Below are 227,186 nucleotides of genomic sequence, written 5' to 3' on the forward strand. Positions count from 1 at the left end.
CCATGGCCAGCGCCGATGGCGCGGCCATGCTCGTGTTCAATGGCGAGATCTATAACTACCAGGACTTGCGCCGCGAACTGGTCGCGCTCGGCGCGCGGTTCCGCACCGACGGCGACAGCGAAGTGATCCTGGCCGCCTGGCAGCATTGGGGCGTGGACTGCCTGGCGCGGTTCAACGGCATGTTTGCCTTTGCCCTTTACGACTTGCGCGCCCGCACCCTGCTGCTGGCCCGCGACCGGTTGGGGGTGAAGCCGCTGCACATGGCCACGCTTGCTGACGGCAGCGTGATCTTCGGATCGGAACTCAAGCAGTTGCTTGCCCATCCCATGCTGCGCCGCACGCTCGATCCGCTGGCGGTGGAAGACTATCTGGCCTGGGGCTTCGTGCCCGATGGCCGCTCGATCCTGGGCGGGGTGGAGAAACTGCCAGCGGGGCATTATCGCCTGCTGCGCCACGATGCCCCGCCACCGCCACCGGTGCAGTGGTGGGACGTGTCGTTTGCCGAGCGTGACCGCGCCAGCGAAAAGGACCTGGAAGCGCACCTGCTGCACCGCCTGCGCAAGGCGGTCACGTCGCGCATGGCGGCCGATGTGCCGCTGGGCGCGTTTCTGTCGGGTGGGGTGGACAGTTCCACCGTGGTGGCGCTGATGGCCGAGGCGAGCCGCGACCCGGTCAAGACATGCGCGATCGGGTTTGACGTGGCCGCGCTCGATGAAACCAGCTGGGCGGGCGCAGTGGCGCAGCGCTTTGCCACGCAGCATCATGCGCGTACGGTTTCTGCCGACGATTTCCAACTCGTTGACCGGCTGGTCGCGATGTTCGACGAGCCCTTTGCCGATGCTTCGGCGCTGCCTACCTTCCGGGTGTGCGAACTGGCGCGCAGCCATGTGACGGTGGCGCTGTCGGGCGATGGCGCGGACGAGGCCTTTGCCGGCTATCGCCGCCAGGTGTTCCATCATCGCGAAGAGCAGGCGCGCGCGCTTTTGCCCGCCGGCCTGCGCCGCCCGGTGTTCGGCGCGCTGGGCCGGCTCTATCCCAAGGCGGACTGGGCGCCGCGCCCGCTGCGCGCCAAGGCCACGTTCCAGAGCCTGGCCCAGGATGGCGAGGTGGGCTATGCCCGCGCCCTGGCGGTGACCGCGCCCGAGGCGCGTGCGGCGCTCTATTCCCCCGAATTTGCGCGGCTACGAGGGGATTACCGCGCTGAAGAGCCGCTGGTGGCACTGATGCGCGGCGCCCCGGCGCAAAGCGGGCTGGACCGCGCGCAATATGCCGATCTCAAGTTCATGCTGCCCGGCGACATCCTGACGAAGGTGGACCGCACGAGCATGGCCGTGAGCCTGGAAGCGCGCGAGCCGTTGCTTGACCACCGCCTGATCGAATTCGCCGCGCGCCTGCCCGAAACCATGCGGGTGCATGGAGCCACCGGCAAATGGCTGATGAAGCAGACCATGCGCCGCTACTTGCCCGACGATGTGCTGTTCCGGCCCAAGATGGGCTTCGTCACCCCGATCGCGGCATGGCTGCGCGGGCCATTGGCGAGCGCGGCACGCGGCGTTGCCCACGGTGGCGCGCTGGCGCGCACGGGCTGGTTCGATGCGCAACGCATGGCCGCCCTGGCCGAATCGCATATTGCCGGAAGGGCCGACAACAGCCGCGTCCTGTGGCAGTTGCTGATGCTCGATCGCAGCCTGGCCCGGCTGGATAGCTCTTTGGCACCATAGCCTTACCCCAGGCCTAGGGCCTTGCGCGTTACCACCGATGGTAAACGGTAAGGTGATCTAAACCATTTCGGACTAGCTCAGTTAGGTAACCCAACTGCGCCGATGGTCCATGCGAAACTTTCTGCGATCCCCGATCGGAATATCGCTGCTGCTGAGCCTGGCGCTGTTGCCGTCATGGCCGCTTGGCTTGGCAGAAGCGGTTTCGCACATCTACTGGAATGCCGCGTTCAAGTTCGTGACGCGTTCGGCGCCTTCATCCATCGTCGTCGTCTCGACCGATGGGATGGACGATCTCGATACAGCTGACGAAGCGAAGATCCTCGATAGTGTCAGGCGACAGATGCCTCGTCGCGTCTTTGTCGACCTTCGTATTCCCTACGGTTTGGATGCTGCTGGCGACGCCGAATTGCGCCGGGTTTCTGACAGTTACGGTGACGATATCGCCTATGTGGCTCGCTCGACAGAAGCGAACAGGCACGATGATGACACCATAAAGGTTCCTGCGGATGCGATTGTCGGCAAGCACAAAGTGTATGTTTCCGCGTGGAACGACAATTTCATCCATGCGGTTGTTTCTGCACCTTACCAGGTTGACGTAAGGGGCCGTAAATACTCTACTTTTTCAGTAGCGCTTTCGGGTGCCTACCCGAAAAGTTCGGGTGTGTATTACCCGGATTTTTCGGTTAACCCCGACACGATCACGAGGCTTTCTGCTCGCGCCCTGCTGGACGGCAAAGTGGACAGTGGGATCCTGTCGGGCAGGACGGTCATTGTTTCATCGTCCAACGGCGTCACGCCGCTGCGCTATTGGGGGCACAGCATCATCACCCCTGTCGCGCACGATATTGCCGGCGCAGAGGCATTGTCGCGCGATTTCAACGTTGACCTGACGTTTGCCCCCCTCTTGGTTTTCGTGGTCCTGGCAACGCGCTTTGCGGGGCAACGGCGCCTGCGGCGGTCGAAAAAGCTCGCATATTACACGGCGATCGTGGTGACGTTGGGGCTGCCCATACTGGCCCGTTTTGTGGGCTTCATCATGCCGCCCGAAGTGGCCATCATCTATCTTTGCACCTTTGGCGCCATTCGCGTGTGGCAGAAGCGCACGCGGCGGATTCAGCAAACAAGTCTTTCAGGGCTTCCCAATTTCGTTGCGCTGTCGGCCAAGCCGATTGACGTTGGCAACGACGTCATTGTTGCCGTCGTCGCGCGTTACGAGGAAATGCTCGCCACGCTGCCGCGCGAACTTCACGGGGAATGCGCCAACCAGATCGCGCGGCGTCTTTCCGTGGGCTCTGGCGCGGGGCAGATCTATCACGGTGACGGTGGCCATTTTGCGTGGAGTGAAGAGGCGCGGCCGCTGGAGGTGCAACTCAACCATCTGGAAGGCTTGCGCGCACTTTTTTCCGCGCCGCTTCAGGTTGGGGTGCACACTTTTGACACCAACATTCATTTCGGCCTGGACCGAAACGAAGGAATCGATGCGCTCACCCGCGTGAATTCGGCCCTTGCCAGCGCGAACGAAGCGTTGGGCAGCGGCCGGCCGGTGGAAGTATTCGAGGCCCACCGCCTGGCTGAGGCGCCGTGGGAATTGTCCCTCCACGCCAGGATCGACGAGGGGCTGCGCAATGGCGATATCTGGCTGGCATTCCAGCCGCAGTGGGACTTTCGTGCCAAGCGGATTTCCGGCGCCGAAGCGCTGATCCGCTGGAACCACCCGACACGCGGCTTCATCGCGCCAGATCAGTTCATCTTGCAGGCTGAGCGTGCCGGCCGGATCGATGCGCTGACTTATTGGGTGTTGGAAGAGGCGATCACTGCGGCGCAGGCGGTCAATGCGCTAGGTGCGCGTTTCCAGATGAGCATCAACTTGTCGGCCCAGATGGTTCACAAGGACGAACTCGTTGGAAACTTCGAAGAGATTGTCACGCGTCGTGGGATCAATCCCTCGCTGTTGACGATCGAGATCACCGAAACGTCGAGCCTGACCAACCGCGCGGATGCTGTCCGTAACCTGACGCGACTGCGTGATCTGGGCTTTCGGCTGTCCATCGACGATTTCGGAACCGGGGAGGCCAGCTTGGCCTATCTTGCCGATCTGCCGAGCGACGAGTTGAAAATCGATCGCAGGTTCATTTCCAAGTTGTTGAGCAGCGATCGCGATCGCGCCATCGTGACGAGCACAATTGGCTTGGCGCATGCTTTGGGCCAGGTGGTCGTTGCCGAAGGCATCGAGGATTTGGCGACCTTCGAGATGCTGGCGGCGCTTGGATGCGACCAGGCACAAGGTTATTACCTTAGCAAGCCACAGCCTTTCGACATCATGTTCCGTGACTACGTGGGCCGCTTCGGCTTGAGCAAAGCCGTCTAGCCGATCGCTGAAATGTAAAATCCTGGTGGCCGCCGAACGGAGCAAGCTTCGTTTCTGCGCAGCCACTTGAGCGGGTTCCAGCGCCGTAACGTATGCTCATCAACCTGTCCTAGATCGGGACAGCGCTTCGCTGCGCCCCGGCGGAGCCCGTTTACGTCTTGTTAACTATATGAATTAGTGGTACCTCAACATCCTCAACCGTGGATGGAGGTTCTCATGCTTCGTTGGCTTTTCGGCTGATATAGCCTAAGGTGCGAGTGGTAAATGTGAGTTTGCAACAATTTACATTTCAAGCACAAATCCAGCACCGATAATACATGAAAGCCCGCGATGATATGTCGCGGGCTTTTTCATTTTTATATTTTCGATCGTAAATTCTATTCGTCACTCGTTGCCGTGGCCGAGCGCCAGATAGTCTTGGCTTTGCATTTCCATCAGTCGACTCACGGTGCGCTCGAATTCGAATCGGCCGTCGCCCGATTCGTAAAGGTTAACGGGTTCGGCGTCGGCCGTGGCGATCAGCTTGACCTTGTGTTCGTAGAGCGCGTCGATGAGGGTGACGAAGCGGGCGGCTTCGTTGCGCTGTTCCGGGCCGAGTTGCGGAATGCCGACGATGATCACGGTGTGAAAGGCGTGGGCGATCGCGAGGTAATCCGAGGCACCGCGCGGCTGGGCGCAAAGGCGCTTGAAGCTGAACACGCCAACGCCCTTGAGGCTTTTGGGCACATGCAGCGTGCGTCCTCCGCCCACGTCGAGTTCGGCGCTCGGCACGTTGGCGCTGTCTTCGGGGGCAAAGTCGGTCATGCGGAAGAATGCTTCGCGTACGGCTTCGGTCGCGGCCGGGCCATTGGGCACGTGCCAGGTGCCCACGCCCTGCAGGCGTTCGAGCCGGTAATCGACCGGCCCATTGAGCGCCAGCACGTCGAGCCGGCTTTCGACCAGCGCGATGAACGGCAGGAAATGCTCGCGGTTTAGGCCGTTCTTGTAGAGTTCCGACGGCGCGCGGTTGCTGGTGGTGACCACCACCACGCCATGTTCCACGATCAGCGCGGTGAACAGCCGGCTCATGATCATGGCATCGGCGCTGTTGTTGACGACCATTTCGTCAAAGCACAGCACCCGGCATTCGGCGGCGAGGCCGGCCGCCACCGGCACGATCGGATCGCCGCTCTCGCTCTTGCGCGCTTCGCGCAGGCGGGCGTGCACATCCAGCATGAAGGCATGGAAATGGGCGCGCCGCTTGGCCGACACGGCGAGATTGTCGTGGAACAGGTCCATCAACATGGATTTGCCGCGCCCGACGCCGCCCCACATGTAGAGCCCGCGGGGCGGAGGCGGGGCCTTGTTGCCGAGCAGGCGGCCAAAAAGACCCGGCGCGGGCGGGGGGCTTTCCAGTTCCTGCTGCAGCCGGTCGAGCCGGGTGGCAGCGGCCGCCTGTTCGGGATCGGGGCGCAGTTCGCCCGAGGCGACGAGTTGCGCATAGCGCTGGGTGATGCGAGTCATGAAAAAGGAACGGGCCCCTGGAAAAGCAGAACGCCGGCCGGAAGGGACCGGCCGGCGTTCGGGATAACGCGAGAAGGAAAGCCGGCGCTGCGCGTCAGATCGCGCGTTCGGCCTGCATCTTCTTGATTTCGGCAATGGCGCGCGCCGGCGAAAGACCCTTGGGGCACACGTTGGCGCAGTTCATGATGGTGTGGCAGCGATAGAGGCGGAAGGGATCTTCCAGCTCGTCGAGACGCTCGCCGGTCATCTCGTCGCGGCTGTCGGCCAGCCAGCGGTAGGCCTGGAGCAGGATCGCCGGGCCAAGGAACTTGTCGGAATTCCACCAATAGCTCGGGCACGAGGTGGAGCAGCAGGCGCACAGGATGCACTCATAGAGGCCATCGAGCTTTTCACGCTGTTCCGGGCTCTGCAGGCGTTCCTTGCCCGAAGGCGTGGGCGAGACGGTTTGCAGCCAGGGGCGGATCGACGCGTACTGCGCGTAGAAATGGGTGAAATCGGGAACCAGGTCCTTGATCACCTGCATGTGCGGCAGCGGGGTGATGCGGATTTCGCCCTTGAGATCCTCGATCGCGGTGGTGCAGGCTAGGCCGTTGCGGCCATTCATGTTCATCGCACAGGAACCGCAGATACCTTCGCGGCACGAGCGGCGGAACGTGAGCGTCGGGTCCTGCTCGCCCTTCATCTTGATCAGCGCGTCGAGCACCATCGGGCCGCACTGTTCGAGATCGATCTCGAACGTGTCGTAGCGGGGGTTCTCGCCGCTGTCCGGGTCATAGCGATAGACCTTGAACTTCTTGATCTTGCCGTTGGTGGCGGCGGCGTGATGGCGCGCCTTGCCGGTGATCGTGGAGTTCTTGGGGAGCGTGAAAGTCGCCATAAAACCGGGTCCTGCTGCACTGGGCCGCTGGCCGGCAAGGCCAGATCGGCTTCAACGAGTCGTCCTTAGCGCAAACGCAGCATGGGGCAAGGGGGGAGTGGGGCGCTTGCCCCATGGTATGCCCGAAACCGTTGGCCTCGCTTGCTGGCGCGGCATGTTGCCAGTGCGAAAAATCCCCGGGCGCGGCGGGTGGCGCGATAAATCCCATCCAGGATGGTGACAATTGGACGGTGGGAGGCTGGATTATCGCCCTGATTGTGCAATAGCTTGAAATAGTGGGCTATATAGGGGGACAGATGCGGTACGAGCAGGCGCGCGTTGGGGCAATCGGCGTGTGGGCATGGGGTTGTGGCCTGGCGGCATTGTTGGCGACGCCGGCCTTTGCGGAAACGGGTGCGTCACCGCAGGGGGCGCCGCCGGCCGCCGCGTCTGCTGCCGCTGCCGCTTCAACGCCCAGCGCAACCGTGCCCGACGCCGATGCCTTTGCCCGGATTCCCTTCTTCGCCGATGGCGCGCTTTCGCCCGACGGGCAGCGGATTGCCGGCAAATTCGGCGTGGGCGGGATGCAGGTGATCGGCGTGCGCAGCCTGTTCGATCCCAAGGAAAAGCCGGTGCAACTGGCCGTACCCGACATGACCGAGGCGGACTGGGTGCAATGGGTCGGCAACGATTACCTGCTGGTCAAGCTGCGCGCGCTGGTGCCGCTGGGCCAGGGCGATCGCGGCTATGTCTCCCGACTGATTGCGGTGGAGCGTGCCACTGGCAAAGTGACGCGCATCCTGTGGTCGCTCAACGGGCAGAATACCGCCTCGGTGATCTGGACAGCGCACGACGGCACCCCCGAAATCCTGGTTTCGGCGCAGCACTCGATGTATCTGGACGAAGGTTTTTTCCCCACTGTCCACCGTGTGAACCTGGCCAACGGGCGCGATCGCATCGTGCAGAACTGGCGCGCCGGGGTGGTGGAGTGGCAGGCCGACGGCAACGGCGTGGTGCGCAGCGGCGTTTCCTTCACCCAATCGGGCCGCCAAGCGCAGTTGGTCTATCGCGGCGCCGATCCGGCCCAGGCGCTCCGCACGATCGACCGCGCCAGTTCGCGCGCCCATGAATCGCTGATCGACCCGATCGTGTTCCTGCCAGGCGGCGACAATGCAGTGGCCGTGTTTACCGGTGACGATGGCCGCGACCGGCTGTTCGAAGTCAACATGCTGACCCAGCAGACCGGGCGGATGCTGTTCGAAGCGCCGGCGGGGACCGAGATCGACCACACGGTGCTTTCCACCGATCGCACCGCCGTGCTGGGCGTGGCCACCACCGACGCGCCGGGCCGCGTCCACTGGCTCAATCCCGAGATGGCGGAAATCCAGGGCGCGTTCGACAAATCCGTGGCGGCGCAGGGCGTGAGCGCGGAAATATCCAGCCTCAACGCCGACCGCAGCGCCATGCTGCTCACGCTTGCCCGGCCCGAAAGCCCGGGCGGGCTCTATTACTTCAGCCTCAATTCGGGCCAGATGCAGCGCATCGCGGTGTTCAACGATGCGCTCAAGCAGGTGCCGCTCTCCCCGGTCAAGACCATGCGCTACAAGGCGCGTGACGGGCTGGAGATCGAGGCCGTGGTGACGGTGCCCAAGGGGCACGAGGCGCACAAGTTGCCCGTGGTCATGCTGCCCCACGGCGGGCCCTGGGCGCAGGACGTGGCCAGTTGGGACTATCTGGCGCAATATATCGCCAGCCGTGGCTATCTGGTGATCCAGCCCAATTTCCGCGGTTCCACCGGCTATGGCGTGGGTTTCTTGCGCAAGGGCGAAGGGCAGATGGGCCTGGCCATGCAGGACGATATCACCGATGGCCTCGCCTGGGCGGTGGCCCAGGGCATGGCGGACCCCAAGCGGGCGTGTATCGTGGGCGCATCCTATGGCGGCTATGCCACGATGTGGGGCCTGGCCAAGGACCCGGACCTCTACCGCTGCGGCATCTCGATTTCCGGCGTGGCCAGCCTGCGCCGCGAAGTGAACGATTTCGGCGGCTATTACATGCAGGGCAAGTACAGCGACGACTGGAAAGCGATGACGCCCGATTTCCCCGCCGTCTCACCGCTGAACGCGGTGGACAGGATCAAGGCGCCGCTGCTGCTGATCCACGGCCGCAAGGACGTGACCGTCGCCGCCTCGCAATCGGACTCCATGGCCAGCCGCATGCGCGCAGCTGGCAAGACGGTGGATTATGTCAGCCTGCCCAAGGCCGACCACTATTTCACCCGCGCCGAAGACCGCAAGGCGATGCTGGACGCGATCGGGGCATGGCTGGCGAAGTATAATCCTTCTTGAGCGCCCAAGGTCGAATCCTAGGTCGTGAATTCATAAATGGCACCCCCCCGAGGCGCCAAAATGGCGAACATATCGGGCCAAAGTGACCGCAGCGAAGGCTGGTGGCCTTTGCATGGGCACTTCGGGCGGAGATGGAAGCCATTTTGGCGTCTCTTCGGGTATTGACCCAAAGGCTCCCTCGCGGCGTCATTTCTGAGTTCACGATCCAGAGGTGCGGCACCGTCAGCTTGGCAATGTGCTGTTTCCTGATCTTGGCGTCGCTTCGTTCGAGCTGATTATGGGCATTTTAATTTCCGCGCTGGATGGCTAGCTTGCGGCCATCAAGGGAGTGATGTCCATGAAATTGCTGCTCTCTGCGCTTTTTGTCACCAGCGCGCTGACAAGTGCAGCGCTTGCGGCAGACCAGCCCGTGATCGCCCCAGCACCGTCATGGGTCAAGCCGGTCAATCCGGCCACCGATAGCCAGCCGGCAGACGATGCACCGGTGCGCGTTCTCTTGTCCGACGAGCAAGTGTCACTGGAGCCGGGACGCCGCACGACTTACCTGGCCAGCGCCATCAAGATACAGACCTCGCAAGGCTTGGCTGCGGCCAACATCTCGTTGCCATGGCGGCCCGACACCGATGTGCTGACCGTGCACAAGCTGTTGATACGGCGCGGAGACCAGGCCATCGACGTGTTGAAATCAGGCCAGGCGTTCACGGTCTTGCGACGTGAGCAAAACCTGGAAAGCGCGGTGCTGGACGGCGTGCTGACTGCCAATATCCAGCCCGAGGGCTTGCAAGTGGGCGACACGCTGGAATTTGCGGCCTCGGTTTCCTCCAGCGATCCCACCTTCAAGAACCATGCCGAATATACCGCGGCGATGTGGAACGCTATTCCGATCGAGCATGCGCACGTGCGCGTGCAATGGCCCAGCGCGATGCCGGTGCGATTTCGCGCCGTGGATATTCCCGGCATGAAGCCCGTGAAAACGGGTAACCTGATGACGTTGGAATTGACGCTCGAACACATCACGCCCATCCGCCCGCCCAACGGTGCCCCGCCGCGATATCGCCTCGGGCGCGTTCTGGAATTGACCGATTTTGCCTCGTGGGCGGATCTCGGTGCGCTGATGGCACCGCTTTACGACAAGGCGGCAAGCGTCCTTGCGCAGGGTGCGTTGCGAGCGGAACTGGATCGCATTGCCAGTCAGTCAGCCGATCCCAAAGCGAGGGCGCTGGCAGCGCTTCTACTGGTGCAGGACCGGGTGCGCTATGTCGCATTGCAGATGGGGGCGGGCGGTTATGTGCCAGCCGATGCCGAAATCACATGGGCGCGTCGGTTCGGCGATTGCAAGGCCAAGACGGCGCTGCTGCTCGCGTTGCTTCATGGCATGGGAATCGAGGCTGAGCCCGTGATGGTGAGCACGTTTGCCGGCGATGGTCTCGATTCGCGCCTACCCATGGTGGGACTATTGAATCATGTCCTGGTCAGGGCGTCGCTTGGCGGCCGCACCTATTGGCTCGATGGCACGCGAACGGGCGACACCAGCCTCGATCGATTGACCACACCCAACTTCGCCTGGGGCGTTCCCTTGCGCAGCAATGCCGCGTTGGTGCGCATGCTGCCAGCGCCGCTGGCCACGCCGACCGACGACCTTTCGATCCGGATCGATGCGAGTGCGGGCATTTCCGCCCCCGCGCCCATTACGATCGAAGAGACGCTGCGTGGCGACGAAGCGATCGTGATGCGTGGCGGGCTGGCCAATCTTTCCGGGGACCTGCGCGATCGGATCCTGCAGGAATACTGGAAAAAGCAGTTCGATTTTGTCGACGTGAAAACGATTGATGTGTTGTTTGACCCCAATACGGGGGAAGAACGCCTCTCCATGAGCGGCGTGGCCACGATGGACTGGTCCTCGGGGGCGTACGAGACAGATCGCACCACGTTGGGCTATCGCGCGGATTTCAGCCGCGATCCTGCGCAAGACCGGGACGCGCCGTTTGCCGTTTCCTATCCAGCGTTCCACCGCACGGTCGAAACGATCGTCTTGCCCAAGGGGCAGGGTGACTTCGTGCCCGGACCGGGAATGGACGTAGACCAGACGGTGGCGGGTTTTGAATATCGCCGCCATGGCGCGGTCAAGGATGGTGTGTTCACGATCGAGAGTGCCGAGCGCAGCATCGCGCCCGAATTTCCAGCGAGCGAGGCGGTGGATGCGCAAGCGACTTTACGGGCGCTTACTGCCCGAACGGCCACCCTGCGCAAGCCGGCCGGCTACAAGGCATCGGCGTCGGAAGTGGCTGCCAGCCTCGCCACAACACCGTCCAGCGCGGCGGAATACCGACAAAGGGCGAGCCTGTTGATGCAGCAGGGCCGGCGCAAGGAGGCGCTGGCGGATTTCGACAAGGCCGTCGCGCTTGATCCCGGCGATGTTTCGGGATGGGCAAATCGCGCGGTGATACGCATCCAGGACGGCGATCTGCCCGGTGCGCATGCCGATCTTGCCAAGGCCTTGGCGCTCGATCCGGGTTTTGTGCAAGTCTTCATCGCCCAGGGCATGTTGGCAGATGCCGAGCACAGGCCGAACGATGCCCTTGCGGCTTATACCAAAGCGTTGCAGCGCGAACCCGGCCAGGCCTTTGCACTTCACCAGCGTGCCGCGGCACATACGGCATTGGGGCAGGATGAAGAAGCATCCGCAGACCGTCTTGCCGCCGCCGAAGCCATGGCTGCTGCCGATCCTGGCAATGCGCGCGCCTATGGCGAAAAGGGTAACGTGGAACTGGATGAAGGGAAGTTCGACGCAGCGATTTTCGATTTCGACAAGGCCCTGGAATTGGAACCCAACAACGCGATGGCTTTGGCTGATCGCGGCCTGGCCTGGGTGTGGAAGGATGACAAGGTCGCGGCGGAACGAGACCTGGATGCCGCGTTTGCGCTCGATCCGAAGAATCCTGTGATATTCCGTGCCCGCGGCCTGATGGCTGAGCGCAGCAATCGGTTGGCAGATGCGATTGCAGCCTATACCGCAAGCCTGCAAATCGAGCCCACCAACGCCTTTGCGCTCGAGCATCGGGCGCGGCTGGCATATGGTGTGGGCGATAGCACCATGGCTGAGCGCGATACTGCAGCAGCGATTGCGCAAAGGCCGCATGCCATTGGGCTGTACTTGTTACGCGCCAATGTGTTGCGTGGGCTTGGTCGCGATCAGGATGTGCTGGCCGTGGCGCGTAGTGTCGAGGCTGCCAATCCTGCCGTGAATTATGCCCATGTGGTGGCAGCAAACATCTACAGTGCGCTGCACCTCGATACCGATGCAATGCAGGCCTATGACAGGGCAATTGCCAACAAGCCGGAAGCCTATATCTATCTCAATCGAGGCCTTCGTCGCCCCAAGGCCGATGTCGCGGGCCGGATGGCGGATATTGACGCGGCGTTGAAGCTTGACCCAGCCTTGGACGAGGCCATTGCGGAAAAGGCCAAGTTGCTGGCTGATGGCGGTGATGTTTCTGGGGGGATCGCGACTTTGTCCAAAGCGCTGGTTGCGGCGCCGGACAATGCCGTGCTTTTGGTCGGGCGCGGCCTGATCTATTTACAAGCCGGTGACGCCGCGCGTGCCGATGCGGATTTCAGGCAGGCGCGCGGTTCGGCCAAGACTGCCCAAGACTTGAACGCCATGTGCTGGAAAAAGGCGATTGCTGGCCTGGCACTCGAATCCGCCCTGGCCGATTGCGATGCGGCGTTGGCCAAGGTGCCAGGTTCGCCTGCATTCCTCGACAGCCGTGGATTGGTGTTGCTGCGCCTTGGCCGGCTGGACGACGCCATCGCCGATTATGACCAGGTCTTGGCCAAGCACGCCATTCCCACCTCGCGCTTTGGCCGTGCAGTGGCCTGGGCACGCAAAGGCGATCACGCCAAAGCCATCAGCGATGCCGCGTTGGCGGAAAAGTTGGATCCCGGCGTTCGGGCCGATTTTATCAGCTATGGCATAACGTTGTAGAACCAGCGCCCCGCAAAGAAAAACCCCGCCACCGGCTATCCGATGGCGGGGTTTTCTATCGGGTTTTGATCCCAGGCTCAGGCGCCGAAGGTGCGTTGCCACCAGCCGCGGCGGGGGGCGTTGCCGTCTTCGCCTTCGCCTTCGCTTTCCGCGTCACCGGCGGGTGCCGGGGCGGTGGCGCTGGGCTCGGCCGCTTCGGGCTGGGCCAGAGCAGCAGCGGGCGCAGGTTCGGTGGTCGCTTCGGCCGGGGCTTCGGCGACCTTCTTCTTGCGCACGCGCTTGGGCTTTGCCGGGGCTTCCTGGGCCGGGGCTTCCTGGGTGGGAGCTTCAGCAACGGGCGTAGGTTCTGCGGTCACTTCGGCCGGGGCTTCGGCGACCTTCTTCTTGCGCACGCGCTTGGGCTTTGCAGGGGCTTCCTGGGCCGGAGTTTCCTGGGCCGGGGCTTCCTCGGCGGGAGCTTCGGCAACCGGCGCAGGTTCTGCGGTCACTTCGGCCGGGGCCTCGGCAACCTTCTTCTTGCGCACGCGCTTGGGCTTTGCAGGGGGTTCCTGGGCCGGGGCTTCAGGGGCCACGGCTTCGGTCGCCCGGGCTTCTGCGGCGGCCAGGGCTGCAGAAGCCTGTTCGGTCGCGGTGTCCTCGGCCACGGGGGCCGGGGTTTCCTCGCCGGCCGCATCGGCCTGGGCTTCTTCACCCTGCACGTCGGCAGCGTCGTCACGCTGGCCACCGCGACGGCGACGGCTGCGGCGGCGGCGCTTGCGCGGGCCACGGTCGGCGTCGTCGTCAGCGTGGGCCTCGCCCGCGGTGTCTTCGGTGCTGTCGCCGTCTGCTTCGGCGCCATCGGCAGCGATGGCCGTTTCGTCGGCTTCGCCTTCGCCTTCATAGGCTTCGCCTTCGCCGTCTTCACCCGCTTCGCCGTTCACACCGTCTTCGCGGCGATCGCGGTTGCGACCACGCCGGCGCTTGCGGCGCTTGCGACGACCACTGCCTTCGCCTTCACCTTCGCCACGGCTTTCACGCCGTTCCTCGCGCTCGCGGCGTTCCTCGACGACTTCTTCTTCCTCGTCGTCATAGGAATCCTCGATCTCATCGTCTTCGTCGGGTTCGACAATGGGTTCGAAGCGGGGCACGAATTCCGGCTTGGGCCCGCGCGAGGCAACGCGCATCTTGGCGCCTTCGTTCTCGCCTTCGGGGATCACTTCCACGGTCACGCCATAGCGCAGTTCGATCTCGGCAAGATCGGCGCGCTTGGTGTTGAGCACGTAGATCGCCGCTTCCTGGCTGGCATAGAGCGTGATGACGTTGCCCTTGCCCTTGGCGGCTTCGTCTTCGATCATGCGCAGCGCCGAAAGGCCGGCGGACGAGGCGGTGCGGACCAGGCCCGAACCATCGCAGTGCGGGCAGGCGCGCGTCGTGGCTTCGAGTACGCCGGTGCGCAGGCGCTGGCGGCTCATTTCCATGAGGCCAAAGCCCGAGATGCGGCCCACCTGGATGCGGGCGCGGTCATCCTTGAGGGCGTCCTTCATCGCCTTCTCGACCTTGCGGATGTTCGATCCGTATTCCATGTCGATGAAGTCGATCACGACTAGGCCGGCCATGTCGCGCAGGCGCAGCTGGCGGGCGATCTCGCGCGCGGCTTCCAGGTTGGTGGCCACGGCGGTCTGCTCGATGCCGTGTTCCTTGGTGGAGCGGCCCGAGTTGATGTCGATCGAGACGAGTGCTTCGGTCGGGTTGATTACCAGGTAGCCGCCCGACTTGAGCTGCACCACCGGATCGTACATCGCCGAAAGCTGGTCTTCGGCGCCATAGCGCTGGAACAGCGGCACGGGATCGGCATACTGGCGCACCCGCTTGGCGTGGCTGGGCATCAGCAGCTTCATGAAGTCCTTGGCGGCGCGATAGCCCGCTTCGCCTTCGACGACCACTTCCTCGATGTCGCGGTTATAGATGTCGCGGATCGCGCGCTTGATCAGGTCGCTGTCGGAATGGATCAGCGCCGGGGCCGACGAGCGCATGGTGCGTTCGCGGATCTCGTCCCACAGGCGGGCGAGATAGTCGAAATCGCGCTTGATCTCGGGCTTGGTGCGCTGCAGGCCGGCGGTGCGGACGATGCAGCTCATCGAGCGAGGCAGTTCCATGTCGGCGATGATCTGCTTCAACCGCTTGCGGTCGGACGCCGAGCTGATCTTGCGGCTGATGCCGCCACCGTGGCTGGAATTGGGCATGAGCACGCAATAGCGGCCCGCGAGGCTGAGATAGGTGGTCAGCGCAGCGCCCTTGTTGCCGCGCTCTTCCTTGACGACCTGGACGAGCAGCACCTGGCGGCGCTGTATCACGTCCTGGATCTTGTAGCGGCGGCGCAGGGCCATGCGCTTGGCGCGCAGTTCTTCCGCTTCCTTGCTCTGGCCGCGGCCCTGGCGGCGGGGACGGCGCTGGCGGCGGCCGCCTTCACCGTTGGATTCTTCCGCTTCGCCATCGGCGGCGTCTTCGCCTTCGTGGTCAAAGCCGTTTTCGACCACGCCACCTTCGATCGTGGCGACCTGGTCCTTTTCCGAAGTGTCGACTTCGGTCACGCCCCGGCCGTCTTGATAACCGCCGTCTTCATAACCGCCGTCGTCGTAACCGCCTTCGTAATCCTCGTCGTCACCGTCTTCGGCGGCGCGCAGGGCGGCTTCTTCCTCGGCGTGGGCGGCTTCTTCAGCCAGCAGCGCCTCGCGGTCTTCCTTGGGGATCTGGTAATAATCCGGGTGGATTTCGCTGAACGCGAGGAAACCGTGACGGTTGCCCCCGAAATCGACGAAGGCCGCCTGGAGCGAAGGCTCTACGCGGGTAACCTTGGCGAGGTAGATATTGCCCTTGATCTGCTTGTGATCAGCAGATTCAAAGTCGAATTCTTCAATACGATTGCCCTTGAGCACAGCCACCCGGGTTTCTTCCTGGTGGCGCGCATCGATCAGCATGCGCGTGGTCATTCCGTTGTCTCCAGCCGCGCGGCCACGGGGCAGGGCCCGGGTGAATGGCGCGGTTTCTTGTAGTGAGGCAAAGGCCTGGCGTGCGCCCCTTGTCCTTTTGAAAAAGGAAGCTGGGCCAGTGGCGCTTTGCAAATGCGGGTTTGCCGGATCGGAGCATGGACAGGTTGCCCTGCGGCATGGCGCCGCAATGCAGGGGGCCATGGTGCTCGCCGCCCGGCGGCGGTTGGTGTGCGTCTGCGGTGGCAAAGACGTGCAACGATTGCCCCGCGCGGGGGCCCCGGTCTGCAAAATTGTCTGCAAAAGTACCGGGATATTCGTGCGTGCCGGCATCCGTCCAAAACGCAAAGGCCCCGGTGGGGCGCTTTGGCTGGAACGGTACGCGGCTCTTCATCACGGCATCAACCTCAAGCGCGGGCGAGGGTGGCGTCCTGCCTTGTCCCTTCTGCCCGCCAGGACCAAGCCCGACCCCTTCCATCCCCTGCCATTGGCGCGTGTGCCGTGGGCGTTGCGGCCGGGCGCACCATGCGGGCGCAGCGACAACGCGGCGGGAAAGGCAGTTGGTCGAACTGCTCCGTTAGATGGGTGCTAGCACCCCAATCGCAAAGCAGCAATTAAAACCGTGTCCCGAAACGCTCCGTCATCATGCGGATAGGCATTTGCCCCGGTTTTTGCGCTGGACCAGCCGGCCTGCGGCGCGGCATAGGCATCTGCAATATGGTTAAACCTTGGCCGATACCTGCGCGCACGCTGGCAATTGCCGCGCTGTTTGTCGTGCCGCTGCTGGTTCTGCTGGTGTGGGCGCGGGTGGTGCTGGGCATCGGGCCGGGCGCGGGCGCAAGGGTGCCGGCCTATGTCGTGCGCCTGGCGTTGCCCGACGGCACGCGCGCCGTCGATCTGCCGCCGGTGCTGGGCCCGGCCGATGCGAGCCGCCCGCTGGTGGTGATCGATGCCGGCCATGGCGGGCACGATCCGGGCGCCAGCGGCGAGGGATCCTTGCGCGAAAAGCAGTTGACCCTGGCGCTGGCGCTGGCGTTGCGCGACGCATTGCTGGCGCAGGGGCATGTGCGCGTGGCCCTGACCCGCAGCGATGATCGCTTCCTGGCGCTGGACGAGCGTTCGGGCATTGCGCGGCGCCTGCATGCCGACCTGTTCCTGTCGATCCATGCCGATTCCGCGCCGAGCGCCGATGCCGGCGGGGCAACGGTCTATACCCTGTCCGATCGCGGCTCGGATGCGGTCGCCGATGCCCTGGCGCAGCGCGAAAACCGTGCGGATACGATCAACGGCGTTAACCTTGCCGGCCAGTCGGGCACAGTTTCCTCCATTCTGGTCGATCTTTCCCGGCGCGCGATGCGCGGTCGCTCGCTGCGCCTGGCCGATCTTATCTTGCGCGAAGGGCAGGGCGCCGTTCGCTTCCATGTCGATCCGCGCCGCGAGGCCGCGTTCGTGGTGCTCAAGTCGCTCGATCTGCCATCGGCGCTGCTGGAGGCTGGCTATATCAGCAACGCGGCCGATGCGCGTGCGATGACCGACAAGGCCTGGCGCAACGGCTTTGCCCATGCCGTTGCGCGCGCCATTGCCATTTTCTTGGCCGAGCAGGAAAGCCGCCCCCTGGGCGCATGACGGGCGCCTGACCGACACGCGCTCAACATAGGCACTGGTGCGCGCGCAAACCCCCGTGCTAGAGCGCGGCCACGATGGCCGACGACTTGCCCCCGATCATTGCGCGCGGCGATGCGCCCGAACCTGACCGCAATCCCGACGGTGATCCCGAACGGCGGCGCTTTCGCATAAGGCGGGGGGGCAATCTGTGGGGCCGGGCCAAGGGCCTGTGGCAGCGTTCCAAATGGGTGCGCCGTGCCGGCTGGCTGGTGCTGGTGCTGCTGATCCTGCGCGGGCTGCTGTGGGTGACGGTGGAGCGCACGCTGCCATCGGCCGATACGCTGCTGACCTATCAACCGCCGCTGCCGACCATGGTGCGCGGCGCAGATGGGCAGATCGTGTCGAGCTATGCGCGCGAGCGGCGCGTGCAATTGCGCTTCGTGGATTTCCCGCCGCAGTTGATCAACGCGTTCCTTTCGGCCGAGGACAAGACGTTCTGGAGCCATGGCGGCGTGGACCTGACCGGCCTTGCCGGTGCGGTGGTGGACTATGCCACCAAGCTGGGTTCGGGCGAGCGCGCGCGGGGCGGTTCTACCATCACCCAGCAGGTTGCCAAGAACATCCTGATCGGCAACGAATATTCGGTCACGCGCAAGCTCAAGGAAATGCTTCTGGCGCGGCGCATCGAAAGCGTCTTGACCAAGCAGCAGATCCTGGAGCTGTACCTCAACGAAATTCCGCTCGGCCGCCAGAGCTTTGGCGTGCAGGCGGCAGCGCGCGCCTATTTCGACAAGGACGTGGGCGACCTGGCTTTGCACGAAGCCGCGTTCCTGGCGATCCTGCCCAAGGCGCCCGAAACCTATAGCCGGGCCAAGTTCGCCGAAAAGGCCATCACCCGCCGCAACTGGGTTTTGGACCAGATGGCCAAGAACGGCTGGGCCAGCGCGGCCGATGTGGCCCAGGCCAAGGCACAGCCGCTCGGCCTGGTGCCGCGCCGCACCGAAAACTACACCGCCGACGCGGGCTATTTCCTGGAGGAAGTGCGCCGCCAGCTGATCGACCAGTTCGGCGAGCAGGCCAAGGACGGGCCCAACAGCGTCTATGCCGGTGGCCTGTGGGTGCGCACCTCGCTGGACCAGCAATTGCAGACCGCGGCGCAGGATGCCTTGCGCGCCGGGCTGCTGCGCTATGCCGCCGGGCGCGCCTGGCATGGGCCGATCGCGCATATCGACATGGATGATGGCAACTGGCAGGCGCAGCTGATCAACAGCAACCTGTCGATCCGCTATCTCGACTGGCGGGTGGCGGTGCTGGTTTCGCGGCGCGGCAGCAGCGGGCAGGTGGGCTTTGCCGATGGGCAGACCGGCACGCTCTATGGCGTGCCCGACGCGATGAAAGTGGGCGACGTGATCACCGTGGCCCCGGCCGGCAATGGCATCTGGGCGGTGCGCGTGGTGCCCGAAGTTTCGGGCGGCATGGTGGTGGAAGACCCGCAGAGCAGCCGCATCCTGGCGATGCAGGGCGGGTTCGATGCGCGGCTCGGTTCATTCAACCGCGCCACCCAGGCGCAGCGCCAGCCCGGCTCCACGATCAAGCCGTTCGTCTATGCCACGGCGCTCGACAACGGGATGACACCGGCCTCGATGGTCGTCGATGGCACGTTCTGCGTCTATCAGGGGGCTGCGCTGGGGCAGAAGTGCTTCCGCAACTTCGGCAACGAGGGTGGATCGGGCAGCCACACCATGCGCTGGGGGCTTGAGCAATCGCGCAACCTGATGACGGTGCGCGTGGCCAACGACACCGGCATGGACAAAGTGGTGCGCACGATCAAGGCCGTGGGTATCGGCGATTACCAGCCGTACCTTTCGATGGCGCTGGGCGCGGGCGACACGACGGTGACGCGCATGGTCAACGCCTATGCCGCGCTGGCCAACCACGGCCGGCAGCGCGACGCGACGCTGATCGACTATGTTCAGGATCGCAACGGCAAGGTGATCTGGCGCGCCGACAACCGCGCCTGCACCGGGTGCAACCTGCCGCGCTGGGATGGCACGGCGATGCCGCGGCTGCGCGCCGCGGGCAAGCAGGTGCTCGACCCGCGCACCGCCTATCAGGTGGTCCACATGCTGGAAGGCGTGGTGGTGCGCGGCACGGCCGAAACCCTGCACGACCTGGGCCTGCCGCTGTTCGGCAAGACCGGCACCACCAGCGGCCCCACCAACGTGTGGTTCGTGGGCGGATCGCCCGACATCATCGCGGGCATCTACATGGGCTATGACCAGCCGCGCAGCCTGGGTGGCTATGCCCAGGGCGGGCGGATCGCCGCGCCGATCTTCAAGCAGTTCGTGCTGGCCACGCGCCCGCGCTGGGCCGACATTCCCTTCACGGCGCCAGCGGGCGTCTCGATGGTCAAGATCGATCGCGTCTCGGGCAAGCGCGTGTTTGGCGGGACGCCGCAGGACAACGAGCGCAAGGCCTCGATCATCTGGGAAGCGTTCAAGCCGGATACCGAACCGCGCCGCACGGTGCAGCCATCGGAAATCACGGCCAAGGAAGCCGTGCTCGATGCCCTGCGCAAGGCGCGTGCGGCGCGCGGGACCACGGCGGCCCCGAACGCCAAGCCGGCGGGCAGCAACTTCGTGGAGGACCAAGGGGGCATCTATTGACGCGTGCTGCGCTGTGCTAGGCATGGCTCATGAACACGCGCTCCCCTCTTGCCGCGTTGGCGGCCTTCGCCCTTTCCCTCACCCCCATGGCCGCGGCAAATGCCGCGTTGCCGCAAGGCGCCCGCGCGCCCGATTTCACCGCGGCCGGTGCGCTGGGCGGCAAGCCGTTCAGCTTCAACCTGAAAAAGGCTCTGAAGCGCGGCCCCGTGGTGCTCTATTTCTATCCCAAGGCGTTTACCCAGGGCTGCACGCTGGAAGCCCACGCCTTTGCCGACGCCACCGCCGATTTCGCCAAGGCTGGCGCCACCGTGATCGGGATGTCGAACGACGATGTCGCCACGCTGACGCGCTTTTCGACCGAGGAATGCCGCAACAAGTTTGCCGTCGCCGCCGCCAGCCCGGCCGTGGTCAAGGCCTATGACGTCGATCTCCAGCAGGGCGGCAAGTCCACCGGGCTGACCACGCGCACCAGCTATGTCATCGCGCCCGATGGCCGGATCACCCTGGTCCATTCCGACATGGACTATCGCGATCACGTCAAGCTCACGCTCGCCGCGGTGCAGGCGATTCGACACAAGCACGGTTGATCGCGCCGGTCGCTGCCCGTCCGGGAAGGCGCTTTCCGGGCGGGCGGGCCAGTCTGCGTCATTACAAGGCGGGCACACCTTTACAAACGGCCCCGCTTCGCTAAGCGGCCAGTTCGTTTGTATGGAGTAAGACCGTCATGCGTGCCGAAGGGCAGGCTCATATCGACCGCATCGAGGCAGCGCTGGCGCTGGTGCGCAAGTTCCTCGACTGGGACCGCGCCGTGCGCCGGCTCGACGAACTCAACGCGCGCGTCGAAGATCCCAAGCTGTGGGACAACCCGAAGAACGCCGAAGCCGTCATGCGCGAGCGCCGGCGGCTGGAAGCCTCGATCGGCACGGTAAACCAGATCGGCAGGGAAATGGCCGACGCCATCGAATTCGTCGAACTGGGCGAAGTGGAAGGCGACGATGCCACGATCGCCGAGGGGCTGGCCACGCTGGCCGCCCTGGCCGAGCGCGCCGATGCCGACAAGGTGCAGGCGCTGCTGGCGGGCGAAGCCGATGCCAACAATGCCTATCTTGAAGTGCACGCCGGCGCCGGCGGCACCGAAAGTCAGGACTGGGCGGAAATGCTCCAGCGCATGTACACGCGCTGGGCCGAACGCCATGGCTACAAGGTGGACCTGGTGGATTACCACGCGGGCGAAGCGGCCGGGATCAAGAGCGCCACGCTGCTGATCAAGGGCGAGAACGCCTATGGCTATGCCAAGACGGAAAGCGGCGTGCACCGCCTGGTGCGCATCAGCCCCTACGACAGCTCTGCCCGCCGCCACACGTCGTTTTCGTCGGTCTGGGTCTATCCCGAAATCGATGACAACATCGAGGTGGAAATCAACCCGGCCGACCTCAAGATCGATACCTATCGCGCTTCGGGCGCGGGCGGGCAGCACGTCAACACCACGGACTCGGCAGTGCGTATCACCCACGTGCCCACCGGGATCATCGTGGCCAGCCAGAACGACCGCAGCCAGCACAAGAACCGCGCCACCGCGATGAACATGCTGAAAGCGCGGATTTATGAAGCCGAACTGGCCAAGCGCGAAGCGGCCGCTTCGGGCGAATACGCCGCCAAGACCGAGATCGGCTGGGGTCACCAGATCCGTTCCTATGTCCTGCAGCCCTATCAGCAGGTCAAGGATCTGCGCACGGGCGTGGTCAGCACCAATCCCACCGACGTCCTCGATGGGGCGCTCGATCCGTTCATGGCTGCGGCCCTTTCGCAGCGCGTGACGGGTGAAAAGGTCGCCGTGGAAGACGACGATTGATGGTTTGCCGCCGGTTCGGAGCGGGTTTTTGATGGGCGGCAGGCCCATTTCGGCGCGCTGAACCGTCAAAACCGCCACACCGGACTTTCGCTTGGCCGCGTTTCGCCGTAAGCCAAAGCATTCGGGTTTTCATGTCCGGTACGCCAGGCCGGGCACGGACGATCGACAAGGGAACGATCGGCCCGTGCTCGGGGCAAGCCGGCAAATGTCACGCGCCTGAGCGCGTCGAGGGAATGATATGTCTGCGTTCAAGGGGTTGAAGCCGATCCTCTATGGTGGCCGGGAAGTGTGGCCGCTGGTGGAAGGCGGCAAGGGGGTTGCCGCCACCAATCACATGAGTTCGGGAGCCTGGGCTGCGGCCGGGGGAATCGGCACGGTGAGCGCGGTGAATGCCGACAGCTATGACGCCGAAGGCAAGATCGTTCCCCAGGTCTACAACGCGCTGACCCGCAAGGAACGCCACGAAGAGCTGATCCGCTATGCCATCGACGGCGCGGTGGAACAGGTGCGCCGCGCCTATGACATTGCCAGCGGCAAGGGCGCGATCAACATCAACGTGCTCTGGGAAATGGGCGGCGCGCAACAAGTGCTCGAAGGCGTGCTGGAACGCACCCGCGGGCTGGTTTCGGGTGTCACCTGCGGCGCCGGCATGCCCTACAAGCTTTCGGAAATCGCGGCGCGGTTCAACGTCAGCTACCTGCCGATCGTTTCGTCGGGTCGGGCGTTCCGCGCGCTGTGGAAGCGCGCCTATCACAAGGTGGCGCACCTGATGGCCGCGGTGGTCTATGAAGACCCGTGGCTGGCCGGCGGGCACAATGGCCTGTCCAACGCGGAAAACCCGCGCAAGCCGGAAGATCCCTATCCCCGCGTCAAGGCGCTGCGCGACACGATGCGCGCCGAGGGCGTGAGCGACGACGTGCCGATCGTGATGGCCGGCGGCGTGTGGTTCCTGCGCGAATGGAACAACTGGATCGACAATCCCGAACTGGGCGCGATTGCCTTCCAGTTCGGCACGCGCCCGCTGCTGACCGAGGAAAGCCCGATTCCCCAGGCGTGGAAGGACCATCTGCGCACGCTGGAGCCGGGTGATGTGCTGTTGCACAAGTTCTCGCCCACCGGGTTCTACTCCTCGGCGGTGCGCAATCCGTTCCTGCGCGCGTTGGAAGCGCGGTCCGAACGCCAGGTGCCTTATTCCAAGGTGGCGGCGGGCGAACACACCGTGCAGCTGGACGTGGGCGTTAAGGGCAAGAACTTCTGGGTTACGCCGGCCGATCTGGACCGCGCGCGCGCGTGGTTCGGCGCCGGTTTCACCACCGCGCTGCGCACGCCCGACGACACGGTGATCTTCGTCAACCAGGCCGAGCGCGACGAGATCCGCAAGGACCAGGCCGATTGCATGGGCTGCCTGTCGCACTGCGGGTTCTCGTCGTGGAAGGACCACGACGATTACACCACCGGGCGCCTGGCCGATCCGCGCAGCTTCTGCATCCAGAAGACGCTGCAGGACATCGCCCACGGTGGCGACATCGACCAGAACCTGATGTTTGCCGGCCACGCGGCCTATCGTTTCAAGCAGGACCCGTTCTATTCCAACAACTTCACCCCGACGGTGAAGCAACTGGTGGATCGCATCCTGACCGGCGACTGATCGGCCTGGACAGAACAGAAAAAGCCCGGGTTTTCCCGGGCTTTTTTGTTGCGGTTGAAAGGCTTGGCGGGGCTTCCTCAGTCGGGCTGGTAAGCGTCTTCGCCGTGGCTGGCTTTGTCCAGCCCCGCCAGTTCGTCTTCGCGGGTGACGCGCATGGGCAGGGCCATCGATACCATCAGCGCGGCAATGGCCGTGGCGATCGCGCTCCACGCCGCCACGGTCACCACACCCACGACCTGGCCCACCACCTGGTGGGCAAGATCCATGCCCGGACCATAGCCGGTGCCGCCGAACGCCGGGTTGAGCACCAGCGCAGTGAGCACCGTGCCGGCCGCGCCGGTAACCCCGTGGCCGGCAAAGACCCCAAGCGAATCATCGATTTGCAAGTGGCCTTGCACCACCCGTGCAGCGCCCTTGGCAAGCACCGCCCCAAGGATGCCCAAAACCACGGCCATGCCGGGGCTGATATAGGCTGCGGCCGGCGCCACGATCGCCAGACCCGCCACCACGCCGCGGGCAAGCCCCGTGGGCCCTGGTTTGGCCCCCTTGAGCCGATCCAGCAGCAGCCAGGCCAGCGCCGCGACGGCGGCTGCGACATGGGTGGTGACCAGCGCCATGGCTGCGTCGTCTCCGGCAGCAAAGGCGCTGCCGCCGGCCAGAGCCAGGCTGCCCGCCCAGACCAGCGCGGCGCCGGTGATGGTCAGCAGTGGGCTGCTGCCGGTGCTGGCAACGGCTGTGGCAAAGCGTTCGCGCCGGCCAAGCAGCAGGGCAACGACCAAGGCAGAAACCCCCGCGCTGACATGCACGACCAGGCCGCCGGCGTAGTCCACCGTGCCCAGCCGGGTGGCCAGCCAGCCGCCGCCCCACACCCAGTGGGCGATCGGGGCGTAGACGATCAGGCTCCATAGCGCGGCAAAGCCAATGACCCAGCCAAATCGCGCGCGATCGACCCATGCACCCACCAGCAAGGCCGGGGCGACGAGGGCGAAGACCATCTCGAACAGGGCATAGGCGCTTTCAGGCACCAGCGTGTCTTGCCGCACATTGCCCAGATCGATCAGCATCCAGGCATTGCCACTGCCCAGCCAGCCGTTGCTGACCGTGCCGAACGCCAGGGTATAGCCCACCACGATCCACAGCACCGAGACCAATGCCACCACCGCAGCGGTCTGTGTCATCACCGAGGCCAGGCTTTGCGCCCGGGCACGGCCGGCGTTGAACAGAGCCAGGCCCGGCAGCACGAGCAACAGGCCAAGCAGCGTGGCGGCCAGCAGCCATGCGGTGTCGCCGCTATCGGCGGGATCGAGCGCGGCATCCTGGGCATGGGCGAGGGCGGGCAGGCCAAGCCCGGCGATCCACATCAGCGCCTTGGCAGCGCGCATCCGAAGCGATTCGTTCATGGCGCGCACCCTAGGCCCAAGTCTTTGACAAATCCAAAATGGTTAGCGCCCTGGCGAAGGGCGCTTCAGGCCCAGCCTTCGATGACCTGATCGGGTGGCCGATGGCCATCGGCCCAGAACCGGATGTTGGCGATCACCTTGTCGCCCGAGGCCAGGCGCCCTTCGAACGTGGCGCTGCCCATGTGCGGCAGCAGGACGACATTGGGCAGGCGGCGCAGGCGCGGATCGACTTGCGGTTCGTGGGCAAAGACATCGAGCCCGGCCCCGCCAATGGCCCCCGCTTCCAATGCCGCGACAAGGGCGGCTTCCTCGATCAGTTCGCCGCGCGCGGTGTTCACCACATAGGCGTGCCGCTTCATCATGGCGATGCGCCGGGCGTTGATCAGGTGGTGGGTTTCGGCTGTGTGCGGGCAGTGCAGCGAGAGAATGTCCGCCTCGCGCACCAGGGCATCGAGATCGGGTTCATAGCGCGCGCCCAGCGCCGCTTCGACCGCGGGGGGCAGCCGGTGGCGGTTGTGATAGACCACCGCCAGGCCAAAGGCGCGGGCGCGCAGGGCCACGGCCTGGCCGATTCGGCCCATGCCCACGATGCCCAGCATCTTGCCGCCGAGCCGGTGGCCCAGCAGGCTGGAAGGCGACCAGCCCTCCCACGTCTGCTCGCGGATCACCCGCTCGCCATCGGTCAGCCGGCGGGGCACGGAAATGATCAGCGCCATCGTCATGTCGGCGGTGTCGTCGGTGAACACGCCGGGCGTGTTGGTGACGATGATCTTGCGCGCGCGGGCGGCGGCCAGGTCGATATGCTCGATCCCGGCGCCGAAATTGGCAATGAGGCCAAGGCCAGGGCCAGCTGCGGCGATCAGATCGGCGTCGATGGCGTCGGTCACTGTGGGGACGAGCACCTGTGCCTGCGATACCGCATCCAGCAGTGCCTGGCGCGACATTGGCCGATCATCGGCGTTCAACGTCACGTCGAACAATTCGGCCATGCGGCGTTGGGTTTCGGGCAGCAGGCGGCGGGTGACGACAACGCGAGGCTTGCCGTCGATGCGGCGCGTCAGGCGCAAATCTTGCGGGCGGGCGTGCTGGCTCATCGCCACCATGGCTATGCCCATGGGGCATGGCCGGTCAAGCCGGACATGGTCGAACATGGTCTGGCATTGCGCCGGACATGGGCGCATCTGCCCCAATCTCGCGCCACTGCGCCGCGATCCGCCGGGGACAGCGCCAGACGCATGCGACGAGACGGTTGCCGCGGTGGTTGCCCTTGGCGATCAATCCTGTATCGCAGGGGCGTTGCGCGCCCCGCCGTGGGGCGGGAGAAGTCTTACCGTGATCCAGTTTCGCTTCATGATCCGAGGGGCCGTCGCGCTTGCCATCCTGGGCGGCGCCGCGGGGCTGGCCGGGCAACCGGCGCGGCTGCAGGCGGCGGACGACGGCAATGCCCGCTACTGGGCCTCGCTCGCCAAGGATGAGACCAACATGCGCGTTGGCCCGGGGCGCGAATATCGCATCAACTGGGTCTATGTGCGGCACGGCCTGCCGGTCAAAGTGCTGCGCGTGATGGGCGGTTGGCGCCTGATCGAAGACCCCGATGGCGCGCGCGGCTGGGTGCTGGCGCAATTCCTCAGCCGTACCCGCACCGCGCTGGTGAAAGGTGCGATCACCGCGATCCGCGCCAACAAGGATGGCAGCGGCCCGGTGCTGTGGCGCGCGGCGCCCGGCGTGCAGGCGATGCTGGGGGAATGCCGTGACGGCTGGTGCCCGGTGGACGTCGACGGTCGCCGGGGCTTCGTGGCGCAAGATGCGCTGTGGGGCGCGGGCACGCCCTGATCATTTCGGGGATTGCCGGGGTTTCCGCCGCTTCTTGAGGCTTCCACCATCCCTGTCCCCTTCGTCTGAAGAGGAGGGGGTTGGGGGGTGATGCATCGCCCACCCCCCTGATTTCACATCAGATCAATTCGACAGCCAGTGCCGTGGCTTCACCGCCGCCGATGCACAGGCTGGCAATGCCCTTGGTCTTGCCGTGGCGCTTGAGCGCCGCGAGCAGCGTGGTGATGATGCGTGCGCCCGAAGCGCCGATCGGGTGGCCGAGCGCCGTGGCACCGCCGTGGACGTTCACCTTGGCATGGGGAATGCCCAGGTCGTGCATGGCGAACATCGCCACGCAGGCAAAGGCTTCGTTCACTTCGAACAGGTCGACGTCGTCCACGCTCCAGCCGGCCTTTTCCAGCACCTTGTTGATCGCGCCAACCGGGGCCGTGGTGAAGTCCTTGGGTTCCTGGGCATGGGCGGCCAGGGCAACGATGCGGGCCACCGGCTTGAGGCCCTTGGCATCGGCCACGCTCTGGCGCGTGAGCGCAAGGGCTGCCGCGCCGTCGGAGATCGAGGACGAGGTGGCCGCGGTGATCGTGCCATCCTTGGCAAAAGCGGGCTTTAGCGCCGGGATCTTGTCGGGGCGGGCCTTGCTGGGGGCTTCGTCGGTGTCCACCGTCACTTCGCCGGCGCGGGTCTTGATCGTCACCGGCGCGATTTCTTCCACGAACGCGCCCTCGTCGATCGCGGCCTTGGCACGGCGCAGCGATTCGATCGTGTATTCGTCCTGGTTTTCGCGGGTCAGGCCATAGTCGTTGGCGGTGTCCTGGGCGAACGTGCCCATGGCGCGGCCAGCTTCATAGGCGTCTTCGAGGCCGTCGAGGAACATGTGGTCATAGGCGGTATCGTGGCCGATGCGCGCGCCCGAGCGGTGCTTCTTGAGCAGGTAGGGGGCGTTGGTCATCGATTCCATGCCGCCGGCAACGGCCACGTCGATGCTGCCGGCCGCCAGGGCTTCGGATGCCATGATCACCGTCTGCATGCCCGAGCCGCAGACCTTGTTGACCGTGGTGGCCTGGGCCGACTTGGGCAGGCCGGCCTTGATCGCGGCCTGGCGCGCGGGTGCCTGACCCAGGCCAGCGGGCAGCACGCAGCCCATGTAGACGCGTTCCACATCGCTCCCGTCCACGCCGGCGCGGGCCACTGCGGCCTTGACGGCGGTCGCGCCAAGATCGGTCGCGGCGACGTCGGCGAGCGCGCCCTGCATGCTGCCCATCGGGGTGCGGGCATAGCCGAGGATGACGATCGGATCGGCGGCGGAGAACTGGGCCATGGTAACAGGTCCTTCCTGTGCTAAGCAGCCGCCACGGCAGCGGTCGGGCGGCGGAATCTTGTCGTTGCCTGCGCCGATGTAGAGAGCAGGCGGGGCGATTGCAATTGAAGGCGGCGTCACATTGCCGTTTCATGACGCATTGCAGCATTGTCGCGCGCCTTGGTCCGGGCCGAGGCGGCGGGGCAAGCGGGGGCAAAACTTGGAAATTCCGGCTCAGATCGTCGCGCTGGGGCTGCCATGGGAGCTGGCCTTGGCAATCGGCACCATATTGGGGGCAATCGTCGGCTCGTTCCTGGGCACGGTGGCAGTGCGGTTGCCCGCAGGGCGCTCGATCGTGCACGGCGCATCGGCGTGCGACCGGTGCCACCGGCAACTGCGCGCGGCGGAGCTTGTCCCGATCGTGTCCTGGCTGGTCCTGCGCGGGCGGTGCCGGCGTTGCGACGTATTTATCGGCTGGGGCCAATTGGCGGCCGAGGCGGGCGGCGCCGTGGTTGGCGCGCTGGCCTGGTGGGCGCCGGATGGATTGATCGTGCCGGCGCTGGCGCTGGGCTGGCAACTGCTGCTGCTGGCGCTGCTTGACGCGCGCTGCCTGTGGCTGCCCTGGCGGTTGACTGCGGCCCTGGCGGCAAGCGGCCTCGCGCTTGCGCTGTGGCAGGGCGTCGGCGCGCTGGTGCCGGCCCTGCTTGGCGCCGCGCTGGGCTATGCCATGCTGGGCAGTGTAGCCTGGGCCTATCGCAAGGCGCGCGGGCGCGAAGGGCTGGGCGGGGGGGACCCCTGGCTGCTGGGCGCGATCGGTGCCTGGGTGGGCCCGCTGGGCGTGGTGCATGTCTTGCTGGTCGCCGCGCTGCTGGGGCTGGCCGTGGCACTGGTGCTGCACCTGTCGGGCAAGCGGATCGATGCGCAGACCGCGCTGCCGCTGGGCACCTTCATGGCGCTTGGCGCCTGGCCGGTGTTCCTGCTCGGGTAGGCACCGCGCGCCGCCAGCTGGCTTGCGTCTCATGCAATCGTGTGCGCAATTCGTGCAAGGGCGTCTCGCGTTGCGGCATCGCCGCCGTGCGATCGCAGGCTTTCGGGCGAAATCGGGGGGTTTTTGCCTCGGTATTGTCACGGTCTTGCCCAAATGGGCGCGGTCAATCCCCTTTATTGCGCTGCACCCCACTTGCACATGCGCCAAGGGGGGACTAGTGCCCCGTGCCAAGTGCATTCCATCGCGAGTCAGCCCCTTGGTCGACCTCATCCAATATCTGCCGATCCTGATTTTTCTCGGGATCGCGCTCGCGCTTTCGACGGCTTTCGTTTTTCTGCCGATGGGGGCAGCCCGCCTGACGGGCACCTACAACCCCACGGCGGACAAACTGGCCGAATACGAGTGCGGCTTTCCCGCCTTTGAAGACCCGCGCAGCCAGTTCGACGTGCGGTTCTATCTCGTGGCGATCCTGTTCATCATCTTCGACCTGGAGGCAGCGTTCCTGTTCCCCTGGGCGGTGAGCCTCAAGCAGACCGGTTGGGCCGGTTGGGCGACCATGATGGTCTTCCTGGCGGAACTGGTGCTCGGCTATATCTACGCCTGGAAAAAGGGCGCGCTGGATTGGGAATGAACCACATGGCTACCACCCCTGCTGTCTCGCCAGTTGCCGGATCGCCCATCGTGGCACCCGACCAGGCGTTTTTCGAAAGCATCAACGCCGAAGTTTCGGACAAGGGCTTTCTCGTCACCTCGACCGAGGAACTGTTCCAGTGGGCGCGCACCGGCTCGCTCTGGTGGATGACCTTTGGCCTGGCTTGCTGCGCCGTGGAAATGATCCACGTCAACATGCCGCGTTATGACATGGAGCGCTTCGGCGTTGCCCCGCGCGCCTCGCCGCGCCAGTCCGACGTGATGATCGTGGCCGGCACGCTGTGCAACAAGATGGCCCCGGCGCTGCGCAAGGTCTATGACCAGATGTCGGACCCCAAGTACGTCATCTCGATGGGTTCGTGCGCCAACGGTGGTGGCTATTACCACTACAGCTATTCGGTGGTGCGCGGCTGCGATCGCATCGTGCCGGTCGACATCTATGTACCGGGTTGCCCGCCCACTGCCGAAGCGCTGCTTTATGGCGTGATGCAGTTGCAGCGGAAGATCCGCCGCGTCGGCACGCTCGAGCGTTGAGAGGGTAGGGCACATGGCCATTCTGCATTCCGCGCCGCGCTATGCCCCCTTCGACGGGGTAAAGGACACGCTGGTTGCCGCGCTGGGCGACCAGGTGATCGAAGCCAAGGAGCAGCACGGCGAAGTCGTGCTGCTGGTGGCACGCGATTCCGTCGAGACCGTGCTGCGCACCCTGCGTGACGAGCACGAATACCAGCAGCTGATGGAAATTGCCGGGGCGGACTATCCGCAGCGGCTCGATCGCTTCGAGGTGGTCTATTGCCTCCTCTCGCTGACGCGCAACCATCGCCTGATCGTCAAGGTTCGCACCGACGAGGCGACGCCGGTGCCCACGGTCACCACGCTGTGGCCGGTGGCCGGCTGGCTCGAACGCGAAGTCTACGACATGTATGGCGTGCTGTTCGAGGGCAACCCCGACCTGCGCCGCATTCTCACCGACTATGGCTTCCAGGGGCACCCGTTCCGCAAGGACTTCCCGCTGACCGGCTATGTCGAACTGCGCTATTCCGAGGAAGACCAGCGCGTGGTCTATGAGCCGGTGTGCCTGGCCCAGGACTTGCGCCAGTTCGACTTCATGAGCCCATGGGAAGGCGCGGACTACGTGCTGCCCGGCGATGAAAAGGCGGCCCAGGCCGCTGCGCCTGCACCGGTGGCCACGCCCAAGGACACGCCCACCACGGCCCAGACCGGCGCGGGCGCTGCTGCCAACAAGGAAGCGACCAAGCCCGCGGGAGACAAGGCATGAGCTTCTCGCTCGAACAGTCGCCCACCACCGGCGACGAGGTCATCACCAACTACACGATCAACTTCGGTCCCCAGCACCCGGCCGCGCACGGTGTGCTGCGCATGGTGATGGAGCTGGACGGCGAAATCATCGAGCGCATCGATCCGCACGTCGGCCTGCTGCATCGCGGCACCGAAAAGCTGATCGAGCACAAGACCTATCTCCAGGCGCTGCCTTACTTCGACCGCCTGGACTACTGCTCGCCGCTGGCGATGGAGCACTCCTACGTGCTCGCGGTGGAAAAGCTGCTCAACGTGGAAGTGCCGCTGCGCGCGCAGTACCTGCGCGTGCTGTTTGCGGAACTGACCCGCATCTGCAACCACATGCTCAACATCGGCAGCCACGTCATGGACGTGGGCGCGATGACGCCGAACCTGTGGCTGTTCGAAATTCGCGAGGACTGCCTCACGTTCTTCGAGCGTGCTTCGGGTGCGCGCATGCATTCGGCCTGGTTCCGTCCGGGTGGCGTGCACCAGGACGTGCCGCTCAAGCTCCTCACCGACATTGCCGACTGGCTCGATACCCGCCTGCCGCAGCTGTTCGACGACGCAATGAGCCTGGTGGTCGACAACCGCATCTTCAAGCAGCGCAACGTCGATATCGCCGTTGTCAGCAAGGACGACGCGGTGCGCTGGGGCTTTTCCGGCCCGATGATCCGCGGTTCGGGCATCCCCTGGGATATCCGCAAGGCGCAGCCCTATGACGTCTATGACCGCATGGAATTCGACATTCCGGTGGGCACGCGCGGGGATTGCTATGACCGCATGATGGTGCGCGTGGAAGAAGTGCGCCAGTCGGCCCGGATCATGAAGCAGTGCCTGGCGCAGATGCCCGAAGGCCCGGTCATGACCGCCGACCGCAAGGTGGCCCCGCCCAAGCGCGGCGAGATGAAGAGCTCGATGGAAAGCCTGATCCATCACTTCAAGCTCTACACCGAAGGGTTCCACGTCCCGGCCGGCGAAGTCTATGTCGCCACCGAAAGCCCCAAGGGCGAATTCGGCGTCTATCTGGTCTCCGACGGCACCAACAAGCCCTACCGCTGCAAGATCCGCCCCACGGCGTTCTCGCACCTTCAGGCGATGGATTTCATGTCGAAGGGCCACATGCTGCCCGACGCGACCGCCATCCTGGGCGCGATCGACGTGGTGTTCGGGGAGTGCGACCGGTGAGCCGCGCGCAGGTCGACCAGGTTTCGATCCTCGCCTGCCTGACCGGGCTGGTGCTGACGGCCGCCTGGTTCATCGCCCTGGCGGTGACCGGCAAAGCCCCCGAAACGCTGGCCATGCTGGCCAGCGCGGTGGGTGGCTTCGAACTGTTCCATTTCGGCCAGGGGCTGTGGTTCGGCCGCGCCCTTCGTCGCAGCCGGAGGCGCTGACATGGCGGGGCTGACCGAAATCGCCACGGCCATGATCGCGGCGTACAACGCGCAGGATGCCGATACCTACGTCACCTACATGACCGATGATGCCTGCGAAGCGGGCTATCGGGGCGCGGTGGTGCGCGAAGGCAAGGAAGGCACCCGCGAGGGCCTCAAGAAGATGTTTGCCGAGTTTCCGGAAAACCGCGCCGAAGTGATCGGCGCGAACGAACTGGGCAATTATGTCGTGTTTCACGAGCGTGTGTGGCGTTCTGCCGCGGCCGAGCCGTTTGACGTGATTGCCGTCTACAGCTTCGAAGGCGACAAGTGCGCACGCGTGGAGTTCATTCGCTAATGGCTGATCGTCATCCCGAACCCGATACCCCGCAGCTGCGCGCGCGCTGGGGTAGCTTTGCCTGGACCGAGGCCAACGCGGCCAAGGCCAAGGAAATCATCGCGCGCTATCCCGCCGGCCGCCAGCGTTCGGCGGTCATGCCGCTGCTCGATCTGGCGCAGCGCCAGGTGGGCGCCGAGGAAAACACGCAAGGCTGGCTGCCGCTGCCGGTGATGGAATACGTCGCCGCGCAGCTCGACATGCCGATCATCCGCGTGCTCGAAGTGGCCACCTTCTACACGATGTACAACATCGCGCCGGTCGGCCGGTTCCACGTGCAGGTCTGCGGCACCACGCCATGCATGCTGCGCGGGTCGGACGACATTCTGGCCGTGTGCAAGCAGCGTGGCCTCAAGAAGGGCCACACCACGGCCGATGGCCTGTTCACGCTGACCGAAGTGGAATGCATGGGCAACTGCGCCTCGGCCCCGATGGTGCAGATCAACGACGACAACTATGAAGACCTGACGGCCGAGCGGATCGAGCATATCCTCGACGAACTCGCCGCCGGGCGCCAGCCCAAGACCGGCACGCAGGAGCCGGGCCGCCACACCGTGGAACCGGTGGGCGGGCCGACCTCGCTGACGGCGATGGTTTCCGAAAACCACGATTACCGAGGGGAGTGGTAAGCCATGGCCCTTGCCGACAAGGATCGCATCTTCACCAATCTCTACGGCTATCAGCCGTGGAACCTGGCCGCCGCCCAGGCGCGCGGTGATTGGGACAACACCAAGGACCTGATCGCGCGCGGCCGTGACGCGATCATCCAGGAAATGAAGGACTCCGGCCTGCGTGGCCGTGGCGGTGCGGGCTTCCCCACCGGCATGAAGTGGTCGTTCATGCCCAAGGAATCCAAGGATGGCCGTCCCAGCTTCCTGGTGATCAACGCCGACGAATCCGAACCCGGTTCGTGCAAGGACCGCGAAATCATCCGCCACGATCCGCACAAGCTGATCGAAGGCGCGCTGGTGGCCGGCTTTGCGATGGGCGCGCGCGCAGCCTACATCTACATTCGCGGCGAATATATCCGCGAAGCCGAAACGCTGTTTGCCGCCGTGGCCGAAGCCTATGACGCGGGCCTGCTGGGCAAGAACGCGGCCGGTTCGGGCTATGACTTCGACGTCTTCGTCCATCGCGGGGCGGGCGCCTACATCTGCGGCGAAGAAACCGCGATGATCGAATCGCTCGAAGGCAAGAAGGGCCAGCCCCGCCTCAAGCCGCCGTTCCCGGCCGGCGCGGGCCTCTATGGCTGCCCCACCACGGTCAACAACGTGGAATCGATCGCGGTTGCCCCCACGATCCTGCGCCGTGGCGCGGCATGGTTTTCCAGCTTCGGCCGGGAAAACAACAAGGGCACCAAGCTGTTCCAGATCAGCGGGCATGTGGACAAGCCCTGCGTGGTCGAGGAAGAGATGTCGATCCCGTTCCGCGAACTGATCGAGAAGCACTGCGGCGGTATTCGCGGCGGCTGGGACAACCTCCTGGCCGTGATCCCCGGTGGTTCGTCGGTTCCGCTGGTGCCGGCGGCCGAGATCATGGACGCGCCGATGGACTTCGACGGGTTGCGTGCGCTCGGCTCTGGCTTGGGCACCGCGGCGGTCATCGTCATGGACAAGTCCACCGACATCGTGCGCGCGATCAGCCGCCTTTCGTACTTCTACAAGCACGAAAGCTGCGGCCAGTGCACGCCCTGCCGCGAAGGCACCGGCTGGATGTGGCGCGTGATGGAACGCCTGCGCACCGGCGATGCCGACGTGGAGGAGATCGACATGCTCTTCAACGTGACCAAGCAGGTCGAAGGCCACACCATCTGCGCCCTGGGTGACGCGGCCGCCTGGCCGATCCAGGGCCTGATCCGCCACTTCCGCCCCGAAATCGAACGTCGCATCGCCGATCGTGCGGGCGATGTCCGGGAGGCAGCAGAATAATGCCCAAGGTCAAAGTAGACGGCGTCGAACTCGAAGTTCCGGCCGGGGCCACCGTGCTCCAGGCCTGCGAACTCGCCGGCAAGGAAATCCCCCGCTTCTGCTATCACGAGCGGCTGAGCATTGCCGGCAACTGCCGCATGTGCCTGGTCGAAGTGAAGCCCGGACCGCCCAAGCCGCAGGCTTCGTGTGCGCTTCCGGCGGCCGAGGGCCAGGAAATCCGCACCGACAGCGAAATGGTCAAGAAGGCGCGCGAAGGGGTGATGGAGTTCCTCCTCATCAACCACCCGCTCGATTGCCCGATCTGCGACCAGGGCGGCGAGTGTGACCTGCAGGACCAGTCGGTGGCCTATGGCCGCGGCGGCTCACGCTATCACGAGCACAAGCGTGCCGTGACCGAGAAGTACATGGGTCCGCTCATCAAGACGACGATGACGCGCTGCATCCACTGCACCCGTTGCGTGCGCTTCTCGGAAGAGATCGCCGGCGTGGACGAAATCGGCGCGCTCTATCGCGGCGAAACGATGCAGATCAGCACCTACCTGGAAAAGGCCGCCAAGCACGAGCTTTCGGCCAACGTGATCGACCTGTGCCCGGTCGGCGCGCTGACCAGCAAGCCCTATGCCTTCGAAGCGCGCCCATGGGAGCTGAAGAAGACGCTGTCGATCGACGTTTCGGACGCGATCGGCGCCAACATCCGGCTCGACAGCCGTGGCCGCGAAGTGCTGCGCATCCTGCCGCGCGTCAACGATGACGTGAACGAGGAATGGCTGGCCGACCGTGGCCGTTTCCTGGTCGACGGGCTGACCCGCCGCCGCCTCGACCGTCCGTGGCTGCGCCGCGACGGCAAGCTGGTGGCCGCGACCTGGGCCGAAGCCTTTGCCGCCGTTGCCTCGATCAATCCGGGCTCGTCGGTGGCGGTGGTTGCCGGTGACCTGGTCGATTGCGAAACCATGTTCGCGGCCAAGGAACTGGCCGGTGCGCTCGGTTCCACGCTGCTCGAAGGGCGGCAGACGGGCCTCGTTTATACCGCATCGAACCTGGCGGCCGTGGCGTTCAATTCGACGCTGGGCGGCATCGAGGAAGCCGACGCGATCCTGATCGTGGGCAGCCAGATCCGCGACGAAGCCCCGCTGCTCAACGCCCGCCTGCGCAAGGCGGTCAAGCGCGGCGCCAAGGTCTTCGTGATCGGGCCGGTGTGGGATACGACCTATCCCGCCACGTTCCTGGGCGAAGACGCCGGCCTGCTGTTCGACCTGCCGAGCGACGTCACCGACGCCTTCGGCGCGGCGGCCAAGCCGGCGATCATCATCGGCGGCGGCGCGCTGGCCAAGGGCGCGCTGGAAGCGGGCCTCGGTTTTGCCGAGCGCTTCAACCTTGTGCGCGATGGCTGGAACGGCTTCAACGTGCTGCACATGGCGGCTTCGCGCATGGGTGGCCTGATGCTGGGCTATGCCCAGGCGGGCGGTCTTGCCGATCTGGTGGCGGCCAAGCCCAAGATGGTGATCTCGCTCGGGGCCGACGAAGTCGACTGGACCAAGTTTGCCGACAGCATGATCGTGCACATCGGCCACCACGGTGACAAGGCGGCCCATGCCGCCGACGTGATCCTGCCCGCCGCCGCGTTCAGCGAAAAGGACGGCACTTACGTCAACACCGAAGGCCGCGTGCAGTTTGCCGAACGCGCCGTGTTCGCGCCGGGCGAAGCGCGCGAAGACTGGACGATCCTGCGTGCGCTGGCCGATGCCTTTGGTGTCAACGTGGGCTTCGACAGCTTTGAACAGCTGCGCGCCGCGATGATCGCGCAGGTTCCGGCGCTGGGCGTCGAAGGGCTGGCCGATTACGGCGCGCTGCCGGCGGCTCCCGCTTCGGCGGCCTGTTCGGGCACGATCGGCTATCCGATCAAGGACCCTTACCTCAACAACGCCATCGGCCGGGCCAGCCCGACGCTGCAGCGGTGTTCGAGCGAACTGCTCCACGGTGAACTTCAGGCGGAGGCCGCGGAATGACTGCGTTCTTTCAAGGTCTTGGCCTGCCTTTCGGGGCGGCCTGGGCCATCTCCACGATCTGCGGCATTCTGCTGATCGCGCTGCCGGTGATGCTCGCCGTGGCGATGGTGATCTATGTCGACCGCAAGGTCTGGGCATCGATGGCGCTGCGCCGTGGCCCCAACGTGGTTGGCCCGTTCGGCATTCTCCAGTCGTTTGCCGATGGTCTCAAGGTCTTCCTCCAGGAAACCATTATTCCTTCAGCGGCGAACAAGGGCCTGTTCCTGATCGCCCCGATCATCACCTTCACCGTGGCGCTGCTGGCCTGGGCGGTGATCCCGTTCAATTCGGGCGCGATCCTGGCCGATATCAACGTTGGCCTGCTCTACATCCTCGCGATCTCGTCGCTGGGGGTTTACGGCATCGTCATCGCGGGCTGGTCTTCGAATTCGAAGTACCCGTTCTTCTCGGCGATGCGCGCCTCGGCCCAGATGATCAGCTATGAAGTCTCGATCGGCTTCATCCTGATCTGTGTGGTGCTGTGGGCCGGTTCGTTCAACCTCAACGATATCGTCAAGGCGCAGCACGGCTTCGGCCTTGGCTTCATCAACGGCTTCTGGTGCAGCCCGCTGCTGTTCCCGATGTGGGTGATGTTCCTCATCTCCAGCATGGCAGAAACCCAGCGCGCACCGTTCGACCTGACCGAAGCGGAAAGCGAACTCGTCGCCGGCTATCAGACCGAATATTCGTCGATGGCTTTCGCGCTGTTCTGGCTGGGCGAATACGGCAACGTGCTCTTGATGTGCGCGCTCAACGCCACGCTGTTCTGGGGTGGCTACCTGCCGCCGGTGGAACTGGCGATCCTCTATTGGATCCCTGGCTGGATCTGGCTCATCCTCAAGATCGCTTTCGGCTTCTTCGTGTTCAGCTGGGTCAAGGCAACGGTGCCCCGTTACCGTTATGACCAACTGATGCGCCTTGGCTGGAAAATCTTCCTGCCCGTCTCGCTGCTGTTCGTGTTCCTCGTCAGCGGCTACCTCATGGCTACCGGACACTTCGCATGACTGTCGGACAGCTCGTCAAGAGCTTCACCCTCTGGGAGTTCGTGAAAGCGCACTGGCTGACCCTGAAGTATTTCTTCAGGCCCAAGGCGACTGTGAACTACCCGTTCGAGAAGAACCCGCTCTCGCCGCGTTTCCGTGGTGAACACGCCCTGCGCCGTTATCCCAACGGTGAAGAGCGCTGCATCGCGTGCAAGCTGTGCGAGGCCGTGTGCCCGGCGCAGGCGATCACGATCGAGGCGCAACCGCGTGAGGACGGCAGCCGCCGGACCACCCGATACGATATCGACATGACCAAGTGCATCTTCTGCGGCTTTTGCCAGGAAGCCTGCCCGGTCGATGCCATCGTCGAAGGGCCGAACTTCGAATACGCGACCGAAACGCGCGAAGAGCTGCTCTACGACAAGGCCAAGCTTCTGGCGAACGGGGACAAGTGGGAGCGGGCGATTGCCGCGAACCTTGAAGCCGATGCACCGTACCGGTAAGGGGCGCGCGTCATGATCCAGGCAATTGCCTTTTATCTCTTTGCCACGCTGACGATCTTTTCGGGCGCGGTAACCATTCTCGCGCGCAACCCGGTCCATTCGGTGCTGTGGCTGATCCTGGCGTTCTTCAACGCGGCCGGCCTGATGATCCTCATCGGCGCCGAGTTTATCGCCATGCTGCTGGTGATCGTCTATGTCGGCGCCGTCGCGGTGCTGTTCCTGTTCGTCGTCATGATGCTCGACATCGACTTCTCGCAACTGCGGGCCGGGTTCATCAAGAACTTCCCGCTGGGTCTTGCGCTGGCCTTCGTGCTCCTGGCTGAACTGGTCATGGGCGTGGGCGCCTACAAGGCCGGGGGCCTGGCGCTGGGCACTGCGAACGCGGCGACCGCACCGATCGCGGGCCTGTCGAACACGGCGGCCATCGGGGCGCTGCTCTATTCGCGCTATCTCTTCCTGTTCGAAACCGCCGGCATCATCCTGCTGGTGGCGATGATCGGCGCCATCGTGCTGACCCATCGCCAGCGTGGCGACGTGCGCGGCCAGAACGTGTCGCGCCAGAACGCGCGCCGTCCGGAAGAGGCGACTATCAATCTTCAGCCGGAAGTCGGGAAGGGGGTCACGCTCTGATGATCGGCATCGAACACTATGTCATCGTCAGCGCGATCCTGTTCGTGCTCGGCGTGCTGGGGATTTTCCTCAATCGCAAGAACGTCATCATCCTGCTGATGGCGATCGAACTGATCCTGCTGTCGGTGAACCTCAACCTGGTCGCCTTCAGCGTCTTCCTTCACGATCTGGTCGGCCAGATCTTCGCGATGTTCGTGCTGACCGTGGCGGCGGGCGAAGCGGCGATCGGGCTCGCCATTCTTGTCATCTACTTCCGTGGCCGCGGCACGATTGCCGTTGACGACGTCAACCGGATGAAGGGCTGAACCCATGTCGTCCATCAACGTCATCGTCTTTCTGCCGCTTCTGGCAGCGATCGTTGCCGGCCTTGGCAACAAGAAGCTGGGCATGGTCCCGGCCAAGGTGATCACCACCGGCGCGCTGGCCGTGTCCTGCGCGCTGTCGTGGCCGATCTTCCTCTCGTTCCTGGGCGGTCACGCCGAAGCCAGCGTCACGCCGGTGCTCAACTGGGTGAAATCGGGCGATCTCGATTTCCTCTGGGCGCTGCGCGTCGATACGCTCACGGCCGTGATGCTGGTGGTGATCACCAGCGTGTCATTCCTCGTGCACCTCTATTCGTGGGGGTACATGAGCGAGGAACCGGATCAGCCGCGCTTCTTCGCCTATCTCTCGCTGTTCACCTTCGCCATGCTCATGCTGGTGACGGCGGACAACCTGGTGCAGATGTTCTTCGGCTGGGAAGGCGTGGGCCTGGCCTCGTATCTGCTGATCGGTTTCTGGTTCCGCAAGCCGAGCGCCAACGCTGCCGCGATGAAGGCCTTCGTGGTCAATCGCGTGGGCGACCTTGGCTTCATGCTGGGTATCTTCGCGACGTTCCTGGTGTTCCACACCGTGTCGATCCCGCAGATCCTGCACGACGCGCCAGCCGTTCTTTCGGGTTCGACCATCGGTTTCCTGGGCTATCGCTTTGATACCGCCACGGTGATCTGCATCTTGCTGTTCATCGGTGCGATGGGCAAGTCGGCGCAGCTTGGCCTGCACACCTGGTTGCCTGACGCGATGGAAGGCCCGACCCCGGTGTCGGCGCTGATCCACGCGGCCACGATGGTGACCGCCGGCGTGTTCATGGTCTGCCGCCTGTCGCCGCTGTTCGAACTGAGCCCCACGGCCACCGGTTTCGTAACCTTCATCGGCGCGATGACCTGTTTCTTCGCCGCCACCGTCGGCACGACGCAGACCGACATCAAGCGCGTGATCGCCTATTCGACCTGCTCGCAGCTGGGCTACATGTTCTTCGCCGCCGGCGTTGGTGCCTATGGCGCGGCGATGTTCCACTTGTTCACCCACGCCTTCTTCAAGGCGCTGCTGTTCCTGGGCGCCGGTTCGGTGATCCACGCGATGCATCACGAGCAGGACATGCGCTATTACGGCGGCCTGCGGAAGAAGATCCCCTTCACCTTCTTGGCGATGATGGCCGGTACGCTGGCGATCACCGGGGTTGGCCTGGTCGACGTGTTCGGCTTTGCCGGGTTCTATTCCAAGGACGCGATCCTGGAGAGCGCCTGGGCCAAGGGCACGGAACTGGGGCACTTCGCCTTCTTCATGGGCGTGTTCGCCGCGCTGCTCACCAGCTTCTATTCGTGGCGCCTGGTCTACCTGACCTTCTTCGGCAAGCCGCGCTGGGAGCAGTCGGAGCATATCCAGCACGCCGTTCACGATGCGCACGGGCATGACGACCACGCGCACGATCATGGCCACGATCATCACCATCACGACGCGCACAGCGACGGCACGGCGGGCTACCACCCGCACGAAAGCCCGCTGGTCATGCTGGTGCCGTTGATCGTGCTGTCGGTGGGCGCGGTGCTGGCCGGTTTCGTGTTCAACCATGCCTTCGTCAGCGAAGGGACGGGCGAATTCTGGAAGGGCGCGCTGGTCTATAGCGAGCACCTGATCCACGCCGCGCACCATGTGCCGACCTGGGTGAAGTGGGCGCCGTTCGGCGTGATGGCCACCGGTTTCCTGATCGCGACTTATGCCTATGTCGTGAACCCGGCATTCCCGGCGGCCTTTGTCGAGCAGTTCGGCTTCCTCTACCGCTTCCTGCTCAACAAGTGGTACTTCGACGAGCTCTATCACTTCATCTTCGTGCGCCCCGCGCTGTGGCTCGGTCGCGTGTTCTGGAAGGTGGGTGATATCGGGATCATCGATCGCTTTGGCCCGAACGGCGCTGCCTGGCTGGTGGCGCAGGGCAGCCGCGGGGCGGTCAAGCTCCAGTCCGGATATCTCTACAGCTATGCGCTGGTCATGCTCGTCGGTCTCGTCGGCGCGATCAGCTGGGTGATCGCACAATGACCGGCTTTCCGATCCTTTCGCTCCTGATGCTGGTGCCGCTGGTCGGCGCCGGCCTGGTCCTCAAGGCCAATCGCGAACAGGCCCGCCTGATCGCCTTGGTGGCAACCCTGATCGACTTCGCGCTGGGCGTGGTGCTTTGGGCGCACTACGATGTCGGCGGCGCGCAGTGGCAGTTCCAGGAACGCGCCGCGCTGTTCTCGGGCTTCGAATGGAAGCTGGGCATCGACGGCATCGCCCTGCTGCTGATCGCGCTGACCGTGTTCCTCATGCCGATCTGCATCGGCGCGAGCTGGAACTCGATCGAGAAGCGTGCCGGCGAATATTATGCCGCCTTCCTGCTGATGGAAACGCTGATGATCGGCGTGTTCACGGCGCAGGACTTGTTCCTGTTCTACATCATGTTCGAAGCCGGCCTGATCCCGATGTACCTGATCATCGGCATCTGGGGCGGGGCGGATCGCATCTACGCGAGCTACAAGTTCTTCCTCTACACGCTGCTCGGCTCGGTGCTGATGCTGATCGCGATGTTCTGGATGGTCAACGTGGCCGGCACCAGCGACATCCCGACGCTGATGGCCTACAACTTCCCGGTCCACGCGCAGACCTGGCTGTGGCTTGCCTTCTTCGCCAGCTTTGCGGTGAAGATGCCGATGTGGCCGGTGCACACCTGGCTGCCCGACGCGCACGTGCAGGCGCCCACCGCCGGCTCGGTGATCCTGGCGGGCGTGCTGCTCAAGATGGGTGGTTACGGCTTCATCCGCTTCTCGCTGCCGATGTTCCCCGAAGCCTCGGCGCAGTTCGCGCCGCTGGTGTGGGGCCTGTCGATGGCCGCTGTGGTGATCACGTCACTGATCGCGCTGGTCCAGCATGACATCAAAAAGCTGATCGCCTATTCCTCGGTCGCGCACATGGCGATCGTGACGATCGGCCTCTTCGCCTTCAACACGCAGGGCCTCGAAGGCTCGATGCTGATCATGCTCAGCCACGGCTTGGTGGCCGGCGCGCTGTTCCTCGGCGTGGGCGTGATCTACGATCGCCTACACACGCGTGAGATCACGCGCTATGGCGGCCTTGCCATCAACATGCCCTACTATGCGCTGTTCATGCTGCTGTTCACCATGGCCTCGATCGGCCTGCCGGGCACCAGCGGGTTCGTGGGTGAATTCCTCTCGCTGATGGGCGTCTATGCCGAAAGCAGCTGGGTGGCGCTGGTCTGCACCACCGGGATCATCCTGGGCGCGGCCTACATGCTCTACCTCTATCGCCGCGTCATCTTTGGTGACCAGAAGAACGCCGATGCCGCCGCGATGCTCGATCTCGACAAGCGCGAATGGGCGATGATGGTGCCGCTCGCGGCCGTGGTGCTGTGGATGGGCGTCTATCCCGAAAGCTTCCTGGCGCCGATGCGCAAGGATATCGCCACGCTCGAACACCGCCTGGCCCCGGCCAAGCCGAAGGGCGACGCGCAACTGAAACTGGGGGCAGGCAAGCCGGCCCCTGAAGAAGCCGCGCACGGGGAGGCGCACTGATGGAACTGCTTCGCTCTCTCCAGATCACCCTGGCCGAGGAAGTGCTCAGCATTTCCGGCCTGGTGCTGCTGCTGGTTGCCGCCTGGGGCGGAGACAAGGCGTCGCGCCTGATCTCCATCCTGTCGGTTGCCGTGCTGACAGTCTGCGCGCTGATTGCCGCGCCCGCCCTGTGCGGCTCGGCCATGGGCCCCGACGTGACCGCCTTTTCCGGGCAGTACCGTGCCGACGCCTTTGCCGCCTTTGCCAAGCTGCTGATCTATGCCGGTGCCGGCGTGACGCTGATTGTCGCGCCTGCGTTCTTCGATCGCGTGCGCGCCATGCGGGCCGAATTCCCGCTGCTGGTGCTGTTCGCGGCGCTCGGCATGGGGATCATGGTTTCGGCTGGTGACCTGCTCGCGCTCTACATCGGTCTCGAACTCAACAGCCTTGCCTCCTACGTGCTCGCCTCGATGCTGCGCAGCGACGAGCGTTCGGCGGAATCGGGCCTCAAGTACTTCGTGCTGGGCTCGCTCGCTTCGGGCATCCTGCTCTACGGTGTCAGCCTGACCTATGGCTTCACCGGCACGACGAGCTTTGAAGGCATCCGCCTGGCGCTCAGCCACGGGCTGACCACCGGCGCCACCTTTGGCGTGGTGTTCGTGCTCGCCGGCCTGGCCTTCAAGATCAGCGCCGCGCCGTTCCACATGTGGACGCCCGACGTCTATGAAGGCGCGCCCACCCCGGTGACGACGTTCTTCGCCACGGCGCCCAAGGTTGCCGCGCTGTCGCTGCTGATGCGCGTGAGCCTGGAAGCCTTCGGCACGCAGGCACACGCCTGGCAGCAGATCGTGATCTTCGCCGCGCTGCTCTCGATCGTGATCGGGGCACTGGGCGCGATCGGGCAGAACAACATCAAGCGCCTGATGGCCTATTCGTCGATCAACAACGTCGGCTTCATGCTCATCGGCCTGGCTTGCGCCAACCAGCCGGGCGCGGCCGCGATGCTGATCTACCTGGCGATCTACGTGGCGATGTCGGTGGCTGGCTTTGTCGCCGTGCTGATGCTCAAGGACGCCGATGGCGAGCCGGTCGAGGCGATTTCCGACCTTGCCGGCCTGTCGAAGACGCGCCCTGGCCTGGCCGCCGCGCTGGCCGCGGTGATGTTCAGCCTGGCGGGTATTCCGCCGCTGTTCGGGTTCTGGGGCAAGTTCGTGGTGTTCCAGGCCGCGGTGCAGGCCAACCTGCTGGCGCTCGCCGCCATCGGTATCGCCGCTTCGGTGATCGGCGCGTTCTACTACCTCAAGGTGGTGAAGGTGCTCTATTTCGACGACGCGACCGACAAGGTGACGGGCAAGAGCGACGTGGCGCACACCGTGCTGCTGGTGATCGCCACGCTGTTCATCTCGCCGCTGGGCTATCTGCTGACCAACTGGCTGCATGTGCTGGCCGGCAACGCGGCGGCTGCGCTGTTCCACGTGGCCTGAACCACCCTTGTTCGAATTCGTAGACGAGATCCCCTCCACCAACGCGGCCCTTGTGGCGCGCGCTGGTGGGGGGGATTGCCTTTTGGAAGGGCACTGGCTGATCGCCGATCGCCAGAGCGCCGGGCGCGGCCGCGCCGGGCGGGCCTGGAGCGATGGCTTCGGCAATTTCATGGGCTCCACCGCCGTCCAACTCGCGCCCCATGAAGCCGCGCCGCAGACACTGGCGCTGGTCGCGGGGCTCGCGCTGTGGGATGCCGTGGCCGCCTGTGCGCCGGGGCGGCCCGATCTCTACCTCAAATGGCCCAACGACCTGCTGGTGCGCCAGGCCAAGCTGGCCGGCATCCTGCTGGAACGAGTGGGCAACACGGTGGTGGTGGGTATTGGCGTGAACCTGGCGGTGGCGCCGCCAGTGTCCGGGCGGGAGACCGTCTCGCTTGCTGCCCTGGGGCATGGCACCGATCGCGATGCCTTTGCCGCCCAATTGGCGACGCACTGGGCCGCGCGCCTGGAAGCCTGGCACGCCGGGCAATGGCCTGCGCTGCGCCGCGCCTGGGAAGAGCGTGCCGTGCCACGTGGCACGCTGGTTTCCGTCAATGACAAGGATCATGGCCCGATCATGGGTGGTTTTGCCGGGATCGATGCCGATGGCGTAGCGCAATTGCGCCTGGCGGACGGCCGGCTTCTTGCCATTCACGCCGGCGATGTCGATCTGGTGGGTGAGCCGGGGTCTTCCGCGGCCCGAGGAGAAGCGTGATGCTGCTGGCGGTCGATGTCGGCAATACCAATGTCGTCTTTGCCCTGTTCGAGGAACGGACGATCCGTGCGCGCTGGCGCGTGGCGACCGATCCGCGCCGCACGGCCGATGAATATGCCGTGTGGCTGCTGCAACTGATGCAGATCCAGGGTTTTGCCCGCGACGCCGTGCGCCAGATCGTGATTTCCACGGTGGTGCCGCGCGCGCTGCACAATCTGGAAGTTCTGGCCGACAAGTATTTTGGCCTGGAACCGCTGGTGGCGGGGCAGGGCGCGGCCGAATGGGGCTTCGTTGCCGATGTGGACGAACCGCGCTCGCTGGGTGCGGACCGTGCGCTCAACGTCATCGCCGCGCATGCACGCCATCCCGGCGAGCATCTGATCATCATCGATTTCGGCACCGCAACCACGTTCGATTGGGTTGACCCCGAGGGCACCTACAAGGGCGGGATCATCGCGCCGGGCATCAACCTGTCGCTCGATGCGCTGGTGAGCGCGGCGGCCAAATTGCCGCGCATCGCCATTTCCGTGCCGCGCCAGGGCGAAAGCGTGATAGGGCGCAACACCGAAGACCAGATGCACATCGGCGTGTTCTGGGGCTATGTGGCGATGATGGAAGGCCTGATCGCCCGCATGCGCGCCGAAATCGGCCATCCGGCCAAAGTGATTGCCACAGGCGGCCTGGCCGTGCTGTTTGACCGCCACACGCGGATTTTTGACCATGTCGACGCCGATCTGACGTTGGACGGCATGGCCTTGCTTGCAGAGCGCGCCCAGGGGGCCGCCCAGAACAGGACACAAGAGTGAAGCCCGGTAAGGAATTGTTGTTTCTCGCCCTTGGTGGTTCGGGCGAGATCGGGATGAACGTCAACCTCTATGGGTGTGACGGCAAATGGCTGATGGTCGACCTGGGCATGACCTTTGCCGATCCCTGGTATCCGGGCGTGGAACTGGTGTTTGCCGACCTCGAATTCATCGAGGAACGCAAGAAGGACCTGCTCGGCATCGTGCTCACGCACGCACACGAAGACCATATCGGTGCCGTGCCCTATTTTGCGCAGGAACTGGGCGTGCCGCTTTATGCCACGCCGTTCACCGCGCGGCTCGTGCATGAAAAGCTGGTCGAGGCGGGCATCGAGAACAGCGTCGACCTGAACGTGATCGAGAACGAGGGCAGCCTCTCGCTGGGTGGGTTCGACATCCGCTATGTGCCGCTGGCGCACTCGATTGCCGAAGGCAATGCGCTGGTGATCGACACGCCCTATGGCCGCGTGTTCCACACCGGCGACTGGAAGCTGGATGACGAGCCCCGCGTGGGCACCCCGGCGACCGAGGAAGAACTCACCGCGATCGGCGACGAGGGCGTGCTGGCGCTGGTGTGCGATTCCACCAACGTGTTCAATCCCAAGCCTTCGGGCTCGGAAGGGGCGGTGCGTGCGGGCCTGCTGGAAACCATTGCGGAACTGAAGGGCCGCCGGGTGGTGGTGACGACCTTTGCCTCCAACGTGGCGCGGTTGCAGACCCTGGCCGAAGTGGCCGAGGCGACAGGGCGGCAGCTCTGCGTTGCGGGCCGTTCGCTTGATCGGATCATCAAGGTATCGCAGGCATCGGGCTATCTGCTCGATTTTCCCGATCCGATCAGCATGGACGCGGCGATGGACCTGCCGCGCGGCGAAGTGCTGATCCTGGCGACCGGCGGGCAGGGCGAAGCGCGCGCCGCGCTGGCGCGGATCGCGGGCGACCAGCACCCGATCAAGCTGGAAGCGGGCGATGCCGTGGTCTTTTCCAGCCGCCAGATCCCCGGCAACGAACTGGCCATCGGCCGCGTGCAGAACGCGCTGGTGGAAAAGGGCGTGCGCCTGGTCACCGACAAGCAATCGATGATCCACGTTTCGGGCCATCCAGGCCGGCCGGAACTCATGGCGCTGTATGAATGGCTGCGCCCGCACATCCTGGTGCCCGTGCATGGCGAGATCCGCCACATGGCCGAGCAGGCCCGCCTGGGCAAGGCCGAGGGCATTCCCAAGACGATCGTGCAGAAGAACGGCGATCTGGTGCGCCTGGCGCCCAACGGGCCGGTCAAGCTGAGCACCGAGCGCAATGGTCGCCTGGTGCTGGACGGCGATATCATCGCCCCGGCCGATGGCGAAGCCATGGCTGCGCGGCGCAAGCTGGGCAACAATGGCCTGGTCAGCGTTGCCCTGGCGGTGACCGCGGAAGGCAAGCAGGCGTCGGGCGTCGATATCGGCTGCATCGGCGTGCCCCTGGAAGAGGACATGGAGCCTTTCCTGGAGGAAGCCCGCGAGGACGTGTCAAAGGCACTCAAGGCGCTGAAAGGCGATCGCAAGCGCGATCGCGTGGCCGTTGCCGAGTGCGTGCGGCTTACGGTAAGACGCACCGCGCAGCGCTGGTGCGGCAAGAAGCCGGTGGTGCAGGTCCTGCTGCGCGAACGCTGAAACCCATGCGCCGGCGCGGCTAGGGAGAGAGACGATGCGTTGGACGTCGATGTTGGCGATCTATGCCCTGTTCTGGGTGCTTTCGGCCTTTGCCGTGCTGCCGTTCGGCCTGCGCACCCCTGATGAAGTGGGCGTGGCGCCGGCTGCCGGCCATGCCACCAGCGCGCCGGTCAATTTCCGGCCGCGCGTGGTGCTGTTGCGCGCCACGCTGGTTTCGGCCGCGCTGTTTGCGCTGTTCTATGCGAATTTCTACAAGGGCTGGGTGACGGCGGCAGACCTTGATGTGTCGCGGCTTTTGGGGATCGACTGAGGCCCCTCCATCGCGGCTTTGCGGCGGCTCGCCCTCGCCATCACCGATGGGGATGTCGCAGACCGCAGGCCCGACGGACGGGCCCCATCACCACAAGATGCCGCCGTCGGGCTGAACCACCGGCACGGGCGGCAGGCCGATGCTTTCGTTGCAATCGGATTCGATCGTCGCGCACATCGCGGTCAGCGGGGCATCGTGGATCGTGTTGGCGAAGGGGTTGACCAGATCGTCGCCGATCTGCAGCGCGGCCAGGAACATGAACCCGGCCAGCGCCGAACCCAGCGGCGTTGCCGGCCCCAGCGTCTCGACCAGACCGATCGGCAGCAGCACGCAGAACAGCCGGGTAAAGAAGGTAGGGAAGCTGCGGTATTGGGCGGGAAGCGGCGTGTTGCGCAGGCGCTCCATCGCGCCTTGGGCGTTGGCGATATCCACCATGATCGCTTCGATCCGGTTCAACTGGACCGTGTCGATCCAGCCTTTGCGGAGCGCGGCGGCCAGGCGCATGCCATTGCCTTCGAGCAGGCCGTTGGCGGGATTGCGGCGCCCCAATTCGGGAATTTCGCCATCGCCCAGCACGCGATGCGCGCTGTCCGCCGGGCTTTCACCGCGCAACTGGTGGCGCAGCACATGCACATAGGCGATATGCCGCCGTACCACTTCGTGGCGCAGTGCCTGACCTTCGGCATGATCGGGCAGGGCCGCGCCCACCGCGCGTGCCAAGCTGCGCGAGGCGTTGGTCATCGCGCCCCACACGATGCGGCCTTCCCACCAACGGGCATAGGCAGAGTTGACGCGGAAACCGAGCAGCAGCGCCAGGCCCGTGCCGAAAATGGTAAGCGGCAGGGCCGGCGCGGGAAACGGCGTGTAATAATAGAAGACGGTTACCGCCACGTCCCACACGAACAGTGCGATCAGCGTGTTCCACGCCGCCACGAATGTCATGCGGATACGCGGTGTCTTGCCAACGATCATGCCTGGATAAGCCCTTGGTCAGAGGCGTGCGGCCGAACTGCTGCCGTTATCCATGGTCAGCCAGGCCCGCCGCAGCGCGATGCAGCCGATAATACCGATCAACTTGGCCAGCGCCAGTTGCAGTGTCTGCCCTTCTTCGTTGAACGCCAGCCAGGCCAGCACGGCCATGGCAACCAGTGCGCAATGCACCGGCAGCGCTTCGATATCGTTCCAGCGCAGCGGTTGTTCGACATCCGCTGTGGTGTTGCGAAAGGGGAATGCAAAGGCCATCGACAGGTTCCCATGGTTGTGGATCGCGCCACCGTGGCGCGCCGCCATGCCCATCATTTTGCGTTGCGCCAGGCCCATGGGAAGGGCTGCGCAGGACAAGTGTGGCTTTCATTTCCCGAAAACATCATGCTTTTGAATGGGTTGCTCGGCGATTTCAAGAGTGGGCAACGATTTCAAACAGTTCTGCAACCTTCCTTATATTGCGACGCAACACCCGCTTCCTATCGTAGGGAAATGGCTGATCGATTTTCCGAACTGCTCTCGTTCGTCCGCGTTGCCGAGGCTGGCAGCCTGTCGCAGGCGGCCGTCCGCCTGGGTTTGTCGCTGCCGGTGGTCAGCCGCCGTCTGGCGCAACTGGAAGCGCGCCTGGGTGTGGCACTCGTCCGGCGCAACAGCCGGCACCTTTCGCTGACCGAGGAAGGCCAGTTGTTCTATCGCCAGGCCGGGCAAGTCCTGGCGGATATGGAGCGCGCTGAAACGGTGGTGCGCACGCGGGCCTTCGGGCCGGCCGGGACATTGAAGGTGGCAACCACGCTGGCGTTCGGCCGCCGCCGCCTGGGCGACCTGCTGCAGCGCTTTGCCAAGGCCCATCCGGACGTGACCGTGCATCTCGACAGCGTACCCGCGCTGAGCAATCCGGTGGAAAGCGGCCACGACCTGGTGATCAGCTTTGCCACGCCGCCGCTGTCATCGCTGATCTGCCGCCGCCTGGGCAGCAACCCGCGCTTGTTGTGCGCGGCGCCGTCTTATCTGGAGCGGCGCGGGCGGCCGCGCGTGGTGGAAGACCTGGCCCGGCACGATCACGTGGTGGTGCTGGACGAAGCGGGCGCCGTGTTGCGCGAAGGGCTGCCTGAAAGCCTGGCGCTGCCAGCGGGCCTGGCCACCAACGATGCCGACGTGGCGCGGGCATGGGCGCTGGACGGAGCCGGGATAGCCCTGCATTCGCTGTGGGAAGTGGCCGAAGACCTGGAAAGCGGCGCGCTTGAAGTGGTGTTGCCCGAAGTGGAATTGCCCGCGCTGCCCGTCGTCGCCCTGTTCGAGCCGCGCCAAGGCCGCACCCCGCGCTTGCGGCGGTGCCTGCAATTCCTGGCACACCAGGTACCGGCCTTGGCTTGAGGGGAGGCCGCTGCCCCCTCCGCCAGCCCTGCGGGCTGCCACCACCCCCGGTTGGGGGAGGATCTTTGCTTTACACGCCTTCCAGCGCGTAGCCGGCCGAGCGCACGGTGCGCACGGGGTCGGCGGCGCCGGGGACGGCGATCGCCTGGCGCAGGCGGCGGATGTGGACGTCCACGGTGCGCAGTTCTATGTCGCTGCCGCTGCCCCACACGGCATCGAGCAGTTGCCCGCGCGAGAAGACGCGGCCGGGATGCTCCATGAAATGCTTGAGCAGGCGAAATTCGGTGGGGCCGATCTTGATCGACTGCCCGCGCCGCGTCACGCGGTGGGCGGTGGGATCGAGGCTCATGTCCCCGACGGTAATGGTTTCGCCGGCCAGCGCCGGGCGCACGCGGCGCAGCACGGCGCCAACGCGGGCAATCAGTTCGCGGGGAGAAAACGGCTTGGTGACATAATCGTCCGCCCCGGTTTCCAGGCCGCGCACGCGATCGTCCTCATCGCTGCGCGCGGTCAGCATGATGATCGGCACATGCGCGGTGGCCTTGTTGCGGCGCAGGCGGCGGCACACCTCGATCCCGCTGGTGCCACCGATCATCCAGTCGAGCAGGACGAGATCGGGCGTATCTTCGGCGGCGAGCAGCAGCGCTTCGTCGCCATCGTCGGTGCTGCGCACGTCATAGCCTTCGCCGCGAAAGCGGTATTCGACCAGTTCGGCCAGCGCGGTATCGTCTTCGACGAGAAGCAGCTTGGGGGCAGACACGCAGAACCTCCGGTAGTGAACCTTGACCGTAACCTTGCGAAAGCACGACAAATGTTACGCGGCCATGACGAAACCGGCGGGAATGTTGCCCCCCGGTGGATTACGCGGGCGGAATCACGTCTTCCCGTTCGGGCAGATAGGTGCCGGTGGCGGCATAGTGCACGATTTCGGCGATATTGGTGGCCTGGTCACCGATCCGCTCGATATTGCGGGCCACGAACATGAGCTGCGCCACGCTGCTGATCGTGGCGGGGTTTTCCACCATGTACGATACGAAGTTGCGGAACACGCTGTCATAGATCGCGTCCACCTTGGCATCGCGGCGCACGATCTCGGCCGCGGCCACGGCATCGCGCGCGGCATAGGCGGTGAGCACGTCGTGGACCATGTCGCTGGCCAGTTCGTTCATGATCGGCAGCAGGGTGAGCGGTTCGAAGCGCTTGCGCCCTTCGATGTGGCCCACGCGCTTGGCGATGTTCTTGGCATAATCGCCGATGCGCTCGATCACGCCGGCGATTTTCAGCGCGGCGATCACTTCGCGCAAGTCGTCGGCCATCGGCGCGCGCAGCGCGAGGACGCGGATGGCGAGGCGATCGACTTCGCCCTCCAGCTGGTCGATGCGCTTGTCGCGCGCGATCACGCTGGCGGCGAGGTCTTCGTTGCCGCCCACCAGGGCGTCCATCGCCTCGGTAATGGAAAGTTCGGCCAGGCCGCCCATTTCCGCCACCAGGCCGCGCAGGCGGGTGATGTCTTCGTCGAATGCCTTGACGGTATGTTCAGCCACGTCTCGTTCCCTTACCCGTAACGGCCGGTGATATAGTCCTTGGTGCGCTCTTGCCGCGGATTGGTGAAGATATCCGAGGTGGTGCCGTATTCCACGATCTTGCCCATATGGAAGAATGCGGTGCGCTGCGAGACGCGGGCGGCCTGCTGCATGGAGTGGGTGACGATCACGATGGCATAGCGGCCGCGCAATTCGTCGATCAGTTCCTCGATACGGGCCGTCGCGATGGGATCGAGCGCGGAGCACGGCTCGTCCATCAGGATCACTTCGGGATCGACCGCAATGGCGCGGGCGATGCACAGCCGCTGCTGCTGCCCGCCCGAAAGCGCGGTGCCGCTGTCGGCCAGGCGATCCTTGACTTCTTCCCACAGCCCGGCGCGCTGCAGCGAGGTTTCGACAATGCCGTCGAGTTCGCTCTTGCTCGTCGTCAACCCGTGGATACGCGGGCCATAGGCAATGTTTTCATAGATCGACTTGGGAAACGGGTTGGGCTTTTGAAAGACCATGCCCACGCGCGCGCGCAACTGCACCACGTCCATGCCTGAGCGGTAGATGTCCTGCCCGTCGAGCAGAATTTCGCCTTCGACGCGGGCGTGGGCAATGGTGTCGTTCATCCGGTTCAGCGAACGCAGGAACGTGGACTTGCCGCAGCCCGAGGGGCCGATGAAGGCCGTGACGTAATCGTTGGGCACGTCGATCGAAACATCGTCGATCGCGCGCTTGGCGCCATAGAATACGCTGACATTGCGTGCGCTGATCTTGGCCGGGCCATCGTCGGGCAGGGCGTTGACGATGGGCGCGATTTCGCCGGTCGGTTCGGTCGTGGCATCGGTCAGGGGAAGGGGGGCGTTCATGTTACCACCGTTTCTCGAAGCGGTTGCGCAAGTAGATGGCAAGACCGTTCATGAGCAGAAGGAAGATCAGCAGCACCACGATCGCAGCGCTGGTGCGCTCGATGAAGCCACGGTCGATTTCGTCGGACCACAGGAAGATCTGCACGGGCAGGACCGTGGAAGGCGAAGTGAGATCGCCTGGCGGCGAGGCGACGAAGGCGCGCATGCCGATCATCAGCAACGGCGCGGTTTCGCCCAGCGCGCGTGCCATGCCGATAATCGTGCCGGTCAGGATGCCGGGCAGGGCGAGCGGCAGGACGTGGTGGAACACCACCTGCACCGGGCTGGCGCCCATGGCCAGTGCGGCGTCGCGGATCGACGGGGGCACCGCCTTGATCGCGTTGCGGCCGGAAATCACGATGACCGGCATGGTCATGAGCGCCAGGGTCATGCCCCCGATCAGCGGGGCGGAGCGATAGTGCGGGAAGATTGCCAGGAACACCGCCAGGCCAAGCAGGCCGAAGATGATCGATGGCACGGCTGCCAGGTTGTTGATCGAGATTTCGATCAACTCGGTCCAGCGGTTGCGGGCGGCATATTCTTCCAGATAGAGCGCGGCGAGCACGCCGACCGGAAACGCCAGGACCAGCGTGACCAGCATGGTCATGATCGAGCCCTTGAGCGCGCCCCAGATGCCCACGGCCTGCGGGCTGGTGGCATCGGACCGGGCCAGGAAGCCCCAATCGAACGCGCGGACCAGCTTGCCCTGGTCCACCAGATGCTTTGCCACGGGGCGCAGCGCTTCCTGGCCATCACCGCGCTGGGTTGAGGCGAGTTCGTCGGAAGCGGGAAGCGAGACGGCAATGCTGGCTTCATCGAGCAGCGCCGGCTTTGCCGCCAGGCGCGTGGCCACTTCGCGCCAGGCGCCATCGGAAAGCAGCGCGGCGCCGCCCTGGCCCAGGCCCTTTTCGGCGGCGGCATCGACCAGGGCGGGCAGACCCGCCAGTTCGAGCGCGCTGGCCGGATCGGGCTGGGCCAGCCGATCGCGATCGATCGAAAGCTGGCCGCGCAGCGGCAGGTCAAAGCGCAGTTCGCTGCGCTGGAAACCGGCCAGGCCGCTCGATGCCATCGACACCAGCAGGAATGCGAGCACCAGCGCGGAAAAGGCCACGGCGGCAAGGCCGGCCAGCTTGAACAGCCGGTCGCCAGCGTGGCGCTTGCCCAGGCGTGCCGCCATGCGCGCGCGGCGCTGCGCGGCCAGCGTATCGGAAGAAGAGGTCAGCGTGTCCATGGTCGGCTCACTCATAGGCTTCGCGATAGCGCTTCACCACGCGCAGGGCGATGAAGTTGAGCGCCAGGGTGACAAGGAACAGCACCATGCCCAGGGCAAAGGCCGAAAGCGTGGCAGGATGGTCAAAGCTGCCTTCGCCGGTAAGCATGGCGACGATCTGGAACGTCACCGTGGTCATCGACTGGAACGGATTGGCGGTGAGATTGGCCGAGGCCCCGGCGGCCATTACCACGATCATGGTTTCGCCGATCGCACGGCTGACCGCCAGCATGATGCCCGCAACGATACCCGGCAGCGCGGCGGGCACCAGCACCTTGCGGATGGTTTCGGCGCGCGTGGCGCCCATCGCCAGGCTGCCGTCGCGCAGCGAATCCGGCACGGCGGCAATGGAATCGTCGGCCATGGAGGAGACGAAGGGAATGATCATCACGCCCATGACCAGGCCGGCGGCCACCGCGCTTTCGGTCGATGCGCTGGAAATGCCGATGCCCTGGGCAAAATCGCGCACCGCCGGCGCCACGGTGAGCGCGGCAAAATAGCCATAGACCACGGTGGGCACGCCCGCGAGGATTTCGAGCAGCGGCTTCATCACCTTGCGCACAGTGGAGGAGGCATATTGGGTCAGGAAGATCGCGCTCATCAGGCCAAGCGGAATGGCCACGAGCATGGCGATGATCGCGCCGATGTAGATCGTGCCCCAGAACAGCGGGATCGCGCCGAACTGCTTGCCATCGACCGAGCCCGTGCTCATCGGATCGGGCGCCCAGTGGGTGCCGAACAGGAAATCGATGGGCGAAACCATGCCGAAGAAGCGCACGGTTTCGAACACCAGGCTGACGATGATGCCGGCCGTGGTGAGGATCGCCACCAGCGAGGCGATCAGCAGCAGGCCCATCACCGCGCGTTCCACCCGCGTGCGTGCGGTGAAATCGGGCTTCAATCGCAGGAAGGCAAAGGCCCCGCCGGCCAGCGCCACCAGGATGGTGACGACCAGGCCGATCGATTCATAGCGGGTAAGCGCCACGCGATAAGGCGCGATCAGCCCTTCGGCTTCGGGCATGAACACGCCATAGGCCTTGCCTTCGGCCACGGCGCGCGCCTGCGCCAGCATGGCTTCGCGTTCAAAGCCGAAGCCGGGCAGGGCGGCGGCGGCCGGATCGGCCAGCACGTGCGCCGTGATCAGCGCCGGGCTGACCGCGTTCCAGATCAGGGCAAAGACCAGCGCCGGCACGGCGATCCACAGCGCCACGTACCAGGCGTGAAAGCCAGGCAGCGAATGCAGCCGCGCGTGCGGTGCTGCGCGGCGGAATGCCCAGGCACGCGAGCGGGCCGCCAGCCAGCCGACAAGGCCCAGCCCGAAGGCGAGCAGGAGAAGAATGGCTGGCGACATGACTGGGCTTACCCGTCCTTTCTTACTTGAGCTGCGAACCGTCGAGCGACGGCATCGTGGTCACGGCCTTGGCGCTTTCAGCCAGGATGGCATCGGGTGCAACCACCATGCCGAGCTTGGCCAGAGTGCCATCCTTGCCCCACAGCTTTGACCATTGCGTGACATAGGCCTGAAGACCCGGAATAGCCTTCAAATGCGCTTTCTTCACATAGATGTAGAGCGGGCGCGCACCGGGATAGCTGAAATCGGAAATGGTCTGGTAGGTCGGCGTGATGCCGCTCATCGTCAGGCCCTTGATGCGATCGGCGTTCTCTTCGACGTAAGAGAAGCCGAAGATGCCGATCGCCTTGGGATTGGCTTCGATCTTCTGCACGATGAGGTTGTCGTTTTCGCCGGCATCGACATAGACGCCGTCTTCGCGCACCTGGGTGCAGACATCGTCGTGCTTCTTCTTGTCGCTGTCCTTGAGCGCCTTCATCTCGGCATTGGCATCGCAGCCCTTGGCCAGGATCAGTTCCTTGAGCGCGTCGCGCGTGCCTGAGGTGGAGGGCGGGCCATAGACCAGGATCGGATCGGCGGGCAGCGACGGGTTCACGTCGTGCCAGGTCTTGGCGGTGTTGGGCTTGCCATAGGGATTCTTGGCCAGCGCCTTGTAGATGTCTTCGGGCGTCAGGGCGAGGCTGGCGCCGCCCTTGGCTTCGGCAAAGGCCACGCCATCCAGGCCCACCTGGATTTCGGCGATGTCCTTGACGCCATTGGCCACGCATTCGTCGAATTCCGACTTCTTCATGCGGCGCGAGGCATCTTCGATATCGGGGTGCTGCGGGCCGACGCCAGCGCAGAACAGCTTCATGCCCGCGCCCGTGCCGGTCGATTCGATGATCGGCGACTTGATCGACGGGTCGCTCTTGGCGAGCTGCTCGGCCACGGCCTTGGCAAAGGGATAGACGGTCGACGAGCCGACCGCGCGGACCTGGTCGCGGCTGCCGGAGTCGGCGCCGCCGCAACCGGCCAGGGCAAACGAACCCAGCGCGGCCGTCGAAAGAGCAAGAGTGCGAAACGTGACCATGGCAATACCTTCCATTCCCCGTGGCCTGCCGTTCTTGGTGGCCTGGATGTGTCCCGGTGGATGCTGCGCCAATGCGACCGGCGTGTGACAGGTTTATGACAATTCCCGAAGCGATTGTGACAAAACCGCCAAGCCCACGGAAAAGCGCCGGTCAGCCCTGTGCCGCGGCCTCTTCGGTGGCGAGATCCACCAGCGGCAGATGGACGGTTACGGTGGTGCCTTCGCCCAGGGTGCTGGCGATATCGAGCTTGCCACGATGGCGTTCGACGATGTGCTTCACGATCGCAAGGCCAAGCCCGGTACCGCCTGCCGCGCGGCTGCGCCCCGGATCGGAACGGTAGAACCGCCGCGTGAGGTAAGGCAGGTGATCGGGGTGGATGCCTTCGCCACGGTCGGCCACTTCGAGCACGACATCGCTGCCCTCGCGGCGCACGCGCACGCGCACCGGTGCCTGCGCATCGCCATACTTGAAGGCGTTGTCGATCAGGTTGCGGATCAACTGGTCCAGTTGCTGGCGGTCGCCGCAGACCAGGCCGCTGTCGGTTTCGGCCACGATCCGCTCGTCGCCCACGGTAAAGCCCACTTCGCTGGCGATCGTCTGGGCCATTTGCCCCAGGTCGATCTTCTCGCGCGGGAATTCGTGCTTTTCCGCCTCGATCCGTGAAAGCGACATGAGGTCTTCGACCAGCGTCTGCAGCCGCTTGGCCTCGCGCAGGACGGTGGCGTGGAACTTGGCCGAGGTGGCCGGATCGATCCGTGCATCGGGATCGGCCAGCGTTTCGACATAGCCGATGATCGAGGCGAGCGGCGTGCGCAATTCGTGGCTGGCGTTGGCGACGAAATCGGTGTGGGCGCGGCTGATATCGGCCTCGGCGGTGCGATTGACCAGCTCGATCAGGGAAAACCGCTCGTCGATGGCCACGCGGCTGACCTGCCAGATGCTGCGCGCGCCGGTCAGGCCGCGAACCAGCGCGGTTCCCTCGGGCTTGTCGAGCAGAGTGATCGCTTCGGGATGGCGCAGCGCCACGCGCGCGTCCTGGCCCACGATGTGCGGGCCCAGCGCCTCGCGCGCGGCGGCATTGGCCGATGCGATGCGCTGGCGATCGAGCATCAGCACGGGCACGCTGAACGGCTCGACCAGCGCGACCATCGCCTGGCGCGAAACGCTGCCTTCCTCGGGCCGGACCTGGACGATCTCGGGCTCGGGACTGGCAAGCCAGAGCGAGGCGAGCCACACGACCAGCACTGCAAAGGCCAGCCACAGGCTGGCGCCGGCAAAGGGCATGGCAAGCGCAGCCGCCAGCGCGATGGCCACGCTTGTCCAGGGCAGGGCCAGACCTTTCATGGGGGTACGTCACTTTCGCAGGAAAACGAAGATGGCCCACCTGTTAGGCGAGGGCAGGGGGTGGCGGCAAGCCTGCGTGGGTGCTGTCACACTTGCGGTCCACAGAAGAGGCGCGTGGGCGCAAAGGCCGGGCGGCGCGCCAGCTTTTGCTTCCGTTTCGGCGGGACCGGTTATGCCGGGCACATTGATCGCGCAAATCTGGCCGGGATAAAAGATTGTTTTGCTTTGCCGAAGTCCGCTGTCTTGGCCATTTTGGCACATGCGCTGGTTGCAGCCGATACCGCCAAAGCTGCGGGGAAAGACGTGGCCGGGCGCCGCCGGGGCGCGTAAACGGGGGGCAAGGTCGAACATTCCCTTCATGGCTCGCCCGCAAGCAGGCACGGGGCAATGGCATGCGCAAGGGCGGTGGGGTGCGCAGGACGGCCCAACGAGGATGCAGCGTTCGGCATGAACCGATCGGCGCCATGGAGTGGAAGGACGTTAGCATGAAACCCTCGGATCGCACCGGCGCCGACAAGGCCGTTCTGGCCGACCTGATCGGCATGCTCGAAGGCTCGCTGGCCGTGCTGGATCGCCAGGGCGCCTCTCTCGCGGCCGCGCACCTGTCGATGGTGCTCGATCTCATGCGCAAGGAACTGGCCGGCCCACGCGTGATGGAAGGCATCGCCGGCATCCCCGCAACCATGCAATCCTCGCAGGTGCATTGAGCGCCAACGGGGTGCCATCGGGCAAGGCGTTGCCGCCGGGACGCGCCCGTTGATGTGCCAAAATGGAAAGTGATCGGGACTGGCGCTTTGGCGCAGGACCATGATTGCAAACGGTGCTGCGGCAACCGGCCGTCATGGTGACCCCTACGGGAATCGAACCCGTGTTTCAGCCGTGAAAGGGCCGCGTCCTGACCGCTAGACGAAGGGGCCTTTGCATGAAAAGGCGTGCCATAAGCTGCATCGCGCATTGTAGCGTTGCCGGCAATCCACACCTTGGGGAAGGCGGGAATGGTGACCCCTACGGGAATCGAACCCGTGTTTCAGCCGTGAAAGGGCCGCGTCCTGACCGCTAGACGAAGGGGCCGTCCGGCAGCGTGCAATGATGGTGACCCCTACGGGAATCGAACCCGTGTTTCAGCCGTGAAAGGGCCGCGTCCTGACCGCTAGACGAAGGGGCCGCCGGGCTTGCGCCGCTGGGCAGGTCCGCGCCTCTATTAGGCTGGGCGCGGTGCGTCAACCCGGCGATCCAAAAAATCCCGCCAAAAAAATCGGGCCTGAAAATTCAATCGGCAAAAGCGGCGTCTTCGATGTGGAGTTCGGCCGCCGGGCGGCTGCCCCAGTCATCCAGCCGCACCCGCCCGGCAAGCCACAGCTGGCGCCCCTTGCAGCCGTGCAGCAGGGTCTGGCCCAACTCGGTTTGCGCGGCGCGAAAGGCCATGGCCTTGAACGAGCGGCCATCGGCGCCCGCCACGATTGCGCGCACGTGATCGTTGCCCACCAGATCGCACTTGACCAGCCGCACCGGCCCCACCGCCACGCGCGGGCCGGGCCAACCCACCCCATAGGGGCCGGCGCCCTCCAGCGTTTCGACCAGGCTGGGGGTGAGGCCACCGGGGCTGAGCGAGAGATCGAGCGCAAGGCTTTGCGCGGCGCGGGCGTTGGCGACATCGCGCCCCAGGCGCTCGTCCAGCCACTGTGCCAGCGGTTCGACGCGATCATGCGCAATGGTCAGGCCACAGGCCATGGCATGGCCGCCGCCCTTGACCAGCAACCCAGCTTCGCGCGCGGCAATGATCGCGGCACCCAGGTCGACGCCGGGAATGGACCGGCCAGAGCCTTTGCCCATGCCGGCGCCGTCCACCTCGGCTTGCTCGCCATCGTCCAGCGCGATGACCAGCGTGGGCTTGCCGGTCTTTTCCTTGATGCGCCCGGCCACGATCCCGATCACGCCAGGGTGCCAACCCAGGCCCGACACCACGACCACCGCACGGTTGTGCTGCGCTTCCACTTGCGCTTCGGCAGCTTCCTGCACCGCCTGCTCGATCGCGCGGCGTTCGTCGTTCAGCGCAGACAGGCGCGTGGCGATGTCCTTGGCTTCGTCCGGGTCTTGCGTGGTAAGCAGCCGCACGCCCAGCGATGAATCGCCGATGCGCCCGGCGGCGTTGATGCGCGGGCCCAGCGCAAAGCCCAGGTCGCTGGCCGTGGGCGCGCGGGCGATGCGGCTGGCATCGATCAGCGCGGACAGGCCGATGTTGGCGCGCTTGGCCATGACTTTGAGCCCCTGGGCCACCAGCGCGCGGTTGAGGCCTTTCAACTGCGCCACGTCGGCCACGGTGCCCAGCGCCACCAGATCGAGCAGCGCCATGAGATCGGGCGGCGGCCGGCTTTCGAACCAGCCGCGGACCCGCAGCACGCGGACCGTGGCCACGGCAAGGAGAAACGCGACGCCGACTGCCGCGAGATGGCCATGGGCGGCGGCTTCGTCTTCCTCGTCCAGGCGATTGGGATTGACCAGGGCCACGGCGGGCGGCAGTTCGGCCGCGCACTTGTGATGGTCCACCACGATCACGTCGATCCCGGCGGCCTGGGCCTGGCCCAGTGCATCGTGGGCCATCGCGCCGCAATCGACCGTGACGATCAGCTGGCTGCCTTCGCGGCCCAGCCGCACCAGCGCCTCGCCCGACGGGCCATAGCCTTCAAGCAGGCGATCGGGGATATAGGCCTGACCTTCCACCCCCAAGGCGCGGAGCAGGCGCAGCAGCAGCGCGGCGCTGGTGGCGCCATCGACGTCGTAATCGCCATAGACGGTGATGCGCTCGGCCCGCACCACGGCGTCCGCCAGGCGGCGGGCGGCCACATCCATGTCGCGAAACACCGAAGGATCGGGCAGGAAATCGCGCAAGGTGGGGCGGCGGTGCCGCTCCAGATCGTCATGGGGCACTCCGCGCGAGAGCAGCAGTTGATCGACCAGGTCGTTGCTCAGGCCATCGTCGCCTGAACCGGCGCGGCCGAAGCGGCCCGAAAGGTCCATATTGCCGCCGCGCCAACGCCAGGCGAGGCCGGAAAGGGAATGGGTAATCGCAGTGACGGGGATCATCCCTGCGCGGTAGCCGATCAGCGCCGCAGGGGCAAATCGGCCGGATGCCGCCAACACCGTGGAAACCGCATCGGCCACGCGCCGTTCATATCCGATTTGACACGAATTTGTCGGGCGCGTTTGCTGAGGTGGCCGGGGGCTTGGCGGGCAGGCGCGGGATTAAGGATCGGGGCATGTTGGCGATTATCTGGCACAGCCGCACGGGCGCGGCACAGGCCATGGCCGAAGCGGCCGCGCAGGGCGCAGCAGGCGCGGCGATTGCCGTGCGCCTGCTGCGTGCCGAAGCGGCCACGCCCGAAGATTGCCTGGCGGCGCAAGGCTTCCTGTTCATCTGCCCCGAGAACCTGGGCGGGCTGACCGGGGAGATGAAGGCGTTTTTCGATCGCTGCTATTATCCCTTGCTGGGCCGGCTGGAGGGGCGCGCCTATGCCAGTGCCATCGCCGCCGGGACGGCGGGGCAGGGGGCGCAGGCCCAGCTTGACAGATTCGTCACCGGCTGGCGGCTGCGCCGTGTTGCTCCGCCCTGCATCATCCTTACGGGTGCAGATCGGCCCGATTCGATCTTGGCCGCCAAGACGCTGCCACATATTGCATTGCAAAAATGTCGCGAATTGGGACAGTTGTTATCAAATGGCTTGGAAATGGGTGCCTTTTGATCGTGGCGCCGCCAGATGTTGACGATATTTCGACCTTCTTGAGCGCAGGCACTCTAAGTAGCCGCAATGGATTGCGGTGCGGTGGTTGGCCCGAAGACAGGAGCGTGTGCGGTGGGCAATGGTAAGGACAGTGCAGGGGGGCGCGCGATGGCGACGCTGTTGTTCGCCCCGGGCGCACGTCCCGATGCCGATGCCCTGGCCCGGCTGGCGCAGGCCGATCATGCTTTTGCCGTAAGCCATCGCCCGGCCGGCTCGGCGGGATGGGTGGAATTGCTGCGCGATGGTTTAACGTTCGATCTCAGCGGTTTATCCCCTGATAGCGGCAATCCCCCACCCGTTGCCGCATCCCGCGTTGGGCTGCCTGCAGGGCTTGACGTGGCCGCGTGCGAAGCCTTGTCGCTGGCGCCGGGACCGCATCTGGCGGGCGCGGAAAATTTGCTTCCCGTGGTTCAGGTGGCCGCCAGCCTGCTCTTGGCGCTGTCCACGTTGCCGGGCCTGGTGGCGATCGGCTGGGTGCCTGCGGGCAACCTCGTTTCGCCACGCTGGTTCGTGGATGCCGTGCAACCCTGGCTCGACGGCGGGCCGTTTCCGGCGCTGGCGCTGGCCGGACTGAAGCGCGGGGCCGAGAGCGTGACGAGCAGTGGCTTGCGATTCTTCACCGGCCAGGAATTCGAACTGCACACGCAGGGCGGCCGGCCCAACGAAAGCCACGCGCGCGCTGCCGTGCGCCTGATCGATTGGCTGGTGGCCCATGGGCGGATCACCCAGGCCCAGACGATCACTTTGCCTGGCATTGGTGCGCTCTGGATAGAAACGGATGAAAGCGGTAATATTTCGGTACGATGGGCCTGACGAAAAACGTTCCTGATTCGTCCCAAAAGCTGCGCCAGGCGGCGCGCACCACGATTCCCTTCTATTCCGTTAACGTGGCCGGATCGCCAGGATACCAGGCGCACATGCAGCGGCACCATATCCTGCCGCGCCAGATCCTCAGCCGTCCCGCGCTGCACACGATGCTGGCCCGCCTGGGCGAGGCCAGCGTGGGCTTTCACGATTTCCGCCGCAACGGCCTGCTGCTGCCGGCGACCGAAGCGGCGGCACGGCGCGTGTTCATGCCGCTGCATCGCGGGCCGCACCGGCAATACAACCAACTCGTGCTCGAACGCATTGGCCAGATCGAGGCCGGCTGGCAAAAGCGCCGCGCCGGCAACGATATGGCCGCCGATCACGAGGCGTTGATGCGGATTGACCTGTTGCAGCGCGCCTTGCGCCGGCGCCTGCTCGATCCGCGGCGCTGGGGCGGCATGCCGCTCAACCCGCGTGACCCTGCGGCCGATTTCAGCCATCTGGACGCGATGGCCGACATGCTCTGGGCCGAGACCGAAGCATAAGCAAAAACGCCCCGGAAGCAGACCTTCCGGGGCGCCCTATGCGATTGAAGTGGTTGGCCGTTCAGCGCCCGGCGTTGGCCGCCGAAAGGATGGCGCGCACGCTGGCGGTGGCGACGTCTTCGTCGATGCCCACGCCCCACACCACGCGGCCATCGGCCAGCACGCATTCGACATAGGCGGCGGCGCGCGCATTGGTGCCGCTGCCCATGGCGTGTTCGGAATAGTCGCGCACTTCCAGGCCCACGCCGAAGCCATCGTTGAGCGTGGCCACCACCGACGAGATCAGGCCGTTGCCGCGCCCGCTGACGGATTGCACCTGGCCGTCGATCTCGATCTTGCCGGCAAACACGCGGGTGCCATCGGTGCCGCGCTGCTCGTCATAATCGACCAGCTGGAAGTGCTGCGGTGCATCGAGGCGATAGACCTTGCGGAACACGCCCCAGATATCGCCGGCCTGAAGCTCGCGCCCCAGTTCATCGGCCAGTTCCTGCACATGGCGTGAAAAGTGCGCCTGCATCTTCTTGGGCAGCTTGAGGCCCTGGTCCTGCTCCAGCACCCAGGCAAACCCGCCCTTGCCGCTTTGCGAATTGACGCGGATGACGGCTTCATAGCTGCGGCCCAGGTCTGCCGGGTCGATCGGCAGGTAGGGCACGGCCCAGAGTTCGTCATTGCGCTGTTCCTGCGCGGCGAAGCCCTTCTTGATGGCGTCCTGGTGGCTGCCGGAAAAGGCCGTGAACACCAGTTCGCCGCCATAGGGATGGCGCGGGTGCACGGGCAGCTGGTTGCAGTATTCCACGGTCTGGATCACTTCGTCGATGTCCGAGAAGTCCAGTTCCGGGTCTACGCCTTGCGTGTAGAGATTGAGGCCCACCGTCACCAGGCAGCAGTTGCCGGTGCGCTCGCCATTGCCGAACAGGCAGCCTTCGACGCGGTCTGCGCCGGCCATCAGGCCCAGTTCCGCCGCGGCCACGCCGGTGCCACGGTCGTTATGGGTGTGCAGGCTGATCACCGCGCGGTCGCGGCCGGGCAGGTTGCGGCAGAAATACTCGATCTGGTCGGCATAGATGTTGGGCGTTGCCGCTTCCACCGTGGCCGGCAGGTTGAGGATGATCGGCTTTTCCACCGTGGGCTGCAGCACGTCCATCACCGCTTCGCAGCATTCGATGCTGAAATCGAGTTCGGCGGTGGAGAAGGTTTCCGGGCTGTACTGGAAATGCCAGTCGGTCTGCGGGAAACGGGCGGCCTGGTCGCGCAGGAACGTGGCGCCGCGGCGGGCGATCTCGCGGATCTCGCTCTTTTCCATGCCGAACACCACTGTGCGCCACAGCGGCGAAACGGCGTTGTAGACGTGGACGATGGCCTTCCTGGCGCCCGCGAGGCTTTCGAACGAGGTCTTGATCAGATCCTCGCGCGATTGCGTCAGCACCTGGACGACGACGTCTTCGGGAATGCGGCCTTCATCGACCAGCGCGCGGATGAAATCATATTCGGTCGCCCCGGCGCTGGGAAAGCCGACTTCGATTTCCTTGATGCCAACCTTGCACAGCAGATCGAAGAAGCGTGCCTTCTTGTCGGCGTCCATCGGATCGATCAGCGACTGGTTGCCATCGCGCATGTCGGTGGAAAGCCAGCGCGGCGCCTGGGTGATGGTGCGCGAGGGCCACTGGCGATCGGGCAGATCAACCTGCGGGAACGGACGGTACTTGATGCCGGGATTCTTCAGCATGGCCATGATGGCTGAACCTTGGATTTGGGAATGATGCGTCTGGTGTGAAGGGATGACCCTTGGGCGCCGTGCGCGCCGCGAAACCGACGCGTCAGCTCACGCCCAAGGGCGTGTAAGTCGCAGGGTAAGGTTCAGCGCGGCGATCATGGGGCATGCCTATGGTGGTTTGCGGCCGCCTTGTCCAGATGAAATGTCCGGCCAAGACAAACCCCGCACCGGCCGGGCCGATGCGGGGTTCGGGTCTGCGCTGGGCGGATCAGGCGGTCTTTTCGAACGCGATCGTGATGTTCAGCTTCACCTCGTCCGACACGAACGGCAGTACGCCGTTCACGCCAAAGTCGGAGCGCTTGATCGTGGTTGCGCCTTCAAAACCCACGGTTTCCTTGCCCGACATGATGTTCTTGCCCGCGCCGATGAAATGCGCGGCGATCGACACCGGCTTGGTCACGCCATTGAGCGTGAGGTTGCCGGCGACAGTGGCGCTGGTGCCATCGGCGCCAGGCGTCACGCTGGTCGAGGTGAACGTGGCATCGGCCGGGGCGGGGCCGAAGAAATCGGGCTTCTTGCCGTCGGCGCCGGGGCGCAGCAGGTGGGCAGTAAGGCCGGCGCTGGCCGTGATCACCTTGCTGACGGGGATCGTGGCCGTCACCTTGGCGGCCGAAGGATTGGCCGGGTCGAGCGTCAGCGTGCCGGTCACGCTACCGAACAGGCCGAAATAGTCATTGAAGCCCAGGTGATTGACACTCCAGGCCACCAGCGAGTGGTTGGGATCGGCGGCATAGCTGCCGGCAGTGACACGGGCCTTGTCGGGCTGGCCAGGCAGGGCCGGGGCCTGGGCAATCATCGGCGTGGCCGCCAGGGCAAGGGCCAGCGGCGCTGCCAGCGTGAACGCGGTACGAACGGTGATCATGTGAAGTCTCCCATGGGCGCTGCCGTTTCGCAGGAGGGCACGGCGCCCAGGGCATGGGATGCCAAAGGGCTGCGCCTGTGGCAAGCGAGCAAAGCTCATGGCTGGGCCGGCATGCGCGAACAGGACGCGTGCGCGCTGGGCGAGGCGGATAGACCAACGCCGCGCGCGATTGCCTCAGCCGCAGCGAGTGGCCGCAATCTGGCCGTGCTCGTCGACGATCACATTGAGGCGGCCGGGCTGGTAATCCATCGTCACGGCGTCGCCGGGATGCACCCAGCGGATGTGGCGGTGGCCAACGGCCGCGATCACGGCGGCGTGGGTCTCATCGTTCTCCGGCTGGTGCATCAGAGCGGCCAGGCGCCCTTCGCCGCAATTGATCGCGGGGAGGCTCTCGGCATCGACAGCGTCGCTGCCGTCGGCGAGCGGCGTGGCGGTGCTGGCCTCGGCCGAGGAACCCGGCTTGGGTACCTTGGCGCCGCACGCCGCCAGCAGGCAGAAACCGGCGCAGGCCGTGGCAAGATGTCGCAGCGAAAGCATCGGCAACTCGAATCTGGTCACGCGGGACACGTGGTGGGACAGGGCAAAGGCGGCAGTTTCGAACCGGTAGGTCCAAAATGGCTATAATTGCTTTCTGGCCGTTGGCCATGCCGTTTGTCGAGTCTGCGCATACATCCGTAGAGGCCTGATACAAACGGCAAAGGGCCGGCCCGGGTGCGGGCCGGCCCTTTGCCGGACGACATGCGCCCCGCTGCGCAGGCAGCGGGGCGGCAGGCGTTCTGGGGATCAGTTCTTGGTCTGGTCGACCAGCTTGTTGGCGCCGATCCAGGGCATCATCGCGCGCAGCTGGGCACCGGTCTTTTCGATCGGGTGCGCGGCAGCGGCCTTGCGTGCAGCCTTGAGTTCGGGCTGGCCGGCGCGGTTGTCGAGCACGAAGTTCTTAACGAAGCGGCCCGACTGGATGTCGGCCAGAACGCGCTTCATTTCCGCCTTGGTTTCGGCGGTGATGATGCGCGGACCGGTCACGATGTCGCCGTATTCGGCGGTGTTCGAGATCGAGTAGCGCATGTTGGCGATGCCGCCTTCATAAAGCAGGTCGACGATCAGCTTGGTTTCGTGGAGGCATTCGAAATAGGCCATTTCCGGGGCATAGCCGGCTTCGACCAGGGTTTCGAAACCCGCCTGGATCAGGTGGGTCACGCCGCCGCACAGCACGGCCTGCTCGCCGAACAGGTCGGTTTCGCACTCTTCCTTGAAGTTGGTTTCGATGATGCCCGAACGGCCACCGCCCACGCCCGAGGCATAGGCCAGCGCGATATCGTGTGCATTGCCGGTCGCGTCCTGGTGGATCGCGACGAGGCAGGGCACGCCGCCGCCCTTGACGTATTCACCGCGCACGGTGTGGCCCGGGCCCTTGGGGGCGACCATGATCACGTCCACGTCGGCGCGCGGTTCGATCAGGCCGAAATGCACGTTGAGACCGTGGGCAAAGGCCAACGCCGCGCCGGGGCGCAGGTTGGCATGGATGTCGTCGGCATAGATCGCGGCCTGGTGCTCGTCGGGCGCCAGGATCATGAGCACGTCGGCCCAGGCGGCTGCTTCGGCGTTGGGCAGGACCTTGAAGCCGGCCGCTTCGGCCTTGGCGGCGCTGGCCGAGCCCGGACGCAGCGCGATGGCCACTTCCTTGATGCCCGAATCGCGCAAGTTCTGCGCATGCGCGTGGCCCTGGCTGCCATAACCGAGGATGGCGATCTTCTTGCCGGTGATCAGGTTCAGATCGCAATCGGCGTCGTAATAAACCTTCATGGTATTCGTCCTTGGTTGGTCGTCCTGCCGCAAGGGCATCCATCGGGCTGCAAGAGCGCTGTGGCGGACGTTGGTTTGGTCTGTCGCGAAAAATTCTGGTCTGGCGAACGCCGGCCGGTTCAGGCCGCCAGGGCGCCGCGGATCATGCCGACGATGCCGGTGCGGCCCACTTCGACCAGGCCGAGTTCCTTCATCAGGGCAACGAAGGTGTCGATCTTGTCGGGCGCGCCGGTCAGTTCGAAAATGAAGCTCGACGTCGTCGTGTCGACCACGTTGGCACGAAACACTTCGGCCAGGCGCAGCGCTTCCACGCGGTTCTCGCCCTTGCCCGAAACCTTGATCAGCGCTAGTTCGCGGGCCACGTAGGGGCCAACCTCGGTCAGGTCGGTCACCTTGTGCACCGGCACCAGGCGTTCGAGCTGGGCGTGGATCTGGTCGATCACCGCCGGCGGGCCGTGCGTCACGATCGTGATGCGGCTGACATCGTGCTCGTCGGTGATGTCGGCCACGGTCAGGCTGTCGATATTGTAGCCGCGCGCGGTGAACAGCCCGGCGATCTTGGCCAGGATGCCCGCTTCGTTGTCGACCGTGATGGTCAGGACGTGGCGCTCCTGCGCCTCTGCTTTGATTTTCATCATCGGATCAATCTTCAAAATCTGGCTTCAATTCCGGCTTCAGACCAGGGCCTTGGCTTCATCATCCATCGTGCCGGCCACTTCGTCGCCGTAGAGGATCATGTCGGTGTGCGCCGCGCCCGAGGGGATCATCGGGAAGCAGTTGGCTTCCTTCGTCACGCGGCAATCGACGATCACCGGGCCGGGATAGTCGATCATCGCGCGGATGCCATCGTCCAGCTGGTCGAGCGTGTCGATCTGGATGCCCTTCCAGCCATAGGCCTCTGCCAGCTTCACGAAATCGGGCAGCGCATCGGAATAGGAGCTGGAATAACGGCTTTCATACGTCAGTTCCTGCCACTGGCGCACCATCCCCATCCATTCGTTGTTGAGGATGAAGACCTTGACCGGCAGGCGAAACTGCGTGGCGGTGCCCAGTTCCTGGATGTTCATCTGGATCGAGGCGTCGCCGGCAATATCGATCACCAGCGCATCGGGGCAACCGACCTGCGCACCGATGGCGGCGGGCAGGCCATAGCCCATCGTGCCCAGGCCCCCGGACGTGAGCCACTTGTTGGGCGCATCGAAATGGAAGTGCTGCGCCGCCCACATCTGGTGCTGGCCCACTTCGGTGCTGATGATCGGCTCGCGGTCCTTGGTCAGTTCATAGAGCCGCTCGATCGCCAGCTGGGGCATGATCTCGCCATTGGTGCGCTTGGGATAGGCCAGGCTGTTGCGCGCGCGCCAGCCTTCGATCCGCGCCTGCCATTCGCCCAGGTCTTGCGCCACATGCCCGGCATCGAGCCAGCCGGTGATGATCTGGCGCAGCACCTGGCCGCAATCGCCCACCAGCGGCAGATCGACGCGCACGGTCTTGTTGATCGAGGCGCGGTCGATATCGATGTGGATCTTGCGGCTATCGGGCGAGAACGCATCGAGGCGGCCGGTGACGCGATCGTCGAACCGCGCCCCGACGCACACGACCAGGTCGGTCTTGTTCATCGCCATGTTGGCTTCATAGGTGCCGTGCATGCCCAGCATGCCCAGCCAATCCTTGTGCGCGGCGGGAAATGCGCCCAGGCCCATCAGCGTGGACGTGACCGGCGCGCCGGTGAGCGCCTGGAGTTCCTGCAGTAGGCGTGCGGCTTCCGGGCCGGAATTGATCACGCCGCCACCAGTATAGAGCACCGGCGCCTTGGCCGCGGCCAGCATGGCAACGGCCTGGGCAACGGCGTCGGCCGGGGCTTCCACTTGCGGGGTATAGCGGTTGCGCACTTGCGGTGCCTGGCCGGTCCAGCGGGTGGACGCGATCTGCACGTCCTTGGGAATGTCGATCACCACCGGGCCGGGGCGGCCTTGCGTCGCGATGCGGAACGCCTCGTCGATCACGCTGGCCAGTTCGGCCGGGTCCTTCACCAGGTAATTGTGCTTGGTGCAGTGGCGCGTGATGCCAACGGTATCGGCTTCCTGGAACGCGTCGGAACCGATGAGGGCGGTGGGCACCTGGCCGGTAATCACGACGAGCGGAATCGAATCGAGGAACGCGTCGGCAATGCCGGTGACGGCATTGGTGGCGCCGGGGCCGGAGGTGACCAGCACGACGCCGGGCTTGCCCGTGGCGCGGGCATAGCCTTCGGCCGCGTGGGCCGCGCCGGCTTCATGGCGGACGAGGATGTGGCGGATGCGTTCATCGCCGAACAGCGCATCATAGATCGGAAGTACGGCGCCGCCGGGATAGCCGAACACGAATTCGACGCCCTTGGCGACCAGGCTTTCGACCAGGATTTCAGCGCCGCTGCGCTCGCTTTTCACGACCTTGTTCCCTTGCTTGCAGGGCCGGATCAGCGGCCCAAAACCCTTGAAAACTGCGACCGGCCGCAGTCGCCTGCGCCGGTCCAAAACCCTTAAAAACTGCGGCCCGGCTGCAGTTGCCTGCGCCGGGCCGTCTCTCCCTACTCGGGCACCTGGCAAAGCCAGGCAATTGACGGCTTGGTAATTGACACAAACATTCGTGTCAACTCATGAGTTTTGAAATAAAGATGCTAGGGCGTGGCTGTCAAGGAAATTTTCGTGCGTCCCGCGCGGCCATTCGCCCGGAAACTGGTGTTTGGCCCAGGTGAATTGCCGTTTGGCGTAACGCCGCGTCGCCTGTTGACCGGCGGCAATGGCGGATTCGGCAGTCATTTCCCCACGCAGGAACGCGGCGGTTTCGGGCACGCCGATCGCGCGCATCACCGGCAGATCGGGATCGAGGTTGCGCGCCAGCAGCGCCGCCACTTCCTCCAGCGCGCCGCCCTGCCACATGCGTTCAAAGCGCAAGTCGCAGCGGGCATAGAGCCAGGTGCGATCGGGCAGCAGCACCAGCGGGCGCAGGTCGACCGTAGCGGCAATGCCGCCTTCGCGCCGGCCCTGCCAGTGGGCCAGGGGCTGCCCGGTGGAGCGCACCACTTCGAGGGCACGCGCCACGCGGGTGGTATCTGCCGGGTTGAGCAGTGCGGCGCGCGCCGGGTCTTCGCGGCAGAGCGCGGCATGGGCCTCTGCCACCGGTAGCGCGCGCACCGCGGCGCGGGTGGCAGGGTCGATCGGCGGGATGGGGGCAATGCCCTCGATCAGCGTGCGGATGTAAAGGCCGGTGCCGCCCACCAGGATGGGCAGCGCGTCTTGCGCATGCGCCGCGGCGATCGCGGCCTTGGCCGCCTGCGCCCAATCGGCGGCAGAGCAGGCCTGCGCCCCGTCCCATGCGCCGAACAGGTGGTGGGGCACGCCTTGCATTTCTTCGGGCGATGGGCGTGCGCTCAACACGGCAAGGTCGGCATAGACCTGCGCGCTATCGGCGTTGATCACCACGGCGCGGCCGCCGGAGGCCTGCTCGGCCAGGGCCAGGCGCACGGCAAGATCGCTCTTGCCGCTGGCGGTCGGCCCTGCAATGAGCGCGAGCCGAGGCCGGCGGTCCGCTGCGGATGCGTGTTGGCCGGAACAGGAAAGGGACGTTTCAGTGCTCATTGCCCGTCTGATAGCAGACCCGGAGACGCTTGGTGACAATCTTGCGCGGGCCATGGAACTGATCGAGGAAGCCGGCGCCGAAGTGGCCGGGGCCGGCATGCTGGATTTCTGCGAATCGGTGCTGGAAATGGAAGTGGTCGATGGCGATGCGGCCACGGTGCGCGGCATTCTCGATCGCTGCTTCCCCACCAGCGATTTCCTGCTGTCTGACCGCGTGATCGAAACCCCGCGCCTGTTCGTGTCTGACATGGATTCGACCATGATCAGCGCCGAATGCATCGATGAGCTGGCCGATTTTGCCGGACTCAAGGATCGCATCGCGGCGATTACCGAACGCGCCATGCAGGGCGAGCTTGATTTCGAATCCGCCCTGCGCGAGCGGGTGGGCCTGCTCAAGGACTTGCCCGAGGCCGCGATCACGCAGTGCCTCGACGAACGCATCCGCCCGATGCCCGGCGCGCGCGTGCTGGTGTCCACCCTGAAATCGCGCGGGTGCCACACCGTGCTGGTTACCGGGGGCTTCCATTCCTTTGCCGATCCAGTCGCGGCGCAGCTTGGTTTCGACCGCGTGGTGGGCAATCGCCTGGAAATCGTCGATGGCAAGCTGACGGGGGCCCTGGTTGGCGGGATCGTCGACAGCGGCGTGAAAAAGACCGTGCTGCTGGACGAGCTGGCGCGGCTTGGCCCAGCCACCGTCAGCCTGGCCACGGGCGACGGTGCCAACGATATCCCGATGATCGAGGCCGCGACCCACGGGATTGCCTATTATGCCAAGCCCAAGGCGCGCCAGGCCGCCGACGGCTGGATCGACCGGGGCGACCTGACCTCGATCCTCCATCTGTTCGGGATCGCGCGCGAGGATTGGGTGATCGACTGATGCAGGCGGAAGAGCGCGACTTTGCGGCGCTGCCGCTGCTGGATCCCGCACGGGAAAAGCCGCGCCTGCGCCCCTGGGTTGCATTCGGGCACTTTCGCCGCCTGATGCACAACACCGAGAACACCGCCGAAGTGTTCGGCATCTTTGCCGCGTTGCCCTGGCGCGGCGGCGGCCGGGCAGGGACGGCGTTCCTGTCCACGCCGCAGGGCCAGGCCCTGGCCCTGGCCGAACCGTGGCTGCCCGCCGTGCTCGACGATCACGCGGCGCTGCGCCGCATGCCGGCCGGCTCGCTCGCCCAGGCCTATTGCGATTTCATGGAAGCCGAGGGGCTGACCGCACAGGGCCTGGTGGACGAGGCTGAGCGCTTCCTGGCCGATCGCCCGCGCTACAACGACCGTTTCCAGTGGTACATGAACCGGCTGCGCGATGTGCACGATCTGATCCACGTGCTCACCGGTTATGGCCGTGATCCGCTGGGCGAGGCCTGCGTGCTGGCATTCACTTACCCGCAGCAACCCGCGCCGGGGCACTTGTTCATCGCCTGGATGGCTGCGCTGCAGATGAAACTGCGCCTCAAGAGCCGTGCCCCGGTGTTGGCCGCCGTGCGCGAGGCGTGGCAGCGGGGCAAGCCATGTCCGCGCCTGATGGAGCAGCCGATCACCGCACTGCTGCCCCTGCCACTCGATGAAGCGCGCCGCCGCCTGGGGATCGTGCCGGGCGTGGTCTACACCCGCGCCCATGCGGTGTGGCGCGGCGAAGGCATCGACCCGCGCGATCTGCTCGCAGCGGCCCGCTGAATCCACAAAGCCCCTCCCGCCTGCGGGAGGAGTTGGGGGAGGGCGTGTCATGCCCTGCCGTTTCGGGCTTCCACCACCCCCCGACCCCCTCCTCTGAAGAGGAGGGGGAGTATCGAGCAGGCACAAAAAAGCCCCCTCCTCTTCAGAGGAGGGGGTTGGGGGTGGTGCGAGGCCTAGCAAAGACCTCGAACGATCATCCCTCCATCCAGTCCCGGAAGAACGCTTCGTTGGCTTCGCGCAGGGTGGCGAGCGGCACGCCGGCCACGGCCTGGCCACCGGTGGTGCCGAGCTTCGTCGCGCCTTCCAGGTCCACCCCGGCAGGCGTGGTGACGACATAGCGCGACTGGTCTTCGCCAAACGCTTGCGCGGTACTCAGCGGCGCATCGAGCGTCACGCCGATCTTGCCGGCCAGCGCCATTTCGGTGAGCGCCACGAGCAGGCCGCCGTCGGAAATGTCGTGCACCGCAGTCACCTTGCCGTCGGCAATCCATTCGCGCACCTGCTCGCCGTTGCGGCGTTCGAGCGCGAGATCGACGGACGGTGCTTCGCCTTCCTCGCGGCCCAGGATTTCGCGCAAGTAGAGCGACTGGCCCAGGTGCGTGCCCTGGGGCCCAAGCAGCCACACGGTTTCGCCTTCGGCCTTGAACGCGATGGTGGCCATCTGTTCGTGGTCGAGCATCAGGCCCACGCCGCCGATGGCCGGGGTGGGCAGAATGGCCGAGCCGCCACCGGTGGCCTTGGATTCGTTGTAGAGCGAGACGTTGCCGGACACGATCGGGTAATCGAGCGCGCGGCACGCGTCGCCCATGCCTTCCAGGCAGCCCACGATCTGGCCCATGATTTCCGGGCGCTGCGGGTTGGCGAAGTTGAGGCAGTTGGTGATGGCGAGCGGGGTGGCGCCGACCGCGCAGATGTTGCGGAAGGTCTCGGCCACGGCCTGCTTGCCGCCTTCATAGGGGTCGGCAAAGCAATAGCGCGGGGTGCAGTCGGTGCTCATCGCCAGCGCCTTGTCGGTGCCGTGCACGCGCACCACGGCCGCATCGCCACCGCTCTTCTGCAGCGTGTCGGCGCCCACCTGGCTATCGTATTGCTCGAAAATCCAGCGGCGGTTGGCCAGGTCCGGGCTGCCGATCAGCATGACCAGGTCCGCGCCGATGTCGGCGCTTTCGGGCAGGGCGCCGAGCGGCGCCGGCTTGGGGCTTGGCACGTGCGGGCGGTCATAGAGCGGGGCATCGTCGGCCAGCGGGTCGAGCGGAATGTCGCACACCACTTCGCCGTTCCATTCCAGCACCATGTGGCCGGTGTCGGTCACTTCGCCGATCACGGCAAAGTCCAGTTCCCACTTGCGGAAGATCGCTTCGGCCATCGGCTCCTTGCCGGGCTTCAGCACCATGAGCATGCGCTCCTGGCTTTCCGAGAGCATCATTTCATAAGGCGTCATGCCCTCTTCGCGGCACGGCACCATGTTCATGTTGAGGCGGATGCCCGCGCCGCCCTTGCTGGCCATTTCCACCGAGGACGACGTGAGACCGGCCGCGCCCATGTCCTGGATGGCCACGATCGCGTCGGTCGCCATCAATTCGAGGCAGGCCTCGATCAGCAGCTTTTCGGTGAAGGGGTCGCCCACTTGCACGGTGGGGCGCTTTTCCTCGCTCTTCTCGTCGAAATCGGCGCTGGCCATGGTGGCGCCGTGGATGCCGTCGCGCCCGGTCTTGGATCCGACATAGACGATCGGGTTGCCCAGGCCCGTGGCGGCGGAATAGAAGATCTTGTCGGTATCGGCCACGCCAACGGTCATCGCGTTGACCAGGATGTTGCCGTCATAGGCCTTGTGGAAATTGGTTTCGCCGCCAACCGTCGGCACGCCCACGCAATTACCATAGCCGCCGATGCCCGCGACCACGCCTTGCACCAGGTGCTTCATCTTGGGGTGGTCGGGCCGGCCGAAACGCAGCGCGTTCATGTTGGCCACCGGGCGTGCGCCCATGGTGAACACGTCGCGCAGGATGCCGCCCACGCCCGTGGCCGCGCCCTGGTAGGGTTCGATGTAGCTGGGGTGGTTGTGGCTTTCCATCTTGAAGATGGCGGCTTGGCCATCGCCAATGTCGATCACGCCAGCGTTCTCGCCGGGGCCGCAGATCACCCAGGGCGCCGTGGTCGGCAGCTTCTTCAAGTGGATGCGGCTCGACTTGTACGAGCAGTGCTCCGACCACATGACCGAGAAGATGCCCAGTTCCACCAGATTGGGCTCGCGCCCCAGCGCGCCGAGCACGCGGGCGTATTCTTCTTCCGACAGGCCGTGGGCGGCGACGATTTCAGCGGTGATCTGGGACATGGCAGCGCCCTTAGCCGCGTGCGCGCGATTGCGCCAGAGGGAGAACGGCGCAAAAGGCGGGTGAGGGCGCGCATGTTCGTCGTGTCACCGGGCTTGACCGGCCTGCCGCGCCCGGCCATTGCTGGCGCCGATGGCAAGCACACCCGATATCGCCGCGCTCAGCTTCGAGGATGCGCTGAAAGAACTGGAAGTGGTGGTTCGCCGCCTGGAAAGCGGCGAGGCTCCGCTCGACGAGTCGATCGACCTCTACACCCGGGGCGAGGCATTGCGCACGCATTGCCAGGCCCGGCTCGATGCCGCGCAGGCGCGAATCGAGGCGGTCGTGGCTGATCGTGAAGGACGTCCGGCGGCAACGCGGCCGTTCGACGGGGCCTGAACGCCATGGCCACGCCCGAGGGCCGCTTCGGCTTGCTCAAGCCCGCACTGGCAGCGATCCAGGCCGAGATCGACGCGAGTTTCGACGCGCTGCTGCCCATCCCGGGCGATCCGCGCGACCGGCTGGTCGAGGCCATGCGCTATGCCACCATCGGCGGCGGCAAGCGGTTGCGCCCGCTTTTGGTAACCGCGACTGCGGCGATGTATGGCGTCGATCGCCAGGCGGCGGTGCGTGCCGGCACCGCGCTTGAGGCGATCCACGTCTATTCGCTGATCCACGACGATCTGCCGTGCATGGACAATGACGACCTGCGCCATGGCAAGGCCACGGTGCACAAGGCGTTCGACGATGCCACGGCCGTGCTGGCCGGCGACGCGCTGCACGATTTCGCGTTCGAAGTGCTGTCCGATCCGGCGATGAGCGGCGATCCCTTCGTGCGGGTGGAATTGATCCGCACTCTGGCGGTCAACAGCGGCACGCATGGCATGGCCGGCGGCCAGATGATGGACATCGTGGCCGAAACCGCCACGTTCGATTTGCCCACGGTCACCCGGCTGCAACAGCTCAAGACCGGGGCCCTGCTCGCCACGGCGGTGGAAATGGGCGCGATCCTGGGGCGCCTGCCGCCCGAGGGACGCACCCATCTGCGCGGCTATGCGCGCGACATCGGCCTGGCGTTCCAGATCGCCGACGACCTGCTCGACGCCGAAGGCGACGAAGCCGCCGCCGGCAAGGCGCTGCGCAAGGACGCGGTGGCGGGCAAGGAAACCTTTGTTTCGCTGCTGGGCGTGGAGCGCGCCCGCGAACAGGCGAGTATCCTGGTGGAGCAGGCCATTGCCCATCTCGCCAGCCATGGTTCGGAGGCGGACCTGCTGCGCGAACTGGCGCGCTTCATCGTGGAAAGGAATCACTGATGGCGCCGCGCGTTGGCATCTATCCCGGCACGTTCGATCCGATCACGCTGGGCCATCTCGACATCATCCGCCGCGGGGCCAAGCTGGTGGACCAGCTGATCGTGGGGGTGACCACCAATCCTTCCAAGAACCCGATGTTCACGCCTGAAGAGCGCATGGACATGGTGACCCGCGAACTGGACGAGCAGGGCATCGAGAATGTCTCGGTGGTTGGGTTCAATGCCCTGCTGATGAAGTTTGCCGAAGCGCAGGGCGCCAGCGTGATCGTGCGGGGCCTGCGCGCCGTAGCCGATTTCGAATACGAATACCAGATGGCCGGGATGAACCAGCAGCTCAATGACCGCATCGAGACGGTTTTCCTGATGGCCGATGTCAGCCTTCAGCCGATCGCATCCAAGCTGGTCAAGGAAATCGCCCTGTTCGGTGGCGACATTTCCGGCTTCGTTACCCCCACCGTGCGCGACGATGTGGTGGCGCGTGTGGAGCAGATCGGCCGCCTGGGAGACTATTGACCCCGCGCGCCGGGACACTTGCGGCGTTTATTGCCGAATCGTTCATTGCAGTGTCAGCGCGCTCGGCCTAATCGGCGTTTCACCTATTCCAACAAGGATCGCAGGCTTGATGATCGCCCGTTCGTTTTCCAAGGCCCTGATGAGCGCTGCACTGGCGGCCACGGCGATTGTCTTTGCGGCAACTGCCGTGCCGGCGATGGCGCAAAGCCAGCAGGAAAAGGCGCCGGCCCAGCCCTTCAAGCTCGACAAGGTGGTGCCCGAGCACGAAATTCCCTATGCCGTCGACACGGATCCCGCGCACGATCCCGACAACGTGCTGGTGCTCGACCTGTCGAATGGCGGGCGCGTGCTCATCCGCCTGATGCCGCAATGGGCCCCGCATCATGTGGAGCGGATCAAGACGCTGACGCGCCAGGGCTTTTACGACGGGATCATCTTCCACCGCGTGATCGACGGGTTCATGGCGCAGACCGGCGACCCCACCGGCACCGGGCAGGGCGGGTCCAAGCTGCCCGACCTTCAGGCCGAATTCAACGATGCCCCGCACATGCGCGGCACGGTGTCGATGGCCCGCACCAACGAGCCCAATTCGGCCAACAGCCAGTTCTTCATCGTGTTCTATCCGCGCTTTGCGCTGGATCACAAGTACACCAATTTCGGCCGTGTGATCAGCGGTATGGATGCGGTGGACACGATCGTGCGCGGCGAACCGCCCAGCAACCCGACCAAGATCCTCCAGGCCTCGATCCTGGCTGACAACAAGCCACGCCCGGCCCCGCCGGCAGCCGTGCCGACCAGCGCGATCACGCCCGACATGCTGAGCAAGTCGCGCACCAATTGAGCGGGTAACCGCAAGGCCCTTCGACAAGCTCAGGGCGAACGGCGGGGAGTGTTCGGATTCCCTCAAATCTCGTTCGGGCTGAGCCTGTCGAAGCCCCCTGGCGGTCAAGCCCTTGCCCTGCGCCACCGCTGCGGCTAGCGGCCTGCCCCATGCGTGTTGACCTTTTCGATTTCGAACTGCCGCCCGAAAACATCGCCCTGCGTCCGGCCCGCCCGCGCGATGCGGCCAAGCTGCTCCATGTTGCCGCTGGCGCGGCGCTGACCGATCACGTGGTGCGCGATCTGCCCGGCCTGTTGCGCGCAGGCGACGTGCTCGTGTTCAACGATACCCGCGTGATTCCCGCCCAATTGGAAGGCCGCCGGGGCGAAGCGCGGATCGGCGCCACGCTGCACAAGCGGCTGGACCTGCGGCGCTGGCAGGCGTTCATCCGCAACGGCAAGCGCCTGCGCGCGGGCGATACGATCGATTTCGGCGCCGATGTTGCCGCCACGGCCGAAGAGCGCCATGCCGATGGCAGCTGGACCCTGTTCTTTCCGGGCGAGGAGCCGGTGGAAATCTTGCTGGAGCGGGCGGGGCGCATGCCGCTGCCGCCCTACATCGCCGGCAAGCGAGAGACCGACGCGCAGGATCGCAGCGACTATCAGACGATGTTCGCGCAAAAGGATGGCGCTGTGGCCGCGCCCACGGCGGCGCTGCATTTCACGCCCGAACTGATGGCGGCGCTGGCCCAGGCCGGGATCGCCCATGAAACGCTGACTTTGCATGTCGGCGCGGGCACGTTCCTGCCGGTCAAGGCAGACGACACTGCCGACCACCAGATGCATGCCGAATGGGGCCGGATCGAGCCGGACACCGCAGCCCGCCTCAACGCTGCGCGGGCAGCCGGCGGGCGGATCATCGCGGTGGGCACCACATCGCTGCGCCTGCTCGAAAGCGCGGCCGACGAGGCCCGCACGATCCATCCCTTCGAAGGCGACACCGCCATTTTCATCACGCCCGGCTACGCCTTCAAGGCGATCGACGGGCTGATGACCAATTTCCACCTGCCCAAGTCCACGCTGTTCATGCTGGTTTCGGCGTTGATGGGGCTGGAAACGATGCAGGCGGCCTATGCCCACGCCATCGCCGGTGGTTATCGCTTCTACAGCTACGGGGATTCCTCGCTGCTGCTGCCATAAAGCGCAGTTTGCGCCGCGCGCATGATCGTTAAGCCTGCGCTTCCGACAAGCCAGGGGAGAGCGGCATGGTTCCGGCGCATGTTCCACACGCGCGGGTGGTGGATTTCGACATCTTCGATCCGCCCGGCGTGGAGCAGGACTATTTCGCGGCATGGCAGGCGCTGGCTGATGGGCAGGGCCTGGTGTGGACGCGGTCCAATGGCGGCCACTGGATCGCCACGCGGGGCGATGTGGTGCGCGCGCTGTGGATGGATGCAGACCGGCTTTCCAGCGCCTGCCTGGCGGTAACGCCGGGACTAGGGGAGGTGATGCAGTTCATTCCGCTGCAGCAGGACGGGGCCGAGCACAAGGCATACCGCACCCCGGTGATGAAGGGCCTGGCGTCCCGCTTCGTGGTGGCGATGGAGCCGCAGGTGGAAGCGGTGGCGCGCGAATTGTGCGCCGGCCTGCGCCCGCGCCAGGCTTGCGAATTCGTGGCCGACTTTGCCGAGATCCTGCCCCTCAATATCTTCCTCACCATGATCGACGTGCCGCTGGAAGATCGCCCGCGCCTGCGCCGGCTGGGCGCCCAGCTCACCCGGCCCGATGGCTCGATGACGGTGGAGCAGTTGAAGCAGGCTGCCGACGACTATCTCTGGCCGTTCATCGAGAAGCGCATGGCCGCGCCGGGCGAAGACCTGTTCAGCCGCATCCTGGCCGAACCAGTGGAGGGCCGGCCCTGGACGGTCGACGCGGCGCGGCGCATGTGCCGCAACCTGCTGTTCGGCGGGCTCGATACGGTGGCGGCGATGATCGGCATGGTGGCGCTGCATCTGGCGCGCCACCCGCAGGACCAGGACCTGCTGCGCGCGCAGTCCGACCTGATCCCGGCCGCGGCGGACGAACTGATGCGGCGCTATCCCACGGTCTCGGTCAGCCGCAATGCCGTGGCCGATGTTGCCGTGGATGGCGTGACGATCCGCGCCGGCGATCTGGTCTATCTGCCCAGCGTTCTGCACAATCTCGATCCGGCCTGCTTCGACCGGCCAGAGGAAGTGGACTTTGCCCGCTCCCTTTCGCCCATGCGCCACACCACGCTGGGTGCCGGGGCGCATCGCTGCGTCGGCGCGGGGCTGGCGCGGATGGAAGTGATCGTGTTCCTGCGCGAATGGCTGGCGGCGATCCCGCGCTTTGCCCTGGCGCCCGATCAGCCGGTGACGATGAAAGGCGGCAATGTGGGGGCCTGCACCCGGCTGCCGCTGGTGTGGACGGCCTAGGCGCGGGAACGATCGAGCCGGACGAGAGCAAAGCCGGCGAGAAGCGCCACGGCGCTGCCGATCACGGTATCGAGTGCACGGGCGACCAGCAGCGTTTCCAGCGCCAGCGGGCCGCGATGCGCGGCTTGCGCCAGCAGCAGCGCCAGCGGTGTGATCAGCATCACGGCCAGGCCATAGTGGCGCGGCACCAGCGCTTCGACGCCCCACGAAAGCAATGTGATCGCCAGCGCGACCAGCCAGGGATGCGGCGCAAGCGGGAGCAGCAGCGCGGCCGGCACCAGGCCGAGCAGCGTGCCCGCCACGCGGTGGGCATAACGGGTCTTCACCGCGGCAAAGCTCATCCCCTGGATCACGGCGATGCAACTGACCGGTGCCCAATAAGGGCGCGGCACGCCGGCAAGGTGGGCAAGCGCGTGCGATACCGCCACGGCAAGTCCTACAACCACCGGCACTGCGCCGCTGCGCTCCACCCAGGCCAGCGGCGTGGCAGCGGGGGCGGACAAGTCCGGCGCCACCACGCGGAACAGCCCGACCATCGCCAGGGCCAGGGCTACCCCACCGCCCAATTGCAGCATCACCTGCGGCAGGGCGGCGAGCGGCAGCGCAATTTGCGTGGCAAGCGCGGCACTCATGCACGGGAACAGCGCGCCGGGCATCCCCACGCGCCCGCGGAGCACCGCCGCCACTGCGCCGGCGGCAAACAGGCCCAGCCCGATTGCCGCCATCGGCCCGGAAGGCGCCATGATCGTGCCCAGCACGAACCCGGCAATGATCCCCAGCCCCATCGCGCCAACCACTGCAAATTGCCGCCGGGGTGAGCCAGGGGGCAGGGCGCAAAAGGCAAAGGCGCCCAACGCCGCATTGGTGCCGGCCGGAATATTGCCCGCGATCGCGCCGCCGGCCATGGCCACGCCCACCGCCGCTGCGGCCAGCACGGCCAATTGCCACGGACGGCTCGCCGGGCGCAGCGTCAGCAGGCCGTGCAGCCGTGCCATCACCCGGCAAACCATTGCCACACCAGCCGCCCGGTCAGGCCCAGGCTGACGACGATGAGCAGCGGGCGTATCAACCGGGCGCCAAAGCGGGTGGCGAAATGGCTGCCGATCACCGCGCCCGCCATCGCGCCTGCACCCATGCACAGGCCCAGCAGCCACAGCACGTGGCCACCCAGCGCGAAGACGATCACGCTGGCGAGGTTGCTGATCAGGTTGAGCAGCTTGGTCAGTCCCGTGGCGCGGGTCAGCCCCATGCCGCGCAGGGCAACCAGCGTGGTCGTATAGAACTGCCCCGCGCCCGGTCCGAAGAAGCCGTCATAGAACCCCACGCCACCGGCAACCGGCAGGAAGCCGCGTGGCCCCACGCGATCGTGCCGGTCGCCATCGTCCATGCGCGGCGAGAGCACGGTATAGAGTGCCACGCCGATCAGCAGCACCGGCACGATCAGCGAAAGCACGTGGGCATCGAAATGCTGGATGATCAGTGCCCCGATCAACGCCCCGGCAAAAGTCACCGCGGCAAGGGTGCCATTGCCCGCCATGGTGAAAAGGCCGGCGCGGTGATAGCGCCAGGTGGCCATGCTGGTGCCGCACATCGACTGGATCTTGTTGGTGCCCAGCGTCAGGTGCGGGGGCAGGCCCAGTGTGATCAGCGCCGGCATCATGATCAGCCCGCCGCCCCCGGCAATCGCATCGACCATGCCGGTGACCACGGCGATCGCCGTCAGCACGCCATACATCCAGGCGTGCGGCTCGAACGGCGCAACCGGCGGGGTGGCCTGGGTCGCAGCTTGGGCGGTGGCGATGGCAAGGTGGATCAGCGACATTTGCACGCCTTGGCGTTTGCGCCTAAGGGCCGCAACTGTTCTTTCTCCCCCGGATGCCAGCTTGCCCACGATGACCCGCTTTTCGTTCCAGATTCACGCCACCAGCGGCAAGGCCCGCACCGGCACCATCCAGATGATGCGGGGCGAGATCCGCACCCCCGCGTTCATGCCGGTGGGCACCGCGGCCACGGTCAAGGCGATGAAAGTGGAAGACGTGCGCCGCACCGGCGCCGACATCATCCTGGGCAACACCTATCACCTGATGCTGCGTCCCGGCGCCGAGCGCATGGCCCGGCTGGGGGGCCTGCACGCCTTCATGGGCTGGGATCGCCCGATCCTGACCGACAGCGGCGGCTATCAGGTGATGAGCCTGTCGGAACTGCGCAAGATCACCGAGGATGGCGTGACGTTCGCCAGCCACCTCGATGGTTCGCGCCACATGCTCAGCCCCGAACGCTCGATGGAAATCCAGCGCCTGCTGGGGTCCGACATTGTCATGGCCTTTGATGAATGCCCGCGCGCCGATCAGCCGCGCGACGTGATCGCGCGGTCCATGGAAATGTCGATGCGCTGGGCCCGCCGCAGCCGCGCCGGGTTCGATAGCGGGGAAGACCATGCCGCGCGTTCCGCCCTGTTCGGCATCCAGCAGGGCGCGCTGGATCAAGGCCTGCGCCAGGCCAGCGCCGACGCGCTGCGCGACATCGGCTTCGATGGCTATGCCATCGGTGGGCTGGCCGTCGGCGAGGGGCAGGAGGCGATGTTCGCCACGCTCGATTTCGCGCCGGGCCAGTTGCCCGCCGATCGCCCGCGCTACCTGATGGGCGTGGGCAAGCCCGATGACCTGGTGGGCGCGGTGGAGCGCGGAGTGGACATGTTCGATTGCGTGCTGCCCACGCGATCGGGCCGCAACGGCCAGGGCTTTACCTGGAACGGCCCGATCAACATGCGCAACGCCCGCCATGCCGAGGACACCGGCCCGCTCGACGAGCGCTGCACCTGCCCGGTCTGCGCCAAATACAGCCGCGCCTATCTGCATCACCTGCACAAGTCGGGCGAGATGCTGGGCGCCATGCTGCTGACCGAGCACAACCTCTCGTTCTACCAGCAACTGATGGCGGCCATGCGCGCCGCGATTGCCGAAGACCGCTTTGCCGCCTTTGCCGCCGATTTCCGCCGGGACTATCTGCGCAAGGAGTAAGCCCCGCAAAACGGATGCGAATTTTCCCGGTCCGGCCTTTCCCATCCGCGCCACTTTGCTATGCCTAGCAAGGTTTTGATACGAATTGGGATGGGGCATGGCGCATCGGCATCGGGGATTTGGCGGCCTTTTGGCAGGCGCGGGAATGGCGCTGGTGGCCGCGGTTCTTGGCAGCAGTGCCCGGGCCGCCGATCCGGCGCCGCTGGATGGCGCAGCAGCCGCGCGGGCATTCGGCGCACGCGTGGGCGTTTCGGCAATGAGCATGTCGCCCGATGGCACCCATGTCTCTTTCCTGGTGCCCGATGGCGATGGGCAAAAGGTCATGGTTGCAGATCTGGTTGCGGGCGGTGCGCCGCGCGCGATCCTGGGCAGCAATCGCAGCGATGAAAGGATCCGTAGCTGCACCTGGCCCACCAACCAGCGCCTGTTCTGCCGTGTCCAGGTCTATTCCGAGAATGCCGGCACACCGATCAGCTTTGCGCGCATGCTGGCCGTCGATGTGGATGGCAAGCACGTTGGCGTGGTGTCTGAACAGCAAAGCGATCGGGCCCTGGGTTTCGATTATCACGGCGGCGCGGTGATCGATTGGACCGGCGACAAGCCCGGGCAGGTGCTGATGACGCGCACGTTCGTGCCTGAAACCACGATCGGCACGCACCTGGCCAAGACCGACGACGGCTTCGGCGTCGAATCCGTGGACGCGACCACCTTGCAGCGTCGCACCGTGGAACGGCCCCGTGTCGATGCCGAGGCCTATGTCACCGATGGCATCGGCCACGTCCGCCTGATGGCCCGCGCTGTGGCCAATGCCACCGGATACGATACCGGCAAGGCCACATGGTACTATCGCAAGGCCGGATCGTCCGATTGGCTGGCATTGGGCCGCACGGATGAAAGCGACGGCATTTCCGCGCGCGGTTTCCAGCCCGCTGCGGTCGATCCCACGCAGGACGTGGCCTATGGCTTCGATGCTGGCGATGGCGGGCGCAGCGCACTGTTTCGCATCAAGCTGGACGGCTCGCTGGCACGCGATCGCGTGCTTGGGCGCGGCGATGTCGATGTTGACGAACTGGTCACCATCGGGCGCAACCGCCGCGTCGTGGGGGTGAGCTACGCCACCGAAACCCGCGTGGTGGAATTCTTCGATCCCGCGCTCAAGACCCTGGCTGCCGCGCTGCACAAGGCCTTGCCCGGCCAGCCGCAGATCGACTTCATCGATGCGGCGGCCGACGAAAGCCGGCTGCTGCTGCTGGCTGGTGGCGATACCGATCCGGGAACCTATTACGTCTTCGACAAGCCGACGCACCATCTCGAACAGGTCCTCGCCGTCCGTCCGGAACTTACCGGTGTCGGCATGGCCCCGATGAGGCCGATCACTTATCCCGCCGCTGACGGAACGTCGATCCCGGCCTACCTCACGCTGCCGGCTGGCAGCAACGGCAAGGGCCTGCCGGCCATCGTCATGCCCCATGGCGGGCCCAGTGCGCGCGATGAATGGGGTTTTGACTGGCTGGTGCAGTTCTTCGCGGCGCGTGGCTATGCCGTGCTGCAGCCCAATTATCGTGGCTCGTCGGGGTTCGGGATCGACTGGCAATCCAGGAACGGCTTTCAATCCTGGCCCAAGGCGATCGGCGATATCGACGACGCGGGTCGCTGGCTTTTGTCGCAGGGCATTGCCGCGCCCGGGAAGATCGCCATCTTCGGCTGGTCTTATGGCGGCTATGCCGCGCTGCAATCAGGGGTGGTCGATCCCGGATTGTTCAAGGCCATCGTCGCGGTCGCACCGGTGACGGACCTCGCGCGGCTGCGCGAAAACGCGCAAAGCTATACCAATGGTGTCATCGTTGACCGCCAGATCGGCCATGGTGACTATATCAAGGCGGGCTCACCCGCGCAGAACGCATCGTCGATCACGGTGCCGGTCATGCTGTTTCACGGCGATGCCGATCTCAATGTGCCGGTGGACCAATCGCGCCTGATGGCAGACCGGCTCCGGGCGGCGGGTCGCTCCGTCGAATATGTCGAGTTCAAGAAGCTCGATCATCAGCTCGATAGCGGGGCGGCGCGCATCCAGTTGCTGAGCAGCAGCGATGCGTTCCTGCGCAAGGCGATGGGCATCGCTCCCTAAAGCGAGGCCGCCGCCCCGGGGCGGAGCCCCCGGCGTCAGGCAGCGATCTGGGGACGCGGCGTCATCACCGCCTGCGTCTCCAGGCGAGTGCCGGGATATTGCGCGAATTCGCCGGTGCGCGTGTCCAGAAAGCCGGCGCCGATGGCGCTGGCCTGGGCCTTGGCAGTTTCCAGATCGGGATACCATTTGCCGCAACGGTGCGGGGTGACGAAGCGATACATCAGCATGCTCCGACAATGCCTGCAGCGCCGTGCCGTTCCCGCTTTCTGCTGCGCGCGTGCGCGATTTGCGACGATCCGTTTGTTGCGGGAAACGGCTGAAAATGTTGCTTTAATATGTCTACCAGGCAGAGGCCATCGGTGGCAGCATTTCCGCCAGGAATTCGATCCAGGCGCGGGTTCTGGCGGCCGGCCGGCGCGAGGGATGGGTGACCGCATGGATCGCGCCGAGTTGCGCCAGGGGCTGGTCCAATGGCACCTCCACCAGCCGGCCCTCGCGCAGCGCGCGTGCCGCGATGAAGCGCGGGCCATAGACCAGGCCCAGGCCTGCAGCGGCAGCTTCCACCAGCACGTCGCCGTTGTCGGCTTGCAGCGTTCCGCGCACCGGCTGGTGGATCGTGCCGTCCAGGCCAAAGCGCCAGATGTGCCGCCCCAGCATCGACAGCGTGAAGCCAAGGCAATCGTGCTGCGCCAGGTCGCTCAATTGCGTGGGCGTGCCGCGCCGCGCGAGATAGCTGGGTGAAGCGCAGACGACCAGGTGCATGTCGGCCAGCTTGCGGGCGATCAGGTTGCCATCCAGCAGCCGGCCGATGCGGATCGCCATGTCCCAGCGCTCTTCCACCAGGTCGACATGCCGGTCGCTCAACCCCAGTTCGATGACGATGCCCGGGTGGCGCTGGTTGAAGGCGGCCACCAGCGGGGCCAGGTGCAGCACGCCGAACGACATCGGCACGCTTACCCGCAACAGTCCGTCGATCGCCACGCTTTGGGCGGCGGCATCGGCTTCCGCCTCGCGCAAGTCGGCCAGCACGCGCGTCGCCCGGTCGAGGTAGGCCGTGCCCGCCTCGGTCAACAGCAGGCGCCGGGTGGTGCGGTGGACCAGCGTGGTGCCCAGCCTGCTTTCCAGCGCGGTAAGATGCTTGGCGGCCATCGCGGGGGACATGTGCAGCGTGCGCGCGGCGGCCGAAAGCCCGCCCAGGCGGATCGCTTCCACGAAGACTTCGATGCCGGTCAGGCGGTCGGCCACAGATTTCCTACCTCTGGTAAAAAGACAATGTCGTTGGCGACATATTATCATCCAAGGGTGGAAACGCCATCATGGCTGGGATCATTTCAACAAGGACGATCCCCTGTCATGACACGCAACAAGACTTTCGCCGCCCTGGCCCTGGCCCTGGCGGTTCCCGCCCTCGCGGTGCCGGCGCTGGTCGCCGCGCAGGCGACTGCCGCGCCCTCGGCCGTGCCGGCTGGCACCTATCAGGTGGAAAGCCACCACACCCTGGCCGAATTCACGGTCAGCCACTTCGGCTTCAACGATTTCTTCGGCGTCATCCCCGGCGCCACCGGCACGATGACGCTCAACCCGGCGGATCTTGCCGCCACGGCGCTCGACGTGTCGCTGCCGGTCTCGGCCATCTCCACCACCAACGCGACGCTCGATGGTGAACTCAAGAGCGCCGACTGGTTCGACGCGGCCAAGTATCCCACGATCCGCTTCGTGGCGCGCAAGGTGGTGCCCACTGGCGAGCGCAGCGCCAAGATCGAGGGTGATCTTACCCTGCACGGCGTGACCAAGCCGATTACGCTCGATGCCACGTTCGGCGGCGCCGGTGCCAATCCGATGAGCAAGGCCTTCACCGTGGGCTTTGGCGCGACCGGCACGCTCAAGCGCTCGGACTTCGGCGTGAGCAAGTACGTGCCCTTCGTGAGCGACGAAGTGCGCCTCAAGATCACTGTGGCGTTTGAAAAGAAGGCCTGATCGGCAAGGCGGCCCGGTGCGTGCAAACGCATCGGGCCTGCCGGCCAACCGCTGCTTGCAGGCAACAAAAAAGGCGGGGCAAAACCCCGCCTTTTCCGTTTGTCTTGTCCGAATGGACCGACCGATCAGCGCGAATAGAATTCGACGACCAGGTTCGGTTCCATCTTCACCGGATAGGGCACTTCGTCGAGCGTGGGCACGCGCACGAAAGTGATCTTGTCGTTGCCTTCCTGGGCGACGTAGTCAGGCACGTCGCGCTCGGGCAGGGCCTGGGCTTCGGCGATCAGGGCCATTTCCTTGGCCTTGGGGCCCAGGGTGATGACGTCGCCGGGGCGCACGCGGCGGCTGGCGATGTTGCACTTCACGCCGTTCACGCGGATGTGGCCGTGCGAAACGATCTGGCGAGCCGAGAATACGGTCGGCGCGAACTTGGCGCGGTACACGACCATGTCGAGGCGCTGTTCGAGCAGGCCGATCAGGTTCTGACCGGTATCGCCCTTCATGTTCGACGCTTCCTGGTAGGTGCGCTTGAACTGCTTTTCGGTCACGTCGCCGTAGTAGCCCTTGAGCTTCTGCTTGGCGCGCAGCTGGATACCGAAGTCGGAAACCTTGCTCTTGCGGCGCTGGCCGTGCTGGCCGGGGCCATACGAGCGGCGGTTCACCGAGCTCTTGGGGCGGCCCCACAGGTTTTCACCAAGGCGACGGTCAATCTTGTACTTGGACGAATGGCGCTTCGACACGCGTTCGTTCCTTTCAACTAGCGTTTCATGTGAGGAAAGCCGCAGCGGCCTTCCTGGCTGTTGTCCGGACCCGCACCATCTGGCCTGTTGCCAGATGCGGCCACCACTTCACCGGACGTGTGGGGCCAATTGCGAAGGCGCGCCTAGAACAGGCATTGCCCTCAGAGTCAAGTGCGGAAAGGGAGAGCGGGAAAAATCGGCGGGTTTGCGCCGTTCAGGGCCGCTCGCCAGGGGTGCGGCGCAAGGTGGAGAGCACCCCGCGCAGGGTGCGGATTTCCAGGTGATTCCACGCCGGCTTGGTCAACATCGTGCGCAAGGTGCGGCGGCTGGCCTCAGCGCGGCTGGGGGGCTGGAAATAGCCACGCGGTTCCAAGAGGTCGCACAGCTGGCTGAACATGCCCTCGAATTCCTCCTGCGGGGCAGGGGGCAGCAGCTCTTCCACCGTGGGCTGCACCAGCGCGGTGGCGCAGCCCTGGTGCTTGGACCATTCATAGGCGCACAGGATCACCGCCTGGGCCAGGTTGAGCGAGCCGAATTCCGGGTTGATCGGCACGGTCACGATCGTGCGCGCCAGCGCCACGTCGTCGGTCTCCAGGCCCGACCGCTCCGGGCCGAACACCAGCGCGCTGCGGCCTTCCTCGGCCACGATCGCGCGTGCGGCTTCCTCGGGTGTGACGACCGGCTTGGTCACCCCGCGCTTGCGCACGGTGGTGGCATAGACATGGGCGCAATCGGCCACGGCCTCGGCCAGGCTGTCGAACACCTGAGCGCGTTCCAGCACGATGTCGGCACCCGAGGCAGCGGGCCCTGCCGAGGGGTTGGGCCAGCCATCGCGCGGGGCGACGAGGCGCATTTCAGCCAGGCCGAAGTTGAGCATGGCGCGCGCGGCCTTGCCGATGTTTTCGCCCAGTTGCGGGCGCACGAGCACGATAACGGGTTGGAAAGGCATGGTTCTTACTTGGCCACTTCGCGCACGGAAGAGGCGAATTCCTCGAAATCGCGGGCTTCGGAAAAATCGCGGTAGACGCTGGCAAAGCGGATATAGGCCACGCTGTCCAACTGGCGCAGCCCGTCCATCACCATTTCACCGATCACCTTGCTGGCCACTTCGCCATCGCCCATCGTCTCGATCTGGCGCTGGATGCCGGTGACCAGCTGGTCGAGCCGTTCCTGGGTGACCGGGCGCTTGCGGCAGGCGAGCGCCACGGACTGTTCGATCTTGGTGCGGTCGAACGGTTCGCGGCGCGGCTCGCTGCCATCGCCCTTGTTCTTCACCACCAGCACTTCGCGCAATTGCACGCGTTCGAACGTGGTGAAGCGGGCGCCGCAGCTTTCACATTGGCGCCGCCGGCGGATCGAGGTGTTGTCCTCGGTCGGCCGGCTGTCCTTCACCTGGCTGTTGTCATGGGCGCAGAACGGGCAACGCAAACGTTCAAAGCTCCGGGTAGATGGGGAACTGGGCGCACAGGTCGGCCACGGCATCGCGCACGCGCTGTTCCACCTGGCCATCGCCTTCGTCGCCATTGCGGGCAAGGCCTTCGACGACCTGGGCGATCAGCTGGCCGATCTGGCGGAATTCTTCCTCGCGGAAGCCGCGCGTGGTGCCTGCCGGCGTGCCCAGGCGAATGCCCGAGGTGACGAAAGGCGAGCGCTTGTCGAACGGCACGCCGTTCTTGTTGCAGGTGAGCCAGGCGCGATCGAGGCCCTTTTCAGCGGCCTTGCCGGTCACGTCCTTGGCCGACAGGTCCACCAGCATCAGGTGGTTGTCGGTGCCGCCCGAAACGATCGACAGGCCGGCATCGACCAGCGACGCCGAAAGCGCGCGGGCATTGGCCACGATCTGGTGGGCATAGGCCTTGAATTCTGGGCGCAGGGCATCGGCAAAGGCCACCGCCTTGGCGGCGATCACATGCACCAGCGGGCCACCCTGAAGGCCGGGGAACACGGCCGTGTTGAACTTCTTGGCCAGCGCCTCGTCGTTGGTGAGGATGATGCCCGAACGGGGACCGCGCAGGCTCTTGTGCGTGGTGGAGGTGACCACATGGGCATGCGGGAACGGCGAGGGGTGCGCGCCACCGGCGACAAGGCCGGAGAAGTGCGACATGTCGACCAGCAGCCACGCGCCCACTTCATCGGCGATTTCGCGGAAGCGCGGGAAATCCCACACGCGCGAATAGGCGGTGCCGCCCGCGATGATCAGCTTGGGCTTGTGCTCGCGCGCCAGGCGGGCCACTTCGTCCATGTCGATCAGGTGATCTTCCGGGCGCACGCCATAGGGGATCGGCTTGAACCACTTGCCGCTCATGTTGACCGGCGAACCGTGGGTGAGGTGGCCGCCCGAATTGAGATCCAGCCCCATGAAGCTGTCGCCCGGCTGGAGCAGGGCCAGGAAAACCGCCTGGTTCATCTGGCTGCCCGAATTGGGCTGCACATTGGCGAAATCGCAGCCGAACAGCTTCTTCGCGCGTTCGATCGCCAGGGTTTCCACCACGTCGGCATATTCGCAGCCGCCGTAATAGCGCTTGCCCGGATAGCCTTCGGCATACTTGTTGGTGAAGACCGAGCCGGTCGCTTCCAGCACGGCCAGGCTGGTGATGTTTTCCGAAGCGATCAGCTCGATCTTGGTCTGCTGGCGCTTCAATTCACCCTGGATGGCGGCGAAGACTTCGGGATCGGCCGAGGCGAGGTGCTCGGTAAAGAAGCCGGCCGTGCGGACTTCCGACGGTGCGGTGGCAGCGGTGGACATCGGTGGGGCTCCTTTTCAGAGTGCGGGATTGGAAAGCTTGGTAACGCGGCGCACGTGGCGGTCACCAGCAAAGGGGGTGGCGAGAAACGCCTCGACGCAGGCCTTCGCCATGTCCAGCCCGGTCAGGCGGGCACCCATGGCCAGCACGTTGGCATCGTTGTGTTCGCGCGAAAGCTTGGCCGAAAGCGGCTCGCCCACCAGGGCGCAGCGCACGGCGGGATTGCGGTTCACGGCAATGGAAATGCCGATGCCCGAACCGCACAGGGCAATGCCGCGCTCGGCTTCGCCGGCCGCCATCGCGCTCGCCAGCTTGTAGCCATAGTCGGGGTAGTCGACGCTGTCGCCGTTGTAGGGGCCAAGGTCGGCCACGTCGTGGCCCAACTCGCCCAGCCATTGGACAAGATCGGCTTTCAGCGCCAGCGCGGCGTGATCGGAAGCAATGGCAATGCGCATGGGTTATAGCGTTTCCGGTTGCCTGTTACGGATATCGTGTCGGGGATTCTGGCGTCCCCCTAAACCCATTGCGCGCGCTATGCCAGATTAATTGGGCTTATGTTGCACCCATTGCCCCGATGGGTGGGCGAGGGGCGTCCGCGCTCAATGCGCCTCGCCGTGCGCGGCGGCCATCTTCCTGGCCACTTCGGGATGCTTGGCGAGATAGTCGGTGATCTGCGCTTTCATTTCCTGCGCGGTGGCCATCCCAACGGACATGCCCTCGCGGTTGAGCGCACCCATCACGGCCATCACTTCCGGGTCCTGCATCAGCTCTGCCGCGCGCGAGAGATAACGCCCGCCCGCCGGCGTCTGGGCAAAGGCCAGGATGGCGCGCAGGTCTTCGCTGGAAAAGCGGCGCACATAGGCATGGGCCATCGCCTGCGTCAGTTCGGGCAGGTGGCGTTCCATCGCCGGGCGCATCGCGGCGGGCATCTTTTCGAGCATGGTGTCGAAAATCTGGTTGAGGCCGGGATCGTCCACGCCCAGGCCGGCGGCGATGTTGCCGCGCATGGCCGCCATCATCGCTTGCGTGACGCGCTCCACGATGGCCAGGCGCTGTTCGGGCGGCAGGATCACCGCGATGATCTGGTTGGCCACTGCCACGTCGGCGGGATTGAGCGGCACGGCAGCGGGGGGCGGCGTGGTCTGCGCGGCCGCGGGGCTGAGCGGCATGGCAATGGTGGCCAGAACGGCAAGGGCCATGGCGCGGCGGGCAAACGGCATCATCGGCTTCTCCCAGATACGGGACAGGTGATCCATGCGTCCCGTGGCGCGGTGGTTGCGCCTTGTTGCATCCCGGTCAAGCCGCGAAAGCACTGCGACAGCGCCATGCACCGGGTGGAAATGAAAACGGGGCGGCATCGCTGCCGCCCCGCTTCATGTCATCAGCGGAACGAACCGCTGAGCGAAACCCCGATCGTGCGGGGATCGTTGTAGATCCCGGCGCGGTAGTTCGAAGTGTCGATCACCCCGATCAGGTTGCGCTTGTCGGTCAGGTTGCGAGCAAACACCGCCAGTTCATAGCGGCCCCAGGCAAAGCCGGCCTTGGCGCCCAGTTCGTAATTGCCGTTGGAGGTGTATTCCACCGTCTTGTACGGCACGTACATGGTATAGCCCTGCAGATTGAAATCGCCGCCGACAAAGGCCTTGAAATCATCGCTGAGCGGCAGGTCGTAACGGCCCGAGATGTTCAGGTTGAACTTGGGCGCGTTGGGCAGCGGATTGCCGTTGATCTGCGCAAAGTAGTTCGCGCCCACCTGCTTGACCGGGTTGAGCACGGTTTCCGACAGCACGCCGCCGGCCGAGCCGGCCTGGGCATAGACATTGCTGTCCTTCACTTCGGTGTGCAGCACGCTCACGCCGATATCGAAGCGCAGGTTCGTTGCCGGGCGCAGGCCCAGTTCCGCTTCCGCGCCATAGCCCACGGCCTTGTCGGCATTGAACAGCACGCCGCTACCGTTGCTGTCGTTGCCGTTGAGCTGGATGTCGGTGACGGTGTAGTAGAACCCGGTGAGGTTGAACGTGACGGCATTGTCCAGCCACGCGCTCTTCACGCCGGCTTCCCACGAGGTGTTCTTTTCCGAATTGGCCGTGGTGAAGGCCGAATTGAACACGGCCGAGCGACCCTGGATGGTCGGGCCACGGAAGCCGCGCGCCACGCGGGCAAAGAACGACAGGTCGGAATTGGCGCGATAGAGCAGGCTTGCGTCAAAGCTCGGCTGCGTGTCCGACAGGCGCACGGTGCGCGGCGCGGTGGACGGGAACGTGACGACGCCGCCCACGGTGTCTGCCGTCTTGAGCAGCGAGGTGGTCTTGGTGTCGTTCGACAGGCGCGCGCCAGCGGTGAAGCGCAGCTTCTCGGTCAGGTCATAGCTGGCCTGGCCGAACACCGCCCAGCTGGTGTTGACGTTGTGCAGCAGCACCCAGTTGTTGGGATTGGGCGTGGTGCCCAGCGCATTGCTGGTGAGGAAATAGGCGCGCTGGTCGAACTCGGTGTAATCACGCGAATCGAAGTAGATGCCGCCAAACTGCCACTTGAAGCGGGCCGCGTCCGGGCTCGCCAGGCGCAGTTCCTGGCTCCACTGGTTGAGGCTGCGCAGCACGCCGCGCGATTCGCCATAGCCGGCGCCGCCGAAATTGGCCGCCGCGCCGCCATCGGTGTCACCCCGGCTGGACCCGTGCGAGGCTTCGTAGGCGGTGATCGAGGTCAGCGTCGCGCCGCCGAAATCCTGCACGGCCTTGAGCGAGACGCCCTTGGTCTTGTAGGCCTGCGGGTTGTTGCCGCCTTCGTCATAGGCAACATTGGTCAGGTCCAGGTTTTCCGGCACGGTGTGCGTGCCCTTCTGGATCGACCCGCGATAGAAGATCGAGGCGCTGCCGTCATAATCGCGGTAGTGGCCCGACACGCGCAGCGACAGGGTTTCGGTGGGCTGAACCAGCAGCTGCAGGCGCACGTCGCGTTCGTTGAAGCCGCCCATCACATTGTTGCCGGGCTTGGTGCCGTCGTCGCTCACGCCGGTGTAGGTGTTGTTGATCCAGTTGTCGCGGTGCTGGTACAGGCCCGACAGGCGGAAGCTGATGCGGCCATCGCTGGTCAGCGGGCCGCCGACGCCGGCATCCACGTTGATCGCGTTGCGGCTGCCCCAGCTGGCGCTGCCCTGGCCCTGCCACGTGGCGGTGGGCTGGGCGGTGTCGAACTTGACGATGCCGGCCGTGGTGTTGCGGCCGAACAGCGAACCCTGGGGCCCGCGCAGCACTTCGACCTGGGCAATATCGAACGCGGGGTTCGACTTGAGCACGACGTGCTCCATCACCACGTCGTCCTGGATCACCGAGACCGGCTGCGAGGCGCCGAGGTAGAAGTCGATGTTGCCCAGGCCACGGATGTAGAAGCGCGGGAAGATGCGGCCCGTGGTCGATTCAACGTTGAGGCTGGGCACGCGGCCGGCCAGCGAAAGCAGCGTGTCGGCGCCGGCAGCCTGCAGGTTGTGCAGCAGCTCAGGCTTCATCACCGCCACCGAAACCGGCACGGACATGATGTTTTCCTGGCGGCGCTCGGCGGTAACGACGATAGCATCGCCGGTTTCGGCGGCCGTGTCGGCAGCGGCCGGTGCGGTGTCTTGCGCGAATGCTGCGGGCGCGATGGCCGCAAGCGCGGCTCCCGCCAGCATGGCGGCAGCGAAATGGGTGGTACGCATGGAAATTCCCCTGACGGAAGGACGCGGTCTTTGCCGCTGTGGTTTGGTCCCTGCGGGGCTATTAGCGTTGTGTGTCAAACCTGTGTCAGACTAATGCAGGTTTGTGTCGGTTTCATCTGATACTGATGCCGCATTGCAACACAATGTCCGCAACGCAAAAGAGGCGCCAGGCCGGTGGCCGGGCGCCTCTTGCATGATGGGGCAGGAATGCCGCGCTTACTGGTCCAGGAACGAGCGCATCTTGCGGCTGCGGCTCGGGTGCTTGAGCTTGCGCAGCGCCTTGGCCTCGATCTGGCGGATACGTTCGCGCGTCACCGAGAACTGCTGGCCCACTTCCTCCAGCGTGTGATCGGTGTTCATGCCGATGCCGAAACGCATGCGTAGCACGCGTTCCTCGCGCGGGGTCAGGCTGGCGAGGACGCGGGTGACGGTTTCCTTGAGATTGGCCTGGATGGCCGCATCCACCGGGATGATCGCGTTCTTGTCCTCGATGAAATCGCCCAGGTGCGAATCTTCCTCGTCGCCGATCGGCGTTTCGAGAGAGATCGGCTCCTTGGCGATCTTCATCACCTTGCGCACCTTTTCGAGCGGCATCGACAGACGCTCGGCCATTTCCTCGGGCGTGGGCTCGCGGCCCTGCTCGTGCAGGAACTGGCGGCTGGTGCGCACCAGCTTGTTGATCGTCTCGATCATGTGCACCGGAATACGGATGGTGCGTGCCTGATCGGCGATCGAGCGGGTGATCGCCTGGCGGATCCACCACGTGGCATACGTGCTGAACTTGTAGCCGCGGCGATACTCGAACTTGTCCACCGCCTTCATCAGGCCGATGTTCCCTTCCTGGATCAGGTCCAGGAATTGCAGGCCACGGTTGGTGTACTTCTTGGCGATCGAGATCACCAGGCGCAGATTGGCCTCGACCATTTCCTTCTTGGCGATGCGCGCTTCACGCTCGCCCTTCTGCACCATGTTCACGATGCGGCGGAATTCGGCCAGTTGCATGCCGGTGGCCGAAGCGATGTCGGCCACTTCGGAACGAATGCGCTCGACGGCGGCGGTTTCGTTGGCGGCAAAGGCCGCCCACTTCTTGTCGCGCGTGGCGAGCGACTGCAACCAGCCTTCGTCCAGTTCACGGCCGACGTAGTGATCGAGGAAATCCTTGCGGCTCACCTTGTGGCGTTCGGCCAGACGCAGCATCTGCCCGCCCAGCGTGGTCAGCCGGCGGTTGAATGCATAGAGATTGTCGACCAGGTATTCGATCTTGGAGGCATGGAACTGCACGCTTTCCACCTGCGCGGTCAGTTCCTCGCGCAGCTTGTGGTATTCGGCTTCCTTGGCTGCCGAAAACGCCAGGCCAAGACCCAGGGAATCCAGGCGCTCGCCCTGCAGCTTTTCGAAAGTGCGGAACAGGCTGGTGATTTCGGCGAACTTCTCCAGCGCGGCCGGCTTGAGCGTGGCTTCCATCTGGGCAAGGGAAAGGGTGTTGTCCTCTTCCTCTTCCTCGGCCGGGCGCGCGCGGCGTTCGCGCAGCTCGTCGTCCTCGTCCTCGGTTTCCTCTTCCTCGACGTCTTCCTCTTCCTTGAAGGAAGGGCCGGCCGTCGCTTCGCTGATTTCGCCGTCGGCGTCTTCACCGTCTTCGGAAAGGTTTTCCGGCTGCGGCTCCTTGGACAGCATGGCGTCGAGATCGAGGATCTCGCGCAGCTGCATTTCGCCCGCGTTGAGCGCCTCGGACCACTGGATGATGGCGTGGAAGGTGATCGGGCTTTCGCACAGGCCCATGATCATGGTGTCGCGGCCGGCTTCGATGCGCTTGGCGATGGCGATTTCGCCCTCGCGGCTGAGCAGTTCCACCGCGCCCATTTCGCGCAAGTACATGCGCACCGGGTCATCGGTGCGTTCGATGGTTTCCTTGCGCTTTTCCACAACCGGGCGGTCGTCCATCCCGGTGTCGGCGTCTTCGGCTTCCTCGGCCTCACGCTCTTCGGGATCGACCGCGTCCTCGTCGCTCTCGACGATGTTGACGCCCATTTCCGAGATCGCGGCCATGATGTCCTCGATCTGCTCGGAGGACATCTGGTCTTGCGGCAAAGCCTCGTTCAGCTCGTCATAAGTGATGACCCCGCGGCGCTTGGCGCGCGCGATCAGCTTCTTGATCGAAGCCTCGTTAAGGTCGATCAGCGGTGCATCGCCGCTATCGGTCTTGTCGTTGGAAGCCATTAACCCCGGTACCACCCTTTGACGTCATGCCGCTTTGGCCCTGGTCGGGGCCTAGGCCGGGATCGCGGCCGGTCTCGGGCGATCCCTATCTACCTATTATAACGATGCACGAGTGCGACCCATTTGCCCCAACCGGGCCAGCAATGCCAGCCTTCGTTGCAGCAATCGTTGCTGTTCGGCAAAGCTATCCTCGGAAAAATCGCTTTCCAGGCGCTCTGTCGCGTGCGCCAGCGCCGATTCCACCGCCGGAAGATCCACGATCAGCTCGATTGCCTCGGCCAGTTCGTCAAGCGCGGTTGCGCTCGTTTCGGACAAGAAGCCGAATCGCAGCCCATCGTAATCGTCTGCCTGTGGCACCCGTAGCTGCCGCTCCAGCAATATGGGGCGCAAGGCGGCGCTTTCAAGCGGGGCGCCCGATTCGGCAAAGGCCAGCAAAGTATCGAGCAGTGCCGCCATGCCGGGATTGGCCGGATGGATGCGGGCCAGCGCCTCGCCATGGCCGGCCAGCGCGGCGGGATGGACCACCAGCCCGGCCAGCACGGCGGCCAGCAGGGCGTCGCCCGATCCCACTTTCTGTTGCAGGCGGCTGACCGCCTCGGCGGGCAGGGGCGGGGGCGCGGGCTTCCACGGGCCACCTCGGCGCTGCTGCCCGCCCTGGAAGCTGCCGCCGCTGGCCTGGCGCGGGGTAAACGCCGGCCGCTCGCGCCGGGCAAAGGCCAGTTCGCCAAACCGGTCGAGCAATTCGCGGCGATAGAGCGCCTTGATGTCGGGGTGCTGGATCGTTTCGCAATGGGCCAGCAGGCGCGCTTTCAGGCCGGCCTTGTCCTCCGGCGTGGCGAGCGGCAGGGCGTCGCGCTCGCCCTGCCATAGCACCTCGACCAGGCTGCGCGCCGTGCCCAGCAGATCAAGCATGGCCTCGCGCCCGCGCTTCTTGACCACGTCGTCGGGGTCCATGCCATCGGGCAGGGTCACGATGCGCAGGGAATGGCCGGGGCGCAGCAAGGGCAGGGCGCGCGTCACCGCTTTCATCGCCGCGCGCTGCCCGGCGGCGTCCCCGTCAAAACACAAGGTGGGGCATTCGGTCACACGCCACAGCCGCTCGATCTGGTGCTCGGTCAGCGCGGTGCCCAGCGGGGCCACCGCCTCGGCAATGCCGGCGGCGGCCAGGGCCACCACGTCCATATAGCCTTCGACCACCACGATCCGCGCGGCACTGCGTGCGGCGGGCGCGGCGCGGTGCAGGTTGTAAAGCGTGCGGCCCTTGTCGAACAGCGGCGTATCGGGCGAATTGAGATACTTGGGCGCGTCGGTCTTGTCGGCGGCCAGGATGCGCCCGCCGAACGCGATGATCCGCCCGCGCTGGTCGGCAATCGGCAGCATCAGCCGGCCGCGAAAGCGGTCGTACGGCGCCTTGCCGTCCACCACGATCTGGAGGCCCGCCTCGATCAGCATCTCTTCGGGAAACTGCGAGAGCGCCTCTTTCAGGGCGGTGCGGCTATCGGGCGCATAACCAAAGCCGAATTCGCGCGCCACGCGCTCGGGAAACCCGCGCGAGGCAAGATAGGCGCGCGCCTGTTCCGCGCCCGGCGCCTTGAGGCTGGCCGCAAAGAAATCCTGCGCGGCTTGCATCACGTCGTGCAACGATTTGGCCGCCTGCGCGCGCTGCGCCGCCTGGCGGTCCATCTCGGGCATGTCCATGCCCGCCTGCGCCGCCAGTTCCTTGACCGCCTCGATGAACGGCAGGCCCTGGTGATCGGTCATCCAGCGGATGACATCGCCATGCGCACCACAGCCAAAGCAGTGGTAGAAGCCCTTTTCGTCGTTGATCGTGAAGCTGGGCGTCTTCTCGTTGTGGAACGGGCAACACGCCTTGAACTCGCGCCCCGCCTTCTGCACGCGGATCGACCGCCCGATCACGCTCGACAGCGAAATCCGGTTGCGCAGTTCATCCAGCCATTGCGGGGTCAGGCTCATGGCTTGGAATAGACCCTCCCCCAGCCCCTCCCGCAAGCGGGAGGGGAGTTAACAGGGAGAACGCCAAAAGCTCCCCTCCCGCTCGCGGGAGGGGTTGGGGGAGGGCATGTTGCCTCAAAGTTCACCAGCAACGCCCAATTCCTTCAATACCCGGGCCAACTCGAGAACAACTCCGTCCAAATTGCTCATCACGTCGCCATTCCAGAACCGCACTACACGCCAGCCTTGGCTTTCGAGAAACGCGGTGCGCTGCCGGTCGTAATCCTCAGACTGCGCATGCGGCGCGCCGTCGATCTCGATCACCAGCCGATGTGTGCGCGAGGCAAAGTCGGTGATGTACGGTCCCACCGGAAACTGCCGGTTGAACCGCACGCCCAGCACCTGCCGGCTGCGCAACGCTTGCCACAGGCGGCGCTCCGGTTCGGTAGGGTTGTTTCGCAACTGGCGGGTGCGGGCGGTGGGGCGCTGGTCGCCCTTGTCGTTCGCGCGCTGCCAGGCTGTATCCATAGCGTATAACATGCCCTCCCCCAGCCCCTCCCGCAAGCGGGAGGGGAGATTTAAGGGAGCCCCTTCCGCAAGCGGACGGGGAGCCTATTAACGCTGCAAATCCCCTCCCGCTGGCGGGAGGGGTTAGGGGAGGGAATGTTAACTTAGGCCAACGCCGCCTTCACCAGCCCGCTTGCCTTGCTCATGTCGATCTGGGTGCCGTGGCGCGCTTTCAGTTCGCCCACCACGCGGCCCATGTCCTTCATGCCGGTGGCGCCGAGTTCGTCCTTGATGGCGAGAATCGCAGCTTTCACGTCTTCTTCCGACATCTGCGCCGGCAGGAAATCCTCGATCACGGCCAGTTCGGCCTTTTCCACGTCGGCCAGTTCCTGGCGGCCGCCCTGCTCGAACAGGGCAATCGATTCGCGGCGCTGCTTGACCATCTTCTGCAGCACGTCGATCACGATGGCATCGTCTTCGGGCACCACCGTGGCGGTGCGCAGTTCGATGTCCTTGTCCTTGAGCTTGGCCAGGATCAGGCGGACGGCCGCCAGGCGCCCCTTGTCTCCAGCTTTCATGGCAGCCACTTGCGCAGCCTTGATCGTGTCGCGGATCATGTCTCTCGATTCCTGTGGGTGGATGCCGCGCCGATGGCGGCAAAGGATTCCTCCTAGGACAAACTTTCTTGAACCGCTAGGTTGACGCTGCGGCCTTAGGGGCGTAGCGGCCGGGCCTTAGCAACATCGCCAGAACCCCTGCCAACGGAGCGCCCCCATAATGGCCGACCCCGCCCTTTCGCTTGCGTCCCAACCAGAAGGATCGACGGGTGTTCTCGTCCTTGCCGACGGTTCGGTCGCCTGGGGCCGAGGATTTGGCGCCGTGGGCGAAGCCGTGGGCGAAGTGTGCTTCAACACCGCGATGACCGGCTACCAGGAAGTGATGACCGATCCGAGCTATGCCTCGCAGATCGTCACCTTCACGTTCCCGCACATCGGCAACGTCGGCACCAATCCCGAAGACATGGAAAGCCACGGCGTGCCCGGCGCCGTGGGCTGCGTGGTGCGCGAAGACGTGACTGCGCCGGCCAACTTCCGCGCCCAGGGCACGTTCCAGCAGTGGATGGAGCGCCAGGGCCGCATCGGCCTGGCCGGGATCGACACCCGTGCGCTCACGCGCCGCATCCGTGTGGGCGGCGCCCCCAACGCCGTGATCGCGCACAACCCCGAAGGCAAGTTCGACCTCGAAGCGCTGCTCGACAAGGCGCGCGCCTGGCAGGGCCTGGAAGGGCTGGACCTGGCCCGCGTGGTCAGCCGCGAGGCGCAGGAAGAATGGCAGGGTTCGGTCTGGCACCTGGGGCAGGGCTATACCCGCCCCGAAGGCACCGGCCGCCCGCATGTGGTCGCCATGGATTTCGGCGCCAAGGACAATATCTTCCGCAACCTGGTCAAGGCCGGGGCAGACGTGACCGTGGTGCCCGCGCAGACCGGGTTTGACGCGATCATGGCCTTGCAGCCCGCCGGCGTGTTCCTCTCCAACGGCCCTGGCGATCCGGCCGCGACCGGCGCCTATGCGGTGCCGGTGATCCAGAAGCTGCTGGCGGCCGACGTGCCGATCTTCGGCATTTGCCTGGGCCACCAGATGCTCGGCCTTGCCGCCGGCGCGCGCACCACCAAGATGAACCAGGGCCATCGCGGCGCCAACCATCCGGTGAAGCGCAACGAAGATGGCGTCGTCGAAATCACTTCGATGAACCATGGCTTTGCCGTGGACAACGCGCCGGGTTCGCTGCCCGAGAACGTCATCGAAACCCATGTCTCGCTGTTCGACGGTTCCAACTGCGGGATCGCGATTGCCGGCAAGAAGGCCTTCGGCGTGCAATACCACCCCGAAGCCTCGCCCGGCCCACAGGACAGCTTCTATCTGTTTGAAAAGTTCGTGAGCATGCTGGGCTGACTGCCCGCAACCGCTTCACGAACCCATCCGCCGTGCCCGGCACGGCCGACGCAAGAACAAAGACAAAGGCCCTCCCATGCCCAAGCGCACTGACATCTCCTCGATCCTGATCATCGGCGCCGGGCCGATCGTCATCGGCCAGGCTTGCGAGTTCGACTATTCGGGCACGCAGGCGGTCAAGGCGCTCAAGGAAGAGGGCTATCGCATCATCCTGGTCAATTCCAACCCGGCCACGATCATGACCGACCCGGAAATGGCCGACGCCACTTATGTGGAGCCGATCACCCCCGAAGTGGTCGCCAAGATCATTGCCAAGGAACGGCCCGATGCGGTGCTGCCCACGATGGGCGGGCAGACCGCGCTCAACACCGCGCTGGCGCTGGCGCAGGATGGCACGCTGGAAAAGTATGGCGTGACGATGATCGGCGCCAATGCCGAAGCCATCGACAAGGCCGAAGACCGCCAGAAGTTCCGCGACGCGATGGACAAGATCGGGCTGGAATCGGCCCGCTCGGGTGTGGCGCATACGGTGGAAGAAGCACTGGCCGTGCTCGAAACCACTGGCCTGCCTTCGATCATCCGTCCCAGCTTTACCCTGGGCGGCACCGGCGGCGGCATCGCCTATAACAAGGACGAATTCATCAAGATCGTCCGCGGCGGGTTGGAAGCATCGCCCACCACCGAAGTCCTGATCGAGGAATCGCTCCTCGGCTGGAAGGAATACGAGATGGAAGTCGTCCGTGACCGGAACGACAATGCCATCATCATCTGCTCGATTGAAAACGTCGATCCCATGGGCGTGCACACCGGCGATTCGATCACCGTCGCGCCCGCACTGACGCTGACCGACAAGGAATACCAGATCATGCGCAATGCATCGATCGCGGTCCTGCGGGAAATCGGCGTGGAAACCGGCGGTTCTAACGTGCAGTTCGCGGTCAACCCCAAGGATGGGCGCCTGATCGTGATCGAGATGAACCCGCGCGTCTCGCGCTCCTCGGCGCTGGCGTCCAAGGCCACCGGCTTCCCGATCGCTAAGGTCGCGGCCAAGCTGGCCGTGGGCTATACGCTCGACGAGATCGTCAACGACATCACCGGCGCCACGCCGGCGAGCTTCGAGCCGACGATCGATTACGTCGTCACCAAGATCCCGCGCTTCGCCTTTGAAAAGTTCAAGGGCTCCGAACCGCTTCTGTCCACCGCGATGAAGTCGGTCGGCGAAGTCATGGCGATCGGCCGCAACCTGAAAGAGTCGCTGCAAAAGGCGCTGCGTGGCCTGGAAACCGGCCTCGACGGCTTCAACCGCTACGATGCACTCGAAGGCGCCACGCGCGACGAGATCAACGCCGCCTTGAGCCGCGCCACGCCCGAGCGCCTGCTCGTGGTGGGCCAGGCCTTCCGCGAAGGCTTCAGCGTGGAAGACGTCCACGCCGTGACCAAGTACGAACCCTGGTTCCTGCGCCACATCGCCGAAATCATCGCCGAGGAAGAGGCGGTGATCCAGCATGGCCTGCCCGTGACCGCACAGGGCATGCGCCGGTTGAAGGGCATGGGCTTTTCCGACAAGCGCCTGGCCAAGCTGGCCGTGCGTTCGGCGGGCCTTGTCGGCAGCGCCAACCACGCGCGTTCGGGCCTGGTCCACGATGTGGTTTCGGCGATCGCCGGCGCTACCAGCGAGGCCGAAGTGCGCAAGCTGCGCCACAAGCTGGGCGTGCGCCCGGTGTTCAAGCGCATCGACAGCTGCGCGGCGGAATTCGAAGCCGTCACGCCCTATATGTATTCCACCTATGAAGGCGGCCTGTTCGGCGAGCCGGAAAACGAAGCAGCGCCGAGCGATCGCCGCAAGATCGTGATCCTGGGTGGCGGGCCCAACCGTATCGGCCAGGGTATCGAGTTCGATTACTGCTGCTGCCACGCCTGCTTCGCGCTGGAAGAGGCCGGGTTCGAGACCATCATGGTCAACTGCAACCCGGAAACCGTCTCCACTGACTACGACACCTCGGACCGCCTCTATTTCGAACCGCTGACCGCCGAGGACGTGCTCGAGATCCTGGATGTCGAGCGTGAGAACGGTGAACTGGTCGGCGTGATCGTGCAGTTCGGCGGGCAAACCCCGCTCAAGCTGGCCCAGGCGCTCGAAGACGCCGGCATTCCGATCCTGGGTACCTCGCCTGACGCGATCGACCTGGCCGAAGACCGCGAACGCTTTGCCGCCCTGGTCGAGCAGCTCGGCCTGCGCCAGCCGGCCAACGGCATTGCCCGCAGCCGCGACGAAGCCATCGCGGTCGCCACCCGCATCGGCTATCCCGTGCTGATCCGCCCCAGCTATGTGCTGGGCGGCCGCGCCATGGAAATCGTCGACAGCCAGGCCCAGCTTGAGGACTACATTGCCACGGCGGTGCAGGTTTCGGGGGACAGCCCCGTGCTGATCGACCAGTACCTGCGTGACGCGATCGAGTGCGACGTGGATGCCCTGGCCGATGGTGAAACGGTGCGCGTGGCCGGTGTGCTCCAGCATATCGAGGAAGCCGGCATTCACTCGGGCGACAGCGCCTGCACCCTGCCGCCTTACAACCTGCCGGCCGAAATTGTGGCCGAAATGGAACGCCAGGCCGTCTTGCTGGCCCATGCGCTCAAGGTGCGCGGGCTGATGAACATCCAGTTCGCGGTGCAGGAAGGCGAAGTCTTCCTCATCGAGGTGAACCCGCGCGCCAGCCGCACGGTGCCTTTCGTGGCCAAGGCGGTGGGCCAGCCTGTGGCCAAGTATGCCGCGCGCGTGATGGCGGGCGAGCGCCTCGCCGATCTGCCCGAAATCCGCCGCGACATCGACTATATGGCGGTGAAGGAAGCGGTGTTCCCGTTTGCCCGTTTCCCCGGCGTCGATCCGGTGCTTTCGCCCGAAATGAAGTCCACCGGCGAAGTCATGGGCATCGACAGCAGCTTTGCCGTTGCTTTTGCCAAGGCGCAGCTTGGTGCCGGCACGCGCCTGCCGCAGGGCGGCACGCTGTTCGTTTCGGTCAAGGACACCGATAAGCCGGTTGTGCTGCCGGGCGTGCGCAAGCTGGCCGCGCTGGGGTTCAAGATCGTGGCGACGGGCGGTACGGCGCGTTACCTGGCGGAACAGGGCGTGGCCGTGGAGCAGGTCAACAAGGTGGCCGAAGGCCGCCCGCACATCGTCGACCGCATTATCGATGGCGAGATCGCCCTTATTTTCAACACGACCGAAGGCTGGCAAAGCCACAAGGACTCCGCTTCGATCCGCGCTTCGGCCCTGAACGGCAAGGTTCCCTACTTTACCACGGCGACCGCTTCGGTGGCCGCGGCCGAAGCGATCGAGGCCTTGCGCAGTGCCGAACTTGAAGTGAAGTCGCTGCAAGACTATTATCGTTGATCGTCCAAGGGTTCCCCTCCCACAGCGGTTAAATGCGGCCGGGCTGGTTTTCAGCCCGGCGGGGGAACGGTTTTCCCTTGAACCGATTGGGCCAGGGAATTGAAAGAGAAGGATTACGGATGGCCAGTGTAGAAAAGCTGCCGATGCTCCAGGAAGGCTATGAAAAGCTGACCGCAGAGCTCAAGCTGCTGCGCGAGGAGCGTCCCAAGATCGTCGACGCCATCGAGGAAGCACGCGCCCACGGCGATCTTTCCGAAAATGCCGAATATCACGCCGCCAAGGAACGCCAGGGCCAGGTGGAAGCGACGATCGCGGATCTCGAAGACAAGATCAGCCGTGCGCACATCATCGATCCCACCACCCTTTCGGGTGATCGCATCGTGTTCGGCGCCACGGTCACGCTGCTCGACGATGATGAAAAGCCGGTGCGCTACCAGATCGTTGGCCAGGCCGAGGCCGACGCCAAGCGCGGCCGCATCAGCTACAACTCGCCGCTGGGCCGCGCGCTGATCGGCCGCAAGGTGGACGAAGAGATCGAAGTGACCGTCCCTTCGGGCGACAAGTTCTATCTCGTGCAGAAGATCGAGTTCATCTGAGCCCGACCTTTCAAGCATCATCAAAAAGCCCCCGGAAACCAGTGTTTCCGGGGGCTTTTTGTTGTGCCTTGCGGCCGGTCAGGCTTCGCTCTGCGCCGGATCGAGCAGCTTGTGGAGGTGCACCACCACATAGCGCATTTCGGCGTCGTCAACCGTACGCTGCGCAGCCGAGCGCCACGCTTCTTCAGCGGCGGCATAATCGGCATAGACGCCAACGAGGTCGATGGCCTTGAGGTCGACAAAATCGAGGGTCTGCGGGTCTTTCACCCGGCCGCCCATCACGAGGTGGAGTTTCTGCATTGTGGCCCTTCCCTGGGAGGATGCGCCACAGCCGATGGCAAACTGCGCGCCTTTGCGCAAGGCCCGTGCACATGGCTGCATTTGCAACCTGCGCACGGGCGTTTGCGCAAAATGGGCGTCAGGCCTGTGTTCAGCGCTTGAACCGCGCGGCGAGCTCGCTTGCCTTGGCCAAGGCGGCATCGGCTGCTTCGCGCACCACGTGGCCGGCAACATCGGCCAGGTCGCCGGCTTTCTTGCGCGCCTCGCCAGCGCCATCGGCCAGTTTGCCACCGGCATCGCTGCCGATATCTTCCAGCTTGTGCACGCTGTCACGGCCAGCTTCGGCCGCCTTGGCGGCATAGGCCATAGCCACTTCGGCAGCGAGCGTCGCCAGTGCGCCCGCTTTCTTGCTGAGGCCGGCTGCTGCCTGTTCCGCCGGACCGGCGAAATCGGCGAAGTTGCGGCTGGGCGGCGCCTTGCGGCTGCGCCCCGCCAGCTTGCCGACGACGAGGCCGAGGGCGATCCCGCCGGCAAGCGCTGCCAGCGGGTGTTGTTCCACCACTTGGCGCACGGTGGAGCCGACATCGGCTGCCTTGGCGCGTGCCTGGGCCAGGCGGTCGGTGGTGTTGGCGCCGGCGTTGTCTTGAACCGGCTGCTCGGCCTCGGCCGGCGTGGCCAGGGCGAGGTCGGGCGTCTGCTTGGTTTCTTCGCTCACCATAATCCTCCAGATTTGCGCCCCCGATGTATATTCGCCCAGCTGCGTCGTGCCGGTTGGCCAAACCATCCGGCGGGCCGTTTGCGCCACAGCCATTGGGCCAGCGTGGCCAAGGGCGCGCGCAAGGTCCATCCGGCCAGCAGCACCAGCGTGGTGATGAGGGCAGGGGCCGTGTCGCGCACCACGGTGCCCGCGCCGTCGATCGCCTCGACCATTTCGTCGATCAGCCGCTCACGCAGGCGCAATCCAAGCGGACGGGCCGTCAGGTCGTCTTTCAACCCAACCAGTTGCGCGCGCATGTCCTGCCAGGCTTGCGCGCGGGCCTGGGCCGTGGCGAGCAGGGTGTCTTCGGCGCTCATGCCTCGCTCTCCTGGCCGGCGTTTTCCTGCACTGCGGCGACCACGGCCTCTTCGGCCTTGGTCGGTTTGCCCAGCACGGTGTCGCGCGCATCGCGGAATGCACGGACCGCCGCGCGGAAGCACAGCGCGCTAAGCAGCGCGAGGCCCAGGCCCACCACTGCCAGCGCGCCCCATGGCGTCAGCAGCGGGGCCAGCGCAATCAACAGCCCCACCACCAATGCCACCAAGGTCAGTCCGCCGAACGCGCCGGCCAAGGCCAGATAGAGGGCAACATGCTTGCCCCTGCTCCAGCCAAAGCCCACGCGCGCCTTTTGATAGGCCAGTTCCGCGCCCAACAGGGTTTCGCCCTGGCGCAGGAGCGCTTCGAGTCGCGCGGCCAGCGGCGTGGCCTCAGCTTCGGCACCGCTGCTGTCAGGCATCCTTGCTGTCGCCGCCGCGGAACAGGCGCGCCAGCACGAAGCCGGTGACGGCAGCAATGCCCAGCGCGGTGGCCGGGCTTTGGCGCACGAACGTCTTCACGTCTTCGCCCAGTTCGGCAAAGTCCTTGGACGCCAGCTTGTCGGCGGTTTCTTCCACGCTCTTGGCGGCGGTGCGGGCATAATCGCCGTACTTCACGCCCAGCTTCTCGTCGATCGCCTCGGCCGAGCTGCCGATGGCCTTGGCAACGGTAGCAAGCGCTTCGCTCGCCTTGGCCTTGCCATCGTGTGCCAGGTCGGCGCCCTTGTCCTTGGCCTGCGCGGCCAGGGCCTTGGCTTCGTCGGTCCACTGCGCTGCGGTGTCGCTCGCCTTGTCCTTGTAGGCCTGGCCCTTTTCCACGGCTTCGGCCTTCAGGGTTTCGGCGCTGGTGCGCGCGTCTTCCACGGCCTGGGCAAAGCGAGTCTTGGCCTTTTCGGCCAGATCGCGCGCGGCTTGGGCAAGATCGCCCGCCTTCACTTCGGCGGCGTCGGCCGCCTTGGTCCCGGCATCCACCAGATCGGTGCCGGCATCCTTGATGGCGGCCTTCGTTTCGTTGGTTTCAGGTGCGGTGTCGGCCATGAGAATCCCTTTCTCTTTCGACAAATTCGTATGCCACAATCGTATGCCCTGGTCGGGCAGGCGCTTGGGCGGCGTTCAGGTGTTGCACTGCGGCATTATTTGCCGCTCTACGCCATCTTGCAAGCCAACGCCGCTTGCTTGCCAAGGTTCCACCCGATAGGAGCCCGGCAGGCCGGTGAAGTCCAGAGAAACTTGCCCTGGAAACTTGCACCGTCGTTCGCTGCTGGAAGCGGGCTCAAAGGGAGCCTGCCACCGAAAGCCAAGGGGAAGCCGATCATGACCGCGATCATCGATATTCACGCCCGCGAAATCCTCGACAGCCGGGGCAATCCCACCGTCGAAGTCGACGTTCTCCTTGACGATGGCTCGTTCGGTCGCGCCGCCGTTCCTTCGGGCGCCTCCACCGGCGCACACGAAGCGGTGGAACTGCGCGATGGCGACAAGAGCCGCTATCTGGGCAAGGGCGTGACCAAGGCGGTGGACGCCGTCAACGACGAAATCAGCGAAGTGCTGCTCGGCCTCGACGCCGAAGACCAGCGCGACATCGACCTGGCGATGATCGAGCTGGATGGTACCGAAAACAAGAGCCGCATCGGCGCCAACGCCATTCTCGGCACTTCGCTCGCCGTGGCCAAGGCCGCGGCCGACGCGCGCGGCCTGCCGCTCTATTCCTATGTCGGTGGGGTTTCGGCCCATGTCCTGCCGGTGCCGATGATGAACATCATCAACGGCGGCGAACATGCCGACAATCCGATCGATTTCCAGGAATTCATGATCATGCCGGTGGGCGCGCCCACCCTCGCCGAAGCGGTGCGCTGGGGCGCGGAAGTGTTCCACACCCTCAAGAAGGGCCTGCACGAAAAGGGCCTGGCCACGGCCGTTGGCGATGAAGGCGGCTTTGCCCCCAACCTTGCCAGCACGCGCGACGCGCTCGATTTCGTGATGGCCTCGATCGAAAAGGCCGGGTTCAAGCCGGGCGAGGACATGGTCCTGGCGCTCGACTGCGCCTCCACCGAATTCTTCCGTGGCGGCAAGTATGAAATCAGCGGCGAAGGCCTTTCGCTCAGCCCCGATGCCATGGCCGACTATCTCGCCGCGCTGTGCGATGCCTATCCGATCCTCTCGATCGAAGACGGCATGGCCGAAGACGATTTCGAGGGCTGGGCTGCGCTCACCGCCAAGGTCGGCAAGCGCGTGCAGCTGGTGGGTGACGACCTGTTCGTGACCAACCCCAAGCGCCTGCAGATGGGCATCGGCAAGGGCCTGGCGAATTCGCTGCTGGTCAAGGTCAACCAGATCGGCACGCTGACCGAAACGCTCGAAGCCGTCAGCATTGCGCAGCGCGCCGGCTATACCGCCGTGATGAGCCATCGTTCGGGTGAAACCGAAGATGCCACCATTGCCGATCTCGCGGTTGCCACCAACTGCGGCCAGATCAAGACCGGCTCGCTTGCCCGTTCGGACCGGCTTGCCAAGTACAACCAGCTCATCCGCATCGAGGAAGAGCTGGGCCAGGCCGCGCATTATGCCGGCCGGGGCGCGTTCGGCCGCTTGGCCTGAACCCAAAACAAAACCCTCTCCCCGGCGGGGAGAGGGTTGGTGAGGGAGTGTTGGGATGTTCGCTTGGTAACATTCCATCCCCCGACCCCTCCCGCAAGCGGGAGGGGAGAAGGTTAGGGGTGACGGCTCAGTTGCCCCACTTCTGCTTCAGGTCATAGAGCGCGATCGCCGCCTTGGCCGCTTCGCCACCCTTGTCCTTTTGCGCCGGATCGGCGCGGACCAGGGCTTGGCTCTCGTTTTCCACCGTCAGGATGCCGTTGCCGATCGGCAGGCCATCCATGGTCAGCGCCATGATTCCGCGCGCGCTTTCGCCGGCCACGATCTCGAAATGATAGGTCTCCCCCCGGATCACCACGCCGATGGCAACATAGCCGTCATAGCTGCCGTCCTGGTCGGCCAGTGCGATGGCGGCCGGGATTTCCAGCGCGCCGGGCACGGTGACCACGTCCGCCTTGTGGCCGGCGGCCTTGATCGCGGCGCGGGCCCCGGCAATCAGCTTGTCGTTGAGGTGCTCGTAAAAGCGGGCTTCGACGATGAGGAACTTGGCCAAGCAACTTACTCCGAAAGAATGGGGCGTTCGCCCACGATATTGAGGCCATAGCCTTCGATGGCGACCAGGGTGTGATGGGAATTGGTCAGCAGCACCATGTCGTGAATGCCCAGGTCCGCCAGGATCTGCGCCCCGATGCCATAGACGCGCAAGTCCACGTCCTGCCCCGGCGCGGCGCCGCGCACCGGGTCGCTATCGGCGTTGGGGAACAACAGCACGATCACGCCGGCGCCTTCGCGGCCGATTTCGGCCATGGCGCGCTGCAAGGTGCGCTTGCGCGGGCCGGCGCGGCCCAGCAGGTCGTCAAAGGCGGAAAAGGAATGGACGCGCACCAGGGTGGGGCGGCCAGGCACGACATGGCCCTTTTGCAGGACCAGGCTTTCGGTGCCGTCCACCTTGTTGCGATAGGTCAGCACGCGCCAGTCGCCGCCATAATCCGACGTGAAGGGCACGTCCGCCGCTTTCTGGACGAGATGATCGTGCCGGCGGCGATATTCGATCAGGTCGCGAATCGTGCCGATCTTGAGGCCATGGCGCCGGGCAAATGGAACGAGATCGTCCATTCTGGCCATGGTGCCGTCGTCCTTCATGATCTCGCAGATCACGCCCGAGGGGTTGAGGCCGGCCAGGCGCGAAATGTCCACCGCCGCTTCGGTATGGCCGGTGCGCACCAGCACGCCGCCATCGCGCGCGATCAGGGGAAAGACGTGGCCGGGCGTGACGATGTCGCCACGTCCCTTGGTCGGGTCGATCGCCACGGTCACGGTGCGGGCGCGGTCGTGCGCGGAAATGCCGGTGCTGACGCCCTCGCGCGCCTCGATCGAGACGGTGAAGGCGGTTTCGTGGCGGGTGCCGTTGGCCCGGCTCATCAATTCCAGGCCCAGTTCCTCCACGCGCTGGCGGGTCAGCGTCAGGCAGATCAGCCCGCGCCCGTGGGTGGCCATGAAATTGATCGCATCGGGCGTGACCATCTGGCCGGGGATGACCAGGTCGCCCTCGTTTTCGCGGTCCTCGTCATCCACCAGGATGAACATCCGGCCGTTGCGCGCTTCCTCGATGATTTCCTCGATCGGCACGATCGCGGGGCTGTCATCGCCTTCGGTCAGCACGCGCTCCAGCTTGGCCAGGGTGTCGGCGGTGGGGTTCCAGCCGGGCGAGGTGCATTCGCGCAAGGTGTTGGCGTGAAGGCCGGCGGCGCGGGCGAGTCCGGCGCGCGACATGCCCCCGTCGGTAACGAGCTTGCGGACGCGTTCGATCAGGTCGTTTGACATGCGCCGGCATTGTCACATTGAAATGTGATACGCAAGAGGTCAAAATCACATTTGCATGTTGTCCGCCTGGGGAACGACCAGGACAGTGAGCGATGGCGTCGCGCTGGCGGCCACCTGCAACACATAGTCTCCGGGCTGCAAGGCAAAGTCCACGATCTTGCGGATGCCGCTGCAGTCGGGCCCATGGCCGTGGCCGGTGGCGGGCAATGTTGCGCCATTGGCCACCAGATCGATCCAGGCCGGGGCACCCAGCGCCACGCGATAAGTGCCCGCGGCTGTCACATGCACGCCGACCATGCCGCCAAAACTGCCTGCGCCGCCTGGCTTTGCCGGGGGCGAGACATAGTGAACCTCGGCCGTGGGATGCAGCGCCAGGTTTTCTGCCTCACCCGGCGCGATCTGGGTCATGGCAAGGCCGGGCTTGTCCGGGGCGCTGGTCAACGCGGTGGCGTTGGGCCAGGCGGAAAAGGCCGGCGGCAGCGGGGCCGGCGTAGCGGGGCAGGCGGGGCTGGCGCCGGGCGGCGTGGCGGGCTGGGCGTGGCCCGCCATGGGGAACGCCGGTACGGCGAGCACGCCGATGGCCAGTTGGCACAGAAAATGGCGGGGCATGCGCATCGGGTTTCCTTTCATCCTGGCCGGGCTGGCCATGCCGGGCGGGGGCCATGAGAATCACGGCCAGGGCATGCAACCTGCTGGACGATAACCAACAATTGGCCGATGGCTATCCCAAAGCCGGGCCCTGTTCTGGCGGAGCACGCTTGCCGACGTTCCCCAGGCGGCCCGGTGACCATGGAGACACGCGATGGAATTCGATTTTTCGGTGGTCCCGGCGGGCGACCGCTATAAGCTCATGAGCGCCTCGATCACGCCGCGCCCGATCGCCTGGGTCACCAGCAGTTCGGCCGCCGGAGTGGCCAACGCCGCGCCGTTCAGCTTTTTCAACATGGTGGCGGCCGATCCGCCACTGGTGGCCATCGGCTTTTTGCGCCAGGCGGATGGGCGGCACAAGGATACCCCGGCCAACATTCTGGAAACGAAGGAATTCGTTGTAAACCTGGTGTCCGAAGCCGATGCCCCGGCCATGAATTTCACCTGCATTGACGCCCCACCTGAATTCGACGAGGCGGCCCACGCCGGCCTGGCACTGGCGCGTTCAAGCGTGGTGGCCCCTGATCGCATCGCCACCGCGCCGGTTTCGATGGAATGCCGCCTCTACCAGGCGATCGAGGCGGGGCAGAGCACGATCGTGCTGGGCGAAGTGGTGCGTTTTCACATCCATGATCGTTTCATCGACGCGGAAAAGCTGCATGTCGATACCATGGCCATGGGCCTGGTGGCGCGCATGCACGGGGCAGGTTGGTACAGCCGCAGCGACACCTCGTTCCAATTGCTGCGGCCGCGCTATGCCGATTGGCTGGCGGCGCAAAATGACCGCTGATTGACGGAATTCGTGCGAAATCGTTGCAATGCGGCATTCGTTTCGCCGCATTGCCACATCTTGCCAATGTAGTTTCATGTGTATCTTTGATAAACAAAAATATCAATATAAAACAACGGTATATACCGAATAACTGTAGCAAATCCGGCATATTTGCGCCTTATCCGATCGCGGTTTCAAGGAGGCAATATGACCCATCAAAAATACCGTCTGGCGGGCTACGCCAGCGCAGCCGCGCTTGCCCTGGCGGGTTTGGCCGCAGCCACGCCCGTGCTGGCCCAGTCCACCGGCACGCTCGATTTCGGCAACCAGATCGTGGTGACCGCCACGGGCCAGAAGGGCATTGCCGGGGTGGCCAATCCCGACACCACCAAGGCTTCGGCGATCCTCACCCAGGCCTGGATCGAGCGGCAGACGCCGGGCCAGTCGATCAACGACACGATCAACTATCTGCCCGGCGTGAGTTTCCAGAACAACGATCCCTATGGCGGCAGCGGCGGCACGCTGATGATCCGCGGCTTTGACGCAACGCGCATTTCCGAAACCATCGACGGCGTCACGCTCAATGACGATGGCAACTATGCGCTCTATTCGGGCGAACTGCTCGATTCCGAAGTGATCGACCAGGTTTCGGTGAACCTGGGCACCACCGACGTGGACAGCCCCACGTCTTCGGCTTCGGGTTCGAGCATCAACATCCGTTCGCACCGCCCGACCGAGGATTTCCATCTCAAGGCTTCGGGCGCGCTGGGCACCGACAACTATTACCGTGTGATGGGCATGGTGGACAGCGGCGCGATCGGGCCGGCCGGCACGCGCCTCTATGGCGAATACAGCCGCTCGCACAACGATTCGCCGTTCAACAACTATGGCAAGGTGCGCCGCGAACAGGCCAATGGCGGTATCTACCAGCCGCTTGGCAACAACGGCGATTTCCTGTCGCTGACCGGCACGTATGTGGGGACGGAAAACAACTTCTCGGGTTCGGTGCCGCTTTCGAACGTGGCGCTGACCAGCGACACCGGCACCGGCTTCACCTATTTCCCCACCAGCTTCAAGAACGCCTATTACAAGTACAGCCCGTGCATCACGGCCAGCGCCAATGCCGGGGTGGCCGATGCGGCCAACACCTGCGGCTCTGCCTATGACTACCGCGTCAATCCGGCGCAGCTGTTCAACTTGCGCGGCAGCGCGCGGCTGACGCTGGCACCGGGCCTGGTGTGGACGATCGATCCCAGCTTCCAATGGACCAAGGCCAATGGCGGCGGCACGGTCGTGGCCTCGGAAGGCACGTCGAGCGGGATGACCGGCTACATCAACGGCACATACTACCTGGGCAAGGACCTCAACGGCGATGGCGACACGCTGGACAAGGTGCGCCTGCTGGCCCCCAGCCAGACCGTGACCCATCGCATCGCGCTGACCACTTCGATGCGCTACGATCTTGACGATCACCAGGCCGTGCGCCTGGCCTATGCCTTCGCTCGCTCGGTCATCGCGCAGACGGGCGAATTGGGCACGCTGAACAGCGACGGTTCGCCCACGCTGATCTCGCCGGTCAACGATCCGCTGACCGACGCGGCCGGCAACGTGGTGGAAAAGCGCGACACGCGCTCGATCGCGCTGCTCAACCAGGTTTCGGCCGAATATCGCGGCACGTTCCTGGACAATCGCCTGAAAGTGAACGCTGGCCTGCGCGCGCCGTTCATGCACCGTGACCTGACCAACTATTGCTTCACCCGCAATTCCAGCGGCAGCGTGACCTGCGCGTTCGGGGATTCGGCCACGACATATGCCGCCTCGATCACCACGAGCCCCTATTACGGCGCGCCGCAGCGCCGCACCTATAACTACAGCGCCGTGCTGCCCAGCCTGGGGGTGACCTATGACCTGCCCGCGGCCGGGCAGATCTTCTTCAATTACTCCAAGGGCATGTCCGTTCCGCAGACGACCTCGCTCTATCAGTCGTTCTATTTCGCCAATGGCAGCGACGCGGGGCTGGTGAACCCGGAAAAGACCGACAACTTCGACCTGGGCTTCCGCCGCACCAGCGGTCCGCTCCAGGCGCAGGCCGATCTGTGGTATACCCACTTCACCAATCGCCTGGGCACGGCCTACCAGCCTGATGCGCAGACCACGATCTATACCAACCTTGGCACGGTGGACCGCTATGGCATCGATGCCAACCTGTCCTACCGCTTCAGCAGCCATGTGAGTGGCTATGTCTTCGGGTCCTGGCTGCATTCGCGGATCAAGGACAACGTGACCTCGTCCACCGGCGATCTGGCCACGGCGGGCAAGTTCGAATCCGCCGTTCCGATCACCACGTTCGGCGCGCGGCTTTCGGGCAATTTCCAGCCGTTCACGCTGGGTGCGCAGGTCAAGCGCACGGGCCCGCGCTATGTCAACGACCAGAACACGCCCTATTACCTGGCTGGCACCACCACGGTGGCCTATGGCGCCAAGACGCCGTCGTACACCGTGGTCGATCTCGACGCCCGCGTGGCGCTGGGCGCGGTGGGCCTGAACGACAAGTCGTACCTGCAGCTCAACGTGACCAACCTGTTCAACCAGTATTACGTCGGCGGGTTCTCGGGCACCTACAACAACCAGATCAGCTATTCGGGCAGCTATACCAATGCCCAGATCGGCGCGCCGCGCGCGGCGATCGCCACGCTGGTGCTGGCCTACTAAGCGACAACTTGCGTGCATCGATGGGGCGGCGGTTCGCAAAGGGCCGCCGCCCTTTTTTTCGCGCATTTGCCCTTGGCTTGCGCCTATCATGCGGCATGAGCACGATTTCCTGCGCGATTCATCGCCTTCATCCCGCCCATCGCGATGATATCGGAGACCTGGTCACGCGCCGGCCGTTGCCGGGGCCCGATCTTGATCACCTGGGTGCGTTCCTGTTTCTCAACCACCACGGGCCGCAGGTCTATCCTGCGCCAAACCGGGGACTGCCGTTCGGCCCGCATCCGCATCGCGGGTTCGAGACCGTCACGTTCATTCTCGACGGCGAACTGACCCACCGCGATACCGGCGGCCACGAGAGCACGATCTACGCCGGGGGCGTGCAATGGATGACGGCCGGCAGCGGCCTGATCCACGCCGAAATCTCGTCCGAGGCGTTCAAGCAGGCCGGTGGCCGCCTCGAAATCCTGCAATTGTGGGTGAACCTGCCGGCGCGGCTCAAGATGACGGCGCCGCGCTATACCGGGGTGCAGGCCGATGCCGTGCCGGTGCTGGTGGAGGACGAGGGTCGCGTGCATGTGCACCTGGTGGCCGGATCGCGCGGCGGCGCAACCGGGCCGGTCGATTCGCTGACCAGGGTGTTCATGAGCTTTGCCCACATGGCCCCGGGCGGCACCCTGGTCATCGACGGTTTGGGCGGGCGCGACGTGTTTCTCTATATCGTGCGCGGCGCGGTCACCATTGGTGGGCAGGTGGCCCCGGCGTTTCACCTGGCGGAGCTGGTGCCCGGCGAGCGGCTGGAACTGGTGGCGCAGGAGGACAGCGTGATCCTGCTGGGTCATGCCGAGCCGATTGCCGAACCGATCGTGGCGCACGGACCCTTCGTGATGAACAGCGTGGCGGAAATTCACCAGGCCTATGCCGATTTCCGCGCTGGTGCGTTTGGTACCATGGGCTGAAATGCAGCACAGAACCGCCGATCGTTGATCGAGGCCAAAGCCTGTAGCGACGGGCAATGTCATTCTTCATGCAATTGGCAAAAAAGGAGAATGGCAATGGCCGAGATGATGAAGGCCGCCGTGGTGCATGGCTTTGGGCAGCCGCTGGTGATCGAAGACGTGCCCGTGCCCACCCCGGGGCCGGGGCAAGTGCTGGTGAAGATCGCCACGTGCGGGGTGTGCCACACCGATCTGCACGCCGCGCATGGCGATTGGCCGGTCAAGCCGGTGCCGCCATTCATTCCCGGGCACGAGGGGGTGGGCCATGTCGTGGCCCTGGGGCCGGGCGTGACCGGCGTGAAAGAAGGCGACTGTGTGGGCGTGCCGTGGCTGCATTCGGCCTGCGGGCATTGCCCGCATTGCCTGGGCGGCTGGGAAACCCTGTGCCACGAGCAAGAGAACACAGGCTATTCGGTGAACGGCGGCTTTGCCGAATATGCCCTGGCCGAAGCCGCCTATCTGGGCCACGTGCCGCCCGGGCTGGACCTGGCCGAAGTGGCACCGATCCTGTGTGCCGGCGTGACGGTCTACAAGGGGTTGAAAGTCACCGATACCAAGCCGGGTGACTGGGTGGCGATTTCGGGCATCGGCGGCCTGGGGCACATGGCGGTGCAATATGCCAAGGCCATGGGGCGCAAGGTGATCGCGGTGGACGTCGACCCGGCCAAGCTGGAGCTGGCAACCAGCCTGGGCGCCGATCTGGTGGTCAACGCGCTGGAACACGATCCCGCCGTTTTCGTGCAGGACCATTGCGGCGGGGCGCAGGGCGTGCTGGTCACGGCGGTTTCGCGCAAGGCTTTCGAACAGGCACTGGGCATGGCGGCGCGCGGTGGCACGGTGGCGCTTAACGGCCTGCCGCCCGGCGATTTCCCGCTGTCGATCTTCGACACTGTGCTGAATGGGATCACCGTGCGTGGCTCGATCGTGGGGACGCGGCTCGACCTGATCGAGGCGCTGGATTTCGCCGCTGCGGGCAAAGTGCGCGCCACGGTGCAGACCGCGCGGCTGGACGAGATCAACGCGGTGTTTGCACGGATGGAGCAGGGCACGATCGAAGGGCGCGTGGTGCTCGACCTGCGCTGAAGGCCTTTGCCGGGCCGGTGCGTCTGCTGTCTGGAAAGGATGGTGGACGCACTAGGGCTCGAACCTAGGACCCGCTGATTAAGAGTCAGCTGCTCTACCAACTGAGCTATGCGTCCATGCCGGTGTGCGGCAGGCCGGTGGTGGGCACCGGAAAAAGGGATGGTGGACGCACTAGGGCTCGAACCTAGGACCCGCTGATTAAGAGTCAGCTGCTCTACCAACTGAGCTATGCGTCCACACCTGCGGTTTGCGCAGGCCGGTGTTGGTGCACCGGAAAAAAGGAGTGGTGGACGCACTAGGGCTCGAACCTAGGACCCGCTGATTAAGAGTCAGCTGCTCTACCAACTGAGCTATGCGTCCGGGTTCCCGAGCGACCGTCGCCGCCCGGGAGCGGCCCCAATAGCGTTTTCTCGCTCGCTGCCAAGCCCCAATTTCAACTTTTTTGGCAAAAGCCCTGTGGAGAATCAGGATAGGCCGGTGGCGCCCCGGCGGCTCCACCGATCGACCGCCATGATCGTGCCGATGCAGACCATGTTGGTCATCATCGACGAGCCGCCATGGCTCAGGAACGGCAGGGGAATGCCCACCACCGGCGCCAGGCCCATGACCATCATCATGTTGATGCAGGCATAGAAAAAGATCGTGGCGACCATGCCGGCGGCCAGCAGGCGGGAAAAGCGATCGGGCGCGCGCAGGGCAACCTTCAGCCCCCAGCGCAGCACCAGGCCGAACACCAGCAAGACGAACAGGCCGCCCAACATGCCCCATTCCTCGGCCATGGTGGCAAACACGAAGTCGGTGTGCGCCTCGGGCAGGTAGTCCAGGTGGCTTTGCGAGCCATGGCCAAAGCCCTTGCCGAAAAAGCCGCCAGAGCCGATCGCGATCTTGGACTGGGTGATGTGATAGCCCGCGCCCAGCGGATCGCTTTCCGGGTCCATGAACACCAGCACCCGCTTGCGCTGGTAGTCATGCAGGGCAAAGAAGAACGCGAGCGGGGCAATCACCGCGCCAGCGCCGCCCGCGCCCAGGAACCAGCGCAAGGGCAACCCGGCCAGGAACATCACGCAAACCGCGCCGAAACAGATCGCCAGCGCGGTGCCCAGGTCCGGCTGCAGCATCACGAACGCGGCGGGAAAACCCACCAGCAGCGCCGGCGGCGCCAGCGCGCGCCAGGTGCGCGTTTCGCCCGTGGGCAGCACGCTGTAGAACCAGGCGAGCACCAGCACGATGCCCGGCTTCATCAGTTCCGAGGGCTGCAGCGTCATGAAGCCCAGGTTGAGCCAGCGCTGGCTGCCCCCGCCGATGCCGCCGATCAGCTCCACCAGCACCAGCAGCACGCAGAGCGCGCCATAGGCCGGCAGGGCGGCGCGGCGGAACCAGTCCTGCGGGATGCGGGCCACCACCATGGCCATGGTCAGGAACACGAAGAAGCGCGCCACGTGCGTGGCCGCCCATGGCTGGAAATGCCCGCCGGCGGCCGAATAGAGCACTGCGCCGCCAAACAGCACCAGCATCAGCAGCGGCAGCAGAACGCCCCAGGGCTGGCGCGAGAGGGCAGCAGGGATATAGGCGCGGCGCATGGCGGTCACTGCCCCCCGTTGGCCGGCGTCGCCGGGCCACCGGCAGTGCCGGGCGAGGGCGAGGGCTGCGGCGTGGGCGCATCGGGTTCGGGGGCGGGGGGCGCGGCGTCGGTCTGCGCAGCGGACGGCTCGGGCGCGGGCTTGTTCTCGTCTTCCACCACTTTGCTCGCCTGCGCTTCGTCGGGCGCGCGCGGGGCGCTGGTGCCATATTGCGCGGCAAAGGCATTGTAGCGGGTGGCCATGCGCTGTTGCACGTTGCCGCCCCAGCCTTGCTCCAGTTCCTCCAGCGCGGCCATCGCCTTGGCCGGATCGAACAGGTAGGTCATCACGTCGCGCGCGATGGGATAGGCGCTGGGCGAACCGCCGCCATGCTCGATCGCGACGGCGCAGGCATAGCGCGGCTTGTCGAACGGGGCGAAGCAGATGAAGTGGCCATGGTCGCGCCGCTTCCATTCCACGTTCTTGCCGTTGCCGTGTTGCAGGCCCACGACCTGCGCAGTGCCGGTCTTCCCGGCCATCAGCACGTTTTCGATCGGAATGCGCGCCTTGCCCGCCGTGCCGCGCCCGTTGACCACTTCGTTCATCGCCGCGTGGATCAGGTCCAGATGGTCTTGGGCAAAGCCCATCGAGGGCGGCGGCGCGGCGTGCTTGTCAAGGATCAGGCGCGGGGTGAGTTGCAGGCCCGAGGCGATGCGCGACACCATGGTGGCCTGCTGGAGCGGGTTTACCAGCATATAGCCCTGGCCGATGGTGGCGTTCACCGTGTCATAGATCGCCCATTCCTTGTGGTATTTCCGCAGCTTCCACGCCGGATCGGGCACCGTGCCATAGGATTGCCCCGGATAGGGCATGGGGAATTCCTGGCCCAGGCCCAGGCGCCGCGCCATGGCGGCAATCTTGTCCATGCCGATCTGTTGGGCGAAGTGATAGAAATAGACGTCGCACGACTGGTAGATGCCCTTGAGCATGTCGGTCGAGCCGTGGCCGTGGTGGTTCCAGCAGTGGAACACGCGGTTGCCCACGCGCAGGCCGCCGGCGCAATTGACCGACGCCTTGGGATCGAGCCCGGCTTCAAGAAAGGCCATGGCCACCAGCGGCTTGACCGTGGAGCCGGGGGGATAGAGCCCGCGCAGCACCTTGTTGCGCAAGGGCACGTGATCGTCTTCCGACAGCATTTTCCATTCGATGCGGCCGATGCCGTCGGAAAAGCTGTTGGGATCGTAGCAAGGCATGGAAACCATCGCCAGCACGTCGCCCGTGGCGCAATCCATCACCACGACCGAGCCTGATTCCAGGCCGATGCGCCGCGCGGCATAGTCCTGCAGTCCGCCCAGGATGGTCAGCTGGATCGGCTGGCCGGGCACGTCCTCGCGCGTGCCCAGATCGCGCACCACGCGGCCCGAGGCGGTGGCTTCCACCCGCCGCGCGCCGGGCACGCCGCGCAGGCGCACTTCGAAATGCTTTTCGAGGCCATCCTTGCCGATCTTGAAGCCGGGCGTGATCAGCAGCGGGTTGCGCTCGCGCTCGTAATCCTCGGCGGAGGCGGGGCCGACATAGCCAACCAGGTGCCCCACCGATGGGCCCGTGGGGTAATAGCGCGAATAGCCGCGCTGCGGGATCACGCCGGGCATTTCGGGCAGGCGCACGCTGACCGCGGCGAACTTGTCCCAATCGAGCTTGGCCGCCACTTCCACCGGCTGGAACCCGCGCGCCTTGTCCAGCTTGTCCTTGATGTCGTTGATCTTGTCCGCCGTGAGGCCAAGCAGGCCCGACAGCTTGGACAAGGTATCGTCGGCATCGACCAGGCGATCGGGTATGACGTCCACCCGGAAATCGGCGCGGTTGGAGGCCAGCGCCGCGCCATTGCGATCGAGCACCCAGCCGCGGCGGGGCGGGATCAGCGACAGGTTGACGCGGTTGCTTTCCGATGCGGCCTTGTACTTCTCGTTCTCGAAGATCGAGAGATAGGCAAGGCGCGTGGCGAGCAGCGCGCCGACGCTGGCCTGGGCCATGCCCAAGACGAACGTGCGACGCTCGAAACGATTGGTCAGGATAGCCGAGGTGAGCGGCAACTTCTGCTTCACGTCACAGCCTTTTGAGCGGGAGCAGGCGGATCCGGTCGAGCAGCGCGACGATCCGCGTGACCACCGGGTGCAGCAACACCGCGAGCAGCACTTGTGGCCCCACCGTGACGGGCAGGGGATAGCCGGTGGCCAACCCGGCAAGGCACGCCGTGAGCACGACATAGGCCGCCAGCAGCGTGGCGGCAGTCAGCCAGTCCTGGATAAAGCCGCGCCACAGGAATTTCTCGTCGATCACGTCCATGGCCAGCATGGTGAGCGACCACAGCACGATGCCGCTGCCAAACGGCTGGCCGCTGTAGAGATCGTCGAACAGGCCCAGCGGCAGCCCGGCCCAGACCGGCAGCAGCGTGGGCCGCAGCAGGCGCCAGGCGAGCAAGGTCATGAAGCCGAGCGGCGGCAGCACCGGCGCGGAGGCGACCACCGGCGAAAACGTGACCATCGAGGCCAGCATGATCGAAAGCCACGGCAGGCCTTGCGCCACCACGGGCGAAGGCCCGCGATTGAGGCGGCGCCGCACGAGGTCTTCGGGATGCGCGGGAAGGAAGGGGAGGGGCATCGATGCGGCCGCGCTTCAAGGATTGCCATCGTCGGCGGGCGGCGGCGGCGCGGCTTTCTGTGCGGCTTCCAGCGCGGCCTGGGCGCCGGCCTGCCAGGCCGGTAGCACGACCACGAAATCGGCGTCCGACGGGTCGCTGGCGAGATGGCCGGTGGCGCCATCGCGGTGCGGCTCTGTCGCCACGGCCACGGGAATGCCCGGCGGATAGAGCCCGCCCGAGCCCGAGGTGACGAAGACGTCGCCCTTTTTCAGTGTGGCGACCCCGGTGTTGATCAGGCGGATTTCGATCCGGCCGTTGGCACCGCCCTGCACGAAGGCGGTAAGGCCATCCGAGGCGCGACGCACTGGCACCACGTTGTCGGGATCGGTCACCAGCAGCACGCGTGCGGTGTTGGGCCCAGTTTCCACCACGCGGCCGATGAGGCCGCCGGCCGCGCGCACCGGCTGGCCGTTTTGCACGCCCTGGTTGCTGCCCACCGAAAGCACGGCAAAGCGGCGGGTGGACGTGGCGGTGGAGCCGATCAGGCGCGCGCCGGTAACGGGGCGCACGGCGGGATCGACGATCCCGAGCAGCGCTTTGAGCCGGGCGTTTTCCTGTTGCAGCGCATGCATCGTAACCGCGTCGGCGCGAGCGGCCTGCACTTCGCGGGTGAGCGCGGCGTTCTGCCGGCCGGCGTTGAAATAGGCGCCGATCGCGGCGAACACGCCCTGGCTGGCGCTGCGCGTTTCCGCGCCGGCCTGGCCCAGCGGACGCGCCACTTCGCTGGCGGTGGTGCGGGCAAAGGCAAAGGCTTCCGGGTTGAACATCGAGACGCCGAGCACGACGAGACCCGCCACGACGCCCAGAACGGCGATCACGTAGCCGGTGAAAATCCCGTATTGCGCCCTGCGCGAAAAGCCCGGGCGCCGGTCAGGCGACCGCGCCATGATATTCTACCCCTGATACTCTTCTCTATGCCAAGCCAGAGACGCGATGAAGGCCGGCTGAACCGCCGCTTGCCCCAATCGCGCCGCCGGCCCGAATATCGGCATTCCTCAGGCGGTCATCAGCACGCCGCGATAGATCGGATCTTCCATCGCGCGCCCGGTGCCCAGCGCCACGCACGACAGCGGATCTTCCGCCACGCTGACGGGCAGGCCGGTTTCCTCGCGCAAGTGCTCGTCCAGCCCGCGGATCAGGGCGCCACCGCCGGTCAGCACGATGCCCTGGTCGACAATGTCCGCTGCCAGTTCGGGCGCGGTGTTTTCCAGCGCGATGCGCACGCCTTCCACGATCGCGCCGATCGGTTCGGACAGCGCTTCGGCCACGTTGGCCTGGGTGATGGTGATTTCCTTGGGCACGCCGTTGACCAGGTCGCGGCCCTTGATGTGGATGGTTTCACCGATGCCGTCGGCCGGCATCGTGGCGATGCCATAGTCCTTCTTGATGCGCTCGGCCGTGGCTTCTCCAATGAGGAGATTGTGATGGCGGCGCACATAGCTGACGATGGCTTCGTCCATCTTGTCCCCGCCCACGCGGACCGAGGTGGTATAGGCTAGGCCACGCAGCGAGAGCACGGCCACTTCGGTGGTGCCACCGCCGATGTCGACCACCATCGAGCCCACCGGTTCGGTCACCGGCATGTCGGCGCCGATCGCGGCGGCCATGGGTTCCAGGATCAGGTAGACCTGGCTGGCGCCGGCGTTGCTGGCCGCGTCACGAATGGCGCGGCGTTCCACCGAAGTGGAGCCCGACGGCACGCAGATCACGATTTCCGGGTAGCGCAGCAGGCTCTTGCTGCCGTTCACCTTCTGGATGAAGTGCTTGATCATCGCTTCGGCGACTTCGATGTCGGCAATCACGCCATCGCGCAGCGGGCGGATCGCTTCGATGCTGTCGGGCGTCTTGCCCATCATCATCTTGGCATCGTCGCCCACGGCCTTGACCTTCTTGATGCCGTTCAAGGTTTCGATGGCAACGACGGACGGTTCATTGAGAACGATGCCGCGATCCTGGACATAGACGAGGGTGTTCGCCGTGCCGAGGTCGATCGCAATGTTCTGGGAACCGAACTTGAAGAATCGGGAAAACATCGAAGCCATCAGAAAATCCGTGTGATTCGCGCGCGGTACCACCGCCATTGGTGGCCTATGCGCAAAAGTGAGCGCCCGGGGAAGGCGGCTCATTAGCGCAAGCGGGGGGTAAAACCCAATATTTTGTGCGATGGCGGCGTGGGATAAGTCATGCCGCCCGTCTCGAAAAAGGGCACGTTCGTCGCTAGGTTGGCTTCCATGGCCAGTACAACCCGCGTCATACGCCGCCTGCCCGATACGCTGATCAACCGCATCGCCGCGGGCGAGGTGGTGGAGCGCCCGGCCAGCGCGCTCAAGGAACTGGTCGAGAACGCCATCGACGCGGGCGCCACGCAGATTTTCGTGCGCCTTTCGGAAGGCGGCCTGGGCCTGATCGAAGTGACCGACGATGGCTGCGGCATGCGCGCCGAAGAGATCGCCCTGGCGCTGGAACGCCATGCCACGTCCAAGTTGCCGGACGAGGCGATCGAACTGGTGGCGACGCTCGGTTTCCGTGGCGAGGCCCTGCCTTCGATCGCCTCGGTCGCGCGCGTCACGATCGAAAGCCGCAGGCGTGAAGATGGCAGTGGGGCGCAAGGCGAGGCATGGAAACGCGTGGTCGATCACGGCGCGCTGGTGGCCGAAGGGCCCGCCGCCCTGCCGCCGGGCACGCGGGTGCGGGTGGAAGACTTGTTCGGCAAGATTCCGGCGCGGCGCAAGTTCCTGCGCAGCCCGCGTTCGGAATGGGCGTCCAGCCTGGATGTGGTGCGCCGCCTGGCGATGGCACGGCCCGACATCGGCTTTACCCTGGAGCATGATGGGCGCCGCGCGCTGCACGTGCAACCCGGCGACAACCTTGCCGCGCGCGTGGCACAGCTGGTGGCCCGCGAACTGGCGGACAACGCCGTCGCGGTGGACCTGGCGCGGGGCGATTACCACCTCGTCGGCGTCGCCGGCCTGCCCACCTACAACCGCGGCGTGGCCGATCACCAATACCTGTTCGTCAATGGACGCCCGGTGAAGGACCGCCTGCTGATGGGCGCGGTGCGCGGGGCCTATGCCGACATGCTGGCGCGCGACCGCCACGCCGTGCTGGCCCTGTTCCTCAATGTCCCGCCCGAGGAAGTGGACGTCAACGTGCACCCGGCCAAGACCGAAGTGCGCTTCCGCGACAGTGCCCTGGTGCGCGGCATGATCGTGACGGGCCTGCGCCAGGCGCTGTCCACCGGCGATCGTCGCGCGGCCCAGACGCCCGACGCCGGGGCGATGCGGGCGTGGCAGGCAGAGCCGATCGTTTCATCCCCCGCGCCGCTGTTCACGCCGCCCGCGGCGCCAGAGCCGGCGCGCCAGGGCAGTATCTTTGCGCCCTCCTATCAGCCGACGCGGCTGAGCGAGGCGGGGCAAGCCTGGCGTGGCTATGAAGCCAGTGTCATGGCCCCGCCGGTTGCGCGGGCCGAGGAAGCGGCAGCCCCGGTGCCCGAAGCGGTGGAGTACCCGCTTGGCGTGGCGCGCGGCCAGGTGGCCAAGACCTATATCGTGGCCGAAGCCAGCGATGGCCTGGTGATCGTCGACCAGCACGCCGCTCATGAGCGCCTGGTCCTAGAACGCTTGCGCGCCGCAGGAGCGGGGGACGGTGCCGCGCCGGCCCAGGCGCTGCTCCTGCCCGAAGTGGTGGACCTCGACGAACCGGCCTGCGACCGCCTGGAGGAAGCCGCGCCGCGCCTGGCTGATTTCGGCCTCGCGCTCGAACGCTTCGGCCCGGCCGCGATGCTGGTGCGCAGCGTCCCCGCCGCGCTCGCCAAGGGCGACGTGCAGGCCCTGGTGCGCGACGTGGCCGACGACCTCGCCAAGCACGGCGACGCGCTGCTCTTGGGCGAGCGGCTGGATCTCGTCCTGGCCACCATGGCCTGCCACGGCTCGGTCCGCGCCGGGCGCGTGCTCTCGGTGCCGGAAATGAACGCCCTGCTGCGCGAAATGGAAGTGACGCCACGCTCGGGCCAGTGCAACCATGGCCGGCCTACCTGGGTAAAGCTGGCGCATGGGGATATCGAGAAGCTGTTCGGGCGGAAGTAGGGACCTAGCGCCCCAATAAACGACCGCGCATCCCGCCATTCTCGGAGCTTTGCAGGGAGAAGTCAGTGCTTGCGAGAATGGTGGCTCAGCTTATCGGCCTATCGCTGTTCGCATCGTCGGCACAGGCCGCGATGCAGAAGGTTGTCAGGGTGGCGCCGGAAAAGTGGGAACTTTACACACGGACAGTAGAAGATGGTCGTCCTCTTGTGGTGATTGCGCGACAGCGCGACGAAAGCACAGAAACGTTGTTGCAAAACGGCATCGTGACCCTGGTCCGGTGCCGTGCTGATCCTGATGCGGTAAACGGACAAGGGATGCCAAAGGGTACCGACCGCCTTTATCCGCTGGAAGACAGGCTTGATGAGGAGCCTGCGTTGCGTGCCGTTGGGGCGATTCGTGTGGCAAGCGTGACAGGGCAGGGCGAGCGCCGAATGATCCTCGTGCACAGAAGCCCCATCGACCTTGCCCCCGTTCTCGCTGCGTTTCCGGTAGAAGGCTATACTTGCGGAATCTCGGCGGTTTCGGATCGCGCCGCCCTGATCCAGCTCGTCACGCCCACCGAGGTCGAGCATCAATTCAACGCCGATGCAGACGTGATCGCGTCCCTTGAGAAGCAGGGGGATGACGGCCATGCACCGCGAAGTACCGATTTCTGGTTCTATGGCAGCCCAGAGGCGCTCAAAGCCACCGCCGGCCGGCTCGGGCCGCTCGGCTTTTCGGTAAAGCGATGGCTGGATGGCCGCTCCGGCATTGTCCTTTCCCGCACCATGCCGGTCGATCTCTCCAGCTTTCAGGCGGTCACCCCGGCAATCGTTGACGCAGCCGGCCAGAACGATGTCGAGTATGACGGCTGGGAAACAGAAGTCATCTCGGCGAGCGCGAAATGAAACAGTACCATCACGCATGGGGCAAGATCGGGCTTGCCGCCTTTCTCCTTGCCGGCACGGTTGGATGTAAGCAGCAAGGGTTGCCCGCAACGCCGCTGTTTGCCGGGGTTGAAGGCAGCACCTTTCAACAAGGCAGCGCGATGATCCAGCAAAGGCTCGATGCTCGTTTCCCCAAGGGCTCTTCCGCTCGCGCGCTGGCGGCATATCTTGAGCAACAAGGATTGATCTTGGTCCGTCCGGTCGGAGGAGCGTTGCCCACCACCGGTAGCGTGCAGGCCAAAGTTCGCGGATTTGTCTGCGGGAGTCAGGTCCGCGTGGATTGGAAAGCTGACAAGAATCAGGCAGTTGAGCGGATCTTCGCCCTGTACGGCGACACGGGCTGCCCGTAGCGTAGGGTGTGCGTGCGTGCCGTTTACGGGCTGGCCAATGCCAAGCTAGCCCACAGCGTATTCAGAAGCTGTTCGGGCGGAAGTGGCATCAGACTACCCCACCGGAAGATGCGCTCGGCTGAGTCAGTCGATCATCGTTTCGACGGTTTCGTGTGGATAGAGCACGAATTCCCGATAGAGCTTGAAGTGCGCGGTCTGTTCGATGGCGGTGGGGCGAAAGCCGAATTCGTCGAGTTGCCAGAGATCGGCATCTGGCAGGGCCATCAGGATGGGTGAGTGTGTGGCCATGATGATCTGGCAGGTGCCGGCGCGCTGAAGTTGGCGCAGCAGCTTGAGGAACTCGAACTGCTTTGCCGGTGACAGGGCCGATTCCGGTTCGTCGAGAATGAAAAGACCCGGTTCGGTAAGGCGCTCTTCGAAGAAGCTGAAGAAGCCTTCGCCGTGCGACGCGCGCAGATAGCCGGCGCGCAGGGATCCCATCTCATCGAGATAGCGGGCCACGGAAAAGAAGCTCTCGGCGCGGAAAAACCAGCCATGCTTGACCTGGGGCAGCCATGCTGCCTTGAGCAGCTCGCCCAGGCGCGCTCCGTCTTCGCCCGAAGCGACCGAGGGGGCAACGGCACGCATGCCCGCCGCACCACCGCTTTCGCTAAAGCCGGCCATGGTGGCCAGCGCCTCCAGAATGGTGGACTTGCCCGAGCCGTTTTCGCCGACAATGATTGTGATTGCCTTTTCGAATGTCAGGTCGAGGCCCTCGTTCTGGACGATGGGCAGCGACAGGGGATAGGCATTCCAGTCCAATTCGGCGTCTTGGGAAATGGTGGGCAGCCAGGCGCGCTTCAGGAATGGGGGCGGCAATCGGATGGTGCGGGATCTACGGCTCATCGCGGTTCTCTTCCAACAGGCGAGCAAGGCATAAGGAATGCGCGGAAGCGCAGGCAAGCGCAGAAGGCGTTAACCGACAGGAAAACCGCGCCAACATCCACCCTCCGTGCAGCGGGTGAGGATCTGCTTGGTTGCTGGTGCTTGTGAGATTATCGAGGGGCTTGCCTGCGAAAAGGAGAGAGAGTTCATGCGGCACCTTGCGATCCTTCTGCCCCTGGCCGCCCTGACCGCCTGCCACAAGGCGCCGCAGCAGAGCGACGCGGCCGCGATTGCCCAGGTGGAGGCGGCGCAGAAGGAGCGGGCGCCGGCGCGCGAGATCAGCCCGCAAGTGATCGACTTCTTCGATATCACCAAAGGCAAGCTGACCGGATCGGGATGCAACTTCGTACCTGACAATGGCGGGATGGGGGCGGTGCTGCTGGCGCAGGAGGACCGGGGCATCATCAAGCTGGACGGCGCGCCGGTTATCCTGGCGGCTGACAAGGGCAGCGCGAAGCTGCCCCAGCATGGCTGGTCGCACTATACCGGGCGCGAATGGGCGCTCACGCTGACGCGGATCGATGATGGCAAGGGCAAGACGATGGGCGTGATCGACAGCTTTACCGGGCAATTGATCATTACCGACGCTGATAATCGCCCGGTCTACAACGCCAAGGGCAATGTGCAGTGCAAGCCGATGTAGGTTTCGTCACCATATCGCGCAAAAACACCAATCTGGCGCGTTTGGGCATTTCCCGTGGTTCCCCTTTGCCGCCTTGTGCGTCTTCCATCGCGCGGGGGCGCCAACGACTAAGGGAAATGCCTATGAACAAGGGTCGCCACATCGTGTTGCTTTCAGCACTTTTGCCAATGGCGCTGGCAGGGTGCGCAACCACCGGATCGGTTAAGCGCGCGCAAGCGGCTGCTGATCAGGCACAGGCGCGAGCCGACGAAGGGGTTACGGCCGCACAGCGGGCACAGGGCTCTGCCGACACTGCCGCACAGGCTGCGGCGCAGGCCCAGGGTTCGGCCAACAATGCGATGGCTGCCGCACAAGGCGCCGGTTCGGCCGCGCAGGCCGCCTCGATGGCGGCGCAATCGGCCGGCACCCGTGCGGACTCTCTGGAAACGCGCCTGCGTTCGCTCGAACGCTGGAAGTGGGCGAAGACCCACCCCAAGAGGGCGAAGAAGCACCATGCCCGTCACCATGCGGCCAAGCGGCAGAACACGCTGCATCGCCCGGTGACCGCCGACCAGACTTCGGCACAGCACATGTAATCATTGCCAGGGCGCGCGTTGCATCGGCACGCGCGCCCTTTTTTCGCCGGTCAATCGGTGGCAGTGGGATCGCGCGTTGAAACCATCGCATTGCTCACCATGGTCAGAACCACGACATCGTCCTGGTTGAGCACGCGGGTGGCGGCGCGAAACAGGCCCATCTCGGGGCGCGACTGGCTGCGGCGCTTGCCCAGGATTTCGGTTTCCACCCGCAGCGTGTCGCCGGGATAGACCGGATGGCGCCAGCGCAGTTCGTCGATGCCGGGCGAACCCAGGCCCTGGTGGCCGGCGCGCTCCTGCTCTTCCACGATCATTGCCATGGTCATGGCGCAAGTGTGCCAGCCGCTCGCCGAAAGCCGCCCGAAATGGGTGGCGGCGGCCGCTTCGTCAGACAGGTGGAACGGCTGCGGATCGTATTTGCCCGCAAATTCGACCACTTCCTCGCGCGTGACGACACGCTGCCCGAACCGGGCAACGGCGCCAACCTCCAGATCTTCATAGTATCGCATGGCGGCAGGGTGCACCTGCCTTACGCTTACGTCAACCGTGCACTCAGACGTTGAACTTGAAGTGCATCACGTCACCATCCTTGACGACGTATTCCTTGCCTTCCTGGCGCAGCTTCCCTGCATCGCGCGCGGCCGCTTCGCCGCCCAGGCCGACGAAATCGTCATAGGCGATGGTTTCGGCACGGATGAAGCCGCGCTGCATGTCGGAGTGGATTTCACCCGCCGCTTCGGGGGCCTTGGCGCCCTGGTGCACGGTCCAGGCGCGGGCTTCCTTGGGGCCGACGGTGAAGAAGGTGAGCAGGTGCAAGAGATCGTATCCGGCGCGGATCACGCGGTTGAGGCCGGTTTCGTGCAGGCCCAGTTCTTCCAGGAACGCCAGGCGCTCTTCGGTGTCCATGCCGATCAGGTCTGCCTCGATCGCGGCGGAGACGACCACGGCCTCGGCGCCTTCGGCCTTGGCCTTTTCGAACACGCGAGCCGAATGAGCGTTGCCGCTGGCCGCGCTTTCCTCTTCCACGTTGCAGACATAGAGCACCGGTTTGGCGGTGAGCAACTGGGCCTGGCGGAACAGGCGCTCTTCCTCGTCGTCCTTGGGCTGGGTCAGCCGGGCGGGCTTGCCTTCGCGCAGCAGTTCCAGCGCCTGGCCCAGGACCGAGGCCATGGCCTTGGCTTCCTTGTCACCGCTGGTCGCCTTCTTGGCCGCGGCGGGCACGCGCTTTTCCAGACTGTCGAGATCGGCCAGCATCAGTTCGGTTTCCACCGTGTCGGCATCCGACAACGGATCGACGCGGTTGTCCACGTGCTGGATATCGTCGTTTTCAAAGCAGCGCAGGACGTGGATGATCGCATCCACCTCGCGGATGTTGCCCAGGAACTGGTTGCCCAGGCCTTCGCCCTTGGATGCGCCGCGCACCAGGCCGGCAATGTCGACAAAGCCAAGCTGGGTGGGGATGATCTTCTGGCTGCCGGCGATCTTGGCCAGGGTATCGAGCCGGGGATCGGGCACGCCCACGTTGCCCACGTTGGGTTCGATCGTGCAGAACGGATAGTTGGCGGCCTGGGCGGCCTGCGTCTCGGTCAGCGCGTTGAACAGCGTCGACTTGCCGACATTGGGAAGGCCGACGATCCCGCAACGAAAACCCATCTTCGTGTCCTTGGCTATGGCCCCAAGCCGATGCGGGGCCGCATATTGCGGCTGGCGATGGTGGCTTGCACGCGCAAGGTCAAGGGGGCACGGGTGGCAGGGCACGGGGTTTTGCGTGGGGTGGCGACAATCTTCATCGAAGTTTCAACCCTTGCTGGCATGGCAGGCGGCATGAAGCGCCCTGCCTGGTCTTCCCTTTCGCGTTCCTCTCGTGGGTTGGCGCTCGCCCTGGTGGCGGGCGCGGGGCTGGCGCTGGCCGGCTGTGGCGATGATCCGTCAGCCCATGCGGCCCGCGCGCGCACGGCCTTTGCCGCGCAGGATTTCGTGGCGGCACGGATGGAGGCGCTGGCTGCGCTCGATTCTGGGCTCGATTCGGGCAAGCTGGCGCCGGGCGATGCCCAGGCCCTGCTGCGCCTGCTGGCGCGCGCGCAGTTGCAATTGGGTGATGGCGATGGCGCCCAGGCCACCTTGGTGCGGCTGGACGAAGCCGGCGGTGGAGGGGCTGCGGTCAATCGCATGAAGGCCGAAGCGGCGCTGTTGCGCGGGCTACCGCGCCAGGCGTTGTCGCTGCTCGGGCAGGATGGCGATGCCGATGCCTGGCGCCTGCGCGCCGCCGCGCAGCAGGCCCTGGGCAATAATGCCGATGCACTGGCCGCCTTCCGCCAGGGCCTTGCCGCTGGCGATAACGTGGCGCTGGCGCGCGATTATGCCCGCTTCCTGATCACGGCCGAAGACTATGCCGGCGCGCAAGCGGCGCTGGCGGTGATGCAGCGCGGCGATCCCAAGGGCCTCGATACCGCGATGGTGGAAGGCGCGCTGCGGGCCAAGCAGGGGCAGCTTGACCAGGCGGCCGTGGCCTATGACCGGGCCATCGCCGGCTATCCCACCCGTGTGGAACCGTTGATCGAGCGAGCCAACCTGGCCGACATGCAGGGCCAGCTGGACCGGGCCATCGGCCTGATCACCCGCGCCGCCAAGCTGGCGCCGGGCGATGGCCGCGTGCTCGACCTGCAAGTGCAGTTCGCCAGCGAGAAGGGCGATTGGGAAAAGGTGCGCCAATTGCTGGCCCCGCACGAGATCGACCTCGATCCGCGCACGCCCAATGGCCTCACGTATGCCGAGGCGTTGTTGCGCCTGGGCCATCCCGAGCAGGCGCGGGTGATCTTTGCCCGCGCCCTGCTGCTTTCGCCGCAGAACCCCTATTCGCGCATGATGCTGGCCGAAGCGCAATTGGCCACCGGTGATCCCGCCACGGCCTTGCGCACGATCCGGCCGCTGTCGGATTCGCTGCTGGCCGGCCCGCGCGAACTGGACCTGGCGCTGCGTGCGGCGCGGGCGGCGGGCGATCCGGCTGCCGATGCCCTGGCGGGACGCATCCGCTCTGCCCAGTGGCAGCAGGACCAGCGCCTGGCCGGGGAAGGGCAGGCGGCCATGGGTCGGCGCGATTGGACCGCGGCGATCGAGGCTTATACGGCGCTGCTGGCCGATGGCAGCGATGCCGAAGTGCTAAAGCGCCTGGCCGTGGCGTGCAGCAACGCCGGGCGCCACCACGAGGCGATTGCCTATGCCGACCGCGCCCTGCTGATCGCGCCGCGCGATCCCGACATGGTGCACATGGCTGGTCTGGCGCGGCTCAATGCCGGGCAAGACCTGGATGCGGCGCGCCGGCTGCTCGCCCGCGCCGCAGAGGCCGAGCCCGCCAACCGCCTGTTCCGCGCCGATCTGGCCCGCGCCCAGGCACGCTGACACCGCGCTGGGCCACTTTCAACGCAACACGCCGCCCAAGCCAGGCTTGGACGGAGTGCGGAGAAACAACGCTGAGGCGGTTGCGGGGGCCAGCCGGGCCGCGCGGTATGCGCAAGCCCGTCCCTGTGCCGGTATCCCCCCGCTATGCGCCGGCGTGGATCAGCGGCGACGGCGGCGCACGAAGGCGAGACCGGCCAGGCCCGCACCCATCAGGCCGAGCATGCCCGGTTCCGGCACGTCGGTGCCGCCGGTCGACGAGGAAGTGGTGCTGCCGCCCGACGTCGTCGAAGAGGTGGTCGAGCCGCCCGAAGTGGTCGAAGACGTGGTGCTGCCACCCGAAGTCGAGGACGAGGTGGTCGAACCGCCCGAGGTGGACGACGTGGTCGAAGACGTGGTGCTGCCGCCCGAGGTCGACGAAGTCGAGGACGAGGTGGACGACGTGCTGCCGCACATGGCCGAACCGGACGAGTGGCCGCAGTTGCAGTAGTGCGTGTGGAAGAAGGTGGCATGGGCCGGTGCGGCAGCAATGGTGGTGGTCATCGCGGCGGCGAGAATGGCAATCGAGCGCTTCATGGTCTGTCCCCTGTCAAATCCGGTAAACTGGCGAATTCGAGAATTCCGTCTTGGTTGACGGGAATAAAAGCAAATCCGGTGCCAATTACGGATTTCCGCCATTTTCGATAGTTAATGGTGCTTCAGGGGTATGGCTGTTGTAAGCGTTTCCGACGGTTTTTACGCGGATCGGCGTTAACCTTTGCGTTTCGTTGCAGCCCGCGCCAATGGGGTCAATCCTGCTGGCGCAGCGCCACGTCGTTCATGAAGCGGGTGTCTTCGCCGCGTGCCAGGCGGTCCGCCTCTGCCGCCACGGCGCCCAGCATGGTGACCAGGTCGTCCTGCTCGGCCTTGGCAAAGGGGCTGAGCACATAGCCGGTGACGCGATCCTTGTGGCCGGGATGGCCGATGCCCAGGCGAATGCGGCGGAAATCGGCGCCGCAATGCTGGTCGACCGATCGCAAGCCGTTGTGGCCGGCATGGCCGCCGCCTTGCTTCACTTTCACCTTGAACGGGGCCAGGTCCAACTCGTCGTGGAACACGGTTAGCGCGTCGGTGCCCAGCTTGTAGAAGCGCAGCGCTTCGCCCACGGCACGGCCGCTTTCGTTCATGAACGTTGCGGGCTTGAGCAGGATCACCTTGTCGCCACCGATGCGGCCTTCCTGCACCCAGCCCTGGAATTTCTTCTGCACCGGGCCAAAGCCATGCACTTCGGCAATGGTGTCGAGCGCCATGAAGCCCACGTTGTGGCGATGCAGCGCGTATTGCGGGCCGGGATTGCCCAGGCCAACCCAGACTTGCATGGCAGATGCTCCTTGCCGTCGCGCGGCTCCAAAAAGAAACCCCTCCTGCGCGGCAGAAGGGGTTCCCGATAGCTTGCCGGCCTGCACAGCTTTTTGCGCTGCGCAGGCCCGGAAGGATCAACCTTCCGTGGTGGCTTCGCCGGCTTCTTCTTCCTCGGTCAGCACCGTGGGGGTGGCGATCGTGGCAATGGTGAAGTCGCGGTCGGTAATGGCCGAGCGGGCGCCGGCGGGCAGGCTCACAGCGCTGATATGCACCGAGTCGCCCACTTCCAGACCGGACAGATCGACGATGATGTCATCGGGGATCTTGTTCGCTTCGCACACCAGTTCGAGTTCGTGGCGCACGATGTTGAGCACGCCACCAGCCTTGATGCCGGGGGCCTTTTCTTCATTCTGGAACACCACGGGCACGTTCACGTGCACTTCGGCGTTGGCGGCCACGCGCAGGAAGTCGGCGTGCTGCGGACGGTCGCTCACGGCGTGGAAGGCCACGTCCTTGGGCAGGGTGCGGACGGTCTGGCCGCCGATGGTCAGCTCGACGATCGAGTTGAAGAAGTGGCCGGTGCCCAGGGCCTTGGCCAGCGCCTTTTCCTCGATGTGGATGGCAACCGGTTCCTGGTTGCCGCCATAGATCACGGCGGGGGTGCGGCCTTCGCGACGCAGAACACGGGAGGCTCCCTTGCCAGCCCGTTCGCGCAGCTCAGCCGACAGAGTCAGCGTCTCGCTCATGTGAATTACCTTCCGAAATAAATCTGTTGTGCATTCCTTCCGCCACGCCTCCAGGGATGACCATGACGGGGAAGCGGCGGCCCATAGCCGATTGCCGCGAAAATGCAAGCGCGCCAGTGCTTGATCAGGCGCTATTCCACCCGGCGCACCAGCCAGCCGCGCGCCTTGAGCAGGGCAGGCAGGCCATCGCTGCCCGCCACATGCGCCGCGCCCACGGCGATGAACGGTGCGGCGCCATCTTTCAGCATCGCATCGATCTGCGCCGCCCAGGCCGCATTGCGCGCCGTGAGCAGCGCCTGGTGCAGCGTGGGATCGGACAGGAAGCCTTTCTGGCTTTCGCGGGCAATGCCCAGGTCATCGCCGCGCAGCCACAGGCGCACCATGTCGGCATCGTCGTCGCTGTCGTCGGCCGCCTCCACGGCAACTTGTTCCAGCAGGGTCTGCTGCGCGTATGGCGGCAAGGTATCGAAAATGCCGAATTGCCCGTCCAGCGTTTCCAGGCCCTGCACGGGCTTGCCGCCGATCAGCTTGCGCAATTGCGGCTCCACCCCGCTGGCCGGGTCCATGCCTTGCTTTTCCCCGCCGATCGAGGCGATCTGCAGGGCTACGGCCCAGGTTTCCTCGTTCTGGAACTGCGCGTCGGTGAGGTTGAGGTCTTTGTAGACCTTGGCCAGCGCCGCGCGATACTTCATCGCCACCCGTTGCGACGGGGGCGGCAGGCCGGGGGTGTAGGCCAGGCGCGCCAGGGCTACGCCGGCGACATTGCCATCGAGCGGTTGCGCGATTTCCAGGACGAGACGGTCGGCGTTGGCCAGCGCGTGGTCGATCGCCGGCCGGCGCCATTGCAGCCCGGCGGGCAGGGCATGCACCGTGCCGAAGATCCAGCCGCGCGTGCCGCTGGTATCGGCGATTTCCCACAGCGCCACTTTGGCCGGAGGCGCTTGCGGCGCAGGCTTGTGACAGGCGGCGGCGAGCAGGGCGAACGCGGCGGCAAGGACGTTTTTCCAGCGCATGGCCTATTGCACCCGCGTGACGGCAATGCCGTCCTTGGCCAGATCGTCCTGCACGCTGCCCTTGCCGGCAAGGTGCCCGGCGCCCACTGCCACGAACACCGTGCCCGGCGTTTTAAGGCGTTGCACGATCCATTTGGCCCAGGTGGCGTTGCGGCGGGTGAGCAAGGTTTCGACCAGGCGCGGATCATCCTGCATGTCTGCGGTCATCAAGCGGCCCAGTTCGTCGGGATCACCCGCGCGCCAGGCATTGACCATCTGGGCGATCTGCATGCCGATGGTATCGTACTGGGCGATCACCGTGTCGAGCCAGGCGATTTGCGCGTCCTGCGGCAGGCCATCGAGCAGGCCAAGCTGGAACGCCACGGTTTCGAGCGCCTCCTGCTTTTGCGGGTGGGCGTTTTCCAATGTTGCTTCCACGCCTTGCGAGGTCAGATAGCCGCGCTGGATCAGCGGCAGCAGGGATAGCGCGGTGGCCGCCATCCATGGCTTGTAGGCATCGAACTGTGCAGCCGGAACGCCCGAGGCGGTCAGCGTGGCGGCAAGCCTGCCGGCGCGTTCCGGCCCCAACAGCGCGGGCAGGGTCTGACCGGCCGGCAGCATACCGGGGGAAAGGCTCGCCCCATGCTCTGCCGAGGCCTGCGTGTCGGCCTGCGCAATTTCGGTAACGAGCGTGTCTGACCCTTGCAGCGCTTGCGCGACGGGTCCCACCAGCCATGGCGCGCCGCCCTTGGGCAGCACATGGATCGTGCCGAACAGCCAGATGGTGGTATCGGCATCGGACACTTTCCACAGCGCCGGGCGCGATGGCGGCGGCGGTGTATCGGCGGCGGGCAGCGACGGCACGATCTGGGCCTTGGCCGGCAGCGGCTGCCACAATAGCGCGAACACGGCGCAGGCGGAGATCAGGCTGGGAAGGGGCTTGGGAAAACGGCGCATGCTTGTCCCATGCACAGCGCAGGCTGCCATGGGAAGTCCCCATCTTGCGTCTGCTTGCGGTTGATTTGCGGCCCGCCATCGGCCATGGGCGGCACACCATGGCCGACACTGCACCAAAGCCGCTCAGCCTGCAGGACATGATCCTGCGCCTCCACGCCTATTGGAGCGAGAAGGGCTGCCTTGTCCTGCAACCCTATGACATGCGCGTGGGCGCGGGCACGTTTCACCCGGCCACCACGCTGCGTTCGCTGGGTCCGGAACCGTGGAACGCAGCCTATGTGCAGCCCAGCCGCCGGCCGACCGACGGCCGCTATGGCGAAAATCCCAACCGGCTTCAGCACTATTACCAATACCAGGTGATCATGAAGCCGAGCCCGGAGGCCATGCAGGACCTCTATCTCGACAGCCTGCGCGCCATCGGGGTGGACCCGCTGCAACACGACATCCGCTTTGTGGAGGACGACTGGGAATCGCCCACGCTCGGCGCATGGGGCCTGGGCTGGGAAGTGTGGTGCGACGGGATGGAAGTGACCCAGTTCACCTATTTCCAGCAGATGGGCGGGTTCGATTGCAAGCCGGTGGCGGGCGAGCTGACGTATGGCCTCGAACGCCTGGCGATGTACATCCAGGGCGTCGATAACGTCTATGACCTGGCTTATAACAGCCAGGGCGTGACCTACGGCCAGGTGTTCCTGGAAAACGAACGCCAGATGTCGAAGTGGAACTTCGAGATCGCCAACACCGACGCGCTGTTCGACCTGTTCAACAAGGCCGTGGCCGAATGCCAGAACTGCCTTGAGGCCAAGCTGCCGATCCCGGCCTATGAACAGGCGATCGAGGCCAGCCATGTGTTCAACCTGTTGCAGGCGCGCGGCGTGATCTCCGTCCAGGAACGCGCCAGCTACATGGGCAAGGTGCGCGATCTCGCGCGCGGCTCGTGCGAAGCCTACATGGACAAGTACAAGGACGAATGGGCGCAGAAATTCCCGGGGTGGAGCGCATGAGCATGACCGCCGATTTCCTGCTCGAACTGCGCAGCGAAGAAATCCCCGCGCGGATGCAGGCCGGCGCACGCGCCGATCTGGAAAAGCTGTTCGTCAAGGAACTGGCCGCTGCCGGACTGAAGGCCGGCGCGATCACGGTGTGGTCCACCCCGCGCCGCCTGGCGCTGATCGCGCGTGACTTGCCACTGGCAACGCAAGCGGTGCGCGAGGAAGTCAAAGGTCCGCGCGCCTCGGCCCCGCCGCAAGCGCTCGAAGGTTTCCTGCGCAAGACCGGCTTGACGCGCGAGCAACTGACCGAGCGTGACGGCGTGCTGTTCGCGGTGACCGAAAAGCCCGGCCGCGCCACGAAAGACGTGCTCACGCAAGCGATCCCGGCGATTGTCCGCGCGTTCCCCTGGCCCAAGTCGCAGCGCTGGGGTGCCGCGTCGTTCAGCCCGGAAAGCTTGCGCTGGGTTCGCCCGCTGTCCGGCATCATCGCCATTCTGGGCGACGAGGCCATCGATCTCGAAGTGGGCGGGGTGCGCTCCGGCACGGTCACGCGCGGCCACCGTTTCCACCACAGTGGCGACGTGACCATCACGGGCGCCGGCGATTACGCCGCCAAGCTGCGCGACGCTTTCGTGATCGTCGACCATGCCGAGCGTGAAGCCATCGTGCGCGAGAAGGCGCGTGCCGCGGCGCAGGAAGCCGGCCTCGTGCTGGTGGACGACGAAGGCCTGGTGGTGGAAAATGCCGGCCTTACCGAATGGCCACAGCCGCTGCTCGGCCGCTTTGACGAGGCGTTCCTGGAAGTGCCGCCCGAAGTGATCCAGCTGACCGCGCGGGTGAACCAGAAGTATTTCATCTGCCGCGATGCTGCCGGCAACCTGGCCAATGCCTTTGTCTGCACGGCCAACATTGCTGCCACCGATGGCGGCGCGGCGATCGTGGCGGGCAACCGCAAGGTTCTGGCCGCGCGCCTGTCCGACGCTCGCTTCTTCTGGGAGCAGGACAAGAAAGTGCCCTTGGCCACCCAGGCCAAGAAGCTGGCGCGGATCACCTTCCACGAAAAGCTGGGCACCGTGGCCGACAAGGTTGCCCGCGTGGCCGACCTGGCCGAATGGCTTGCCCGCGAAGGCGTGGTGCCCGGCGCCGATCCGGCGCTGGCGCGCCAGGCGGCGGAGCTGTGCAAGGCCGATCTCGTCACCGACATGGTCGGCGAGTTCCCCGAACTGCAGGGCCTGATGGGCGGCTATTACGCCCGCGCCGAAGGCCTGCCCGATGCCGTGGCCGACGCCATCCGCGATCACTACAAGCCGGTGGGACAGGGCGACGACGTGCCGACCGCGCCGGTTTCGGTCTGCGTAGCGCTGGCGGACAAGCTCGATACGCTGCGCAGCTTCTTTGCGATCGATGAAAAGCCCACCGGATCGAAGGATCCCTTTGCGCTGCGTCGTGCGGCGCTCGGCATCATTCGCCTCATCACCGAGAACGGCTTGCGCTTTGCCGTGGGCGAGGGCGACCTGCTCGCCTTCTTCGCCGATCGCCTGAAAGTGCAGCAGCGCGAAGCGGGCGTGCGGCATGACCTGATCGATGCGGTGTTCGCGCTGGGCGGGGAAAGCGATCTCGTCCGCCTGCTGGCGCGCGTTTCCGCGCTCCAGGCCTTTGTCGGCACCGAGGACGGCGTGAACCTGCTCGCCGGGTACAAGCGCGCGGCCAATATCCTGAAAAAGGAAGGCACCGCCACGGCCGGCGCCAAGGGCGAAGGCGTGGTGCCGCCCACCGGCGAGGAAGACCCGCTGGTGCTGGTGGACGATCCGCTGTTCAAGGATATTGCGGCCGAATTCGCGCATGGCCAGCCTGGCTTGCCCTACGCGCCCGAACCGGCCGAAGCGGCGCTGATGGCCGCGCTGGCCCAAGCCGCGCCCAACGTCGAAGCGGCGGTGCGCGAAGAGGCGTTTACCACGGCGATGGCTGCGCTCGCCTGGCTCCGCGCGCCGATCGACGCCTTCTTCGACACGGTTACGGTTAATGACGCAGATGCGGAAAAACGGACCAATCGCTTGGCCCTGCTTGACCAATTCCGTGCTGCGGTGCACAAAGTAGCGGACTTTTCGCGGATCGAGGGCTAAGCGCCCTCGATCCACTTCCTAGACCTTGCAATGGCTCAACTTTGCTCAGGGGACGGACTGTAATTATGAGTGCATACGTATTCCATTTCGGCGGTGGTGCGCGAAACGACGATCCTCGGGCCAAGGACAAGACCATCACCGGGGGCAAGGGGGCGAACCTCGCCGAGATGGCGGGCATCGGCCTGCCGGTGCCGCCGGGCTTCACGATCAGCACCGAAGTGTGCGCGCAATACAACACGGCCGGCAAGACATTCGATGCCGGTATCGAGGCGGGCGTTGCCGCCGGGATCGCGCATATCGAAAGCGCCACCGGCCGCGTGTTCGGCGATCCGGCCAATCCGCTGCTGGTTTCGGTGCGTTCGGGCGCGCGGGTTTCCATGCCCGGCATGATGGACACCGTGCTCAACCTGGGCCTCAACGACGTGACCGTCGAAGGGCTCGCCACGGATTCGGGTGACGCGCGCTTTGCCTGGGACAGCTATCGCCGCTTCATCCAGATGTATTCCGACGTCGTCTTGGGCGTGGACCACCATCGCTTTGAAGATGCGCTGGAAATCGCCAAGGAAGACAACGGCTATTACGCCGACGTGGAAATGAGCGCGGACAACTGGCGTAAGCTGGTGGGCGAATACAAGGCGATCGTTTCCGAAGAACTGGGCCGCCCGTTCCCGCAGGACGTGCACGAGCAGCTCTGGGGCGCGATCGGCGCGGTGTTCGATAGCTGGGAAAGCGAACGTGCCAAGGTCTATCGCCGCCTGAACGACATTCCGGCCGAATGGGGCACGGCGGTCAACGTCCAGGCCATGGTGTTCGGCAACATGGGCGATACCTCGGCCACCGGCGTTGCCTTCACGCGCGATCCGGCGACCGGCGAAAAGGCCTATTACGGCGAATGGCTGGTCAACGCCCAGGGCGAAGACGTGGTGGCCGGCATCCGCACCCCGCAGTACCTGACCAAGTTCTCGCGCGAGCGGGCCGGCGCCAAGCCGCTGTCGATGGAAGAAGCCATGCCCCAGGCCTATGCCGAGCTGGCGAGCGTGTTCGAGCTGCTGGAAAAGCACTACAAGGACATGCAGGACATCGAGTTCACGGTCGAAAAGAACAAGCTGTGGATGCTGCAAACCCGCTCGGGCAAGCGCACCGCCAAGGCCGCGCTCAAGATGGCCGTGGACATGGTGGCCGAGGGCCTGATCGACGAAGCGACCGCGATCGCCCGCGTCGATCCCATGGCGCTTGACCAGTTGCTGCACCCCACGCTCGATCCCAAGGCGCCGCGCGACGTGCTGACCAAGGGCCTGCCGGCATCGCCGGGCGCGGCCAGCGGCGCGATCGTGTTCGATGCCGATACCGCCCAGGCGCGCGCCGAACGCGGCGATGCGGTGATCTTGGTGCGCGTGGAAACCTCGCCCGAAGACATTCACGGCATGCATGCGGCCAAGGGCATCCTTACCGCGCGCGGCGGGATGACCAGCCACGCCGCCGTGGTGGCGCGCGGCATGGGCCGTCCCTGCGTTTCGGGCGCCTCGGGCCTGTCGATCGACATGGTCTCGCGCAAGGCGCGCATCGGCAACCGCGATGTGGCCGAAGGCGACCTGATCACGCTCGACGGTTCGACCGGCGAGATCATGGCCGGTGAAGTGCCGATGGTGGAACCCGAACTGGTTGGCGATTTCGCCACGCTGATGGTCTGGGCCGACAAGCACCGCCGCATGAAAGTGCGCACCAACGCCGAAACCCCGCTCGATTGCCAGGTCGCGCGCCAGTTCGGTGCCGAAGGCATCGGCCTGTGCCGCACCGAGCACATGTTCTTCGAAGCCGGGCGCATTTCCGCCGTGCGCCAGATGATCCTGGCCGAAGACGAAGCCGGCCGCCGCGCCGCGCTGGCCAAGCTGCTGCCCGAACAGCGCGCCGACTTCATCTCGATCTTCGAAGTGATGGCGGGCCTGCCGGTCACCATTCGCCTGCTCGATCCGCCGCTGCACGAATTCCTGCCGCATGGCGATGCAGAGTTCGAGGAACTGGCCGAAGTGACCGGCCTGGGCGTCGACCACCTCAAGCGCCGCGCCGGGGAGCTGCACGAATTCAACCCCATGCTGGGCCATCGCGGCTGCCGCCTGGGCATCACGTTCCCCGAAATCTATGAAATGCAGGCTCAGGCCATTTTCGAGGCGGCGGTGGAAGTTGCCACGAAGTCTGGCGAAGCGGTCGTGCCCGAAGTCATGATCCCGCTGGTGGCGACCAAGAAGGAACTGCAGATCCTGCGCGCGCTGGTCGATCGCGTGGCCGCCCAGGTCTTTGCCGACAAGGGCAAGACGCTGGACTACCTCGTCGGCACGATGATCGAACTGCCGCGCGCCGCGCTGATGGCCGGGGAAATCGCCGAGGAAGGCACGTTCTTCTCGTTCGGCACCAACGACCTGACGCAGACCACCCTGGGCGTGAGCCGCGACGATGCCGCGCGCTTCCTCAACCCCTATGTGGACCAGGGCATCTACCCGCGCGATCCGTTCGTCAGCCTGGATATCGAAGGCGTGGGCCAGCTGGTGGAACTCGCCGCCGAGCGTGGCCGCAAGACCCGCCCCGATATCAAGCTGGGCATCTGCGGCGAACATGGCGGCGATCCGGCCTCCATCGCGTTCTGCGAAAAGGTCGGCCTCGATTACGTATCCGCCAGCCCCTATCGCGTGCCGATCGCACGGCTGGCGGCCGCGCAGGCGGCGCTGAAGGCTTGAGGTTGGCTTAGGCCTCGCACCACCCCCCGCCCCCCCTCCTCTGAAGAGGAGGGGGAGTTAAGCCGCTGAAAAAGGCCCCCTCCTCTTCAGAGGAGGGGGTTGGGGGTGGTGCGAGGCCTTACGCAATCCAACGATTAAAACTTCGGCGCGCGCAGCGGCTTGGCCCAGCCGCTCAGCGTCAGGATCTCGAACGTCTCGGTCACGCGGCCATCCGCGTCGGCCATTTCGGCAAAGGCTTGCTGCGCGCGGGCCAGCGCGGGCTTGCCCAGCGGGGCGCCGGGGCGGGCAAGGCAGTTGGACAGGCCCTGTTCGCGCAAGTCCTGCACCAGTCGCGCCAGGCTGCGATAGCGCACCGCCAGGCTGCGGCTGTCGATCACCGGATCGGCAAAACCGGCGCGTTGCAGCAGTTGCCCGCCGGCGCGCACGTCCACCTGCGGGTGCACGCGAGGCGCGGGCCGGTCGGCATCGGCCGCCAACATCACGCCGCGCAAGGCCGGCAGGCTGCCGGCGGCGGTAAAGCTCATCATCGCCAGGCCATCGGGCGCGAGCGCGCGGCGCAAGTGCACCAGCGCGCCGGGCAGATCGTTGACCGTGTCGAGCGTGCCGAGCACGGCGATCAGATCAAAGTCTTGAGCAAAGGGCAGGGGGGCTTCCTGCTCCACGCCGGTTTCGCCCGGCAGCGGCGCGGGATCGGCGCGTGTCACCGCCACGCCCTGGGCAACGAGCGCGGTGGCCAGCGCCCCGCGCACATCCCCGATCACCAGCGCCGTCTTGGGCGAGTGGCGCAGGAACGACAGGCGATCGAGCATGTCCTCGATCATGTCGTCGGCCAGGAAATGCGCGGCATCGGGCCGCTGGGCCAGGCGGCGCATGCGCGCACGCTGGGCCAGGCGGCGCTGCGGGGCAAAGATCACCGGCGGGGCCGGATTCGTGGGCTGGGAAGGGGATGCGGATTGAGCCATGGCGTGCTGCCTGCCCGCAAGCTGCGCGCTTGCCAAGCCTCTTGCGCTGGGGGATGGAGAGCAGGCGATGCTGCGCCCCGCATTCCTTGCTCCGGTCGTCGACCTGCTGTTCCCGCCGCGCTGCCCGCTGTGCGGCGAAACGCTGGCAAGCCATGGCGGTCTGTGCGCGGCGTGCTGGTCCAATCTGGAAATCCCTGGAGAGCCGGCATGCAAGCTGTGCCAGCGCCCGCTGGACACCAGCCTGGTGGGCCAGGAAGACGCGCTGTGCGCGCCGTGCATGGCGCAGCCGCCCCGGCACGACGGGATCGCCGCCGCCACGCTCTATGGCGATGCCACGCGCACGCTCGTGCTGCGCTTCAAGCATGGGCGCAAGGTTGGCCTGGCCGGCCTGATGGCGCGGCTGATGGTGGCGCGCCTGCCCGTGCTGGAGGGGGAATGGCTGATCGTGCCGGTGCCGCTGCACCGCTGGCGGCTGTGGCAGCGCGGCTATAACCAGTCGGCGCTGCTGGCCAGGCAGATTGCCCAGGCCACCGGGCAGCGGCTGGTGGTGGATGGCCTGGTGCGGCGCAAGCGCACGCCCTCGCTGGGCGGCCTGGGGGCCAAGGCCCGCGCGCAGGCGCTGTCGGGCGCCATTGCCCCCCATCCGCGCCACGGCGCATCGCTCAAGGGCGCGCAGGTCTTGCTGGTGGACGATGTGCTGACCAGCGGGGCCACCAGCGATGCCTGCGTGCGCGCGTTGCGCCGGGCTGGCGCGGCCAAGGTGAAAATCGCCTGCTTTGCCCGCGTGCTGCGCGAGGCCGAAGGAAAGGGGTGATTCGCGCCGGGGCTGTTTTGCACGATGCAAACGGCATCAAACCGAAAACGCCCGGAACCTTGCGGCCCGGGCGTTTCGTGACGAAACCTTTTGATTGACGGGGCTCCCTCTCGGCCCTGACCGTAGCCCCGCCACTCAATCTCTCCGAACGGCCGTGCCTTCCTTGTCAGAAGGTCGAACCAGCCACCCGGTCCCTCGCGTGTCCCTGAACTTTGGCGCTTGCCGCGCCGCCTTTCGGCGGTTCAGTTCGCGGTTCCCTCAAACCGCATGTTCTTTCTTGACGATTGCGCCGCCGGAAGGAAGGGGAAGCCGCGTATACCGCCGATTTTGCCCCGGCCATGTGGTTATCGTGCAACAATGGATGCGGTTGGGGTGCTTTTTGCAGAAGGGATTTACCCACAGTGTCGGTCGATAACGATTCGCTGCAACGCGAGCAGGGCACGGCATTCATGCCGCGCTTCGATTCCCAGGGCCTGGTCACCGCCGTGGCGATCGATCATCGCACCGGGCAATTGCTGATGCTCGCGCACATGGACCGCGAGGCGATCGAGCGCACGCGCGAAACCGGCCTGGCCCACTTCTGGTCGCGCTCACGGCAACGGCAATGGATGAAGGGTGAAACCTCGGGCCACGTGCTCAAGGTGCTGGAGATTCGCGTGGACTGTGACCAAGACGCGCTGGAACTGCGGGTGGAGGCGGCGGGGCCGGCCTGCCACACCCTGGCCACCAGTTGCTTCTATCGCCGCATCGCGGCCGACGGATCGCTTGAGCGGATTGCAGTTTGACGTTTACGTAAGCTGCGCGGTATCGTGGCGGGCATGGAACCCGTGCCCGCCAATTCGACCAGCGCTGCATCTGCCCCAACACCGGCTCAGGGCCCGGCCGGCCATATCGATCGGCCCGATGCCCTTGCCCGCGATCAGTTTTCCATCACCGACTTGTCTGCCGAATTCGGCGTCACGGCGCGGGCTTTGCGCTTTTACGAGGATGAGGGGCTGATTTCGCCCACGCGGCAGGGCACGCAGCGGATCTATTCGCGCCGCGACCGGGCGCGTCTGGCGTGGATCATGCGGGCCAAGAACGTGGGCTTCAGCCTGGCCGATATTCGCGAGATGATCGATCTTTACGATCTGGGCGATGGCCGCGCGCAGCAACGCCGCGTGACGATTGCCAAGTGCCAGGAGCGGATTGCCGCCCTGGTGCGCCAGCAGGCCGACATTGCCGATGCCATTGCCGAGCTGGAAGGCTTTGTGGCGCAATTGCGCGGGCTGGAGGGGGCGGTGGGCGACACCTCGGCGTGAGGCGCCGCCCGATTGCACTGGATCAGGGATAGACTTCGTCGAGCAAGGCGGTCAGCGCCAGCCACGACTGGCGATCGGCACTGGCGTTGTAGCCCAGGAAATCCTTGCCGCGCGCTTCGCTGTCGGGATCGGTAAAGCCATGCTTGACCCCGGCATAGGCGTGGAAATGCCAGTTGCCGCCGGCGGCATCCATTTCCTTCCAGAAATCGAGCACCTGCTCGCGCGGGACCAGCGGATCGGCATCGCCATGGCATACCAGGATGCGCGCCTTGATCGGCGTTTCCGCAGTTGCCGGGCGACCGGTGGCCAGAATGCCGTGGAAACTGGCTGCCAGTGCGATCGGCGCGCCTTCGCGGGCCAGTTCGAGCGCGGCCTGGCCACCCATGCAATAGCCGATCGCCGAGAGTGTCAGGCCTGGTGCGGCGGCGGCCAGGGCATCGAGCCCGGCCTGCAAGCGGGCGCGATAATGATCGACATTCTCACGCAGGGCATTGCCCAGCGGGAACGAGGCTTCGAAACTTTCCACCGGCTCGCCATAGAAATCGGCAACCATGGCGACAAAGCCCTGGTCGGCCAGCATCTGGGCGCGGCGGCCCATCGCTTCGTTGTAATTGGCGATGGTCGGCAGGATCAGGATCGCACCGCGCGCGGTGCCTTCGGGGCGGGCAAGCCACCCCGTCAGCGCCACGTCGCCATGCGCATAGTCGATGCGTTCAAGGCTCAAGGCTTGTTACTCCGGAAGGAAATCGGGCACCGACAGATAGCGTTCGCCGGTGTCGTAGTTGAAGCCCAGCACGCGGCTGCCCGGGGGCAGCTCGCCCAGCTTGGCGGCGATCGCAGCCAGCGTCGCGCCCGAAGAAATGCCCACCAGGAGGCCTTCTTCGCGCGCCGAGCGGCGGGCCCATTCCTTGGCATCGGCAGGATCGACCTGGATCGCGCCGTCGATCGCCTGGGTATGCAGGTTGCCCGGAATGAACCCGGCGCCGATGCCCTGGATCGGGTGCGGCGCGGGCTGCCCACCGGAAATGACCGGGGAGAGCGTGGGTTCCACGGCATAGGCCTTGAAACCGGGCCAGACTTTCTTGAGCTCTTCGGCGCAGCCGGTGAGGTGGCCGCCGGTGCCAACGCCGGTGATCAACACGTCGATCGGGCTATCGGCAAAATCGGCCAGGATTTCCTGGGCCGTGGTGCGCACGTGCACCGCCACGTTGGCGGGGTTGTCGAACTGCTGGGGCATCCAGGCGCCGGGCGTTGACGCCACCAGCTCCTTGGCGCGTTCGATCGCGCCTTTCATGCCCTTTTCGCGCGGCGTCAGGTCAAATGTTGCGCCATAGGCCAGCATCAGCCGGCGCCGCTCGATCGACATCGATTCGGGCATGACCAGCACCAGCTTATAGCCCTTGACGGCGGCCACCATGGCCAGGCCGATGCCGGTGTTGCCCGAAGTCGGCTCCAAGATGGTGCCGCCGGGTTGCAGGCTGCCGTCGGCTTCGGCCGCCTCGATCATCGCCAATGCGATCCTGTCCTTGATGGAGCCACCGGGATTGGTGCGCTCGCTCTTCACCCATACCTCGTGGTCGGGAAACAGGCGGGACAGGCGAACATGCGGCGTGTTGCCGATAGTGGCGAGAATGGAATCCGCTTTCATGTCGCGAGTGCTCCTTGGATGGTGAGCGGGTCAGGATTGGTATTTTGCAGCAAAGGTCCGGGCGCGGCGCAATTCGGGAAATCCGATCGCCCAGGCCAGGGTAACGATTATGGCACCCACCCCGCCAAACACAACTGCGCCGGTTGCGCCCAGCAGGGCCGCAGCCACGCCCGATTGCATGTCGCCCAGTTCGTTGGAGCAGGAAATGGCCAGGCCCGAGATGGCCGAAACCCGGCCTCGCACCGCGTCAGGCGTGTGCAACTGCACCAGCGTGGTGCGGATATAGACCGAAACCATGTCGGCCGCGCCAAGCAGGGTGAGCATGGCCAGCGACAGCCACAAGTTGCGAGACAGGCCAAAGACCACGGTGGCCGCGCCAAAGGCCGCCACGGCCAGCAGCATCTTGGCACCCACTTCGCGCTCCACCGGCCGTCGCGCCAGGAACGCGGCGACCAGCGCCGCACCCAGGCCGGGCATGGCGCGCATCACGCCCAGGCCATAAGACCCCACCGGGCGGCCGTCGAAGGTCAGGATGTCGCGCGCATAGACCGGCAGCAGCGCCGTGGCCCCGCCCAGCAGCACGGCGAACAGATCGAGCGTGACGCAGCCGAGCAGGAAGCGATCGTGCGCGACGAAGCGAAAGCCGTCGGCAATCTGGCGGAACGGATGGGTCTGGCGGTTTTCGGCCGGAGGCGGAATGCGCCGGATGCCAAACGCGCCCACGGCGGCAATCACCAGCAAGGCCACCGAAACGCCATAGGGCAGGGCGGCTGCCGCGGCGAACAGCACGCCGGCCAGCGCCGGCCCACCCATCGAGCCGATCTGCCAGGCCATGGCATTGATCGCCACCGCGCGCGGCATCAGCTCTGCCGGCACGATATTGGGGGCGATCGATGACAGCGCCGGGCCGATGAACACGCGGCTGGTGCCGTGGCAGGCGGCCATGGCGAACAGCAGCGGCAGCGACAGCGCATCGGCATACGTCGCGAGCGTGAGCACCAGGGCGATCAGCGCGTCGAGCACCATGGTCAACCCCGCGATCACGCGGCGGTCGAACCGGTCGGCGACCACGCCGGCCACGGGCGTGAGCACGAATTGCGGCAGAAATTGGACCAGGCCCATCAGGCCCAGCTGGAATGCGGCTTCCTTGATGCCCATGCCATACTGGCCGCGCGCCACGTCATAAAGCTGATAGCCCAGCACCACGACCATGCCCGACGTGGCCACCACCGAAAACAGGCGGGCCACCCAGAACCGGCGAAAATCGGCGATCTGGAACGGCGATGAAGGGTGTTCGGGCAGCGCCGGGGCAGGGGTTTGCGTCACGAAGGCGTCTGTGGCAGCGCCATGCGGCTTTGCCAAGCCAACAATTGTTTGTCGTCGCTTCAGAAATTCATGACGGGCAAGCAGTTTTGCTCAAGTGTCGTGGCGCCTGGCGCTCAACCCTTGGCGCGCAGCCTGGCGTTCGGCTGCAATTGCTTGATCATCTTGGTAAAGTCATCCTGCCGCACGATCCGTTCGAACTGAAAGCCGGCGCGGCTGTCATCGCTCCACACCAGGAAGGCCTCGATCCGGCCGATTTGCGGGAGGCGGATGGTCACGCGCTCGCCCCGGCCCAGATCGAGAGTGTCGCGCACCATGAAACCGGTGGTGGAGATGTTGACGATATTGAGCATCACGTCGCCCAAACGCCGATGTTCCCCGATCACTGGCAAGTGAACGGGGTGGCGGGTAGACCGGCGCAGGTCGGTCACTGATAGCTGCGCGCCGCCAGACATGGCTTCTCCTGCCGGTAAGAGCGATTCCAGCGGCAAGAATAGAACCAAATTGGCTTAGATTTGGTTAACGGGCGGCAGCGGGCTGCCGCCGCCCGGCAAAAACAAGTCGTTAAGCTGGCTTGATAATGCCATGCTTCTTTTTGCCTGACGAAAGGCGTCGTTCGGCCGATACTTCGATAATGGTGGTATCGTCGCGCACCGCTTCGCCATCCAGCCGCGCACCGCCGCCCGCGACCAGCCGCTTGGCCTCGCCGCGGCTGGCGGCAAAGCCCAGCCCGATCAGCGCCTCGATCACGCTGATGCTGCCACCGCCCACTTCCAGCGTGGGCAGGTCCTGGCCCAGCCCGCCGCCGGCAAAGGTGGCCTTGGCGGTCGCCTCGGCCGCGTCAGCCGCCTCGCGCCCGCGGATCAGGGCGGTCACCTCGTTGGCAAGCACGGTCTTGGCGGCATTGATCTCGCTGCCCTGCAGCGCTTCCAGGCGGGCGATTTCGTCCAGCGGCACATCGGTGAAGATGCGCAGGAAACGGCCCACGTCGCGGTCGTCGGTGTTGCGCCAGAACTGCCAGAAATCGTAGTTGGGCAGTTGCTCTTCGTTCAGCCAGACCGCGCCGTTGACCGACTTGCCCATCTTGGCGCCATCAGCCGTGGTCAGCAGCGGGGTCGTGGCGCCGAACACCTCGATCCCGTTCATGCGCCGGGTCAATTCGATGCCGTTGACGATGTTGCCCCATTGGTCGGACCCGCCGAACTGCAGGCGGCAGCCATGGCGCAGCGCCAGTTCGCGGAAGTCATAGGCCTGGAGAATCATGTAGTTGAATTCCAGGAACGTGAGCGGCTGTTCCCGATCCAGGCGCAGCTTCACCGAATCGAAGGTGAGCATGCGGTTGACCGTGAAATGCGGCCCGACGTCGCGCAGCAGATCGATATAGCCCAGCTTCGAAAGCCATTCGTCGTTGTTGACCAGGGTCGCGCCCGTCGCGCTGTCGTCGAATGTCAGCAGGCGATCGAACACCTTGCGAATGCCGGCGATGTTACTGGCGATGACCTCTTCGGTCAGCATCTGGCGGCTGGCATCCTTGCCCGAAGGATCGCCGATCTTGGTGGTGCCGCCACCCATCAGCGCGATGGGCTTGTGGCCGGCCTGTTGCAGGCGGCGCAGCAGCATGACAGAGGCCAGGTTGCCGACATGGAGCGATGGCGCCGTGGCGTCATAGCCATTATAGCCCACCACGATTTCCTTGGCCGCCAGGGCATCAAGCCCCTCGGCATCGGTCAACTGGTGGATATGGCCCCGCTCGGACAGCAGGCGCAACAGGTCGGACTTGTATTCGGTCATGGTTGCCTCGATGTGGAGCGGGGCGCCTAGCATGAAAGGACGTGCCTTGGAACCGGCGCTGCTTGTTGCCCATCCCGATCATCCGGCGATTGCCGTGCGCCAGGTTTCGGCGCGCATCCTGTCGATGGATGCCAACTGGCTGTGCCTGCGCTGGCGGGTGGAGGGTACGGCCGCCCTGGTGGTGCCGCCGTTCGCCGGGCGCGCGCGCACCGATGGCCTGTGGCAATCCACTTGCTTCGAGCTGTTCCTGGCCGAAGACGAAGGCATTGCCGCGGGTACCTATGCCGAATTCAATTTCGCCCCGTCGGAACGCTGGGCGGCCTATGATTTCGATGGCTATCGCGCCGGCATGGCGCCGCGGCCGATCCCGCGCGAACCGGTGATCACCCCGCGCCGGGGCCAGGACCTGCTGATCTGCGATGCGGCGCTACCCATCGCAGGCCTGCCCCCGCTGCCCTGGCGCATGGGGCTTTCGGCCGTGCTGGAAGAGGCGGACGGCGCCAAATCCTATTGGGCGCTGGCCCATCCGCGCGGCAAGCCCGATTTCCACCATGCGGCTTGCTTCGCCGCGCGGGTTGAGGCACCGCAAGCGGCATGAAGACCGGACTTGATCGCCTTGTGGCCGATGCCGCGCTGCGCGCGCCGCTCGCTGGCCGCCGCGTGGCCCTGGTGGCCCATCCCGCCTCGCTCACCCAAGGCCTTGTGCACGCCCTCGATGCCCTGGCGGCCTGCCCGGACGTGAACCTGACCGCCGCCTTTGGCCCGCAGCACGGGCTCAAGGGTGACAAGCAGGACAACATGGTGGAATCGCCCGATTATCGCGATCCCGCCCTGGGGATTCCGGTGTTCAGCCTTTATGGCGAAGTCCGCCGGCCCACGCCGGCCATGATCGATGCTGCCGATGTCTTCCTGTTCGATCTGCAGGATCTGGGCTGCCGCATCTATACCTTCGTTACAACCTTGCTCTACCTGCTGGAGGCCTGCCACGGCACGGGCAAGGCGGTGTGGGTGCTCGACCGGCCCAATCCCGCCGGTCGGCCGGTGGAAGGCACCCGGCTCGTGCCCGGGTGGGAGAGCTTTGTCGGCGCCGGCCCCATGCCGATGCGCCACGGGCTGACGCTGGGTGAAATGGGCCGCTGGTTCATCGCGCACTATAACCTCGATGTGGATTACCGCGTCATCGCCATGGACGGCTGGCAGCCCGATGCCGCGCCGGGCTTTGGCTGGCCGCAGAACCGCATCTGGATCAACCCCAGTCCCAACGCGGCGAGCCTGGCCATGGCGCGCGCTTATGCCGGCACGGTCATGCTCGAAGGCGCGACGCTTTCCGAAGGGCGCGGCACGACCCGCCCGCTTGAAGTGTTGTTCGGCGCCCCCGATGTCGATGCGCTGGCGGTGCGGGCTGAAATGGCGCGCGTGGCGCCGCACTGGCTGGCGGGCGCGGCGATCCGCGAATGCTGGTTCGAGCCCACTTTCCACAAGCACGTCGGCCACTTGTGCCACGGCCTGATGCTCCACCCCGAAGGCGGCTTTTACGATCACGCCGCGTTCCGTCCCTGGCGGCTGCAGGCGCTGGCGTTCAAGGCCATCCGCAATCTCTATCCCGATTATCCGCTGTGGCGCGATTTTCCCTATGAATACGTGCTCGATCGCCTCGCCATCGATGTGATCAATGGCGGCCCGGCCTTGCGCGAATGGGTGGACGATCGCGGGGCGCAGGCCGCTGACCTCGATGCCGTGGCCAGCCCCGATGAAGCCAGTTGGATCGAGGAACGGCAGCAGTTCCTGCTCTACTGAAAAAAGGGAGGGCCAGGCCCTCCCTTTTTCCATGGATGAAAGGGCTGCTATCGGTGGCTCAGAAGCGCGTGCCGACCTGCACCGCCACGTGGCGACGCTGGAAGTTGATGCCTTCATAGCTGCCGAGATCGGCGTAGTTCAGCGAGAAGCCGGCATAGATACGCTGGCTGACGACAAAGTTCACGCCCAGTTCGCCACCGATCCCGTCGAGATTCTCATGGCCGGTGCGGCTGCCGATCGAGGCCTTGAGGCGGAAGCGGTCATAGCCCAGCTTGAAGAACGCCTCGACCTTGGGGGTCACGGCCACGCCCAGGCGCGCGCCGGTCAGCAGGTTGCCGTTGGAACCCAGGCACACGCCATCGACACAGTCCTTGGCATCGGCATAGTCATAGTTGATGAACGGGCCCGCGGTCACGCTGTTGCCCAAGGGCACGTCATAGCCCAGTTCGCCACCGATCGAGGCAGAATTGCCGATCTTGTAGACTTCGCCATCGCCAAGGCCGCTGACGGTGGGCGTTTCGTAGCCCACACGCACTTCGGCGCGCAGGCCCGAGAACTTGGCATCTTGTGCAAAAGCAGGCTGTGCAGCCACCATGGCAGCCAGCAGAACGATCTTCTTCATGTTTTCCCCTGTTAGGCCTGTCTTGCCGCCGGGTTGTTGGCGGATCGGCAGTCACGCCACTGTCATGGCGGCGTGATGCGCGGCGTCTGGTCGAAGACACCGCGCAAAACAAGAGGGAAGATTGCTATTTGTTTCGAGATTGGACGAATAATACTGGCGGATACTTGCCAATCTGTACGCGTTTTGCGTTTTACTGTTGCGGCAATGTCACGCCTGCTCTGCCACCGGCTGGCCCGGCGCGGGCGGTTGCCCGCTGTAGCTGGCGTCGCGGCGGTCGACCTGGGCCCAGGCCGGCGCCTCGTCCGTCCAGATCACGGTATCGGGTTCCAGGCCATGGCCGGGATCGAGAAAGCCCAGGCGCACCGTCCGCAAATGCATGCGCCCCGATGATTGCGCCATGACGCCGGTGCCGCACTGCGGGCAAAAGAACTGGGTCAGCGTGTTGCCCGATGGCGCGACATAGCCGAATGAGCCCAACGCGCCGCTGACCGTGACGGATTCTGCCGGAAACACTGCATTGTTGGTGGAGCCACCTGCGGCGGCCTGCTGGCACTGGCGGCACCAGCATTGGCGCACGGCCACCGGCTCCCGCGCGGAAATGGTGGCGGTAACCGCCCCGCAGGCGCAGCGTCCGGTAAAGGCCATGGCAATTCTCCATTCGGGTATTGTTAGGTTGGCAAACAATGTCTAGGCTGCGCTGGCAAAGCCGGGAAGCAACCCGGGAGAGGATAACAGGCTCCATGCTCAAGCTCTACAGTTTCGGTCCTGCCGCCAATTCCATGAAGCCCTTGCTCACCCTGTTCGAAAAGGGCCTGCCGTTCGAAGCCAATCGCCTCGATCCGGCCAAGTTCGAACATCATGCCGATTGGTTCAAGGCGATCAACCCGCGTGGGCAAGTGCCCGCCTTGGTGGATGGCGACAAGGTGATCACCGAAAGCACGGTGATCTGCGAATACCTGGAAGACGAATATCCCACGCAAGTCTCGCTGCGTCCGGCCGATAGCTATGGCCGTGCGCAGATGCGGGTGTGGACCAAGTGGGTAGACGAATACTTCTGCTGGTGCGTGTCGACGATCGGTTGGCACCGCTATGTCGGCAAGATGGTCCAGGGCCTGTCCGACGCCGAATTCGAAGCCAAGGTCAAAGCCATTCCCGTGGTCGAGCAGCAGGTGAAATGGCGCCGCGCCCGCGAAGGCTTCCCGCAGGACCTGCTGGACGAGGAAATGCGCAAGATCGCCTTTTCGGTGCGCCGGTTGGACGATCACTTGCGGGATCACGAATGGCTGGTGCCGGGGCAATATACCCTGGCCGATATCTGCAACTTTGCCATCGCCAATGGCATGCAGTTCGGCTTTTCCGAACTGGTCAACCGCACAGACACGCCGCATCTGCTGCGCTGGATCGAGCAGATTGCCCAGCGGCCGGCGGCGCGCACGATGTTCGAACGCGTCGAACTGGAAAAGCTGGGGCCACGCGATTGAAGCCATCCCCCGGCGCGAACAATCTTTTTTTGTCGTTGCCGCGAAGGGTAACGCGCAATCGAAGGGTTTTGTCACTGCCGGCCTTGGTATAGGGCGGCGGCTGGCGGGGCCTGTTGCGCATGCGCAGCGCACAGGCACCCGCGGTGACGGAGCCTAGATGCAAGACGTGCTGCTTGCGGAGGGGGGCGGGCGCTATGGCGCCGATCCCCGCCGCCGTTCCCTGTCGTTCGTGCTGGCGCTGGCCATGTCGCTGCTGTTGCTGGCGGCGTTGCTGTCCGTGGGGCTTTACGAGCCACCGGCCAAGCACGAAGGCGGCACGCTGACCGCCGTCAACCTGTCTGCCGCGGCCGGCGACAAGAGCGACAATCCCACGCCCAAGCAGCAGAAGGTGGCGCAGCAGGCCACCCGTGCTGCCGCCACCATGCCCGCCGCGGCCAAGCCGCCGCGCGTGGTGATCCCCACCGACAACAAGGTGGTCTGGCCCGAAGGCTTCATCCCGATGAGCCGGTCAGACTTCGCGTCGGCCGACATTTCCAAGCTGAAAGGCCCGGCCGGGACCGGCAGCGCGGCGCAGCAGGCCTCTGCCGGCGGCGGTGGCGGCGGCACCGGGGGCACCGCGCCCGATGGCTCGCGCCTCTACAACGCCGAATGGTATCGTGAGCCGCGCGACGCGGAAATCAATGGCTATATGCGGCCGGGCCAAAGCTCGGGTCGCTGGGCGATGATCGCGTGCCGCACCGTGGCCGATTATCACGTGGAAGACTGCCAGGAACTGGACGAAAGCCCGCGCGGATCGGGCATGGCCCGCGTGCTGCGCCAGGCGGCCTGGCAATTCCTGGTGCGCCCGCCGCGCGTGAACGGCACGCCGCAAGTGGGCACCTGGGTGCGCATCCGCTTCGACTTCATTCGCGGCAAGCGCGATGACGACGCGGGCGGCGCGGGTGCAGGCCCCAACGGCGACGGTTGAGCACCCGACCACCGCGCCGTCAAAGGCTGATCGTCACGTTGTCGGTCCCGCTGGAGGTGCCCTGAGGCTGTTCGTGGTTCAATGTGTCCATCGCCTGTTCTGGCGTGGGAAGGCTCTTGAAAGGCTGATAGAACAGTATCTTGTCGAACAAGATCAGATGCAGGTCAAAATTGTCCGGCTTCTTCTTCAAGGCTGCCAACACATTGGGGCCGGCTTCCAGCGTGACGCCGGCATCACCCAGTGCGATGATGTAGTGCTGGGTGTCGCCCGGTCTGCGGTATAGCGCGCGGTCTGGCGTCGCGCCGGGATCGCGGCAGAGCGTGTCCGCATAATCCGGGCTGGCATCCTTCTCCCCATCGTCCTTGTCGGCGTTTGCCACTGCGTTGCTCAGCGCGGCTCCCAGCAAGGCATTCATCATCACGCTGGCGCGGCTATCATCGCCATTTAGGCGCTTGGCGGGCTTGATCGACAGCGCATCGGCACAAGGCGCAATCGGCTGTGCAGCCGGCAAAGGCTGGGCCGGCACGGGCACGTGCAGGGCCGCCGCCGTTGCCGCCAGTTGCGCATCGAGCGCCGCGGCGTCGAACTTGGGCGAACTCATCCGCATGGTCACCAGCCAGTTGCCGGCCGGGATCACCACGGCACCGGTGGCCTGCAAAGCGCCGCCCTGCGCGCTCTGCACCACGCGCATGCCACTCGCACTGGCATGGCCGGTGGGCGTGAACGGCGTGAACACAGGCGTTCCTGCCAGCGTGCCGCCCATGCGCTGCACCGTCATGCCCATGACCTGGCTCAGCCGGTCTGCCCACAACGGCGCCTGGGGCCAGCCGGCGCGGAAGATATAGATCGTCAGCGTGGTGCGGGTGGTGTTGTCGTCATAGCCGATCGAAACGTCGGCCAGGCCGTGGTCGCTTTGCGACACCGACGTACGGGTGAAGGCCCCGATGGCAGGCGGGATCACGATGCCGGTGGGTGGGTGTGTCCAGGCTGCCGCGGTATCCACCACGATTGGTCCGGCCTTGGGCGGGGGCGGTGGCTCTGCCGCCCCGGCAAACGCCGATCCGCCAGCCGTGGCCACGCCCATCGCGGCCAGCATCGCCCATACCACCTTGTTCATTGCGCCTTGCCCCTGCACGCGCCGCAATAGTGCAGCAAAGCATGAGCTTGGCGTGGCGGGCGGGCCCGCGCAAGCGAGGCTTCTAGGTCGTGAACTCATAAATGGCGCCCCCGAGGCGCCAAAATGGCGAACATATCGGCCCAAAGTGCCCGCCGCGAAGGCTGGTAGCCTTTGCAAGGGCGCTTTGGGCTGAGATGGAAGCCATTTTGGCGTCCCTTCGGGATTTGACCCAAAGGCCCCCTCGCAGCGTCGAAAGCACTGGAAATATGTAAGATATTCCTGCGCGCTTTCTCCTCGCGACGGGGCCTTTGGCCCCAAACCTCGGGGGCGCCATTTATGAGTTCACGACCTAGAATTCCGACCAATCTTCCATGCCACCGCCACCGGCCACCTTGCGCAGCGCCGGTGCCGGTGCGGGCGGTGGGGGCAGGGCGCGCACGGCCGCGCTGGGCGGGGGCGGCGCCGCAATGGCAACCGGGGTCGCCGGTGCCGTGGCCACGGGCGAAGCACTGCGCAGCGGCTGGCGGCTGCCACCGGCACGGAAGCGCGCCACCAGCGTGCTGAGCGAATCGGCCTCGGTCGCCAAGGTGCGGGCCGCGGCCGTGCTTTCTTCCACCATCGCGGCGTTCTGCTGCGTCATGCGGTCGATCGCGCCCACGGTTTCATAGACTTTCTTGACGCTTTCCGATTGGTCGGCCGTCGCTTCGGCGATGCCTGCCACGAGGCCGCGCAGGTTGCCGATGCGCGCGATGATCGCCTCCAGCGCTTCACCGGTGCGCGTCACCAATTGCACCCCGGCTTGCACCTGCCCGGTGCTCTGGCCGATCAGGCCCTTGATGTCGTTGGCAGCATCGGCCGATCGGCGGGCAAGCGCGCGCACTTCGGTGGCCACCACGGCAAAGCCCTTGCCGGCATCGCCAGCGCGCGCCGCTTCCACCCCGGCGTTGAGCGCGAGGAGGTTGGTTTGAAAAGCAATGCCTTCGATCAGGTCGATGATCTGGTTGATCATCTGCGATGACTTGGCAATGCCGTCCATTGCCGCCACCGCTTCGCTCACCACCGCGCCGCCTTCGCTTGCCGCGCTCGATGTTTCCTCGATCGTCTGGCGCACCGCCTCGGCCTTGGCCGCACTGTCGTCCACCATCGCGGTCACGTTGCGCATGGCGCTGGCAGCCGATTCCAGTTGGGCGGCCTGCGCCTCGGTGCGGTGGGCAAGATCGTCGGAAGCGGCACGGATCTCGGTCGATCCGGTGCGCACGTTGTCGGCCGCGCCGGTTACCGCGCCGATCACTTTGCCCAGTTCGGCCGCCATGGTGTTGAAATCGTCACGCAACTGGGCAAACGGGCCTTCCAGCCCGGCATCGATCCGCGCGCCCAGGTTGCCGCTTTTCAGGTCGGCCAGCGCCACCCCCAGCGTGCGCACGATGAGGTCGACCTGGGCGGTCTTGGCTGCATCGGCGGCGGTGAGCTGGTCGCGCAGCGCGTCGAACGCGCGGGCAAGATCGCCCAGTTCGTCGGCGCTGCCGCCGTGGTCCACGCGCACGTCGCGATCGCCGGCGCCCAGCCGCACCAGCGCCTGTGCCACTTGCGATACCGGGCGCGCCACCAGCCGTTCAAGCAGGCGATAGCTCCACGCCAGCACCACGATCAGCCCGACCAGCGCGCAAAGGCCGGTGCCCAGCGAAAACCAATAGGCTTGCGCGGCTTCCGCCGTCGCGGCGGTGATATGGCCGCGCTGATAGTTGATCAGCTTGTCCAGCGCCTGGTCGATACGGTGAGCGAGTTCCTCGCCCCGCTGGATCAGCGCCTGGGCTTCGGCAACGCGGTTCTGCCCGGCGAGGCTCTCGACGTTGTCGATCGAGGCTGCGTATTCGCTCCAGCCTTTGGCGAAATCGGCCACGAAGGACGATTCGTTTTCATCCAGATCGGTGCTCTTCAGCCCGGTCAAACCCTCTTCGAGCAGCTTGCGGTTTTTGGCAATGCGCGCTTCATGAGCCTGGCGCACCTGGGCTGATGACGACATCGTCAACGCGCGCAGATCCGCGTCGATCTGGGCGATGGCCGTGTCCATGCCGTTGGCCAACATGGCCTGTGGCACGTGGTCGTTGGTGATTTCTGCGTCCTGAAGGCTGATCTGGTGCAGCCCGGCGCCGATCATTGCGAGCGCCGCCATGATCATGATCGCAATAATTGTAAACAACCGCGACAGCTTACGCCCGATCGGCGCGTTCATGAGGTAGTTCATCAGCACTCACCCGGTCCACCGACGCCGCCCAGGCACCGGTTCTTGATCGGGTGGAATGCCACAGTGCGCTTAGGCGCTGTTCAATGGCAGCCTAAGCGAAAGCGCCTAGTGTGCCTGGCCGTTCGTATCGGCGTTGTCGTGAAACAGCGCGGTTCGCAGCCGCCGGACGGGCGGCGTGCGCCATAGCAAAACCAGGGCCAGCGCGAGCAGCGCCCAGGGCAGGGCCATGCCGCCGATCACCAGCACCGCCCACACCATGGTGCGCCCGCTCGACAGTGTGTTTTGCAGGGCATCGGCAAAGGGATTGTCGCTCAATGCCAGACCCGTGGCCCCTTCATAAGTGAAGTGCATCGGTGTGGTGGCGAGTTCGGCGCGCGCCGCGGTGCCGCTTTGGACGGCGGTGGCCATAGCCTGATCCAGCGCGGCGATCTGGCGGGTCAATTCCGTCCGCTCACGATCGGCCAGGCCGGGCTGGGCCAGTCGCTTCTGCAACGCTTCGCGCTGTTGGGCGCTTTGCCGTTCGCTGTTCCGTGCTTCTTCGATCTTAGGCGCCTGGTCGGTGCCCTCGATCTCGGTGTCTTCCAGCCTTCCGCCTTCCTGGGTGACCGTGGCAATGCGGTCGCGGCCAAAGCCGCGTGCGAGATCACGGGCCAGGGCAAGGTCCAGCCGACCCGAGATGTCGCCGTGGCCATCGTTGCTAAAGCGCATGCCCACCACGCGGCATTGCGCCGGGCCAAGCCTTTCACAGGCGGCGGCATGCTGCTCCTGGATCGCCGCCAACTTGTCGCCGGGCACGAGCACGCGATAGAAATAGGTGAACGCCACCGAAGGCGCGGAACTGGCATCGATGCCGTCGAACCTGCCTTGGTCCGCAACGTCTGCCGGCTTTTCAGAGCATGCCGACAATGCCAACGCGCCGGCGCAAAGGCCGGCCAGGGCCGCGTGCTTTTTGCGCCAAACGAAATGCCCAACGGCGGTAAACATGCCGGCGCAGCCCCCACATATCCAACCGCAACAGTCTGCACGCGTGGAGAAAGATTGCAAGGCGTGTTCCCGACGGGCTCAGGCGTCGATCAGGTCGCGGTCCAGGTCGCCGGCGCGGTTTTGGATGAACATGAAGCGGTGTTCGGGGTTGCGGCCCATCAGGCGGTCGACCAGGTCCTTCACGGCTGCGCGGCCTTCGTATTCGGGCGGCAGGGTGATGCGCAGCAGGCTGCGGCTGGCCGGGGCCATGGTGGTTTCGCGCAACTGGCCGGGGTTCATTTCGCCCAGGCCCTTGAAGCGCGCCACGTCCACTTTCTTGCCCTTGAACTTGGTCGCTTCCAGTTCGGCGCGGTGCGCATCGTCACGGGCATAGGCCGAAACGGTGCCGGCGGTGAGGCGGTAGAGCGGCGGTTGTGCCAGGTAGAGATGCCCACGCTTCACGATCTCGGGCATTTCCTGGAAGAAATAGGTCATCAGCAGGGTGGCGATGTGCGCGCCGTCCACGTCGGCATCGGTCATGATGATCACGCGGTCATAGCGCAGCGCATCGGGATTGCAGTCCTTGCGCGTGCCGCAGCCCAGCGCCAGGCACAGGTCGGCGATTTCCTGGTTGGCGCGGATCTTGTCGGCCGTGGCGCTGGCGACGTTGAGGATCTTGCCGCGGATCGGCAGGATCGCCTGCGTCTTGCGGTCGCGCGCCTGCTTGGCGCTGCCACCGGCCGAATCCCCTTCCACGATGAACAGTTCGGTCTCGCCGCTGCCTTCGCCCGAACAGTCGGTGAGCTTGCCAGGCAGGCGCAGCTTGCGCGCGTTGGTGGCGGTCTTGCGCTTCACCTCGCGCTCCGCCTTGCGGCGCAGGCGCTCGTCCATCCGCTCCATCACCGCGCCCAGCAGCGCGCGGCCACGGTCCATGTTGTCGGTCAGGAAATGGTCGAAATGGTCGCGTACCGCGCTTTCCACCATGCGCGCGGCTTCGGGCGAGGTGAGGCGGTCCTTGGTCTGGCTTTGGAACTGGGGATCGCGGATGAACACCGACAGCATGATCTCGCTGCCGGTGATCATGTCTTCGGGCGTGATGTCCTTGGCCTTTTTCTGGCCAACCAGATCGCCAAAGGCGCGGATGCCGCGGGTGAGCGCGGCGCGCAGGCCTTGCTCGTGCGTGCCGCCATCGGGGGTGGGAATGGTGTTGCAATACCAGGAATAGGCGCCGTCAGACCACAGCGGCCAGGCAATCGCCCATTCCACGCGGCCCATTTCCTGGCCATCGGCGCCCAGGGGAAAGTCCTGCCGCCCGGCAAAGGGCACGGTGGTCACGCATTCGCGGCCCTTGACCTGTTCGGCCAGGTGATCGGCCAGGCCACCGGGGAACTGGAACACCGCCTCGGCCGGGGTATCGTCGGCAATCAGCGCGGGATCGCATTTCCAGCGGATTTCCACCCCGGCAAAGAGATAGGCCTTGGACCGCACCAGGCGGAACAGGCGCGCCGGCTTGAACTTGGCGTCCGCGCCAAAGATCGTGGCATCGGGAATGAACGTGACGGCGGTGCCGCGCCGGTTGGGCGCATTGCCCACGCGCGCCAGCGGCCCCGTGGCCAGGCCGCAGGAAAACTCCTGCGCGTACAATTCCTTGTTCCGGGCCACTTCCACGCGGGTGAGGGTGGACAGCGCATTGACCACCGAAATGCCCACGCCGTGCAGGCCGCCCGAGGTGGCATAGGCCTTGCCCGAAAACTTGCCGCCCGAGTGCAGCGTGGTGAGGATCACTTCGAGCGCGGACTTGCCCGGATACTTGGGGTGCTCGTCCACCGGGATGCCGCGCCCGTTGTCGGTGATCGTCACTTTGCCCGCCGCGCCCTCGGCAGCTTCGAGCGTGACTTCGATGCGGTTGGCGTGGCCGGCAACGGCCTCGTCCATGGCGTTGTCGAGCACTTCGGCCACCAGGTGGTGAAGCGCGCGCTCGTCCGTCCCGCCGATATACATGCCGGGCCGGCGGCGAACCGGCTCAAGCCCTTCCAGCACCTCGATGGCAGAGCCATCATAGCTTTCTTGAGGGCTGCCCTGGGGCAGCTTGTCGAACAGGGAGCCGGAATCTTCTGTCGCCATGAGAACGGCTATAGAACACGCGCGAATTGCCGCGCAAGCCGTCGCCGTCCCCTTATTCGCTTCAAATGCTCAGTTTGCGAACTTTTCCGGTGCGCGCGACACCGTCACCACCGTGCCGCCGGAAACCTCGCGCACTTCCAGCGCGCGCTCGGCCACGCCATTGGCGTTGAAGCGGAACACGCCGTCGGTGCCGATGAAGCCATCGCGGTCATAGAGCCGGGCGGTGGGGAACAGCGTGCCCGGCTTCCACCCCCGCGCGATGTTGAGCGTGAGCAGCACCGAATCATAGCCCAGCGTGGCGATGCGCGCAGGGCTGGCACCAAAGCGCTGGCGATAGGATTGCTCGAAGCGGGGCAGGCGATCGTCGGAGATGGCAGCAAACCAAGCGCCCTTCATCGCCGGGCTTTTCGCCAGCATGGAATCGCCCTTCCACAACTCGGTGCCAAGCAGGCGCGTGCCCTTGGCAAAAGGCGCGGCCTGCAGGGCGATGCGCGCGCCATCGCCGATCAGCAGCGCGTCGATCGGGCCCTTGGCCTTGACACGGCGCACCGCGCTGGCGGCCGAGGTGTTGCCGCGGTCATAAGTCTCGATCGCGGTCAGGCGAATGCCCTGGAGCCGCGTGGCCTCGGCCAGCGCGCTGCTCACCCGTTGGCCATAGGTGCCGGTCGGCACGATCGCGCCCACGGTCTTGATGCCCTGGCTGTGGGCATAGCCGACCACGCGCGCGATCGATTGGCCGGGCACCTGGCCCAGCACGAAGACATCGCGGTCGGCCACCGCGCTGTCGTTGGAATACGTGATCATCGGCACTTTGGCCGGGCGCGCCACGCCAGCCACCACGCTCACGTCATCCGCCGTCAGCGGCCCCAGGATCAGCCGGTTGCCGTCCATCACTGCCTTGCTGGCCGCCGCCGCCGCACCGCTGCCGGTGTCATAGGTGGTGATGCGCAGCGATTGGGCGTTGGTATCGAGCAGCGCCATGGTGGTGGCGTTGGCGATCGCCTGGCCCACGGCCGCGTTGGGGCCGGACAGCGGGACGAGCAGCGCCACGCGATGGCGCCCGGCGTCGGTCGGCAGCACGTTTTCCTGTGGGGCGGTTTCCTTGGGCGGGGGCGGCGCGCCTTGCGTGCCGGGCTTGGGGATCACCGAACAGCCAGCCAGCAGCACGGCAGGAAGGGAAAGGGCCAGCCACTGCCCCGCGCGGCGTCGGCTCCATCCGGCAGGCTGGTTTCCTGCACGCGAAATGCCGTCGTTGCCGCTCTTGCCCATCATCATCTGCTTGCCGCTCCCGTAAGGCCGGTCCATGGAAAAGGGATGGATACACCACCCCTTGCGCCCGGGCTCTATATCGTGGCCACGCCTATCGGCAATCTTGGCGATATCACCGCCCGTGCTGCCGACGTCATTGCCCGGTGTGACGTCATAGCCTGCGAAGATACCCGCGTCACGGGCAAGTTGCTCAATCATCTGGGAATCCGCAAGGCCATGCGCCGCTATGACGACCACGCTTCGGCCGAGGTGCGCGAGCGTCTACTCGGTGAAATGGCCGAAAAGTCGGTCGTGCTGGTGTCGGATGCGGGCACGCCGCTGATTTCCGATCCCGGCTATCGCCTGGTGCGCGAGGCGCGCGAGCGGGGCCTGGCGGTCACCAGCCTGCCGGGGCCGAGCGCGCTGACCGTGGCGCTGACGCTGGCCGGCCTGCCCACCGACCGCTTCCTGTTTGCCGGGTTCCTGCCATCCAAGGACAAGGCGCGCGGCGACGTGCTGGCCGAACTGGCGGCAACCCCGGCCACGCTGGTGTTCTACGAAACCGGGCCGCGCCTGGTCGCCTCGCTCACCGCCATGGCGCAGCACCTGCCGGGCCGCGAACTGGCCGTGGCGCGCGAATTGACCAAGCTGCACGAGGAATGCCGGAGCGGCACCCCCGAAGAACTGATCGCGCACTATACCGCCCATCCGCCCAAGGGCGAGATCGTCCTGCTGGCCGGCCCACCGCCCGAACCGGCCGCTCCGCAGGCGGATGATGTCGATGCGCTGCTGCGGGCCGCGCTGGCGCAGGCATCCCCCTCGCAAGCGGCAGGGCAGGTGGCCAAGGCGCACGGCCTTGATCGCAAGGCGCTTTATGCGCGCGCCATGGCGCTGAAAGCCGAGCCGTGAACCGTGCCCGGGCCGAGGCGCAGGGCCGGCGCGGCGAGTGGCTGGCCGCGCTCTACCTCAGGTTGACCGGCTGGCGCGTGCTGGCGCAGCGGATGAAGATCGGCGTGGGAGAGGTGGACCTGGTCGCGCGGCGCGGGCGCACGGTGGCCTTCGTGGAAGTGAAATGGCGCGCGAGTGCCGCCGCGCTCGATACCGCGATCGACGCACGCCGCCTCGCGCGCGTGGCGCGGGCCGCCCAAGCCCTGGCGCCGCGCTATGCCGGGCCGGATGACGATGTGCGGATCGACGTGATCCTGCTGGCGCCGGGCCGCTGGCCGCGCCGCATCGTCAATGCGTGGCAGGGGTGACGGTCAGGCATGAACCAGGCCGGGCACGTCGATCAGCACCACGGCACAGGCGATCAGGCCAAGAAACGGGGTGACGAGCCGGGCGGCGAGCATGGTTGAATTTTCCTGATGCGGTTGCGGCTCCTTTTTGGTCGCGCTGCTGCCAATTCGCCTTTAAACGGGCCACCCGCAAGACCACGGATATCATTCGGAGCACTGCCTTGACCCTGCGCGTTGCGGTCCAGATGGACCCTCTCCACTCGATCAAGATCGGTGGTGATTCGACCTTTGCCCTGATGCTTTCGGCGCAGGCGCGCGGGCATGAACTGTGGTATTACCACGTCACCAGCCTGGCCTGGGAAGCGGACCGCGTCACGGCCGATGCCGCGCCCGTCACCGTGCAGCATGTGCAAGGCGATCACTACAAGCTGGGTGAAACGCGCAAGATCGACCTGGGCCACGATATCGATGTCGTGTTGATGCGCCAGGATCCGCCGTTCGACCTGGGCTATATCACCGCCACGCACCTTTTGGAGCGGCTGGAGGGCGAGACGCTGGTGGTCAACGATCCCCGCTCGGTCCGCAATGCCCCCGAAAAGGTCTACGTGCTCGATTACGCGCGGTTCATGCCGCCCACGCTGATCACCCGCTCGGCCGCCGATGTGCGTGCGTTCCAGCACAAGCACGGGGACCGCGCCGTGGTGGTCAAGCCCTTGCACGGCAACGGCGGCAAGGCGGTGTTCAAGATCGATGCCGATGGCGGCAACCTGTCGGCGCTGGCCGAACTGTTCGGCCAGGTCTGGCCCGAACCCTTCATGGTCCAGCCGTTCCTTCCCGAAGTGGCCGAGGGCGACAAGCGCATCGTGCTGGTCGATGGCGAAGTGGCCGGCGCGATCAACCGCAAGCCGGGCGAGGGCGAGTTCCGCTCCAACCTGGCTGTTGGCGGTTATGCCGAAGCGGCCACGCTCACCATGCGCGAGCAGGAAATCTGCGACGCGTTGGGGCCCGAACTCAAGAAGCGCGGGCTGATCTTCGTGGGGATCGACGTGATCGGCGGCCAGTGGCTCACCGAAATCAACGTGACCTCGCCCACCGGTATCGTGGCCATCGACAAGTTCAACGGCACCGACACGGGCGGCATGATCTGGGACGCGATCGAGCGGCGCATCTGAGCGCCCCGCATCGGAACGGCGCGGGGAGCATTTCCGGCTCCTCGCGCGTTTTGCCGTGATGAACGACTGGATTCTGCAACTCATCGCCGACGGCGGCTATTGGGGCATTGCGTTCCTGATGGCGCTGGAAAACATCTTTCCGCCGATCCCGTCCGAAGTGATCATGGGCATGGGCGGCATTGCCGTGGCGCAGGGGCGGATGGAAGTCCTGCCGCTGATGATCTTCGGCACGGTGGGTTCCACTTTGGGCAACTATGCCTGGTTCCTGCTGGGGCGGTCGCTCGGCTATCGCCGGCTGCGGCCCTTCGTGGCGCGGTATGGCCGCGTGCTCACGCTCGATTGGCCGGCCATGCGCCGTCTTGTCGCGTTCTTTCGCCGCCACGGGCAATGGGTGGTTTTTGCCATGCGCTTTTCCCCCGCCATGCGCACGATGATCTCGCTGCCCGCGGGCCTTGCCGCGATGGGCCACGCGCGGTTCCTGGCCTTCACCTTTGCCGGCGCGGCGATCTGGAACGCGCTACTAGTCTGGGCCGGCTGGCACCTGGGGCAGCATTACGAAAAGGTGGCCGCCTATACCGGGCCCGCCTCGCTCGCGCTCATGGCCGTGTTGGTGGGGGCGTACCTGTGGCGGGTGATCACCTGGAAGCCGCGGGAAAAAGATCCTCCCTCGCGCAGCGGGGTAGGGGGACCACCCGCATAGCCGGTGGTGGCGGGGGCGGGTGCACGACATGCCCCCTCCGTCAGGCCTGCGGCCTGCCACCTCCCCCACGATGTGGGGGAGGATCTGAACGCTTCACCCAACAAAAAAGGCCGCATCCTGCGATGCGACCTTTTCGTTTTACTTGCCGCCGCCCTGGGCCAGCCATTCCTCAAGATACTTGATGGAATAGCCGCCATCGAGCACCGTCGGGTCTTCCAGCAGGCGCTGGTGCAGGGGGATCGAGGTCTTGACCCCGTCGATCACCATTTCCTCCAGCGCGCGCTTGAGGCGCATGATGCAGCCTTCGCGGGTGCGGCCATAGACGATCAGCTTGGCGATCATCGAATCGTAATAGGGCGGGATCTTGTAGCCGGCATAGAGCCCGCTATCGACACGCACGTGCATGCCACCCGCCGCGTGATAGCTCTTCACCAGGCCCGGCGAGGGCGCGAAGGTGAAGGGATCTTCGGCGTTGATGCGGCACTCGATGGCGTGGCCCTTGAACTCGATCTCGTCCTGCGTCACCGACAGCGGCTTGCCATCGGCGATGCGGATCTGTTCGCGCACCAGGTCCACCCCGGTGATTGCTTCGGTCACCGGGTGTTCCACCTGCAGGCGGGTGTTCATTTCGATGAAATAGAACTCGCCGTTTTCCCACAGGAACTCGATCGTGCCCGCGCCGCGATAGCCCATGTCGGCCATCGCCTTGGCCACGATGCCGCCCATGCGCGAGCGCTCGTCGGACGAGATCACCGGCGAAGGCGCTTCTTCCAGCACCTTTTGGTGGCGGCGCTGCAACGAGCAGTCGCGTTCGCCCAGGTGGATCGCCTGGCCATTGCCATCGCCAAAGATCTGGAATTCGATGTGGCGCGGGTTGCCCAGGTACTTTTCCAGGTACACCGTGGCATCGCCGAACGCGGCCTTGGCTTCCGAGCCGGCCTGCTGCATCAGCGTTTCCAGGTCATCGGGGCTGTTGCACACTTTCATGCCGCGCCCGCCGCCGCCCGATGCGGCCTTGATGATCACCGGATAGCCGATTTCCTCGGCAATTTTCCGCGCTTCTTCCACGTCGGAAATCGCGCCGTCGGAACCGGGCACCAGCGGCAGGCCCAGCGCGCCCGCGGTGCGCTTGGCTTCCACCTTGTCGCCCATCGTGCGGATGTGCTCGGGCTTGGGGCCGATCCAGGTGATGCCGTGCGCTTCGACGATTTCGGCAAAGCGGGCGTTTTCCGAAAGGAAGCCATAGCCGGGGTGGATCGCGTCGGCCTGGGTGATCTCGGCCGCGGAAATGATCGCGGCGATGTTGAGATAGCTGTCCTTGGCGGCCGGCGGGCCGATGCACACCGCATGGTCGGCCAGGCGAACGTGCATGGCATCGGCATCGGCGGTGGAATGAACCGCCACCGTCTCGATGCCCATTTCATGCGCGGCGCGATGGATGCGCAGCGCGATTTCGCCGCGATTGGCGATCAGCAGGCGCTTGATGGCCATCTTGTCCGCGTCCTTAGCCGATGACCACGAGCGGCTGGTCGAATTCGACCGGCTGCGCGTTTTCGACCAGAATCGTCTTGATCGTGCCGCTGGTGGGCGCGGTGATCGGGTTCATCACCTTCATCGCTTCCACGATCAGCAGGGTGTCACCAGCCTTCACTGCCTGGCCCACCGCGATGAACGGGGCGGCGCCCGGTTCGGGGGTGAGGTAGCAGGTGCCGACCATCGGGGATTTCACCGCGCCGGCGACATCGGCAGCCGCCGTCGCTTCAGGCGTGGGGGCGGCGGCAGGCGCGGCGGCCGGGGCCGCGGCGGGCGCTGCCACCATGTGCGCCACCGGGGCGGCGGTGAGCGTGCGTGCCACGCGGATCTTGCGCGGCCCGTCTTCCACTTCGATTTCGGAAAGCCCGGTATCGGCCAGCAATTCGGCCAGTTCGCGCACGAGCGCGCTGTCGATTGCCATGGTTGCGGCGGTCTTGTCGCCGGTGTCGTGGCCCATTGTTAACCTCACAGGTGGGAACTTCAAGCGCAGCGCCATGCCCGCACGGCGCCACGCTGGCAAGGGGGAAGGCAGGCGAAAACGCCCACCCTTCGGGGAAAACGGCGCTGGCGGGGCGTTAAAGATGCAAAACCGCGTCCAACGCCACGAGATAGCTGGCAGCGCCGAACCCGGCGACGGTGGCCTTGGCCGCCATGCCCACATAGCTCCTGTGGCGGAATTCCTCGCGCTTGTGCGGGTTGGAAAGGTGCACTTCGATCACCGGGGTCTTGATGCCCTTGATCGCATCGTGCAGCGCCACGCTGGTGTGGGTATAGGCGCCGGCGTTGAGCAGAACGGCGCGGGCGCCCACGGCCTGGGCTTCGTGGAGCCAGTCCACCAGGTGGCCTTCGTGATTCGATTGGCGCACGTCCACGCTCAGGCCCAGGTCCTGCGCCCGGTCTTCCAGGCGGCCGGCAATGTCATCGAGCGTATCGTGGCCATAGATTTCCGGCTCGCGCATACCCAAGAGATTGAGGTTGGGGCCGTTGAGCACGAATACGACAGGTGCGGCGGTATCGGTCATGATCGGGCAAAACTCCTGCCGAAAGCGGTGCGCGCGTGATAGCGCGCTGCCGCTTGCGTGCAAGGGGGCGCCGATCGCGCGGTGTGTGCGGCTCAGGTGGCGACGGGCGGGTTGCCCACGTCGACCGGGCCGGGCACGTTGGCCGGCGGTGGCTGGATCACCAGTTGCGGCCCTTCGCCATCGGGCGCGGCGTCGAACGAGGTGTCGTTGTTGCTCTGCTGCTGCTGTTCGAAATCACCTTCCACCGGCGGCTGGTCGTCGGGGTTGGCGTCCTGGTTTTCGGTGTCGGCGCTGTCGTCTACCGTGCCCACGGTGACCGGGGAACTGGCGCCGGCGGCCGATTCCGCCGCCGCGGCGCGCTTTTCCGCGGCAGCGGCCTTGGCCTCGGCGGCGGCAATGCGCTCTTCCAGCTTGCGATCGCGCTCGCTTTCGCAGCCCGCCAGGGCAAGCGCACCCAGGCCCAGCGCCAATAGCGGCAGGCGGACGAGCGTGGCGCGCAGAGATTTGTGCAAGTTCGGCATCTTGGCCAATGGCCTAGCAGGCAAAAGTTACTGCAAGCTAACCAGACTGATGTCTGCGCCGATCGCCGGCACGCAAACGAAAGAGGCGGCCCGCTTGCGCTGCCGCCTCTTTCGTATCGACGATGTCGAATGATTGGTCGGGACGAGAGGATTCGAACCTCCGACCCCCACACCCCCAGTGTGATGCGCTACCAGGCTGCGCTACGTCCCGACCGGTGGGGCGCCTCTAGGCGGATCGTTTGGGGATGGCAAGCCCCTTGGCGCGCATCTTTTTCGCGCTGGCCGGTTTTGCCTGTGGATTGTGGCACGGCTGAATTGTGGCGCGGTTTGGGCACGCCCTGCCGCTTCATTGCCTTGGCCCGCCCAAACTGCTAGCAGCCCCGGCCAATTGCAACAATCTGAGGGCAGCGGGGCCAAACGTGCCGCGCCGGGGTTGCAAACCCTTGTCCTCGATCCCACGAACGGTCCTGTCATGCTCACCCTTCTTTCTGCCGCCGCCGCCAATGCCGGTTCGCCGCCCGCCTACCTCCAGTTCCTGCCGCTGGTGGCCATGGCCGTGATCTTCTATTTCCTGATCCTGCGCCCGCAGATGAAGCGGCAGAAGGAGCATCAGCAGCGCATCGCCGGCCTGCAAAAGGGTGACCAGGTGATCACCGCCGGCGGCCTGGTCGCCAAGGTGGTCCGGATCGACGATCACTACGTCGATCTCGAACTGGCGCCCAATGTGCGGGTCAAGGCCGTGCGCTCCACCCTGGGCGAAGTCGTCCAGCCGGGCGACAAGGCCGCCAACGACTGACCTTATAGACTTTCCGAAAGTCCGATCATGCTCGATTTCCCGCGCTGGAAGGTGCTGATGCTATGGGGGGTGACCATTCTGGTCGCGCTTGCATCGCTGCCTTCGCTGTTTTCGGTCTCCGGCCTCAACTGGCCCGCGGCCCTGCCTTCGCCCAAGATCAACCTGGGCCTGGACCTGGCCGGCGGTAGCCACATCCTGCTCGAGGCTGATCCGTCGCAAGTGCGCCAGCAGCGGCTGGAAGGCATGGACGAATCCGTGCGCAACAAGCTGAAGACGACCGATGCGACGATCCGCATCAGCGACATCAGCAACAACAACGGCAGCCTCACCTTCCTGGTCGACGATGTCACCAAGGTGGACGCCGTGCGCGAGGCGATCCTGCCGCTCACCTCGGGCGCCGGGCTGACCGGCCAGCGCGACTGGAATATCCAGGTGGTGGACGGCAACCGCTTTGTCCTTACCCCCACCCAGGAAGGCATCGACCAGGCGGTGACGCAGGCGATGGACACGGCGGTGGAAGTGGTGCGCAAGCGCATCGACGGCCTGGGCACCAAGGAACCCACGATCCTGCGCCAGGGCGCGCAGCGCATCGTGGTGCAGGTGCCCGGCCTGCAAGACCCGCAGCAGCTCAAGAACCTGCTCGGCCAGACGGCCAAGCTGGAATTCAAGCTGGTGGACCAGAGCGCCCTGCCATCCGACGTGGCGCGCGGCATCGCCCCGGTGGGCAGCCAGATCGTGCCTTACGCCGATCCCAAGATGGGTGCGCCGATCGCGGTCAAGCGGCTGGGCGGGATTCGCGGCGATGAACTGACCAATGCGCAGACCGGCAACAACCCGCAGACCAACGAACCGGTGGTGAGCATCACGTTCAACACCGAAGGCGGCGCCAAGTTTGCCAAGCTGACCACGCAGAACGTGGGCAAGCCCTTTGCCATCATCCTCGATGGCAAGGTGCTGTCTGCGCCCAATATCAACGAGCCGATCCTGGGTGGCAGCGCCCAGATTTCGGGCCACTTCACCACCGAAAGCGCGGGCCAGCTGGCCATCGCGCTGCGCTCCGGCGCCTTGCCGGTGGATCTCAAGGTGGTGGAAGAACGCACCGTCGGGCCAGACCTGGGCGCCGATTCGATCCGCAAGGGCGTGATCGCGATGACCGTGGGCACGCTGGCGCTGGTGGTGTTCATCATCGCCACTTATGGCCGCTTCGGCGTCTATGCCTGCATCGCGCTGGTCATGAACATGCTGATGATCCTGGGCGTGATGGCCACGATCGGGGCCACGTTGACGCTGCCGGGCATTGCCGGCTTCGTGTTGACGATCGGTGCCGCGGTCGATGCCAACGTGCTGATCAACGAACGCATCCGCGAGGAACGCCATCGTGGCCGACGCGTGGTGGCGGCCGTCGAAACTGGTTACAAGGAAGCCAGCCGCGCCATTTTCGATGCCAACGTCACCAACGTCATCGCCGCCGTGCTGATGGCGGGCTTCGGCACCGGCCCGATCAAGGGTTTCGCCGTGGTGCTGATCATCGGCATCGTCACGTCGGTCTATACCTCGATGTGGCTCACCCGCATGTGGGTGGCGCAATGGCTGCGCCGCGCCCGCCCGTCCGATCTCAATCTGTAAAGGGGAGCGCAGACCATGAAACTCTTGAAGCTCGTTCCCGACAACACCAACATCCACTTCCTCAAGTGGCGCCTGCCGTTCTACATCGGCAGCCTGCTGCTGATGGCGGCCTCGCTGGGGCTGGTGTTCACCAAGGGCCTTAACCTGGGCGTCGATTTCGTCGGTGGCCAGATGATCCGCGTGACGTTCGAACGCAGCGCCGAAGCGCCCGTGGCCGACCTGCGCGAGGAAGTGACCAAGCTGGGCTATGGCGAACCGATCATCCAGCGCTACGGCAAGCCCAACGAGATCTCGATCCGCATGAAGCTGCCCAGCGGCGCGGACCACGATCCCGCGCTGTCGGACAAGATGGCCCGTACCATCACCGCCGATATCAAGGGGCACTACGCCGATGCCCGCATCGACGGGATCGATTCGGTTTCGGGCAAGGTGTCCAAGGAACTCGGCTGGGACGCATTCCAGGCGCTTGGCCTCGCCGCGCTGGCGGTGGCGGCCTATATCTGGCTGCGCTTCGAATGGCAGTTCGGCATCGGCGCGCTGTTCAGCCTCGTGCACGACGTGACGCTCACGCTCGGCATGTTCGCGCTGACGCAGATGGAATTCGATCTCAACATCGTGGCAGCCTTGCTCACGCTGATCGGCTATTCGCTCAACGACACGATCGTGGTCTACGATCGCGTGCGCGAAAACCTCAAGAAGTATCGCAAGATGCCGCTGCCCGAGCTGCTCGATCTCTCGGTCAACGAAACCCTGGCGCGCACCATCGTCACGTCGCTGTCGATGCTGATCACCCTGGTGGCGCTGCTGGCCTTCGGGCCGGAAGTGATCTTTGGCTTTACCGCCGCGATCACGCTGGGCATTTTTGTGGGGACCTACAGCTCGATCTACATGGCCGCGCCGATCCTCATCTGGCTCAAGGTCAATCCCAAGAGCTTCGTGCCCACCGAAACCGCGCTCGAAAAGCAGGAACGCCTGGCCCGCGACGGGGCTTGATCGGTCCCGGTTGCGCCATGCCTCGCACCACCCCCGAGCCCCCTCCTCTAGAGAGGAGGGGGCTTTTTTGTGCATGGCTTGGTTCCCTCTCCTCTTCAGAGGAGGGGGCTAGGGAGTGGTGGAAGCCTCGCGCAACGCTTATCCGCCCCTCACAACCTTCTCATAAACCCCTGCCAGCGCCGCGGCATTGGTTTCCCAGCTGAACCGCGCGGCGCAGGCTGCCACCGCTTCGGGTGCGCTGGGCTGGGCAATCAGCGCGGCCAGCGCACGGGCGATCGCTGCCGGTTCGCGCGCGGCGATGCGCCCCGCAGCCGGCGCCGTCACCACTTCGCGCGCACCACCGATATCGGGGATAACCAGCGGGGTGCCGCAGGCCAGCGCCTCGATCCACACGTTGGCCAGTCCCTCGCGCTCGGATGGCAAGACCACCGCGCTTGCCCCCGCCATCAGCACGGGGATGAAATCGTGGCCCAGTCCGCCCAGGAAATAGACGCGGTGTGCCACGTCGAGCTGGCGCGTCAGCGCGCGCAAGGCTGCTTCATCGGGGCCGGTGCCGGCCAGGGCCAGGGCAATGCCTTCCATGCCCGGCTCGGCCAGGGCGCGGATTGCCAGCGCCTGGCCCTTGATGCCGATCAGCGCGCCCACGCAGGCAACCAGCGGCCCGGCCGGCGGTAGGTGAAAGCGTTCGGTCAGGATCGCGCGGGCCGCCGCGCGAGGGCGGGGATGGAATCGCCCACGATCGAGCCCGGTATAGTGCACCGTGATCTTGTCTTCGGGCAGGCCCAGGTCGGCCATGTCGTCGGCCAGGGCCTGCGACACGCTGAGCAGCGCGCCTGCGCCCTGCGCGGCCGATGCCATCTGGCGCAGGGCTGCCGGGCGCTTGCCCCACACATGGATGTCGGAACCACGCGCCTTGATCGCAAACGGCAGGCCCAATGCGCGGGCAATCCGCGCCGCGGCGGGCCCATCGGGATAGAAGAACTGGGCGTCCACCATGTCGAACGGCTGCTCGGCATGGAGCCGCCGTACCAGCGGCAGGACTGCGCGCGCGATCAGCGCCGGGTTGAAGCGGCCCGAAAGCGCCGGCACCAGCGGAAAGCGCGGGTGATAGACCGGCACGCCGCTGCGCCGCTCCATCGGGGGAATCGTGCGCAACTGGGCATAGCCGCGCGGCAGCAGCAGGCCGGGCAAGGGCGGCAGGCCGATCGGGTTGATCACCGTCACTTCCCAGTCCGGCCGCGCCGCCAGCGCTTCCATCTGGCGGGCCACGAAACGCCCGAATCCCGGCCTGATCGAGGCGGGATAGAGGGTGGACAGGCTAAGCAGGCGCAACGTCATACCCCAGACCTAGCCTGAAAATGCTGCAAGTGCGAGGGCGTGCGTGTCGGATCGGGCAAAACGAAGCCGATCTGCCGTTGCGCCGGGAATGCCCGTCGATCAGAGCGTGCGCACCAGCACCTCGGCCACGGCGATCCACGCCGGGCGATCGATCACCAGTTGGCGCTGGCCCGGACCCGGCGGCAACAGCGCCACGCGCCCGTCGCGATGGTCGATCATGCGGCCAAAGGCAAAGCGCCCGCCCGGCCGGGGGGCCAGGATGTCGCGGTTGAGCCCGCGCCCGATGTCGGCCGCGTCAAGCCGGCGCAACCACACCTGGTCGCCCGCACGCCAATCGCCGGCGCTGGCTTCCACGGCGAGGGCCAGCAACCCTTCGCGGCCCAGCAGCGTGTCGGGCAGTTGGGCAGGAACGGGGCTGGCAAGTGGCTCGGTTCCCGCAGGCGTCAGCCGCGCCACCAACTGGGCCTGGCTGTCGTCTCCGGCGCGAACCAACAGCTCGGGATCGATGCCCAGCGCCGCGCCAATGCGGTTCATCCATTTGAGCGAGAGAGAGCGCGTGCCGGTTTCCAGGCGACCAATGGTCTGCGCCGTGGTCGGCGGCGCGCAACGCGCGGCCACATCGGCCAGCGTGAGCCCCTTTTGCCTGCGAATTTCGCGAATGCGGTTGATCATCGGGGAAGGCCCACAGCTACAGGCATCAGGTCTTGTTCTTTCTTACCCGTAATTTGCATGGCAGGGCAAGCATCCTTGCATAATTGTTCGCGTGGATTGTCATTCGTCGATCGAAATCGCGATTTGGTCGATCGCCGGTACATTTTCATTGTCGCCGGATGGGCCCCGTGGCACCTCGTCGCATCTGAAACAATCATGCCGGGGAGCGACCCATTTGATGATGCACGGTTTGGAACGACGCGCTTTCCTTTCGCTGACGGGCGGGGCCATGGCCGGAACCTGGCTCTCCGGCCTGCCAACCGCGGCCTTTGCGCAAGATACTGATGACACAGCATTTGTATCCCTGCTAGACCGCATTTTCTGGTCGAGCCTGCTGATCGAGCCGGAACGCGCCACGGGCCTGGGGCTCGATAACGGGCCACGCGCCGCGCTGCGCCACCGCCTCGATGGCGCCGGGGCTGGCGCGCGCGAAGCGAGCCTGGCGTTTTACCGCGATGCCCGGGCTGCCGTTTCGGCGGTCGATCCGGCGGGCTTGAGCACGGCCGGCAAGCGCAATCGCGCTATCGTCCTGCACCGGTTGGGTGAGCAATTGGCCGGCGCGCCGTTCGATATCGACGATCCGCAGACCCCGTTCACCGTGGACCAGCAGCGCGGCGCCTATTTCTCGGTGCCCGATTTCCTCGACAACCAGCATCCGATCGAAACGCTCGACGATGCGCATGCCTATCTCGATCGCCTGGCCGCCTTCGCCCTGGTGCTCGACGACCAGACCACCGAAGTGGCGCGCCAGGCTGGCCTTGGCCGCATCGCTCCGGCCTGGGCAATCGATCTCGCGCTCGGCCAGATGGGCAAGCTGCGCAGCCCCGCGCCGGGTGAAAGCGGGCTGGTCACCTCGCTGGTTCGCCGCACCCGCGAAAAGGGCCTGGGCGGCGATTGGCAGGCCAGTGCCACGGCGATCGTCAAGGACAAGGTCTATCCCGCGCTCGACCGGCAGATCGCCTTGCACCGGCGCTTGCGTGGCAAGTCTGCGCCGGGCGACGGGGTGTGGCGCCTCAAGCGCGGCGATGACATCTACGCCGCCGCGCTGGCCAGCGCCACCACCACCACGCTCAGCCCCGAAGCGGTGCACAAGATGGGGCTGGACCAGGTGGCCGATATCACGGCCCAGCTTGATGAAGTGCTCAAGGCCGCCGGCCACACCACCGGCACCGTGGGGCAACGCCTGGCCGCGCTCAACCGCGCAAGCGACCAGCTCTATCCCGATACCGCCCAGGGCCGTACCGACCTGATCGCCGGGTTGAACAAGGGCGTCGCTGCGATGCGGGCGAAACTGCCGCGCGCCTTTGCCGACATTCCCAACGACCCGCTGGTGATTCGCGCCGTGCCCACCGAGATCCAGGATGGCGCGCCCAATGGCTATTACAACAGCGCGCCGCTCGATGGCTCGCGCCCGGCGATCTACTGGATCAACCTCAAATCGGTGAACGATTGGCCGAAATACACGCTGCCCTCGCTCACCTATCACGAAGGCATTCCCGGCCACCATCTCCAGGGTGGCTATGCCCAGGGCGGCGGGCAGCTTCCTTGGATCCTGCGCGACTACTTCATCTCCGCCTATGGCGAGGGCTGGGCACTCTATGCCGAGCAGCTGGGCGACGAGCTGGGCGGCTATGAAGGGATCGAGCGCGCCGGCTATCTCCAGTCGTTCCTGTTCCGCGCCGTGCGCCTGGTGGTTGACACCGGCATTCACCACTATCGCTGGAGCCGTGAAAAGGCGACGGCCTACATGGTGGAGAAGACCGGCTTCACGCAGGGGCGCAGCCAGCGCGAGATCGAGCGCTATTGCACGATGATCGGCCAGGCCTGCAGCTACAAGATCGGCCACACCGCCTGGGTCGCCAATCGCGAGAAGGCGCAGGCTGCGCTGGGCGACAAGTTCAGCCTGCCCTGGTTCCACGCCGTGCTCAAGGAAGGCTCGATGCCGCTTTCCATGCTGGAAGCGCGGATTGATGAGCGCATTGCCGAGCGCCTGCGCAGCGCCTGATCCGGGATCGTGGCGGTGGCGGCCGGTGCTGCTGCCCCCGCCACGGCTTCAGGCAAATTGGTTGACGATCTGGCCGCTGGCGCCATTGCCGGCCTGGCTTTGGCCGCCCACGGCATAGGTATCCTGGTCCTGTCCCTGGCGCAGGTTGTGCAGGAACGCCTTGAGCGCGGACAGCTTGCCGTCGCCAGCGCCGTCACTGTCGCTGTCCTGGCCGCCGGTGCTGCTGCCGCTGCTGGTGCTCGACACTGTCGACGTGTCGCTGACATTATAGACCGTGGGCTGGGCATCGATGTAGTCGGGAATGCCATCGCCGTCGCTGTCGGTGGTGGTATCGGAACTGCTGCTGTCGGCCCCGCCAGCGCCGCCGCCGCGCGGGCCACCGGCCGGTGCGGCCGATCCGCTCTCCGCTGTGGGCGCCGAGGCAGTGCCATTGGCCTGGTTGCCATCCTGGCCGCCCGGCCCTGCGGCAAAAAACGCTTTCAGTTCGTCGGCCTGATCCTGGCTCAGCGTGCCATCCTTGACTTGCTGGTCGATCAACCCGTTGACCCGATCCTTCATCTGCTTGGGATCGAGCGTCGTGCCGGTCTGGTTGCTGGCGCCCGATTGCAGCGAACTGTCGATCTTGTCGAGCGCCGTCTCGATCGCGCTGGCGTCGGTCTGGCTCAGCACGCCGGCCTTGACGGCGGCGGTGATGTCTTCATCCATCCGGCTGCGCGGAGAGGGGCGCGGGCTGGCGCCGGCGGTGGAAAGGGCGGATATGGTGGACATCGGCGGGGGTCCCCTGTGGATACCCTGCCACTCTAACCGCGATTGTCTCCCATCGCCTTGCCGCGGGAATAGTCCTGGCTGCTTATGCCGCGAGCGGGCAAAGCAAACCATTGCTTCATCACAATTGCGCTTTGTTTCAGCCCTCGGCCTGCTCGGCCAGTTCCAGCCAGCGCTCCTCGGCCGCTTCCTTTTCGGCGCGCGCCTTGGCAATCGCGTCGGTCAGCGCGGCAAAGCGCTTGGGGTCGCGGGTATAGAGCGCGGGATCGGCAAGCGCGGCCTCGTCGCGCGTGATGGCCGCGTCCAGTTCCTCGATCCGCTTGGGCAGCAGTTCGTAGTCGCGCTGGTCCTTGTAGGTCAGCTTGGCTTTGCGCGCCGGCGGGGGAGGGGGCGGCGGTGCAGCCTCGGCCGCCTTGCTGGCGCCCACCTTGGGCTGGGCGGCCAGGCGCGCCTTGCGCTGGCGTTCCCAGTCGGCATAGCCGCCAACCACGATATCCACCTTGCCCGAACCGTCCATGCCCAGGGTGATGTTGACGGTGCGATCGAGGAAGTCGCGGTCGTGGCTCACGATCAGCACGGTGCCGTCGTAATCGCCGATCACTTCCTGCAACAGGTCCAGCGTTTCCAGGTCGAGGTCGTTGGTCGGCTCGTCGAGCACCAGCAGGTTCGACGTGCGGGCAAATTCGCGCGCCAATAACAGGCGCGAGCGTTCCCCGCCCGAAAGCGTGCCCACGCGCGCTTCCACCAGGCCGGGATCGAACAGGAAGTCTTTCAGATAGCCGTGAATGTGCTTGCGCACGCCACGTACATCGATCCAGTCGCCGCCTTCGGCCAGCACGTCGCGCACGCGCTTTTCCGGCGCCATCAGGCTGCGCTGCTGGTCGATCACCACCTCGCTCAGCGTCTGGGCCAACGTGACGGTGCCTTCGTCGGGCACCAGTTCGCCGGTCAGGATTTTCAGCAGCGTGGTCTTGCCCGCGCCGTTGGAGCCGACCAGACCGATGCGATCGCCGCGCTGGATGCGCAGCGAAAAGTCCTTGATGATCGTGCGCTCGCCAAAGCGCTTGGTCACGTGGTCGGCCACGATCACCGACTTGGTCTTGCTGTCGTCGCTGGCGATGGCCAGCTTGGCCGCGCCCTGCGGCCCGGTCATCGCCGCGCGTTCGGCGCGCATTTCGTGCAGCTTTTCCAGCCGCCCCATGTTGCGCTTGCGCCGCGCGGTCACCCCGCGGTGCAGCCAGTGTTCCTCGATCTTGAGCTTGGCATCGAGCTTGTCGGCCGCGCGCGCTTCCTCGGCGTGGACCTGCTCCATCCAGGCGTCATAGCCGCCAAAGCCCACTTCCTTGCGGCGCAGGCTGCCCCGGTCGAGCCACAGCGTGGCCCGCGTCAGCCGCGTCAGGAAGGTTCGGTCGTGGCTGATCACCACGAAGGCGCCGTTGAAGCGTTGCAGCCAGTCTTCCAGCCATTCGATCGCGGCGAGATCGAGGTGGTTGGTCGGCTCGTCGAGCAGCAGCACGTCAGGGTCTTGCGCCAGCGCGCGGGCCAGCGCCGCGCGGCGCCGCTCCCCGCCCGAAGCGCTGTCGGCCTGGCGCGAGAGGTCGATGCCGAGCTGGTCGGCAATCGCTTCCACTTCGTGGGTTTCGGGGGCATCGGACCCGTGCAGCGCGAAATCGCGTAGGCTAGCAAAGCCCTTGAAGAACGGGTCCTGTTCCAGCGTCACCACGCGCGCGCCGGGCTGCACCGAACGCTTGCCCTTGTCGGCATCGATCGTGCCGGCAATCAGCTTGAGCAGGGTGCTCTTGCCCGCGCCGTTGCGCCCGATCAGGGCGAGCCGGTCACGCGGGGCGATCTGGATGTCCAGGTCCTGGAAAAGCCAGCCGGTGCCTTGATGCAGGCCCAGCCCTTCCCAACTCAAAATCGGTGCTGCCATAGGGGGCTGCGCTTAGCGGCCCATCTGCCACAGGTCCACCTGAACCTGCCGAAACCGCGCTATTCACAACTTGTTCAATAGGATTGTTGCAGGCAGAAGAAGTGATGATGCTCCGCCGCCTTCTTCTTGCTGCCGCCAGTGTGCTGGCGCTGGCTGCCACTGCGCCGCCGGCGTTGGCCCAGATTCGCAACGAACAGGACCGTGCCCGCCAGGACCTGGCGGCCGGCCATGTCCGCTCCCTGCGCGAGATCGAGGCGCGGGTGCTGCCGATGATGCGCGGCGCGCAATACCTTGGCCCGGAATACGATCCGCAGGCGCGCGCCTATCGCCTCAAGTTCATTCGCGAAGGCCGCGTGGTGTTCGTCGATGTCGATGGCCGCACCGGCCAGGTAATGGGCGAATCGCGCTGAATGGCGGTGAAACGGCAGGGAGCGGGAACCGTTTCTTGACCGTTCAGGTTCCTGCCGTCATCTAGCCACCATCCAAGCACGTGTGCGCTGCCCGGTTTGCCGGCTGCGCCAGAAGGGGCCAATTGCCATGCGTATCCTGATCGTCGAGGACGAACCGACCCTGGGGCGGCAGCTCAAGTCCACGCTCGAACAGAACGGCTATGCCGTGGACCTGTCCACCGATGGCGAGGACGGGCACTTCCTGGGGTCGACCGAAGACTATGATGCAGTGATCCTCGATCTGGGCCTGCCCGAGATCGACGGGCTGACCGTGCTGGGCATGTGGCGCAAGGAAGGCCGCAAGTTCCCCGTGCTGGTGCTCACCGCACGCGACAGCTGGTCGGACAAGGTGGCCGGGCTCGATGCCGGGGCCGATGACTATCTGGCCAAGCCGTTCCAGACCGAGGAACTCATCGCCCGCCTGCGCGCGCTGATTCGCCGCGCTTCGGGCAATTCCTCGTCCGAACTGATCGCGGGCGACGTGCGCCTCGATACCCGTTCGGGCCGCGTCACGCTGAAGGGCGAGCCGGTCAAGCTCACGGCGCAGGAATACAAGCTCTTGTCCTATCTCCTCCACCACAAGGGCAAGGTGGTGAGCCGCACCGAACTGATCGAGCATATCTACGATCAGGATTTCGACCGCGATTCCAACACGATCGAGGTGTTCGTCACGCGCATCCGCAAGAAGCTGGGTGCCGATGTGATCACCACCATCCGGGGCCTGGGCTACAGCCTCGACGATCCGGCAGCCGTGCGCGGCTGATAGGCCAGTGAACCGGCTGGCCCGCCTCCTGCTGCGGCTGGGCTTCGGGCGCCACCGCGCCGAAGCCGCCGCCGCCACGGCAGGTGGGCGCCAGCACACCGGCTCGCTGTCGCGGCGCATGCTGCTGATCGCGTTTGCCTGGGTCACCGTGCTGTTGCTGGGCGGCGGTATCGCGCTCGATCGCACATTGACTGGTCTTGTTACCCGCAATTTCGACGACCAGCTGGGCTACATGCTCACGGCGATGGTCGCCTCGGCCGAAATCGGCCCCGATGGCGAAGTATTCTTCAACCGGCCCCTGGGCGACCAGCGCTTCCTTGAGCCCAACAGCGGGCTCTATTGGCAGATTTCGGGGCAGGGGCACGACGATTTCCCCTCGCGCTCGCTGTGGGACCGCACGCTCAAGCTGCGCGGCGACCATGTCGATACCGCGCCGCACATCTATGATTCCAACCAGTTCGGCAATGGCGAACGGCTGCGCATGATCGAGCGCTCGGTGATCCTGCCGGGCAGCAACACGCTCTGGCAATTTTCCGTGGCGGCGAGCAGGGGCGAGCTCGACGCCCAGATCAGCCGCATCCGTTCGATCCTGGTCTGGTCGTTCCTGGTGCTCGGTATGGGCCTGTTCATCATGGCCGGCTTGCAGACCTACTACGGGCTTGGCCCGCTGCGCCGCGTGCGCCGGGCGATCGCCGCGATGCGCGATGGCGGCGCGGCCCGCGTGAACGAGCCGCTGCCGCTCGAAGTCCAGCCGCTGGTGGAGGAAATCAACCTCCTGCTCGCCCATTCGGAAAAGCAGGCCGAAGAAGCGCGCACCCATGCCGGCAATCTGGCGCACGCGCTGAAAACCCCGCTGACCGTGGTGATGAACGCGGCGACGGCGCACGCCTCTGATCTTTCCGATACGGTGATCCGCGAAGCGGCGGTCATGCGCCGCCAGGTTGATCACCACCTTGCCCGCGCCCGCGCCGTGGGCCGCCGCGCCACCGGCCTTTCGCGCGCCACCGTGTGGGAAAGCGCCGATGCCGTGGTCCGCGCCGTTACCCGGCTCTATCCCCAGGTGCGGTTCGACCTTGATGGCAATCGCGAGGCCGGCGTGGCGATCGAGCGCCAGGACCTTGACGAAATCCTCGGCAACCTGGTGGAAAACGCGGCCAAGTATGGCGGCGGCTCGGTGTTCATCACCATCGATGCGGTGCTTACCGATCCCCGCTTCTGCGACATCTGGGTGGAGGATGACGGCATGGGCATCCCCGAAGCCGAACGCGAACGCATCTTTGACCGCGGCGCCCGGCTCGATACCGGCAAGCCCGGCACGGGCCTGGGCCTGGCCATCGTGCGCGACGTGGCCGAACTCTATGGCGGCGCTGTGACGCTGGGGGAAAGCGAAGACCTCGGCGGCCTCCTCACCACGCTACGCCTGCCGCGCGCGAAATAAAGATCCTCCCTCCGCAAAGCGGGTGGTGGAGGGGGGATCGCCTACTCTCCACGCTCCCGCGGATGCGCATTGCGATAGGCATCCAGCAAAGTCGCCGCATCCACCCGCGTGTAGATCTGCGTGGAAGACAGGCTGGCATGCCCCAGCAGTTCCTGCAGACTGCGCAAGTCCGCCCCGGCGCCCAGCAGGTGCGTGGCAAAGCTGTGGCGCAGCGCGTGCGGTGTGGCCGTCGCCGGCAGGCCCAGCGCCACACGCGCGCGGGCCATCGCGCGCTGCACCATGCCGGGGGAAAGCGGGCCGCCCTTGGCCCCGCGAAACAGTGGTTCGTCGCGCGCCAGGGGCCAGGGCACTTGGCCGGCATAGTCGGCCACCGCATCGCGCACCACGGGCAACAGGGCGATCACGCGCTGGCGCCCGCCCTTGCCGGTCACCGTCAGTCGCTCGCCCAGGGGCAGCACGCTGGCGGGCAGGGCCAGCGCTTCGGCAATGCGCAGGCCCGCGCCATAGAGCAGCAGCAATACGGCCCGGTCGCGCGCGGCAATCCACGGCGCGGCTTCTTCCGAAACCATTTCGGCCAGGGCCACGGCATCGTCGGGCGAGATCGGGCGGGGCAGGCCTTTCTTCACGCGTGGGCCGCGCAGGCGGGGTGGCGCGGCATCGGGCAATCCGGCCTGCGCGCGGGCGAAGGCAAGGAACGCCTTGAGCGCGGAAAGCTCCCGCGCGGCAGAGGTGTTGACCAATCCATCGGCCCGCCGCTCAGCCAGGTGCTGGCGCAGGCGCGGCGCGTCGAGCCGGGCAAGGCTTGCCCAGTCCTGACCGGGCGGCAAGGCGTCGAGCAGGCGTACCGCCGTCTTGTGATAGGCGCGCACCGTGTGGGGGGAGCGGCGCAGCGACAGCGCCAGATGATCGTGCCAGGCGATGAGCAGGCCGGCCCTGTCGATGGCGCTTTCCATGGCCGGTCAGGCGACCAGGTCTGCCGGCACCAATTCGGCCAGCAAGGCATCGAGCAGCGGCATCCCCGCCTCGGTCACCACCAGCCGCGCGCCTTCTTCGTGCAGCAGGCCATTGCGGCCGTGAAACGCGCGCTTGGCCGGATCGATCAGCAGCGCTTCGGGCAGGCCGAAACGGGTGGCCAGCGCGCCCACGTCCACCCCTTCGGCCAGGCGCAGGCCCATCAGCAGCGCTTCGCTGGCCTGTTCGCTGCGGCCCAGCGCGCGTTCCTCCGCCAGGCCATGGCCTTGTTGCGCCACGGCGCGCAGATAGTTTTCGGGCTTCTTGTGGCGCACCGTGGCGGTGTGCAGCCGGCGGCCGTGGGCACCAGGCCCGATGCCGGCATAGTCGCCGTAGCGCCAATAGGTCAGGTTGTGGCGGCTTTCCTCGCCCGGCCTGGCGTGGTTGCTGATTTCATAGGCAGGCAGGCCGGCCGCGTTCATCCGCTCGCGTGTCAGCGCGAAGAGATCGCCGGCGGCATCGTCATCCAGCGGCGTGAAGCGCCCCTCACGCACCAGCGTGGCAAAGCGCGTGCCGGGTTCGATCGTCAACTGGTACAGCGACATATGACCGGTGCCGAGCGCCAGCGCGCGGTCCAGTTCGGCCAGCCAGCTTTCAGGCGTGTGGCCGGGCCGGGCATAGATCAGGTCGAACGTCACCCGCGCGAAATGGCGCTGCGCCACGTCGAGCGCGGCCAGCCCCTCGGCTGCATCGTGCAGGCGGCCCAGGAAATGCAGCGTCTCGTCGTCCAGCGCCTGGAGCCCAAGCGACACGCGGTTGATGCCAGCACCTGCCAGCGCGGCAAAATTGGCCGCTTCGACCGAGGATGGATTGGCTTCCAGCGTGATCTCGATGCTGTCGGACAGGCGCCAGTGCTGCCCGGCTGCCTCGATCAGCCGCGCTACCAGCGCGGGCGGCATCAATGAGGGCGTGCCGCCGCCGAAAAAGATCGAGGTCAGTTCCCGCCCCGGCAACAGCGCCGCCTCGTGCGCCATGTCTGCCAGCAAGGCGGCTTCCCATGCGGCCATGTCGGTCTTGGCGCGAACATGGCTGTTGAAGTCGCAATAGGGGCACTTGGCGAGGCAGAACGGCCAATGGATATAGAGGGCGAGTGGGGGCATTTTTACTCCGACTGAGGCTTTGTGCGAGGTTCCCACCACCCCCCAACACCCTCCTCTAAAGAGGAGGGGAGTAATAGGCGCTTAAAACCCCCACCTCTTTAGAGGAGGGGGTTGGGGGTGGTGGAAGTCACCAACAACCTGTCAGATACTACCCCGCAAACTGTTCCGCGACCAGCTTGGCAAAGGCCCGCGCGCGATGGCTCACCGCGTTCTTCTCCGCCGGGTCGATCTCGGCAAAGGTTTGCGTCCCACCCTCCGGCACGAACACCGGGTCATAGCCAAAGCCCAGCGTGCCGCGCGGCGGCCAGGTCAGCGTGCCGTCGATCCGCCCTTCAAAGGTCTGCGCCTCGCCATCGGGCCAGGCCAGCGCGAGCATCGAGGTGAACCAGGCGTCGCGCGGCGCATCGGGGCCAAGCTGGGCCAGCTTGCCCTCCACTTTGCCCATCGCCATGTACCAATCGCGCCCGGGGCCGCCTTCCAGCGGGCTCGCTTCGGCCCAATCGGCGGTATAGACGCCGGGCGCGCCGCCCAGTGCCGCCACGCTCAGCCCGGAATCGTCCGACAGCGCCGGAAGGTTGGCGGCCTTGGCGGCGGCATGCGCCTTGATCAGCGCATTTTCGGCAAAGGTCGTGCCGGTTTCTTCCGGTTCGGGCAGGCCCAGTTCCCCGGCCGACAGGCATTCCATGCCATAGGGCGCCAGCAAGGCCTGCATTTCCTTGAGCTTGCCCTTGTTGTGCGTGGCGATCACCAGCTTGCCGGGGGTGAGCTTGCGTGTCACCGCGCGACGGCCTTTTCCTGGGCGGCAAAGATGTCGTTGCAGCCCAGGCGCGCCAGGCGCAGCAGGCGCAGCAGCGCTTCTTCGTCATAGGTCGCGCCTTCGGCGGTCGCCTGCACTTCGGCGATATGGCCACCTTCGATCAGCACGAAGTTGGCGTCGGCGTCGGCCGAACTGTCTTCGATGTAATCCAGGTCGAGCACCGGGGTGCCCTTGACGATGCCGCAGGAAATCGCCGCCACCTTGCGGGTCAGCGGATCCTCGGCAATCGCGCCGGCATCCATCAGCTTCTGCACCGCCAGGCGCAGCGCCACCCAGGCGCCGGAAATCGACGCGGTGCGCGTGCCGCCATCGGCCTGGATCACGTCGCAATCCAGGGTGATCTGGCGTTCGCCCAGCTTCTTGAGATCGGTCACGGCGCGCAAGGAGCGGCCGATCAGGCGCTGGATTTCCTGGGTGCGGCCCGATTGCTTGCCCTTGGCCGCTTCGCGGCTGCCGCGGGTGTGGGTGGCGCGGGGCAGCATCGAATATTCTGCCGTCACCCAACCTTCGCCCTTGCCGCGCAGGAAGGGCGGCACGCGTTCTTCGACCGAAGCGGTGACCAGCACCTTGGTATCGCCAAAGCCGATGAGGACGGAACCCTCGGCATGCTTGGTGAAATTGGTCTCGATGGTGATCGCCCGCATCTGATCGGCGGCGCGGCCGGAAGGACGCATGTAGAAATTCCTTGATGGTGGGTGCCTGAATTGGGCGCTGCCTTGGCCGATTGCGTGGCCAGTCGCAAGCAAATCCCTCCCGCAAGCAAATCCCTTGAGCCCCGGGCCAATGCTTCTACATAAGGGCGCGGTATGCATGGTCCCACGCTCACCGAACTGTCCAATCGCGCGCGCGACATTTTCCGTCTGGTCGTGGAAGGCTATATCGCGTCGGGCCAACCCGTCGGGTCCAAGACGCTGGCCGGCAGTGGCAGCGTCAATCTCTCGCCAGCCTCGATCCGCTCGGTGCTGCAGGAACTGCAGGATGCCGGGCTGCTTGCCGCGCCCCATACCAGCGCCGGACGCATGCCCACCGAAATGGGCCTGCGCTTGTTCGTCGACGGGATCATGCAAGTGGCCGAACCTTCGGCGGCCGAGCGCGCCCAAATCGAGCGCGGGCTGGAACGCAGCCGCGCGGGCGGCGGCACGATCGAGGCGGCCTTGGCGGCGGCCACCACAGCGCTCTCCGATCTTTCTGCCGGGGCGGCGGTGATCATGGTGCCCCGCCGCGAACCGCGCCTGGTGCAGCTTTCGTTCGTGCCGCTCTCGCCGTTGCGGGCGCTGGCCGTGCTGGTGGCCGAAGACGGCGCGATCGAGAACCGCGTGATCGACCTGCCGGCGCCGATCGCGCCGTTCGTGCTCGATCAGGCTTCCAACTATCTCACCGCGCGGCTGGCCGGGCGCACGCTGGGCGAGGCGGTCAGCGCCATTCGCGACGAGATCGCGGGCGGGCGCAGCGCGCTCGATGCGGCGAGCGCTGATCTGGTGCAGCGCGGGCTGGCGGTGTGGAGCATGGACGCGGCGCAGCGCCCGGTCCTGGTGGTGCGCGGTCAGGCCAACCTGCTCGATGAAACCGCGCTGGGCGATATCGAGCGCGTGCGGCAATTGCTGGACGAGCTGGAAAGCGCCGAGGCGATTGCCGGCGTTCTCGATGCCGCGCGCGAGGCGCAGGCCACGCGCATTTTCATCGGCAGCGAGAACCGCCTGTTCTCGCTCTCGGGTTCCTCGGTCATCGCCTCGCCCTGGCGCGATGGCGAAGGCCGGGTGGTCGGCGTGGTCGGCGTGATCGGCCCAACGCGGTTGAATTATGCGCGCGTCGTCCCCATGGTGGATTTCACGGCCCAATCCTTGGGCAAACTTATCGGACAAGACGGATTTTCACGCAAATGAGCGATAACGAGACGCGCCCCCATGACGCCGAAGTCGAAGCCGAACTGGCCGGCGTGCCTGATGATCTGAAGGACCAGGGCGCTCCTTCGGCCGATCATGCGGCCGAACTGGCCGCCCTGCGCGAATCGCTGGAAGTCGCCAAGCAGGACGTGCTTTACGCCAAGGCCGAAACCCAGAACGTGCGCCGCCGCATGGAAAAGGACATTGCCGACGCGCGCGCCTATGCCGCCACCAGCTTTGCCCGCGATATCCTTTCGGTGGCCGACAACCTTGCCCGCGCGCTGGAATCGATCCCGGCTGACTTGCGCGAGGATGAGAAGTTCAAGAACCTGGTGACCGGGCTTGAGGCCACTGGCCGCGAGATCGAAAAGGTCTTTGGCAACCACGGCATCAGCCGCATCGCCGCACGCGGCCTGCCGCTCGACCCGCATCAGCACCAGGCGATGATGGAAGTGCCCTCGGCCGAGCATGAACCCGGCACCGTGGTGCAGGAACTCCAGGCCGGCTACACCATCAAGGACCGCCTGCTGCGTCCGGCGATGGTCGTGGTCGCCAAGAAGCCGGATTGACCCGACAGGTCGCTCCAGGCCCCGCATCAGACAAAAGCCCCCGCCTCGGAACAGGCGGGGGCTTTTGGTTTCGAGGCCTGATGTCGCTTGCCAGCAACACGCTAACACGGAACCAAACCTGCCCCTCCATCGTAACCTCTCGTGACAACGGGAGGCACATGGAGGATTTCTCATGGGTAGGAAGTTCCTGATTCCCGCTTCGATGGCTCTGGCGGCGCTTTCGCTGGCCGGGTGCGCGCGCAACTATGCGGGCGAAGGTGGTTTGGCTGGTGCCGGCGTTGGCGCGGCGGTGGCCGGTGTTTCCGGCGGCAATATCGGCACGGGCGCGGCCATCGGCGGCGCGGTGGGCGCGGCGGCCGGTTCGCAGGTCAAGAAGGACTGCTGGCGGACCGACGCCGACGGGCGCAACTACCGCGTCTGCTGATCAGAATGGCAGCACTGCCCGATAGGCCGGCAAGGGCGGCCGATCGGGCAGTTGCGCGCCTTGCTGCAACAAGAAGGCATGGCGCACGATTTCGGCCTGCTGTTCCAGGCCATAGCGGGCAAATCGCTTGCCCGGTTCCAGCCGATACTCATAGCGGCAGAACGGATGTCGCCGCAAAGGCAGGAAAATGCCTTGTTGCCATTGCCATACGTGGCAAAGCTCGTGAATGAGCAAGCCCTGCAGGCTCAGCCGTTCGTGCGAAAAGTCGGCTGACCAGAAATCGGCGCGCGGGTGAAAATGAATATGCCCGGCCGGCGCCATGACCACGTTGGTTTTCTGGAACGGCCACCAGCGCCGCCGGCGCAACTCCACGCGCGGCCAGTCTATGGCATCGCGAAAGATGCTGCGCCCCAGCGCCACTTCCCCGGCCGTGAGCGGGCGGGCATGCATCGCCGCCACGCGCCGCCCTCACATATGGTCCATGTGTCCCATGTCGCCCGCCGCTTCGGCGCCGCCGGGGCCCACCACCTTGGCCTTGGTCGTGGCCTTGTCGCCATTGTCGAGCGTGATCGTCAATTCGGTCACGCCGCCCGCCTTGAGGCTGGGCGCAAGGTCGAACAGCATGACATGGTTGCCACCCGGCTTGAATTCCACGCTCTTGCCCGATTGCAATGCGACCGTCTGCAAGGGGGACATCTGCATCATGCCATCCTTCATCGCGCTTTCGTGCATTTCCGCGCGGCCAGCGCCATCCACGTGCACCGCCACCAGTTGGCGGTCAGGGCCGCTGCCCTGGGCCACGGTGAAATAGGCGACGCCCGGATTACCGGCCACGGCGGGCAGTTGCACGGTGGCGTCGGTCAGCGTGGTGCCCGGTGCGTTTTCCGGCGTGGCATCGAGGCTTGCCGCCGCGCTCGGGCTTTCCTGCGGCGCAGGCTTGCTGCAGCCGGCCAGTGCCAGGGCGAGGCCAAGGCTCACGGTTGCAAAGGCACGGCGGGCAGGAACTTGTGCGCGCATGGCGGGCGATCCTTCTTTTCGATAAGCGTGAAAATGTGGGCCAGCCATAGCACGCGCGGGGCTTGTGCCAAGCGCAAGCGCACCTATATCCCGCCCGTAACGAGCCGCCAAGGTGGCGCCTGCCCACAAGGGGGACGCCCGAGTTAGCGGTGTCAACACGCAAGGATATGGGGAAACATGGCTAAAGTTATTGGTATCGACCTCGGCACGACCAACAGCTGCGTCGCGGTGATGGATGGGGGTACGCCCAAGGTCATCGAGAATTCGGAAGGCGCACGCACGACGCCTTCGATCGTGGCCTTCACCAAGGACGGCGAGCGCCTGATCGGCCAGCCGGCCAAGCGCCAGGCCGTGACCAACCCTGACAACACGATCTTCGCGGTCAAGCGTCTGATCGGCCGTCGCTTCGACGATCCGCTGACCCAGAAGGACACCGAACTGGTGCCCTACACGATCACCAAGGGCAAGAACGGCGATGCTTGGGTCAAGGCCGGTGGGCAGGATTACAGCCCGTCGCAGATTTCGGCCTATACCCTTCAGAAGATGAAGGAAACCGCCGAAAGCTACCTCGGCGAAACCGTGACGCAGGCGGTGATCACCGTGCCGGCGTACTTCAACGACGCACAGCGCCAGGCTACCAAGGATGCCGGCCAGATCGCGGGTCTTGAAGTGCTGCGCATCATCAACGAACCCACGGCGGCCGCGCTCGCCTATGGCCTCGACAAGCAGGACGGCAAGACCATTGCCGTGTACGACCTTGGCGGCGGCACCTTCGACATCTCCATCCTGGAAATCGGCGATGGCGTGTTCGAAGTGAAGTCCACCAACGGCGATACGTTCCTGGGCGGCGAAGACTTCGACACCGCCCTGGTCGAATACCTGGCGGACAAGTTCAAGAGCAAGGAAGGCCTTGACCTGCGTGGCGACAAGCTTGCCCTGCAGCGCCTCAAGGAAGCGGCGGAAAAGGCCAAGATCGAGCTGTCTTCGGCCCAGACCACCGAAATCAACCTGCCCTTCATCACCGCGCGCATGGAAGGTGGCAGCACCACCCCGCTGCACCTGGTGGAAACCATCACCCGTTCGGATCTTGAGCGGCTGGTCGGCAAGCTGATCGATCGCACGCTTGAACCCTGCCGCAAGGCGCTGGCCGATGCCGGCCTCACCGCCAAGGATATCGACGACGTGGTGCTCGTGGGCGGCATGACCCGGATGCCCAAGGTGCGCGACGTGGTGAAGGACTTCTTCGGCAAGGATCCGCACACCGGCGTGAACCCTGACGAAGTCGTGGCCATGGGCGCGGCCATCCAGGCCGGCGTGCTTCAGGGCGACGTCAAGGACGTGCTGCTGCTCGACGTGACCCCGCTTTCGCTGGGTATCGAAACGCTGGGCGGCATCATGACCAAGATGATCGACCGCAACACCACGATCCCGACGAAGAAGAGCCAGGTCTATTCGACCGCGGAAGACAACCAGCAGGCCGTGACCATCCGCGTGTTCCAGGGTGAACGCGAAATGGCGCAGGACAACAAGCTGCTGGGCCAGTTCGACCTGCTCGGCATTCCGCCGGCGCGTCGTGGCGTGCCGCAGATCGAAGTGACGTTCGACATCGACGCCAATGGCATCGTCAACGTTTCGGCCAAGGACAAGGGCACCGGCAAGGAACAGCAGATTCGCATCCAGGCATCGGGCGGCCTGTCCGACGCCGATATCGACCAGATGGTGCGCGATGCCGAAAAGTTCGCCGCCGAAGACAAGAAGCGTCGCGAATCGGCCGAGGCCAAGAACAACGCCGAAAGCCTGGTCCATGCCACCGAGCGCCAGCTTGAAGAGCATGGCGACAAGGTTGACGCTGGCCTGAAGGCCGAAATCGAAGCGGCCCTGGCGGAAGCCAAGACCGCGATCGAAAGCGGCAATGTTGAAGAAATGACCGCCAAGACCCAGGCTCTCACCGACAAGGCGATGAAACTGGGCCAGGCGATCTATGAAAAGGAACAGGCCGGTGCTGCCTCTCCGGGCGCCGAAGCCCCCAAGGACGATGGCGTGGTCGACGCCGAGTTCTCGGAAGTGGACGACACCAAGGCTTGATCTGCAACATGACCCCCTCCCTTGCCGGGGTATCTCGGCAAGGGAAGGGGAGAGGGGACCAGGAACGCCTAATCATGGCTTTCGCCCAGGCCCTCTCCCCTTGTGGGGAGAGGGCTTTCTTATGGCAGTCGAAGCCGATTATTACGAATTGCTGGAAGTGGAACGCACGGCTGATGACAAGGTCATCAAGACGGCTTTCCGCAAGCTGGCGATGAAATACCACCCGGACAAGAATCCGGGTTGTCAGGATTCCGAAGCCAAGTTCAAGCAGATCAACGAGGCCTATGCCTGCCTCTCCGATCCGCAGAAACGCGCCGCCTATGACCGCTATGGTCATGCCGCGTTCCAGCAGGGCGGCCCCGGCGGCGGTGCAGGCGGCTTTGGCGGCGGCGATTTCGGCGACATCGGCGATATCTTCGAAACGATCTTCGGCGGCGCCTTTGGCGGCGGCGGTGGCCGGCAGCAAAGCCGGCGCGGCGCAGACTTGCGCTATGACATGGAAATTACGCTGGAAGAGGCGTTCCATGGCAAGACCGCCGAAATCAAGGTGGAAGTCTCGCAGCCGTGCGAACCGTGCAAGGGCTCGGGCGCCACGCCCGGTACCTCTGCCCGTCGCTGCAACTTGTGCGGCGGCCATGGCAAGGTGCGGGCACAACAGGGCTTCTTCATGGTCGAACGCGCCTGCCCCAACTGCCACGGGCGCGGCGAAGTGATCGAAAAGCCCTGCCGCCATTGCCGCGGCGAAGGCCGGGTAGACATGCCGCAGACCCTGGCGGTGGACGTGCCCGCCGGCGTGGATACCGGCACCCGCATCCGCCTGGCCGGCAAGGGCGAGGCCGGGCCGAATGGTGCCCCGGCAGGCGATCTCTACATCTTCCTGCACATCGCGCGGCACAAGGTGTTCGAACGCGACGGCACCACGCTGCTCACCCGCGCGCCGATCAGCTTCACCACCGCCGCCCTGGGCGGCGAGATCGAGATTCCCGGTCTCGATGGCAGCCGCCATGCGATCGAGATTCCCGCCGGCATCCAGTCGGGCAAGCAACTGCGCAAGCGTGGCGCGGGCATGCCGGTGCTGCAAGGGCGCGGTTCGGGCGATCTCGTGGTGGAAATCCAGGTGGAAACCCCAAGCCGGCTTTCGGCCCGCCAGCGCGAATTGCTGCGCGAATTCCAGGCCACCGAAACCGGTGAGGAATGCCCCCAATCCAAGGGCTTCTTCGAACGCATCAAGGACGCCTGGACCGATCTGACGGACTAAGGTCGGGTAAACTCCAACACTACCCCAGCCCCCTCCTCTGAAGAGGAGGGGGCTTTTCTGCCTTTACTCCCCCTCCTCTTCAGAGGAGGGGGTCGGGGGGTGGTCAAACCCTGGCTCCCCCGTTGCAAACCGCGCCTCAACCTCCCCGCGAATCCCCGGCACCAACCCCCGCTCGGCCCGCAACCTCGGCTCTTCCTCATCCAGGATCGCCAGAAAGGCATCGCGCTTGAACCCGGCGACCAGGGTGGGATCGAGCGGCACGTCAAGCGTGGAGCAGACCATGTCGATCAGCCGCTCTGCGCCGTTGAGGCGACCCCACAAGTAGTCGTTCTCGCGCCAGGCGCGGCTGAAGAAGGCGCCGAAGTGGGTGAAGGCAATGCCCTTGAGGCAGGCGCGCGTGCCGCCGTCGCGGATCGCGGTGGCGTCTTCGGGTGAAATGCGGTCCACTTTGACCGGATCGAATTCGCCCAGGCCATCGCCCTGGAACAGCGGCAGCGTGGCGACGTCATAAAACGGAAAGCCCAGGTAGGCGTGGAGGAAACGGCGGCGCAGCGCCTTGTCCATCGCGCCCAGTGCATGGACGAACATGCCATCCACTTCATCGTCCAGCCGCGCCAGATCGCGCCGGGCGGCAATCGCCGCCAGCACCGCGCCGGGGTCTTCGCGCACCACGGCGGCGCTGGCGGCAAAGCCGGGGCCCAGCCCGTGCAGGCTGGCGCGCGCCTGGTACAGCGCCTGCGCGCGATAGACCACGTCGCGCGCCGCCTCGCGCGCGGCGGGCGCGATCTCGGCCGCCTCGTCCCAATCGGTGGTCAGCCGCCGGGCCAGCAGTTTCAGGCGGCGGATGCGAAATGACAGGTCGTGCGCGCGGAAAAAGGCAATGGCCGGGGTCGTTGCGCCGCCGCCTCGCGCGCTCAGGTTGTCCAGCCCCTGCTGCGCCAGGTGATGCCACAGGGCTTCTTCCACCCCGGCGTTGTCGTCGGCGGGCAGGGCCTGGGTGATCAACTCGGCCAGATCGGCCACGATTCCCGCCAGCTTGACCTGGGCATAGCCGTGAAAGGCATAGCCGGCCTGCTGGGCGGCTGCCTGCTGCGCCCGTGCGCGCCAGCCGATCAGCCGCTTGGGATTGGGCCAATCGAAGAACAGCGTGTGGCCGAACAGGCGCGCCACGGTATCCTCGATCTCGCCCTGCAGCGAATCGACGATGGCGCGCAGCCGCAGCCGCTCGCGCGATTGCCGTTCCAGCGCTTCCAGGTTGTCGCGGATCGGCTGCTCGCGCGGGATTGTGGAAAGCGCGCCAAAGATGGCAGAAAGAAAGCCAACCGGCGCGGCGGGCTGCGGCCCTTGCGCCGGGGCATGCGGCGCGGGATCGAGATAGACGAAGCGCCGGTCCACTTCGCGCCGGGAGGGCCGGCTGCCCAGCGCCGCCATCGCGGGCGCAAACGGCCGGTTGACCAAGACCGCCCCATCGACAAGCGCGGCCTGGTCCAGCGTCCCGCGCCGCCAACGCTGCGGCATGATGCGCTGCAGGAAAGCCGATCGGCTCGGCCAGGCCTCGCCCCGCTCGGCCGCCAGCATGTCGATCTCGGCCAGGGTCAGCGGCGGAAAGGCGCCGGGAAAACTCGCCGTGGCGCGCGCGGCCATGACCAGTTCGGGCACCGGCGCCAGGCCTTCGCCGGTATGCGCGCGCGCTTCGGCGCGAAAGCCGATGGCCAGGCGGTGTTCGTTTTCCTCCACCACCGGCGGGCTGTTGAGCCGCAGCGGGGCAGGGTGCCCGGCAAAATCGGTGGCCGTCACCATCAGGTCGATCGGGTGGCCCGGCGGCAAGAGCGGCGCGGCATTGCCGCTGCGCGCCATGGCATCGAGTGCCTCGGCCAGCAGGCGGGAAAAGCCGATGCCGCTGAACGGCGGGGCAAACCAGCGCGCGCGGATCAGCCGCGAAACCTTGCGGCGCACTTCCCCGCGCGTTTCAGGCCCCACTTCCTGTGCCAGTTCGCCGCCGCTGCGGCGCAGGGCTGGCCAGCGCAGCACGGCCCAGACAAGCGGCTGCGCCCAGAACTTGGCAAAGCGCCCCCACGGCCGCGCATCGGGATCAAGCAGCACGTCGCTATCGGCCCGCGCCAGCCACAGCCGGGTCAATGGCTCCAGGCTTTGCCCCGTGACCAGGGCCTGGGCCAGGAACACCGCGTTGATGCCTCCGGCACTGGCACCGGAAAGAATGTCGACCAGCACGCGCAATCGCTGCCCGCGCTGGGCGTGGATGGTGTCGAGCAGCCGCATCCACACGTCTTCGATGCCGGGCTTGGGCGTCACCATCGGCGGGCCCTTGGCATGCACCGCGCAACTCGCGCGCGAGAGGTGCCACAACTCCTTGGTAACCCCATGCATATAGACCGCCAGGCTGATGCCGCCGGTGGAAACAAGGGCCAGGCGCAGTTCTTTCTGCCGCATGCGCGCCAGCATGGCAGGGATTGACGCACTCGGCCAGTAGGGAGGAGAGGCTGTAAGCCAAGCCGACGTTGTTAACCGTGACTTGTCAGATTCACCGACAATTTACCCACGCGGGCTTATGCCCCTGCTAACGATACGCCCGTTCACGCAATGCCAGTCAACGAAGCGCCCATGCCGGGCACAGTGGGATACCCTTGGCCTGATGATCCGCCTGTTCAAACACTATATCCCCAATGCCGTTTTCCTGCTGGGAATGATCGATTTCTGGCTGCTGATCCTGGCGGGTGAACTGGGCTGGATGGTGCGTGCGCACCAGATCGGCATCGATGTGGGCAGCCCGGCCGACCGGGTCCTGCCGCTGCTCACCTTTGCCGTGCTGGTGCACACCGCGATGGTTTCGGTGGGCGTCTATGGCTCGGATGCGCTGCGCTCGATGCGCTATGCCACGGCGCGGCTGATGGTGGCCGTCAGCCTTGGGATCATCGCGCTATCGGTCGTCTATTTCCTCATCCCGGGGCGCACGCTGTGGCGCTCCAACCTGTTCTACGCCATGGTCATCTCGCTGGTGCTGCTGGTGGGCGTGCGCCTGGTGCTGGGCGGGTTTCTGGGCACCGCCGCGTTTCGCCGCCGCGTGCTGGTGCTGGGCGCCGGCAACCGCGCCGACCGGCTGCGCAAGCTGGGCGAGCGGCCCGAATCCGGCTTCGTCATCGTTGGCTATGTGGCGATGAGCGGCCAGCCCCCCGTGGTGGAAGAAGCGATCAGCCGTGACGCACTGCCCAATCTCACCCGCTTTGTCGAAAACCTGGGCGTGAGCGAAGTGGTCCTGGCGCTGGAGGAGCGGCGCAACGCCCTGCCGCTCAAGGACCTCCTGCGGATCAAGACCACCGGCGTCCACGTGAATGATTTCTCCACTTTCGTGGAGCGCGAGACCGGCCGCGTCGATCTCGATACGGTCAATCCCAGCTGGCTGATCTTTTCCGACGGATTTTCCTCTGGCCGGATGCTGTCGGGCGCGATCAAGCGGGCGTTCGATATCTGCGCCAGCGTGATTCTGCTGGCGCTCACCGCTCCGATCATCGTGCTGTTCGCAATCCTGGTAAAGCTCGACAGCAAGGGCCCAGCGTTCTTTCGGCAGACCCGCGTGGGTCTTTATGGCGAGACGTTCAATCTCATCAAGCTGCGCTCCATGCGCACCGATGCCGAAGTGGATGGCGCGCAATGGGCCGCCAAGAACGACCCGCGCGTTACCCGCATCGGCCGCCTGATCCGCAAGCTGCGCATCGACGAACTGCCCCAGACCTGGACCGTGCTCAAGGGCCAGATGAGCTTCGTGGGCCCGCGTCCCGAACGGCCCGAATTCGTGTCCGACCTGGAAGAGCACCTGCCCTATTATGCCGAGCGGCACATGGTGAAGCCCGGCATCACCGGGTGGGCGCAGATCAACTATCCCTATGGCGCCTCGATCGAAGATGCGCGGCACAAGCTGGAATACGATCTCTATTACGCCAAGAACTACACCCCCTTCCTCGACCTGCTGATCCTGCTGCAGACCCTGCGCGTGGTGCTGTGGCACGAAGGTGCGCGCTGAGGGGCTGCGCACGATGCTCGCCCCGGTGGGATGGATAGGGCTGGGCCAATGGGTCTTCGTGCTGGCGGCGTTCGGCGCGCTGGTGCTGGGCATGTGGCAGGTGGAACGGCAGCGGCGGGGCAAGCCGGTCAGCCGCGCTGCCGTGGGGGCCGTGCTGGTCAGCGCCGTCTGGGCGCTGCTCCAGGCTGCGCTCACCCCGGGCGATCCGCTGGCGCTGATGGCCGACGTGGCACGCAACCTGGCCTGGCTGCTGGTGGTCTATGCCCTGTTCGCGCGCGACGGGCGGCACGAATCGGTTGCGCCGGTCCGCCCGGTGCTGGTGGTGCTGGCCGTGGTGGAACTGCTGCAACTGGCGCTGATGGTGCTCGATTGGCGGTTCCGCATGGTTGCGCCGGCCGTGGCGATGATCTTCCAGATTTCGGTCATGCTGCGCCTGCTGGTCATCACCGGCGCGCTGGTCCTGGTGCACAATCTCTATGCAGGGGCCATGACCGCCCAGCGCGCCGCGGTGCGGTGGACCTGCGCGGCGCTGGCCCTGATCTGGGGCTACGATCTCAATTTCTACACCATCGCCTATCTGGTGCGCGGCACGCCGGCCGAACTCGTCGCCCTGCGTGCGCTCGCGGCGCTGCTCGGCGTGGTGCTGCTGGCCACCGGCGCGGCGCGAGAGCGCGCGACCGGGCGTTTTTCCCCCTCGCGTGCGGTGGCGTTCCAGTCGCTCTCGCTGCTGGTGATCGGTGGGTACATGCTGGTCATGGTGGGCGTGGCGCAGTCCGTTGCCTGGGCGGGGGGCAATGCCACCATGCTCACGCAACTGGGCTTTGTCTTTGCCACCACGGTGCTGGTCCTGGCGCTGATGCCCTCGGGACGGCTGCGCAGTTGGCTCAACGTGATGGTGTCCAAGCACTTTTTCCAGCACCGCTATGACTATCGCGCCGAATGGCTGCGGTTTACCAACACCATCGGGCGAGGCGGTGCGCGGGTGGGCGCCGATGGCGGCGCCGATGCCGTGCCCTTGCACGCCCGCGTGGTCCAGGCCGTGGCCGATATCACCGACAGTGCGCGCGGCGCGCTGCTGGTGCCGGCCGACGGTGGCGAGCTGGTCCTGGCTGCCCGCTGGCAATGGGCCACGCTCGATGTGCCGGCGCAAGCGATGGACGCGGCCGGCGCGGCCTTTTTCGAACGCGGTGGCTTCATCGTCGATCTCGACGAAGTGCGCGGCGGGATCGACCACCAGGGGGAGGCCGCCGTCACCCCGGCGTGGATGATCGCCGAAGAGTCGATCTGGGCGCTCGTCCCGCTGCTCCACTTCGATCGGCTGGTTGGCCTTGTCGTGCTGGGTCGCCCGGCCGTGGCGCGCAAGCTCGATTGGGAGGATTTCGATCTGCTGCGCGTGGTCGGCCACCAGCTCGCCAGCTATATCGCCGAAAGCAACGGGCAGCTTGCCCTGCTCGAAGCCAGCCGGTTCGATGAATTCAATCGCCGCATCGCCTTCGTGATGCACGATATCAAGAACCTGGCGAGCCAGCTTGGCCTGCTGGCGCGCAACGCGCAGCGCCATGCCGACAATCCCGAATTCCGCAAGGACATGCTCGTCACGCTGAGCAATTCGGCCGACAAGCTCAATGCCCTGCTGGCCCGCCTTTCGCGCTACGGCGCGGGCAATGTCGAGCAGCTTTCCCCGGTCGATGCCGGGGCCGTGGCGCAGGCGCTGGCCGCGCGCTGGCCCCAGGTGGCCGGCCACGCCCACGTGGCGCTGGTAGAGGCCGATCCTTGCGTGATCATGGCCCATCGCGAAACGCTGGACCAGGTTCTGGCCCATCTCGTGCAGAATGCCGTCGATGCCAGCCCGCCCGCGCGCACCGTGGTGATGCAGGTGCGCAGCGAAGGCCTGCACGGCTGCATCGACGTGATCGACACCGGCAGCGGGATGAGCGCCGAATTCGTGCGCAATGGCCTGTTCAAGCCATTCGTTTCCACCAAGCCGGGCGGCTTTGGCATCGGCGCGTTCGAAGCGCGTGAACTGGTCCGCGCGATGCGGGGCCGGCTCGATGTGGAAAGCCGGGAAGGGCTGGGCAGCCGCTTTTCCGTGCGCCTGCCGCTGGCCAGCACCGCCGCCCTGTCTAATCCGGATTCCCAGCAGGACATTGCATGATGACCGATTCCCGCCCCAAGCTGCTTATCGTGGAAGACGATCCGGGGCTTCAGGCCCAGCTCAAATGGGCCTACGAGGATTTCGAGGTGTTCATCGCCGGTGATCGCGCCACTGCGCTCACGTTGCTGCGCGCCGAGGAGCCGGCGGTCGTCACGCTGGATCTGGGCCTGCCGCCCGATCCCGACGGTGTGAGCGAGGGGTTTGCCGTGCTGGATGCGATCATGGCGATCAAGCCCGATACCAAGGTCATCGTCGCATCGGGCCATGGCGCGCGCGAATCCGCGCTGCGTGCCGTGGCGCAAGGCGCCTATGACTTCTATCCCAAGCCGGTGGATATCGATGCGCTGGGCCTGATCGTGCGCCGCGCGCTGCACCTGCACCGGATCGAGGCGGAAAACCGCACGCTCGCCACCCGCGCCCCGGCCGATAACCGCGTGCTGGGCAACATGATCACGGCCGCGCCGGAAATGGTGAAAGTGGCCCGCACGATCGAACGGGTGGCCAACACCAATGTCTCGGTCATGCTGTTGGGCGCCAGCGGCACTGGCAAGGAATTGCTGGCGCGCGGTTTGCACGAGGCGTCGGGCCGGGCCAGCGGTGCGTTCGTGGCGATCAACTGCGCCGCGATCCCGGAAAACCTGCTGGAAAGCGAGCTGTTCGGCCACGAGAAGGGCGCCTTCACCGGCGCGGTCAAGACCACCGAGGGCAAGATCGAGCAGGCCAGTGGCGGTACGCTGTTCCTCGATGAAGTGGGCGACATTCCGCTCCAGCTTCAGGTCAAGCTGCTGCGCTTCCTGCAGGAACGCACGATCGAGCGGATTGGCGGGCGGCGCTCCATCGCGGTGGACACGCGCATCGTCTGTGCCACGCACCAGAACCTGGAAGCGATGATCGCCGACGGGCGCTTTCGCGAAGACCTGTGGTATCGCCTCGCCGAAATCGTGGTGAAGATCCCTGGCCTGGCGCAGCGGCCAGGCGATGCCACTTTGCTGGCCAAGGCGTTTCTCACCCGTTTTGCGGCGCAGATGAACCCGGCGGTCAAGGGCTTTGCCCCCGATGCCCTGGCTGCCATCGATGGCTGGGGCTGGCCGGGCAACGTGCGCGAACTGGAAAACCGGGTGAAGCGCGCGGTGATCATGGCCGATGGCAAGCTGGTGGCGGCCGCCGATCTCGATCTGCCCAATCCCGATGCGGCGGCAGACAATCCGCTCAATCTCAAGGCCGTGCGCGAGGCAGCCGATCGCAAGGCGATCCGCCATGCCCTGGCGCGCAGCGAGGGCAACATTTCCAGCACGGCGCGCCTGCTCGGCATCAGCCGGCCCACGCTCTATGACCTGCTCAAGCAGTATGACATGCATGGGTGATCGCGCCCGCGCCTTGCTAGCGCCCCTGCTCGGGCTGCTGCTGGCGCTGGTGCCGGTGGGGCAGGCGGTGGCCGATGGACCCCCGCTCGATGCCGTGCGGGCCAAGGCGCGCGCGGCCCTGGCGCGGCGTGACCCGATCTCTGCCGAAGTGGCCCTGCGCGAGGCGCTGCGCCATGGCGCCCCGGCCGATGCCCTGCGTGCCGATCTAGCCGCCGCGCTGCTGGCGCGCGGGGCGCGGGGGGATGCCCATCTCCTGCTTGATGGCGGCGCTGCCTTCACGCCCGATACGGCGGCTCTGGGTTGGCGCATGCGCGGCGAATTGGCCCTGGCCGATGGGCGCTTGCCCGACGCTGGCAAGGCTTTCGACCAGGCCTTGCGCCTGGCCCCGGCCGACGCGGACCTGTGGGTGTCGATCGCCCGCGTGCGCTTTGCTGGCGGGGAACAGGCCCAGGCGGTGGAAGCCGCCACGCGCGCCGTCGCGCTGGCGCCGCAGAACCCCCACGCCCTGGTGCTGCGCGGCATGCTGGTGCGCGAACAGTTCGGGCTGCGCGCCGCGCTGCCGTGGTTCGAACAGGGCCTGGCGATTCGGCCCCAGGATCCCGACCTGCTGGCCGAATATGCCGCCACGCTGGGCGACATGGGCCAGGCCCGCGCCATGCTGGTGGTGGTGCGCAAGCTGGCCGAGGTCGATCCCGGCAATGTTCGCGCGCTCTATTTCCAGGCGGTGATCGCCGCGCGCGCCGGGCAGACCGATCTGGCCCGCAGCATCCTGCAACGCACCGGCACCGCGCTGCGCGACATGCCCGCCGCCATGCTCTTGGGCGGCGTGCTGGAATTCCGGGCCGGCAATTTCAGCGTCGCGTCAGGCCTGCTGGCGCGGCTGGTGCGGCTGCAACCCGATAATCTCCAGGCCCAGCAACTGCTGGCCCGCGCGATCGCGCGCGAGGGCGATGTGCGCCAGGTGGCGTGGCGCTGGGACGGCGTGGCGCGCCAGCCTTTCGCGCCGCCCTATCTCCAGGCGGTGGTGGCGCGCGCCTGGCAAAGGCTGGGCCAGCCGCGCCGGGCGCAGGGCTTGCTGGCGCCAGAGGCAAAGTTGCGCCCATTTGTTGCCATTCCGCCCGACCTGCCGCTCGGGGCGCTCGCCCTGCGCTATCAGGACGGGCCCAACTTCGCCGTGCTGGCCGTTCCCTATGCGCGCGGCCTGCTCGCCGCCCGGCAGTTCGACCAGGCTCGTGACGTGGCAGACCGCCTGCGCGCCGCCAATCCCGGCGCGGCCGAAGCCTGGCTTCTGGCGGGCGACACGCGCATGATGGCAGGCGACGCCCGCGGCGCGCTGACGCAATACGAAAACGCCGCCGCCATCCGTTTCAACGAACCCGTCCTGCGCCGCATGGACGCCGCACTGCGCGCGGCCGGGCGCGGCCGGGACGCCGACGCCATGACCGCGCGCTACCTGGTGCAAAACCCCGCCAGCCTCACCGCCATGCGCCTGCTCGCCACGGCATGGGCGGACGAGGGGCGCCAGGCGGAAGCCCAGGCGATGGCCCAGGCGCTAAGGGCGCGCGATCAGGTGCTATGAGGTTCAACTCCCCTTCGTTTTCAGAGGAGGGGGGCTAACCCTCGTGCCGTTCGGGCTGAGCGTGTGGACGCTCCCCGCCGCCAAACGCAACCCTCACTTGGGCTGATAGGTCTGCTCCACGCCCGGAAACGCACGGGCCCGCACTTCCTGGGCATAGCGGGCAGCCGCTTCCTCGATGGTCGTCGCCACTTCGGCATAGCGCTTCACGAAGCGCGGCACGCGCTCGAACATGCCCAGCATGTCTTCGGTCACCAGAACCTGCCCGTCGCACTGCGCCGATCCACCGATGCCGATCACCGGGCAGGGAACGGCCTGCGTAATTGCGATCGCCAGTGGCTCCACCACCCCTTCGGCCACGATGGCAAAGGCGCCCGCATCGGCCAGGGCGCGCGCATCGGCCAGGATCTTGTCGGCTTCGGCCTGGCTACGGCCGCGCGCGCCATAGCCGCCCAGCACGTTGACCGCCTGCGGCGTCAGCCCCACATGGCCCATCACCGGAATGCCGCGCGCGGTGAGGAACGCGACCGTCTCGGCCATGGCCGCGCCGCCTTCCAGTTTCACCCCGGCGCAGCCGGTGTCCTTGAGCAGGCGCGCTGCCGCCCCGAACGCTTGGGCTGGCGAGGCTTCATAGCTGCCGAACGGCATGTCCACGATGACCACCGCATGATACGAGCCGCGCACCACCGCCGCGCCGTGGGCCGCCATCATGTCCAGCGTCACCGGCACGCTCGATGGCAGGCCATAGATCACCTGGCCCAGCGAATCTCCCACCAGCAGCAGGTCGCAATGCGCATCGAGCAGTTGCGCCTGGCGCGCGGTATAGGCGGTCAGCATCACGATCGGCTCTGCCGTGTGCCCATCGGCCTTGCGCTGGCGGATGGTGGGCACCGAAAGCCGCTTCATCGGCGCGGGCGTAGGATGCGCGCGGCTGGTCGCGGTATCGAGCTGAAACGTCGTGGACATGGCTGCCATTTCCCCGAAAAAGCCGGTCAGGTAAGGCGCTCGCCTCTATAGCATGGGGAAAAACCCGCAAGGGCGGGCCTCTTGCCGGCACGAGATGAAAAAAGCCTCTTTGACAAGGCAGGGGTTGCCGCTAGCGTTGCGGCCCATGACCTGGTTACCGGTGCAACGTCTTGGCGTGGGGGTTCCCGCCGCACCGGTCCAAGGCGGGAGATTTCAATGTTTGGACGCGTCAAACCACTCGACGCTATTCTGGCGACAGCCGAAAAGAAATCGCTGCACCGCTCGCTCGGTGCCTTCCAACTGACCATGCTGGGCGTCGGCGCCGTGATCGGCACCGGCATTTTCGTGCTCACGGCCGAAGCCGCGCAAAAGGCCGGGCCGGGCATGATGATCAGCTTCATCATCGCCGGCTTCGTCTGCGCCGTAGCCGCGCTGTGTTACGCCGAAATGGCAGCCATGGTGCCGGTTTCGGGATCTGCCTATACCTACAGTTATGCCGTGATGGGCGAACTCGTCGCCTGGATGGTGGGCTGGGCGCTGATCCTGGAATACGCGATTGCCGCCGGGGCCGTGTCCGTCGGTTGGTCGGGCTATATGATCGGCTTTGTCCAGAACAGCCTGCATATAACCGTGCCCCTGGAATTCGTGCGCGGGCCGTTCGATGGCGGGTTGATCAACCTGCCGGCCATGGCCATCGCGGCGGTGATCACTGGGCTGCTGGTGCTGGGCACCAAGGAAAGCGCCACGGTCAACGCGGTGCTCGTGGCGATCAAGATCGTCGCCTTGTCGCTGTTCATCGTCCTGACCATCCCGATGCTCAAGGCCGGCAATTTCGAACCGTTCGCGCCGCTCGGCTTCACCGGCATCTCGGGCGCGGCCGCGTCGATCTTCTTTGCCTACGTGGGGTTTGACGCGGTTTCGACGGCTGCGGAAGAAACCAAGAATCCCCAGCGCAACATGCCGATCGGCCTGATCGGCAGCTTGGCGATCTGTACCGTGTTCTACATGCTGGTGGCGGCCGGCGTGATCGGCACGGTTGGCGCGCAGCCGGTGTTCGGTCCGGGCCACGAAGCTCTTTCGCCCGGCTCGCACGATCTTTCGCAGGCGTGCAAGGCCATTGCCGACAATGCCGTGGTCTGCTCCAAGGAAGCCCTGGCGTGGACGCTGCGTTCGGTCGGCCATCCGATGGTGGGCTGGCTGGTCGGCCTTGCCGCCATCCTTGCGCTGCCCTCGGTCATTCTCATGATGATGTTCGGCCAGACCCGCATCTTCTTCGTGATGAGCCGCGACGGCCTGCTCCCGGAATTCTTTTCCAAGGTGCACCCGCGCTTCCACACGCCGCACGTGATCACGCTGATTACGGGCGTGTTCGTGGCGCTGTTTGCCGCGTTCTTCCCGGTGGGCCTGCTGGCCGACGTGTCGAACTCGGGCACGCTGTTCGCTTTTGCGGCCGTGTCGATCGCCGTGCTCGTGCTGCGCCGTACCGACCCGTCGCGCAAGCGCCCGTTCCGCACCCCGGCCGTGACCGTGGTTGCACCCATCTCGATCCTGGGCTGCCTCTATCTGTTCGGCAGCCTTTCCGCCGCCACGATCCAGCTCTTCGTGGGCTGGGCCGCGATCGGCCTGGTCGTCTACTACGCCTATAGCCGCAACCGCAGCCATGTGGGCCGCGGCCTCACCGAAGTGCACGAGGCCGATGCAGATCTGCCGCCCAGCTCGGTGCCGCCGATCGACTGACGCTTCTGCCTGTCAAACAGCAAAAGGCCGCCGTTTCCCCAAGGGAAGCGGCGGCCTTCGCTTATTGGAACGATTTCGTTCTATTTAAAGGCCGGTCTCGGCATAGCCGCCCTTGAGGCTGTCTCCGATCGGCAGGCCCAGCGCCATCTTGACCACGCCGACGACGCCGACTTCGCCCGACCAGATCGCCGCTTCGCCCAAGTCCATGCGCAGGAACAGCAGGTTGGGGTCCGTCTTGCCCTGGGGATACCAGGATTCGACCGTCTTGCTCCAATGCTGTTCCAGCACGGCGCGATCGGTTTCCTCAGTCAGCGCGCCGGAAAAGCGGGCGAACAGGTCGTGCCCCTTGGCGGCATAAGTTGCCGTTGCCCCGCCTTGCGCGGCAAAGCGATTGTCGCGCGTGGTGAAGAACCAGATCGCGTGGTTGGCGTGCTTGTCCAACTGCGCCGTCATCGGAGCCGCGCTTTCCGGATCGGCATCCAGTTGCAGCATGACGAAAGGCGAATGGTCCAGTGCCTTCCAGAACTTTTCCTTGAGTTCGGTGGGATTGCCTTGGTCGTAATGCATCAATTCTCTCCTGCTCAAGGGCGTTTTACATCATCGGGTTGGCGAGCATTGCCGCCGGCAATGCGTCGATCACGGCCTCGCGATCCTCTGGCCGCTTGCCAGCCAGGAAATCGATGAGATCGGCGATCAGGCGATCGGTGGCCGTGGCAAACACGCCGTGCGGCGCGCCGGAATATTCCAGCAACGTGGCATGGGGCACCGCACGGGCCACGGCGCGCCCGGTCGCTTCGATCGGCACGGTCTTGTCCGACGTGCCATGGATGACCAGGGTGGGCACGGTGAAGCTGGGCAGGTCACCCCGGAAATCGGTGGTGGCAAAGGCATTGGCCGCAGCAAGGGTGGGCAGCAGGCCCGCTTGCATGGTGTGGTTCCACGAAAGCTTGAGCTGTTCGTCGCTCACCGGCTGGGTCAGTAGCCCAACGCCATAGAAATCCTTGAGGAACTGGGCCATGAACTTGGCACGGTCGGTCAGCATGCCATCGGTCATTTCGGCAAAGGTTTCCGCCGGCACGCCTTCAGGATTGTCGTCGGTCTTGGCCATGTAGGGCACGACCGAGGAAACCAGCGCCACCCGGTTGATGCCATCGGCGCCATGGCGCGAGAGATAACGGGCGATTTCGCCGCCACCCATGGAAAAGCCCACCAGCGCAGCCCCCGGCCGTGCTTCGGTCGCTTCCAGAACATCGGCCAGGTCATCGGCAAAGGTATTGTAATCATAGCCGTGGCCGGGCTGGTCAGACCGGCCGAACCCGCGCCGGTCATAAGCAATGGCACGATACCCGGCCTGGGCCAGGGCATGCATGACGGGGTCCCAGCTGTCCGAATTGAGCGGCCAGCCATGGATCAACACCACCGCAGGGCCTTGGCCCCACGACTTGACATAGAGCCGGGTGCCGTCGCGCGTTTCGATCATGGGCATTGTCGGAAAACTCCGCAAAAAGTCTTCCCCCTCCGCGCCTATAACCGGCGCGAGGCCCGGTCCGTTCCAACCCATTGCCCAAAATGCCGCTGGCGCCGGTGCGATATGGAACGTATAAGGAACAAATGTCGCAACCTACGGTGATGGAACGTCTGGGCATCCTGGCCGATGCCGCCAAATACGATGCCAGTTGCGCGTCTTCGGGCACGGCCAAGCGCAACAGCGCGGGCGGCAAGGGCCTTGGCTCGACCGAGGGGATGGGCATCTGCCATGCCTATGCGCCCGATGGCCGGTGCATCTCGCTGCTCAAGATCCTGCTGACCAACCACTGCATTTTCGATTGCCACTATTGCGTCAATCGCAAGAGTTCCAACGTGCGTCGGGCGCGGTTCACCCCGCAGGAAGTGGCTGACCTGACCATCGCATTCTATCGCCGCATCTATATCGAGGGGCTGTTCCTGTCCTCGGGCATCGTGCGATCATCCAACCATACGATGGAGCAGTTGATCGAGGCGGCGCGGATCCTGCGCGAAGAGCACGAGTTTCGCGGCTACATCCACTTGAAGACGATCCCCGAGGCCGATGCCGAACTGGTCGCCCGCGCGGGGCTCTATGCCGATCGCGTCTCGATCAACGTCGAATTGCCCACCCAGGCGGGCCTGGCGCGGCTGGCGCCCGACAAGTCCACCCCGGTGATCGAAGGGGCGATGGCGCATATCGGCAGCGCGATCGTGGAAGCCAAGGACGCGCGCAAGCGGTTCCGCCACGCGCCGCGCTTTGCCCCTGCCGGGCAATCCACGCAGATGATCGTGGGCGCGGACCAGGCCAGCGACGCTGATATCGTCGGCCGCTCGGCCACGCTCTACAGCCGCTTTCGCCTGCGCCGCGTCTATTATTCCGCGTTCAGCCCGATCCCTGATGCCAGCGCCGTGTTGCCGCTGCAGCGCCCGCCCTTGATGCGCGAACATCGGCTCTATCAATCCGACTGGCTGATGCGTTTCTATGGCTATGCCCCGCACGAGGTGCAGCAGGCCGCCGGGGCAGACGGCATGCTGCCGCTCGATATCGATCCCAAGCTGGCCTGGGCGCTGCGTTTTCGCGAGTCTTTCCCGGTGGATGTGAACCGCGCCGGGCGCGAGGCGCTGCTGCGCGTGCCGGGGCTGGGCGTGCGCGCGGTCAATGCGCTGCTGGCTGCCCGCCGCCAGCGCCGGCTGCGCCTGGAAGACGTGGGCCGGCTCACCGTTTCGCTGGCCAAGGTGCGTCCGTTCATCGTCACCGCCGATTGGCGGCCCACCCTGCTGGTCGACCGGGCCGACCTGCGCAGCCGCCTGGCGCCGCCCAAGGCCCAGCAGCTCGAACTGTTCGGGGTATGACCCTTGCGCGTGTGCCTGCCTGCCCCTGACGATACCGAGGCCTGGCGCGATGCGGCGCGCAGCCTGATCCTGGCCGGCGTGGCGCCAGACGACGTGGTGTGGGAAGAGCCGGGGCAGGGCACGGGTGACCTGTTTGCGCAAGGCCCCGCGCCGATCCCGCCACCGTGCCCAGGCGCAGCGCCGGTGCGGGCCAGCAAGGCGTTCCTTGGTCTGGTGCGCATGGCCCTGTTGCATCGCGCGCCGCAGCGGTTCGACCTGGCCTATCGCCTGCTCTGGCGCTTGCAGGATCGGCCCCGCGCGGCGCAGGACGCGGCCGATCCGCTGGTGCGGCGCCTGGACCAGCTGGCGCGCCCGGTGCGCCGCGACATTCACAAGATGCGCGCGTTCCTGCGCTTTCGCGGAGTGGGCGATGGGCCAGGCGATGCCGAACGCTTCGTCGCCTGGTTCGAGCCGGACCATCACATCCTGCGCGCGAATGCCGGCTTTTTCGTGCGCCGCTTCGGCACGATGCGCTGGTCGATCCTGACGCCGGACGGTTCGCTGCACTGGAACGGTTCCGTGCTGGAAGAAGGGCCACCGGCCACGCGGCTCGACGCGCCCGGTGGCGACCCGCTGGAAGAGCTGTGGCGGACCTATTACGCCAACATCTTCAATCCGGCGCGGCTGAAAGTGGGCGCCATGCTCAAGGAGATGCCGCGCAAGTATTGGAAGAACATGCCCGAAGCGGCCCTGATCCCCGATCTGATCGCCGGTGCCCAGGCGCGCGAGGCGGCGATGGTCGATCTGGGCCGCCAGGATTTCGGGCCGGCGCCCGAAAGCCTGGCCGGTCTTGCCGATGGCATTGCGGCGTGCCGCCAGTGCGCCATCGGTTGCAACGGCACCCGCGCTGTGCCGGGCGAAGGCACCCGCCGCCGGGCCTTCATGATCGTGGGGGAGCAGCCGGGCGACAACGAGGAACGCGAAGGGCGCCCGTTCGTGGGCCCGGCCGGGCAAGTCCTGCGCGCGCAGCTTCAGCAGGCGGGCATCGATCCGGCGCAGGGCTGGCTGACCAACGCGGTGAAGCATTTCAAGCATGAACCGACCGGCAAACGGCGCCTGCACCAGACGCCGACAGCCGGCGAAATCGACACCTGCCGTTGGTGGCTGGACCGCGAGTGTGACCTGGTTGCGCCGCGCCTGATCCTGGCCCTGGGCGCCAGCGCTGCCCGTGCCCTCATCGGCCGCACCGCCAGCGTGCAACGCGAACGCGGGTTGCTGGCCCGGCAGGACGGGGCGGAAATCTGGCTGACCTGCCACCCCAGCTACCTGCTGCGCCTGGATGGCGCCGCGCGCGAGGCGGAGGAAGCGCGGTTCGCAGCCGATTTGCGGGGGTTTGCAGCGGCGTTGGCTTGAGGGTTCCACCACCCCCCAACCCCCTCACCTAAAGAGGAGGGGGAGCTAACGAGCTGAAACAAAAGCCCCCTCCTCTTTAGAGGAGGGGGTTGGGGGTGGTGCGAAGCCTAATGCAAGCTCTAGCTCATGCTCACGCCCGCAGCCGCTCGATCCCCTGCGCCAGCGCGACATAGAGCTTGCCCATGTCGGACGAGAGCAGCGTCACGCCCAGGGCATTGCCATCGCGGGTGGACAGCAATTGGCGCAGCATGCCTTCGAAATCGTGGATATAGCGGTTCACGTGGCCACGGAACTCGGCGTCGCCGGCATAGTGCTGCTGCACGGCCTTGGCATCGGCGCTATCGAGCAGGCTGACCGCGCGTCGGGTGAAGATGCCGCGGTCGCCACGCAGATAGGAAGCCCAAGCGGTTTCCGAAACGTCGGCCGAAAGCGCCTGCGCGATGTCGATCGCGGCGGAATTGAGCGATTCGGTGATCAACGCGGTGCGGCGGGCAAAATCGTTGTCCACCTGCTCCTCGGCGCGCTCGCGGGCGCGCGCCACGCGATTTTCCAGGTTGGCGGCCAGTTCGTCCACCTTGGCCAACTGGTCGCGCATCTGCACGGCGCTGTCGCGGCTGGCGGCGGCGGCACTGTCGATCGCCTGTTCGAGCCGGGCGATCAATTCCGCCCCGCGCCCTTGCAGCACGCGCGCGATGGCGGCGTTGCCTTCATCGCCCAGGCGCGCGGCCAGGGCGTCGATCTCGGTGTGCAGCGTGCTGCCCATGGTTTCGCCGGCAGCGCGCGCTGCGGCGTTCAGCCGGTCGATCGCGGTGGCCATCGTGCCGGTCATGTCACCGGAAAGGGCCTCGGCCTCGCCACGCGCGGTTTCCAGGCTGGCGCGCAGTTCCTGCAACTGGGTGCGCTCGGCTTCGGCCTGCTCGGCAAAGGCCTGGTGCAGGCGGGCAACGTGGGCCAGCGTGGCGGCAATATCGGCGCTGGTGTCGCGCACGGTCTCGGCCAGGGCCGCGCCCTTGCTGCCAGCTTCGCCCAGGCCGGCGTGCAGCGCGGCCACGCGCTGGTCCAACTGGTCCAGCCCGGCCTCGCTGGCGCGCAGCACTTCGGGCAGTTCGGTGCGGCTGTGCTGGCCCGTCGCCTGGATCAGTTCGAGCAGGCGCACGGCGGCATCGGTGGTGCGTGCGATGTGATCGTCCTGCGCGGTCAGTTCGATGCCGGTTTCGGACAGGCGCGTGCGCAGCAGTGCCAGCGCGCGATCCACCGCCTGGGCCGTGGCATCGCCGGTGGCGGCCGATGCCGCCAGCGTTTCGGCCAGTTCGGCAGCGCGCGAGGCGGCGGTATCGCATTGCGCGGCCAGGCGCCGTGCCTCGTCCTGTTGGCGGTTGCGCTGGGTATCGAGCGCGCGGTCGAGATCGGCGAGCCTGTGGGCCAGCGTTTCGGTGGCTTCGTTGGCGGCGGCGGCGAGCGCGGTGCGGCGCTCGGCAATCGCGCGGTCGATTTCCACCATGCGGCGGGCGAGCGTCTCGCGCTGCTCGTCGGCGCCGGCGGCCAGGGTGGCGCGCCGTTCGGCCACGGCCGCGTCGATCGCCGCGCCTTCGCTATCGAGCGCGGCCACCAGGGTGCGGCTTTCCTCGGCAAACTGGGCGAGGCGGGCCTGCGCCTGTGCCTGGCTGCGATCCTGCGCCGCGGCCAATTCGTCCAGGGCGGCACGAAGGCTGCGCATCTGGGCTTCGCTGCGCGCCTGCCAGCTTGCCAGCGCGGCGCTTTCCTGCTCGGCCACCGCGGCGCCCAGCGTGCTGCTGGCTTCCTGCAATGTCGCCAGCCGCTGTTCCAAGGCCGCCAGGCTTTCGCGCTCGGCGCGGGCGAGGGTGCGGCGCTGCTCCTCCAGGGTGTCGGCCAGGGCCTGGGCACGGGCGCGGATCGCGGCCAGCGCGGCATGCTCTTCCTGGTCCAGTGCGGCGCGGTGGCTGCCCACTTCCTCTTGCAGCGTGGCAAAGCGCGCCTCGGTCTGGCGGGCAAGGTCTGCCCCGGCAGCGTTCAATGCGCCCAGCGCGGCCTGCACCTGCTCGCGCACGGTGCTGACCTGGCGTTCGCTGGCCAGGCCAAATTCATTCAGGCGCTGGAACCCTGCGACCATGTCTTCCAATTGCACGTGCGCATTGCGCCCGGCATTGGCGATGGAATTGGTCACGTCCTTGGCGCTGTTGGCGATCACGGGCAGCTGGCTGCGCAGCTTTTCCATGTTGTCCAGCGCATTGGCCGAAACGTCGGCAATCGCGTTTACTTGCGCGCCGTTGTCCTGGATCAGGCCGCGCAGGCTTTCCGCATGGGTGGAAAGCCGATCGGCCGCCATGCGGCCCAATGCGTCAAGGTCGCGTGCCTGGGCAGCGATGAAATCGCGGGCAAGGGCCAATTCGGTGTTGATCGTGCCGAGCCGGCCATGCAGCTGCGCCGATTCGCGCGAGAGGCCGCTGGCAATGCTGGCAAAGCGCCGCGCCTCGCGCCCGCTGCCACGCTGCACCAGCAACAGTCCCACCAGCACGACAAGCACGGGGGCAGCCCACTGGCCGGTGGCCGAGGCCCAGGCCGCCGCGCTGTGCACGGCGATCAGGCCGGGCACGCTGGCCCATAGGTAGAACCCCGTCCACACGGCGATCAGCGCGCCGGCCAAGGCCAGCGGCCAAGGCGTTGGAGCGGCGGGCGCATCATCCTCGACATCGTCTTCGGATTGGGGTGCAAGTTCTGGCAATAACAGGGAACCTTCCGCGTGTTCGCGATCCAGCGCCAGGCCTTTCCCGCCGGATTCCGGCTGGTTGGCTTCGATCGGAATGATCCGTGGTCCCCCGTTCATGGCGGGCTTGTATCACGGAAAAGGCCACCGGTTAAACCCGCCTTAAGCCCTGATGCGACACTATCAACAGCATGGCCTATCTTGGTGACCCGATCGATGCCCAGCTGGCGGCCGTGGCCGGCAGCGATCCCGCGCTGTTCGTGGAACTGCGCAGCGCGTTTCTTGACAGCGCGCAGCGCCAGCTTGATCTGATGCGCCGGTCGCGGTGCGACGGAAACTGGTCGATGGCCGGCATGCGGCTCAAGGGTCTGGCGGCATCGTTTCATGCCGAGGGACTGATGGCCCTGGCCGAGCAGGCCCTGGCCGGCGCACCGGGCGATCCGGCGGTGCTGCGGCGCATCGCCGCCTGGCTCGACGATTTTCGCGCCGGACCCGACATTCTGCCCGAGGGCGGCCAGACGGCCTGAACGGCGACGCTGCCGGGCTTAACGGATTGCCGCACGTCGGCGCCGGACGGGCGCTTGGCATGTCGGGGCTGGCGCCCTACCATGCGGCGATCAGGAGGCATTCACTTGCGGGTCGCGCTCATTTCGTTGATGGAAAACATGCCGGTCGATCTGACGGGCGAGGGGGCCGGCCAGCCGGGCGGAAACCCCGGTTTCCTGCCGATCGCCGGCCACAGTATCGCCCGCCACCAGCTTGGCCTGGCCCTGGCGCTGGGCGCCACGCGAATCGTCGTCCATGCCGAAATGCTCTCGGCCGAGATCGTGGAGATCCAGCACGTCGCCGAACAGCGCGGTGCCCGCTTTCACGTGATCACCGCTGCGCGCGCCCTGGTGCCGCTGGTTTCGGCCGAGGACGAACTCTTTGCCTTTGCCGAAGGGTTCCTGGCGATGCCCGAGGACGCGCGCCGCATCCTGGACGAGGCGCCCGGCGTGCTGGCCCTGCCGGTGGAAGCGGGCGTTGCCGCCGGGTTCGAGCGGATCGACATCAACCACGCCTGGGCGGGTGCCTTGCGGATGCCCGGGCGCGTGGTGGCCGGGTTGGGCGATCTGCCGCCCGAATGGAATCCGGTGGCGGCGCTCCTGCGCCTTGCCACCCAGGCGCGCTTGCCATTGCGCAACGTCCCCCAGGCCTTGCTCGATACCGGGCGCTGGCGCCTGGTACGTGGCGAGGCCGATGCCCATGCCGCCGAAAACGATTGGCTGGCCCAGCATACTGCGGCCAGCCACGTCCGCTCTCCGGGTGAATGGCTAGCGGTGCAGGCCGTGCGGCGCGCCGGCCCGGCGCTGCTCCATGCGCGCACGCGGCCCTGGGTGGTGGCGATGGCGGCACTGTTGCTGGTGTTCCTGGCGCTGGGCGCTGGATGGTGGGGCCGCGCGGGCCTTTCCTTTGCCCTGCTCGGCCTGGGCTGGGTGGTGTTGCAGACCGCACGGCTGCTGGCCAAGGTGGAGGAGGATTCGCTGTTGGAGCCGGCCGGCCACTTGCGCGGCGTGGCGATGTTCGGCCCGCTGCTCGATGCAGCGCTGGTCGCCACGTGTGCCTGGCGCGTCGCCGGCAGTGCCACGGCGCAGACGGCGTGGTTTCCGCCGCTCGTGCTGGTGCTGATCCTGTGGCTGTTCCCCGCGATCCTGCGCGATTTCCGCTGGACGACCTGGCTGTGCGACCGTCTGCTGGTGGCGCTGGCCTTGCTGGTGGTGGGCCTGTTCATGCCGCTGGAAACCGGGTTGCGCCTGATCGTTCTCGCCCTGCTTGCAACGGCTCTGGCACAGGCGCATGGTCTGTTTCCTAACCGCTTGCTAACCAATGGAACCTAGAACCACGGGCATGCAAAACCCTGCGCCCTATTCCCTTGGCGACGATGCCTGGTTCGCAGCCGGCCTGGCGCGCGCGTCTGCCGCGCTCGACAGCACGGCCCCGATCCTGCGCCATCTCGTGCTGGGGGAAGAGCGCGAAGTGTTTGGCGACGCGGTGATTGCCCATGTGCGCGGGATGGTGGACGACGTTGCCCGCCAGCTTGCCGTCGCGCTGGCCCAGGCCGGTGGCGCAGACGCCGGTGTCGCGCCCGATGTCGATGACGTGGCGGGATTTTCCGGCCTGCTTTGTGCCAACGGGGCGTTCCTGGCGGCTGTTCACGGCCAGGCGCTGGAATGGCAGATGGCCTGCCGGCTCGAGCAGGCGCACGGCGTGGACATGATCGTGCCGCCCTTGATCGAAGCGGCCATGGCCACCGCCGACCACCCCGTAGAAGATGGTTTAGGCCAGCAGGGCGATCGGGCTGCCCTGGCCATGGCCGTGCTGGTGGCGCAGGCGCGGTTCTGCCAGGCGCAGCGGCGCATGGCTTTGCCGCTCGACGAATTGCCCCAGGATCTGCTGCGGATCGCATTGGGCACGCTGCATGCCCGCGCCCACGACGATGCCGAGGCGCAGAGCCGCGCGATCATTGCCGAGCGGTCGCTGCGCTTGCGCTTCGATGCCGAACGCGGCCGGCTGGCCCTGCTGCGCCGGCTGGTCGATGCCTTGTCCGATCCGGCTGCGGCGCTCGATCCGCTGCACGCCGGCCCGGCGCTGTTCCTGACGGCGCTGGCCCGCGCCATGGGCGCCCCGCGCGAGGATGCCGCGCTGCTGGCCGCGCCGGCCCAAGTCGCGCGCCTGGCCCTGGTCTTGCGTGCAGCGGGGCTTGATGGCGATGCCGTGCGCGCGCACGTGGCGGTGTTCCATCCTGAGGCGGTTGTTCCTGCGAGCCTGGCAGTGCTGGCCCCCCAGGCGGCTGTGGCGCGGCTGGCGCAAGCCGGGCTGGGCACCTGACCTTGGCCGCGGCCGATCCGATCCGCGCCCGGTGCGATGCGGGCGACCAACTGGTTGCGGCCGACGAGGCACTGGCCCGCTTGCAGGCTGCTGCCGGTGGCACCCTGCCGGGCTTGCTCGCCATTCCCGCCCTTCTTGCCCTGGTGCGCCAGGTGCGCGCCACCGGCCTGGCCCAGGCGCGGCCGATCCTGGCGATGGACGGCGAATGCCCCATCGCGTTTCAGGCGCGCGCCGTGCCCGATGGCGACAGCATCGATCTTGTCCTGCGCGATTGGCGCCGCGCGCCCGCGCCGGATGCGGGCCTGCCGCCGGCCGATGACGCCGCGCTGTGGCATCATCTGGCACAAGGACACGTGCTGCTCGATGCGCAGCAACGCGTGATCGCGGCCGATTGCCCAGCGCCAGACCTGGTCGAACTGGCCACCGATCTTGCCGGCGCCACCGGCCGGCATTGGACCGCCTGCGCGGCCCTGTCGCTCGGCCTGGGTGAAGATGGCAGGGATGGGGGCCGGAATGGCGGTCGTCCGGGACGGGTCGACATGGCCCGGCTGCACTGGCGCCTGTTGGACGACATGGTGGTGGACGTGGCCGGATCGCCGCGCCGCTGGCGTGTGCGCCTCTTGCCCAGGGTGGGAAGCGGGTTCGACCTGCTGCTGCTGCCCGAAACGATCCTGGCCCTGCCGGCCGATCCGGCGCTGCTGCCCCAGGCCGAACCGGCGCCAGCGGGGGCCGGCGCCGCCCTGCCGCCCTGGACCGGCTTTCTCGGCAGAGATCTTGCCCCGGCGTTGCGCCAGCCGATCAGCCGGATCATCGCCAATGCCGAAACCATCCGCAGCCGCCTGGCCGGGCCGCTGGCTGATGCCTATGGCAACTATGCCGCCGATATCGCCGAGGCGGGGCGGCATCTGCTGGGCCTGGTGGAGGATCTGGCAGACCTCGACGCGGTGGAAGCCCCCGGCTTTGCCCCCGCGCCCGACCATATCGACCTGGCCGATTGCGCACGCCGAGCCGCCGGCATCCTCTCGGTCCGCGCGCGCGAGCGCGGCATCGTGCTGGCCCTGCCGGAAGAGGATTGCCATGCCCCGGCCATTGGCGAATTCCGCCGCGTGCTCCAGGTGCTGCTCAACCTGCTCAGCAATGCGATCCGCTATACCCCGGCACAGGCCACGGTCACGCTGGCCTGCGGGGTGGAAGGCGCCACCGCCTGGATCGCTGTGGAAGACCACGGCGAAGGGCTGACTGCCGAGCAGGCGTCGCGGGTGTTCGAGAAGTTCGAAAGACTGGGGCGCAGCGGGGACGGGGGCTCTGGCCTGGGCCTCTATATCTCGCGCCGCCTTGCCCGCGCCATGGCGGGAGACCTGACCGTTTCCAGCACGCCGGGGGCAGGGGCGCGCTTCATGCTCACGCTGCCGGCCGACGTGCCGAGTGCCGGGATCGTCAACGCGCGCTGAACCGCGCCATCCCGGCCCCGCCTGTCCCAACGTGAACGGCAGATTTGCCGGCCATTCCAACCACATTCAGATCGCAACCGGTAAGCCTGCTGCCGTTGGGGACCACCTGGCGTCTTTCTGGAAAGGTTCGTGATGATCAGGATGATGGTAATGGCCGGCTTGGCCGGTGCATTGGTGGCCAGCCCGGCGCTGGCCCAGGCAGTAGATCCCAACCAGCCCTTCAACGACGGGTCGGCCGCGGCATCGGTATCGTCGCCGCCGGGCGTGGTCGCGCCCGGCTATGATCCCGGCACGCGCGCCGCCAATGTCGACATGGGACAGGCTCTGGCTGCGGACATGGCCAGCGTTCAGGCCCGGCAGCACGCCGAATTGCAGCGGTACCACCAGGCCCTGAAGGGCCGCGCGCAGACGATCGCGATGATCCGCACCACGCAGGCGCGGCGCGAAGCAGCCTATGGGCGCGCGATGGATGCCTGGCATGCGCAAGTCGCAGCCTGCCAGGATGGGAACCGGCAGGCCTGCCTGGCGCCCACGCCCGATCCCGCCGCGTTCGAATGAGCGGCGCCTTGGGCATTGAATAATGCAATGAAGTGAGGCGGAAATGCCCGGGCGTCAGCGACGGCGCCCGGCGCGCCATACGGCCGCGATGCCAAGCAGCGCCAATGCCAGCCCGCGCCACGCCCACGGGCGCTGGTCGAGCATGAAACTTTCGCGGGGCCAGTGCACCAGGCCAAGCCCCTGGGCCATCCACAACAGGCCCATCAAAAAGGCGGCCACGCCAAAAATCCGCAGGATCATTGCCATGGCCGCCTTCGTTTTCATCTATCGATACCCGCTCAGCGGCTTTCGATCGGCACATAGTCGCGCTGCGTCGGCCCGGTGTAGAGCTGACGCGGGCGGCCGATCTTCTGGCCGGGATCGCTGATCATTTCGTTCCACTGGGCCACCCAGCCCACGGTGCGGGCCAGGGCGAACAGCACGGTGAACATGGTGGTCGGGAAACCGATCGCCGACAGGATGATCCCCGAATAGAAGTCCACGTTGGGGAACAGCTTCTTTTCGATGAAGTAGGGATCGTTCAGCGCGATTTCTTCCAGGCGCAGCGCGGTTTCGAACAGCGGATCGTTGACCTTGAGCGCGTCGAACACTTCGCGCACGGTCTTCTGCATCACCGTGGCGCGCGGATCGTAGTTCTTGTAGACGCGGTGGCCAAAGCCCATCAGGCGGAACGGATCGTTCTTGTCCTTGGCGCGCTCGATGTAGTGCGGGATCTTGTCGGGCGTACCGATCTCGCGCAGCATGTTGAGCGCCGCTTCGTTGGCGCCGCCGTGTGCCGGGCCCCACAGGCAGGCAATGCCGGCCGCGATGCAGGCGAACGGATTGGCACCCGACGAGCCGGCAAGGCGCACGGTCGAGGTCGAGGCGTTCTGCTCGTGGTCGGCGTGCAGGATGAAGATGCGATCCATCGCGCGTTCGACTTCGGGGATCACTTCATATTCCTCGGCGGGAACGCCGAAGGTCATGCGCAGGAAGTTGCCGGTGTACGACAGGTCGTTGCGCGGATAGAGGAACGGCTGACCGACCGAATACTTGTAGGCCATCGCCGCGATCGTGGGGATCTTGGCAAGCAGGCGATGCGAGCTGATCGTGCGGTTCTGCGGATCGGCGATATCGGTCGAATCGTGATAGAACGCCGAAAGCGCACCGACCACGCCGCACATCACGGCCATGGGGTGGGCGTCACGGCGGAAGCCGCTGTAGAAGCTGCTGAGCTGTTCATGCACCATGGTGTGGCGCGTGATCGTGCGGGTGAAGCTGTCCAGCTCGTCCTTGTTCGGCAGTTCGCCGTTGAGCAGCAGGTAGCTCACTTCCATGAAGCTGGAATGCTCGGCCAGCTGGCCGATCGGATAGCCGCGGTGCAGCAGGACGCCTTCGTCACCATCGATATAGGTGATCGCGCTGTCGCAGCTGGCAGTGGAGGTAAAGCCCGGGTCGTAGGTGAACTTGCCCGACTGGCCGTAAAGCTTACGGATGTCGAGGACGTCCGGCCCGATGGTGCCGCTCTTGACCGGAAGGTCGATGGTCTTGCCATCAATGGTCAAAGTAGCCTGATTGTCGCTCACGCTAGGCTCTCCTGTACAAAGAAACAGTGTGTTCTGTGTGCTGCCCTCGTCAGGCAGCGTGGTCACGCAAACGGGCCAGGCTCTCCTCCTTGCCGAGGAGAACCAGGACATCGAAAATTCCAGGTGAGGTCGCTTGTCCCGTCAGGCTTGCGCGCAAAGGCTGGGCGATCTTGCCCAATCCCACTCCCAGCTCCTCGGCCATTTGCTTGAGATTGGCCTCCAGCGCCGGCGCTGTCCAGTCGTTTGCGCCCTCAAGCCGCGTCACGACTTTGGCAAGGATTGCCCGCGCATCCGCGGTCAGCAACCCTTGCGCCTTTTCATCGAGCGCCAGCGGGCGTTGGGCAAACAGGAACACCGCGCCCTTGGCCAGTTCGTTGAGATCGGCGCTGCGCACCTTGAGCACCGGCATGGCCTCGACCAGCTTGGCGCGGTCGTGCGCGGGCACGAGCGATTCCAGGCGCGGCGCAACCAGGGCGGCCAGGCGCGCATCGTCGGCTTCGCGCAGATAGTGCCCGTTGAGGTTGAGCAGCTTCTTGAGGTCGAACCGCGAGGCGCCCTTGTTGACATTGGCGATGTCGAACCATTCCACCGCCTGGTCGCGGCTGATGATTTCCTCGTCGCCATGGCCCCAGCCCAGGCGCAGCAGATAGTTGAACACCGCTTCGGGCAGCAGGCCCATCTCGTCGCGATAGGCGTCCACGCCCAGCGCGCCGTGGCGCTTGGACAGCTTGGCCCCATCGGCGCCATGGATCAGCGGGATATGGCCATAGACGGGGTCGGGCCAGCCACCCTCGATCGCGTCCATCGCGCGGATCACCACGAGCTGGCGGAAGGCATTGTTGATGTGATCATCGCCCCGGATCACGTGGGTCACGCCCATGTCATGATCGTCGACCACCACGGCAAGCATATAGGTGGGCGTGCCATCGCCTCGCAGAATGACGAAATCGTCGATTTCCACGTTCTGCACGGTGATCGTGCCCTGAACGGCATCCTCGATCACGGTTTCACCCTCGCGCGGCGCCTTGACGCGGATGACATAGGGCTTGTCCGCCGGCCAGGTGGCCGGATCGGCATCGCGCCATTCGCTTTCGAGGCGGAAGGGGCGGCGCTCTTCCTGCGCCTTGGCGCGGCGGGCGGCGAGTTCTTCCTGCGTCAGATAGCAGCGATAGGCGTGGCCCGCGTCCAGCAACTGGTTGGCGACCTGCGCATGGCGATCGGAGCGGGCGAACTGGAACACCGGATCGGCATCGCCGCCCAGGCCCAGCCAGTTGAGGCCGTCGAAGATCGCGTCGATCGCTGCGTCCGTGGAACGCGCGCGATCGGTATCCTCGATGCGCAGCAGATAAGTGCCGCCGTGATGGCGGGCATAAAGCCAGTTGAACAGAGCGGTGCGGGCACCACCGATATGCAGGAAGCCCGTGGGCGATGGAGCAAAGCGGGTGACAACGCGTGCTGCCGGGCTGGCGCTGGCCGTGCCCGATCCTGCAGAAACGGTGTCAGTCTGGCTTGCCATCGAGGGCGCATTCCTTCCTATTCGGCGCATGGCCGGTTCTCTCGCGACACCGCTTGTTCGTCCTGCGCCGCAAGGCGAAGGCGCTGGTGCCGGCCCGGTTGAAACCGGTCTTGATATGGGACCGAACGGGCTCGGGCGCCATTGGGCCAAAGCGGCGCGTTTGTCCAGCATGCTCGCGCATGCGAATGCGTGGATCGATCAACGCGGGACTGAGCGCGGTCCCTGGCTAAGTGTAGCGTTTGCGGCGGGAATCTGCGCTTGGGTGGTGCTCCCGGGGGTATACCACTGGGTTGCTTTTCCGGCTGGAATCGGTGGAATTTTGCTGCTGGTGCTGCCTCGCGATCGAGACGGCCGACTCGCCCATTTGCGACTGGCCGTGCTTTCGCTGGGGCTGATGGCGGCGGCCGGCTGCGCCACGATCTGGGTCAAGTCTGCCTTTTTGGGCACGCCGCCGATTCCCCGGCCCATGCTCGCCGTGCTGGAAGGCACCGTGGTCGATCGCCAGGTTCAGGCCGCGCAAGGCCGCATGCGGGTGACGCTGGCCACCCAGGTCCTGTTGCCGTCGGGCATGGTGAGGGCCGGGCAGGTGCGGATCAACGTCCCGCTGCCGCCGGGCGATTCGGCCGGCAGCGACACCAGGCTGGGCGATGGCGCGCGGGTGCGCCTGCGTGCGCGCCTGATGCCGCCCGCCCCGCCGATGGTGCCCGGTGGCTTCGATTTTGCCCGCAGCGCGTGGTTTTCGGGATTGATGGCGACGGGCAGCAGTGTGGGCCCGCTCACGCTGATCGCGCCCGCCCCGCCGGGCACGCGGCTCGATGCCGTGCGCCAACGCCTGGCCGATCATATCCGTGCGCAACTGGGCGGATCGCCCGGCGCGATCGCCGCTGCCTTTGCCAGTGGCGATCGCGGCAGCATTGCGCCGAGCGACGAAGACGCGATGCGCGACGCGGGCCTGACGCACCTGTTGTCGATCAGCGGCTTGCACGTCAGCGCCGTGGTGGGCGCGGTCTATTTCATCACCGCGCGGTTGCTGGCGCTGGTGCCGTTCCTTGCCCTGCGCCTGCGCGTGCCGCTGGCCGCCGCGGCAATGGGGGCGCTGGCCGGCATTGGCTATACCCTGCTGACCGGCGCAGAAGTGCCCACGATCCGCTCGTGCCTGGGGGCGCTGCTGGTGCTGCTGGCCTTGGCGCTGGGGCGCGATCCGCTCTCGCTGCGCATGCTGGCGGTGGCGGCGTTCATCGTCATGCTGTTCTGGCCCGAAGCCGTGGTGGGACCCAGTTTCCAGATGAGCTTCGGCTCGGTCATCGCGATTATCGCGTTCGACAGTTCGGCCCCGGCGCGGCGGTTCCTGGCCCACCCGCACGAAGGCTGGCCGATGCGGCTGGCGCGGCACCTGGCGCTGGTGCTGGCCACCGGCCTGGTGATCGAACTGGCGCTGATGCCGATGGCGCTGTTTCATTTCCACCGCGCCGGCATCTATGGCGCGGCGGCCAACGTGGTGGCGATCCCGCTGACCACGTTCGTCACGATGCCGCTGATCGCACTGGCGCTGTTTCTCGATCTGGCCGGCTGGGGCGCGCCGGCCTGGTGGGCGGTGGGCAAATCGCTCGATGGCCTGCTGTGGCTGGCCCATGTCACCGCCGCGCAGCCGGGCGCGGTGACGCTGATGCCGGGCATGCCGGGATGGGTGTTCGGCCTGCTGGTGGCGGGCCTCCTGTGGCTGGCGCTGTGGACCGGCAAAGTGCGGCTGTGGGGTTTCGTGCCCATATGTCTCGGCGCCATGCTGACAGCGTTGCAGCCCACGCCCGATGTGCTGGTGACCGGCGATGGGCACCATGTCGGCCTTGCGGGCGAAGGGCCCGACCTGCTGATGCTGCGCGACACGCGCAGCGACTATACCCCGTCCACGCTGCTGGAAAACGCCGGGCTGGAGGGTGAGGCGCGCAGTCTCGACACCTGGCGCGGCGCGCGGTGCAACGAGGATTTCTGCCGCGCCGTGCTGGTGCGACAGGGCCGGGCCTATACCGTGCTGATGAGCCGGGGCCGCGACCGCGTTGACCTTGGCGACCTCGCCCGCGCCTGCGCATTGGCGGATATCGTCATCGCCGATCGCACCCTGCCGGTCACGTGCCGCCCGCGCTGGCTCAAGGCCGACCGCCGCCTGTTGCGCCAAACCGGCGGGCTGGCGATCTACCTCGCCAGAGGCAAAGTGGTGACCGTCGCCCAAGGCGAAGGCCAGCACGGCTGGTTTCCGGCGCCGGAGCCGTGGGTGAGGCGCCCTGCCTTGACGGGGACGCAGCCCTGCTGCCAGACGAAGGTGGCTGGGCGGTGATGCCGGCGTTGGCAGCGCTGGACGGCTGCGTGGATGATCTGATGCAAAGCTGGGGCTGTAAGCGACGATGGCGGAAGCCCCGCCAGCCTCGGGGTTAGTGTGTTGATCCTGGCGATTTTCCCGGCGGTCCGTTGCAGGCCGGGGAGCAAGCCCAACTGCGCTTTCGGCTCGGCGTGGACGCCGATGGAAGCCCGAGCGCTTGGCGGACAACAGGATCCACCGTGGATTCCGATGGCAAGTTTGCCCAATCCAGTTGCGCCGCCCTGATGCGGCGCGCCCGCTTCCGGCCGTTATGCGATGCAGCCGGCCAGTCGACAAAGGGCTGGTTTTTCGGCCAGGTGCACTACTTTTCCTGCGAAGGTGAAATTCTGCGGTCTAGCGGGTGGAGGAAACAGCCAGCTTCAGGCCGAAGCCCACGAAGACCCCGCCCGTCAGGCGATCGAGCATGGTAACAAGGCGAGGTTTCTGCAGGGCCGTGCCCAGTCGCGCGGTGGCTGCGATCAGCGCCGCGAACCAGGCCAGTCCCAGCACGACATGGACGCAGGCCAGCCCGAACAAATAGGCCGCCACGTTCGCGCCAGGGGGCACGAACTGGGGCAGGAAGGTGACGTAGAACACACCCACCTTGGGATTGAGCAGGTTGGTGAGGAAGCCGCGCCAGAACGCGTTCGTCGCCGTGTTGGCGCGGGTTGAACCGGCGCCGCTATCCAAGGAGCCGCGCGGTTTCCACAAGAGCTTGATGCCCAGCCACAGGAGGTAGGCCGCGCCCGCCAGTTTCACCACGGTATAGGCGATCTTTGAGGCGCCCAGCACAGCGCCGAGGCCGAGCGCGGCCGCCGCGCCCCAGGCCAGGCAGCCAAGCGCGATCCCCAGGGCGGCGCGCGCGGCGGCAGGCTTGCCTTCCACCGCTGCTGCGCGAAGCACCAGTGCCGTGTCTAAACCCGGCGTGATCGTCAGGATGGCAACAGCTGCGAGAAACGCGAGCAGCAAGGTGATTTGGGCCATGTGCGCTTCTACCATGCTGGCCGATCGCGAGCCAGTTCTTGCCGTGCCGGTTGTCCCAGCGCCGGCGGCGTGGGGCGGGCGGCCGGCTCGTCCCACGCCAGCGGTGCTCAAGCCGTCAGGGCTGGTCGATCATAATTGTTGGCATAGGCGTTCTCGACGCCGGGCAGGATTTCGACGATCGAGAAATACCGGTCCCAAAACGGCGTTTCGCGCAGGCTTTCGACCAGCAACTCGTAGCTGTGGTGATCGACTGCTTCCCACATCCACACGTCGGTGACGCGCGTGGCGTAGAATTCCACGTCGAAAAAGCGCAGCGACACCCTGTCGGCATATCTTTCGAGGATCGGGCTGACATGCTCGCCCAGCAGGGCGAAGCGGCGATCGATGGAAAAGCCGAGCCATTCGGGCGAGGTCTTCACCAGCATGAAGACGGTGAGCGCGGGGGTAAATTGCTTGGTCATGGTGCATCCTTGCATTGTGCAGTGAGGTCCCTAGAATGCGAGCAGATCATCACATTTGGCTACTCGCATTCCCGCCATGCCCGAACCGTCTCCCCCACCGCGCCAGGTCCCCCGGAAACTGCCGAGACAGGCGCGGGCGGTGGAAACCGTGGCGGCTATCGTCGAGGCGGCGGCTCGCATTCTGGAGCAGGGGGGAATCGCCGCGCTGACCACCAACGCGGTTGCGGCGCGGGCGGGCGTCAGCGTGGGTTCGCTCTATCAATATTTCCCCGGAAAGGAGGCGCTGGTTGGCGCGCTGATCGTGCGCGAGACATCGATCCTGATCGCCGAGTGCGAAGAGGCGCTGGCGCGCGTTTCAGGCCAGGAGGCACTGGTCCGGATGATCGGCGCGGCCGTGGCCCATCAATTGCGACGGCCCAAGCTGGCGCGCCTGCTCGATGTGGAAGAGGCACGAATGCCGCATGACCCGGAAACGCAGCGCGTATCGCGCCATCTCCATGGGATTTTGCGCACTGTTCTGATTCAGACCGACCTTGGCACGCAGAGCGATCTGGACGAAGCGGCGCACGATGTGATGGCCATCGTCAAAGGGATGATCGATGCCGCCGGCGAGCGGCAGGAACAGGACCAGGCCGCGCTCGCCGGGCGGGTGTGGCGGGCGGTCCATGGCTATCTTGCCACTGCCGCCCCGCCTGTTGCGGTCATTCCCATGGCGGATGCATGATCATCCGCCGCGGTGGGCATCAATGATAGCGGCGTAGCAGCCCGGCGAGCTTGCCTTGCACTTCCACTTCGTCAGGCGCGTAGAACTGCGGGTCATAGGCCGCGTTGGCAGGATCGAGCCGGATCTGGCCCTTTTCGTGGTGGAGGTATTTCAGCGTGGCTTCCTCACCACGCACCAGGGCGACGACGATTTCACCGTCGCGGGCGGTGTTGGTGCGGCGCACCAGGGCATAGTCGCCATCCAGAATGCCCGCCTCGATCATGGAATCGCCGGACACTTCAAGCGCGTAGTGCTCGCCAGAGCCGAGCAGGGCGGCGGGCACGGGCAGCATGGCCGAGCCTTCCAGTGCTTCGATCGGGGCGCCGGCGGCGATGCGGCCGTGCAGCGGGATTTCGATCACGTCGTTCGCCGCCACCGGAGTGGGGCGGGCCGCCGCGGGAGCGGGACGTGGCGTGGCGTTGCGCGGGGCAGCCTTGGTGGCCAGGCTTTCCGGCTCACGGATCACTTCAAGCGCGCGGGCGCGGTTGGGCAGGCGACGAATGAAGCCGCGCTCTTCCAGCGCGGAGATCAGGCGGTGCACGCCAGACTTGGACTTGAGATCGAGCGCTTCCTTCATTTCTTCAAACGAAGGGGAAATGCCGGAATCATCAAGGCGCGTCTGGATGAACGAGAGCAGTTCGTGCTGCTTGCGCGTGAGCATCCGCAAGTCTCCTTTGGCGAACGAATGCGGAACGAATAAGCAACCAAACCGAACCCGTCAAGCAAATCCGCCAAAATCGAGCAGATAGATCGGCACAAGGCTCCCTTCCGGTTGCATCGGTGCGCCGGGTTCGCGCCGCACCAGGCAATTGGCCCGCGCGATGGGGGAAATGGCGCCGGAATCCTGCAGCGGATCGAGCGTCACGCCGTGGCCGTCCCATGTGCCACGCAGGAATTCGGTGCGGCTGCCGCCAGCGGGCAACGCCTGGGCCAGCGCGGCATGGAGCGGCGCGGGCAGGGGTTGCGCTGCGCCCAGGGCCGCGCGCAGCAGCGGCAGCAGGAACAGATGCGCCGTGACATAGGCCGAGGCCGGATTGCCTGGCAGGCCGAGGATCACCTGCGGGCTGGCGAGCGAGGTTGCGGCGCGATGGCCCACCAGCAGCGGCTTGCCCGGCTTGATCGCCACACGCCAGAAATCGATGCGCGCGCCCACCGCTTCAAGCGCCGGACGAACGAGATCGTGATCGCCCACCGAAGCGCCGCCGCTGGTCACTACCACATCGGCGTTGCGCACGCCATCGATGGCGGCCGCCAGGGCATCGAGCCGATCGGGCACGGGGCCGATGCGCCGCACGTCAACCGGCAGGGCCGCGGCCATGGCGGCCAGCATCGGCCCGTTGCTGGCCGGGATCTGGTGCGGCAGCAGGGGGCGGCCGGGGGCGGCGAGTTCATCGCCGCTGTCGATCACCGCCAGGCGCAGGCGGCGGCGCACCGGCACATGGCCGTGCCCGGCGCCGATCGCCAGGGCAATCTGCGCGGCGCCAAGCCGCGTGCCGGTGGGCAACAGCGGATCGTGCGTGGCAAAATCCATCCCGGCCGGGCGGATGTGCCGCGATGGCGGGCTGGGCGGGGTGCCGGTGAGCATGAGCGCATCGCCCTGGCGCGCGGCGTCTTCCTGCAAGAGCACGCAATCCGCGCCGGGCGGCATGGCCGCACCCGTGCTGATCCGCACCGCCTCGCCATGGCCGACATTGCCGGCAAACGGATGGCCCGCCGCGCTTTCGCCCACTACCGTCCACGGCCCGGGCAAATCCACGCCGCGCAGGGCATAGCCATCCATGGCGGAAAGCGCAGTGGCAGGTTGGGTGCGCGCGGCCAAGAGCGGGGCGGCAAGGTAATGCCCCAGCGCTTCGGCCGTGGCGCGATGTTCTACCGAAAGATGTGGCGCCATGGCGACCAGGCGGGCCTGCGCGTCTTCCAGTTGGAGCGGGGGCTGGCGGCCGTTGCTAACTGGGCTGGTCATGGCGCAGACCAATCGCCCGACTTGCCGCCGCGCTTGGCCACCAGGCGGACCGCGTCGATCACCATGCCCTTGTCCACCGCCTTGGCCATGTCGTAGATTGTCAACAAGGCCACGCAAGCGGCTGTCATCGCTTCCATTTCCACGCCGGTCTTGGCGGTGAGCGAGGCGGTTGCGGTGCATTCCACACCCTGTTCGACGAACGCGAATTCCACCGCCACGGCATCGAGCGACAGGGGGTGGCACAGCGGTATCAGTTCGCCGGTTTTCTTGGCCGCCATGATCCCGGCGATGCGCGCGGTGGCCAGCACATCGCCCTTGGGCACGGTGCCATCGCGGATCGCGGCAAGGGCGGTGTCTGACATGCGGATCATGCCGCGCGCCACGGCCACGCGCTGCGTGGGCTGCTTGGCGCCGACATTGACCATGCGTGCATGGCCCTGGGCATCGAGATGGGTAAGCTGCGTCATGCCCTGCTCATGCCATGTGCGGGAAAACGCGCAAGTCCTCTTGCTCGGCCAGTGGCTGCGGCGGAGCCAACCCGGCGCGCAGATGGTCCAACGCGATGCCGGCCAGGTTCTGCGCGCGGCCGACATGGCGCACCCGCACGTGGGAAAATGAAGCGAGGCCGTTCCGATAGGCTGCCAGGCAATCGGCCGAGGCGGGATGGGCGGCGGTGCGACCCCGGATCTGATCGATCACGAAGGCGGAATCGCCGCAGAGGATCACATCGGTTTCGCCCAGGCGGCGGGCCAGGTCCAGCGCGCCAAGCAGGGCCAGCCATTCGGCGCGATTGCTGTCCCCCTTGCCGCAATCGGGCGCAAACCAGGTTTGGCCGCACGCGACGACGGCCATTTCCATGCGGCCGGGGTTGGGCCGGCAGCCGCCATCGAACCACAGCTTGCGCGCCAAGGCGCCCTCAGCCCTGGAGCAGGGCCTGGGTTGCGGCCGTCACGTCGGGCTGGCGCATCAGGCTTTCGCCCACCAGGAACGTGCGTGCCCCGCAGGCGGAGAGGCGCACCAGATCGGCGTGGTGGTTGATCCCGCTTTCGGCCACCAGCAGGGTGCCCTCGGGCGCGCGCGGGGCAAGCCGCTCGGTGTTGGCGATGTCGGTCACGAAGCGCTTGAGATCGCGGTTGTTCACCCCGATCAGCCGCGATCGGAGCCGCGCGGCGCGGTCCATTTCGGCCTCGTCATGCACTTCGACCAGCACGTCCATGCCGTGCTCGCGCGCGGCCGCCTCGATCTCTGCCATCTGCGCATCGCTGAGCGCGGCGACGATGATCAGGATCGCGTCGGCGCCGATCGCGCGGGCTTCGGCCACCTGCCAGGGATCGACCATGAAATCCTTGCGCAGGACCGGCAGCGCGCAGGCGGCACGCGCGGCCACGAGGAAACCTTCATGTCCTTGGAAATAGGGCGCGTCGGTGAGCACCGAAAGGCAGGCGGCGCCGCCTGCCTCATAGGCACGGGCATGCTCGGCGGGCTGGAAATCGGAGCGGATCAGGCCCTTGGAGGGGCTGGCTTTCTTGATTTCGGCAATCAGGGCAAAACCGCTGGCGGCGCGGGTGCGCAGCGCGGCTTCGAATCCGCGTGGCGCGGTTTGCGTGGCGGCGCGCGCGGCCAGGTCTGCAAGCGAGGTGGCGGCCTTGCGCCGGGCCACTTCGGCGCGGGTGGTGTCGCAGATTTCGGTGAGCTTGTCGGTCATTCCAGGGGCCTTACTTCAGCGCGTCGATCCAGCAACGCAGCAGGGCAAGGGCGAGGCCCTTGTCGATGGTTTCGGCGGCTTCTTCCACGCCTTCGTGCCAGTCGGTCACTTCGCCCGCCACCATCAGCGCGGCCGCGGCGTTGAACAGCACGGCATCGCGATAGGGTCCGTGCTGGCCATCGAGCAGGGCCTGGAGCGCGGCGGCGTTGTAGGCCGCGTCGCCGCCGCGGATGGCGTCGACGGGCGCAACGGCAAGGCCGGCGTCGGCCGGCGCAACCCGGTGCATGAGGATCGCTTCGCCATGCACGTCGGCCACTTCGTTGCCACCGGCCAGGCTCAGTTCGTCCAGCCCTTCGTCACCCGAGACGACGAACGAGCGCGCCGTGCCCAGGCGCGCCAGGGCATCGGCATAGATCGGGACATAGGCCGGGCGCGCGATGCCGACGAGCTGGCGCCGCACGCCGGCGGGATTGGCCAGCGGGCCCATCAGGTTGAAGATCGTGCGGCGGCCGATGGCGCGGCGGATCGGCATGATCCGCCCCATGGCGGGGTGATGCTTGCCGGCGAACAGGAAGCAGATGCCCAGGTCCGCCAGCGTCTCTTCCGCCGTTTCCACCGCGCGATCGAGATTGAGGCCCAGCGCCTCCAGCGTATCGGCCGCGCCCGCCTTGGAACTGGCGGCGCGGTTGCCGTGCTTGGCCACGGGCACGCCGCAGGCCGCCACCACCAGGCTGACGGCCGTGGAGACGTTGAGCGTGTGGTGCCCGTCGCCGCCGGTGCCGCACACGTCGATGGCGTTTTCCGGCGCAGCCACGGCGATCATGCGTTCGCGCATGGCCTGGGCGGCGCCGGCAATCTCGCTGGCGCTTT

The 227,186-nt window shown here is 65.9% G+C and carries 206 protein-coding genes and 7 tRNA genes (2 of these 213 running past the window's edge); 102 read left to right on the forward strand and 111 right to left on the reverse strand.

Annotated elements, in window-relative coordinates; genetic code table 11:
* Positions 1-1,721, forward strand: the 3' portion of a protein-coding gene (locus FHW94_RS04330) for an XrtA/PEP-CTERM system amidotransferase (protein ID WP_168554507.1). The gene continues 184 nt to the left of window position 1, outside the view; the window shows 1,721 of its 1,905 coding nt (coding positions 185-1,905); its start codon lies off the left edge, out of view; its stop codon occupies positions 1,719-1,721.
* A gap of 109 nt (positions 1,722-1,830) precedes the next feature.
* Positions 1,831-4,089 (forward strand): EAL domain-containing protein, encoded by a 2,259-nt coding sequence (locus FHW94_RS23160; protein WP_246865872.1) that lies wholly within the window; start codon positions 1,831-1,833, stop codon positions 4,087-4,089.
* 384 nt (positions 4,090-4,473) lie between these two features.
* Here the strand turns inward: FHW94_RS23160 and zapE are convergent, their stop codons facing one another.
* Both zapE and FHW94_RS04345 read right to left on the reverse strand, forming a co-directional pair.
* Positions 4,474-5,592 (reverse strand): cell division protein ZapE, encoded by a 1,119-nt coding sequence (zapE, locus tag FHW94_RS04340; protein WP_168554508.1) that lies wholly within the window; start codon positions 5,590-5,592, stop codon positions 4,474-4,476.
* A gap of 94 nt (positions 5,593-5,686) precedes the next feature.
* Positions 5,687-6,469: a succinate dehydrogenase iron-sulfur subunit gene (locus FHW94_RS04345; protein WP_022675959.1), complete on the reverse strand. Its 783-nt coding sequence runs from the start codon at positions 6,467-6,469 to the stop codon at positions 5,687-5,689.
* 296 nt (positions 6,470-6,765) lie between these two features.
* Between FHW94_RS04345 and FHW94_RS04350 the strand changes: the two genes are divergently transcribed.
* Entirely contained in the window at positions 6,766-8,796 is a 2,031-nt protein-coding gene (locus FHW94_RS04350) for a S9 family peptidase (protein WP_168554509.1), read from the forward strand.
* A gap of 540 nt (positions 8,797-9,336) precedes the next feature.
* Here the strand turns inward: FHW94_RS04350 and FHW94_RS23165 are convergent.
* Complete coding sequence (locus tag FHW94_RS23165) at positions 9,337-9,810, reverse strand: hypothetical protein (RefSeq protein WP_246865873.1); 474 nt, start codon at positions 9,808-9,810, stop codon at positions 9,337-9,339.
* Between the two features lie 715 nt (positions 9,811-10,525).
* Between FHW94_RS23165 and FHW94_RS23170 the strand changes: the two genes are divergently transcribed.
* Complete coding sequence (locus FHW94_RS23170; RefSeq protein ID WP_246865874.1) at positions 10,526-12,781, forward strand: tetratricopeptide repeat protein; 2,256 nt, start codon at positions 10,526-10,528, stop codon at positions 12,779-12,781.
* A gap of 77 nt (positions 12,782-12,858) precedes the next feature.
* Here the strand turns inward: FHW94_RS23170 and FHW94_RS04360 are convergent, their stop codons facing one another.
* Positions 12,859-15,750, reverse strand: a complete 2,892-nt coding sequence (locus FHW94_RS04360; protein ID WP_168554511.1) for a ribonuclease E/G — start codon at positions 15,748-15,750, stop codon at positions 12,859-12,861.
* Between the two features lie 714 nt (positions 15,751-16,464).
* Here FHW94_RS04360 and FHW94_RS04365 point away from each other — a divergent pair.
* From FHW94_RS04365 to FHW94_RS04385, 5 genes are all read left to right on the forward strand, one after another.
* Positions 16,465-17,373 carry an N-acetylmuramoyl-L-alanine amidase gene (locus FHW94_RS04365; RefSeq protein ID WP_168554512.1) on the forward strand — a complete coding sequence of 303 codons (909 nt, stop codon included), beginning with the start codon at positions 16,465-16,467 and terminating at the stop codon, positions 17,371-17,373.
* 74 nt (positions 17,374-17,447) lie between these two features.
* Positions 17,448-20,018, forward strand: a complete 2,571-nt coding sequence (locus tag FHW94_RS04370) for a transglycosylase domain-containing protein (RefSeq protein ID WP_168554513.1) — start codon at positions 17,448-17,450, stop codon at positions 20,016-20,018.
* Positions 20,019-20,047: 29 nt separating this feature from the next.
* Positions 20,048-20,605 carry a peroxiredoxin gene (locus FHW94_RS04375; RefSeq protein ID WP_168554514.1) on the forward strand — a complete coding sequence of 186 codons (558 nt, stop codon included), beginning with the start codon at positions 20,048-20,050 and terminating at the stop codon, positions 20,603-20,605.
* A gap of 137 nt (positions 20,606-20,742) precedes the next feature.
* Positions 20,743-21,870, forward strand: a complete 1,128-nt coding sequence (prfB, locus tag FHW94_RS04380) for a peptide chain release factor 2 (RefSeq protein WP_168554515.1) — start codon at positions 20,743-20,745, stop codon at positions 21,868-21,870.
* A 238-nt stretch (positions 21,871-22,108) separates the two neighbouring features.
* On the forward strand, positions 22,109-23,518 hold the full coding sequence (locus FHW94_RS04385; protein WP_168554516.1) for a nitronate monooxygenase: 1,410 nt from the start codon (positions 22,109-22,111) through the stop codon (positions 23,516-23,518).
* 77 nt (positions 23,519-23,595) lie between these two features.
* On the opposite strand, the gene FHW94_RS04390 is transcribed toward FHW94_RS04385, so the two are convergent.
* Both FHW94_RS04390 and FHW94_RS04395 read right to left on the reverse strand, forming a co-directional pair.
* Positions 23,596-24,918 carry an ammonium transporter gene (locus FHW94_RS04390; protein ID WP_246865875.1) on the reverse strand — a complete coding sequence of 441 codons (1,323 nt, stop codon included), beginning with the start codon at positions 24,916-24,918 and terminating at the stop codon, positions 23,596-23,598.
* Between the two features lie 65 nt (positions 24,919-24,983).
* Complete coding sequence (locus tag FHW94_RS04395) at positions 24,984-26,012, reverse strand: D-glycerate dehydrogenase (protein WP_168555464.1); 1,029 nt, start codon at positions 26,010-26,012, stop codon at positions 24,984-24,986.
* Between the two features lie 238 nt (positions 26,013-26,250).
* Here FHW94_RS04395 and FHW94_RS04400 point away from each other — a divergent pair, with 238 nt between their 5' ends.
* A complete protein-coding gene (locus FHW94_RS04400; RefSeq protein ID WP_248290265.1) occupies positions 26,251-26,751 on the forward strand; it encodes an SH3 domain-containing protein in 501 nt (166 codons plus the stop codon).
* A 118-nt stretch (positions 26,752-26,869) separates the two neighbouring features.
* Here FHW94_RS04400 and FHW94_RS04405 read toward each other — a convergent pair whose 3' ends face one another.
* A complete protein-coding gene (locus FHW94_RS04405) occupies positions 26,870-28,066 on the reverse strand; it encodes an acetyl-CoA C-acyltransferase (RefSeq protein ID WP_168554517.1) in 1,197 nt (398 codons plus the stop codon).
* 199 nt (positions 28,067-28,265) lie between these two features.
* Between FHW94_RS04405 and FHW94_RS04410 the strand changes: the two genes are divergently transcribed.
* The 21 genes from FHW94_RS04410 (at position 28,266) to FHW94_RS04510 (ending at position 47,708) form a co-directional block, all read left to right on the forward strand.
* Entirely contained in the window at positions 28,266-29,033 is a 768-nt protein-coding gene (locus FHW94_RS04410) for an A24 family peptidase (RefSeq protein WP_246865876.1), read from the forward strand.
* Positions 29,034-29,289: 256 nt separating this feature from the next.
* Positions 29,290-29,664, forward strand: a complete 375-nt coding sequence (ndhC, locus tag FHW94_RS04415) for an NADH-quinone oxidoreductase subunit A (RefSeq protein ID WP_168554518.1) — start codon at positions 29,290-29,292, stop codon at positions 29,662-29,664.
* A complete protein-coding gene (locus FHW94_RS04420) occupies positions 29,661-30,218 on the forward strand; it encodes an NADH-quinone oxidoreductase subunit B (protein ID WP_168554519.1) in 558 nt (185 codons plus the stop codon). Before ndhC ends, FHW94_RS04420 begins: the two co-directional genes overlap by 4 nt.
* A 13-nt stretch (positions 30,219-30,231) precedes the next feature.
* Entirely contained in the window at positions 30,232-30,963 is a 732-nt protein-coding gene (locus FHW94_RS04425; RefSeq protein WP_168554520.1) for an NADH-quinone oxidoreductase subunit C, read from the forward strand.
* The gene (locus FHW94_RS04430) at positions 30,960-32,171 is read left to right on the forward strand and encodes an NADH-quinone oxidoreductase subunit D (RefSeq protein WP_168554521.1); all 1,212 of its coding nucleotides are present in this window, start codon (positions 30,960-30,962) and stop codon (positions 32,169-32,171) included. Before FHW94_RS04425 ends, FHW94_RS04430 begins: the two co-directional genes overlap by 4 nt.
* Positions 32,168-32,377, forward strand: a complete 210-nt coding sequence (locus FHW94_RS04435; RefSeq protein ID WP_168554522.1) for a hypothetical protein — start codon at positions 32,168-32,170, stop codon at positions 32,375-32,377. The genes FHW94_RS04430 and FHW94_RS04435 overlap by 4 nt, the downstream gene beginning before the upstream one ends.
* Position 32,378: 1 nt before the next feature.
* Positions 32,379-32,714 carry a nuclear transport factor 2 family protein gene (locus tag FHW94_RS04440; RefSeq protein ID WP_168554523.1) on the forward strand — a complete coding sequence of 112 codons (336 nt, stop codon included), beginning with the start codon at positions 32,379-32,381 and terminating at the stop codon, positions 32,712-32,714.
* The gene (locus FHW94_RS04445; protein WP_168554524.1) at positions 32,714-33,382 is read left to right on the forward strand and encodes an NAD(P)H-dependent oxidoreductase subunit E; all 669 of its coding nucleotides are present in this window, start codon (positions 32,714-32,716) and stop codon (positions 33,380-33,382) included. The genes FHW94_RS04440 and FHW94_RS04445 overlap by 1 nt, the downstream gene beginning before the upstream one ends.
* A gap of 3 nt (positions 33,383-33,385) precedes the next feature.
* Positions 33,386-34,681, forward strand: coding sequence for an NADH-quinone oxidoreductase subunit NuoF (gene nuoF, locus FHW94_RS04450; protein ID WP_168554525.1), 1,296 nt, complete (start codon positions 33,386-33,388; stop codon positions 34,679-34,681).
* Positions 34,681-36,687, forward strand: a complete 2,007-nt coding sequence (gene nuoG / locus FHW94_RS04455; RefSeq protein WP_168554526.1) for an NADH-quinone oxidoreductase subunit NuoG — start codon at positions 34,681-34,683, stop codon at positions 36,685-36,687. Before nuoF ends, nuoG begins: the two co-directional genes overlap by 1 nt.
* Entirely contained in the window at positions 36,684-37,730 is a 1,047-nt protein-coding gene (nuoH, locus tag FHW94_RS04460) for an NADH-quinone oxidoreductase subunit NuoH (RefSeq protein WP_168554527.1), read from the forward strand. The genes nuoG and nuoH overlap by 4 nt, the downstream gene beginning before the upstream one ends.
* Positions 37,727-38,212 (forward strand): NADH-quinone oxidoreductase subunit NuoI, encoded by a 486-nt coding sequence (gene nuoI, locus FHW94_RS04465; RefSeq protein WP_168554528.1) that lies wholly within the window; start codon positions 37,727-37,729, stop codon positions 38,210-38,212. Before nuoH ends, nuoI begins: the two co-directional genes overlap by 4 nt.
* A gap of 12 nt (positions 38,213-38,224) precedes the next feature.
* Complete coding sequence (locus FHW94_RS04470; protein WP_168554529.1) at positions 38,225-38,842, forward strand: NADH-quinone oxidoreductase subunit J; 618 nt, start codon at positions 38,225-38,227, stop codon at positions 38,840-38,842.
* Complete coding sequence (gene nuoK / locus FHW94_RS04475) at positions 38,842-39,147, forward strand: NADH-quinone oxidoreductase subunit NuoK (protein WP_110761368.1); 306 nt, start codon at positions 38,842-38,844, stop codon at positions 39,145-39,147. The genes FHW94_RS04470 and nuoK overlap by 1 nt, the downstream gene beginning before the upstream one ends.
* 4 nt (positions 39,148-39,151) lie before the next feature.
* A complete protein-coding gene (nuoL, locus tag FHW94_RS04480; RefSeq protein ID WP_168554530.1) occupies positions 39,152-41,197 on the forward strand; it encodes an NADH-quinone oxidoreductase subunit L in 2,046 nt (681 codons plus the stop codon).
* Positions 41,194-42,726: an NADH-quinone oxidoreductase subunit M gene (locus FHW94_RS04485; RefSeq protein ID WP_168554531.1), complete on the forward strand. Its 1,533-nt coding sequence runs from the start codon at positions 41,194-41,196 to the stop codon at positions 42,724-42,726. The genes nuoL and FHW94_RS04485 overlap by 4 nt, the downstream gene beginning before the upstream one ends.
* Positions 42,726-44,189 carry an NADH-quinone oxidoreductase subunit NuoN gene (nuoN, locus tag FHW94_RS04490; protein ID WP_168554532.1) on the forward strand — a complete coding sequence of 488 codons (1,464 nt, stop codon included), beginning with the start codon at positions 42,726-42,728 and terminating at the stop codon, positions 44,187-44,189. The genes FHW94_RS04485 and nuoN overlap by 1 nt, the downstream gene beginning before the upstream one ends.
* 7 nt (positions 44,190-44,196) lie before the next feature.
* Complete coding sequence (locus FHW94_RS04495) at positions 44,197-44,943, forward strand: biotin--[acetyl-CoA-carboxylase] ligase (RefSeq protein ID WP_246865877.1); 747 nt, start codon at positions 44,197-44,199, stop codon at positions 44,941-44,943.
* Complete coding sequence (locus FHW94_RS04500) at positions 44,943-45,749, forward strand: type III pantothenate kinase (protein ID WP_168554534.1); 807 nt, start codon at positions 44,943-44,945, stop codon at positions 45,747-45,749. The genes FHW94_RS04495 and FHW94_RS04500 overlap by 1 nt, the downstream gene beginning before the upstream one ends.
* The gene (locus FHW94_RS04505) at positions 45,746-47,398 is read left to right on the forward strand and encodes a ribonuclease J (RefSeq protein WP_168554535.1); all 1,653 of its coding nucleotides are present in this window, start codon (positions 45,746-45,748) and stop codon (positions 47,396-47,398) included. Before FHW94_RS04500 ends, FHW94_RS04505 begins: the two co-directional genes overlap by 4 nt.
* Before the next feature lie 34 nt (positions 47,399-47,432).
* Complete coding sequence (locus FHW94_RS04510) at positions 47,433-47,708, forward strand: DUF1467 family protein (protein WP_168554536.1); 276 nt, start codon at positions 47,433-47,435, stop codon at positions 47,706-47,708.
* Between the two features lie 87 nt (positions 47,709-47,795).
* Here the strand turns inward: FHW94_RS04510 and FHW94_RS04515 are convergent, their stop codons facing one another.
* The gene (locus FHW94_RS04515) at positions 47,796-48,680 is read right to left on the reverse strand and encodes a bestrophin family ion channel (RefSeq protein ID WP_168554537.1); all 885 of its coding nucleotides are present in this window, start codon (positions 48,678-48,680) and stop codon (positions 47,796-47,798) included.
* Positions 48,681-48,698: 18 nt separating this feature from the next.
* Entirely contained in the window at positions 48,699-48,998 is a 300-nt protein-coding gene (locus FHW94_RS04520) for a hypothetical protein (protein ID WP_168554538.1), read from the reverse strand.
* Positions 48,999-49,184: 186 nt separating this feature from the next.
* On the opposite strand from FHW94_RS04520, the gene FHW94_RS04525 reads away from it, so the two are divergent.
* Positions 49,185-50,066 carry a LysR family transcriptional regulator gene (locus FHW94_RS04525; RefSeq protein WP_168554539.1) on the forward strand — a complete coding sequence of 294 codons (882 nt, stop codon included), beginning with the start codon at positions 49,185-49,187 and terminating at the stop codon, positions 50,064-50,066.
* A 70-nt stretch (positions 50,067-50,136) separates the two neighbouring features.
* Here the strand turns inward: FHW94_RS04525 and phoB are convergent, their stop codons facing one another.
* From phoB to FHW94_RS04560, 7 genes are all read right to left on the reverse strand, one after another.
* On the reverse strand, positions 50,137-50,826 hold the full coding sequence (gene phoB / locus FHW94_RS04530) for a phosphate regulon transcriptional regulator PhoB (protein ID WP_168554540.1): 690 nt from the start codon (positions 50,824-50,826) through the stop codon (positions 50,137-50,139).
* A 100-nt stretch (positions 50,827-50,926) separates the two neighbouring features.
* A complete protein-coding gene (gene phoU / locus FHW94_RS04535) occupies positions 50,927-51,610 on the reverse strand; it encodes a phosphate signaling complex protein PhoU (RefSeq protein ID WP_168554541.1) in 684 nt (227 codons plus the stop codon).
* An 11-nt stretch (positions 51,611-51,621) separates the two neighbouring features.
* A complete protein-coding gene (pstB, locus tag FHW94_RS04540) occupies positions 51,622-52,464 on the reverse strand; it encodes a phosphate ABC transporter ATP-binding protein PstB (protein ID WP_246865878.1) in 843 nt (280 codons plus the stop codon).
* A gap of 1 nt (position 52,465) precedes the next feature.
* Positions 52,466-53,734: a phosphate ABC transporter permease PstA gene (gene pstA, locus FHW94_RS04545; protein ID WP_246865879.1), complete on the reverse strand. Its 1,269-nt coding sequence runs from the start codon at positions 53,732-53,734 to the stop codon at positions 52,466-52,468.
* 7 nt (positions 53,735-53,741) lie between these two features.
* On the reverse strand, positions 53,742-55,124 hold the full coding sequence (pstC, locus tag FHW94_RS04550; protein ID WP_168554543.1) for a phosphate ABC transporter permease subunit PstC: 1,383 nt from the start codon (positions 55,122-55,124) through the stop codon (positions 53,742-53,744).
* A 22-nt stretch (positions 55,125-55,146) separates the two neighbouring features.
* Positions 55,147-56,193, reverse strand: a complete 1,047-nt coding sequence (locus tag FHW94_RS04555; RefSeq protein ID WP_168554544.1) for a substrate-binding domain-containing protein — start codon at positions 56,191-56,193, stop codon at positions 55,147-55,149.
* A gap of 151 nt (positions 56,194-56,344) precedes the next feature.
* The gene (locus tag FHW94_RS04560; protein WP_168554545.1) at positions 56,345-57,538 is read right to left on the reverse strand and encodes an ATP-binding protein; all 1,194 of its coding nucleotides are present in this window, start codon (positions 57,536-57,538) and stop codon (positions 56,345-56,347) included.
* 114 nt (positions 57,539-57,652) lie between these two features.
* Here FHW94_RS04560 and FHW94_RS04565 point away from each other — a divergent pair, with 114 nt between their 5' ends.
* Positions 57,653-57,868 (forward strand): hypothetical protein, encoded by a 216-nt coding sequence (locus FHW94_RS04565; RefSeq protein ID WP_168554546.1) that lies wholly within the window; start codon positions 57,653-57,655, stop codon positions 57,866-57,868.
* A gap of 155 nt (positions 57,869-58,023) precedes the next feature.
* On the forward strand, positions 58,024-58,245 hold the full coding sequence (locus tag FHW94_RS04570) for a hypothetical protein (protein ID WP_168554547.1): 222 nt from the start codon (positions 58,024-58,026) through the stop codon (positions 58,243-58,245).
* A 135-nt stretch (positions 58,246-58,380) separates the two neighbouring features.
* Here FHW94_RS04570 and FHW94_RS04575 read toward each other — a convergent pair.
* From FHW94_RS04575 to recJ, 4 genes are all read right to left on the reverse strand, one after another.
* Positions 58,381-58,455: transfer RNA gene (locus tag FHW94_RS04575), tRNA-Glu, on the reverse strand.
* A 79-nt stretch (positions 58,456-58,534) separates the two neighbouring features.
* A tRNA-Glu gene (locus FHW94_RS04580) sits at positions 58,535-58,609 on the reverse strand.
* A gap of 19 nt (positions 58,610-58,628) precedes the next feature.
* A tRNA-Glu gene (locus FHW94_RS04585) sits at positions 58,629-58,703 on the reverse strand.
* Between the two features lie 104 nt (positions 58,704-58,807).
* Positions 58,808-60,622 (reverse strand): single-stranded-DNA-specific exonuclease RecJ, encoded by a 1,815-nt coding sequence (recJ, locus tag FHW94_RS04590; protein ID WP_168555468.1) that lies wholly within the window; start codon positions 60,620-60,622, stop codon positions 58,808-58,810.
* 173 nt (positions 60,623-60,795) lie between these two features.
* Between recJ and FHW94_RS04595 the strand changes: the two genes are divergently transcribed.
* The 3 genes from FHW94_RS04595 to FHW94_RS04605 all read left to right on the forward strand — a co-directional run bounded on the left by FHW94_RS04595 (position 60,796) and on the right by FHW94_RS04605 (position 62,669).
* Positions 60,796-61,278, forward strand: coding sequence for an NAD(P)H-dependent oxidoreductase (locus tag FHW94_RS04595; protein WP_168554548.1), 483 nt, complete (start codon positions 60,796-60,798; stop codon positions 61,276-61,278).
* A gap of 147 nt (positions 61,279-61,425) precedes the next feature.
* Complete coding sequence (locus FHW94_RS04600; RefSeq protein WP_168554549.1) at positions 61,426-62,130, forward strand: hypothetical protein; 705 nt, start codon at positions 61,426-61,428, stop codon at positions 62,128-62,130.
* Positions 62,131-62,204: 74 nt separating this feature from the next.
* Positions 62,205-62,669, forward strand: coding sequence for an AHH domain-containing protein (locus tag FHW94_RS04605; protein WP_349237480.1), 465 nt, complete (start codon positions 62,205-62,207; stop codon positions 62,667-62,669).
* Between the two features lie 61 nt (positions 62,670-62,730).
* On the opposite strand, the gene leuA is transcribed toward FHW94_RS04605, so the two are convergent.
* From leuA to miaA, 7 genes are all read right to left on the reverse strand, one after another.
* Positions 62,731-64,401 carry a 2-isopropylmalate synthase gene (gene leuA / locus FHW94_RS04610; protein ID WP_168554551.1) on the reverse strand — a complete coding sequence of 557 codons (1,671 nt, stop codon included), beginning with the start codon at positions 64,399-64,401 and terminating at the stop codon, positions 62,731-62,733.
* Positions 64,402-64,651: 250 nt separating this feature from the next.
* The gene (locus tag FHW94_RS04615) at positions 64,652-65,305 is read right to left on the reverse strand and encodes a YceI family protein (RefSeq protein ID WP_168554552.1); all 654 of its coding nucleotides are present in this window, start codon (positions 65,303-65,305) and stop codon (positions 64,652-64,654) included.
* A gap of 174 nt (positions 65,306-65,479) precedes the next feature.
* On the reverse strand, positions 65,480-65,842 hold the full coding sequence (locus FHW94_RS04620) for an I78 family peptidase inhibitor (protein WP_168554553.1): 363 nt from the start codon (positions 65,840-65,842) through the stop codon (positions 65,480-65,482).
* A gap of 246 nt (positions 65,843-66,088) precedes the next feature.
* Positions 66,089-67,108: a ketol-acid reductoisomerase gene (gene ilvC / locus FHW94_RS04625; protein WP_168554554.1), complete on the reverse strand. Its 1,020-nt coding sequence runs from the start codon at positions 67,106-67,108 to the stop codon at positions 66,089-66,091.
* A gap of 119 nt (positions 67,109-67,227) precedes the next feature.
* The gene (gene ilvN / locus FHW94_RS04630) at positions 67,228-67,743 is read right to left on the reverse strand and encodes an acetolactate synthase small subunit (protein ID WP_179506435.1); all 516 of its coding nucleotides are present in this window, start codon (positions 67,741-67,743) and stop codon (positions 67,228-67,230) included.
* 39 nt (positions 67,744-67,782) lie between these two features.
* Positions 67,783-69,534, reverse strand: a complete 1,752-nt coding sequence (gene ilvB / locus FHW94_RS04635; protein WP_168554556.1) for a biosynthetic-type acetolactate synthase large subunit — start codon at positions 69,532-69,534, stop codon at positions 67,783-67,785.
* Between the two features lie 207 nt (positions 69,535-69,741).
* Positions 69,742-70,725 carry a tRNA (adenosine(37)-N6)-dimethylallyltransferase MiaA gene (gene miaA, locus FHW94_RS04640; protein ID WP_168554557.1) on the reverse strand — a complete coding sequence of 328 codons (984 nt, stop codon included), beginning with the start codon at positions 70,723-70,725 and terminating at the stop codon, positions 69,742-69,744.
* On the opposite strand from miaA, the gene serB reads away from it, so the two are divergent.
* Together serB and FHW94_RS04650 are read left to right on the forward strand one after the other, a co-directional pair.
* A complete protein-coding gene (gene serB / locus FHW94_RS04645; RefSeq protein WP_168554558.1) occupies positions 70,718-71,602 on the forward strand; it encodes a phosphoserine phosphatase SerB in 885 nt (294 codons plus the stop codon). The genes miaA and serB overlap by 8 nt on opposite strands.
* Positions 71,587-72,399, forward strand: coding sequence for a Coq4 family protein (locus FHW94_RS04650; protein WP_246865881.1), 813 nt, complete (start codon positions 71,587-71,589; stop codon positions 72,397-72,399). The genes serB and FHW94_RS04650 overlap by 16 nt, the downstream gene beginning before the upstream one ends.
* A gap of 193 nt (positions 72,400-72,592) precedes the next feature.
* On the opposite strand, the gene purL is transcribed toward FHW94_RS04650, so the two are convergent.
* Complete coding sequence (gene purL / locus FHW94_RS04655) at positions 72,593-74,734, reverse strand: phosphoribosylformylglycinamidine synthase subunit PurL (protein ID WP_168554560.1); 2,142 nt, start codon at positions 74,732-74,734, stop codon at positions 72,593-72,595.
* Between the two features lie 130 nt (positions 74,735-74,864).
* On the opposite strand from purL, the gene FHW94_RS04660 reads away from it, so the two are divergent.
* The 6 genes from FHW94_RS04660 (at position 74,865) to FHW94_RS04685 (ending at position 79,811) form a co-directional block, all read left to right on the forward strand.
* Positions 74,865-75,110: an exodeoxyribonuclease VII small subunit gene (locus FHW94_RS04660; RefSeq protein WP_110761299.1), complete on the forward strand. Its 246-nt coding sequence runs from the start codon at positions 74,865-74,867 to the stop codon at positions 75,108-75,110.
* Positions 75,111-75,115: 5 nt separating this feature from the next.
* Positions 75,116-76,024, forward strand: coding sequence for a polyprenyl synthetase family protein (locus tag FHW94_RS04665; protein ID WP_168554561.1), 909 nt, complete (start codon positions 75,116-75,118; stop codon positions 76,022-76,024).
* Positions 76,024-76,536 carry a pantetheine-phosphate adenylyltransferase gene (gene coaD / locus FHW94_RS04670; RefSeq protein WP_168554562.1) on the forward strand — a complete coding sequence of 171 codons (513 nt, stop codon included), beginning with the start codon at positions 76,024-76,026 and terminating at the stop codon, positions 76,534-76,536. Before FHW94_RS04665 ends, coaD begins: the two co-directional genes overlap by 1 nt.
* A gap of 109 nt (positions 76,537-76,645) precedes the next feature.
* Entirely contained in the window at positions 76,646-77,377 is a 732-nt protein-coding gene (locus FHW94_RS04675) for a peptidylprolyl isomerase (RefSeq protein WP_246865882.1), read from the forward strand.
* A gap of 149 nt (positions 77,378-77,526) precedes the next feature.
* A complete protein-coding gene (queA, locus tag FHW94_RS04680; RefSeq protein ID WP_168554563.1) occupies positions 77,527-78,555 on the forward strand; it encodes a tRNA preQ1(34) S-adenosylmethionine ribosyltransferase-isomerase QueA in 1,029 nt (342 codons plus the stop codon).
* 65 nt (positions 78,556-78,620) lie between these two features.
* Positions 78,621-79,811: a cytochrome P450 gene (locus FHW94_RS04685; RefSeq protein ID WP_168554564.1), complete on the forward strand. Its 1,191-nt coding sequence runs from the start codon at positions 78,621-78,623 to the stop codon at positions 79,809-79,811.
* Here the strand turns inward: FHW94_RS04685 and FHW94_RS04690 are convergent.
* Together FHW94_RS04690 and FHW94_RS04695 are read right to left on the reverse strand one after the other, a co-directional pair.
* Positions 79,808-80,806 carry an FUSC family protein gene (locus tag FHW94_RS04690; protein ID WP_168554565.1) on the reverse strand — a complete coding sequence of 333 codons (999 nt, stop codon included), beginning with the start codon at positions 80,804-80,806 and terminating at the stop codon, positions 79,808-79,810. The genes FHW94_RS04685 and FHW94_RS04690 overlap by 4 nt on opposite strands.
* Complete coding sequence (locus FHW94_RS04695; protein ID WP_168554566.1) at positions 80,806-81,633, reverse strand: TSUP family transporter; 828 nt, start codon at positions 81,631-81,633, stop codon at positions 80,806-80,808. Before FHW94_RS04695 ends, FHW94_RS04690 begins: the two co-directional genes overlap by 1 nt.
* Before the next feature lie 70 nt (positions 81,634-81,703).
* Between FHW94_RS04695 and tgt the strand changes: the two genes are divergently transcribed.
* Positions 81,704-82,831 carry a tRNA guanosine(34) transglycosylase Tgt gene (gene tgt / locus FHW94_RS04700; RefSeq protein WP_168555470.1) on the forward strand — a complete coding sequence of 376 codons (1,128 nt, stop codon included), beginning with the start codon at positions 81,704-81,706 and terminating at the stop codon, positions 82,829-82,831.
* A 154-nt stretch (positions 82,832-82,985) separates the two neighbouring features.
* Complete coding sequence (locus tag FHW94_RS04705; protein ID WP_349237436.1) at positions 82,986-84,959, forward strand: S9 family peptidase; 1,974 nt, start codon at positions 82,986-82,988, stop codon at positions 84,957-84,959.
* Positions 84,960-84,994: 35 nt separating this feature from the next.
* On the opposite strand, the gene FHW94_RS04710 is transcribed toward FHW94_RS04705, so the two are convergent.
* Both FHW94_RS04710 and FHW94_RS04715 read right to left on the reverse strand, forming a co-directional pair.
* Positions 84,995-85,186 (reverse strand): hypothetical protein, encoded by a 192-nt coding sequence (locus FHW94_RS04710; protein WP_168554567.1) that lies wholly within the window; start codon positions 85,184-85,186, stop codon positions 84,995-84,997.
* 112 nt (positions 85,187-85,298) lie between these two features.
* Positions 85,299-86,204, reverse strand: a complete 906-nt coding sequence (locus tag FHW94_RS04715; protein ID WP_168554568.1) for a LysR family transcriptional regulator — start codon at positions 86,202-86,204, stop codon at positions 85,299-85,301.
* Positions 86,205-86,312: 108 nt separating this feature from the next.
* Here FHW94_RS04715 and FHW94_RS04720 point away from each other — a divergent pair, with 108 nt between their 5' ends.
* Positions 86,313-86,936, forward strand: a complete 624-nt coding sequence (locus tag FHW94_RS04720; RefSeq protein WP_168554569.1) for a YceI family protein — start codon at positions 86,313-86,315, stop codon at positions 86,934-86,936.
* Positions 86,937-87,061: 125 nt separating this feature from the next.
* Here the strand turns inward: FHW94_RS04720 and rpsD are convergent, their stop codons facing one another.
* The 11 genes from rpsD to FHW94_RS04775 form a co-directional block, all read right to left on the reverse strand.
* Positions 87,062-87,676, reverse strand: a complete 615-nt coding sequence (gene rpsD, locus FHW94_RS04725; protein ID WP_168554570.1) for a 30S ribosomal protein S4 — start codon at positions 87,674-87,676, stop codon at positions 87,062-87,064.
* 214 nt (positions 87,677-87,890) lie between these two features.
* Positions 87,891-88,625 (reverse strand): RNA methyltransferase, encoded by a 735-nt coding sequence (locus FHW94_RS04730; RefSeq protein WP_168554571.1) that lies wholly within the window; start codon positions 88,623-88,625, stop codon positions 87,891-87,893.
* Positions 88,626-88,630: 5 nt separating this feature from the next.
* Positions 88,631-89,104 (reverse strand): transcriptional regulator NrdR, encoded by a 474-nt coding sequence (nrdR, locus tag FHW94_RS04735; RefSeq protein ID WP_168554572.1) that lies wholly within the window; start codon positions 89,102-89,104, stop codon positions 88,631-88,633.
* Positions 89,105-89,108: 4 nt separating this feature from the next.
* On the reverse strand, positions 89,109-90,422 hold the full coding sequence (gene glyA / locus FHW94_RS04740) for a serine hydroxymethyltransferase (protein ID WP_168554573.1): 1,314 nt from the start codon (positions 90,420-90,422) through the stop codon (positions 89,109-89,111).
* A gap of 15 nt (positions 90,423-90,437) precedes the next feature.
* Complete coding sequence (gene rpiB / locus FHW94_RS04745; RefSeq protein ID WP_168554574.1) at positions 90,438-90,875, reverse strand: ribose 5-phosphate isomerase B; 438 nt, start codon at positions 90,873-90,875, stop codon at positions 90,438-90,440.
* 144 nt (positions 90,876-91,019) lie between these two features.
* Entirely contained in the window at positions 91,020-91,643 is a 624-nt protein-coding gene (locus FHW94_RS04750) for a DUF2059 domain-containing protein (RefSeq protein ID WP_168554575.1), read from the reverse strand.
* A gap of 158 nt (positions 91,644-91,801) precedes the next feature.
* On the reverse strand, positions 91,802-94,114 hold the full coding sequence (locus FHW94_RS04755; RefSeq protein WP_168554576.1) for a TonB-dependent receptor: 2,313 nt from the start codon (positions 94,112-94,114) through the stop codon (positions 91,802-91,804).
* Between the two features lie 216 nt (positions 94,115-94,330).
* Positions 94,331-96,331, reverse strand: coding sequence for an RNA polymerase sigma factor RpoD (gene rpoD, locus FHW94_RS04760; RefSeq protein WP_168554577.1), 2,001 nt, complete (start codon positions 96,329-96,331; stop codon positions 94,331-94,333).
* A 96-nt stretch (positions 96,332-96,427) separates the two neighbouring features.
* Positions 96,428-98,305, reverse strand: coding sequence for a DNA primase (dnaG, locus tag FHW94_RS04765; RefSeq protein WP_168554578.1), 1,878 nt, complete (start codon positions 98,303-98,305; stop codon positions 96,428-96,430).
* 114 nt (positions 98,306-98,419) lie between these two features.
* Positions 98,420-98,812 carry a DUF559 domain-containing protein gene (locus FHW94_RS04770; protein WP_168554579.1) on the reverse strand — a complete coding sequence of 131 codons (393 nt, stop codon included), beginning with the start codon at positions 98,810-98,812 and terminating at the stop codon, positions 98,420-98,422.
* A gap of 143 nt (positions 98,813-98,955) precedes the next feature.
* Entirely contained in the window at positions 98,956-99,408 is a 453-nt protein-coding gene (locus FHW94_RS04775; protein ID WP_168554580.1) for a GatB/YqeY domain-containing protein, read from the reverse strand.
* A gap of 160 nt (positions 99,409-99,568) precedes the next feature.
* Between FHW94_RS04775 and carA the strand changes: the two genes are divergently transcribed.
* From carA to greA, 3 genes are all read left to right on the forward strand, one after another.
* The gene (gene carA, locus FHW94_RS04780) at positions 99,569-100,744 is read left to right on the forward strand and encodes a glutamine-hydrolyzing carbamoyl-phosphate synthase small subunit (RefSeq protein ID WP_168554581.1); all 1,176 of its coding nucleotides are present in this window, start codon (positions 99,569-99,571) and stop codon (positions 100,742-100,744) included.
* Positions 100,745-100,820: 76 nt separating this feature from the next.
* Entirely contained in the window at positions 100,821-104,135 is a 3,315-nt protein-coding gene (carB, locus tag FHW94_RS04785) for a carbamoyl-phosphate synthase large subunit (protein WP_168554582.1), read from the forward strand.
* A 119-nt stretch (positions 104,136-104,254) separates the two neighbouring features.
* Positions 104,255-104,731 carry a transcription elongation factor GreA gene (gene greA / locus FHW94_RS04790; RefSeq protein WP_168554583.1) on the forward strand — a complete coding sequence of 159 codons (477 nt, stop codon included), beginning with the start codon at positions 104,255-104,257 and terminating at the stop codon, positions 104,729-104,731.
* A 78-nt stretch (positions 104,732-104,809) separates the two neighbouring features.
* On the opposite strand, the gene FHW94_RS04795 is transcribed toward greA, so the two are convergent.
* The 5 genes from FHW94_RS04795 to FHW94_RS04815 all read right to left on the reverse strand — a co-directional run bounded on the left by FHW94_RS04795 (position 104,810) and on the right by FHW94_RS04815 (position 107,119).
* Entirely contained in the window at positions 104,810-105,031 is a 222-nt protein-coding gene (locus FHW94_RS04795) for a DUF4170 domain-containing protein (protein ID WP_168554584.1), read from the reverse strand.
* 130 nt (positions 105,032-105,161) lie between these two features.
* Positions 105,162-105,725 carry a hypothetical protein gene (locus FHW94_RS04800; protein WP_168554585.1) on the reverse strand — a complete coding sequence of 188 codons (564 nt, stop codon included), beginning with the start codon at positions 105,723-105,725 and terminating at the stop codon, positions 105,162-105,164.
* Positions 105,722-106,084, reverse strand: a complete 363-nt coding sequence (locus tag FHW94_RS04805) for a hypothetical protein (RefSeq protein WP_168554586.1) — start codon at positions 106,082-106,084, stop codon at positions 105,722-105,724. Before FHW94_RS04805 ends, FHW94_RS04800 begins: the two co-directional genes overlap by 4 nt.
* Positions 106,081-106,503 carry a phage holin family protein gene (locus tag FHW94_RS04810; RefSeq protein WP_168554587.1) on the reverse strand — a complete coding sequence of 141 codons (423 nt, stop codon included), beginning with the start codon at positions 106,501-106,503 and terminating at the stop codon, positions 106,081-106,083. The genes FHW94_RS04805 and FHW94_RS04810 overlap by 4 nt, the downstream gene beginning before the upstream one ends.
* On the reverse strand, positions 106,496-107,119 hold the full coding sequence (locus tag FHW94_RS04815) for a hypothetical protein (RefSeq protein ID WP_246865883.1): 624 nt from the start codon (positions 107,117-107,119) through the stop codon (positions 106,496-106,498). The genes FHW94_RS04810 and FHW94_RS04815 overlap by 8 nt, the downstream gene beginning before the upstream one ends.
* A gap of 276 nt (positions 107,120-107,395) precedes the next feature.
* Between FHW94_RS04815 and eno the strand changes: the two genes are divergently transcribed.
* Positions 107,396-108,679: a phosphopyruvate hydratase gene (gene eno, locus FHW94_RS04820; protein WP_168554588.1), complete on the forward strand. Its 1,284-nt coding sequence runs from the start codon at positions 107,396-107,398 to the stop codon at positions 108,677-108,679.
* A 127-nt stretch (positions 108,680-108,806) separates the two neighbouring features.
* Here eno and ribH read toward each other — a convergent pair whose 3' ends face one another.
* Genes ribH through FHW94_RS04835 form a run of 3 tightly spaced genes read right to left on the reverse strand, consistent with a single transcriptional unit; the run spans position 108,807 to position 111,109 of the window.
* The gene (gene ribH, locus FHW94_RS04825; RefSeq protein WP_168554589.1) at positions 108,807-109,229 is read right to left on the reverse strand and encodes a 6,7-dimethyl-8-ribityllumazine synthase; all 423 of its coding nucleotides are present in this window, start codon (positions 109,227-109,229) and stop codon (positions 108,807-108,809) included.
* A gap of 5 nt (positions 109,230-109,234) precedes the next feature.
* Positions 109,235-110,500, reverse strand: coding sequence for a 3,4-dihydroxy-2-butanone-4-phosphate synthase (gene ribB / locus FHW94_RS04830; protein WP_168554590.1), 1,266 nt, complete (start codon positions 110,498-110,500; stop codon positions 109,235-109,237).
* Positions 110,501-110,545: 45 nt separating this feature from the next.
* Positions 110,546-111,109, reverse strand: a complete 564-nt coding sequence (locus FHW94_RS04835) for a homogentisate 1,2-dioxygenase (protein ID WP_168554591.1) — start codon at positions 111,107-111,109, stop codon at positions 110,546-110,548.
* 193 nt (positions 111,110-111,302) lie between these two features.
* Between FHW94_RS04835 and FHW94_RS04840 the strand changes: the two genes are divergently transcribed.
* The 4 genes from FHW94_RS04840 to adhP all read left to right on the forward strand — a co-directional run bounded on the left by FHW94_RS04840 (position 111,303) and on the right by adhP (position 116,710).
* On the forward strand, positions 111,303-111,938 hold the full coding sequence (locus tag FHW94_RS04840; RefSeq protein ID WP_168554592.1) for a flavin reductase family protein: 636 nt from the start codon (positions 111,303-111,305) through the stop codon (positions 111,936-111,938).
* A gap of 189 nt (positions 111,939-112,127) precedes the next feature.
* Positions 112,128-114,632 (forward strand): TonB-dependent receptor, encoded by a 2,505-nt coding sequence (locus FHW94_RS04845; RefSeq protein ID WP_168554593.1) that lies wholly within the window; start codon positions 112,128-112,130, stop codon positions 114,630-114,632.
* A 95-nt stretch (positions 114,633-114,727) separates the two neighbouring features.
* Positions 114,728-115,588 (forward strand): pirin family protein, encoded by an 861-nt coding sequence (locus tag FHW94_RS04850; protein ID WP_168554594.1) that lies wholly within the window; start codon positions 114,728-114,730, stop codon positions 115,586-115,588.
* Between the two features lie 96 nt (positions 115,589-115,684).
* Positions 115,685-116,710: an alcohol dehydrogenase AdhP gene (gene adhP / locus FHW94_RS04855; protein WP_168554595.1), complete on the forward strand. Its 1,026-nt coding sequence runs from the start codon at positions 115,685-115,687 to the stop codon at positions 116,708-116,710.
* Positions 116,711-116,750: 40 nt separating this feature from the next.
* On the opposite strand, the gene FHW94_RS04860 is transcribed toward adhP, so the two are convergent.
* The 8 genes from FHW94_RS04860 to FHW94_RS04895 form a co-directional block, all read right to left on the reverse strand.
* Positions 116,751-116,826 (reverse strand) — tRNA-Lys (locus FHW94_RS04860).
* 44 nt (positions 116,827-116,870) lie between these two features.
* A tRNA-Lys gene (locus FHW94_RS04865) sits at positions 116,871-116,946 on the reverse strand.
* A 48-nt stretch (positions 116,947-116,994) separates the two neighbouring features.
* Positions 116,995-117,070, reverse strand: a tRNA-Lys gene (locus tag FHW94_RS04870).
* Between the two features lie 104 nt (positions 117,071-117,174).
* Positions 117,175-118,290: a rod shape-determining protein RodA gene (gene rodA / locus FHW94_RS04875; protein ID WP_168555473.1), complete on the reverse strand. Its 1,116-nt coding sequence runs from the start codon at positions 118,288-118,290 to the stop codon at positions 117,175-117,177.
* Between the two features lie 5 nt (positions 118,291-118,295).
* Complete coding sequence (gene mrdA, locus FHW94_RS04880; RefSeq protein ID WP_168554596.1) at positions 118,296-120,374, reverse strand: penicillin-binding protein 2; 2,079 nt, start codon at positions 120,372-120,374, stop codon at positions 118,296-118,298.
* 1 nt (position 120,375) lies between these two features.
* A complete protein-coding gene (gene mreD, locus FHW94_RS04885) occupies positions 120,376-120,930 on the reverse strand; it encodes a rod shape-determining protein MreD (RefSeq protein WP_168554597.1) in 555 nt (184 codons plus the stop codon).
* A 15-nt stretch (positions 120,931-120,945) separates the two neighbouring features.
* Positions 120,946-121,857: a rod shape-determining protein MreC gene (gene mreC / locus FHW94_RS04890; RefSeq protein WP_168554598.1), complete on the reverse strand. Its 912-nt coding sequence runs from the start codon at positions 121,855-121,857 to the stop codon at positions 120,946-120,948.
* Between the two features lie 108 nt (positions 121,858-121,965).
* Positions 121,966-123,012 (reverse strand): rod shape-determining protein, encoded by a 1,047-nt coding sequence (locus FHW94_RS04895; protein ID WP_168554599.1) that lies wholly within the window; start codon positions 123,010-123,012, stop codon positions 121,966-121,968.
* 189 nt (positions 123,013-123,201) lie between these two features.
* On the opposite strand from FHW94_RS04895, the gene mutL reads away from it, so the two are divergent.
* The 3 genes from mutL to FHW94_RS04910 all read left to right on the forward strand — a co-directional run bounded on the left by mutL (position 123,202) and on the right by FHW94_RS04910 (position 126,331).
* Entirely contained in the window at positions 123,202-125,055 is a 1,854-nt protein-coding gene (gene mutL / locus FHW94_RS04900) for a DNA mismatch repair endonuclease MutL (RefSeq protein WP_168554600.1), read from the forward strand.
* A gap of 77 nt (positions 125,056-125,132) precedes the next feature.
* A complete protein-coding gene (locus tag FHW94_RS04905; protein WP_168554601.1) occupies positions 125,133-125,942 on the forward strand; it encodes a ribonuclease E inhibitor RraB in 810 nt (269 codons plus the stop codon).
* Positions 125,939-126,331 (forward strand): hypothetical protein, encoded by a 393-nt coding sequence (locus tag FHW94_RS04910; RefSeq protein ID WP_168554602.1) that lies wholly within the window; start codon positions 125,939-125,941, stop codon positions 126,329-126,331. Before FHW94_RS04905 ends, FHW94_RS04910 begins: the two co-directional genes overlap by 4 nt.
* Positions 126,332-126,454: 123 nt before the next feature.
* On the opposite strand, the gene FHW94_RS04915 is transcribed toward FHW94_RS04910, so the two are convergent.
* Positions 126,455-127,216, reverse strand: a complete 762-nt coding sequence (locus tag FHW94_RS04915; RefSeq protein WP_168554603.1) for an AAA family ATPase — start codon at positions 127,214-127,216, stop codon at positions 126,455-126,457.
* 187 nt (positions 127,217-127,403) lie between these two features.
* Here FHW94_RS04915 and FHW94_RS04920 point away from each other — a divergent pair, with 187 nt between their 5' ends.
* A complete protein-coding gene (locus FHW94_RS04920) occupies positions 127,404-127,898 on the forward strand; it encodes a hypothetical protein (protein ID WP_168554604.1) in 495 nt (164 codons plus the stop codon).
* Positions 127,899-128,020: 122 nt separating this feature from the next.
* The gene (locus tag FHW94_RS04925; protein WP_210425453.1) at positions 128,021-128,473 is read left to right on the forward strand and encodes a hypothetical protein; all 453 of its coding nucleotides are present in this window, start codon (positions 128,021-128,023) and stop codon (positions 128,471-128,473) included.
* Between the two features lie 50 nt (positions 128,474-128,523).
* Here FHW94_RS04925 and FHW94_RS04930 read toward each other — a convergent pair whose 3' ends face one another.
* Together FHW94_RS04930 and ychF are read right to left on the reverse strand one after the other, a co-directional pair.
* Entirely contained in the window at positions 128,524-128,982 is a 459-nt protein-coding gene (locus FHW94_RS04930) for a MaoC family dehydratase (protein WP_168554605.1), read from the reverse strand.
* Between the two features lie 43 nt (positions 128,983-129,025).
* A complete protein-coding gene (ychF, locus tag FHW94_RS04935; protein ID WP_168554606.1) occupies positions 129,026-130,126 on the reverse strand; it encodes a redox-regulated ATPase YchF in 1,101 nt (366 codons plus the stop codon).
* Positions 130,127-130,297: 171 nt separating this feature from the next.
* Here ychF and FHW94_RS04940 point away from each other — a divergent pair, with 171 nt between their 5' ends.
* A complete protein-coding gene (locus FHW94_RS04940; protein WP_168554607.1) occupies positions 130,298-131,872 on the forward strand; it encodes a tetratricopeptide repeat protein in 1,575 nt (524 codons plus the stop codon).
* A 159-nt stretch (positions 131,873-132,031) separates the two neighbouring features.
* On the opposite strand, the gene FHW94_RS04945 is transcribed toward FHW94_RS04940, so the two are convergent.
* The 5 genes from FHW94_RS04945 to FHW94_RS04965 all read right to left on the reverse strand — a co-directional run bounded on the left by FHW94_RS04945 (position 132,032) and on the right by FHW94_RS04965 (position 135,905).
* On the reverse strand, positions 132,032-132,445 hold the full coding sequence (locus tag FHW94_RS04945) for a PEP-CTERM sorting domain-containing protein (protein WP_168554608.1): 414 nt from the start codon (positions 132,443-132,445) through the stop codon (positions 132,032-132,034).
* A 212-nt stretch (positions 132,446-132,657) separates the two neighbouring features.
* A complete protein-coding gene (gene pth, locus FHW94_RS04950; RefSeq protein ID WP_168554609.1) occupies positions 132,658-133,227 on the reverse strand; it encodes an aminoacyl-tRNA hydrolase in 570 nt (189 codons plus the stop codon).
* 117 nt (positions 133,228-133,344) lie between these two features.
* Positions 133,345-133,956 carry a 50S ribosomal protein L25/general stress protein Ctc gene (locus FHW94_RS04955; RefSeq protein ID WP_168554610.1) on the reverse strand — a complete coding sequence of 204 codons (612 nt, stop codon included), beginning with the start codon at positions 133,954-133,956 and terminating at the stop codon, positions 133,345-133,347.
* A 131-nt stretch (positions 133,957-134,087) separates the two neighbouring features.
* Positions 134,088-134,969 carry a TraB/GumN family protein gene (locus FHW94_RS04960; protein ID WP_168554611.1) on the reverse strand — a complete coding sequence of 294 codons (882 nt, stop codon included), beginning with the start codon at positions 134,967-134,969 and terminating at the stop codon, positions 134,088-134,090.
* Positions 134,970-134,972: 3 nt separating this feature from the next.
* Positions 134,973-135,905, reverse strand: coding sequence for a TraB/GumN family protein (locus tag FHW94_RS04965; RefSeq protein WP_168554612.1), 933 nt, complete (start codon positions 135,903-135,905; stop codon positions 134,973-134,975).
* 98 nt (positions 135,906-136,003) lie between these two features.
* On the opposite strand from FHW94_RS04965, the gene FHW94_RS04970 reads away from it, so the two are divergent.
* From FHW94_RS04970 to ppdK, 3 genes are all read left to right on the forward strand, one after another.
* Positions 136,004-136,909: a glycine--tRNA ligase subunit alpha gene (locus FHW94_RS04970; protein WP_168554613.1), complete on the forward strand. Its 906-nt coding sequence runs from the start codon at positions 136,004-136,006 to the stop codon at positions 136,907-136,909.
* Between the two features lie 2 nt (positions 136,910-136,911).
* Complete coding sequence (gene glyS / locus FHW94_RS04975) at positions 136,912-139,020, forward strand: glycine--tRNA ligase subunit beta (RefSeq protein WP_246865884.1); 2,109 nt, start codon at positions 136,912-136,914, stop codon at positions 139,018-139,020.
* Between the two features lie 65 nt (positions 139,021-139,085).
* On the forward strand, positions 139,086-141,752 hold the full coding sequence (ppdK, locus tag FHW94_RS04980; protein WP_168554615.1) for a pyruvate, phosphate dikinase: 2,667 nt from the start codon (positions 139,086-139,088) through the stop codon (positions 141,750-141,752).
* Positions 141,753-141,886: 134 nt separating this feature from the next.
* On the opposite strand, the gene FHW94_RS04985 is transcribed toward ppdK, so the two are convergent.
* Positions 141,887-142,714 carry a methyltransferase domain-containing protein gene (locus tag FHW94_RS04985; RefSeq protein WP_246865885.1) on the reverse strand — a complete coding sequence of 276 codons (828 nt, stop codon included), beginning with the start codon at positions 142,712-142,714 and terminating at the stop codon, positions 141,887-141,889.
* A gap of 67 nt (positions 142,715-142,781) precedes the next feature.
* Here FHW94_RS04985 and FHW94_RS04990 point away from each other — a divergent pair, with 67 nt between their 5' ends.
* The 3 genes from FHW94_RS04990 (at position 142,782) to FHW94_RS05000 (ending at position 144,829) form a co-directional block, all read left to right on the forward strand.
* Complete coding sequence (locus FHW94_RS04990) at positions 142,782-143,528, forward strand: ComF family protein (protein WP_168554616.1); 747 nt, start codon at positions 142,782-142,784, stop codon at positions 143,526-143,528.
* 401 nt (positions 143,529-143,929) lie between these two features.
* On the forward strand, positions 143,930-144,313 hold the full coding sequence (gene hisI / locus FHW94_RS04995) for a phosphoribosyl-AMP cyclohydrolase (RefSeq protein WP_348981757.1): 384 nt from the start codon (positions 143,930-143,932) through the stop codon (positions 144,311-144,313).
* Between the two features lie 33 nt (positions 144,314-144,346).
* On the forward strand, positions 144,347-144,829 hold the full coding sequence (locus tag FHW94_RS05000) for a MerR family DNA-binding transcriptional regulator (RefSeq protein WP_210425454.1): 483 nt from the start codon (positions 144,347-144,349) through the stop codon (positions 144,827-144,829).
* A gap of 22 nt (positions 144,830-144,851) precedes the next feature.
* Here FHW94_RS05000 and FHW94_RS05005 read toward each other — a convergent pair whose 3' ends face one another.
* The 5 genes from FHW94_RS05005 to tyrS form a co-directional block, all read right to left on the reverse strand.
* Positions 144,852-145,553 carry a dienelactone hydrolase family protein gene (locus FHW94_RS05005; protein ID WP_168554617.1) on the reverse strand — a complete coding sequence of 234 codons (702 nt, stop codon included), beginning with the start codon at positions 145,551-145,553 and terminating at the stop codon, positions 144,852-144,854.
* A gap of 6 nt (positions 145,554-145,559) precedes the next feature.
* Complete coding sequence (gene cysK, locus FHW94_RS05010; protein ID WP_168554618.1) at positions 145,560-146,477, reverse strand: cysteine synthase A; 918 nt, start codon at positions 146,475-146,477, stop codon at positions 145,560-145,562.
* Between the two features lie 30 nt (positions 146,478-146,507).
* Positions 146,508-147,803 (reverse strand): MFS transporter, encoded by a 1,296-nt coding sequence (locus FHW94_RS05015; protein ID WP_349237437.1) that lies wholly within the window; start codon positions 147,801-147,803, stop codon positions 146,508-146,510.
* 113 nt (positions 147,804-147,916) lie between these two features.
* Complete coding sequence (locus tag FHW94_RS05020) at positions 147,917-148,255, reverse strand: PilZ domain-containing protein (RefSeq protein ID WP_168554619.1); 339 nt, start codon at positions 148,253-148,255, stop codon at positions 147,917-147,919.
* A gap of 109 nt (positions 148,256-148,364) precedes the next feature.
* Positions 148,365-149,591 carry a tyrosine--tRNA ligase gene (gene tyrS / locus FHW94_RS05025; RefSeq protein WP_168555478.1) on the reverse strand — a complete coding sequence of 409 codons (1,227 nt, stop codon included), beginning with the start codon at positions 149,589-149,591 and terminating at the stop codon, positions 148,365-148,367.
* 46 nt (positions 149,592-149,637) lie between these two features.
* Between tyrS and FHW94_RS05030 the strand changes: the two genes are divergently transcribed.
* Together FHW94_RS05030 and FHW94_RS05035 are read left to right on the forward strand one after the other, a co-directional pair.
* On the forward strand, positions 149,638-150,189 hold the full coding sequence (locus FHW94_RS05030; RefSeq protein WP_168554620.1) for a DOMON-like domain-containing protein: 552 nt from the start codon (positions 149,638-149,640) through the stop codon (positions 150,187-150,189).
* A complete protein-coding gene (locus FHW94_RS05035; protein ID WP_168554621.1) occupies positions 150,186-151,388 on the forward strand; it encodes a DUF1343 domain-containing protein in 1,203 nt (400 codons plus the stop codon). Before FHW94_RS05030 ends, FHW94_RS05035 begins: the two co-directional genes overlap by 4 nt.
* Before the next feature lie 58 nt (positions 151,389-151,446).
* Here the strand turns inward: FHW94_RS05035 and FHW94_RS05040 are convergent, their stop codons facing one another.
* Positions 151,447-152,010: an outer membrane beta-barrel protein gene (locus FHW94_RS05040; protein ID WP_168554622.1), complete on the reverse strand. Its 564-nt coding sequence runs from the start codon at positions 152,008-152,010 to the stop codon at positions 151,447-151,449.
* 207 nt (positions 152,011-152,217) lie between these two features.
* Positions 152,218-152,655, reverse strand: a complete 438-nt coding sequence (locus FHW94_RS05045; protein WP_210425455.1) for a GFA family protein — start codon at positions 152,653-152,655, stop codon at positions 152,218-152,220.
* A 95-nt stretch (positions 152,656-152,750) separates the two neighbouring features.
* Between FHW94_RS05045 and FHW94_RS05050 the strand changes: the two genes are divergently transcribed.
* Together FHW94_RS05050 and FHW94_RS05055 are read left to right on the forward strand one after the other, a co-directional pair.
* Positions 152,751-153,491, forward strand: a complete 741-nt coding sequence (locus FHW94_RS05050) for a glutathione S-transferase family protein (protein ID WP_168554623.1) — start codon at positions 152,751-152,753, stop codon at positions 153,489-153,491.
* 157 nt (positions 153,492-153,648) lie between these two features.
* Positions 153,649-154,458, forward strand: coding sequence for a hypothetical protein (locus FHW94_RS05055; protein WP_168554624.1), 810 nt, complete (start codon positions 153,649-153,651; stop codon positions 154,456-154,458).
* A gap of 19 nt (positions 154,459-154,477) precedes the next feature.
* Here FHW94_RS05055 and FHW94_RS05060 read toward each other — a convergent pair whose 3' ends face one another.
* The 5 genes from FHW94_RS05060 to FHW94_RS05080 all read right to left on the reverse strand — a co-directional run bounded on the left by FHW94_RS05060 (position 154,478) and on the right by FHW94_RS05080 (position 162,182).
* On the reverse strand, positions 154,478-155,575 hold the full coding sequence (locus FHW94_RS05060; RefSeq protein WP_168554625.1) for a hypothetical protein: 1,098 nt from the start codon (positions 155,573-155,575) through the stop codon (positions 154,478-154,480).
* A gap of 349 nt (positions 155,576-155,924) precedes the next feature.
* Complete coding sequence (locus FHW94_RS05065) at positions 155,925-157,820, reverse strand: methyl-accepting chemotaxis protein (protein WP_168554626.1); 1,896 nt, start codon at positions 157,818-157,820, stop codon at positions 155,925-155,927.
* A gap of 105 nt (positions 157,821-157,925) precedes the next feature.
* Positions 157,926-158,726, reverse strand: a complete 801-nt coding sequence (locus FHW94_RS05070) for a hypothetical protein (RefSeq protein ID WP_168554627.1) — start codon at positions 158,724-158,726, stop codon at positions 157,926-157,928.
* Positions 158,727-158,882: 156 nt separating this feature from the next.
* A complete protein-coding gene (locus FHW94_RS05075) occupies positions 158,883-160,907 on the reverse strand; it encodes a DNA topoisomerase IV subunit B (protein WP_168554628.1) in 2,025 nt (674 codons plus the stop codon).
* A 69-nt stretch (positions 160,908-160,976) separates the two neighbouring features.
* Positions 160,977-162,182, reverse strand: coding sequence for a penicillin-binding protein activator (locus tag FHW94_RS05080; protein WP_246865887.1), 1,206 nt, complete (start codon positions 162,180-162,182; stop codon positions 160,977-160,979).
* 39 nt (positions 162,183-162,221) lie between these two features.
* Here FHW94_RS05080 and rsmI point away from each other — a divergent pair, with 39 nt between their 5' ends.
* From rsmI to FHW94_RS05100, 4 genes are all read left to right on the forward strand, one after another.
* Complete coding sequence (rsmI, locus tag FHW94_RS05085) at positions 162,222-163,064, forward strand: 16S rRNA (cytidine(1402)-2'-O)-methyltransferase (RefSeq protein WP_168554629.1); 843 nt, start codon at positions 162,222-162,224, stop codon at positions 163,062-163,064.
* Complete coding sequence (locus tag FHW94_RS05090; protein ID WP_168554630.1) at positions 163,061-163,411, forward strand: YraN family protein; 351 nt, start codon at positions 163,061-163,063, stop codon at positions 163,409-163,411. Before rsmI ends, FHW94_RS05090 begins: the two co-directional genes overlap by 4 nt.
* A gap of 200 nt (positions 163,412-163,611) precedes the next feature.
* On the forward strand, positions 163,612-164,562 hold the full coding sequence (gene gshB / locus FHW94_RS05095) for a glutathione synthase (protein ID WP_168554631.1): 951 nt from the start codon (positions 163,612-163,614) through the stop codon (positions 164,560-164,562).
* Between the two features lie 58 nt (positions 164,563-164,620).
* Positions 164,621-165,262, forward strand: a complete 642-nt coding sequence (locus tag FHW94_RS05100; protein WP_168554632.1) for a DedA family protein — start codon at positions 164,621-164,623, stop codon at positions 165,260-165,262.
* 138 nt (positions 165,263-165,400) lie between these two features.
* Here the strand turns inward: FHW94_RS05100 and accC are convergent, their stop codons facing one another.
* From accC to FHW94_RS05125, 5 genes are all read right to left on the reverse strand, one after another.
* Positions 165,401-166,753, reverse strand: a complete 1,353-nt coding sequence (gene accC / locus FHW94_RS05105) for an acetyl-CoA carboxylase biotin carboxylase subunit (RefSeq protein WP_168554633.1) — start codon at positions 166,751-166,753, stop codon at positions 165,401-165,403.
* A gap of 13 nt (positions 166,754-166,766) precedes the next feature.
* A complete protein-coding gene (accB, locus tag FHW94_RS05110; RefSeq protein ID WP_168554634.1) occupies positions 166,767-167,252 on the reverse strand; it encodes an acetyl-CoA carboxylase biotin carboxyl carrier protein in 486 nt (161 codons plus the stop codon).
* Between the two features lie 118 nt (positions 167,253-167,370).
* Positions 167,371-167,817 (reverse strand): type II 3-dehydroquinate dehydratase, encoded by a 447-nt coding sequence (aroQ, locus tag FHW94_RS05115; protein ID WP_168554635.1) that lies wholly within the window; start codon positions 167,815-167,817, stop codon positions 167,371-167,373.
* A gap of 92 nt (positions 167,818-167,909) precedes the next feature.
* The gene (locus FHW94_RS23000) at positions 167,910-168,329 is read right to left on the reverse strand and encodes a hypothetical protein (protein ID WP_210425456.1); all 420 of its coding nucleotides are present in this window, start codon (positions 168,327-168,329) and stop codon (positions 167,910-167,912) included.
* A 143-nt stretch (positions 168,330-168,472) separates the two neighbouring features.
* Positions 168,473-168,549, reverse strand: a tRNA-Pro gene (locus FHW94_RS05125).
* 261 nt (positions 168,550-168,810) lie between these two features.
* Here FHW94_RS05125 and yajC point away from each other — a divergent pair.
* From yajC to secF, 3 genes are read left to right on the forward strand one after another with little or no spacing between them, the layout of a single operon-like run.
* Positions 168,811-169,134 carry a preprotein translocase subunit YajC gene (yajC, locus tag FHW94_RS05130; RefSeq protein WP_168554636.1) on the forward strand — a complete coding sequence of 108 codons (324 nt, stop codon included), beginning with the start codon at positions 168,811-168,813 and terminating at the stop codon, positions 169,132-169,134.
* 27 nt (positions 169,135-169,161) lie between these two features.
* The gene (gene secD / locus FHW94_RS05135; RefSeq protein WP_168554637.1) at positions 169,162-170,760 is read left to right on the forward strand and encodes a protein translocase subunit SecD; all 1,599 of its coding nucleotides are present in this window, start codon (positions 169,162-169,164) and stop codon (positions 170,758-170,760) included.
* A gap of 15 nt (positions 170,761-170,775) precedes the next feature.
* Entirely contained in the window at positions 170,776-171,753 is a 978-nt protein-coding gene (gene secF, locus FHW94_RS05140; RefSeq protein ID WP_168554638.1) for a protein translocase subunit SecF, read from the forward strand.
* A gap of 138 nt (positions 171,754-171,891) precedes the next feature.
* Here the strand turns inward: secF and FHW94_RS05145 are convergent, their stop codons facing one another.
* Together FHW94_RS05145 and FHW94_RS05150 are read right to left on the reverse strand one after the other, a co-directional pair.
* A complete protein-coding gene (locus FHW94_RS05145; protein WP_210425457.1) occupies positions 171,892-173,091 on the reverse strand; it encodes a glycosyltransferase in 1,200 nt (399 codons plus the stop codon).
* 99 nt (positions 173,092-173,190) lie between these two features.
* On the reverse strand, positions 173,191-173,763 hold the full coding sequence (locus tag FHW94_RS05150) for a helix-turn-helix transcriptional regulator (RefSeq protein ID WP_168554639.1): 573 nt from the start codon (positions 173,761-173,763) through the stop codon (positions 173,191-173,193).
* A 217-nt stretch (positions 173,764-173,980) separates the two neighbouring features.
* Between FHW94_RS05150 and FHW94_RS05155 the strand changes: the two genes are divergently transcribed.
* Positions 173,981-175,807, forward strand: a complete 1,827-nt coding sequence (locus FHW94_RS05155; protein ID WP_246865888.1) for a DUF885 family protein — start codon at positions 173,981-173,983, stop codon at positions 175,805-175,807.
* A 48-nt stretch (positions 175,808-175,855) separates the two neighbouring features.
* Here FHW94_RS05155 and FHW94_RS05160 read toward each other — a convergent pair whose 3' ends face one another.
* On the reverse strand, positions 175,856-176,575 hold the full coding sequence (locus FHW94_RS05160; protein ID WP_168554640.1) for a hypothetical protein: 720 nt from the start codon (positions 176,573-176,575) through the stop codon (positions 175,856-175,858).
* Between the two features lie 136 nt (positions 176,576-176,711).
* Positions 176,712-178,502, reverse strand: coding sequence for an ABC-F family ATP-binding cassette domain-containing protein (locus FHW94_RS05165; RefSeq protein ID WP_168554641.1), 1,791 nt, complete (start codon positions 178,500-178,502; stop codon positions 176,712-176,714).
* Between the two features lie 107 nt (positions 178,503-178,609).
* Between FHW94_RS05165 and FHW94_RS05170 the strand changes: the two genes are divergently transcribed.
* The 3 genes from FHW94_RS05170 (at position 178,610) to FHW94_RS05180 (ending at position 181,152) form a co-directional block, all read left to right on the forward strand.
* Positions 178,610-178,912 (forward strand): hypothetical protein, encoded by a 303-nt coding sequence (locus FHW94_RS05170; RefSeq protein ID WP_246865998.1) that lies wholly within the window; start codon positions 178,610-178,612, stop codon positions 178,910-178,912.
* Between the two features lie 127 nt (positions 178,913-179,039).
* The gene (locus tag FHW94_RS05175; RefSeq protein ID WP_168554643.1) at positions 179,040-179,714 is read left to right on the forward strand and encodes a response regulator transcription factor; all 675 of its coding nucleotides are present in this window, start codon (positions 179,040-179,042) and stop codon (positions 179,712-179,714) included.
* A gap of 118 nt (positions 179,715-179,832) precedes the next feature.
* Positions 179,833-181,152 carry a HAMP domain-containing sensor histidine kinase gene (locus FHW94_RS05180; protein WP_168555483.1) on the forward strand — a complete coding sequence of 440 codons (1,320 nt, stop codon included), beginning with the start codon at positions 179,833-179,835 and terminating at the stop codon, positions 181,150-181,152.
* A 41-nt stretch (positions 181,153-181,193) separates the two neighbouring features.
* Here the strand turns inward: FHW94_RS05180 and FHW94_RS05185 are convergent, their stop codons facing one another.
* The 4 genes from FHW94_RS05185 to rph all read right to left on the reverse strand — a co-directional run bounded on the left by FHW94_RS05185 (position 181,194) and on the right by rph (position 184,754).
* Complete coding sequence (locus FHW94_RS05185) at positions 181,194-182,105, reverse strand: tyrosine recombinase XerC (protein WP_168554644.1); 912 nt, start codon at positions 182,103-182,105, stop codon at positions 181,194-181,196.
* 6 nt (positions 182,106-182,111) lie between these two features.
* The gene (hemW, locus tag FHW94_RS05190; RefSeq protein ID WP_168554645.1) at positions 182,112-183,263 is read right to left on the reverse strand and encodes a radical SAM family heme chaperone HemW; all 1,152 of its coding nucleotides are present in this window, start codon (positions 183,261-183,263) and stop codon (positions 182,112-182,114) included.
* A gap of 148 nt (positions 183,264-183,411) precedes the next feature.
* A complete protein-coding gene (gene rdgB / locus FHW94_RS05195; RefSeq protein ID WP_168554646.1) occupies positions 183,412-184,041 on the reverse strand; it encodes an RdgB/HAM1 family non-canonical purine NTP pyrophosphatase in 630 nt (209 codons plus the stop codon).
* Positions 184,038-184,754, reverse strand: a complete 717-nt coding sequence (gene rph, locus FHW94_RS05200) for a ribonuclease PH (RefSeq protein ID WP_168554647.1) — start codon at positions 184,752-184,754, stop codon at positions 184,038-184,040. The genes rdgB and rph overlap by 4 nt, the downstream gene beginning before the upstream one ends.
* Before the next feature lie 132 nt (positions 184,755-184,886).
* On the opposite strand from rph, the gene hrcA reads away from it, so the two are divergent.
* The 3 genes from hrcA (at position 184,887) to FHW94_RS05215 (ending at position 186,956) form a co-directional block, all read left to right on the forward strand.
* Positions 184,887-185,963 carry a heat-inducible transcriptional repressor HrcA gene (gene hrcA, locus FHW94_RS05205; RefSeq protein WP_168554648.1) on the forward strand — a complete coding sequence of 359 codons (1,077 nt, stop codon included), beginning with the start codon at positions 184,887-184,889 and terminating at the stop codon, positions 185,961-185,963.
* Complete coding sequence (grpE, locus tag FHW94_RS05210) at positions 185,960-186,532, forward strand: nucleotide exchange factor GrpE (RefSeq protein WP_168554649.1); 573 nt, start codon at positions 185,960-185,962, stop codon at positions 186,530-186,532. The genes hrcA and grpE overlap by 4 nt, the downstream gene beginning before the upstream one ends.
* Before the next feature lie 172 nt (positions 186,533-186,704).
* Positions 186,705-186,956, forward strand: coding sequence for a glycine zipper domain-containing protein (locus FHW94_RS05215; RefSeq protein WP_179504556.1), 252 nt, complete (start codon positions 186,705-186,707; stop codon positions 186,954-186,956).
* Here FHW94_RS05215 and FHW94_RS05220 read toward each other — a convergent pair whose 3' ends face one another.
* A complete protein-coding gene (locus FHW94_RS05220) occupies positions 186,957-187,406 on the reverse strand; it encodes a vgr related protein (RefSeq protein ID WP_168555485.1) in 450 nt (149 codons plus the stop codon). It lies immediately after the preceding gene.
* Positions 187,407-187,424: 18 nt separating this feature from the next.
* Positions 187,425-187,973 (reverse strand): copper chaperone PCu(A)C, encoded by a 549-nt coding sequence (locus tag FHW94_RS05225; RefSeq protein WP_168554650.1) that lies wholly within the window; start codon positions 187,971-187,973, stop codon positions 187,425-187,427.
* Positions 187,974-188,150: 177 nt separating this feature from the next.
* On the opposite strand from FHW94_RS05225, the gene dnaK reads away from it, so the two are divergent.
* Both dnaK and dnaJ read left to right on the forward strand, forming a co-directional pair.
* On the forward strand, positions 188,151-190,058 hold the full coding sequence (dnaK, locus tag FHW94_RS05230; RefSeq protein WP_168554651.1) for a molecular chaperone DnaK: 1,908 nt from the start codon (positions 188,151-188,153) through the stop codon (positions 190,056-190,058).
* Between the two features lie 121 nt (positions 190,059-190,179).
* Positions 190,180-191,316, forward strand: coding sequence for a molecular chaperone DnaJ (gene dnaJ, locus FHW94_RS05235; protein ID WP_168554652.1), 1,137 nt, complete (start codon positions 190,180-190,182; stop codon positions 191,314-191,316).
* Positions 191,317-191,379: 63 nt separating this feature from the next.
* Here dnaJ and FHW94_RS05240 read toward each other — a convergent pair whose 3' ends face one another.
* Entirely contained in the window at positions 191,380-193,767 is a 2,388-nt protein-coding gene (locus FHW94_RS05240) for a patatin-like protein (protein WP_168554653.1), read from the reverse strand.
* 202 nt (positions 193,768-193,969) lie between these two features.
* Here FHW94_RS05240 and FHW94_RS05245 point away from each other — a divergent pair, with 202 nt between their 5' ends.
* Genes FHW94_RS05245 through FHW94_RS05260 form a run of 4 tightly spaced genes read left to right on the forward strand, consistent with a single transcriptional unit; the run spans position 193,970 to position 200,453 of the window.
* Positions 193,970-195,355, forward strand: a complete 1,386-nt coding sequence (locus FHW94_RS05245; protein WP_168554654.1) for a TIGR03013 family XrtA/PEP-CTERM system glycosyltransferase — start codon at positions 193,970-193,972, stop codon at positions 195,353-195,355.
* Positions 195,345-197,510 carry an XrtA/PEP-CTERM system histidine kinase PrsK gene (prsK, locus tag FHW94_RS05250; protein WP_248290281.1) on the forward strand — a complete coding sequence of 722 codons (2,166 nt, stop codon included), beginning with the start codon at positions 195,345-195,347 and terminating at the stop codon, positions 197,508-197,510. The genes FHW94_RS05245 and prsK overlap by 11 nt, the downstream gene beginning before the upstream one ends.
* Positions 197,510-198,874, forward strand: a complete 1,365-nt coding sequence (prsR, locus tag FHW94_RS05255) for a PEP-CTERM-box response regulator transcription factor (RefSeq protein ID WP_168555487.1) — start codon at positions 197,510-197,512, stop codon at positions 198,872-198,874. The genes prsK and prsR overlap by 1 nt, the downstream gene beginning before the upstream one ends.
* Positions 198,867-200,453: a tetratricopeptide repeat protein gene (locus FHW94_RS05260; protein ID WP_168554655.1), complete on the forward strand. Its 1,587-nt coding sequence runs from the start codon at positions 198,867-198,869 to the stop codon at positions 200,451-200,453. The genes prsR and FHW94_RS05260 overlap by 8 nt, the downstream gene beginning before the upstream one ends.
* Positions 200,454-200,546: 93 nt before the next feature.
* Here the strand turns inward: FHW94_RS05260 and panB are convergent, their stop codons facing one another.
* Positions 200,547-201,416, reverse strand: a complete 870-nt coding sequence (gene panB, locus FHW94_RS05265) for a 3-methyl-2-oxobutanoate hydroxymethyltransferase (RefSeq protein WP_168554656.1) — start codon at positions 201,414-201,416, stop codon at positions 200,547-200,549.
* Positions 201,417-201,632: 216 nt separating this feature from the next.
* On the opposite strand from panB, the gene FHW94_RS05270 reads away from it, so the two are divergent.
* Positions 201,633-203,153 (forward strand): amino acid permease, encoded by a 1,521-nt coding sequence (locus FHW94_RS05270; protein WP_168554657.1) that lies wholly within the window; start codon positions 201,633-201,635, stop codon positions 203,151-203,153.
* Positions 203,154-203,237: 84 nt separating this feature from the next.
* On the opposite strand, the gene FHW94_RS05275 is transcribed toward FHW94_RS05270, so the two are convergent.
* Both FHW94_RS05275 and FHW94_RS05280 read right to left on the reverse strand, forming a co-directional pair.
* A complete protein-coding gene (locus FHW94_RS05275; RefSeq protein ID WP_168554658.1) occupies positions 203,238-203,720 on the reverse strand; it encodes a pyridoxamine 5'-phosphate oxidase family protein in 483 nt (160 codons plus the stop codon).
* Between the two features lie 25 nt (positions 203,721-203,745).
* Positions 203,746-204,639: an alpha/beta hydrolase gene (locus FHW94_RS05280; RefSeq protein WP_168554659.1), complete on the reverse strand. Its 894-nt coding sequence runs from the start codon at positions 204,637-204,639 to the stop codon at positions 203,746-203,748.
* Positions 204,640-204,764: 125 nt separating this feature from the next.
* On the opposite strand from FHW94_RS05280, the gene FHW94_RS05285 reads away from it, so the two are divergent.
* Both FHW94_RS05285 and FHW94_RS05290 read left to right on the forward strand, forming a co-directional pair.
* Entirely contained in the window at positions 204,765-206,012 is a 1,248-nt protein-coding gene (locus tag FHW94_RS05285; protein ID WP_168554660.1) for a putative DNA modification/repair radical SAM protein, read from the forward strand.
* A gap of 9 nt (positions 206,013-206,021) precedes the next feature.
* On the forward strand, positions 206,022-207,404 hold the full coding sequence (locus FHW94_RS05290; protein ID WP_349237438.1) for a UdgX family uracil-DNA binding protein: 1,383 nt from the start codon (positions 206,022-206,024) through the stop codon (positions 207,402-207,404).
* Between the two features lie 130 nt (positions 207,405-207,534).
* Here the strand turns inward: FHW94_RS05290 and FHW94_RS05295 are convergent, their stop codons facing one another.
* Positions 207,535-210,249: a hypothetical protein gene (locus FHW94_RS05295; RefSeq protein ID WP_168554662.1), complete on the reverse strand. Its 2,715-nt coding sequence runs from the start codon at positions 210,247-210,249 to the stop codon at positions 207,535-207,537.
* Positions 210,250-210,320: 71 nt separating this feature from the next.
* On the opposite strand from FHW94_RS05295, the gene FHW94_RS05300 reads away from it, so the two are divergent.
* The 5 genes from FHW94_RS05300 (at position 210,321) to FHW94_RS05320 (ending at position 215,006) form a co-directional block, all read left to right on the forward strand.
* Positions 210,321-210,656 (forward strand): Hpt domain-containing protein, encoded by a 336-nt coding sequence (locus FHW94_RS05300; protein ID WP_168554663.1) that lies wholly within the window; start codon positions 210,321-210,323, stop codon positions 210,654-210,656.
* 105 nt (positions 210,657-210,761) lie between these two features.
* Positions 210,762-212,006, forward strand: a complete 1,245-nt coding sequence (locus FHW94_RS05305; protein ID WP_246865889.1) for a hypothetical protein — start codon at positions 210,762-210,764, stop codon at positions 212,004-212,006.
* Between the two features lie 10 nt (positions 212,007-212,016).
* Positions 212,017-212,997, forward strand: coding sequence for a hypothetical protein (locus FHW94_RS05310; RefSeq protein WP_168554664.1), 981 nt, complete (start codon positions 212,017-212,019; stop codon positions 212,995-212,997).
* Positions 212,998-212,999: 2 nt separating this feature from the next.
* Positions 213,000-214,448 (forward strand): HAMP domain-containing sensor histidine kinase, encoded by a 1,449-nt coding sequence (locus FHW94_RS05315; RefSeq protein WP_168554665.1) that lies wholly within the window; start codon positions 213,000-213,002, stop codon positions 214,446-214,448.
* A gap of 150 nt (positions 214,449-214,598) precedes the next feature.
* Positions 214,599-215,006 (forward strand): hypothetical protein, encoded by a 408-nt coding sequence (locus tag FHW94_RS05320; protein WP_168554666.1) that lies wholly within the window; start codon positions 214,599-214,601, stop codon positions 215,004-215,006.
* Between the two features lie 54 nt (positions 215,007-215,060).
* Here the strand turns inward: FHW94_RS05320 and FHW94_RS05325 are convergent, their stop codons facing one another.
* From FHW94_RS05325 to gltX, 3 genes are read right to left on the reverse strand one after another with little or no spacing between them, the layout of a single operon-like run.
* Complete coding sequence (locus tag FHW94_RS05325; protein WP_349237439.1) at positions 215,061-215,246, reverse strand: hypothetical protein; 186 nt, start codon at positions 215,244-215,246, stop codon at positions 215,061-215,063.
* Between the two features lie 38 nt (positions 215,247-215,284).
* Positions 215,285-216,571 (reverse strand): citrate synthase, encoded by a 1,287-nt coding sequence (locus FHW94_RS05330; protein ID WP_168554668.1) that lies wholly within the window; start codon positions 216,569-216,571, stop codon positions 215,285-215,287.
* Positions 216,572-216,620: 49 nt separating this feature from the next.
* Entirely contained in the window at positions 216,621-218,087 is a 1,467-nt protein-coding gene (gene gltX / locus FHW94_RS05335; protein WP_168554669.1) for a glutamate--tRNA ligase, read from the reverse strand.
* A gap of 169 nt (positions 218,088-218,256) precedes the next feature.
* Here gltX and FHW94_RS05340 point away from each other — a divergent pair, with 169 nt between their 5' ends.
* Positions 218,257-220,419: a ComEC/Rec2 family competence protein gene (locus FHW94_RS05340; RefSeq protein ID WP_168554670.1), complete on the forward strand. Its 2,163-nt coding sequence runs from the start codon at positions 218,257-218,259 to the stop codon at positions 220,417-220,419.
* 375 nt (positions 220,420-220,794) lie between these two features.
* On the opposite strand, the gene FHW94_RS05345 is transcribed toward FHW94_RS05340, so the two are convergent.
* Together FHW94_RS05345 and FHW94_RS05350 are read right to left on the reverse strand one after the other, a co-directional pair.
* On the reverse strand, positions 220,795-221,424 hold the full coding sequence (locus tag FHW94_RS05345) for a LysE family translocator (protein WP_168554671.1): 630 nt from the start codon (positions 221,422-221,424) through the stop codon (positions 220,795-220,797).
* A gap of 107 nt (positions 221,425-221,531) precedes the next feature.
* Positions 221,532-221,885 carry a darcynin family protein gene (locus FHW94_RS05350; protein WP_168554672.1) on the reverse strand — a complete coding sequence of 118 codons (354 nt, stop codon included), beginning with the start codon at positions 221,883-221,885 and terminating at the stop codon, positions 221,532-221,534.
* Between the two features lie 139 nt (positions 221,886-222,024).
* On the opposite strand from FHW94_RS05350, the gene FHW94_RS05355 reads away from it, so the two are divergent.
* On the forward strand, positions 222,025-222,609 hold the full coding sequence (locus FHW94_RS05355; protein WP_349237440.1) for a TetR/AcrR family transcriptional regulator: 585 nt from the start codon (positions 222,025-222,027) through the stop codon (positions 222,607-222,609).
* Between the two features lie 19 nt (positions 222,610-222,628).
* Here the strand turns inward: FHW94_RS05355 and lexA are convergent, their stop codons facing one another.
* The 6 genes in view from lexA to trpD are tightly spaced (at most 57 nt apart) and all read right to left on the reverse strand, a layout consistent with a single transcriptional unit that may run on beyond the window.
* Positions 222,629-223,309 (reverse strand): transcriptional repressor LexA, encoded by a 681-nt coding sequence (gene lexA / locus FHW94_RS05360; RefSeq protein WP_168554674.1) that lies wholly within the window; start codon positions 223,307-223,309, stop codon positions 222,629-222,631.
* A 57-nt stretch (positions 223,310-223,366) separates the two neighbouring features.
* Positions 223,367-224,611 carry a molybdopterin molybdotransferase MoeA gene (locus FHW94_RS05365; protein WP_168554675.1) on the reverse strand — a complete coding sequence of 415 codons (1,245 nt, stop codon included), beginning with the start codon at positions 224,609-224,611 and terminating at the stop codon, positions 223,367-223,369.
* Complete coding sequence (gene moaC / locus FHW94_RS05370; protein WP_168554676.1) at positions 224,608-225,078, reverse strand: cyclic pyranopterin monophosphate synthase MoaC; 471 nt, start codon at positions 225,076-225,078, stop codon at positions 224,608-224,610. The genes FHW94_RS05365 and moaC overlap by 4 nt, the downstream gene beginning before the upstream one ends.
* Positions 225,079-225,085: 7 nt before the next feature.
* Positions 225,086-225,520 carry a reverse transcriptase-like protein gene (locus FHW94_RS05375; RefSeq protein WP_246865890.1) on the reverse strand — a complete coding sequence of 145 codons (435 nt, stop codon included), beginning with the start codon at positions 225,518-225,520 and terminating at the stop codon, positions 225,086-225,088.
* A 7-nt stretch (positions 225,521-225,527) separates the two neighbouring features.
* Positions 225,528-226,316: an indole-3-glycerol phosphate synthase TrpC gene (trpC, locus tag FHW94_RS05380; protein WP_168554677.1), complete on the reverse strand. Its 789-nt coding sequence runs from the start codon at positions 226,314-226,316 to the stop codon at positions 225,528-225,530.
* 10 nt (positions 226,317-226,326) lie between these two features.
* A protein-coding gene (trpD, locus tag FHW94_RS05385; RefSeq protein ID WP_168554678.1) for an anthranilate phosphoribosyltransferase crosses the window boundary here: on the reverse strand, positions 226,327-227,186 show its 3' portion. 136 nt of this gene lie beyond the right edge of the window; the window shows 860 of its 996 coding nt (coding positions 137-996); its start codon lies off the right edge, out of view — the gene reads right to left on this strand; the stop codon is at positions 226,327-226,329.

Source organism: Novosphingobium sp. SG720, from assembly GCF_012275365.1.
In the GTDB taxonomy this organism is placed as follows: Bacteria; Pseudomonadota; Alphaproteobacteria; order Sphingomonadales; family Sphingomonadaceae; genus Novosphingobium; species Novosphingobium rhizosphaerae.

What these genes read in the sequence shown, in the direction of transcription:
- FHW94_RS23160 (WP_246865872.1), top strand. Translation starts at nt 1,831, where the DNA reads ATGCGAAACTTTCTGCGATCCCCGATCGGAATATCGCTGCTGCTGAGC.
- zapE (WP_168554508.1), bottom strand. Translation starts at nt 5,592, where the DNA reads ATGACTCGCATCACCCAGCGCTATGCGCAACTCGTCGCCTCGGGCGAA.
- FHW94_RS04345 (WP_022675959.1), bottom strand. Translation starts at nt 6,469, where the DNA reads ATGGCGACTTTCACGCTCCCCAAGAACTCCACGATCACCGGCAAGGCG.
- FHW94_RS04350 (WP_168554509.1), top strand. Translation starts at nt 6,766, where the DNA reads ATGCGGTACGAGCAGGCGCGCGTTGGGGCAATCGGCGTGTGGGCATGG.
- FHW94_RS23165 (WP_246865873.1), bottom strand. Translation starts at nt 9,810, where the DNA reads ATGTGTTCGAGCGTCAATTCCAACGTCATCAGGTTACCCGTTTTCACG.
- FHW94_RS23170 (WP_246865874.1), top strand. Translation starts at nt 10,526, where the DNA reads ATGCGTGGCGGGCTGGCCAATCTTTCCGGGGACCTGCGCGATCGGATC.
- FHW94_RS04360 (WP_168554511.1), bottom strand. Translation starts at nt 15,750, where the DNA reads ATGACCACGCGCATGCTGATCGATGCGCGCCACCAGGAAGAAACCCGG.
- FHW94_RS04365 (WP_168554512.1), top strand. Translation starts at nt 16,465, where the DNA reads ATGGTTAAACCTTGGCCGATACCTGCGCGCACGCTGGCAATTGCCGCG.
- FHW94_RS04370 (WP_168554513.1), top strand. Translation starts at nt 17,448, where the DNA reads ATGGCCGACGACTTGCCCCCGATCATTGCGCGCGGCGATGCGCCCGAA.
- FHW94_RS04375 (WP_168554514.1), top strand. Translation starts at nt 20,048, where the DNA reads ATGAACACGCGCTCCCCTCTTGCCGCGTTGGCGGCCTTCGCCCTTTCC.
- prfB (WP_168554515.1), top strand. Translation starts at nt 20,743, where the DNA reads ATGCGTGCCGAAGGGCAGGCTCATATCGACCGCATCGAGGCAGCGCTG.
- FHW94_RS04385 (WP_168554516.1), top strand. Translation starts at nt 22,109, where the DNA reads ATGTCTGCGTTCAAGGGGTTGAAGCCGATCCTCTATGGTGGCCGGGAA.
- FHW94_RS04390 (WP_246865875.1), bottom strand. Translation starts at nt 24,918, where the DNA reads ATGAACGAATCGCTTCGGATGCGCGCTGCCAAGGCGCTGATGTGGATC.
- FHW94_RS04395 (WP_168555464.1), bottom strand. Translation starts at nt 26,012, where the DNA reads ATGAGCCAGCACGCCCGCCCGCAAGATTTGCGCCTGACGCGCCGCATC.
- FHW94_RS04405 (WP_168554517.1), bottom strand. Translation starts at nt 28,066, where the DNA reads ATGGCCCAGTTCTCCGCCGCCGATCCGATCGTCATCCTCGGCTATGCC.
- FHW94_RS04420 (WP_168554519.1), top strand. Translation starts at nt 29,661, where the DNA reads ATGAACCACATGGCTACCACCCCTGCTGTCTCGCCAGTTGCCGGATCG.
- FHW94_RS04425 (WP_168554520.1), top strand. Translation starts at nt 30,232, where the DNA reads ATGGCCATTCTGCATTCCGCGCCGCGCTATGCCCCCTTCGACGGGGTA.
- FHW94_RS04430 (WP_168554521.1), top strand. Translation starts at nt 30,960, where the DNA reads ATGAGCTTCTCGCTCGAACAGTCGCCCACCACCGGCGACGAGGTCATC.
- FHW94_RS04440 (WP_168554523.1), top strand. Translation starts at nt 32,379, where the DNA reads ATGGCGGGGCTGACCGAAATCGCCACGGCCATGATCGCGGCGTACAAC.
- FHW94_RS04445 (WP_168554524.1), top strand. Translation starts at nt 32,714, where the DNA reads ATGGCTGATCGTCATCCCGAACCCGATACCCCGCAGCTGCGCGCGCGC.
- nuoF (WP_168554525.1), top strand. Translation starts at nt 33,386, where the DNA reads ATGGCCCTTGCCGACAAGGATCGCATCTTCACCAATCTCTACGGCTAT.
- nuoG (WP_168554526.1), top strand. Translation starts at nt 34,681, where the DNA reads ATGCCCAAGGTCAAAGTAGACGGCGTCGAACTCGAAGTTCCGGCCGGG.
- nuoH (WP_168554527.1), top strand. Translation starts at nt 36,684, where the DNA reads ATGACTGCGTTCTTTCAAGGTCTTGGCCTGCCTTTCGGGGCGGCCTGG.
- nuoI (WP_168554528.1), top strand. Translation starts at nt 37,727, where the DNA reads ATGACTGTCGGACAGCTCGTCAAGAGCTTCACCCTCTGGGAGTTCGTG.
- FHW94_RS04470 (WP_168554529.1), top strand. Translation starts at nt 38,225, where the DNA reads ATGATCCAGGCAATTGCCTTTTATCTCTTTGCCACGCTGACGATCTTT.
- nuoK (WP_110761368.1), top strand. Translation starts at nt 38,842, where the DNA reads ATGATCGGCATCGAACACTATGTCATCGTCAGCGCGATCCTGTTCGTG.
- nuoL (WP_168554530.1), top strand. Translation starts at nt 39,152, where the DNA reads ATGTCGTCCATCAACGTCATCGTCTTTCTGCCGCTTCTGGCAGCGATC.
- FHW94_RS04485 (WP_168554531.1), top strand. Translation starts at nt 41,194, where the DNA reads ATGACCGGCTTTCCGATCCTTTCGCTCCTGATGCTGGTGCCGCTGGTC.
- nuoN (WP_168554532.1), top strand. Translation starts at nt 42,726, where the DNA reads ATGGAACTGCTTCGCTCTCTCCAGATCACCCTGGCCGAGGAAGTGCTC.
- FHW94_RS04500 (WP_168554534.1), top strand. Translation starts at nt 44,943, where the DNA reads ATGCTGCTGGCGGTCGATGTCGGCAATACCAATGTCGTCTTTGCCCTG.
- FHW94_RS04510 (WP_168554536.1), top strand. Translation starts at nt 47,433, where the DNA reads ATGCGTTGGACGTCGATGTTGGCGATCTATGCCCTGTTCTGGGTGCTT.
- FHW94_RS04515 (WP_168554537.1), bottom strand. Translation starts at nt 48,680, where the DNA reads ATGATCGTTGGCAAGACACCGCGTATCCGCATGACATTCGTGGCGGCG.
- FHW94_RS04520 (WP_168554538.1), bottom strand. Translation starts at nt 48,998, where the DNA reads ATGGCGGCGCGCCACGGTGGCGCGATCCACAACCATGGGAACCTGTCG.
- FHW94_RS04525 (WP_168554539.1), top strand. Translation starts at nt 49,185, where the DNA reads ATGGCTGATCGATTTTCCGAACTGCTCTCGTTCGTCCGCGTTGCCGAG.
- pstB (WP_246865878.1), bottom strand. Translation starts at nt 52,464, where the DNA reads ATGAACGCCCCCCTTCCCCTGACCGATGCCACGACCGAACCGACCGGC.
- pstA (WP_246865879.1), bottom strand. Translation starts at nt 53,734, where the DNA reads ATGGACACGCTGACCTCTTCTTCCGATACGCTGGCCGCGCAGCGCCGC.
- pstC (WP_168554543.1), bottom strand. Translation starts at nt 55,124, where the DNA reads ATGTCGCCAGCCATTCTTCTCCTGCTCGCCTTCGGGCTGGGCCTTGTC.
- FHW94_RS04555 (WP_168554544.1), bottom strand. Translation starts at nt 56,193, where the DNA reads ATGGTCACGTTTCGCACTCTTGCTCTTTCGACGGCCGCGCTGGGTTCG.
- FHW94_RS04560 (WP_168554545.1), bottom strand. Translation starts at nt 57,538, where the DNA reads ATGAAAGGTCTGGCCCTGCCCTGGACAAGCGTGGCCATCGCGCTGGCG.
- FHW94_RS04570 (WP_168554547.1), top strand. Translation starts at nt 58,024, where the DNA reads ATGAAACCCTCGGATCGCACCGGCGCCGACAAGGCCGTTCTGGCCGAC.
- recJ (WP_168555468.1), bottom strand. Translation starts at nt 60,622, where the DNA reads ATGATCCCCGTCACTGCGATTACCCATTCCCTTTCCGGCCTCGCCTGG.
- FHW94_RS04595 (WP_168554548.1), top strand. Translation starts at nt 60,796, where the DNA reads ATGTTGGCGATTATCTGGCACAGCCGCACGGGCGCGGCACAGGCCATG.
- FHW94_RS04600 (WP_168554549.1), top strand. Translation starts at nt 61,426, where the DNA reads ATGGCGACGCTGTTGTTCGCCCCGGGCGCACGTCCCGATGCCGATGCC.
- leuA (WP_168554551.1), bottom strand. Translation starts at nt 64,401, where the DNA reads ATGGCCATGCTGAAGAATCCCGGCATCAAGTACCGTCCGTTCCCGCAG.
- FHW94_RS04615 (WP_168554552.1), bottom strand. Translation starts at nt 65,305, where the DNA reads ATGATCACCGTTCGTACCGCGTTCACGCTGGCAGCGCCGCTGGCCCTT.
- FHW94_RS04620 (WP_168554553.1), bottom strand. Translation starts at nt 65,842, where the DNA reads ATGCTTTCGCTGCGACATCTTGCCACGGCCTGCGCCGGTTTCTGCCTG.
- ilvC (WP_168554554.1), bottom strand. Translation starts at nt 67,108, where the DNA reads ATGAAGGTTTATTACGACGCCGATTGCGATCTGAACCTGATCACCGGC.
- ilvN (WP_179506435.1), bottom strand. Translation starts at nt 67,743, where the DNA reads ATGAAAATCAAAGCAGAGGCGCAGGAGCGCCACGTCCTGACCATCACG.
- miaA (WP_168554557.1), bottom strand. Translation starts at nt 70,725, where the DNA reads ATGAGCACTGAAACGTCCCTTTCCTGTTCCGGCCAACACGCATCCGCA.
- purL (WP_168554560.1), bottom strand. Translation starts at nt 74,734, where the DNA reads ATGTCCCAGATCACCGCTGAAATCGTCGCCGCCCACGGCCTGTCGGAA.
- FHW94_RS04660 (WP_110761299.1), top strand. Translation starts at nt 74,865, where the DNA reads ATGGCAAGCACACCCGATATCGCCGCGCTCAGCTTCGAGGATGCGCTG.
- FHW94_RS04665 (WP_168554561.1), top strand. Translation starts at nt 75,116, where the DNA reads ATGGCCACGCCCGAGGGCCGCTTCGGCTTGCTCAAGCCCGCACTGGCA.
- coaD (WP_168554562.1), top strand. Translation starts at nt 76,024, where the DNA reads ATGGCGCCGCGCGTTGGCATCTATCCCGGCACGTTCGATCCGATCACG.
- FHW94_RS04675 (WP_246865882.1), top strand. Translation starts at nt 76,646, where the DNA reads ATGATCGCCCGTTCGTTTTCCAAGGCCCTGATGAGCGCTGCACTGGCG.
- queA (WP_168554563.1), top strand. Translation starts at nt 77,527, where the DNA reads ATGCGTGTTGACCTTTTCGATTTCGAACTGCCGCCCGAAAACATCGCC.
- FHW94_RS04685 (WP_168554564.1), top strand. Translation starts at nt 78,621, where the DNA reads ATGGTTCCGGCGCATGTTCCACACGCGCGGGTGGTGGATTTCGACATC.
- FHW94_RS04690 (WP_168554565.1), bottom strand. Translation starts at nt 80,806, where the DNA reads ATGGCACGGCTGCACGGCCTGCTGACGCTGCGCCCGGCGAGCCGTCCG.
- FHW94_RS04695 (WP_168554566.1), bottom strand. Translation starts at nt 81,633, where the DNA reads ATGTCGCTGATCCACCTTGCCATCGCCACCGCCCAAGCTGCGACCCAG.
- tgt (WP_168555470.1), top strand. Translation starts at nt 81,704, where the DNA reads ATGACCCGCTTTTCGTTCCAGATTCACGCCACCAGCGGCAAGGCCCGC.
- FHW94_RS04710 (WP_168554567.1), bottom strand. Translation starts at nt 85,186, where the DNA reads ATGCTGATGTATCGCTTCGTCACCCCGCACCGTTGCGGCAAATGGTAT.
- FHW94_RS04720 (WP_168554569.1), top strand. Translation starts at nt 86,313, where the DNA reads ATGACACGCAACAAGACTTTCGCCGCCCTGGCCCTGGCCCTGGCGGTT.
- FHW94_RS04730 (WP_168554571.1), bottom strand. Translation starts at nt 88,625, where the DNA reads ATGCCTTTCCAACCCGTTATCGTGCTCGTGCGCCCGCAACTGGGCGAA.
- glyA (WP_168554573.1), bottom strand. Translation starts at nt 90,422, where the DNA reads ATGTCCACCGCTGCCACCGCACCGTCGGAAGTCCGCACGGCCGGCTTC.
- rpiB (WP_168554574.1), bottom strand. Translation starts at nt 90,875, where the DNA reads ATGCGCATTGCCATTGCTTCCGATCACGCCGCGCTGGCGCTGAAAGCC.
- FHW94_RS04750 (WP_168554575.1), bottom strand. Translation starts at nt 91,643, where the DNA reads ATGATGCCGTTTGCCCGCCGCGCCATGGCCCTTGCCGTTCTGGCCACC.
- FHW94_RS04755 (WP_168554576.1), bottom strand. Translation starts at nt 94,114, where the DNA reads ATGCGTACCACCCATTTCGCTGCCGCCATGCTGGCGGGAGCCGCGCTT.
- rpoD (WP_168554577.1), bottom strand. Translation starts at nt 96,331, where the DNA reads ATGGCTTCCAACGACAAGACCGATAGCGGCGATGCACCGCTGATCGAC.
- dnaG (WP_168554578.1), bottom strand. Translation starts at nt 98,305, where the DNA reads ATGAGCCTGACCCCGCAATGGCTGGATGAACTGCGCAACCGGATTTCG.
- FHW94_RS04770 (WP_168554579.1), bottom strand. Translation starts at nt 98,812, where the DNA reads ATGGATACAGCCTGGCAGCGCGCGAACGACAAGGGCGACCAGCGCCCC.
- FHW94_RS04775 (WP_168554580.1), bottom strand. Translation starts at nt 99,408, where the DNA reads ATGATCCGCGACACGATCAAGGCTGCGCAAGTGGCTGCCATGAAAGCT.
- carA (WP_168554581.1), top strand. Translation starts at nt 99,569, where the DNA reads ATGGCCGACCCCGCCCTTTCGCTTGCGTCCCAACCAGAAGGATCGACG.
- carB (WP_168554582.1), top strand. Translation starts at nt 100,821, where the DNA reads ATGCCCAAGCGCACTGACATCTCCTCGATCCTGATCATCGGCGCCGGG.
- greA (WP_168554583.1), top strand. Translation starts at nt 104,255, where the DNA reads ATGGCCAGTGTAGAAAAGCTGCCGATGCTCCAGGAAGGCTATGAAAAG.
- FHW94_RS04795 (WP_168554584.1), bottom strand. Translation starts at nt 105,031, where the DNA reads ATGCAGAAACTCCACCTCGTGATGGGCGGCCGGGTGAAAGACCCGCAG.
- FHW94_RS04805 (WP_168554586.1), bottom strand. Translation starts at nt 106,084, where the DNA reads ATGAGCGCCGAAGACACCCTGCTCGCCACGGCCCAGGCCCGCGCGCAA.
- FHW94_RS04810 (WP_168554587.1), bottom strand. Translation starts at nt 106,503, where the DNA reads ATGCCTGACAGCAGCGGTGCCGAAGCTGAGGCCACGCCGCTGGCCGCG.
- FHW94_RS04815 (WP_246865883.1), bottom strand. Translation starts at nt 107,119, where the DNA reads ATGGCCGACACCGCACCTGAAACCAACGAAACGAAGGCCGCCATCAAG.
- eno (WP_168554588.1), top strand. Translation starts at nt 107,396, where the DNA reads ATGACCGCGATCATCGATATTCACGCCCGCGAAATCCTCGACAGCCGG.
- ribB (WP_168554590.1), bottom strand. Translation starts at nt 110,500, where the DNA reads ATGTCAAACGACCTGATCGAACGCGTCCGCAAGCTCGTTACCGACGGG.
- FHW94_RS04835 (WP_168554591.1), bottom strand. Translation starts at nt 111,109, where the DNA reads ATGCCCCGCCATTTTCTGTGCCAACTGGCCATCGGCGTGCTCGCCGTA.
- FHW94_RS04840 (WP_168554592.1), top strand. Translation starts at nt 111,303, where the DNA reads ATGGAATTCGATTTTTCGGTGGTCCCGGCGGGCGACCGCTATAAGCTC.
- FHW94_RS04845 (WP_168554593.1), top strand. Translation starts at nt 112,128, where the DNA reads ATGACCCATCAAAAATACCGTCTGGCGGGCTACGCCAGCGCAGCCGCG.
- FHW94_RS04850 (WP_168554594.1), top strand. Translation starts at nt 114,728, where the DNA reads ATGAGCACGATTTCCTGCGCGATTCATCGCCTTCATCCCGCCCATCGC.
- adhP (WP_168554595.1), top strand. Translation starts at nt 115,685, where the DNA reads ATGGCCGAGATGATGAAGGCCGCCGTGGTGCATGGCTTTGGGCAGCCG.
- rodA (WP_168555473.1), bottom strand. Translation starts at nt 118,290, where the DNA reads ATGCGCCGCGCCTATATCCCTGCTGCCCTCTCGCGCCAGCCCTGGGGC.
- mreD (WP_168554597.1), bottom strand. Translation starts at nt 120,930, where the DNA reads ATGCCCCTCCCCTTCCTTCCCGCGCATCCCGAAGACCTCGTGCGGCGC.
- mreC (WP_168554598.1), bottom strand. Translation starts at nt 121,857, where the DNA reads ATGGCGCGGTCGCCTGACCGGCGCCCGGGCTTTTCGCGCAGGGCGCAA.
- FHW94_RS04895 (WP_168554599.1), bottom strand. Translation starts at nt 123,012, where the DNA reads ATGGCTTCGATGTTTTCCCGATTCTTCAAGTTCGGTTCCCAGAACATT.
- mutL (WP_168554600.1), top strand. Translation starts at nt 123,202, where the DNA reads ATGGCCAGTACAACCCGCGTCATACGCCGCCTGCCCGATACGCTGATC.
- FHW94_RS04905 (WP_168554601.1), top strand. Translation starts at nt 125,133, where the DNA reads ATGGTGGCTCAGCTTATCGGCCTATCGCTGTTCGCATCGTCGGCACAG.
- FHW94_RS04910 (WP_168554602.1), top strand. Translation starts at nt 125,939, where the DNA reads ATGAAACAGTACCATCACGCATGGGGCAAGATCGGGCTTGCCGCCTTT.
- FHW94_RS04915 (WP_168554603.1), bottom strand. Translation starts at nt 127,216, where the DNA reads ATGAGCCGTAGATCCCGCACCATCCGATTGCCGCCCCCATTCCTGAAG.
- FHW94_RS04920 (WP_168554604.1), top strand. Translation starts at nt 127,404, where the DNA reads ATGCGGCACCTTGCGATCCTTCTGCCCCTGGCCGCCCTGACCGCCTGC.
- FHW94_RS04925 (WP_210425453.1), top strand. Translation starts at nt 128,021, where the DNA reads ATGAACAAGGGTCGCCACATCGTGTTGCTTTCAGCACTTTTGCCAATG.
- FHW94_RS04930 (WP_168554605.1), bottom strand. Translation starts at nt 128,982, where the DNA reads ATGCGATACTATGAAGATCTGGAGGTTGGCGCCGTTGCCCGGTTCGGG.
- ychF (WP_168554606.1), bottom strand. Translation starts at nt 130,126, where the DNA reads ATGGGTTTTCGTTGCGGGATCGTCGGCCTTCCCAATGTCGGCAAGTCG.
- FHW94_RS04940 (WP_168554607.1), top strand. Translation starts at nt 130,298, where the DNA reads ATGAAGCGCCCTGCCTGGTCTTCCCTTTCGCGTTCCTCTCGTGGGTTG.
- FHW94_RS04945 (WP_168554608.1), bottom strand. Translation starts at nt 132,445, where the DNA reads ATGAAGCGCTCGATTGCCATTCTCGCCGCCGCGATGACCACCACCATT.
- pth (WP_168554609.1), bottom strand. Translation starts at nt 133,227, where the DNA reads ATGCAAGTCTGGGTTGGCCTGGGCAATCCCGGCCCGCAATACGCGCTG.
- FHW94_RS04955 (WP_168554610.1), bottom strand. Translation starts at nt 133,956, where the DNA reads ATGAGCGAGACGCTGACTCTGTCGGCTGAGCTGCGCGAACGGGCTGGC.
- FHW94_RS04960 (WP_168554611.1), bottom strand. Translation starts at nt 134,969, where the DNA reads ATGCGCTGGAAAAACGTCCTTGCCGCCGCGTTCGCCCTGCTCGCCGCC.
- FHW94_RS04965 (WP_168554612.1), bottom strand. Translation starts at nt 135,905, where the DNA reads ATGCGCCGTTTTCCCAAGCCCCTTCCCAGCCTGATCTCCGCCTGCGCC.
- FHW94_RS04970 (WP_168554613.1), top strand. Translation starts at nt 136,004, where the DNA reads ATGGCCGACACTGCACCAAAGCCGCTCAGCCTGCAGGACATGATCCTG.
- glyS (WP_246865884.1), top strand. Translation starts at nt 136,912, where the DNA reads ATGACCGCCGATTTCCTGCTCGAACTGCGCAGCGAAGAAATCCCCGCG.
- ppdK (WP_168554615.1), top strand. Translation starts at nt 139,086, where the DNA reads ATGAGTGCATACGTATTCCATTTCGGCGGTGGTGCGCGAAACGACGAT.
- FHW94_RS04985 (WP_246865885.1), bottom strand. Translation starts at nt 142,714, where the DNA reads ATGGCTCAATCCGCATCCCCTTCCCAGCCCACGAATCCGGCCCCGCCG.
- FHW94_RS04990 (WP_168554616.1), top strand. Translation starts at nt 142,782, where the DNA reads ATGCTGCGCCCCGCATTCCTTGCTCCGGTCGTCGACCTGCTGTTCCCG.
- FHW94_RS05000 (WP_210425454.1), top strand. Translation starts at nt 144,347, where the DNA reads ATGGAACCCGTGCCCGCCAATTCGACCAGCGCTGCATCTGCCCCAACA.
- cysK (WP_168554618.1), bottom strand. Translation starts at nt 146,477, where the DNA reads ATGAAAGCGGATTCCATTCTCGCCACTATCGGCAACACGCCGCATGTT.
- FHW94_RS05020 (WP_168554619.1), bottom strand. Translation starts at nt 148,255, where the DNA reads ATGTCTGGCGGCGCGCAGCTATCAGTGACCGACCTGCGCCGGTCTACC.
- tyrS (WP_168555478.1), bottom strand. Translation starts at nt 149,591, where the DNA reads ATGACCGAATACAAGTCCGACCTGTTGCGCCTGCTGTCCGAGCGGGGC.
- FHW94_RS05035 (WP_168554621.1), top strand. Translation starts at nt 150,186, where the DNA reads ATGAAGACCGGACTTGATCGCCTTGTGGCCGATGCCGCGCTGCGCGCG.
- FHW94_RS05040 (WP_168554622.1), bottom strand. Translation starts at nt 152,010, where the DNA reads ATGAAGAAGATCGTTCTGCTGGCTGCCATGGTGGCTGCACAGCCTGCT.
- FHW94_RS05045 (WP_210425455.1), bottom strand. Translation starts at nt 152,655, where the DNA reads ATGGCCTTTACCGGACGCTGCGCCTGCGGGGCGGTTACCGCCACCATT.
- FHW94_RS05050 (WP_168554623.1), top strand. Translation starts at nt 152,751, where the DNA reads ATGCTCAAGCTCTACAGTTTCGGTCCTGCCGCCAATTCCATGAAGCCC.
- FHW94_RS05055 (WP_168554624.1), top strand. Translation starts at nt 153,649, where the DNA reads ATGCAAGACGTGCTGCTTGCGGAGGGGGGCGGGCGCTATGGCGCCGAT.
- FHW94_RS05060 (WP_168554625.1), bottom strand. Translation starts at nt 155,575, where the DNA reads ATGAACAAGGTGGTATGGGCGATGCTGGCCGCGATGGGCGTGGCCACG.
- FHW94_RS05065 (WP_168554626.1), bottom strand. Translation starts at nt 157,820, where the DNA reads ATGAACTACCTCATGAACGCGCCGATCGGGCGTAAGCTGTCGCGGTTG.
- FHW94_RS05075 (WP_168554628.1), bottom strand. Translation starts at nt 160,907, where the DNA reads ATGGCGACAGAAGATTCCGGCTCCCTGTTCGACAAGCTGCCCCAGGGC.
- FHW94_RS05080 (WP_246865887.1), bottom strand. Translation starts at nt 162,182, where the DNA reads ATGATGATGGGCAAGAGCGGCAACGACGGCATTTCGCGTGCAGGAAAC.
- rsmI (WP_168554629.1), top strand. Translation starts at nt 162,222, where the DNA reads ATGGATACACCACCCCTTGCGCCCGGGCTCTATATCGTGGCCACGCCT.
- FHW94_RS05100 (WP_168554632.1), top strand. Translation starts at nt 164,621, where the DNA reads ATGAACGACTGGATTCTGCAACTCATCGCCGACGGCGGCTATTGGGGC.
- accC (WP_168554633.1), bottom strand. Translation starts at nt 166,753, where the DNA reads ATGGCCATCAAGCGCCTGCTGATCGCCAATCGCGGCGAAATCGCGCTG.
- accB (WP_168554634.1), bottom strand. Translation starts at nt 167,252, where the DNA reads ATGGGCCACGACACCGGCGACAAGACCGCCGCAACCATGGCAATCGAC.
- aroQ (WP_168554635.1), bottom strand. Translation starts at nt 167,817, where the DNA reads ATGACCGATACCGCCGCACCTGTCGTATTCGTGCTCAACGGCCCCAAC.
- yajC (WP_168554636.1), top strand. Translation starts at nt 168,811, where the DNA reads ATGCTCACCCTTCTTTCTGCCGCCGCCGCCAATGCCGGTTCGCCGCCC.
- secD (WP_168554637.1), top strand. Translation starts at nt 169,162, where the DNA reads ATGCTCGATTTCCCGCGCTGGAAGGTGCTGATGCTATGGGGGGTGACC.
- secF (WP_168554638.1), top strand. Translation starts at nt 170,776, where the DNA reads ATGAAACTCTTGAAGCTCGTTCCCGACAACACCAACATCCACTTCCTC.
- FHW94_RS05145 (WP_210425457.1), bottom strand. Translation starts at nt 173,091, where the DNA reads ATGACGTTGCGCCTGCTTAGCCTGTCCACCCTCTATCCCGCCTCGATC.
- FHW94_RS05150 (WP_168554639.1), bottom strand. Translation starts at nt 173,763, where the DNA reads ATGATCAACCGCATTCGCGAAATTCGCAGGCAAAAGGGGCTCACGCTG.
- FHW94_RS05155 (WP_246865888.1), top strand. Translation starts at nt 173,981, where the DNA reads ATGATGCACGGTTTGGAACGACGCGCTTTCCTTTCGCTGACGGGCGGG.
- FHW94_RS05160 (WP_168554640.1), bottom strand. Translation starts at nt 176,575, where the DNA reads ATGTCCACCATATCCGCCCTTTCCACCGCCGGCGCCAGCCCGCGCCCC.
- FHW94_RS05165 (WP_168554641.1), bottom strand. Translation starts at nt 178,502, where the DNA reads ATGGCAGCACCGATTTTGAGTTGGGAAGGGCTGGGCCTGCATCAAGGC.
- FHW94_RS05170 (WP_246865998.1), top strand. Translation starts at nt 178,610, where the DNA reads ATGCTCCGCCGCCTTCTTCTTGCTGCCGCCAGTGTGCTGGCGCTGGCT.
- FHW94_RS05175 (WP_168554643.1), top strand. Translation starts at nt 179,040, where the DNA reads ATGCGTATCCTGATCGTCGAGGACGAACCGACCCTGGGGCGGCAGCTC.
- FHW94_RS05180 (WP_168555483.1), top strand. Translation starts at nt 179,833, where the DNA reads ATGCTGCTGATCGCGTTTGCCTGGGTCACCGTGCTGTTGCTGGGCGGC.
- FHW94_RS05185 (WP_168554644.1), bottom strand. Translation starts at nt 182,105, where the DNA reads ATGGAAAGCGCCATCGACAGGGCCGGCCTGCTCATCGCCTGGCACGAT.
- hemW (WP_168554645.1), bottom strand. Translation starts at nt 183,263, where the DNA reads ATGCCCCCACTCGCCCTCTATATCCATTGGCCGTTCTGCCTCGCCAAG.
- rph (WP_168554647.1), bottom strand. Translation starts at nt 184,754, where the DNA reads ATGCGTCCTTCCGGCCGCGCCGCCGATCAGATGCGGGCGATCACCATC.
- hrcA (WP_168554648.1), top strand. Translation starts at nt 184,887, where the DNA reads ATGCATGGTCCCACGCTCACCGAACTGTCCAATCGCGCGCGCGACATT.
- grpE (WP_168554649.1), top strand. Translation starts at nt 185,960, where the DNA reads ATGAGCGATAACGAGACGCGCCCCCATGACGCCGAAGTCGAAGCCGAA.
- FHW94_RS05215 (WP_179504556.1), top strand. Translation starts at nt 186,705, where the DNA reads ATGGGTAGGAAGTTCCTGATTCCCGCTTCGATGGCTCTGGCGGCGCTT.
- FHW94_RS05220 (WP_168555485.1), bottom strand. Translation starts at nt 187,406, where the DNA reads ATGCATGCCCGCCCGCTCACGGCCGGGGAAGTGGCGCTGGGGCGCAGC.
- FHW94_RS05225 (WP_168554650.1), bottom strand. Translation starts at nt 187,973, where the DNA reads ATGCGCGCACAAGTTCCTGCCCGCCGTGCCTTTGCAACCGTGAGCCTT.
- dnaK (WP_168554651.1), top strand. Translation starts at nt 188,151, where the DNA reads ATGGCTAAAGTTATTGGTATCGACCTCGGCACGACCAACAGCTGCGTC.
- dnaJ (WP_168554652.1), top strand. Translation starts at nt 190,180, where the DNA reads ATGGCAGTCGAAGCCGATTATTACGAATTGCTGGAAGTGGAACGCACG.
- FHW94_RS05240 (WP_168554653.1), bottom strand. Translation starts at nt 193,767, where the DNA reads ATGCGGCAGAAAGAACTGCGCCTGGCCCTTGTTTCCACCGGCGGCATC.
- FHW94_RS05245 (WP_168554654.1), top strand. Translation starts at nt 193,970, where the DNA reads ATGATCCGCCTGTTCAAACACTATATCCCCAATGCCGTTTTCCTGCTG.
- prsR (WP_168555487.1), top strand. Translation starts at nt 197,510, where the DNA reads ATGACCGATTCCCGCCCCAAGCTGCTTATCGTGGAAGACGATCCGGGG.
- FHW94_RS05260 (WP_168554655.1), top strand. Translation starts at nt 198,867, where the DNA reads ATGGGTGATCGCGCCCGCGCCTTGCTAGCGCCCCTGCTCGGGCTGCTG.
- panB (WP_168554656.1), bottom strand. Translation starts at nt 201,416, where the DNA reads ATGTCCACGACGTTTCAGCTCGATACCGCGACCAGCCGCGCGCATCCT.
- FHW94_RS05270 (WP_168554657.1), top strand. Translation starts at nt 201,633, where the DNA reads ATGTTTGGACGCGTCAAACCACTCGACGCTATTCTGGCGACAGCCGAA.
- FHW94_RS05275 (WP_168554658.1), bottom strand. Translation starts at nt 203,720, where the DNA reads ATGCATTACGACCAAGGCAATCCCACCGAACTCAAGGAAAAGTTCTGG.
- FHW94_RS05280 (WP_168554659.1), bottom strand. Translation starts at nt 204,639, where the DNA reads ATGCCCATGATCGAAACGCGCGACGGCACCCGGCTCTATGTCAAGTCG.
- FHW94_RS05285 (WP_168554660.1), top strand. Translation starts at nt 204,765, where the DNA reads ATGTCGCAACCTACGGTGATGGAACGTCTGGGCATCCTGGCCGATGCC.
- FHW94_RS05295 (WP_168554662.1), bottom strand. Translation starts at nt 210,249, where the DNA reads ATGAACGGGGGACCACGGATCATTCCGATCGAAGCCAACCAGCCGGAA.
- FHW94_RS05300 (WP_168554663.1), top strand. Translation starts at nt 210,321, where the DNA reads ATGGCCTATCTTGGTGACCCGATCGATGCCCAGCTGGCGGCCGTGGCC.
- FHW94_RS05310 (WP_168554664.1), top strand. Translation starts at nt 212,017, where the DNA reads ATGCAAAACCCTGCGCCCTATTCCCTTGGCGACGATGCCTGGTTCGCA.
- FHW94_RS05320 (WP_168554666.1), top strand. Translation starts at nt 214,599, where the DNA reads ATGGCCGGCTTGGCCGGTGCATTGGTGGCCAGCCCGGCGCTGGCCCAG.
- FHW94_RS05325 (WP_349237439.1), bottom strand. Translation starts at nt 215,246, where the DNA reads ATGATCCTGCGGATTTTTGGCGTGGCCGCCTTTTTGATGGGCCTGTTG.
- gltX (WP_168554669.1), bottom strand. Translation starts at nt 218,087, where the DNA reads ATGGCAAGCCAGACTGACACCGTTTCTGCAGGATCGGGCACGGCCAGC.
- FHW94_RS05340 (WP_168554670.1), top strand. Translation starts at nt 218,257, where the DNA reads ATGCTCGCGCATGCGAATGCGTGGATCGATCAACGCGGGACTGAGCGC.
- FHW94_RS05345 (WP_168554671.1), bottom strand. Translation starts at nt 221,424, where the DNA reads ATGGCCCAAATCACCTTGCTGCTCGCGTTTCTCGCAGCTGTTGCCATC.
- FHW94_RS05350 (WP_168554672.1), bottom strand. Translation starts at nt 221,885, where the DNA reads ATGACCAAGCAATTTACCCCCGCGCTCACCGTCTTCATGCTGGTGAAG.
- lexA (WP_168554674.1), bottom strand. Translation starts at nt 223,309, where the DNA reads ATGCTCACGCGCAAGCAGCACGAACTGCTCTCGTTCATCCAGACGCGC.
- FHW94_RS05365 (WP_168554675.1), bottom strand. Translation starts at nt 224,611, where the DNA reads ATGACCAGCCCAGTTAGCAACGGCCGCCAGCCCCCGCTCCAACTGGAA.
- moaC (WP_168554676.1), bottom strand. Translation starts at nt 225,078, where the DNA reads ATGACGCAGCTTACCCATCTCGATGCCCAGGGCCATGCACGCATGGTC.
- trpC (WP_168554677.1), bottom strand. Translation starts at nt 226,316, where the DNA reads ATGACCGACAAGCTCACCGAAATCTGCGACACCACCCGCGCCGAAGTG.